This is a genomic window from Cellulophaga sp. RHA19, assembly GCF_002813425.1.
Taxonomy (GTDB): Bacteria; Bacteroidota; Bacteroidia; order Flavobacteriales; family Flavobacteriaceae; genus Cellulophaga.
Window position 1 is genome coordinate 1,095,760 of the sequence record NZ_PHUL01000001.1, and the last position, 179,241, is coordinate 1,275,000.

Sequence of the window (179,241 nt, forward strand, 5' to 3'; positions counted from 1 at the left end):
CTATGCATAAGAGCCGTAGAATAGAAAAAGTAAACAATTATATTAAAGAAAATTTGCACCAAAAAATACCATTAAAAGATGTGGCAAGTTTGGTAAATATGTCTGAGTCTGCATTTAGTCATTTTTTTAAAAAAAGTACAAATTCATCATTCTCTGACTATGTTAGTGATTTGCGCTTGGGCCATGCGGCAAGGTTGCTTATAGAAACAGAGCGCTCTATAAACGAAATTTGTTTTGATAGTGGTTTTAACAACATATCTAACTTTAATAGAACCTTTAAACGCAAAATGGGCTACACGCCAAGTTATTTTAGAGACCAGCAGAAGTTAATAACTAAGCATTAGCGGGTTCTTACTTTAGGTGAAGCAATTCAATTTTATATAAAACAACAAACCCCTTTACATTTAGTAAAGGGGTTTTGTATGTAATTATTTAAAAAACCTTAGTCTTTTTTAACGCTTAAAACCAATACAGGTACAGGGGCAAAAAACTCTGATTTAGAAATGGTATTCTTTTCCCATAACTTCTTAAAAAAGCCTCTTTTTCTTCTAAACACACACAACATATCTGGTTGTTTAGTTAAAAAATGCTCTAATACGCCGTGGTAAGTAGTTACATTTTCTGTAAGTGTCATTTTAGAACTAATATCTAATAATGCGGTATCTACTTTTAAATCATCATCTGTATAGCCAGGCGTTTTAACCAATAATAAGTTAACGGCACTATTAAACTGTTTTTTAATAGTAATTAATGGGTTAAGTATTCTTTTGCGCTTTAAAATACCAGATTTAAAAGCTGTAAGTATAGATGTTACAGGCTTAAAAACATAGCCTACAGGTACTATTAATGTAGGTATATCTGTTTTTTTAATAATTTTACCAGAAGTGTTGCCAAGGTAATTACCCTCGTTAACATCATTACTTCTAGGAGCCATAATTATTAAATCTATTCCTAAAAACTGCTTGTCAATTTTTTTAAGACCAGCAATAATATCCCCTTGGTAAGTTGCAATTTTAATTTCAGTTCCTTTTTTATCAACCTTATTAACAACATCTAACAATTGTTCTCTGTTGTTTTTTTCAATCTTATCTGTAGCATTGGCTAAACTACCAGCGCCAGCAGAAATAACATTAAAAACTTCCATTACATAAATGGTTGCATCAAAATTTTTAGCAAAATCTACGGCGTATTGTAATGTTTCATGACTTTCTGTAGATGTTCCTATAGGAACCAATATATTCTTCATTTTTTATTTTGAGTTTAATTAGGTTATTATATGTGCATTTAGTCTTGGTTAAAGACGTATTAAAAATACCAGCACATTTTATCAGTTGTATTTTATACTCTAAATTTACAATTTAATTTATACCTCCAATGATTCGTCTCGCAAAAAAATCAGAAATAGACAAAATTCTTACTGTTACAAAGGCTTGTGCTGCTTTTATGATTAAAAATGGCATTTACCAGTGGAACGAGCACTACCCAAGTAAACAAGCTTTTTTAAATGATATTGTCCAAGAAGAATTATATGTTTTAGAGGTTGATGAAAAAATTGCGGGAACCATTGTATTGTCTACCCATATGGATAGTGAATATGTTCCTATTAAGTGGCTCACTAAAAATGATGCTAATTTATACATACATAGGTTGTCTGTGCATCCAGAACTACAGGGTAAAGGGTATGCGCAAAAAATGATGAATTTTGCAGAGGAATATGCTAAAAATAATGACTTTGTATCTGTACGGTTAGATACTTTTAGTGTAAATAAACGCAATGTAAATTTTTACCAAACCAGAGGTTACAAACAATTAGGAGATATATTTTTTCCTAAACAAAGTGAACACCCTTTTCATTGTTTTGAACTTGTTTTATAAAGCTATTTTTTTTTTGAATAAAATTGTAAATCTTAAAAATATAAACAAACTAGCAATACCTGCTACAATTGCAGGTATATCTGAGCCATTGCTTTCTATTACAGACGCTGCTATAGTAGGTAATATTCCTAACTACGGACTAGAATCTCTTGCAGCAGCAGGTATTGTGGGGTCTTTTTTGTCTATGCTTATTTGGGTTTTAGGACAAACCAGAAGTGCTATATCTGCCATAATTTCTCAGTATTTAGGAGCTGGTAAATTGGCAGAGGTTAAAACATTACCAGTGCAGGCTATTTTTTTTAATATTTTATTAAGTGTTGTAATTCTACTTTCTACTGTTTTTGTAATAGAAGAAATATTTGTGTTTTTTAAGGCAAAGGGCAAAATTTTAGAGTTTTGCGTGTCTTACTACGGTATTAGGGTTTGGGGTTTTCCGTTAACACTATTTACGTTTGCTGTGATGGGTATTTTTAGAGGTTTGCAAAACACAAGCTGGCCAATGGTAATAGCTTTAATAGGTGCTTTTTTAAATATTTTTTTAGATTATATTTTTGTTTACGGTGTAGAAGGTATTTTAGACCCTATGTATTTAGATGGTGCGGCTTGGGCAAGTTTACTATCACAAGCAGTAATGGCAATAATAGCATTCTTTTTACTTATTTTAAAAACAGATATTAGTTTAAAGTTACGCTTTCCGTTGCACCCAGAATTAGGGCGTTTGGTGGTTATGAGTTTAAATTTATTTGTGCGTGCATTGTCTTTAAACATAGCGTTAATATTAGCCGTGCGCGAGGCCACAGATCTAGGAGATAGGTTTATTGGTGCCCACACAATAGCTATAAATGTATGGTTGTTTTCTGCTTTTTTTATAGACGGTTATGGCGCTGCAGGTAATATTTTAGGAGGTAAATTGTTAGGGGCGAAAGATTATAATAACCTTTGGCTGTTGGCTAAAAAAATTCTTCAGTACGGAGTAACAGTTAGTTTAGTTTTGGTGGTTTTGGGCTTTGTTTTTTATCACCCTATAGGACAAATTTTTTCTAATGAGCAAGTGGCTTTAGATACATTTTATTCAGTTTTTTATATCATAATACTAAGCTTACCTATTAATGCAATAGCTTTTGTTTTTGATGGACTTTTTAAAGGCTTAGGGGAAATGAAATACCTAAGAGATACGCTTTTAGATGCTACATTTTTAGGTTTTGTACCTATGTTATACCTAAGTAAAGAGCTAGGTTGGGGCTTTACGGGAATTTGGCTGTCTTTTGTGGTTTGGATGCTAATAAGAGGCGGAGCACTGGTGGTTAAATTTAACACAAAGTTTCGTCCACTCTTACAAAAAACGTAATTTTGAATTTTACACAACATAAAACACTTTTATGGGTACAACAAGAGCAAACGGTAGTTTATATACCAATATAGATAATAAAGTGGCAACAATAGAATTTGGTCATCCGGCTAGTAATTCTTTTGTAGCAGAATTGTTAGATAGATTAACAAAAGAGATTCAGAAATTATCTGATGATACGGCTGTATCTGTAATCATTTTAAAGTCTGAAGGTGAAAAAGCTTTTTGTGCAGGTGCTTCTTTTGACGAGTTAATGGAAGTAACTAATTTAGAAGAAGGACAACAATTTTTTAGTGGTTTTGCAAATGTTATTAATGCAATGCGCAAGTGTAAAAAACTAATTGTGGGTCGTATACAAGGCAAAACAGTTGGCGGAGGCGTTGGTTTGGCAGCTGCTTGTGACTATGCTTTTGCTACAGAAGCGGCATCTATAAAACTCTCTGAGTTATCTATAGGTATTGGTCCTTTTGTAATTGCACCAGCTGTAGAACGTAAAGTTGGTAAAAGCGGTTTAGCAGAACTTTCTTTGGCGGCTACAGATTGGCAAAGTGCTTATTGGGCAAAAGATAAAGGTTTGTTTGCTAAAGTTTTTGGATCTATTAAAGAGATGGATAAAGAGATTGAAATTTTTGCAGAAAAATTAGCATCATACAATCCAGAGGCTTTACAAGAAATGAAATCAATTTTATGGGAAGGAACAGAGAATTGGGATAGTTTGTTACAAGAACGTGCTACTGTTTCTGGTAAATTGGTTTTGTCTAATTTTACAAAAAATGCATTATCAAAATATAGAAAATAGTTTTTATGAATAAGTTTAAAACAGAGATAAAATGGGGTTTTATCTTTTCTGCTTGTGCGCTTTTGTGGGCTTATTTTGAAAAACAAATGGGGTGGCATACAGACCAAGTTAGTAAACATTTAATACTTACTAATTTATTTGGTGTAGTGGCTATTATACTATATGTTTTGGCGTTGCGAGACAAAAAGCAAACCGATTTTAACGGAGAAATTACGTGGAAAGAAGGTTTTATAAGCGGTATAGTTTTAAGTGCTGTAATAGCTATATTAAGTCCGGCTACGCAATACATTACTTACGTTTACATATCACCAGAGTATTTTGCTAACATAACAAAATACATTGTAAAAATGGGAACTATGACGCAAGATAAGGCTGTAGAATATTTTAATATAGATAATTATATACGACAAGGCATATTTACTGCGTTATCTATGGGAGTGGTAACGGCTGCAATAGTGTCTTTTATCATTAAAAATAAGAAGAATTAAAAAATAAGAAGAATTAAAAAATAAGAAGATTATGGGAGGAGATTTAGTATTTCCATTACTAGCATTATTTGTAGTAGCAGTTTATGTTTTTAATAGAGTTAAAAACAGTAAAAAATATAAAAGAAAATAAATTTATAACCAGTTTTTGCAATTATAAACTAATTAAATTATGAAAAGAGTTAACTATTTAAAAATGTTGTCATAAGCATTTTTTTTTAGGATTAGCTATTTTTATATTTTACGTTTTGGTCTATATTTGTAAACTTCTGACTTAAAAAAAGAATGTATAAAAAAATAATATCTATATTTTTTACTGTATTATTCTTGGCGTTTTTATCTGCGCCAACTATAATTACTATGGTAAATGATTCTGTAGATATTTCTGCTTTTTATTCGATGTCAGAAGAAGAAGAAGGTCACAATGCTAAAAAGTTTTTAAACTCTGATAACTTTTCAGAAATAGATATTTCTTACGTTGAAGAAAAAAGCAAACAAGCATATACTTCTAAAAAGTATCCAAGGCCTTTAATAAACCTTGTCTCTCCACCTCCCGATTTTTACATATTATAATTAGACTTTTTAGACTGCACATTTTGGCGTGTGGTCACATTAATTTATTTAATTCCTCTTGAAAAAATAAAATCAAGAGGCAAAATATTCTATTTAATATGTTTAAAAATTTAAAAAGCGATTTACCAGCTAGTGTAGTTGTGTTTTTCGTAGCGTTACCTTTATGTTTAGGTATTGCATTAGCAAGTGGTGCGCCTCTTTTCTCTGGTTTAATTGCAGGTATAATTGGTGGTGTAGTAGTAGGAGCTTTAAGTGGCTCTAAAATAGGTGTTAGTGGACCTGCTGCAGGTTTAGCAGCTATAGTTTTTACTGCAATACAAGATTTAGGTTATGAAAGTTTTTTAGTTGCCGTTGTTTTAGGTGGTGTTATTCAATTAATTTTTGGAGCCTTAAAGGCAGGAGTTATTGGTTATTACTTTCCATCTTCAGTAATTAAAGGAATGCTTACAGGTATAGGTATTATTATTATTTTAAAACAAATTCCGCACTTTTTTGGAATGGATAAAGATCCACAGGGAGATTTTGCTTTTTTACAAATTGATGGAGAAAATACATTTACAGAACTTTTAAAAGCTATAAATGCATTAATTAGTGGTAACGTAAGTGTAGGTGCAACAGTAGTAGCATTAATTTCAATGTTTATATTATTATTGTGGTCTAATGTTCTGTCTAAAAAAGGAAAGATTTTTCAAATTGTTCAAGGTCCACTAGTGGCTGTTGCAGTTGGAATTGTTTTTTATATTTTAACAAAAGGTTCAAGCTTAAATATTTCTGTAGATCATCTTGTTGCTGTTCCTGTACCAGATGGCTTTGACAGTTTTATAGGTCAGTTTAATTTTCCTGATTTTTCAGCTATAACAAATCCAGAGGTATGGATTATAGCATTTACTATTGCTTTAGTAGCTAGTTTAGAGACTTTGTTATGTGTAGAAGCAACAGATAAGTTAGATCCAGACAAAAATGTAACTCCAACAAACAGAGAGTTATTTGCGCAAGGAACAGGTAATATTGTTTCTGGTTTAATTGGTGGTTTGCCTATTACGCAAGTAATTGTGAGGAGTTCAGCAAACATTCAATCTGGAGGGAAAACAAAATTATCGGCAATTATTCACGGTTTTTTATTGTTAATTTCTGTTATTTTAATTCCTACACTTTTAAATAAAATACCTTTATCTGTCTTGGCAGCTATATTATTTATTGTAGGTTATAAATTAGCCAAACCAGCATTGTTTAAAAAAATGTATAAACTAGGCTGGAAACAGTTTATCCCTTTTACAGTTACTGTTTTAGGAATTGTATTTATAAACTTATTGTACGGAATTGGTTTAGGTTTGTTAGTAGGTATTATTGTTATTTTATTAAAAAGCTACCAAAACTCTCACTTTTTACACATTGAGGACAATAGCAATGGTAAGCACAAAATTAAAATGGAACTTGCAGAAGAAGTTACTTTCTTTAACAAAGGAGCTATTTTAAAAGAGTTAGACAGTTTACCTAAAGACACCTATTTAGAGTTTGATGTTACTAAAACTAGATATTTAGATTATGACATCATTGAAATTTTAGAAGACTTTGCTTTTAAAGCAAAAGAACGTAATATAGATATTAAGTTAATATCAGAAAGAGGTGTAGTAGAGAATCCAGATAGTTTTATAGAATTTTTTAAGTTGAGACCAAAATCTAACGTTAGTTTAAATTAGAGGTCGTATGCTAAAAAAGAAATATAAAATTTTAGTTTTATCAGATTTAAAAGAGACTACAGTTGCTACATTGCAGAGTACTGTAAACTTGGCTAAAACGATAAATGGAGATGTGTCTTTCTTTTATGCAAAAAAGGCATCAGATGTAGTTGTTAGAGACAACCAACTGTCTGCTATGCGTTCTATTAATGAACAATACAATAGCACAGACCATATTATAAGTAATATTATTAAGCCAATTTCTAAGGCATCCAATACAAAAATTAAACATAGTTTTTCTTTTGGCAATGTAAAGAATGAAATAGCAAAACAAATTGAAGAACAACAACCAGATGTGATTGTTTTAGGAAAAAGAAAATCTAAAATGATTAATATTATTGGTGATCATATTACAGATTTTGTTTTGAAAAATTACAAAGGCTTAGTTTTAATAACTACTAAAAATGGAGAGGTTACACCTGTTAATAGCTTAACTTTAGGTGTTTTAAATGAAAAAAAAGAGTTTTTTAATTTAAAGTTTATTGAAGATTTAATAAAAAATAGTCAAAAAACAATAACACCTTTAACAGTTGCAGAAAAAGGAAATAAAGAGCAAGCAATTTTAGATTCTAAAGAAGCTATAGACTTTGTTCCTGAGCAAGGAGGTAATGAAATAAGTTACATATCTAAGTACCTATTAAAAAGTAATATTAATTTACTTTGTGTAAACAGAGCAACAAAAGGTGTACGCAATGTAATAAACAAAGCAGATGTATCATTACTATTATACACCAATAAGTAGTTGGTAAGTACATTAAAATTATAATAATTTAAAAAATAAAAATATATGAAAGCACATACTAAAGAGACTCAGTCTACAATGACTCCAGAAAAATCTTTACAGTTTTTAAAAGAAGGAAACCAAAGGTTTCAAAGTAACTTAAAAGCGAACAGAAACTTATTAGAACAAGTTAATGATACTAGTGAAGGTCAGTTTCCTTTTGCAACTATTTTAAGCTGTATAGACTCTAGAGTATCTGCCGAGTTGGTTTTTGACCAAGGTTTAGGAGATATTTTTAGCGTACGTATTGCCGGTAACTTTGTAAACGAAGATATTTTAGGTAGTATGGAGTTTGGTTGCAAATTAGCAGGTACTAAACTAATTGTAGTTTTAGGACACACTAGTTGTGGTGCAATTAAAGGAGCTTGTGACAATGCAGAATTAGGAAACTTAACAGCAATGTTGGCTAAAATTAAGCCTGCTGTAAATGCTGTTGCAGAGCCAAAAGATGATAGTTTGCGTAACTCTAAAAACTTAGAGTTTGTAGATAACGTATCTGCTAAAAACGTACAACTTACTATAGATAAAATTTTAGAAGAGAGTAGTGTTCTTGCAGAAATGCAAAAGAATGGCGAAATTAAAATTGTTGGTGCTATGTATGATATTAACTCTGGTGCAGTTAATTTTTACGAATAAATTATAGCGCAATAGTTACTAAATTTTACTGGTGTAAACTGGTAAAAAGTAAAGTCATAAATCTCTATCATCAGGTAAAAGACCATAGTTTTAGTCTTATTAGCTGTTTGGTAGAGATTTTATTTGTTAATAGATAAAAACATCTGCCTTAAAATAATACCTTTGCAGCGCAAAATATGTAAGTATGAGTAATATTAGAATAACCAAGCAGTTTAGTTTTGAAACCGGTCACGCATTATATGGCTATGATGGTAAATGTAGAAATGTACATGGACATAGTTATAAATTATCTGTTACCGTAATTGGTTCTCCTATTACAGATACTAACAATGTTAAATGGGGTATGGTTATAGACTTTGGTGATCTTAAAAAAATAGTCAAAGAAGAAATTGTAGATGTGTATGACCACGCTACGGTATTTAATAAAAACACACCACATATAGAGTTGGCAGAGGAGTTAACAAAAAGAGGGCACAGTGTAATATTAGCAGACTACCAACCAACTAGTGAAAATATGGTAATAGATTTTGCTGAAAAAATTAAAGCAAGACTACCACAAAATATTAGCTTACACTCTTTAAAACTACAAGAAACAGACTCTTCTTTTGCAGAGTGGTACGCATCAGACAACTAATTAAAAATTTCTGTTTACGTATCTTTACTAGCAAATGAAAAAAATTACAGTTCCAAAAGGTAAAAAAGTATACTTTGCAAGCGATAATCACTTGGGTGCGCCAACTATGGCAGAGAGTAAACCAAGAGAAAAAAAGTTTGTTGCTTGGTTAGACGAAATTAAAGAAGATGCTGCTGCAATTTTTTTGTTAGGAGATTTATTCGATTTTTGGTTTGAGTATAAAACTGTAGTTCCTAAAGGTTTTACAAGAACCTTAGGTAAGCTAGCAGAACTAACAGATGCGGGTATACCTGTGTATTATTTTGTAGGCAATCATGATCTTTGGATGGATGGTTATTTTGAAGAAGAATTAAACATACCAGTGTACCACACACCACAACAATTTTTATTTAACAATACTTCATTTTTTATAGGTCACGGGGACGGTTTAGGACCACACGATAAAGGTTATAAAAGAATGAAAAAGGTGTTTACAAACCCTGTTTCTAAATGGTTTTACAGATGGTTACACCCAGACATAGGTGTATCTTTAGCTCAATACTTTTCAGTAAAAAACAAAGCAATTTCAGGTGATGATGATGTTAAGTTTTTAGGCGAAGACAAAGAGTGGTTGGTACAATATGCAAAACGTAAATTAGAAACCAAGCATTATGATTATTTTGTTTTTGGACACCGTCATTTACCAATGACAATAGACCTAAACGGAAAATCTACCTACATTAACCTTGGCGACTGGATTGGTTACTATACTTACGCAGTTTTTAATGATGAAAAATTAAGTTTAGAAAAACTAGAAAATTAATTTTCTAACATTTTAAACTCTACCCTTCTGTTTTGTGTACGCCCCTCTTCTGTAGTGTTATCTGCTATAGGTTTGCTACTGCCGTATCCTATCCATTTTACACGGTTTTCATCAATTCCGCTATCAATTAAATAGCTAGCCACAGCTTTAGCACGTTGGTTACTAAGTTCTAAGTTTCGTTCTTTAGAGCCAACGGCATCAGTATGCCCATAAATTTCTATAGTAAGCTTGTTGTTGTTGCGTAAAATTGTAGCTAATACATTTATTTCTTCTTCAGAAACAGTTAGTAAATCGGCTTTGTTAAATTCAAATAAAACGTTTTTAAATGTATATACTTTATTGCGTTCTATTTTTGGTGTGGCATCTGCTTTTTGTGGTACAGTTTCAGCATACAAAGGAGGCAATTCTCGGTCTTTTGCTTCAACACTAACATCATCTATGTAGTAGTATGAAAAATCTTTCTCATTTACCTCAGAGACTTTCATTTTTTGGGTTCTACTATTACTAGCAAAATTTCCAATTGTAAAATTTGTTTCATATCCTTTTGCAGTAAAAGGAATATAAACCTGCATCCAAATTTGTTTGCTTTTATAAAAAATAGGATCTAGCTGCATATAATGGTCGTACACTAAACCATTAATTTTAGATAGTGTTTTATGTGTAACTAAGGTTTTTTTACTGTTTGTTATTGTAGAACCAGCAATAGGTTTGTTGGTAAATAAAATACTAAAATCTTCAATAGCTAGAGTAGCATAATCTGCTAAACTCACATAAAATGTAACAATATACTTTTTGTCTTTTTCTAGCTTTTCACTTAAAGTACCTTGTACATATTCTCTATAATCTTTGTTAGAGTATGTAAAAATGCCAGCGTAAGCAAAACCGCTGCGGGCTATTTGTTTTCCGTTATGATTTAAAAAACCTACGGTTCTGCTGCAAGAGTTTAAATAATCTGTAGTGCCTTGTAAAATAGACCAGTCATTAACATTGTTTGTAAATTTACCTATGTCACTTGGGCAATTTTTATAATCTTCAAAGCTAGAGTTTTTAACCAAATTTTGTGTAGAGCCAATTGCACTAACAAGTACTACAAAACATACCGTAAATAATATTCTCATTTTTTATATAGGTTGATAACTGCCTCTTTATGAGCTGTAGTGCAAATTTAGCCAGTTTTTTATCCTGTATTAAACGTAAAAATATAGGGATTTATTTTGTTTAAAGGCTAGAATATTTAAAGTTGATTACTCTTCTTTTTCGTGCTCTTGTACATCTTTACTTAGGTCTAATTTTCTAAAGCTAGGAGAAAAAATAGCAGTGGCACCAACTGTAATAAGCGTCATTGTGCCACCAAAAACTACAGCTGTTACAGCTCCCATTAGTTTGGCTGTAAGTCCGCTTTCAAAAGCACCAAGCTCATTAGAAGAACCTACAAACATAGAATTTACAGAGGCTACTCTACCACGCATATGGTCTGGTGTTTTTAATTGTAAAATAGTTTGTCTTATAATCATAGACACACCATCTACGGCTCCACTAAAAAATAAGGCACCAACAGACACCCAGAAATAGGTAGACAGCCCAAAAACAATAATACAAATACCAAAGGCAAATACAGCAAGCAATAGTTTTTTACCTGCAAATTTATGTAACGGAAAACGAGTAGAGGTTAACATCATTAAGGCAGCACCAACAGCAGGCGCAGCTCTTAAAATGCCAAAGCCTTGTGAGCCTACTTGTAAAATATCTTGCGCAAAAATGGGTAGTAAAGCAACGGCACCACCAAATAGTACAGCAATCATATCTAAAGTTAATGCACCTAATACTGCCTTGGTTTTAAATACAAAATTTAAACCTTCTTTTAAGCTTTTAAAAACAGGCTCGCCAATTTTAGGATTAAGAATTGGTTTTTTAGGAATTTGTAATAACGTAATTAAGGCAAATAATGAAAACCCAAAAATTACACACATAGACCAGTGAACACCAATCCAGCTTATAAAAAAGCCAGCTAAAGCAGGTCCTAAAACAGATGCCATTTGCCAAGTAGTACTACTCCAAGTAGCAGCATTTGGGTATATTTTTTTAGGAACAATTAAGGCAATTAAGGAAAAAATAGTAGGACCCAAAAACGCACGTACCAAGCCGCCTAAGAAAACTAAAAAATAGGTAATGTATAAAATAGTCTTAGTTGTAGTTTGCGCTATAACACTTGGCATACTAATAACAAACAAGCCAAAGCTAATTACAGAAAACCCTAAAATACATTTAATTAAAAGATTTCTTTTTTCTTTTTGGTCTACAATATGCCCTGCAAATAGTGCCATAGACACGGCAGGAATAACCTCCATAAGTCCAATTATACCTAAAGAAAGTGGATCTTTAGTTAAGGAGTACACTTGCCATTCTATAACAATAAACTGCATAGACCAAGCAAATACCATAGCAAACCTAACCAGTAAAAAAACATTAAATTCTTTGTAACGTAGTGCTGCGTACGGATCCATTTGAGAACAGTTTAGTTAGTGTAAATGTATTACAATTAGTAAAGAGTTACTAAACTTAATTGTTACAGATATCACTTAAAAAATCATCTATATTTAACTGAAAAATAGTGCCCTCTATTAAGTCGTTTATCGCTGTTAACTCATTAACGCTAACAGCCAAACTAACTTGTGGTACAGGTGTCTCTAACAGTAATGCTCTGCAAGACTTTTTTTTAGAGCAACAATTACATACAGCATTAGAATTCATAGTGCTTTGTATATGCTCTGCAAAACGTAGTAATTCTTTTTGTGTAAGTAAAAAACCAGTGTCTCTAAATACTACTTGTATTTTACTACGGTAATTTTTAGGTTCTTTTTTCCAATGAAAGGCAATTCCAAAATCATTATAATAAATAGCGTCTATGTCTCTCATAATTGTATAGGTTAAAGAAGTTTTTTATTGTTTAATTTCTGTATAGTTTTAAGTACATTTTTAACTGCAATTGTCATACTTTTTGCAGAAATAGTTGCACCAGAAATAGCATCTACATTTTCACCATACACAGGTTTTTTATTTATAGATAAACCAATAAATTGTTTTAACCAACGCTGTGCACCTATTTGCCTGCCGTGATCTTCTCTGTAAATTAAAACCTTTGTTTTTTTAATACTAAGGTCTTTGTTTATAAACACTACATAGTCAAATACGTTTTTCATACTATTTGCTTGCCCAACATAAGCATAGCCAGTTACTGTGTCATCAGTTTTAATTTTAAAAACATAATCTTTAGGCGGAATCACATCACTTGTGATTCCGCTTAATTTAAAAGATTCTGTACCATAAGCATAGCTTATTGCTGCGTTTACTTTTTTTTGTAATTTTTCTGGCAATTGGGGGGAATTAAAAGCCAGTAACAAAAATGTAAATGCTGTTATAAATAGTAGGGTTCTTTTATTTTTCAGGTGCATTTTCTGTTATTCTAGTTGATGCAAATTTTTGTATTAAAGCAAGTATTTCTTTTTCATTAGCATTTTTACTTTCTAACTCATAAAAATGCATAAATAATGGCTTTTTGTTTACAGCTTTAGCAAGCTCTATTTCACTGTTTTTAGAGTAAACTTTATTCCAGGCAGACCTAACTTTTGCCCAAAATTTCTTATTGTTTTTCCACCAGTCTTCGGCAGCTTTACATTGCTCATCTGGTACTCTTACGTAGGTGTTATACCCTTTTTCTTGAGCTAAAAGCACATCTTCCTTACCAGTTTCTCTAATAATTTTGTCGTTATCTTGCTCATGTAGCCAACCATAACTAGTTATTTCTTGTCGGTTGCCTCTTGCCATAACATTGTAATCACTTCTTTTAGAGTATTCTCTTCTTGGTAATGGAGAATCAGATTTGTTTTCCCAGTAATTTTTACCATCAGCATGTATCCAAGTTGCAGACCCGGAGTATCTAGGGCTGTCATCTACTTGGTAAACTAACTGTGTCCATTGTCCTTTTACTTCATCTTTAGGTAATTCTGTAAATACCCATTTGTTGTCTTTGTTGTAATGAAAAACACGATTGTTCTCATATAACCAATCTTGTCTCCAATGCTTAATTACCATAGTATCTTTTATAACCAATAGGTGCTGTATAGACAGTTTGTTGTTTTCATCTTCAATTAACTCTGCCCATTCTAAAGCTCCAGAGGTATAATCTAAATGCTTTTCATAATCAATTTCTGGTGCAAAAGTTTCTGTGTACTTAAAATTCACTTTAAAACAACCACACATATCTTTAATAGATTCCTTGTCTAATTGTTTTTTGTCTTGTGCAACTCCTTGCAAACTAAAGCCAACTATTGCTATGACTAAAAAAAGTACTTTTTTCATAATTGTGTATTTGTATGTAATGTCTGTTTTTGTTCTGACAAAAATATTAAATTTATTTAGATTGAATAAAAATAACATATATATTTGTTGAAAAATTATTAGGAATGATTCTAAATAGAAAATATTTATCTATTTATTTTATGCTTATTTTCTCTGTTTTAGTGTCCTCACAAGAGTTAAAAAAGGACTCAATAAACTTAAATAAGTTAGAGGAGGTAGTTGTTACGGGGCAGTATAATCCACAATCAATAAAAAAATCGGTTCATAATGTTATTGTTATAAACAGAGAGCAAATAGAAAACCAGGCAGCCAATAATTTGGCAGATATACTAAACTTTAATTTAAACCTAACACTAAAGCAAACTCACAAGTATATATAATAGATACAGAAGTTGAAACCGATTTAAATTATGACAACTTTACGTTAGCAAATGTTGATGCTTCTAAATTTACTGATGACCAAAGAGGCGTAGGAAGTAGTTGGAGAAATGGTGGTGGACCAGGTGCTCTACCTTCTTTAAAAGATAATGTTTTTTATGTGATGTCTGATACCGCCGGAAACCTATACAAAATTAAGTTTTTAGCACTTACAAATGCAGACGGTGAACGTGGTTATCCAGAGTTTGTGTATTCATTATTAAAATAAAAATCTAATAATTATTTACCTCTGTAGAGGTGATACTAAAGTTAAGTTTTGAGTTAGTTTTTTTTCTAAAAAGTCCAGGCATCTAATTGGTGTTTGGGCTTTTTTATCTAATATCTCTAAGTTTTAATTGCAAGCTAACAACCCCTTGCCACTCATTTTCATCTAAAGAAAAAACAGCGCTAAAAGGCTTTTTGTTTTGTACTAAAGACAATTTATCACCTAAATTAAAACCAATAGCTCCAATTTGGTTAGAACCATTTTGTACAGCAGCTAATTTTAAATGCGCTTCTTCTTGCCCTACGCCTTTTGCATAACCTGTGTCTTGTAGGTTATCTGCCATAAATATGGGCGACATATTACCAGGGCCAAAAGGTTCCATTTGTTTAATAATTCGCATTAATTTTGGACTTATCTCGTTAAAGTTAAGTTCTGCATCTATAGTAATTTCTGGAGTTAAAAGATTAGGGTCTATAGTTTCTGCAACTACTTTTTCAAACGCTGTTTTAAAACCATCATACTGTGCTTCAGATAAGGTTAAACCAGCAGCATATTTATGGCCTCCAAACTGTTCTATATGATCTGCGCAAGCTTCAAGGGCGTTGTAGACATCAAACCCTTTTACAGAGCGTGCAGATGCAGCTAATTTTTCTCCACTTTTAGTAAAAACCAAAGTAGGTCTGTAATAGGTTTCAGTAAGTCTAGATGCTACAATCCCAATAACACCTTTGTGCCACGTTTCTCTATACACAACAGATGTAAAGCGTTTTTCCTCTTTGTTATCTGTAATTTGTACTAAAGCTTCTTTGGTAATTTCTTGGTCTAGTTCTCGCCTATCTGCATTGTATTGTTCTATGGCAGCAGCAAATTCTTCTGCCTGTTCCAAATTTGTTTCGGTAAGTAAATTAACAGCGTGCAAGCCGTGTACCATACGCCCTGCAGCATTTATACGAGGTGCAATTACAAAAACAACATCTGTAATGGTAAGTACATCTTTTTTAATCTGATTAATTATAGCTTTAAAACCGGCTCTAGGAGTACTATTAATAACCTGTAACCCAAAATAGGCAAGTACCCTATTTTCACCAGTAATAGGTACAATGTCTGCTCCAATTGCAGTAGCAACCAAGTCTAAATAAGGCACTAAGTCCTCTATGGTTTGTCCTCTTTTACTACCCAAAGCTTGTATCAATTTAAAACCAACGCCACAACCACAAAGCTCGTCATACGGATAATTGCAATCTGCCCTTTTAGCATCTAAAACAGCAACAGCATTTGGTAGTGTAGCACCAGGTCTGTGATGGTCACAAATAATAAAATCTACACCTTTTTCTTTTGCATATGCTACTTTATCTACAGCTTTTACGCCACAATCTAATGCAATAATTAAGCTAATACCATTATCATCTGCATAGTCAATACCGGCATAAGAAACCCCGTAACCTTCTTTATATCTATCTGGAATATAAGTGGTAACATTTGGGTAGTAACTTTGTAAATAAGACGATACCAACGCAACAGAAGTTGTACCATCTACATCATAATCGCCAAAAACCATTATGTTTTCTTCATTAGCAATAGCTTGCTCTATACGAGCAATAGCCAAGTCCATATCTTTTAATAAATATGGGTCGTGTAAATCTGATAGTTGTGGTCTAAAGTATTTTTTAGCCTCTTCAAAAGTTGTTATACCGCGCTGTAATAAAAGTTTAGCCACAATTTCATCAACCTGTAATGCATTTTGTAGTTCGGCTACTTTAGCAGCATCAGGTTTAGGTTTTATGGTCCAGCGCATGTGGTGTTTTTTTATATTTAGGAATCAAGAAAAGTTCAAGCTCAAAGAATCAAGATAAAAAAATTAAGCAAGAACTTATTTCTAGAACCTTTAGTTCTCAACAGTTAATTTAAGCGTGATGAAAAATAGTTTTAATGTCTAATGTTGAAAAACGTCTAAACATTTCCATAACACCACAATATTTTTCAACTGATAAATCTACCGCACGTTGCAATTTTTTTTCATCTAAATTACTACCGTGAAAATGGTATTCAATAGTAACAGCATCATAATACTTAGGGTGCTCATCTGTTAAGTTTGCAATAGTTTCAATTGTAAATTCATCTACATCTAACTTCATTTTTTTCATTAAAGATGCAACATCTAAACCAGAACAACCTGCTAAGCCAGCAAGCATAAGCGCTTTAGGTCTGTATCCTTGTCCGTCACCACCATCTTCTTTGGCAATATCTATAGTTAGGTTGTTCCCAGATGGGTTGTTACTTTCAAAAGCCATGTTGCCCAACCATTTGGTTGTAATATGATTTGTTGTACTCATAATTTTTTTTCGTTTCTTGTAGATTCAAAAATACAACTAAATATAAAAATAACTATGGCTTTAGTAAAACCGTTAGACCCTAATCACGATTCTGAAACAAAAGAATTGGCAGAATTTTTTAATGAGACCTTAGGCTTTTGTCCTAATTCTGTTTTAACAATGCAGCACAGACCAGCAATATCCAAAGCTTTTATAAACTTAAATAAAGCTGTTATGGCTAATGAGGGTAATGTAACATCTGCATTAAAACGTATGATTGCTTGGGTTAGTAGTAACGCTACTGGTTGTAGATATTGCCAGGCACATGCTATTAGAGCAGCAGAACGTTACGGAGCAGAGCAAGAGCAGTTAGATAATATTTGGGAGTATAGAACGCACGCAGCTTTTTCTGATGCAGAGCGTGCAGCCCTAGATTTTTCTTTAGCAGCATCTCAAGTGCCAAATGCTGTAAATGCAGAAATTAAAGAGAATTTATACAAGTATTGGAACGAAGGTGAAATTGTAGAAATGTTAGGTGTTATTTCTTTATTTGGATATTTAAATAGATGGAATGACTCTATGGGAACTTCTATTGAAGAAGGCGCTGTAGAAAGTGGAAATCAATATTTAGGTAAACACGGTTGGGAAGAAGGTAAACATAACGGAAGTGCTTACTAAAAAGCAACCCGCATACAATTTATAAGCCCTGCCATTTTGGTGGGGTTTTATTGTTTTAGATTGATGTATTATTAGTCTGCAATAGTAAGTTCACCATCATTAGGAATGGCATATTCTTCACAAGAATTTTTAATTTCGTTGTAGCGTTTAGGGGTAACATCTAACCAGAAATCATCACCAAAAAGATTAAAAAAGTACCTGTTATCAACGTGTTTTTGATACATACTTTCCATCTTATAATTATTTTCTGTAGTAGAAGTATTTGTAACAGAATCTGTGACAGTTATAGGGTAGTTGTTTTTATTTACGTAGTGTATGTAAGTAGTGTCTTTACAAAACAAAAAGTTTTTAGGTTCTCCGCTGCCCAAACTCCAGTTAACATCTGGTTCATGTAGTAAAACATTGTATTTGTAGGTGTGCGTAGTACCGTAATTTGTGCCTGTTAATATACCTATAGATGTTTTGTCTTTATTGGTTTTAAAAACAGTTAATCTCATACCATTTGGTAAAACCGAGCTTTTTTCGGTAGTACTTTCTTCTGTATTGCTTTTACAACTCAATATAGTTATACTAAATGCAAGTAAGACAGTATAGGTTATTGTTTTAAAATTGATTTTCATCTTTATTTTTTTATTAAAGCTTCAGTATCAAAAGCTAAGCCGCTAAAACCAGTTTTTATAAAATTTCTAATGTTTAAGTGTCCGTTTCCGTCCGGGTCTTGTAGCACATCTTTTCTATAATAATCTCCAAAACAAGCAAGAGTTTCATCTTTAGATAAACTTTGTTTTGTAGCAAAAGCAAACAATTTACAAGAGCCAGAGTTTTCACCCTCTTTATTCTCTAAGTTGCCATTTTTAAAAGCAGTAGGTGTAAAGGTATAATTATCTTCAATAACCTGCATTGTATCTGTAAAAGCAATAGCAGCTGGGTTGTTTTTTAGTTTTTCTTTAAATTGATCTAAAGTCATTTGGTAAAAGTATAGTAGTTGTTCTTGTGGTGCATCCCTGTATTTAGGGAAATTAGTAATTGATAAGTAAAGTTAGAGGTTAAGATGAGGTGTTTTATTTTTTACCACCAACAATAATCACAATTTCTCCTTTTGGAGGTTTTGCTGTGTAGTGTTCTAAAACTTCTTGTGCAGTACCACGTATGGTTTCTTCAAACATTTTGGTAAGCTCCCTAGAAACAGAAACAGGTCTTTCTGCACCAAAATATTCCACAAAGTGTCCTAATGTTTTAATTAGTTTGTGTGGCGACTCATAAAAAATAATAGTTCTGGTTTCTTCAGCCAATAACTTTAACCGTGTTTGTCTTCCTTTTTTAACAGGTAAAAAACCCTCAAAAACAAACTTGTCATTTGGTAATCCGCTATTTACTAAAGCAGGTACAAAAGCTGTAGCACCTGGTAGGCAGTCTACCTCCAAATTGTTTTCTACACAAGCGCGAGTTAATAAAAAACCAGGATCTGATATGGCAGGAGTTCCTGCATCAGAAATTAAAGCAATATTTTCACCAGCTTGTATGCGTTTTACAATGCTATCTACCGTTTTATGCTCGTTGTGCATATGGTGACTGTGCATTTGTGTTTCTATCTCAAAATGATTTAATAATTTTCCGCTGGTACGTGTGTCTTCAGCTAAAATTAAATCTACCTCTTTTAAAACTCTTATTGCTCTAAAAGTAATGTCTTCTAAGTTTCCTATTGGTGTTGGTACCAAATATAGTTTTCCCATTATAAAAAATAATTAAGGTCTTTGGTTTTTGCCAAAGTAATAAGATAATGCTGCGCCTATAAAAGCAATAGCCGCAAAAAGGTAACCGCCATTATCTGTTATGTAATGTGCAGCAAAAGCCATTATTGTGTTTAAGAAAAAGCCAAAGTAAGCCCATTCTTTAAGTATTTTAGAAAAATTAGTCCAAATAACAATAAGGCCTAAGATTTTAGCAATTGCTAGCGGGTATACCAAGTATGTAGGGTAGCCTAAATGCGTAAAGTATCCAGAAATTGCATCGTAATTAAAGAAATAGTTGTAAATAGAAAAGCACATAATTGCAGTAAGCAATAATGTGCCAATCCAATAAAGTATGTTGTTTATGTTCATAAAAGAGCTTTATGCAAATTTACGTTCAATAATTGCCATAAAACGTTCTTCGTACTCTTCTTTTCCTACCCAGTTGTTATAATCTGGTTTTACCATATTTACAATAAAGGAAACAGACCTTTCCTCTGTATCAATAGTACTTAGCTGAGATAATACCCTTTGGTAATCCTCATTGCTATCGTTAAACAAGTGTTTTACAAATGCAAGTCTGTCATTTAAACCAATTTTTATATCACCAGTAACGCTGTTAGTCACAACTTTTTCTTTAGTAACAGCAGCCTTAACTTCTGTTTCGGGCATAAAAAGCTCTTGGTCGTTTTTTGCGTATTCGGGTTTTTTAGCAAACTCGTTAAGCATATCGTCAGTCGCTTTTGGTTCTTCCATTTCTGGCATCATATCCATAATGGTAGTTATACCAGGTGTTATAATATCTTCTTGGTGCGGATTACTTTCTGGCACAGATGTGTTTTCATAAATAACTGCGTTTGCTAATTTTTCAAACTTTTCTGCAATAATATTTTTAGTAACATCTACCTCTACATCGTGTAACTTCTCTTCAATAAATTTTAACACTGCTAATTTCTCGTATAAATTTTTTGCAGTTTCATACAAATCAGAAACATTATCTAATTCGTTGGAAGTTAGTATGTCCGTAGACATTTTCATTAATTCTTGTTTTAATTTTTCCTTCATCTCCCTAATATTTTAAAACCTTGTGTGGCGAAAATTTTCAATAATTTTAATCGATCTACCAAATAAGAACGAAAAACGCTTTATTTTCGTCTAAAAATACAAAATGTTTCTTGAAAATACGGTGAACCCCAAAGAACAATTTGGCTGGATAGAGGTTATTTGCGGATCTATGTTCTCTGGTAAGACAGAAGAATTAATTAGAAGACTTAAACGTGCGCAGTTTGCCAAGCAAAAAGTTGAAATTTTTAAGCCTATTGTAGATACGCGCTACCATGAAGAAATGGTAGTGTCTCATGATGCTAACGAAATAAGATCTACACCTGTGCCTGCTGCTGCAAATATACGGTTGTTGGCAGATGGTTGTGATGTTGTAGGTATAGACGAAGCACAATTTTTTGATGACGAAATTGTTACAGTTTGTAATGATTTAGCTAACAAAGGCATACGTGTTTTGGTAGCAGGTTTAGATATGGACTTTAAAGGAAACCCATTTGGTCCAATGCCAGCCTTAATGGCTACAGCCGAGTATGTAACTAAAGTGCATGCAATTTGTACACGTACGGGTAACTTAGCCAATTATAGTTTTAGAAAATCTAATAATGATAATTTAGTAATGCTAGGTGAAACCGAAGAGTATGAGCCATTAAGTAGAGCAGCATATTACAAAGCAATGCTTAAAGAAAAGGTAAAAACTATAGACGTAGACGCAGAGCAAATAAAAGACCCAAAAAAAGATAGTAATGCCTAAGGCAACAGAAACTGTTCTAGAAATTAACTTAAATTATTTAGAGCAAAACTACAAATACCTAAAATCTAAACTAGCGCCAAACACAATGTTTTTGGCGGTGGTTAAAGCATTTGCATATGGTAGTGATCAAGTGCAAATCGCCAAAAAAATAACAGAGTTAGGAGCAAATTATTTAGCTGTTGCATATACTAGCGAAGGTGTTGCAATACGCAAAGCAGGCATACAAACACCTATATTAGTACTGCATCCGCAAGAAGTAAATTTTGAAGAAATTGTGGCTTATAATTTAGAGCCAAGTATCTATTCTACCAGAATTTTAGATCAGTTTATAAAATATACTTCATCAATAAATAAAGAAGATTATCCTGTACATTTAAAATTTAATACAGGCTTAAATAGGTTGGGTTTTTTAGAGGGCGATATAGATCAAATTGTAACAAAAATAAAAGGAACAAGAACTATTAAAGTAGCTTCAGCTTTTTCTCATTTAGCAGCATCAGAAGATATAAACGAGAAGGAGTTTACAGAACAGCAAATACACTATTTTAAAAGCATAAGTACTAAGCTAGATAATTTGCTGGGGTATTCACCTATAAAACATATGTGTAATACATCTGGCATATTAAATTATCCAGACGCACACTTTAATATGGTACGTAGTGGTATTGGGTTGTATGGTTTTGGTAACGATCCTAAGTATGATACGCACTTAAAACCAATAGCAAGTTTAAAAACAGTAATTTCTCAGTTACATTATTTAAAGCCAAACCAAAGCGTAGGGTATAATATGGCATACAAAGCCACCCATAAAATGGTAACAGCAACACTACCTTTAGGTCACGCAGATGGTATTTATAGAATTTATGGCAACCAAAAAGGATTTGTATTTATTAATGGTAAAAAAGCACCAATAGTTGGCAATACCTGTATGGATATGATTATGGTAGACGTAACCAATATAAATTGTATAGAAGGTGATGAGGCTATTGTTTTTAATGAAGTGCATGCTGCAGATGCATTAGCTACTGCAGCAGGCACAATCTCTTATGAATTGGTTACAGGCATATCTCAACGTGTTAACAGAGTTTTTATTTTTTAAGAAAATTTTAAGAAACTGTATTTTTTAGTATCTTGCAGCTATTAACTAAATAAATACACTAAACATGTTAAAAGAATTTAAGAATTTTATTATGACCGGTAATGTAATTGATTTTGCAGTTGCGGTTATTATGGCTACGGCTTTAGGCGGAGTTATTAATGGTTTTGTAAACAACATCGCAATGCCATTTGTAGGTTACTTTGCAGGAGGTATGAACTTTGAAGACCTTCACGTAGCAATGGACGGTAAAGACTATGCTACTTTAGCAGCAGCTAAAGAAGCAGGTGGAGCTGTAATTGCTTACGGTGCTTGGATTAACACAATTATTAACTTATTAATAGTAGGTTTGGTAATGTTCTTAATCGTAAAAGCTTACAACAAAACAAAAACTCCTCCGGCTCCAGCTGCACCAGCAGGACCAACACAAGAAGAGTTATTAGCACAAATTAGAGATTTACTAAAAAAGTAATTCCCTAATAACTACATACTACCGCCAAGCTCACCATTAAGCTTGGCGGTTTTTTTTTATTTCTTTTTCAAATGTTACAAATAAAACAATTTGTTATATTTATTTTATTCTATTAAAACTTGCTTGGCGGTTAAACTACATTAAACTACATTTGTTATTCTAAATATTAAAAAAATGAAAGTAGCCGTAGTTGGTGCCACAGGAATGGTAGGAGAAGTAATGCTTAACGTGTTACGCGAACGTAATTTTCCATTAACAGAGTTGTTATTAGTAGCCTCAGAACGTTCTGTAGGTAAAAAAATGACCTATAACGGCAAAGAACACACCGTTATTGGTTTAGCAGATGCAGTAGCAGCTAAACCAGATTTAGCTATTTTTTCTGCAGGCGGAGATACCTCTTTAGAATGGGCTCCAAAATTTGCAGAGGTTGGTACAACCGTAGTAGATAATTCTTCTGCTTGGCGTATGGATCCTACAAAAAAATTAATAGTTCCAGAAATTAATGCAAGTGAACTAACCAAAGAAGACAAAATTATTGCAAATCCAAACTGCTCTACCATACAATTGGTAATGGTTTTGGCGCCTTTGCATAAAAAATATAAAATGAAACGTGTAGTTGTTTCTACCTACCAATCTGTTTCTGGTACTGGTGTAAAAGCAGTAAAACAATTAGAAAACGAGATTGCAGGAGTAAAAGGAGAAATGGCTTATCCTTATCCAATTAGCAGAAATGCGTTACCACATTGTGACGTTTTTATGGATAACGGCTACACAAAAGAAGAGATGAAACTATCTCGTGAGCCACAAAAAATATTTAACGATCGTACCTTCTCATTAACAGCAACAGCAGTGCGTATACCAACAGCAGGTGGCCACTCAGAGTCTGTAAACGTAGAGTTTTATAATGATGCAGACGTTAGCGAGGTAAGGCAAGTATTAAGCAAAACAGCAGGCGTAGTTGTACAAGATAATCCAGATACAAACACCTACCCAATGCCAGTTTACGCACATAATAAAGACGATGTTTTTGTAGGGCGTATACGTAGAGATGAGTCGCAAGCAAACACATTAAATATGTGGATAGTTGCAGATAACCTACGTAAAGGAGCAGCAACAAATGCAGTGCAAATTGCAGAATACCTTAACAATAATAAGTTACTGTAATACGCAGTTTTAGTTTTGGGTGTTCCTAACGGGCGGGCTTTACATTGCAATCTTTTTTAAGAAAAATAAAAAAGGATTTTCATTACAATCCCTAACACAAAATTTAAAAACCTTTAAGAAGAATGTTTCTTAAAGGTTTTTTTGTTTTATTTTTAAAAACATAAAGCGCTAAATTCAATACAGTTAAGTTTTATCAACCTAAAAATAAACAAATTCTTATGAAACATTTAAGCATATTTATTTTTACGGCTATTACTTTTGTAGCTTGTAAATCACCCTCAAAAAAAGAAGCAATTATGACCTCATATCCATCAACCAAAAAGGTAGATACAGTTACAAATTATTTTGGCACAACTGTAGCAGATCCTTACCGCTGGTTAGAAGATGACCGCAGTACAGAAACAGAGTCTTGGGTTAAAGAGCAAAATAATACAACCTTTGGGTATTTAGATCAAATTCCGTTTAGAGAAAGCCTAAAACAAAGATTAGAAAAACTTTGGAATTATGAGAAACTAGGAGCTCCTTATAAGGAAGGAGATTACACCTATTTTTCAAAAAATAATGGATTACAAAATCAATCTGTAATCTATAGAAAAAAAGATGGCGAAGAAGAGATTTTTCTAGATCCTAACAAGTTTTCAGAAGATGGTACAACATCATTAGCAGGTTTAAGTTTTTCTAAAGATGGTTCTTTGGCAGCGTACTTAATATCTGAAGGTGGTAGCGACTGGAGAAAAATAATTGTTTTAGACGCAAAAACAAAAAATATAGTAGAAGATACCTTAGTAGATGTAAAATTTAGTGGCTTATCTTGGAAAGGTAACGAGGGCTTCTTTTACTCTAGTTATGACAAGCCAAAAGGGAGCGAGTTGTCTGCAAAAACAGATCAGCACAAACTATACTACCATAAACTAAAAACATCGCAAAGCACAGATGAGCTGGTTTTTGGAGGCACAGCAGAAGAAAAACATAGGTATGTTGGCGGTAGTGTTACCGAGGATGGTAAATATTTGCAAATTACAGCAGCAGTATCTACATCTGGTAATAAATTATTTTTAAAAGACTTAGAAACTAATGAGGTAAAAACAGTAGTTGAACACACAAAATCTGATACTTATGTAATAGATAATGTTGGCACTAAGCTATATGTAGTAACCAACTTAAACGCACCTAACCAAAAAATAGTTGTTACAGATTTTAATAATCCAACACCAGAAAATTGGGTAGATTTTATACCAGAAACTGAAAATGTGCTTACTGCAGGTACAGGTGGTGGTTACTTTTTTGCCAATTATATGGTAGATGCTATTTCTAAAGTATTACAATATAATTACAATGGAGATTTGGTACGTACCATAGAGTTGCCAGGTGTTGGTACAGCTTCAGGTTTTGGAGGTAAAAAAGAAGAAAAAGAGTTTTACTTCTCATTTACAAATTATAATACTCCAGGATCATCTTACAGTTATAATGTAGAAACAGGAAAATACAAACAATATTGGAGTCCAAACATAGATTTTAACTCAGAGGGTTACGAGTCTAAACAAGTATTTTATACCTCTAAGGATGGTACTAAAATACCAATGATAATTACCTATAAAAAAGGATTAGAGTTAAACGGTAAAAACCCAACTATACTTTATGGTTATGGTGGTTTTAATGTAAGCTTAACTCCTAGTTTTAGTATTAGTAATGCCGTATGGATGGAGCAAGGCGGAGTATATGCAGTACCTAATTTAAGAGGTGGTGGTGAGTATGGTAAAAAATGGCATGATGCAGGTACAAAGCAGCAAAAGCAAAACGTTTTTGACGATTTTATTGCAGCAGCAGAATACTTAATAGAAAACAAGTACACAACACCAGAGTATTTGGCACTTAGAGGTGGTTCTAACGGAGGTTTACTGGTTGGTGCAACAATGACGCAGCGTCCAGATTTAGCTAAAGTAGCTTTGCCCGCAGTAGGCGTTTTAGATATGTTACGCTACCATACATTTACAGCAGGTGCAGGTTGGGCTTATGACTATGGTACAGCAGAAGACAACAAAGAAATGTTTAATTATTTATTAGGCTACTCACCAGTGCATAACGTTAAAAAAGGAGTAGCATACCCTGCAACTTTAATAACTACAGGAGATCATGACGACCGTGTAGTGCCTGCTCATAGTTTTAAATTTGCGGCAGAGTTGCAAGAAAAACAATCTGGTAACAACCCAACATTAATTAGAATAGATATTAATGCAGGTCACGGAGCGGGCAAATCTACCGAAGCTATAATTAATGAGCAGGTAGATGTACAAGCATTTACATTATTTAATATGGGATATACAGAGTTGCCAAATCAGGCAGTTTTAAAAGATTTTAAAGAATAAGAACTATTAATTATAAAAAAATCCGTTTCTTATGAGAGACGGATTTTTTCAATTTTATGCTACACGTAAATAACATTACATTTTCATACAACACAACGCCAGTTTTAAAAAACATAGACTTTACAGTAAATGAAGGCGAATACCTTGCCATTTTAGGAGAAAGCGGCAGCGGAAAAAGCACACTTTTAAAAATTATATATGGTCTTCTTCAGTTAAAGGAAGGGACTATTTTTTGGAAAGACAACCAAGTTTTAGGGCCAGATTACAATTTAATTCCAGGAGAAAAGTATATGAAATACTTGTCTCAGGATTTTGACTTAATGCCTTTTCTTACTGTTGAAGAAAATGTGAGTCAGTATTTATCTGTTTTTTATCCAGAAGAACTAAAAGAAAGAACAGAAGAGCTTTTAGAAATGGTAGAAATGACCAGTTTTGCTAAAACAAAAGTGAAATTGTTAAGTGGCGGTCAGCAACAACGTGTTGCTTTGGCTAGAGTATTAGCGCAAGAACCAGAGTTGTTATTATTAGACGAACCCTTTAGTCATATAGATAATTTCAGAAAAAACAGCTTGCGTAGACGACTTTTTGGATACTTAAAGCGTAAAAAAATTACGTGTATAGTTGCTACCCATGACGAGAAAGAAGTGTTGCCATTTGCAGATCGTATTTTAGTAATAAAAGATGAAGAAATAATTGCAAATGAAAAGACAGAGATACTATACAACAACCCAAAGTCATTATACATAGCAAGTTTATTTGCAGAGGCAAACTTAGTTCCTGTTTCTACTATAAAAGAGTATACAAAAACTAAAAAAGATATTGTGGTATATGCACACGAATTTAAAGTATCTGAAACTTCTGGAATAGAAGTACGTGTAATTAATAGTTATGCAATGGGATCTTATTATTTAATGGAAGGGATAACAGAAGATCAGAGTTTGTTTTTTACGGATAGTAAAAGTATTGAGGTTGGTAAAAATGTATTCTTAAATGTTTCTTTAGAAGTACTAAATAAAAGACTAGCTTAATTTTGAATACAACACAAATAATACAAGAATTACAATTTAAAGCAGTGCGTAGTAGTGGCGCTGGTGGTCAGCACGTAAATAAAGTTTCTACTAAAATAGAGCTTACGTATGATTTGCAAAACTCTACAGCAGTTACAGATAAAGAAAAAGAACGACTGTTACTAAAACTAAGTAACAGACTTACAAAAGAAAATGTATTGTTGTTACAGTGCGATGATTCTAGGAGTCAGCATAAAAACAAAGAGTTGGCTATAAAACGTTTTTTAGAGCTAGTAAAGTCGGCCTTAATTGTCCCTAAAAAGCGTAAAAAAACAAAGCCATCTAGATCTGCAATAGAAAAACGATTGAACACTAAAAAGAAATCGGCCTTAAAAAAAGCAAATCGTAAAAAGCCAAGTTTAGAATAATAAATTCATTTGCTAGTTTAAAAATTGAAACAATAGTTATTACCGCAAACTTAATTTTCATGAAGTATTTATCTGTAATTTTTTTGTTTTTATTACTCTCTTGTTCTTCAAAAACTAATAATGAAAAAAACAAAGAAGTTAGAAGGGTAATTAATGTTGATTATGGCGTTATGGCATTTTCAGATATTCAAAAGGAAAATAATATAATTATTAAGAAATTAGAAGATTGTATAAACTCAAAGGAGTTTATCGATTATTCTAAATTTTGGGATAAAAATGACACATTAATATTTGATTATCCATACCATGATCTTTATACTACTGTAAATAATAATTATCCAGCATATAAACCTACGGTAGTTGGTTTACAAAAAATAGCATTAGATAAATATCAAATAAAAATAGCGGTTATAGGCAAACCAGAAGGTTTTTTTTCTTTAGATTATGTATATAATGTTTATGCGATTAAAAATGATAAGGGTGATTTTGTTTTTAAAAATGTAATATCAGATAATTTAAGTAAGTGGAAAAACACACAAATTGATAACATAACTTATTATTATTCAGGAGAACGAATTCTTAATTATGAAAACATAGATAAACAGAAAAAATTTGAAACTGATTTATCTATGTTTTTAGAGCAAGAAAAAATTAATTATAAATACATAATTTGTAAAAACACTAATGAGATATATGGTCTTTTAGGCTATGATTATCTTGATATGATGTTTTATACAAAACAAATTGGAGGTCTTGCTTATTCCTATCAAAATATTTTTTTCTCAGGTAACGACACTGAATTTTATGCACATGAGGTAACACATATTTATTTAAACAAGAAATTCCCAAAAATTCATTCAGTTATTGATGAGGGTTTTGCTACATATAAAGGTGGCTCTAAGGGGTTAAATTATGAAAAGCATATAGAGTTATTACAAGAGTATATATCTACAAAAGAAATAAGTATAGGAGAATATTTATTTGATGAAGATAAAAGGCATACAATTATTGGTTCAAAGTCATCAATAATGTATTCAGCAGGTGCTTTTTTATGTCATTTAGCTTATAGTAAACATGGTAAAGAAGGACTATTTAAACTATTAAATAGTGGTAAATCGGATGAAAATTTAAAGTCTACAATAGAAAATGTGTTTCAAATACATTTTAAAGAATTTGATAATTTCTTTAATAATGAACTAGAAAAAAATAATTATGATTGATAATCTTATAAGAGGTTAAAACAGAAATTATTTATACCATCTAATTACTTATTTAAAAGAGGGTAATATCCTACTTAAAACAACAATGTAAAAACTGTTTCTTGGTTTGGAGTACTTCTTAATTTTAAGCTTCCGCCGTGTAATCTTAAGATCTGTTTAGACAAACTAAGTCCAATTCCAGTTCCGGTATTTTTGGTTGTAAAAAACGGAATAAAAATCTCATCTATTAAATCTGGAGGTATTCCAGGGCCATTATCTGTAACAGTAATAAATTTTTCTTTTTCATTTGTGATGCCAGCGGTAACAGTAATATTTCCGTTCTCTTGTTCGCCTATAGATTGTACTGCATTTTTACATAAGTTTAAAAGTACTTGAGTAATTTGTTTTTCATCTATAAAAAACTCTAAGTTTTCTGTTGTTAAATTAGATGAAAAATTAATATTGATATTCTGGTTTTCCTGATCTATTAGCACAAACACTTTGTGTATTAATTGTTCTGCTTTTACAAGACTTTTGTCTGGTGCCGGAATACTTAAAAAACTACGATAACTTTGTACAAAGTCCATTAAGTTATTTCCTTGTTCTTTTACAACAGCTAAGCCTTTAGAGGTGTTTTGTATGTGTTTTTCAGTTAATTCCTCAAGTGGTATTAATCCGTCTTCTTTTTTGTAATAATTTAAAATAGATTCAGATATTGATGTTATTGGCGCTATAGTATTCATAATTTCGTGGGTTAAAACTCGTATAAGTTTTTCCCATGAATCGGCCTCTTTTTCTTCTAACTCTCTTTGTATATCTTGTACAACTACCAATAATAAATTTTGGTTGTCTAGTGTAACAGTAGTAGATTTTAAGGTAAGTTGTATTTTCTCTCTTTCGTTAGTTAACTCAATTAACTTACGTTGAAAAGGCTCTAGCTTGGCAAACAAATCGTATAATTTTTTATCTACTTGCTCTAGCTGTTTAATATGGTTTAGCGGTTTGTAATTTAGTAAATGTTCTACTCTAGGGTTAGCAAATAAAATGTGTCCTTTGCTATTAATGGTTAAAATACCAATATCTGCGTGTTTAAGTATTTCCTGATAGTATTTTTCTTGTACTTGGTTTTTAACATGTACTTTATGTATCATAGCATTAAGCATGTTAAGACTGCGATTAAGTTCTTTTAAAGATTTTACATTTTCATACTCAGGAAAACGCAACGTAAAATCTTCATTTTTTATAGACTCAAAAAAGTATGCAATTTTACGATTGGTATGGTTTACATATTTTATTAAATATGCGGTTAGTAAAACCAAAACAATTAAAAATACAGCAGCAATAATGTACTCTTTTTGCACACTAAAATAGGCTAGTCCAATGGCAGAAAGTGTAATAAAGATAACCCTAAGAACTAACTGAAAATAGAAACTTTTACTCGCCATTTTCAGATTTTTTAATTTTGTTATACAATGTTTGTCTAGAAATTCCTAGTTGGTTTGCTGCAGCACTATAATTACCGTCGTGCTTTTTTAGAGCATCATTAATAAGTAGTAATTCCATTTCTGATAAGGTAACATTTGCAGTATCTAATGTAGGTGTTCCTTTTTCATTTAAAATAAAGTCGGTTGGTTTTAGCACGCTTCCATCGCATAAAATAACAGCTCTTTCCATAGTATGTTGTAATTCTCTAACATTACCAGGCCAACTATATGCTAGTAATTTTTCTTGTGCAAGGTTATTAATACGCAAACCAAGTTTGCCATATTTAGTCATAAATTTAGTGAGGTAAAAATCGGCCAAAATTAAAATGTCGCCATCTCTTTCTCTAAGTGCAGGTACTTCTACGTGTATGGTATTTATACGGTATACTAAATCTTCTCGAAAAAGACCATCAGCAACCATTTTTTCTAGATTGCAATTGGTGGCACAAATTAAGCGTATATCTACAGGTATAGGTTTGTTAGAGCCTACACGCACCACAACTCTGTTTTGTATAGCAGATAGTAGTTTAGCCTGAGTTTGTAAGCTTAGGTTTCCTATTTCATCTAAAAATAAGGTTCCGCCATTTGCAGCTTCAAACTTACCAGCTCTATCTTCTTTGGCATCTGTAAAAGCCCCTTTGGTGTGCCCAAAAAGTTCACTTTCAAACAAGGTTTCAGATATAGAACCCATATCAACCCCTATAAAAACCTCATTTTTACGGTTAGATAAGTTATGTAGTTCTCTTGCTATTAATTCTTTACCTGTTCCGTTTTCTCCGGTTACCAATACATTTACGTCTGTTTTAGCTACTTTTTGTACTAGGTTTAGAACAGAGGTTAATGCTTTAGAATTACCAATGATGTAGTTTTTATTCTGGTTAATAACCTGCTTTAAAGAACTCTCTTTTTCTTTTAGTTTAGAAACTTCTTTTTGAGATTTACGTAATTGGTAAGCAGATTTTAATGTGGCTAGTAGCTTGTCATTATTCCACGGTTTTAAAATAAAATCTGTAGCGCCTTCTTTTAATGCTTGTACCGCAAGGTCTATTGCGCCATACGCTGTCATCATAATAACAGAAATATGCGGAGCACGTTTTTTAATTTCTCTATTCCAATACAAACCTTCATTACCAGTGTTAACACCGGCAGAAAAGTTCATATCTAAAAGAACAATGTCGTAATCAGCTAAATTTTCAAATGAAGATAATAAGTTAGGATTTCCTAAGGTATCTACTTTTTCATATTCAAACTGTAATAAAATTTCTAAAGCACTTAGTACACTTTTGTTATCATCTACAATTAATACTTTACCTTTTTGCATTATAAAGTTGTTTGGGTTGAGGAAGGTTTATGCATTAAAACTACAAATGTTATACATTACAATTTTATAAGTGTAAAAAAATTAGACATTATTTGTATATATATTTTACACTTGTATTTTAGTTTCATCACTTAAAAACTTTTAAACAACTGTAAATCAATCTATTGTGTTTTTGGCACAACAATGGCTTTAGTTTTGGCACACAATAAAAATTATGAACGTAAAAATTAAACATATTCTATTTTTAGTACTGTTGGTAAGCTTGCCAAGTAGTGCACAACAAAGTTGGTCTTTAGATGAGTGTATAAGTTATGCTGTTACGCATAATTTAGAATTAAAAAATCAGGAATATACAGTTGCATCAAGCAAAGAAACCCACAAGCAAGCTGTGCGTAATTTGCTGCCAAGTATAAACGGTTCTGCAAGTTATGATATTAGATATGGTAGATCTGTAGATCCAAATAACAATAATATAATAGACACAGATTTTTTCTCTAACAATTACAATTTAAATTCTTCTTTAGATATTTTTAGAGGTTTTCAGAGAATAAATAGTATAAAAGCAACAAAGTACATTTATAAAGCAGTACAAGAAGATGCAGAACAGCAAAAGTATTTGTTGGCATTTAGAGTAATGTCTGCCTTTTATGATATTCGTTTTTTTCAAGGCGCTTTAAAAATTGCTAAAGAGCAAGTAAGTATATCAGATACAAATTATGCATTTGTAAAAAAGCAATTAGAGTTAGGTTTAATTGCACAGGCAGATATGTACGAGGCAGAATCTGTTTTGTTAACAGATAAGTTAGCAGTGACCCAAGCAGAAAACCAATTGGCAGCAGCTAAACTAAATTTAATACAAGAAATGAATTTAGAAAATGTGTCTACCATAACCTTAAAAGCAGATGCTTTAAACCTAAAAAAAGTAGCAGATACTACGTTGCAAACCAACACAGTTTATAGTAAGGCGCAAACATTTTTGCCAAGTATAAAAGCAGGGCAATTAAAAGTAAAGGCAGCTCAAAAACAGGTAGCTATTGCAAAAGGAGGTTTGTACCCGTCATTATCTTTATTTGCAGGCTATGGCACAGGTTATTATGAAACCAATGTAGACGATATTACTAACGAAATAATATCATTTAAAAACCAAATAAGAGACAACGCATCTAGGTCTATAGGTTTGTCTATGAACATTCCTATTAGCAATAAATGGTCTGGCAGATCAGAAATTAAACAACAAAAAATAGCGTTGCAACAAGCAGAAAATAATTTAAAAATTCAGGAACAAGAGTTGTACAAATTAATACAACAATTGGTACAAGAAAAAAATGCTTTAGAAGTAGAAAATTTACAGAGCTTAAAAAAGTTAAAAGCACAAGAGCTTAGTTTTTCTATAGCACAAAAAAAGTACGAAAAAGAAATGATTTCTGCTGTAGAGCTATACCAAGCAAAAGTACTGTATACCACAGCACAAAACGAGAATTTACAAGTGCAAATAAGATTAAAAGTAAACCAAAGTACACTAGATTTTTACAACGGATTACCAGTATTTAACATCAACTAATAAGAACAATATAGATGGATATTCAACTAGAAAAGAAAAAAGGATTACGCCCAAAACACTACGCATATATTGCAATTGGGCTAGTAGTAGCTTTTGCAGCATATAAAATAATATGGAGCAGTTCTGTGTCTACCTTTAGAACAGAAAAAGACAAACTATCTGTAAGTGCAGTTACACAAGGTAAGTTTGACGATTACATAACCATTAACGGTAGCGCAGCACCAATAGCAACTATTTATATGGATGCTTATGAAGGTGGTAGAGTAACCGAAAAACTGATAGAAGAAGGCGCTATGGTTAAAAAAGGTGACATTATTCTAAAGCTAGAAAACAGTAACCTTTACGAGCAAATTTTAGCTAGTGAAAGTAACTTAGCGCTAAAACAAAACGATTTAAGATCTACCAAATTAACCTTTGACTCTAGGCAAGTAGAAGGGCGTAAGTCTTTAGCAACAGCATCATACGAGTTAACACGTTTAAAACGTAATTACGAGCAAAACCAAGAGCTATATAAAGACGGATTAATATCTAAAGAAGCATTTTTAACTGCAAAAGAAAATTACGAGTTATCTTTAAAACAGCACAACATTGTAAAAATACAAACAGAGCAAGATGATAAAATGCGTAACACATCACTTGCTGGGTTAGATACAGATTTAAGCAGAATGCAAAAAACTTTATCTATGGTTTATGAGCGTTTAGACCATTTAAATGTACGTGCGCCAGCAGATGGTCAATTAGGTTTTTTAGATGCAGAAATTGGTCAAAGCATAAACCAAGGTCAGCGTATAGGACAAATAAACGTACTAACAGACTATAAAATAGAAGCAGAAATAGACGAGCATTATATAGACCGTGTAAAAAGAGATTTAAACGCCTCTTTTGAGCGTAACGGTAAAACATACAACCTGCGTTTGCGTAAAGTGTACCCAGAGGTTCGTGGCGGTAAGTTTAAGGTAGACTTAGTATTTACAGCAGAAAAACCAGAAAATATACGTGCAGGACAAAGCTTTAATGTAAAACTACAATTAGGAGCCTCATCAGATGCACTTTTAGTATCTAAAGGTAGTTTTTTTCAGAGCACAGGAGGCCAGTGGATTTTTGTAGTAAACCCAGATGGTACAGAGGCATTAAAACGTAACATTAGAATAGGCAAACAAAACTCTAAATATTACGAGGTGTTAGAAGGGCTGCAAGCTGGTGAAAAAGTAATAACCTCTAATTACGACACTTTTGGTGAAGCAGAAAAAATAGTTTTAAAATAGGGTGTTCCCTACGGGCGGGCTTTACGTTGCAATCTTTTTTAAGAAAAATAAAAAAGGATTTACACTACAATCCCTAACACAAAATATAATCACATTAAAAAATCAATCAACAAAATGATACAAATTAAAGACCTTAAAAAAAGTTTTAGAACAGAAGAAGTAGAAACCCTAGCACTAAACAGTGTAAACCTAAATGTGGGTCAAGGAGAATTTGTTGCCATAATGGGGCCATCAGGTTGTGGCAAATCTACCTTACTAAATATAATAGGTATGTTAGACAATCCGTCAGAAGGTAGTTACCAATTTGCAGGCCATGAAGTAGGAGGCTTAAAAGAAAACCAACGTACAGGTTTGCGCAAAGGCAACTTAGGTTTTGTTTTTCAGAGCTTTAATTTAATAGATGAACTAACCGTTTTTGAAAACGTAGAGCTGCCACTTATCTATTTAAAAATGAACAAAGCAGAACGCAAACAAAAAGTAACAGAAGTTTTAGAGCGTATGAAAATTGCACACAGAGAAAAACACTTTCCACAGCAATTATCTGGCGGTCAGCAACAACGTGTAGCCATTGCCAGAGCAGTAGTTACAAACCCAAAACTAATACTTGCAGATGAGCCAACAGGTAACCTAGACTCTAAAAACGGAATAGAGGTAATGAACCTGTTAACCGAGTTAAACCAAGAAGGCACAACAATAGTAATGGTAACACACTCAGACAGAGACTCGCACTACGCACACAGAGTAGTAAACCTTTTTGACGGCCAAATAGTAACAGAAAGTCACAACAAACCTTTTGAGGCAGTGGCATCAAAATAAGTAGAGTTCATCATCAATCAAAATCATCAATCAATCAATCAATCAAAATAGCCAATCACCATGTTCAAAAATTATTTTAAAATTGCGTTTAGGAGTCTATTAAAAAATAAAGGCTATAGTTTTCTCAATATTTTTGGATTAGCAATGGGTATTACCTGCGCCAGTCTTATTTTTTTATGGGTAGAAGATGAGGTAAACTACGACGCAGTTTTTCCTAATAAAGAACAGGTGTATTACTTGCCAACAAACCAACAATATAATGGTGAGTGGCGCACATTTACTTCTACTCCCGGACCTTTAGCAGAAGCTTTAAAAAAGGAAGTTCCTGGAATTATAAATGCTACTAGGTATAGAGATGAAGAACGCCTTTTTAAACAAGGAGATAAATCTTTATATAAAAAAGGGAGTTATGTAGATTCAGATTTTTTAGACATTTTTAGTCTAGAATTTATACAAGGAGATGCAAACACAGCATTGGAAGATACAGACGCCATAATACTTACCAATGAAACAGCATCACAATTATTTGGAGCTGGCAACAATGCGGTTGGTAGAACCATAGAACTAGACAATAAATACAGTTACACCGTTACAGGTGTTGTTGTAGATTTTCCTAAAAATGTTACTGTAAATTTTGATTGGCTAGCGTCTTTTGATGCATACGCTAAAGACAAAGATTATTTAAATGCTTGGGGAAATAACTCTGTAGACACGTATATACAATTAGACCAAAAAGTAGATGCAGCAGTTGTAAATACAGCTGTAAAAAAGTTTTTACAAACAAAAGTAGAAGATAGTGATACTTATGCCTTTATGCATAGTATGCTAGACTGGCGTTTACGTGATAATTTTGAAGGCGGAGTGCAAGTTGGTGGTAGAATAGTGTATGTGAATTTATTCTCTGTAATTGCTTGGATTATCTTAATAATTGCCTGTATTAATTTTATGAATCTTTCTACGGCACGTAGTGCTAAAAGAGCTAATGAGGTTGGTGTGCGTAAAGTTTTAGGAGCTGGTCGCAAACGTTTAATTTTTCAGTTTGTAACAGAATCTTTAGTTATTTCTGCAATAGCTACATTGGTAAGCGTATTACTAATATTTTTAGTGTTGCCACAATTTAATATCATTATAGAAAAACAATTGGTAATGGGGTTAGCCAACCCTATACATTGGTTAGTTTTACTTGGTATAACTGTTTTTTGTGGTGTTTTTGCAGGCTGCTACCCAGCATTTTATTTGTCTTCATTTTTACCTGTAACAGTTTTAAAAGGTATTAGTAGCAACCAAAAAGGATCTGTTTTTATTAGAAAAGGCCTTGTGGTAACCCAATTTGCAGCATCAATAATATTAATAATATGCACTATAGTGGTGTATAAGCAAGTACAACATGTAAAAAACAGACAGTTAGGGTATAATAAAGCAAACCTTGTTACAATGAGTGTAAGGGGTGATATGGTTAAAAATTATACTGCTATAAAGCAACAGATGCTTGCCTCAGGCTTAATAAGTAATGTAGGTTTAAACAGTTACAACACTTTATCTATAGGCAATAATGGGTCTGGAGCAACTTGGTCTGGTATGGCAGATGAAAATAATGAAATGCTTATATCATTTAGGTATATAAATTCAGATTTTCTTTCTACTGCAGGTATGGAGGTTGTTGATGGAAGAAACTTTAAACAAAAACCAGAACTAGACAGTGTAAATTTTATAATAACAGAGTCGTTTGCCAAACTAATAGACCCAGTATCTGCTGTAGGTAAAAGCATCTATTTTGGAGAAGACAAATACAATGTTGTTGGTGTAGTTAAAGACTTTTTATATGGTGATATGTACGGGAAGAGCGATCCTGTAATTTTTCTTAACGCACCTACAGAGGCACAATATATGTATGTGCGTATTGCTAAATCTGCAGATACTAAAAAAGCTATAGCAGCAATGGCAGGTGTTATGCAAAAAAACAACACAGCTTTTCCGTTTGAGTATGAGTTTGTAGACGATGCATTTAACCAAAAGTTTAAAAGCGAAATGTTGGTAGGCACATTATCTAAACTATTTGCAATATTGGCCATACTTATCTCTTGTTTAGGTTTGTTTGGCTTAGCCGCATACACATCAGAACAAAGAAGTAAAGAAATTGGTGTACGTAAAGTTCTAGGAGCTAGCGTAGCTAATATAGTAAACCTACTTTCTAAAGATTTTATTAGGCTAGTACTCTTGTCTATTGCTATAGCCATACCGTTGGCTTGGTGGGCAATGTCTAGCTGGTTACAAAGTTATGCTTACCGCATAAACATACAATGGTGGATGTTTGCTTTGGCAGGCTTAGGAGCCATTACAATTGCTATGTTAACTGTAAGTTTTCAGGCAATAAAAGCGGCTATAAATAATCCTGTAAAAAGCTTGCGTACAGAGTAACACATCATCAATCAAAAAAATAAAAAGTTATGTTTAAAAATCAATTAAAAATAGCGTGGCGTAGTCTTAAAAAAAATCCGTTACAAACAGGTATAAATATTCTTAGTCTTACTGTAGGTACAATATGTTGTTTAATAATAATATCATATGTTAATGCACAATTTGGATATGATACGCAACATAAAGATGCAGCTTCTATATACAGAATACGTACTAAAATAAAAACAAAAGGCAATAACAGTATAAATGCAGACGTAGCTACAAGTAGTCCGCCAATAGCTTTTGCTTTAAAAGAAGATTTTCCTGAGGTGGTAGATGCTTGTAGAGTTGTTTATTTTGGGTCTGGAGAAGAAGCACTTATTCGTAACCCTAAAAATAACCAAAGTTATTATGAGAGTAAGGGGTATGTAGCCGATTCTACTTTTTTTAAATTTTTTAATTATACAGCTGCAGAAGGTAATTTAGCCACAGCCTTAGAAAAGCCAAATAGTATTGTTTTATCTAAAAAATTAGCTTCAAAATTATTTCAAGATGAAAATCAAATTATAAATAAAACATTGGTTATTGGTGCAGGAGAAGATCAATTTAACGCAACCATTACTGGAGTTTTTAATGAACCAGCAAACCCAACTCACTTAAATCCTAATTACATACTGTGCATGAACTCGCCTGGTATTGGCGAATATGCTAATAACATAACTAATTTTGCAACACAAAACTTTGCATATACTTATATTAAACTTGGTGCCAATGTTAGTAAGGCTAGTTTAGAAAAAAAGTTGCCGAAGTTTATGTTAGATCGTGGAGGAAACGATTTAGCAGATATGGGGTTTGATAAAAAATTGTTACTACAATCTGTTACAGATATTCATTTACACTCTAAAGGAATAGACAAGCAAATTGAAGAAGTTTCTAACATTGAGTATTTGTATGCGTTGCTATTTTTAGCCTTTATAGTACAACTAGTTGCTTGCGTAAATTTTATTAATTTAAGTACTGCAAGGGCAAGTAAAAGAGCAAAAGAAATAGGGGTAAGAAAAGCCATTGGAGCACAAAAAAGTTCTTTGGTAAAGCAATTTTTAAGTGAGTCTATTTTAATTGCGTTTTTAGCAGTATTTATTAGCATACCTATAGTTTTATTATTGCTTCCGGTAGCTAATGTATTAACAGGTGGCAACATAGAGCCAGAACACATACTAAACCTTAAAATTTTATTATTGTTGGGATCTATGGGCTTGTTAACAGGTTTAATAGCAGGCATTTACCCTGCATTAGTATTGTCTTCTTTTAAGCCGTCTAAAGTGCTAAAAGGGGCAACAGAATTACAGTCTAATAATGGTTTGTTAAGGCGTGGTTTGGTTGTTTTTCAGTTTGTAGTATCAATAGTTTTAACAGTAAGTGTTATAATAGTATCACAACAACTAAAGTTTGCCAAGCAAAAAGATTTAGGCTTTAACAAAGACAATTTGTTAGCAATACGTTTAGGAACCCAAGAATTACAACAAAACTATAGTGCCATACAATCACAGTTACAAGGAGTACCTGGTGTTAGTTCTGTTACAGGGAGTAACAATTATCCATCTAGATCTATTATGGGCGATTTGGCAATGCGTTTACCTAGTCAGGATGATGATAACCTAACTTCTGTATATTACAATGGTATTACTCCTAATTATTTAGAAACAATTGGCACTAAAATTATTAAAGGTCGTAAGCTTAGAGCAACAGACTCCACAGGTATATTAGTAAATATGGCAACGCTAGAGGCTTTTAATATTGATATAGAAAATGCCTTAGCAGCAAAAATTATAAGTAGTTATGGTAGTGAAACAGAAGAATATGAAGTAGTAGGTGTAACAGAGAATTTTCATTTTGAAGATTTTAAACAGGCAATTTCTCCTATGCTTATATATAGTGAAACAGAGCCAGACTGGATAGTTGCAAGGTTAGAAACCAGCAACATAAAAAGTGTTTTGAGCGGTTTAGAGGCCAACTGGAAAAAAGTGAATCCGTATGCACCGTTTGAGTATGTTTTTGTAGATAAAGAAACAGAAAGGTTATACGCAGAAGAGCAAAAATTATCTAAAATATCTATAGCCTTTAGTATTTTGGCCATCTTAATTAGTTGTTTAGGATTGTTTGGTTTAGTGTCTTACGTTGCAGAGCAAAAGAAGAAAGAAATTGGGATACGTAAAGTTTTAGGTGCTAGTGTAAAATCTGTTGTACAATTATTAACCAAAGATTTTTTAAAGCTAGTATTGGTTGCATTTGTAATTGCATCTCCAATAGCATATTACTTTATGCAAAATTGGCTACAAGATTTTACTTATAAAATTGAAATTAAATGGTGGGTATTTTTATTGGCAGGTGGTTTTGCAATGCTAATAACAATTGTAACTGTTGGTTTTCAGTCTATAAAGTCTGCAATAGCAAACCCAGTTAAAAGTTTACGAACAGAATAACTCTTTTTTTAACGTACAAATTATGGACACTTAGTGTAAAAAATTTAGACACTTTCAAATTTTTTGAATCCTAAATTAAGTGTAAGATATTAAAAATCAGTGGCTTGTATTTTTGGCACAGAATTAGAATATTAGTAAGCATCAATCAAAAAACGAACAGTAAAGAATAAAAATTATGTTTAAAAATCAATTAAAAATAGCATGGCGTAATTTAAAAAATAACCTGTTTTTTACATTTTTAAATGTATTTGGCTTAGCTATAGGTGTTGCGGGAGCGCTACTAATTTCATTATATATTTATGATGAGCTTAGTTATGATAAAATGTTTGCAGATGAAGCACTAATTCATAGAATAAATGCAGATATAAAATTTGGGACATCTTCTAATAATTTAGCTGTTGTAACGCCACCAATGGCATCAGTTTTAGAAAAAGAATACTCAGAAGTACAGCTAGCAACAAGGTTAAGAGGTTGGGGCGGAATGTTGGTGCGCCAAGCAAACTCTACTAAAAATATAAAAGTTAATGGTAATGCTTTTGCAGATCCTTCTTTTTTTAAAATGTTTGGACTAGGCTTATTACAAGGTAATACAGAAGCAGCATTACAAGAGCCAAATACTATTGTAATTAGTAAATCTACAGCAAAAACACTTTTTACAGAAGAGCAAGTAATAGGTAAACAAATAGTTTTAGATAATGATGAGGTATATACGGTAACAGGAGTTATAGAAGATTTTCCTAAAAATTCGTTTTTAAGAGATTATAGTATGCTTATGTCTATGGCTAGTAACCCAAATGCAAAAGAAGTTACTTGGGGAAGCAACAACTTTAGCACTTTTGTAAAGTTAAATGCTAATACTAACATAGCTAGTTTTAATAAAAGGTTGCAAAATGTATTTACAAGTTATGTTGTACCCTATGCTCAAAAAACATTTGCGCCTACAATGACGGTAGAACGCTTTAAAAGCGAGGGTAATTCTTATGTTTTTAGCACTATACCGCTACGTAAAATACACTTACACTCAGACCGTGTAGCAGAATTAAACCCCAACAATAGCATACAAAATATTTATATTTTATCATTTATAGGCTTGTTTTTAGTGGTTTTAGCAAGTGTAAATTTTATGAATCTTTCTACAGCTCAATCCCTTAAAAGAGCCAAAGAAGTTGGTGTTCGTAAAACATTAGGTTCTTCTAAATACCATTTAATAAAGCAATTTTTAATAGAGTCTGGTTTGGTGGCTTTTATAGCATTAATTTTTGCTGTCTTGCTTACTTTTTTAGCATTACCATATTTTAATGACTTAGCAAATAAAAGCATAGAAATTCCGTTTTTAAATCCGTTTTTTTGGATTTCACTTTTGGTTTTCACACTGTTTTTAGGATTACTTTCTGGCAGTTATCCGGCATTTTTTATGTCAAAATTTAAACCAGTAACGGTATTAAAAGGAGGAGGTAAAACAACAGGTACTGGCGGAAAAATAAGAAACGGATTGGTTGTTTTTCAATTTGCAATCTCTGTGTTTTTAATGGGCAGCACATTGGTAGTTTTTCAGCAATTACAATATATAAAAGGTAAAGATATTGGTTACACCAAAGAACAGGTTCTGGTTTTAGATGATGTATATGCTGCTGGTGACCAAGTAACATCTTTTAAACAAGAAATAGAGAAATTAGCAAGTGTAAAAAGTGTGTCGTTAACAAGTTTTTTACCAACGCCATCTAACAGAACAGACCAATCTTTTACGGCAAAAGGAATAGCTGTTGAAGATGCAGTAGTACAAATGCAAAAATGGGATGTAGATGAAGATTATATTCCTACCTTAAGTATAAATCTTGTTGCAGGAAGAAATTTTGACCCTAAATATAAAACAGATTCTACAGCTATTATAGTAAATGAAACAACATTAAACAGATTGGGAATTAACCCAACGGATGCTATTGGAATGGCATTTGTAGATGATTCTGATACTACAGAATATAAAGTTATTGGCGTGGTTAAAGATTTTCATATCTCTACATTACGTAATACAATAGATCCTGTAAGCTTTAGGCTAAGCCGCAGAGTAAGTAGCAAATTAGTAGTAAAACTAAGTCAAGGAGATTTTGCTAAATCTATAGCAAGTATAGAGGGTTTATGGGCAAATGTAGCTTCAGAACAACCATTTAATTATTATTTTTTAGACGATTCTTTTAACGATGTTTATAAAGCAGAAGAGCGTTTAGGTAAAATATTTATTGCTTTTACCATTTTATCTATACTAATAGCTTGTTTGGGGTTATTTGGTTTAGCAACATTTAATGCAGAAAAGCGAATTAAAGAAATAGGAGTACGCAAAGTGCTAGGAGCAAGTATAAGTAACATTGTGTACAAATTAACATTAGACTTTTTAAAACTAGTAGCAATATCTATAGTAATTGCTATACCGTTGGCTTGGTTTGTAATGACAAAGTGGTTAGAAGATTTTTCATACCGAATAGAAATTAACGGATGGTCTTTTATTTTAATTGCGATGTTGGTGCTTACAATTTCAATTGTAACAGTAAGTTATCAAAGTATAAAAGCAGCAATATCTAACCCAGTAAAAAGCTTACGAACAGAATAAAATCATCAATCAAAAAATAAATAGAACCTATGAAAATCAATCAAATTAAAATAATAACAGCACTTTTTTTAGTAGTAATGACTATGAGTGTTAGGGCACAAGTAAGTGAAAAAAAAGTAGCAGCATTTAATAAAGTAATTATTAGTCCGCACATACAAGTAACTTTTGTAGAAGGAGAAACAGAAAGTGTAACAATTGAAAGTAGCACTGTAGCAGAACATAAGATAAATGTTGAGGTTTCTGGAAAAACTTTACGTGTATATTTAGAAGGGGCAAAAGAGTTTACTAAAAGCGAAAAAACAAATAAAAATGGCTACAAACAGCGTACATCTATCTACAAAGGTACCGTTGTAAAAGCTGTTGTTACCTATAAAAATATAGAAGAATTATCTTTAAGAGGAGAAGAAACTATAGTGTGTAAAAGTCAGTTTGCCCAAAACAAATTACGATTAAAAATATATGGAGAATCACAAGTGTTTTTAAATGATACAGACCTTAAAGAATTGCATGCTACTATATACGGAGAAAGCTTTTTAGAACTAAAAAAAGGTAGTGTAGAAAACCTGAAAATTACAGCTTACGGAGAAACTAAAATTAACACTTTAGGCATAAAAAATGACAATACAAAAATTACAGCTTACGGTGAGGGTAGTTACCGCGTACAGGTTTCTAAAAAATTAAAAGTTACAGCTTATGGTGAGGCAACTGTTGCTTACCAAGGAAATCCGGAGTTAAATAAAGGTCTAATTATTGGCGAAGCAACTATTCAAAAAATACAGTAAAGACTAAAAATTATGTTTAAAAACCATATTAAAATAGCATGGAGAGGTCTTAAAATGGACAAGATGTTTTCTGCATTAAATATTTTAGGACTATCAATAGGCTTAACAATAGCAATACTACTTTTCTCTTTTATTTCTTTTGAAAAAAGCTTTGACAAACAATATAAGAGCTACTCAGATATATACAGAGTGTTGGTTAATACTACAGGAGATGCTTTTGATAAAGAAATTATGGCAACAGCTCCGGCAGCAGTTGCACCAGCTTTAAAAGAAGAATTGCCTACAGTAAAATATGCAGCCAGAATGTTGCAACACAGCTTTGGCGAAACAGCCTTTATAAAAGCAAATAATAATAATTTTTTAGAAAAAAGATTGTTTTGGTGTGACCAGGAACTTTTTTCAATTTTTGATACTAAATTTATAAAAGGAGATCCTGCTTCCGCAATTACAAGACCTAATACCGTTGTGTTGTCTAAAAGTGCAGCAGAAAAATACTTTGGAACTATAGACCCTATGGGGAAAACTATAAAAGTAAATGATAAAACAGAATTAGAAGTAACGGGTGTTTTTGAAGACTTTGCTAAAAACAGTACGGTAGATTGTAATTTAATAGCATCATTTAGTACCACATACTTTTTTAAAGAACCAAGCTGGAGCAACTCTAGTTTTGAGACTTATGTGCAATTAAAAGACAATGCATCTAAAATGACTTCAGAAAATCAAATGCAGCAAATTTTAGATAAAAACGTGGACAAGCAAGGACAATGGTATACACTTTCTTTACAGCCATTATCAGAGGTGCACTTATATTCTAACGGTTACACAAGTACATACACATCTAGAATTGGTAGTATTTCTGAAATTAAAAACTTATCGTTTTTAGCATTGCTTATTTTACTTATTGCTTGCGTTAATTATATGAATTTAATGACAGCACGCTCTCAAAAAAGAGCAAAAGATGTGGGTATAAATAAAACGCTTGGAGCATCATCTAAAAGTTTAGTTGCTAGGTTTTATGCAGAAACAGGTTTGCTAACTCTAATTGCATTATGTATTGGTATTGCACTATCTATTGCAATTATTCCTGTTTTTAATAGTATAACAGGTGCTAGTTTAGATTATAAATTTTTAATAACTCCAACTTTTATTATTGGTGTATGTGTTGTTTGGTTGGTAACTACATTGGTGGCGGGTTCTTACCCTGCTTTTTATCTATCAGGATTTTCACCTAGTTCTATATTAAAACCAGCAAACAGAACCGTAAGTAATGCATTTATTAGAAAAGCATTGGTTGTATTTCAGTTTACAGCTTCTGTGGTTTTAATTGTGGGTGTATTAGTTGTGTACCAACAGTTAGAGTTTATGAAAAATAAAGACTTGGGTTATAAGCCACAAAACGTTGTAGCTATTTCTACAGCTGCAATTAAAACTTACAATAACAAACAGGCTTTAGCAAGTGAGGTTAAAAAACTAAGCTCGGTTATAGAAGTTGGTTCTGCCCAGGGTTTTCCTGGTATGGATGTAAGTGGAAGATCTTTACATAAAAACGACCAAGATGAAAACGGAAAAAATATACAAACCAATGTAGCAGATGCTAGCGTTTTAGATGTATTGCAATTAAAGCTTTTAGCAGGTAAAACATTACCAAACGTGAAGCAAAAGGGCGATACGCTTGTAGATGTGGTTTTAAATAAAAAAGCAATTGCATACTTAGGTTTAACACCAGAAGAAGCTATTGGCAAAAAAGTAGATATGCAGTTGGGAGATGATGCTACAATAATTGGTGTTGTAGACGATTTTAATTTTGAGTCTTTACACAAACCAATTGGTGCTTATGCTTTTCATAACAGTAGGTTTGAGGGCAAGCCTTACTTGCTTGTTCGTTTTAATAGCACATCTATAACAAGTACAATGAAACAATTAGAAGCTGTATATGCTAAGGTTGCTCCAGACTCTAGTTTTGATTATACGTTCTTGGATAAAAATATGGAACAGCTATATGCGCAAGATCGTAAAATGGCACAAGTTGGATTGTTATTTTGTTTGCTAGCCATTTTTGTAGCGTGTTTAGGCTTGTTTGGTTTAGCAGCATTTACAGCAGAGCAACGTAAAAAAGAAATAGGTGTGCGCAAGGTGTTGGGCGCAAGTGTAGTAGGCATAACGCAAATGTTATCTAAAGATTTTTTAAAGTTAATAGCTGTGTCTTTAATAGTGGCTTTTCCTGTTGCGTATTTTGTAATGCAACAATGGTTAGAGGAGTTTGCTTTTAGAGTAAATATTAGTTGGTTTGTGTTTTTTATAGCAGGTATGTGTGCTATTTTAATAGCGCTATTAACGGTAAGTTTTCAGGCAATAAAAGCAGCAACAGCAAATCCAATAAAAAGTTTAAGAACGGAGTAAATTTTACTCTATAAAATAATAATTATGATTAAGAATTATTTTAAAATAGCGTTTAGAAACTTATTTAATAATAAACTCTTTTCTTTAATTAAGATTAGTAGTTTGGCTATTGGCCTAAGCGTGTCTTTTGTTATTGGTTTAATGGTGTATTATGATTTTACTTTTGATAAATTTCATCCAGACAAAGATCATATATACAGAGTAACAACAGAGTTTGTAACTCCAGAGGGTAGTTTTTATAATCCGGGAGTTTCAGTTCCTTTAGCTGATGCCTTAAAACAAAATTCGGCTAGTTTGGCTGCTGTTGCCCCTTTTTTAACTACGTATCCGTTACATATAAAAAACACAGCAACAGATAAAACATTTAAAAGACCAGATTATGTAATTTATGCAGATAAAGGTTTTTTTAATGTATTTAAATATAAATGGTTGGCTGGCTCTAAAGAAAGTGCGCTAGAGAGTCCAAATCAGTTAGTATTATCAGAAAAAAGAGCTAAAAAATATTTCCCCAATACCGCTTATACAGATATAATAGGCGCAAATATGGTGTATAATGATACCATAAATATGCAAGTAACTGGTGTGGTAGCTAATTTTACAGAGCGTACAGATATTGTTTTTGAAGAGTTTATATCATTAAAAACAGCTCATCAGTCAGATATGACAAGTGCTGTATTAAGTAGCAATTGGAACGGAACCAACTCGGCTTCACAATTGTTTATAAAAATAGCTAAAAATTCTAGTGCTAAAAATGTACAGCTTACACTAAATAAGTTAGCAAAAGAACATAAAGACCCTAATGAAGAAGAGTTTGGTAATGAGCGTAAGTTTTATATGCAGCCACTACAAGAAATGCATTTTGATACTAACTATTACACTTTTGATTTTGACTCGGAGCCAGCAAGTAAATCGGTACTAATAAGTTTAGGCTGTATTGCTCTTTTTTTACTGCTGTTAGGTAGTATTAATTTTATAAATTTAAATACAGCACAAGCAACGCAAAGAGCAAAAGAAATTGGTGTTAGAAAAACACTAGGAGGCTCTAAAAAACAACTAATTTATCAGTTTTTAGGAGAAACTTTTTTACTAACCATTTGTGCAGCAATTGTGTCCATAGCACTTTCTTTTTGGCTGTTAAATATATTTGCAAACTATATACCAGCAGGTCTAAGTTCAGAGCTGTTTGCAGAGCCAACAGTTATTGTATTTATTATTGTATTACTATTAGTTGTTACATTATTATCTGGTTTTTATCCGGCAGTAGTACTCTCTCATTTTAAACCAATAGCAGTACTAAAAAATCAAATTGTAGCTTCTAATGATAAAACATCATTACGTAAATACTTAACTGTTTTTCAGTTTATAATAGCGCAGGTTTTTATAATAGCAACGCTTTTAGTGGGTAAGCAAATAGCATTTTTATTGCAAAAAGATATGGGTTTTAGAACCGAAGCCATAGCATCTGTTAGAGCTCCTTGGTATACTATGACGCCAGAAAAACAACAACGATTATTAACTAAAATTGAAGCCATACCAGAGGTAAACAAAGTTAGTTTAGCAGAATATCCGCCAGCATCTTTTAGTACTAGCGCAACAAATACTAGTTATTTTGATGAAACTAATGCACCAGTACATACAGAACTACAATTATTATATGGCGATAAAAACTATTTAGATATCTACGGAATTGAATTACTTGCCGGAAGAAAGCAAAGCAATGATAGTATTAAAGAATTTGTAATTAACCAAACGTACTTGCGTTTATTAGGTTTTAAAAAGCCCAACGATGCTATAGGAAAAATGATTAAAAGTGAAGGTGAAGAACACCAAATAGTAGGTGTTATGAAAGATTTTAATCAGCGTTCTTTAAAAACAGGAATTAAACCATTGGCTTTTGTAGGTACAGGCGGAGCAAACAGAAAATTTAAAACATTTCATATTTCTTTTGCTAATGTTAACGGAGAAAACTTATCTAATGCAACTAAAAAGTTAGAAAATGCTTGGAACAGTGTTTACACAGATGAGCCTTTTGAACTTATTTTTATGGATGAGACTATAAAACACTTTTATAGCCAGGAACGTAAAACTGCTGTATTGTTAAATTGGGCAACAGGTTTAGCTATTGCAATTAGCTGTTTAGGTTTACTAGGTCTTGTGGTTTATACTACAGAACGCAGAACCAAAGAAATAGGTATACGTAAAGTATTAGGAGCATCTTTATTAGAACTAAATCTGTTGCTAAGTAAAGAGTTTTTAAGCTTGGTTGCTATTGCATTTATAATTGCTGCGCCAATAGCCTATTTTGGTATAGATTATTGGTTGCAAGACTTTGCAAATAAAACTAATTTAAGTTGGTGGGTTTTTGCAATTAGCGGTGTTATTATGCTAATAGTTGCAATGTTAATTATGGGTGTGCGCACTTACATGTCATCTACTAAAAATCCAATAAAAAGTTTACGAACAGAATAAAATACAAATTATGTTATTAGAATTAAACAATATATACAAGTGGGTACAGTCTGGCGGACAAAAAATATTTTTGCTAAAAGACATTAATTTAAAAGTAGAAGAAGGCGAGTTTATTTCTATTATGGGGCCGTCTGGTTCAGGAAAATCTACCTTACTTAATATTATAGGTATGCTAGATGTATTTAATGAGGGTGAATATAATTTTTTAGAAGACTCTGTGCACAATTTAAAAGAAAAACACCGCTCTAACTTGTATAAACAGTACATTGGTTTTGTTTTTCAGGCCTATCATTTATTAGATGAGCTTACCGTTTATGAAAACTTAGAAATGCCATTGTTGTACAAAAAGTATGGCTCGTCTGAGCGTAAAGCATTGGTGGCAGATATGCTAGATAAATTTAATATTGTAGGCAAACAGAACCTGTTTCCTAGTCAGCTTAGTGGTGGTCAACAGCAGTTGGTAGGTATTGCAAGAGCCTTAATTTCTAGTCCAAAACTTATTTTAGCAGATGAGCCAACAGGTAATTTAAACTCTAAGCAGGGAGAAGAAATTATGGAGATTTTTAAAGAGTTAAATAAAGAAGGCGTAACAATTATACAGGTTACACACTCAGAAAAAAATGCGGCTTATGGGTCTAGAACCTTAAATTTATTAGACGGAAGACAAGTATAAAAGTATATAAAAAAGAACACAACAGCCCCCACCGTTGTGTTCTATCTAGGCCTAAATGCAAAAACCTAGTTTTAATAAGAAGGATTAACTTACAAAAACCCTCTTATCTCGTTTATGCGGTTTTAAGTAAAATCAGAGAAAAAGTTTTGGTTTTAGTTTTTCTGTATTTGTGTACATAAGCCAAATATTCATTTCTTTTTCTTTCGTGATTTTCAAGATAAAAAGCATCACATTCTACAGTGTCACATTCTAAATTACCAAGTGCAGTATTGTTATACCTACGCATTTCTACTACCATCTCTGCATTTTCTTTTTGTAAATTTTGCAGCTCTTGATTTATAGTTTTTTGATTGGCAATGCGCTTTTCTATCTCTATTAAATACCCTAATTCTTCAGCAATAAACTCTAAGTTACTTATCCAATTGCGCAGCTCTTCCTTGTCTTTTTTCATCATTATGCTGCCGTCTTCCTCGTGGTTATAAAACAATTTTGAACTCATACTACAGTATTTATATCTATATAATTATTTTTTTGTTCTACGTTGGTTACCGTAAGGGTTTTTTCTCCTGCTGGGAACTCCCATAAAAGTGTATCGCCTTTTGCGTAACCAATTACGGCAGTGCCCATAGGAGTTAAAATAGATAATTTTTTGTTTTTTAAATCACTATCAGATGGCTTAACTAATTGAAAACTATTTTGCCATCCTTCTTCTGCGGTAATAGTTACAATAGAGTTAAACCTAATAACATCTGTAGGCATATCTTTTTCGTCTTTTACAGTAGCAGTTTTTAGCTCGTTATTAAGCTTAGCAATAGATTTTTTATATGTTACGTCTTTATGATAACCAGATAGGTTCATCAATTTTTTTAACAACACATATTCTTTTTTTTCAATAATTAAGCCTCCGTATTTCATCTTCTTATCTGTTATTTATGGAAAAATTCCTCTTTGTACATAAGCCTGTTCTAAACGTTCTATGGCAATATTAAAAGCAGCAGTACGCATATCTATATCTTTTTCTAAAGCAGTTTTCATTACTTTATTAAAAGACTCTTTTAGCTTTTTGTGCATTTTTTCTAATACTTCATCTAGCTGCCAAATTTCTCCGTTTCTATTCTGCAACCATTCATAATAACTACCAATTACACCACCAGAGTTGCATAAAATATCTGGAATAATAGCAACACCTTTTTCTAGTAATATTTTTTCAGCTTCTACGTCTGTTGGTCCGTTGGCACCTTCAGCAATTAAAAAAGCTTTAATACTATCTGCGTTATTTGCCGTAATTTGGTTACCCAAAGCGGCTGGTACACAGATATCGCAATTAATGCCAAAGAAGTTTTCGTTTAATATTGGTGTAGCATCATTAAAGCCTGCAACAGCACCATTGTGTTCCATAGTATGCTTGTATAAATCTTCAACAGATATTCCGTTTTCATTTATAATAGATCCAGATGCATCTTGTACGCCAACTAAAATGGCACCTTCATTTTCTAAAAAATGAGAAGTCCAGTAACCAACATTACCAAAACCTTGTACAATGTATTTTTTATCTTTTAGGCTTACTTTTTTATTTTCTGCCCAAAATTTTATACTTAAAAATACGCCATAACCTGTAGCCCTGTCTCTACCTTCAGAGCCTCCGGCACCTACAGGTTTTCCTGTTACAACGTGCATATTTTTAGAGCGTTCTGATGGTGCTTTTGTAGACATGTATGTATCTAAAATCCACGCCATTGTTTGCGGATTTGTGTTAACATCTGGTGCAGGAATATCTAATTCTGGACCAATATTATCTCCTAAAGCATAAGTAAATCTTCTAGTAATGCGCTCTAGTTCTGCTTGTGAATATTTACTAGGATCTAGTTGTATACCACCTTTGGCACCACCGTAAGGCAAACCTGCTAAAGAGGTTTTCCAGGTCATCCACATAGCTAAAGCTCTGGCAGCATCTATATCTACAGTTGGGTGATAACGTAAACCACCTTTATATGGGCCAAGCGCATTGTTATGTTGTACTCTATAACCTGTAAATACCTCTACATCTCCATTATCCATTTTTACAGGAAAATGCACAACAAGCTCGTTGTTAGTGATGCTTAATATTTTTCTAATATTAGGATTTAAGTTTATGTTATCTGCACTATAATTAAATTGTCGCATAACATTATCTAGCATCCCTTGCTTCAACTTTTTTTGTTGTTTTGCTATCATTATATTTAATTTAAAACTAATTCTTTTCTGGTTTCTTTTTTAGGATTAAAGTCTTGGCCTATTGTCTGTTGATACTCACTGCAGTTGTATACAGAACTTTTATTTTTTGTTAGTACACAAGGTATCTGGTGCTTACAAGTGCAACAGAGGCTCTTCTCTATTATTTTTACCATTGTTTTATTATTAACCATTAAAATGCTACTTGACTTTCACAAAAAAACCACACCACTTGAGTTAAACATTTAGAAAGCCAAGTAGACAAATCAATCAATCAACTATAAAAATCTAAAATCATTTTTATAATAACTTACTCGTGTGTGTATTGGCAAGCTGTGTGCCTAAAAAGATTAAATAATAAATATTCATAGCAACTACCTGTAATTCAGTAGTTTGTTTGATTGTAATTAATTTTGAAGAAAAGATGGGGTGAGGAGAATTGCCCCAGCTGGGGAAAAATACCCCAGTGTTTATTTTAATTTTTGACGTAAAGTTTTACGGTCTATTTGAAGAATTTCTGCTGCCTTTGTTTTATTATTGTTTGTGGCAGCCAATACTTTTAAAATGTACTCTTTTTCCATTTGCTGTAAGCTTGAAAAAGAAGCATCTGGAAATTCTATTTTGTATTTTAAATAATCTGGAAAATCTTTTATGTCAATTTTTCCATCGCTCATAATAACAGCGCGTTGTATTACATTTTCTAGCTCTCTAATATTGCCTTGCCAATGATACCTTTGTAACATTTTTAAAGCATCGTCTGTAATTTGTAATAAACGATCTTTGTATTCTACACCATATTTTCTTAAAAACTGTTCTACCAGTAGCGGAATATCAGATTTTCTTTCTCGTAATGGTGGCACGTCTATTTGCACTACAGTTAGCCTGTAATACAAATCTTCTCTAAAGCTTTTATTAGCAATATCTTCTTGTAAATTGTTGTTAGTTGCAGCAATAATACGCAAGTCTACTTTTTCTACTTTTTGCGAGCCTACTTTTGTAATTTCTTTTTCTTGTAATGCTCTTAGTAATTTGGCTTGTACAGCAGTAGAAGCGTTGCCAATTTCATCTAAAAACAACGTACCATTATTTGCTGCCTGAAAAAAACCATTTTTATTTTCGTTAGCTCCTGTAAAAGCACCTTTTGTATACCCAAAAAGTTCTGACTCTAATAGGTTTTCTGGTATGGCACCACAGTTAACAGCAATAAAAGGCTGTTTGGCAAACTTACCAGAAAAATGAATAGCTCTTGCCACAAGTTCTTTACCTGTGCCACTTTCACCCTCTATTAAAACAGTTGCCTTGTTATTTTTTACGCGCTCTATAATTTGAGTTACTTTTTCAAAAGCAGTAGACTGCCCAATCATTTGTCCGTAACCAGAAACAGCTGTTTGTTTTTTTTCCTTTGGTTTTTTAGTTTTTTTAGAACTTTCTAAAGACCTATTTACTGCCTGTTTTAATTCTTCTTTTGTAAAAGGTTTGGTAAGGTAATCTGTAGCGCCAGATTTTATAACACTCATAGCATCATCTACAGATGGGTAGCCAGTAATAACTAATTTAGGAATTTCTGGATAATGTTCTGCTGTGTATTTTAGTAACTGCAGACCATCAATCTCTGGCATTTGTATGTCTGTAATTAACAAATCTATAGTAGAGTCATGCAATACGTATAAAGCCTGTTTAACAGACACAGCCTTGTATACGTGGTAATTTAAAGCTTGTAAATGACGCTGTAAAAGCTCTAGTATATGAATATCGTCATCTACAATTAAAATATTTTCTTTTTCTAACCCCATTTTTTACAGTTTAGGAATTGTAACAGTAAATATAGTTCCCTTAGATGTATTAGCACTATAGCTTAAGTTTCCTTTATGACTTTTAACAATGCCGTGCACTACGCTTAATCCTAAGCCAGACCCATCACCAACTGGTTTGGTAGTAAAAAAGGGTTCAAAAATTTTGTTACCTAATTTAGGATCTATGCCACTACCTTGGTCTTTAATATGTATTTCTACAGTAGTAGATTTGTCTTTTATTTCTAGGTTGATGATTCCCTTTTCCTCAGAAAAATAAATAGCATTTATAACCAAGTTAAATAGTACTTGGGTAAGTTGTATACGGTCTATTTTTAAGGCAACTTCAGGATTGCTAGAGGTAATATTTAGAGCAATACTTTTTGTCTTTAGTATTGGTTTTAAAAGCTCAATAGCTTCTTTGCAAATAGGAATAATATTAACCAAGCTTTTTTGTTGTGGCATTTCACAAGCAAAAAACATTAGTTTTTTTACAACTTCTCTAGAGTAAATTGCACTATTTATTATTTTATCTACATCTTTAGTTGCTTGCGTATCTTCTTTGTTGCGGTCTTTTAAAAGCTCTGCAAAACCTAAAATATTGGCAAGTGGTGTATTTAGCTCATGAGCAATACCTGCTGTAATTTCACCAAGTATACGCAACCTGTCTGATTGTTCTACTTGTCTTTTAATTAAAATTTCGTTTTCCTTAATTTCTTTGCGTTCTAGTAAGTTACCAACCTCTAAACAAACATTATTTAGCAGTTGTTGTTCTTCTTCAAGAAAATCTAAAACACTGTATTTTTTAGATGGATAACCAACTTTTATAGTCCCAATTTCTTTATTAAATAACGTAATAGCGGAGCTTAGAAAAATATAGTTGTTATGTTCTTTTTTAGTTTGAATATGGTAGGTATTAGTAGTAAGTACAACATAGGTGTCATCTATATATTGCCATGCGTTTTTTAAGCAAGATACAATGGCTTGTAAACCAACTTCAATCTCATTATAATCGCAATTAACAATTATAGAAGTAACGTCATACAAACAAGTGAGTTCTTTAATACGCTCTCTAAGTTTTTCTTCTGCTGTTACCATAAGTATAAAATTAAGGGAAGATAAATGTACTACAAAAAAATAGCTCTAGTAAACAAAACGTCTACTAGAGCCAGGTTTTATACAAACAACTTTGTTAGGCAGTAGGGTCTGGTGTCATCCTTAAATAAGGTTTAATTTCTTCTACACCTTTAGAGAATATTTTTTCTGCATCACTAGTAGCAATAGCAGGACTAACAACTACTTTTTCTCCATTTTTCCAATTGGCAGGTGTAGCTACTTTATGATTTGCTGTAAGTTGTAAAGAGTCTATTACACGCAACAACTCATAAAAATTACGACCTGTAGAAGCAGGGTACGTAAGTGTTAATTTTACTTTTTTATCTGGCCCAATTATAAAAACAGAACGTACTGTTAAGTGGTTGTCTGCGTTTGGGTGTATCATATCATATAATGTAGATACTTTTTTGTCTTCATCTGCAATTATAGGAAAAGTAACTGTAGTATTTTGTACTTCGTTAATATCTTTAATCCACTCGTTATGAGAAGCTGCACCATCTACGCTTAATGCAATCATTTTTACATTGCGCTTATCAAACTCATCTTTAAATTGTGCAGCAGTACCTAATTCTGTAGTACAAACTGGAGTAAAATCTGCCGGATGAGAAAAAAGAATTCCCCAGCTATCACCTAAATAATCGTATAAATTTATTGTTCCTACAGAACTGTCTGCAGTAAAATCTGGTGCTTCATCACCCAATCTTAAACTAGCCATATTATTGTATTTTTAATTAAAAATCTGTTTACCCTACAAAATTAGTAGATTATTTGTTTGTAAAGCGTTAAAATAGGTTAAACTTTGTGTAAATTAGAGAGTTAAAACAGAAACTTTAACTGTACGCTAATACTTTCTTGTTCTGGTTTTTTCTTGTCTGAAGTATTTAAGTTTGCCAATGAAATGCCTAATAAGCGAACTGAATTTTCAAGCTTTTCTTGGTATAATAATTCTTTTGCTATTTCTAAAATCAAATCTTTATCTGCAATAAAATAAGGTATAGTTTTACTTCTTGTCTGCAAAGTAAAATCGCTATACTTAATTTTTAAAGTAATTGTTTTACCCGCAATTTTGGTTTTCTTAAGTCGGCGTTCTAATTCGCTAGCAATATTTTCTAATCGTTCTAGCATAAAAATTTCACTACTTAAATTTTCATTAAAAGTACGTTCTGCACCAACAGATTTTGGTATTCGGTTTGGTTTTACAGGGCTATTGTGTATGCCTCTAACAACGTGGTAGTAGTAGGCTCCACTTTTACCAAAATTATTTTCTAAAAACTCTAAGGTTTTATTTTTAAGATCTAAACCCGTAAATATGCCTACTTTGTACATTTTTTCTGCGGTAACCTTACCTACACCATAAAATTTACGAATTTCTAACTCTTCTAAAAAAGATAAAACTTCTTCTGGGTTAACCGTTTTTTGTCCGTTTGGTTTGTTGTAATCACTTGCAACTTTGGCAATAAATTTATTTATAGATATGCCTGCAGAAGCGGTAAGTCCTAGTTCATTAAAAATACGTTCTCTTATTTCTTTTGCAAGTAATGACGCAGACGGATTCCCTTTTTTGTTTACCGTAACATCTAAATAAGCCTCGTCTAAAGAAAGCGGTTCTACCAGATCTGTATAGTCGTAAAAAATGGCTCTAATTTTTTGTGATATTTCTTTATACCTAGCAAACCTGGGTGGTACAAAAATTAAATCTGGACAATTACGTTTTGCCATATAGCCACTCATAGCAGAGCGTACGCCAAATTTACGAGCCTCATAACTAGCCGCAGAAACAACACCTCTTTTTTCGCCGCCGCCAACAGCCAATGGCTTACCAATAAGCTCAGGATTATCTAACTGTTCTACTGATGCGTAAAAGGCATCCATATCTACATGAATAATTTTTCGTAAAGGTAAATCCTTGGTCATACACAAATTTACGGTATATTTAGGTTGATGAAAACAAAAGAAAAAACAGCTATTGTCTTAGGTGCAACCGGTGTAACTGGTAGTGCTTTGGTATCTTTATTAACTCACCATAATGCGTATGCAAAAATAAAGCTATTTTCTAGATCTATAAGTGGTTTTACTCACCCAAAAATTGACGAATACATAGTAGACCTTCAAGATTTAGAAAAACATAAAAGTAGTTTTACTGCAGATGAGGTGCATTGTTGTATTGGAACTACTAAGGCCAAGACACCCAATAAAGAAACTTATAAAAATATAGATTACGGCATACCATTACAAGCCGCAAAATTATGCAAAGAAAATGGTATTGGTACATATATGGTTATATCTGCCTTAGGAGCAAATGCATCTAGTTCGGTTTTTTATAATAAGATAAAAGGCCAAATGGAAAATGATGTAATTGCGTTACAAATACCAAAAACACATATACTGCAACCGTCTTTAATTGCAGGTAAAAGAGATGAAAAAAGAATGGGCGAGTGGTTGGCAAAACAGTTTTTTAAGGTGTTTCAGTTTTTACTAATTGGTTCTTTAAAAAAATACAGACCCATACCCCCAGAAACAATTGCAAAAGCTATGGTTTGGTTAGGAAATAATGAAGAAAGTACTATAAAAATACAGTCTGATAAGATTAAAGAATTAGGAGAGGAATAATGGTAGAAATAGAACGTAAGTTTTTAGTAAAGAGTGATGCTTTTAAAGCTGAAACAATTTCTAAAAAAAGAATAGTACAAGGTTTTTTAAATACAGATCCAGAGCGTACTGTTAGGGTTAGAATAAAGGGCGATGATGGTTTTTTAACCATAAAAGGAAAATCTAACAGCACGGGAACATCTAGGTTTGAGTGGGAAAAGCAAATACCAGTTAAAGAAGCAGAAGCATTGCTTAAGTTGTGTGAAGAAGGTGTAATTGATAAAATACGTTACAATATTACTGTAGCAAACCATTTATATGAAGTTGATGAGTTTTTTAGTGACAACCAAGGTTTAATTGTTGCCGAAGTTGAGCTAAACGATGAGGATGAGGAGTTTGTAAAACCAAACTGGTTAGGAGAAGAGGTTACTGGTGATATTAAATATTATAATTCTCAGTTAAGTAAAAATCCTTTTAAAAATTGGAGCTTATAAAACATAAAAGTCTAGTAAAATGTACTAGACTTTTTTATTTGTTTTTCTTTAGTTAGACGTGTAGTTCAGTTTTTTCTCAATAGCTCTAATCATAACATTAGCAATATCTAAACCAGTTGCATACTCTATACCTTCTAAACCTGGAGAAGAGTTTACCTCTAACAATAAAGGACCCTTATTAGAACGTATAATATCTACACCAGCAACAGCTAGGTTTAATATTTTTGCAGCTTTAACTGCTAGTTTACGTTCCTCAGACGTTATTTTAATTAATGATGCCACGCCACCTTGGTGAATGTTAGCTCTAAATTCTCCTTTTTGAGCTTGGCGCTGCATAGATGCTACAACTTTTCCGTTTACCACAAAGCAACGAATATCTTGCCCGTTTGCTTCTTTAATAAACTCTTGCACCAATATGTTTGTTTGTACACTTTTAAAAGCGTTAATAACACTTTCTGCAGCTTTATTGGTTTCTGCTAAAACAACACCTTTACCTTGTGTGCTTTCTAATAATTTTATAATTAACGGCGCACCATTAACCATACGTATAAGGTCTTTGGTATCCATAGGAGATTTTGCAAAACCAGTAATGGGAATGTCAATATCGTTTTTAGAAAATAACTGAGAAGCAAATAATTTATCTCTAGACTGTGTAATTGCTTCTGCGGTGTTTAAGCAATACACCCCAAGGTTGTCAAACTGTCTAATTAAAGCACAGCCATAAAATGTAACCGATGGTTTAATTCTAGGTATTACGGCATCAAACTTATTTAAAACATTACCGCCTCTGTAGCGTATTTGTGGCGATTTTGTATCTAGTTTCATATAAGCGTTTTCTACATTTAAAAAAACAACTTCATGGCCTCTAGCTTCACCAGCTTCTATAATTCTCTTATTACTATATAAATTAGGATTACTGGCTAATAATGCAATTGTTAACCCCGATTTTTCGGCCATATGAGATGCGTACTTTTTCTGAATTTCTTCTTCAGAAAAATTTTGCATACAATAGCTTTCTGCAGGGTTTACAATGTAGCGTTGGTTTATTGCCTCACGACCTAATAACATACGGTATTCCATAGTGTCTCTGTTGGCAAGTGTTAGCTCTACACTATGTATGTTGTTCCCTAGTTTGATAGTGGTTTTTACCACTAAACGCTCTTCAGAAATGCCCACAGAACTTTTTACAGTTCTACGGTCTACTAAAGGAGCCTCACAAGTAATAGTTACGCTTCTGTTTTCTTGTATAGGGTTTACCTCAAACCTTACCCATTCTTCAGAACCTTTGTTGTAGACCTTTACATTATTAGCTTGTATAGAAGATGTTTTTGCGCCAGAGTCTACACGTGCTTTTATAGCAGGTATGCCTAGTTCTTCAAAAACACACCACTCTTCTCCTCCAATAACTTGTAATCCTTCAAATTTAGTAGTATTGCCCATAGGTATTATCTTATATTATAATAACTACGAATGTAACTTAAAAATGAATATTACTATGTTTTCTTAAGGCTATTATTTTGCTAATATTCCGTCTTTTTCAATTAGTGGAATTGTGGTTAAATTTGCTTCTGTAACTGTGTTTTTCTCAAAGGTAAAACGTTTTTCAAAAAGCTTGTTATCAGCAAAAAAAGTTACAAAAAACTCGTTGTTTAATTGTAAAACATCTTCTTGTACCATTTCTACTTTTGCGTATGACTTACCATCTAGTTTAGCAATAGAATGCCTCATTGTAGAGGTTATTTTGTCATTGTCATAACCTTTAGAGACAACCAGTACCATTTCTATGGTTTCTGCTCTATTGTTAATTACATAAACATTCCATTCTTTATCTAAAAACTCTTTGTTAAACTCGTGTATAATAGCAACGTGTACATCTTTAACCACTGGTATTACGATGTCTTTTTTCATCTATTTATAACTTTTAAGTTGTTTTACAAAGCACTTTTAAATTGCTCTAAAAAGCGAACATCGTTTTCACTTAACAAACGAATATCTGTAATTTGGTGTAATAACATAGCAATACGGTCTATACCAACGCCAAAGGCAAAGCCAGAGTATTCTTCTGGGTCTATGCCACAGTTTTTAAGTACGTTAGGGTCTACCATACCACAACCACCAATTTCTAACCAACCTGTTCCTTTGGTAATTTTATAGTCAGACTCTGTTTCTAAGCCCCAATACACATCTACTTCTGCACTAGGCTCTGTAAATGGAAAGTATGATGGACGTAAACGAATTTTAGATTTTCCGAAAAGCTCAGTTGTAAAAAACTGTAATGTTTGCTTTAAATCTGCAAACGAAACATCTTTGTCTATATATAAACCTTCTATTTGATGAAAAAAGCAGTGAGAACGAGCAGAAATTGCTTCGTTTCTGTATACTCTACCCGGAGAAATTGTACGTATAGGTGGCTTGTTGTCCTCCATATACCTTACCTGTACAGATGAGGTGTGCGTACGCAACAAAACATCTGGGTTGGTTTGTATAAAAAAGGTGTCTTGCATATCTCTTGCTGGATGATACTCTGGCAAATTAAGTGCAGTAAAGTTATGCCAGTCGTCTTCAATCTCAGGACCTTCAGAAACATTAAAACCTATTCTAGAAAAAATCTCTATAATTTGGTTTTTTACAATAGATATTGGGTGTCTTGCGCCAATAGATATTGGCTGTCCTGGGCGTGTTAAGTCACCGTAAACACTGTCACTAACTGTAGAGCTAGCTAAGGCATCTTTTAAAGAGTTTACCTTTTCTGTAGCAGCATTTTTAAGCTGGTTTATAGTTTGTCCAAACTCCTTTTTTTGTTCGTTTGGCACATTTTTAAACTCGGCAAAAAAGTCATTTAATAATCCTTTTTTACCTAAATATTTTATTCTAAAACTTTCTATTGCTTCTAAGTCTGTTGATGTAAACTCGTTAACTATGGCAATATGTTTTTTTATTTCATCTATCATAACACAAAAAATCCAATACAGGGCAAATTTAGCAATTATTCCCGTATTGGATTGTATTAATTAATGTTTTGTAGTCACATTTAATAGGTGTCTTTTACATTTTCTTTAACCCACGCAACAGCATCATCAAAATTAGAGAACAAATGCTCAGTAGGAATTAGGTCAGGAATAATGTCTATACGTTCCATCATATACCTAGGTTGTTGTAGTAAATCTACAAAAAGCACGTTTACATTATTTTTTTTAAGATCTACCAAAACATCTTCCATTGCATACAAACCAGACTGGTCCATATACTGCATTCTTCCGGTTCTAATAATTACAGTACTTGCAGTACTAGGTATTTGTGAAGCCAATTGTTGAAATTCACTAGTAGAGCCAAAAAACAAAGGGCCTTTAATGTGTTTAATAAATACTTCTTCTTTTAAATATACAGGAAAGTTGGCTTCATCTTTCCAGGCTTTTTCTTGTAAGAGCGATTTAACATCGGAACGTTCTGCGGTTAAGTCTCCAATTTTTTTCATAAACATTAAGGATGCAATAACAAGTCCAATACCTACCGCATACACTAAGTTCCAAGTTGAAGAAAGCACCAATACAACAAGCATTATTATAACTTCTGAACTTACTTTAAATGGTCCAATTTTTAAGTCGCGCGGCAAACTAGGAATAGCTTTTAAGCCTTTATAATCCATAACACCAATACCTACTGTAATCAAAATACCAGCTAATACACCAGCAGGAATTTGAGAAGCAATAGGTCCTAAGGCTAGTAAAACAACCAAAAGTAGCACACCTGCAACCATACCAGATAATTTTGTTTTACCGCCAGAATTAATGTTTACCACAGTACGTATAGTAGCACCAGCACCAGGAATACCATTAAAAATAGCAGCTATTGTATTACCAATACCTTGACCAATTAACTCTTTGTTTGGCTTGTGCTTTGTTTTTGTCATATTATCTGCAACAACAGATGTTAATAAAGAATCTATAGCACCCAAAAGTGCCAATGTTAAAGCAGTAAATATATACGGAGTTAATGAGGTTATGCTAAACTGGGTAAAAATGGCCATATTTGGAGTTGGAATACCAGAAGGAATTTCCTCGATTCGTCTATATGGTAATTTAAATAAAAATGCTACGCCAGAGACAGCTATAAGCGCCACCAATGTACTTGGTATAGCTGTAGTAATACGCTTAAAACCGTATATAATAAATATTGTTGCTAATGCTAGTGCTAGCTCTAACCAATTAATTTGTTGCAAAGCCCTTGGTAATATTTTTAAAGAACCCATTACGCCAGATGCTTCTTTAGCAGCCAAGGTTTTTGCTTCTTTAAGTGTATCTGCATCTGTAACAGTATTGGCTCTTTTTATGGTTTCTTCAAAGTGATCTAAAACCAAAATACCTTCGCCAGCTTGTTCTTTAAGTATGTTTTCTAAAATAACTTCTTCTGCCTGTGGTTTAAATTGATTTACAAAATCTTGATCTTCCTTTGGATAATAGCCAATTGCTGGCAGTATTTGAGTTATTAAAATGATAATTCCAATAGCGGTCATAAAACCAGATACAACCGGGTAGGGTATGTATTTTATATATTTACCCATACCTAATAAACCAAGACTAATTTGCATTAATCCGGCTAAAATAAATACGGTTAATATATAGGGTAAAGCTGTTTCTACATCGCCATCATGAATGGCAATTATACTTGCTATAACAACCATACTTACAGCTGTCATAGGTGCAGTTGGACCAGAAATTTGTGTGCTTGTGCCTCCAAATAGTGCCGCAAAAAAACTAATAAAAATAGCTCCGTATAAACCAGCGGCAGGGCCAAGACCAGAACTAACACCAAATGCCAATGCTAATGGTAGGGCAACAATGCCTGCTGTTATACCACCAAAAATATCTCCTTTTATATTAGAGAAAAGATTTTTCATATTATTAAAATGATTTTTAGAACGATTTAATTTTTGTAATTTAAAAAGAACTAACGATTTATAAAATATACAATAAAAATGCTATAACTACGTAAACGTAGTCATTATCATCTTGTAATTTTTGTGCTAATCTAAAAATTTTACTTCTCCAGAATTAATATCGTACATAGCGCCAACAATTTTTACTTCGCCATTCTTTTGCATTTCAGCAAGAACATCACTTTCGGCAACAATTCTATCTATAGTTAATAAAACATTTTTTTCTGCAACATGGTCTACAAAATCTAGATTTTTAGAGTTGCGCAAGCTTTTATCTTTTGGCTCAGTAACAGCATTTACAGCGGGCTTAATTTTAGCTAGCATTGCTGTTAGGTTTCCTAACTCTGCATTGTCACAAGCACCTTTTATTGCACCGCAACTGGTGTGTCCTAAAACTACAATTAGTTTTGTGCCTGCTAGTTTGCAACCAAATTCCATACTGCCTAAAATATCTTGATTTACAAAGTTACCTGCAATACGTACACTAAAAATATCTCCTAATCCTTGATCAAAAATTAACTCTGCAGATACTCTAGAGTCTATACAGCTTAAAATAGTAGCAAATGGAAACTGCCCCTCACTAGTGTCATTTACCTGTTCTAACAGGTTACGGTGGGCTTTTAAATTGTTTTGAAACCTTTGGTTTCCTTCTTTTAAAAATTGCAATGACTTTTCTGGTGTCATTGTAGCTTGTGTTTCTTTTGTATGCGCCTTCATAAAAATAATTAGGTTTTATATAAGTTTAATTTTTGATAATAAATAGCCTATAAATGAGCTTAAAAAGCAAACTTATAGCTAGTGAAATTTAAAGCTCTGAAACTAGATTTAGAACTAAAAATATATATAATAATTTTAATTAAAAGTAATGTTTTACTTTTTGGGTGTAGTATGTTTTAGTATTTAATACTAAAAATATAACTAAGGATTAACTTAGCTCTGGAGGTGGTAATAGTAGGTTAAAATGTGGTTTAGAGTAGTTTTTACTACAATAAACAGGTATAATAGTAGATTTAAATGGATGTAAAAATGTCCAATTAGTGGTAGAAGATATAATCTCTAAAGAATTGCATTCTTCATCTTCACCAGAATTAATTGTTACAGATATTTCTATATTATCATCTAAATGCAAAAGTACAGTTGGGGTAATAATAATACCAACTATTAAAATTGCTAAAAATATGGATGAAAACTTTTTGAACATTATAATTTATAGGAGCGGCAAATGTATAAAATTTAAAATTAGGCGGTATTAAACTTAAAATTATTTAATTTCTTTTATTTCTTCAGATGAAATCCAGCCGGTTTTACCATCAACTAATTTTATTTTGTAATACTGTTTTAATTCGTCAAGTACAAAAACTTTAGTGCCTTCATGCAGCCTAAATATTTCTTTGCTTCTGGTGTTTGGCTCTTCTAATACCAGAGACTCTTCATTAAAGACAATTGCAGGTCTATTTTGTTTAAAATCAGAAAAATTTAAGTAAGCGGCTGCAATTGCTATTAACGATAAAACTAAACAAGTAATACTAAGTATAAATGAAATTCTTTTTTTAGTAGAATAATTAAAAAATTTGAAAGCAATATAAAATATAACAAACAAAATTATTAGTACAACGCTTAGGTAGGCCCATTGGTCAAAATTAAAATAACCAACCACTTTATTGTACATAGTTTTTAGGGTAGTAACCGGTAAAGGGTTAATTACGTCTAAAGTCATATTTTTTGCGTAACCCAAATTATTTTTTATTTCATTATCGTTTGGCTTAAGTAGTAATGCTTTTTCGTAATAATATATGCTAGGAGCAACCTTGTTTAGCTTGTAATATGAATTGCCTAGATTATAGTATAATTCTGGAGAGTGCTTGCCATTTTCTATTATTTGCAAATAGTCTTTAATGGCAGCATCATACTTGCCATTATTATAAGCTTCAGTAGCTTTTTTAAACAGGTCGTTATTTTGAGAATATCCCAAAAACGAAACGCATAAAACAAGTATAAATAGTATTTTTTTCATAGTTATAACTGTTTATCCATTTGCGAAATTACTTCACTTGCCTTGTTATAATCTTGCTGCATTTGAACATTAGAAAACGGACTATAACGAGCCATTTCACAGTTTTTTAAGAGCGATAAAAACCCGTCTATTGTGTTTTGTTCAATATTTTTTTCGTTTAACAAGTCTGTTATTTTATCCTTACTAAAATCAGATGTTTCAATTTTAAGTTTTGCTTTTAAGTAGTTGTGTAGTGCTTTTTCTAGTGCTACATAAAAAGCATCTTTTTTCCCTAAAGTCTTTTTAGCTGCAGATAAATATTTGCGAGCCAATTTGTTAGCTTTTCTAACTTTATTGCCAACTACGTCAGAAGCCATAGCTTCTCTTTTGCGGCCTAATAATATTGCTATAGGAATTAGCAATATTGGTAGTAGCAGCCACAAGTAATATGCAGTAGACTTAAAAAAGTAATTGTTGCCAATTGTTGTTAGGTTTGTTTGTGTTTTTATAAAGTTAAATTGTTTTCCTTTTGTTTCTACAACTTGTTTGTTAGGTACATTGTCACTTTTAGCTGTTGTGTCCTCTGTATTTGTAGGTCCTTCTACTACATTTATAACAAGCTCATCTGAGTTAAGAGTGTGGTATTTTTTAGTTTTTGGATTAAAATAGCTAAAAGCAATACTTGGTACTGGGTACTTTCCTCTGTACTCTGGAACAATAGTATAGCTGTCACTAATTTTGCCTTCCATACCAGAGTAAGTTGTGGTTACTTTCTCATCATGTTCTGGATCGTAAACTTCTAGTGAACCAGGTAAATTTAACGTAGGAATGTCAAATAACTTTAAATTTCCTTTACCACTAATTTCAACCTTAGCTTGTAAAGATTCTGCTGCGTTTAAATGAGTTTTGCTTGTTGTTACAAAGAAATTAAAATCTCCCACAGCACCTGTAAAACTTGCTGGTTTGCCTTCTTCTGGTAATGGCTTTACGTTAATAGATCTATTACCAGCAGACACTCTTAGGTTTGCTTGCGCATATATTGGGCTTCCAAAAAAGTCTCTTCTTTGGGTTGGTACTTGTACACCAACATCTAATGAAAGTGGCTCTAATGTTAGCTTACCTGTTTTCTGTGGATATAAAACAACGCGTTTTAATATCACAGACCTGTATTCTTCTCCTTTAAATTTATCGTCTTTGGTAGTGTATCTCTTTACAGGAATATCTTGACTCCAAAAATTATTGTATTTAGGGTTGTCTACTGCCTGAAAACCAGAAACTTCTATAGAAGGGCTAACATACATTTTATATACAACAGTTATAGCCTCGTTTAAATAAGGGTTGGGTTTGCTAATTTCAGCAACCAGGTGTAGGTTTTCTTGAGCAATATCACTAGCAGATGGCGGTGCGTTAGGGTTTACAACAGCATCTGTAACAGTTATGGTTTTAGCATCTGACTTGTACTCTTGATCATCAATAGTAATTTTTGCAGGATCTATAGTAATTTTACCTCTTGTACTTGGCTGTAAAATATAAGAATATGATAATGAAAATTTACGCTTGCCGTTGTTCCAAGATCTGCTAATAGAAGTTGCAGGGCCCATTAGTACAGTAAACCCTTTAAAATTAGGAGCAACAAAGTTATCCCCTTGTTTATTAGTTGTAAATTCTACTTTTAAACGTTCGTTAAGACCTAGTTTTTCTTTACTAAGCTTTACAGAAAATGTAACCTCTTCTTGAGCACTAAGTCCTAGTGTAGTAAAAAGGGTTAATAAATATAATATGTACAGCTTTGCTTTCATGATATGTATTACCAATCTTTTTCGTTCTTTACTTTAGCGCCTTTTACTTTTTTGGCGTCCATCTTTTCTTGAACTTTTTTCTCCTCGTTCTCCATAGCCTTCAACAGATTTTTTACCTGTTGTTTAGACAATTGGTTAGGCCTAGGTTGCTGCTGCTGTTCTTGTGGTTTTTTATCTCCTTTATCGTTAGGTTTTTTCTGGTCTTTTTTCTCATCATCACCTTTGCCATCCTTGTCGTCTTTGTTCTTTTTATCTCCTTCGTCGCCTTTGTCTTCCTTGTCTTCGCCGTCCTTTTTATCCTTATCTTTTCCTTGGTCGTCCTTTTTATCGTCTCCGTCCCCTTCGTTCTTTTCTTTATCCTCGTTTTTATCTTTTTGGTCTTCCTTATCGTCTTTTTTGTCGTCTTTATTTTGGTCGTTTTTCTTTTGCTCGTCCTGTTGCTTTTTCAACAATTCTTTTGCTAAAGCAAAATTATATCTTGTTTCTTCATCAGAAGGGTTATTCCTTAGTGCTTGTTTGTAAGCTTCAACCGCTTTTTCATATTCTTTATTTTTCATAAAAACGTTACCCATATTATGGTACGCCTTATGTTTGTCTGCCTTACTTGTTGCTAACTCACCAGCTTGTTTAAACCTCCCAAAAGCTTCACTATAGGTTTCTTTGTTGTAGTAAGCGCTGCCTAAATTATATGGTGCAGCAGCATTTTCATTGCTTTTAGATATTGCTTTACGGTAGTTAGCTTCTGCTTGTGTAAATTTATTCTCAGATAGCTCTTTATTGGCTTCCCAAGTTAAGTTTTTAGATGTGTTTAGTGCTTTTTCTTTTTCTTTAACGTCTGCATCTTCTTGCGCATAAGTAAAGCATCCTATTAAAAAAACAATGTATACTAGCTTTTTCATTTATTCTACTTCTTTTTCGTTAAACAAATTAAGTTTTTGAAGCCATTTTGTTTTTCTATCTAAAAGAAAAATGTCTAAAAACAAGAAGAACAATCCTGCTCCAATAAACCACTGAAATTGGTCTTTATACTCAGAGAATTGTTTGGCTTCAAACTCAGTTTTATCCATTTTATTTAATTCATCTTTTATAATACTTACTGCATCACTGGTATTTGCACCGTCTATATATTGTCCGTTGCCATCATCGGCTATATCTTCTAAAACGTCTTTATTAAGTTTAGTAATTACCACTTCACCTTGTAAATCTTTTTTAAGACTTTCTAAAACACCGTTTCTTTTTATAGGAATTGGAGCTCCTTTTTCTGTACCTACTCCAATAGTATATATTTTTATTCCTTGGTCTATTGCTTTTTCTACCGCACTAGATGTAGCCCCCTCAGAGTGGTCTTCTCCGTCAGAAATTATAAATAATACTCTGTTTGTTTGCTCGTCATCATCATAATAAGTAGATGCCAAGTCTAAAGCCTGATTAATAGCTGTTCCTTGTGAAGACAACATATTGGTGTTTAGACCTTGTAAAAACATTTTTGCAGCACCATAATCTGTTGTTATTGGCAATTGCGGGTAAGCTTGTCCTGCATATGCAATAATACCAATACGGTCGCTACCTAGTTGAGATATAATTTCTGATACAATACGTTTAGCTTTATCTAATCTGCTAGGCGCAATATCTTCTGCTAACATACTTTTAGATACATCTACGGCAAATACAATATCTACACCTTCTCTTTTTACAGTTTCAAGTTTTGTGCCAATTTTAGGGTTTGCTAATCCTACAATTAAAAGCGCTAAACCTAAAATAAAAACAATAAATTTTAAAATTGATTTAAAAGATGATTTTGTTGGTGTTAAGCGTTTAAATAAGTGTAAATCTGCAAATTTTTTCTGTGCTCTTTTTTTCCAGATTAAAAGCAACACAAAGATGACCACCATTACAGGAATGATGAACAGTAAATAGAAATATATTTTTTCGTCTATTTGTATCATTTGTCTTTCTTAATCTTAGATAAAACTTCTAAATAAAGTGTTACGCATTACCCATTCTAATAAAAGTAAAATACCAGCTAACAGAATTAATGGTCTAAACTTTTCTTCAAAATTGGTGTATTTAATTTCTTCTATGTCTGTTTTTTCTAGCTTATTTATTTCGTCATAAATAGCAGCTAGTTTTTCATTGTCTGTAGCTCTAAAATATTGTCCGCCGGTAACGGTAGCAATTTCTTCAAGTAATTTTTCATCAATTTCTACCTGTCTCATACCATACCTATATGTACGGTCTGGATTAAAAGCAATTGGTGTTAATGCGTTACCATTTGTACCTAAACCAATAGTATATGTCTTAATTTTATATTCTACCGCTAAATCTGCTGCAGTTTTTGGTTCTATAAAACCAGAGTTGTTAACACCATCTGTAAGCAAAATAATTACTTTACTTTTAGATTTACTGTCTTTTAAACGGTTAACAGCCGTTGCTAAACCCATACCAATGGCAGTACCATCTTCTAGCTGGCCATGTGTAATTTGGCGCAAAGATGATAGTACAATAGACTTGTCACTAGTAATAGGTGTTTTTGTATAACTTTCACCAGCATATGCAACCAAACCAATACGGTCATTAGGTCTTTTTTTAATAAAATCTGCAGCCACTTTTTTTAGTGCTGTTAGTCTGTCTGGTTTTAAATCCTTAGCCAACATACTAGAAGATACATCTATAGCCATAACAATGTCTATACCTTTTGTGGTTTTTGTTTTGGTAGATACATCTTTAGTTTGTGGCCTTGCTAAAGCAGTAATTATAGCAGCTAAAGCCAATAAGCGTAAAATAAAAAGCATTGGTTTTAACTTGGCTAAAATGCTGGTATCTGTAAAACCTTGTGTACTAGATATTTTTAGTGCTGCAGTTTCTTCTTTATGTTTAAAAAAATACCATAGCACAGCCAATGGTAGCAACAATAGCAACCAAAAAAGCTGAGGGTTTGCAAAAGTGATATTCTCTAACATTTATTCTTTTTTATCTTCTTTAACTTCAATTGAATTAAAAATACGATCTACAATTTTTTGTGCATACTCATCATCTGCTAAGTAAGACACTAGTATTTGTTGCTGAAAGCCTTTGCCTCCAAAACAAATTAATGCATACTCGCCATTAACTAGCTCTTTAGAGTTTGGCATTTTAAATTTACCAGAGCCATATATTTTTAAGCCTTTGGTATCTTTAGAAAACGTATTAAACTCTTCTTGTTTTGTTGTAATGTTTTTTGTTCCTGCTGCTTCAAATTGTTCTAAAGCTTTTTCTGCAACCTGATTAAAATTTGGTTCAGTTTCTGGATTTGCAAAGGTTGATGATGAAACACTAACCGAAAACAATGTGTTATTGCTACTATATGTAAATAACTGTAGGTCTTTAATACTTGCTTGTGCTTCTGGTGGTAATGTAATCTCTTGTCGTACTAAAACCTCTGGTGTTTCTATTTGTACAGGAGGATAACCATAAGAGCTCTGCACCCAGTCACTCTCTAGTAACTCTTTAACAGGATGCCCAAAAGTTGTGTCTTTAACAGTTTTAAAGCCGTATAGTTTTACTAAAACGCCTAAAGCAATTAATAAAGCGCCAACAAATGTAGCAATGGCAATAATCCATTTTTTCTTTTCTTTTTTGCGTGCTAATTCTTCTAAATACTCTTCATTTTTAAGTAGTTCTTCCTCTGTAGGCTCTGGTAAAGCTTCATGTGTTTTTTCTACAATTTGTGAAATAGCTACACGGTCTTGTTCTGCAACAGAAGTTTCTGGCTTCTTTTTAGCAAACTTTACTAAATCTGCAGTTTGTAAAACACGCTTAAATTGTGATATTGTGTCATTATCTAATTTTAATTGCCCAGCATCTTTTAAAAGTTCTAGTTTGGTAATAAGTTGGTCTGTTGTACTTTCTAAAGCAGATATTTTTACATCTTCCTCTAAATATGAGCGTACAATTGTTGTTAGCTCAGAGTAGTATTCTTTATACTCATCCTGAATGATATATTTTGAGTTTTCTAATTTTTTAAGTTCTATAATAGCACGGTCATAAGGAGGTAAAAGAGCAATTTTTTCTTCTTCGGATAATGGTTTCTTACGTAAAATAAACCAATATATTAAACCAATAACTAATAATAATGATGCTATAATTATGCTAACAAGTAACCACGGAAACGTAGAAGATTTTTCTACAACCATAAGCGGTTTAATGTCGTACATTTTCTGTGCCAACGTATCTACTTTTACGGTGCCAACATTTACACTTAAAGAATCTGTAAAAAATGCTTTTCCGTTTACTTCTATACGCTGTGTTGGTATGGTGTAAGCACCAGAATCAAACTGAGTAAGTGCGTAAGCACGTTGTAGCGTAATGCGGTCTTTATATTTTGTAGTGTCTATTTCTAAAGCCTCAACCATTTCTAAAGGAGAAAAGGTTTGGTCTTCAGGAAAAATAACCTGTGCAGTAGAATCTGCATCTACTAAAATGGTATATTTTATTTGTTCACCAATTCTAATAGAAGTGGTGTCTATGTCTGCGGTTACTTTAGGTTGGTTTTGTGCGTAGCTTGTAAACGAACCTAAAAAAAGACACACTAAAGCGCACATTATTTTTAGTAATGTGTTACTAGTATTTGTTATTTTTTCTTTAATAATTGTCATTATCCTCTTCGCTTAAAATAGCCTAATAATTTTTTTACATAGCTCTCGTCTACTCTACAGCTTAATGTGCCGCAGCCTGCTTTTGTAAATGTTTCTTTAAAGTAAGTTACCTTATCTTGGTAATGTTTGCCATAAGCTAGTCTTACTTTTTTAGATTGTGTATTTATAAGTTTTACAGCGCCTGTTTCTGCATCTTGCATTTGTACCATTCCTATATTTGGTATGGTTTCTTCGCGTTCATCAAAAACACGTATGCCTGTAACATCATGTCTTTTTCCGGCAATGCGCAGAGTTTGTAAATAATCTTCAGTAATAAAATCTGATAGCACAAAAACAATGGCTCTCTTTTTTATTACGCTACTTAAATATTTTAAAGCTTCAGATAAATTTGTCTTGGTACTTTTTGGTTTAAACTCTAATAACTCTCTAATGATACGTAATGCGTGACTTTTTCCTTTTTTAGGTGGAATAAAAAGCTCTACTTCATCAGAAAACAAAAGTAAACCAACCTTATCGTTATTTTGCAATGCAGAAAAGGCAAGTGTAGCAGATATTTCTGTTACAATATCTTTTTTAAATTGATTAGTTGTACCAAAATTTTCTGAGCCACTTATATCTACCATAAGCATCATTGTAAGTTCTCTTTCTTCTTCAAAAACTTTAATGTATGGCTCGTTGTAACGTGCAGTAACGTTCCAGTCTATGGCACGTACGTCATCTCCAAATTGGTATTGGCGCACCTCACTAAACGTCATACCACGCCCTTTAAACGTAGAGTGGTATTCCCCACCAAAAATATGGTTGGAAAGACGTCTAGTCTTTATCTCAATTTTACGAACTTTTTTAAGTAATTCTTTAGTATCCATTCTTCAGTTTGCAGTGTACATTAACTAGTAAGTGGCTTGTGTTTAAAACGGCTAACCACGACATATAACTGACGACTGATTTAAGGCACTTCTACTTCGTTAACAATCTTATTAATGATTTCTTCAGAAGTAACGTTTTCTGCTTCAGCCTCATAAGTAATTCCAATTCTATGCCTAAGAACATCGTGTACAACGGCTCTAACATCTTCTGGTATTACATAGCCTCTACGTTTAATAAAAGCATAACATTTTGCAGCAGTAGCTAAATTAATACTACCACGCGGAGATGCTCCAAAACTAATAAGTGGCTTTAAGCTTTCTAAGTTGTATTTTTCTGGGTAACGTGTTGCAAATATGATGTCTAAGATATATTTTTCAATCTTTTCATCCATATAAACCTCTCTAACTGCTTTTTGTGCATTTAGTATTTGCTGTACGGTTACAACAGGTTTAACCTCGTCATAAGAACCTTTTAAATTTTGACGCATAATTAACTGCTCCTCGTTTAATTTAGGATAGTTAATTACTGTTTTTAGCATAAAACGGTCTACTTGTGCCTCTGGCAATGGGTAAGTACCTTCTTGCTCAACAGGGTTTTGTGTAGCCATTACTAAAAAAGGCTTTTCTAAAACAAAAGTTTCATCACCAATAGTAACTTGTTTCTCTTGCATAGCTTCTAATAAAGCAGATTGCACTTTTGCAGGAGCCCTATTAATTTCATCTGCTAATACAAAGTTGGCAAATATTGGTCCTTTTTTGATAGAGAAATCATTCTCTTTCATATTAAAAATCATAGTACCTACAACATCTGCAGGTAATAAATCTGGTGTAAACTGTATTCTGCTAAAGTTACCGCGAACCGCTTTAGATAAGGTGTTAATTGCTAATGTTTTAGCTAATCCAGGGACACCTTCTAATAAAATATGTCCTTGTCCTAGTAATCCAATTAGTAGGCGCTCTACCATATGTTTTTGACCAACAATTACTTTGTTCATCTCTAGCATTAGTAGATCAATAAAAGCACTTTCTTGAGCAATTTTCTCGTTAACCGCACTAATATCTACTGTAGTATTTTCTTCCATAAGCCATTAAAATTGTTCTGCAAAATATAAAAGTATTTAATAAGATGCAAAATCTTAATTTATTTGCTGTTCTGCTGTTAATAATAGGTTAAAAGTTGTATTGTGCTTATATAATTATGAACTATTTAAGGAAAATATTTTTAATTTTCACATACTGTTATGAAAACCAGACAAGAAGGCTTAAAAAAGGTATTGGTGATTTTACTTTAGCAAGTTACAAAGTAGACCATAAAATGATGATTTAAAGGTTTGGTTTTATTTTTTTAATAAAAGAGGAAAAACTTTTTTTTTGTAATTAGGTGAAATGAAGCGATAAAATAAAATTGAAACATCTTAAGAGTGAACATAATTTTTTAATTTCACGTACTATTATGAAGACAACGCAAAACTACTCCAGAATTATAGCTGGTACAATGACCTGGGGAAACTGGGGAAAAAACTTATCTGAGTCAGAAATTATAAAACTAATGCAGCATTCTTTGGATGCAGGCATTACAACTTTTGATCATGCAGATATTTATGGCGGTTATACTAATGAGGCTATGTTTGGTAATGCCTTTGTAAATAGTAGTATTACTAGAGATAGTATACAGCTTATAAGTAAATGTGGTATACAACATGTTTGTGATGCAAGAGAAAATACTATAGGCCATTACCAATACAACAAAGATTACATTATAGAATCTGTGCATCAGTCTCTAAAGAATTTAAAAACAGATTATTTAGATTTTTTATTGCTACATAGGCCAAGCCCATTAATGCATCCTCTAGAGATTTCTGAAGCTATTTATCAATTAAAAAAAGAAGGTAAAATAATAGATTTTGGAGTGTCTAACTTTTCACCTTCTCAAATACAGATGATAGAGACTGCGGTTCCTGTTGTTGGTAATCAAGTAGAGTTTTCATTAACACAACATAGTGTTATGTATGATGGTACTTTAGATGATTGTATTACTAATAAAAGAATGGTAATGGCTTGGAGTTCTTTGGGGTCTTACTTTAAAGAAAAAAATGATAAAACATCTCGCATAAAAGAAGCTTTAGGTTTATTAACTAAAAAATATAATGCAACTGAAGATCAGCTACTTTTGGCTTGGGTTTTAAAACACCCTGCTAAAGTATATCCTGTAATTGGCACTGCAACACCAGAACGTGTAATTGCAGCGGTTAATGCTTTAGATATTAATTTAGAATTAGAAGATTGGTTTGTATTATTAAAAGCCAGTCAAGGACATCCTGTACCTTAAAAAAGATAAAAATGAGTAAAAATAAAATTGCATTAATAACTGGTGCTACAAGTGGTATTGGTATGGCAACAGCTAAAATATTTGCTAAAAATAATATAGACGTTGTGCTTTGTGGTCGTAGGGAAGAGCGTTTAGATGCTCTTAAAATGGAGTTAGAGAAAGAGGTCGCTGTGCATACATTAAATTTTGATGTACGTAATAAAACTACTGTTTTAGAACAAATAGAGAGCTTGCCAAACAATTTTAAAGATATTGATATTCTTATTAATAATGCTGGTAATGCGCATGGCTTAGAGCCATTGCAAGATGGTAATTTAGAAGATTGGGATGCAATGTTAGATATTAACGTAAAAGGCTTATTGTATGTTTCTAAGGCTGTAATTCCTAAAATGACGGCAAAAAAAGCCGGACATATTATAAATATTGGCTCTACGGCGGGTAAAGAGGTGTATCCAAATGGTAACGTGTATTGTGCAAGCAAACACGCAGTAGATGCTATAAACCAAGGTATGCGTATAGATTTAAATCCGTTTAATATAAGAGTTGGTGCTGTAAACCCAGGAATGGTAGAGACCGAGTTTAGTGAGGTTAGATTTAAAGGAAATACAGAAAAGGCAGATAAGGTTTATAAAGGTTTTACTCCTTTGCAACCAGAAGATATTGCAGATATTATACACTTTGTGGTTACAAGGCCATACCATGTAAATATTGCAGATTTAGTAGTTATGAGTACAGCACAGGCAAGTAGTACAATTGTAAATAAAAACTGATTTTCTATTTTGTAACCAACATTTTTTAAAATGATTAATAAGCGACTTTTAGTTAAAAACCTTTTGGCTCATAATGACGAGAATAGTTTTTATGACAAAAAGCGCTTTATAGATATTGGACAAAAAGAAGGCAAAGCAAAATTTTTAAAGCACGTATGCGCTTTAGCAAATAGTAATCCTCACAACAATTCATTTATTGTAATTGGCGTAGAAGATGAAGATAACACAATAGTTGGTGTAGATTTTTTTGATGATAGTAAAATACAAAATTTAGTAAATGCGTACCTAGATAATCCTCCTTTAATATCTTATGAAAACATACCGTTTCCGCAACTTCCAGAAGGTAAAGTTGTTGGTCTAGTTACTATAAAGTCTAACGGAAAGGTATGTGCATTGCGAAAAAATATTTGGAAATACTACGGCGGCTCTGTCTTTTTTAGAGAAGGCAGTATTAGCTTGCCCAAAGCCTATGGTGTAGAGTTAAAAGACCTTAATTCTGATGCTGTTGCAACCATAGAAAAGCATGCTAAAAACAATATAGAATTAACCTTAGCTGGTGTTATAGATTTTATAAATAATAGGCACAAAAACTTAACAAGCAACTATAAAGTTTTAAAGAGCAATTTGTAGTTTGTTGGGCGGGAAATCAAAAAAAAATAAAAGATAAAACATACTATTCTAGGGTAGATATAGAGTTAATTAACGAGCAGGTAAAGCTATTTTATTCTAACTTAGATGAAATAACAATAGCCTACAATGACGATTCTTTTACTACTACAGAATATGTGCAATTAGGTTTAGGTAAGGAACAAAAATATTATCCGTTTGAAAAAGTAATTCTAAATTTTAATGACAACGGTAAATACTTTATTCAAAGTAATTTAATTTTTGAACCACCACAGTACAATAAAAAAGCACTACATCATATATTTAACGCAACCAATGCTATTGTAGATAAGTTACATAAAAAGCAAAAACTAACTAGTTCAGAAGAGAAAGATTTAAAACATTTGCCAGATGTTTATTTAATCTGTTTTTTAAATAATTTTCCTGAGGCTTTTACTCAAATGGAAAAAGTAAAACCACTACTTAAAAAGTATAATAAAGAAGTGTATCAATCCTTAAAAGAGGCATTTAGAATATTAAGAAAAGTAAAGTATAATTAAATAATAGATAGTTGTAGCTAAAATTTAATAGCTTTTAAAGTTTTTTAGTTTGATGATAGTCTTAAAAACACTATCTTTTTTCAGTAAAAATAAAACACTACCATAATGGGAATATTTGATGAAATTAAAAAGAAATTAAGTCACGAATTTATAGATATAATAGAATGGTTAGATAATACTGACGATACTATTGTGCATCGTTTTGAGCGTTACCAAAACGAGATAAAAAACAACGCAAAATTAATTGTTAGAGAAGGGCAAGTTGCTGTTTTTGTAAACGAAGGTCAATTGGCAGACGTTTTTAAACCAGGAACATATACTTTAAACACACAAAATTTACCAATATTAACCACATTAAAAGGTTGGAAGTACGGTTTTAATAGTCCGTTTAAAGCAGAAGTTTATTTTGTAAACACTAGCTTATTTACAGATGAAAAATGGGGAACTAAAAACCCAATTATGCTTAGCGATGCTCGTTTTGGATTAACAGAAATTAGAGCTTTTGGTACATATAGTTTTAGAATACAAGATGCTGGTAAATTTGTAGTAGATGTTGTTGGTACAGATGGCAACTTTACAAACTATGAAGTTAACGAGCATTTAAAAAGTTTAATAGTTACACGTTTTACAGATACTGTTGGTGAAGCTAATTTGCCTATAGAATTGTATGCAGCAAATACATCAGAACTTTCTGAAACGTGCCAAGAGGTAATGCAACCAGAGTTTGGGCGCATTGGTATATTGTTAGAAAAATTCTACATAGAAAATGTGTCTATGCCAGAAGAACTTAAAAAGGAAATTTTTGAGTACAGTAGGCTAGATAAATTAGATTTAAACAAATTAACACAGTTTAAAACTGCAAAAGCAATAGAAGCTGCTGCCAAAAATGATGGTGGTACAGCTGGTGCAGGTATGGGAATGGGAATGGGCTTTGTTATGGCGCAGCAAATGGGCGGAATGATGAATCCGCAAATGATGCAACAACAACCAGCAGTACAACCGCAAGGAGCTGCAGTACCTCCTCCAATGCCAACACAGGTGCAGTATTTTTATGCTGCTAACGGTCAGCAAATGGGCCCTGTTACTTTTGATAAATTAAAAGAGCTTTTTGCCAACAGAACCATTAATAAAGATTCTCTATTATGGAAACAAGGAATGGCAAATTGGACAGCTTTGCAAGAGATAGAGGAGCTAAAGGTTTTCTTAGGCGGTAATACACCTCCACCATTACCAACAGTGTAATGCTCTAACTTTCATCAACCTAAAAAAAGTTTTACCCTTTACTTAAGGGGTAATTTTTATGGAAGAATTAAAACAATCTGAACAAAAAAAATCTTGTGCCAATTGTGGTGCAGAGTTAAAATACAAACCTGGCTCACAGCAATTAAGCTGTGGGTACTGCGGGTATGAGGAGTTTATTGAACAAGCAAAAAGTAGTTTTGAAGAGTTAGAACTAGACCATTATTTAAAGGCTGTTGGCGATAATGCTTATACAGAAACTATAGAGTTGTTACACTGTAAAAATTGTGGTGCCAACCAGCATATAGAAGAAAACTACAAATCTTTGCATTGTGTGTATTGTAGTGAGCCTTTAATTATAGAAGATATTGAAAAAGAAGGATGGATTTTGCCAAGTGCAGTTGTACCTTTTCAGATAGATACAAATAAGGCTAGAGGTATTTTTAAAAACTGGGTTAATGGTATTTGGTTTGCACCAGATAAACTAAAAAAAGCAGCTTTAGATCCAGAGGGTATTCGTGGTTTATATATACCCCATTGGACTTTTGATGCAGATATGACAGCAGATTATGTGGGTAGGCGTGGCGAGTATTATTATGTTACAAAAACCTATAAAACAAAAAACGGAACAAGTACAAGACAAGAGCGTAGAACAAGATGGTACCCAGCATCTGGTAGAGTAAATGGTTTTGTAGATGATATTTTAATTAATGCATCAGAAAAAAAACAAAGAGAAATACCCGCTAAAGTTGCTTTTTGGAATCTAAAAGAGTTAAAACCATATAATTCTGGATTTTTAGCTGGTTTTGTTACAGAAAAATATACCATTTCATTAAAAGATGGTCACCATCAGTCCTTTACAAAAGCAAAAGAAATTGCTCATAATTGGATACGAAAAGATATTGGAGGAGATACACAACAAATTTCATCTGCAGATATTAAGTTAAAAGACGAAACGTTTAAACATATTTTATTACCTATTTACATTAGCGCATACAATTACGATGGTAAAGAGTATCGATTTTATGTAAACGGGCAAACAGGAAAAATTAGCGGAACAAGACCGTATTCTTTCTGGAAAATTTTCTTTTTAGTACTTTTAATAGTATTAATTATTGGACTATTTATTTTATTTACTCAATGAGAACATTAGTTATAGGAGATATACATTCAGGATTAAAAGCATTACAACAGCTGTTGCAAAAAGCAGCTGTAACCAAAGAGGATCATCTTATTTTTTTAGGAGATTACGTAGATGGTTGGAGTGAGGCTGTAGAAACAATTAATTTTTTAATTGAACTTAAAAATACACATAACTGTACGTTTATTAGAGGTAACCATGACGAGCTTTGTTTAAATTGGTTAAAAACAGATGAGCATAATGATACTTGGGTATTACACGGTGGTGAGGCTACTCAGAATTCTTATGCAGGTTTAAATAATGAAACTAAAAACAAGCATATTACGTTTTTAGAAGATCTAGAAAATTACTATTTAGATAGTGAAAATAGGCTTTTTTTACATGCGGGTTTTACCAACTTAAAAGGAGTAGATTTCGAGTATTTTTCAAAAACTTTTTATTGGGATAGAACTTTGTGGGAACTTGCTTTAGCAGTTGACCGTAGTTTAGAAAAAGATGACACCAAATACCCACCACGTTTATTAAAGTATAATGAAATTTACATAGGACATACACCGGTTACTCGTATTGGAAAAACAGTGCCTCAAAATGCGGCTAACGTATACAATATAGACACTGGAGCAGCTTTTAAGGGACCTTTGTCTATGCTAAATGTAGATACAAAAGAGGTTTGGCAGAGTGATGCTGTAGCAACTTTTTATCCTACAGAAAAAGGAAGGAATTAAAAATTATTGTCGACCTTTGTTGAAAACAACTTGTATTATATGTCTGCACACAACATAAGATTAGAAGTAATGAAAGCCATAGAGAGCAAAGTAGAGGGGTTTATAGACTCCTACTTAGTTCCTATTGAAAAAATATGGCAGCCAACAGATTTTTTACCAGATTCTCAGAGTGATAACTTTTTTAACGAAGTAGAGCAAATTAGAGAAGAGGCCAAAGAATTGGGATACGATTTTTGGGTTACTCTAGTTGCAGATACTATTACAGAAGAGGCATTACCAACTTATGAGTCTTGGTTAATGGATGTTGAAGGAGTAGACCAACATGATGGTCCTGAAAACGGATGGTCTAAGTGGGTTAGAAACTGGACAGCCGAAGAAAATAGACACGGGGATGTACTTAATAAATATTTGTATTTATCTGGAAGGGTAAATATGAGAGAAGTAGAAATTACTACACAGCATTTAATTGCAGATGGTTTTGATATTGGTACAGATAGAGATCCGTATAAGAACTTTGTATATACTTCTTTTCAAGAATTAGCAACAAACATATCTCACAAAAGAGTGGGGCAAATGGCTAAGAAAAAAGGAAATGTTTTACTTGGTAAAATGTGTAATATTATTGCTGGTGATGAAATGCGCCACCACTTGGCATACAGAGAGTTTGTAAAAGTTATAATGGATCAGGATCCTAACGGAATGATTTTAGCCTTTGCAGATATGATGAAACGTAAAATTGTTATGCCAGCACATTTTTTACGTGAGTCTGGTGGTAGCATAGGAACCGCTTTTGAAACTTTTAGTAACTGTGCACAAAGATTAGGAGTGTACACTGCTCAGGATTATATAGAAATTCTTAGCAAGCTTAACGGTTATTGGGATATTGAAAATTTAAGAGGTTTAAATGATTCTGCTGAAAAAGCTAGAGATTACTTAACTAAACTACCTTCTAGATTACAGCGTATATCAGACCGTATGAAAATTGATGATGATCAGTACCATTTTAAATGGGTACAGGCAAATGGTATGCTTTAATACTGTTATTTAATAAAACAAAACCCCGATTCTTTATAAAGAATCGGGGTTTTTTGCTTGGTTGTAATTGTTGTTATAGTTTACCGTGCTTGTGCTCACTTTGCCATTTTTGCAAATCGGCCCATTTGCCTTCATAACACATTTTAGCTTGCATTGGCCATGAAGATGGGTCGTGTATTCTATAACGTTCTCCACCGGAGTTTAAAACTTCTTGGCATTTTGCTACTGATGCCTCAGACAATGCTTTCCAAGTTTTAATATCAAACGTATGAAAAAGACCTTCTATTTTTGGTCCAATTCCTTCTACTAATTTTAAATCGTCTTGTTTTACTTTTTTACCATAAATTGCCTTGGCTGCAGCAGCATCAAAAGCAATACCTGTATTTTCTGCTGGTGTTGGTGCCATTGCAGTTACTGGTGGCACAACAACTGGTTTTGCAGCTGTTTTGGCCTTAGCTCTACAAGCATCTAAATCTGCTTGTAATTGTGAGTTGTTTGCGGCTAATTTATCTTTATCTGTTGTTAATTTACTGTTTTTGTCTTTCCAAATCTGTATGTCTTCAGAGTTGTCTATTACCTCTTTGTTACCCCTTCCTAATAAGTAACCAAGAATTGCACAAATTAGGCCTACTAAAGCAGGTATAATCCAGCACCAGATGTTTGTGTTTTCCATATTTAATTTAGTTTATGTGTTTATTTTAAAGTTACTACTGTTCTTCTATTTTGAGCTTTACCTTCTTCTGTATCGTTGGTTGCAATAGGTTCATCTGGACCTTTTGAAGAAGTGTTTATTTTGGCTGAAGAAATACCATTACCAATTAAATATTGTTTTGCAAACTCAGCTCTGTTTAATCCTAAGTTAATATTATTTGCTCTAACACCCGTATTGTCTGTATGGCCAACAACAGTACACATAGCGTCCTCTACTTTGTCTAAGTATGTAGATATATCTGCTATTTTTTGTCTTTGTTCTGTTGTTAAATTAATAGCAGCTTCTCCTGTTTTAAAATGAAGAACTAGAGGGTTTGCCTTAATTTTTAAATAAAGGGCATCCATTTCTGCAGTGTTATCTTCTGCAACAATTGGCTCATAAGCAACCGGGCCGTAATAAATACTGTCTTTAGGTACCATAGAATCCATTAATTGTCCGGCAATATTTAATTTAGATGAAGATACGCCGCTTGCAACTACATAATTTTTAACAGCATTTGCTCTTGCAATACCTAAGTTAGGATATGCAGAGTTATTTTCTTCTTCATCTGTATAAAAACCTGTAATGGTTACAGCATTAGTAGCGTCTTTATCTAAATACTGTTGTAGCGCTGCAACACCTTTATTTACATTTTCTGATAAAGGTTCTTGGTACTTAAATTCTGAAGTTTTAAAATTAAAATTATCATTGTTAGAGAATTCAAAGCCATTACCTTTTAAAGAGAAGGGATATGAGGTGGCTTCTGGTTCAACTGGAGTTTTTGTTTCTTCATTTGTGTTGCTTACAGAATTTGTGTCTGAGGTTGGTAATCCGCAACATGAACAACATTTCATAAAAAAGTATGTTCCTACCAGAATAGTGATAATAATTCCGAGGAGATACATTAGTTTTTTTGTCATAATGGTCTGGTTTTTTTGTGTTTACGCTACAATTTAGAAAAAAAATATGTAAAATGTTAAAAATGTTAAAGAAATACACATTCTTAAGTTTTTTTTAATGATTTTTTTACTTTTTGTAATGCTCATATACCGTTTATGTACTAAAACCTACCAGATATACATTCTTTACTGGTAAATATATAATTGTATGAAAATCACAACCAGAATAGTTTTACTTTTATGGTATCATAGTAGGAAAAAAACCCTGTTCTCCCGCAAAAGGCGGCATTGAATTTGGGTTTTTTTTATTACGATTATTAGTTAGTTAGCTAAAGTTATTTAGTAGGTACAATAAAGCCGCTGTATACATAATGTATGCAGCGGCTTTTTACAAGGGGTAGTACACTTCCTTATAAGTTAAATTTTATTCCTTGTGCTAACGGTAATTCTGTTGTGTAATTAATAGTGTTAGTTTGTCTTCTCATATATACCTTCCAAGCATCAGAGCCAGACTCACGACCACCACCTGTTTCTTTTTCACCACCAAAGGCGCCTCCAATTTCTGCACCAGAAGTTCCTATGTTCACATTTGCAATTCCGCAGTCAGATCCTTGTACAGATAAAAAGTGTTCCGCTTCACGTAAGTTGTTGGTCATAATAGCAGAAGATAAACCTTGGGCAACGCCATTTTGTATATCTAATGCATTTTCTACATCACCAGAATATTTAAGTAAATATAAAATTGGAGCAAAGGTTTCATGTTGTACAATTTCAAAAGAATTTTTGGCTTCTGCAATTGCAGGTTTTACATAGCAACCGCTTTCGTAACCTTCGCCTTCTAAAACACCACCTTTAACAACAATGTTACCTCCTTCTTTAACTACTTTTTCTAAAGCATCTTGATACATTTTTACTGCATCTTTATCTATAATTGGTCCTACGTGGTTATTTTCATCAAGTGGGTTACCAATACGTAATTGTTTGTATGCATTAACAACTGCATCTTTAACCTTATCATACATAGATTCGTGTATAATTAATCTACGAGTAGAAGTACAACGTTGACCAGCAGTACCAACAGCACCAAATACAGCGCCAATAACCGTCATTTTTACATCTGCATCTGGAGTAACAATAATTGCGTTGTTACCCCCTAATTCTAGTAAAGATTTACCTAAACGGCCAGCAACTTCTTTAGCAACAATTTTTCCCATTCTTGTAGATCCTGTAGCAGAAACTAAAGGTACACGGGTATCTTTTGTCATCATTTCACCAACATTATAATCGCCATTTATTAGGTTGCAAATTCCTTCAGGTAAATTATTAGCAGCAAAAACCTCTGCAGCTATATTTTGACAAGCAACACCGCACATAGGTGTTTTTTCGCTAGGTTTCCAAACACATACGTCTCCGCAAATCCAAGCCAAAGCAGTATTCCAAGCCCAAACAGCAACAGGAAAATTAAAAGCAGATATAATGCCAACTACGCCAAGTGGGTGGTATTGCTCATACATTCTGTGTCCAGGACGTTCAGAGTGCATAGTTAAACCGTGTAATTGCCTAGATAGTCCAACTGCAAAATCACAGATATCTATCATTTCTTGTACTTCTCCTAAACCTTCTTGGTAACTTTTACCCATTTCATAAGAAACAAGTTTTCCAAGAGCTTCTTTTTTTTCTCTTAATTTTTCTCCAAACTGGCGTACAATTTCTCCACGTTGTGGAGCTGGCATTGTTCTCCATGTTTTAAATGCAGATGTTGCAGCTTGCATAACTTTGCTGTAATCTTCTTTTGTTGTAGCTTTTACTTTACCAATAAGTTTACCGTCTACAGGGGAGTAACTTTCTATAATATCTCCACTAGAGAAATTGGTAGAACCAGTAGAAGTTCCTTCATTAATATCCTTAAGGCCTAATTCTTTCAAGGCGCTTTCTATTCCAAAAGATGCTGCTATTTTTGACATTTTTATAACTTTTATATTAAAAATTGTTATGTTTCTCACAAAGTTACAAATAAATGCTCTTTGTTTAACAAAATTAAAGTAATGGTTTGTGCTGTCTATTTATTAATGAAAATGACTAATCTTCATCTGCTGTAAACCTACTGTCTACAGGCATCACTGTACCACAATTATTGCAAGTACGGTGGTCTTTAGATCCATAAAATGTTTTAAAATGACCTAAAAAGTCTTTTTCTATATCATTTAATGTAAAATAGGCTTCATATAACTTATGGTTGCAATTGTCACAAAACCATAGAAGTCCATCATCTACACCAAGGTTGTTTCTTTTTCGTTCTATTACCAAGCCAATAGAGTCTTTGTGGCGTACTGGTGAATGAGGAACTTTTGCAGGGTGCAAATACATGTCTCCAGGTCCAAGTTGCATTGTTCTCTTTTTTCCGTCTTCTTGTATGTGTACTTCTATTGTGCCTTCTAATTGGTAAAAAAGCTCTTCGGTTTCGTTATAATGGTAATCTTTTCTGGCATTTGGGCCAGCAACAATCATAACTATATAATCGCCTGCATCTTTATATAAATTTTTATTACCAACAGGTGGTTTAAGTGAGTCTCTATTTTCAGAGATCCATTTGTTTAAATTAAAGGGTGCTTTTATAGACATAATTCTTTTCTTTTTTACGCAAAATGCTTATCAAATTTAAGAAAAGAAAACAGTTTAACCGCGTCTTATTTGTATAACATTTGAGTTACATAGTACTCACCTTGTGTATTACTTAATATAGATATGCCAGTATATTTAAAGTCGGTTTCTATATTATTCTTATGATTTTCACTTTTTAACCATGCATCTAAAATTTGTGATGCTGTATGGTACTTATTTGCTACATTTTCTGCAACAAGAGTTGCACTAGTTTCAGAAGATAAACCCTCTGCCCTTTTTATAAAATTATCATAGTTTATATCATTAACTTGTATCATATACACATTATGCTCTTTGGCATACCTATAGGCATTGTTACTTGTTTGTAATTTTTTTAAACCAATTGTAGTTCTGTGGTTGTTAATTAATGTAACTAATTCGGCTTCCATTTCTGTTACCGCAACTTCTTTATATAATTCGTCTACACTGTCTGTGGTACAGCTTAAAAATAAAATTATAACAAGGTAAATTAAGGAGAATTTTATCTTTTTCATACTAATCAATCGTCATTTAAAAATTTGGGTTATAACAAATGTAAGTGTATAAACGTCTGTATTAGTGTTAAATACTACGTAAGACAAAATAAAATCGGTAATATGTTTCTTTCTAGATAAACTACATAGTTATGCAGATTTAGCAAAAAGAAATAAGAAATAACTTGTTTTAAAGCTTAAAAACGGACTATTAATTAAAGTAATATTTATTTGTAAAAAAGTTGTGTGTAGTAGTAATCGCCATCTTGTTCATACATAACACTTATGCCAGTATGTGTATAATCACCTTCTAGGTTTGCTTTATGGCCATCACTTTGTAACCAGCTAGTTATGGTTTCTTGAGCAGATTTATAACTATTTGCTATGTTTTCTGAAATGTAGTTTGCGCCAGTTTTTTCAGAAATTGCTTTAGCTCTTTCTTCAAAATTAGCGTGACTCAAATCTTTAGTAGTTGCCATATATATACAATGCTTTTCTGCATACTGTTTAGCTATGGTACTTTTTAATAATGGTTGCTTACCAATAGATTCTCTGTGTTTGTTTACTTGTGCAAACAATTCGTTTTCTAGTTCTGCACTACTTTTAGTGCTAAGCTCATCATCTAAGTTGTCTTTAGAACAACTTGTTAAAGCAAAAGAAAAAATTAAAACTAAGTAAGGTATTTTTTTTAACATGGTTAGTGTAAAAGTGGTTATTTATTGGTTGGTTTAATTTATGGTTAAGATATGCAAAATGTTGCAACAAAAGGATAAATAATTACGTTCTATTACAATAAAATGCTTTTAACAGGATATTACCCAGTTTTCAGGGAGTATTCTACGTATTATAATCTGTACTTTTACCAAAACTAATTTTTTATGAAAACCAAGTCAATCTTTTTTGTTTTAATACTAGCCCTGTTTTTTGGGTGTAAAAAAAAGGCAACCGTTGTAGATGCTGAGTCTGCAGCTAAGTATGTAGAATATGTAGCCGGATATACAGATGGTATTATATCTACAAAAGCACCTGTGCAAATTATTTTAGCTCAACCTGTAGAGGCTTGGGAAAACGGTAAGGATTTAGATTCGGGTATACTAAAAGTGTCTCCTAATGTTGCAGGTACCTTAAAAGCTGTAAATAGCAAAACTATTGTTTTTACTCCTAAAGATACTTTTAAACAAGATACTCAGTATACGTTTGAATTAAATATAAAAGAAATTTTTAAAGATGTTCCAGAGGATCTTGAAGAATTTGCGTTTTCTGTAAATACAATTAAACAAGAGTTTAGTGTAACGCTAAGTCCAATGCAGGCATACTCTAAAGAGTATCAATATATAGATATACAACTTAGGTCTGCAGATGATTTATCTTTAGAAACGGTAAAAAAATTAACTAAAGCCACTTATAAAGGTAAAGAGTTAGCTTTTAAATATAACAACCAACCAAAAAGCGGAACTCAGTTTCAGTTTAAGTTAGATAGTATTAGAAGGTATGCAGAGGATGAAAATTTAGTATTAACATACAACGGAAAATCTTTTGATATAGATACAGAAGGTAAAATTGATATTGTAATACCAGGTAAAAATAATTTTTCAGTATTAAACGTAGACGTAAGACAAACGGGAAGTCCTGTTGTAAGAATCAATTTTTCGGATCCATTAAAAAAAGGTCAAAATTTAAAAGGTTTAGTGGTTATAGAGAATGATGCTAATCCTAAGTTTTCTATTAAGGGTAATACTTTATATGTATACCCGTCTACATCACATTCTGGTTCTGTTTTATTAGAGATTTTTGATGGAATACAAAGAAATGATGGTCAGAAATTAAAAAAGAAGTTTACAGAGCGTATTGCTTTTGAAGAGATTAAGCCACAAGTTAGAGTATTGTCTAACGGTTCTATTTTGCCAACATCTACTAACTTAAAAGTAAATTTTGAAGCTGTAAACTTAAGCGCTGTAGATGTAAAAGTTTTTCGTATTTATGAGAACAATGTGCTACAGTTTTTACAAGTATCAGAATTAAATGGAAACAACCAGTTAAGAAGAGTTGCAAGACCAATTGCAGGTAAAAAATTAGAGTTAATAAATGAGCTTACCGTGAATAATGGTAAGTGGCAAGCGCACGCGTTAGATTTAACAAGCTTAATTACGCCAGAGAAAGGCGCTATTTATAGGGTAGAGTTTTCATTTAAACCACAATATAGTTTATACTCTTGTGATGATACTAATTTTTCTGATGAAGAAGAAAAAGAGGAGTCTTTTGATGAGGAAACAGAAAGTAGTTATTGGGATAATGCAGAAAGCTATTACGACAATAGTTATAGTTGGAGCGAGAGAGAAAATCCTTGTCATACATCATACTACGTAAATAAAAAAGTAGGTGTAAATATATTAGCAACAGATATTGGTGTTACCGTTAAAAAAGGATTAAACAAAAATTATTTTGTAGCTGTAGCAGATTTAATTACAACCAAACCAATTTCTGGAGCAAAAGTTACATTTTACAATTACCAACAACAAGAGTTAGGCTCTGTAACTACTAATGCAGAAGGAGTTTCTTTTTATGATGCAGATCATCTTGCATTTTTTGCAGTAGCAGATTTTAAAGGTCAAAAAACATACGTAAAACTTAATGATGGTAATGCACTATCTGTAAGTAAATTTAAAGTAAACGGAGTAAAATTACAAAAAGGAATAAAAGGATATATTTTTGGAGAACGTGGTGTTTGGCGTCCAGGAGATATGTTGCATTTGTCATTTGTTTTAAATGATAATGCTAATAAGTTACCTGCTAATCATCCTGTAAAATTAGAATTGTTAGATCCTTACGGTAAAATAGTACACAGAGAAATTAAAACATCTGGTGTAAATAACTTTTATAATTTTCCAATACAAACAGATGAAGAAGCACCAACAGGAGACTGGTTGGCAAGAGTGTCTGTAGGTGGAGCTCAGTTTACAAAAACTATAAAAATTGAAACTATAAAACCAAATCGTTTAAAAATTAAGAACGATTTTGGAGCTGGTATTCTTAAAGGAGGGAATCCTATAAGCGGAACAATGGAAGTTAAATGGCTGCACGGTGCAGTTGCAAAAAATTTAAATACAGATATTGCAGCTAAGTTTAATACCAAAGCAACTACTTTTAAAAATTACCCAGGGTTTATTTTTGATGACCCAAGTAGAGCATTTTCTGCAGAAGAACAAGTTGTTTATAATGGTAAAATAAATGAAGAAGGTAAAGCAAAATTCTCTATAAATCCGCAGTTAGAAAGTAACCCTCCAGGAATGTTACAGGCAGCTTTTGTAACTAAGGTATATGAAAACGGGGGAGATTTTAGTACCGATGTTTTCACAAAAGAATATTCTCCTTACCAAACATATATTGGTCTTAATGTACCAAAAGGTGATAAGTCTAAGGGGATGTTACTAACAGATGTAAAACATAATTTTGAGGTTGTTTCTGTAGACCAAGATGGTAAACCAAAAGCAGCTAAAAACTTAAAAGTAGCCATATACAAAATACAATGGCGTTGGTGGTGGGAGACTTCAGAGGACAACCTTACACACTACGGAAATAGTGGTTATAGAAACAAAGTTTATGAAACTACAATTAGTACAAACTCTAAAGGAAAAGGTAATTTTGAGTTTGAATTAAAATACCCAGACTGGGGTAGATATTTAGTAAGAGTTGAAGATGAAAATGGCGGGCACGCAACAGGTAAAGCTGTTTATATAGATTGGCCAGGTTGGGCAGGTAAGTCTAAAAAGAACGATCCGTCTGCAGCTACAATGTTATTATTTTCATCAGATAAAGAAAAATACAACGTTGGCGAAACAGCAACCTTTACTTTTCCTAGTTCAGAAAATGGTAGAGCGTTAGTAACAGTAGAAAATGGTAGCGAGGTGTTAGAATCTCTTTGGGTAGAAACTCAAAAAGGAGAAACTAAATTTACTATACCTATGACCAAAGAGTACACGCCAAACGTGTTTATTCATATTTCATTATTGCAACCACACGCATCTACACAAAATGATTTACCTATACGTATGTATGGTGTAATTCCAATTTCTGTAGAAAATAAAGAAACAAAGTTAGAGCCAGAAATTGATATGCCAGATGTGCTTAGACCAGAGGAAACAATTAATGTTGAGGTAAGCGAAAAAGAAGGCAAGGCAATGACGTATACTATTGCTATTGTAGATGAAGGTTTATTAGATTTAACTAGGTTTAAAACACCAAACCCTTGGGGAACTTTTTATGCCAATGAAGCATTGGGAGTAAAAACTTGGGATATTTATGATGATGTTATTGGTGCTTTTGGTGGTAGAATAAATCAGGTATTTGCAATTGGTGGTGATGATGAATTAGCAGGTGCTAAAAATAAAAAAGCAAATAGGTTTGAGCCTATGGTTGTGCATTTAGGTCCGTTTAAATTAGAAAAAGGAGAAACTAAAGCGCATAAAATTAAAATACCTAAATATGTAGGCTCCGTAAGGACTATGGTTGTTGCAGCAGATGCAGAGAAAGAAGCATACGGTAGCCAAGAGAAAACAACGCCTGTACGTAAACCATTAATGATTTTAGCATCATTACCACGTAAAATGACACCTGGTGAATCTGTAATATTACCAGTTACTGTTTTTGCTATGGAGAAAAAGGTTAAAAACGTAAAAATAAAAATTAAAGAAAATAAGGCATTTACTATTGAGGCCGGTAATAGCAAATCGTTAAGGTTTGATACTCCGGATGAGAAAATGGCATACTTTGTCCTAAAAGTATCAGACTTTAAGGGCATTGGTAAGGTGGTTGTAGAGGCTTCGGGTAATGGAGAAAAAGCATCTTTTGAGATTCCAATAGATGTTGTAAATCCTAATCCTGTTACGGCAGACGCATCAAACTATATAATAGACCCTAACAGTAGAAAAACTATTAATTTAGAGACATTTGGTGTTGCTGGTACAAATACAGCGTCAATAGAACTATCTACATTGCCACCAATGAATTTTAATGGTAGAATGCAATACTTAATTCGTTACCCACACGGTTGCGTAGAGCAAACTACATCTGGTGCTTTCCCTCAGTTATTTTTAGCAGATATTTTTGATATGCCTAAAGCTAAAAAACAACAAGTACAGAAAAATGTAGAAATGGCTATAAACCGTTTAGCAGGTTTTCAAACGTCTAACGGAGGCTTGTCATATTGGCCGGGTCAGTCTAGAGCTAATGATTGGGGAACAACTTACGCTGGTCACTTTATGTTAGAGGCAGAAAAAAGAGGTTTTGTATTACCAATAGGTTTTAAATCTAAATGGATTACATATCAGAAAAACGTAGCTAAACAGTACAGAAGTAGTGGTAGATATACATTGTTGCCACAAGCATACCGTTTGTATACACTAGCTTTAGCTGGTAGTGCAGATGTTGCGTCTATGAACAGGTTACAAGAAACAAAAGACTTGTCTAACCAATCTAAATTAAGACTAGCAGCAGCGTACGCACTTATTGGTCAGAAAGCAGTAGCTGTAAAATTAATGAACAGTGCAACATTAGATTTTAGTAATGGCAAGCATAATTATGATACGTATGGTTCTACCGAGCGTAACAAAGCTATGGCTTTAGAAACTATGGTTGTTATGCAAAACAAGCAAACATCTCAGCAGTTGGCTAAAGAGGTTGCAGAAGCTTTAAATAGTGATAAGTATATGAGTACGCAGAGTACAGCGTATAGCTTACTTGCAATAGCTAAATTTGCAGATTTAGTTGGCGGTAAAGGAATAAAGGCTACTATAAAAGTAAATGGTAAAGACGATAAAGTTAGCACAAGCAAAACGTTAGCAAATAGAGTGCTTTCTATTAAAAATGGAAGCAATACAATAGATATTAAAAATAACGAAGGCAATACGCTTTATGTAACTTTAGTTAATAGTGGTAAGTTACCTGTGGGCCAAGAAAAAACGGTGCAGAACAACCTAGATGTAACTGTAGTTTATAAGTCTAGAAATGGAAGTGTTATTGATGCGTCACAAATACAACAAGGAACAGATTTTGTTGCTGAGGTTGTACTTAAAAACACAACAAATACTAAAATTGAAGACGTAGCACTAACAGAAATTTTCCCTAGTGGTTGGGAAATTGTAAATACACGTTTTACAGATTTTGGAAACTTTGCAGAAAACAATGTAACCTATACAGATTTGCGTGATGATAGAGCTAATTTTTATTTTGATTTAAGAGATAATCAAACTAAAAGCTTTAGAATTTTATTAAATGCGTCTTACTTAGGAACTTATTATTTGCCTGGTATACAAGCAGAGGCAATGTATGATAGTGATTACTTAGTACGCACAAAAGGACGTTGGGTAGAGGTTGTAAAATAAGTACAACTTCTACGCAACCTTTTTAAAATTTTAGATTCTAATTAGTATATAATAATTTAAAAATTAGAACTATGAAATTAAAATTAGCTTGTGTTAGTTTGCTTGGTGTTTTATTCTTGAATTGCTCGTCTGATGATAATGGTGCAACTTGTGCTAGCGATTATACAGGAGAGTTAAAAGAAGAGGAAACGTTATTGCAAGGTGCTTGGGCGTTAACAGCAGTAGAATCTAGCGTAGCAATAGACTTAACAGATGATGAAGAAGATAATCCTTTAGAAGATATTTTTGCACAAAGTTCTGACTGTTTAAATGATGCTGCATATAATTTTAATGCAGATAGAAGTTTTACCTTTAAGCAAGGGCTAACAGCAACAGATTGTGATCAAAAAAGTGATATAGCAGGTACGTGGCAGTTAGTAGGTAATGTGTTAAGTTTTTCTAGTGTGTGCACTATTTTTAGTTCGCAAATAGAGTTGAATGATGATGATACAAATTTTACAATAACAAGTAGGACAAACCTTAGAGATGTAAACAATAAAATTGTAGAGGCAGAGGTAACCTACACGTACACTAAAAATTAATAAAACAACTATAACTTAGAGCGTCTAAGTATAACTTAGGCGCTTTTTTTATGTTTAAAAAAGTAAATTGTTTAAAGTGTTTCTGTAGTAGAATCTTCGGTTTGGGTTTCTTCTAAAACAAAAGCAAATACCAGTTCACCAATAGTTTTTATAGGTGTATACAGCGTAGAGCTCTCTATAGTTTCTTCTTTTACAATTTGTAAATTTTGGTTGGCCTTATCTAAAAAAAGAAGTAGACCACCAATAATAACAGCAACTTTTAAAGCACCAAATAGTCCACCTGCAATACTGTTTAAAGATCCAAGCATAACGGCATTTGCTACTTTGGTAAGTAATTTGCCCACTAAATTAATAATAAGTACAACAACAATAAACGTTAAAATAGAAGAAGAAATATGAATAGTACTTTGGTTCCATTCCCATTTTTCAGTAAGGTAGTTGCCAATAATATAAGAGAAATGAATAGCAGCATAAATACCAGCAATTAAAGCAACAAGGGAGGCTAACTCTACTAAAAGTCCGTTTTTAACGCCTTTGTAAAGTCCCCAAATTAGTAGTATTCCTAGTATAATGTCTAAAAAATTCATTCTCAAGTGTTTTTACAAATATAGGATATTGATTTGTACCTTTACATCTTTATAAAAAACAGAAAAAAATAGAATCAATTTGTAACTATAACAATGTCAAGAGATACAGAACTAAAAGAGAGATGGACAGTTTTAGTAGAAAAACTATCTGCGCAATTTGCAGACGGTGATGTTCTAGAGCTAGATGCAATTATATACTTGGTTGGCATACAAGAATTAGGAAAACCACACGCTAAATATAAAAAGGACGAGAAAATAAATTTAATGCATATTGCCATCTGTAGGTTGTTAGAGCCTTATGGGTATTATGAATTTGAAATGTTTGATGAAGACGGATGGCCACACTATACAATAAAAGAAGAACTACCAACATTAAAAGCAGGTGAGCAAAGTGTTTTAATGAAAGAAGCACTAGTAAACTACTTTATAGAAAAACAATATATAGAATAAGTTTTTAGGTTGATGTTGCTAAAGTAATTTTAATAATAATGATGAATACTACACCCTATTACGCAGTAATTTTTACATCAACCAAAATAGAAGAAGATAGCGGCTATAACCAAATGGCGACTCAAATGGAAGAACTGGCTAAAGAGCAAGCTGGTTTTATAGGTATAGAAAGCGCTAGAGAATCTGTAGGTATTACCGTAAGTTATTGGAGCAGTTTAGAAGCTATTGCCAACTGGAAAAAACAAACAGACCATAAATTAGCACAAGAAAAAGGTCGTAAAGAATGGTATACTTGGTTTAAAGTACGAATTTGTAAAGTAGAGCGCGAGTATGAGTTTTTTAAATAAACTAAAACATACGCGTGTTGGTAGGTTTTTGGCTAAGCATCCTAAAAAAAGTATAGTTGTAACAGTACTCCTTATTGCCTATTATTTTTGCTTGCCCAAGCAACTTTTTAAAGCGCCAACAGCAACCGTTGTAGAAAGTGCAGAAGGAGTGCTTTTAGGGGCGCAAATAGCTAGTGATGGTCAATGGCGTTTTCCGGAGGTAGATAGTATTCCAAAAAAGTTTGAGCATTGCTTGCTACAGTTTGAAGATGCACATTTTTACAACCACATTGGGTTTAATCCGGTTTCTATAGTAAAAGCTGTTGGGCAAAATATAAAAGCTGGTAAAACAGTACGTGGCGGTAGTACCATTACACAGCAAGTTATACGTTTAGCACGTAAAGGAAAGAGCAGGTCTTATGCAGAAAAACTGGTAGAACTTATTTGGGCTACTCGGTTGGAGTTTAGAGAAAGCAAAGAAGAAATATTAAAAATGTATGCCAGCAACGCACCTTACGGAGGTAATGTGGTTGGGTTAGAAGTAGCTTCTTGGCGTTATTTTGGATTAAAATCTCATCAATTATCATGGGCAGAAACGGCAACTTTAGCTGTTTTGCCAAATGCACCTAGTTTAATATACCCTGGTAAAAATCAGCAACGTTTATTAGTAAAAAGAAACAAATTGTTACGTAAACTTTTAGATAAGGATATAATTGATGAAACAACATACAATTTGGCCTTATTAGAAGAGTTGCCTCAAAAGCCATATGCTTTGCCACAAACTGCTCAGCATTTGGTAACACACATATCAAAAAAGCATAAAGGAGAACGTATAGTAAGTAGTATTAATGCGCCTTTGCAAACAAGTGTAAATGCTGTGGTTCAAAAACATTATTCGCATTTAAAACAGAATCAAGTTTTTAATGCAGCGGTTTTAGTTTTAGACGTGCATACGCGTAAAGTTATGGCATATGTAGGCAATACAAAAACAGATAAAAATCACCAAAAAGATGTAGATATGGTACAAGCTACACGTAGTACAGGTAGTACCATAAAACCATTATTATATACTGCAATGTTAGATGCTGGTGAGTTGTTACCAGATATGTTAGTTGCAGATGTACCTACACAAATAGCTGGGTATTCGCCGCAAAATTTTAATGAAGATTTTAGTGGTGCTGTAGAGGCTAAAAAAGCATTGGCAAGGTCTTTAAATATACCTGCGGTTAGGTTGTTACAATCTTACGGATTACAGAAATTTAGAGATCAGTTAGATCTGTTTAATTTAAAAGGAATAAACAAATCTGCAGATCATTACGGGTTAACATTAATTTTAGGAGGCGCAGAAAGTAGCTTGTGGGATTTATGTAAAACCTATGCATCTATGGCATCTACGGTAAATCATTTTAATGCAACCTCTAGTGAGTATTTTACAAAAGAATTTGCAGAACCTATTTTAAAGGCTAATGCAAAAGTAGATTTTGGAGAAAAATCTAACCAAAAAACAATTTTTGATGCAGCAAGTATGTACCTCACTTTTGAGGCAATGAAAGAGGTAAACAGACCAGAAGGACAAGAATCTTGGGAGTTTTATGACTCATCTAAGCAAATAGCTTGGAAAACCGGTACTAGTTTTGGAAACAAAGATGCTTGGGCAATTGGCGTTACAAAAGACCAAGTAGTTGGTGTTTGGGTTGGTAATGCAGATGGTGAGGGAAGACCAAATATAACAGGAGTTTCTAGTGCAGCACCTATTTTGTTTGATGTTTTTAACGTGTTACCAAAAACAAATTGGTTTTTGCAGCCTTTAGATGAGTTTACAGAGGTAGATGTTTGTGCCAATAGTGGTTATTTAGCAACACCCAATTGTCCTGCTAAAAAAATAAACATACCTGCTAAGCAAAACTATGTAAAAGCTTGTCCGTACCATAAGCTAGTACATTTAGATGCTAAGCAACAGTTTCAGGTAAATACGTCTTGTGAGTTGGTAGAAAATATGGTTACAAAGCCTTGGTTTGTTTTGCCTCCGTTACAAGAGTTTTATTATAAAAAAACCAATGTAACCTATAAAACGTTACCAGATTTTAGAGTAGATTGTAAAACGGAAAACGCCAAGGTAATGGAGTTTATTTATCCTAAAAGTGGCGCAAAAATAACCTTGCCTAAAAATTTTGAAGGAGAAACTAATGAGCTTGTTTTAAAATTAGCACATGCAAAATCTAAGACTAAAGTTTTTTGGTATTTAGATGATAGGTTTGTAAAGCAAACGACAACATTTCATGAAATAGCTATTTTACCAAAACCAGGAGTACACAAAATTACTGTTGTAGATGAGGTTGGTAATGATGCTGTTATTTGGGTAACAATACTAGAGTAGTTGTAATTACTCTAGTATTGTAGTGAGTTTTATGGTAACAAAACACTTGCAATTTTAAATTTTAGTTCTTTTAAAGCTTGTTCGCTTTCTACTAAAATTTCTATAGTCCAATTAGGCTGCGCTTCTTCTTTTAAGCTAATACTAAGCTTATGTGAGCCATACTTACTACTGCCGTAATTCATTTTTTCACCATCAGCATTGTAAATTAAAATTTCAACAATTTTCTCGTCAGGATCTTCTACATAGAAAGACAATGCGTTTTCATTTCCAAAGCTTCCAAAACCATCAAAAAACTGTTTAAAAGCATCAACAGTTTCTGCCATACCTTCTGCTATTACTCCAGACTCTTTTAACTCTTTAAGCTTTTTTTGGTATTCTTTTTCATCTTTTTCTTTAAGTTTTTCTAAAGCAGCTTTGTCTACTAGGGTTAGCTTAACGTCTTTGTATTTTTTACTAAGTAAATTTTTATTGTAGTAGTTAAGCGGATTTTTAACTACTACTTTCCCTTCATTAGCTTCTGTAGGACTAAAATATTTTAAAACACCTTCTATATTAACCAAATTAGTGGCTTTACGCGTTGGTGCTTCAAGCTTAAAATCTAGTTCGTTATTATTGCTATAGTCATCTCCAAAAAAACTTTCTTTTTTTTGTAATGTGCTACCATCATCTGCAGATGCGCTAGTGATAGATTTTATTTTTACTTGGTTAAATTCATCAACCTTAATACCTTTAATTAAAGCGGTAAGTTCTACAAAACTTTTATCAGACTCTAAATGTCTTTCCTCTTTAATATCATTTACAAACAAATTTACATCTTGTGCTAATGTTAGCTTAGAGCATAATCCTAGGACAATACAGATAAGAACTTTTTTTGTCATTTGTTGTTGTTTTTAAAATTGAATGGTAGAAAAATAAATGGTCTTTTTGTAACCCGCTGTATACAGTTTATTTCGTATTTTTTTATACTGCTGTACGTGTGTTGGTGTGTAAATAAAGTATGTAGGAATCTCTTGGCTATCTACTGTTAAAAACAAAGGTATTAATGCTTCAGTTTTGTTTTCTAATGGTAATTTATGCATTACCTTATATTCGCATTTTATGCCTTTGGTTTCGTACTCCTTTGTTATTTCACTAATGGCAATAATAGCATCAACTCTAAGTTTACCAGACACATTAACTGCTGGCATATTTATATTTAGTTCATGGTTAATGTTGGTTTTAAAGGTAAGGTTTTCTTGTACTTGGTAAGCTTCTTGATACTGAAAAAATAAACCTTCGTCTAATAAATTATTTACTTTTTTGGTTCCTATTGCGCTTCTAATTAAAATAATTGGAGTAATAATTATAAAAATGATGATTGCTAAAATAAGACCTATTAAAGACGATATAATTGCTCGTCCGCTAAAGCAGCTTTTAAAAATTAGATCCCAGTAATTGGCAATGGAGTTTGTTTGAAAACAGTATTTAACTATTTTAATAATGTTTCCAGAATTGATAAAAAAATTAATAAGTAAAATAATGACACCTGCTACTAATAAGAGTACTCTTAGTCCGTCCATAAGGTTATAAATTTGGTTAAGGTTATTTGTTTTAAGCCTATACTTAAAACTGGTTAAAATTTATAACGGAGCTATTTTTGTAAAAGTACTTTTGTGTAGTTTTTTTAGCTATTATGCATAAAATTAGGAGTATTAGTACATTGTATTTGGGTTTTTAGATGCTTTGGGTATTTGCTGTATAGCATCCCAGTGCTCTACAATTTTGCCGTTCTGGTCAAATCTAAAAAAATCCATAGTAACGTATTGGTCGTTACCGGGCCACGTTTGGTGCGTGTGTAAAGCTACAAGATTACCCTCTGTAATGGCTCTAACAAACTCAATGCTTTTGTCTGGGTATTCTGTCTGCATGCGCTCAAAATACGCTATAAAACCAGCGGTACCATTTTCTACGTCTGGGTTGTGTTGTATATACTGGTCACCAACATATAATTCTACCGCTTTTTTAGGGTTGCCCAAATATGCAGTTTTGTAAAATGCAATTGCTTTTTCTTTTAAGTTAAGGCTCATAGTTGCTTTTTATTTTAAAGGTACTAATTTTTAGTAGTAGTGCCTTTAACAATTATATGAGTGTTGCTTAAGAGTGATGTTTTACCGTACGCTTTACTAAAATATTTTAGTTATTTACTTCTTGTGGCTTGCTAGAGTTTAGTATTAATTTTAGCGCATTTTTATATTTACTTTCTATACCAACTAAACCGTATGTTGTTTCTCCTTTTTTAAGTACAGTTCCGTTTATGCTGTAAGTTAAAAGATCTTGTTTAAATTTTTTGTTGGCAGAACTTGCGGCAATCATATTGCCACCTGTAAGACCAGGCCCTATAGCTAAACCAATAGGAATAGAATTAGTGTTTTCTCGGGTATAGCCGTTGCTAGTTGTTTCTGTACTAGTTGTGTACAAGTTTAATGGGGTTAAAAATAAATACCACAAATAAGAAGCTGGACTCTGTTTTAGAGATTTGTAAACATACTCGTTATCCATAACATAAATCTCATTGCCATTTGCCTGGGTTAATTTAACGTCTTCTCCAAAGACTAAATCTTTACTTGAATTGTTGGTAATTTTTACTGCTATAACTTTAATCCCTTTTTTTATTTCTTTTTTAGCATATTTCTTACTTAGTAAATTATATCTATAATCAAATTTTATACTATCAGTTACATTTGTACCTAAGTATCTCATAGAATTTAGCTCCAATGTTTTATAGCCAGAAGCACAACTTTCTAATAAAATAATTGATAATATTATTAGGAGTGTTTTAAAGAAATTCATTTTTTTTGGTTGTAATTTTGGTTAGTTTTTTTTGAGGGTAAGGTTTTATTTTACTCTGGTATATTTTATAATGTAATTTTCTATTTGGTAATTACCGTTAGAATCTTGGTATGTTTCAGAAAATGAAGCAGTGTGTATGTTGTTTTCCATAGAAAAAACAATGGTTCTTACTTCGTTAATATCTCCGTCATCAGATATAACTCTATATTCAGAATCTTTAATTTTTTCCCAACTTCCAGAGTTGTCTTCAAACTGTTTACAGCCACTAGTGCTTTGTTGGTCTGGCTCCGAGTATAATTTTATTAGGTTTCCGTCTTGTAAGTACTCATCTGTATCTAAAGACTCACAAGAAGATAGTATTACTTTAGTACCGTTTACAGACTTCTCTGTAATTTGCCATTTTCCTATTAAAAGCTCTATGTCTTTTTCGCTGTTAGTATCGTCGTCATTAGAACAGCCTATTACTGCAACTAAAGCAAATAGGTAAACAAAATTTTTTATCATAAGTCTTTACTACAAATACCTGTTTTAAGGTTTGTTATTTTGCAGGCGAATATAAGAAAAGACTTACTATTAATAAAAATATAATTGCAAGTATAATTAAGGTAGTTTTTATTACTTACTACGCATTGCCATATTTCTAAGATCTATAAGAGTTTGCTCTGCATCTTTACTCTCAAAAGAAAGTAGCGACCTATTATTCATTATTAGGTATTTCTCTTGACTTTTGTCTTCGTTTTGCATTTCTACCGTAGTGTATTTAGATCTTTTTAAATGAAATGACTTTGGGTATCCTATTTTATCAAACGAATAATGTTTAGCAGCTCTAAATTTCTTTTTTAACACTAGTTTATCTCCAATAACACGCGCATCACAGATATACATAAATTGGTATATAATAAAACCAATAAGCGCTATAAAAACAGCAGCAGCTATAATCATCCCCATATGAAACTCTTGCTCTTGGGTAACATTTGCTAATACCGGAATCATTATTAGTACTACAATTGTGCCTAAGTACAAGCCAAGGTTGGTCCAGTTAGATGATAATTTAATTTCTGTGTTACTCGCCATTTTTTCTTTGAAATATATGAAATTTTGGGGTTGTGGTGGTTTTAATTATTTTGTGATATTCTTGTTTTTAATTCTTTTTAAAACTTCTTCAATTGAAAAATTAGGAGGTAATGGTTTAAAGTTTTTATTTGAAATAGAGAATTTTTTCCGTTGAAACTCTCTCAATTTCGGAATATTTAATTTTGAAACAAGAATAGCATCATTTGTACCGCCTTTCAAGCGTAATAAGTCCTTTCTAGCTGTTTCTGTTGGTTGAGTTAGTCTCGTATCTCCATACTGACTTGTATTTACTTGAGCAACATAGCAATGCAAATCTCTTGAGCTTGCTTCAATTATATTAGAGAAATATGGAGTGTCTTTGTTCCATTCTAGTGCTACTAATAAATCAATTTTACTTCTCAATAAACTTCGATGTTCCAAATCTGCTAATTCAAAACAATAGAATACGGAAAAATAGATGTTTTTCCAATTGAAAATATCATACCTACTTATATCAGGCTTTGGTACACTTAAATGATTTTGAGAAATTAAATGTTCTTCAACTGGAGCATAGTGATTTTTGAGTCTGAAAACTATTGTAGCGTCTTTAATACCATTCACTTCAATAGGAAGTATTGTAGCTACAAAATTAAAAGCTGTTTTATTAGAAATAATATGTTCTAGTCCAGAGATTACAAGTGTTTGATTTTTTTGTGAATAACGGGCCAAACTAGGCAGGAGATTTATTGGAATAAAAAACTCAGGAAATAAGACTATATCTGAGTTTTCTTTCCTGGCTTGATTCAGAATTAAAGCTAAACGTTGGTATCTTTCAATAGATAAATTTGGTTCATTTCTAACGCCTTTAATAATATTGCTTTCTTTTACTTCTGTATTAGCAAATGAAATACTAGGTTCCTCAATTTTATATTTGGAATTAATTCGAAATTCTTTTATTTGATTTTGGTTACCCAAATTATCGCCTCTATTTACCAAATCATAGAAACTTGATTTTAATTTTTCATCATTTAAAATGTAATGAGGCAAGTGATTTGAGTTCCCTTTTAGATAAATATCAAAAGCACAATCTAAATAATATTCTTCCTTTTTAATTTCTGTCTCTGTGACTAATTCTTTTTCAGTTTTTATTTTAGGTCCTAATATATCCGTTAAAGGATATCCGTTTTTTTCTCTACATTTAGACTTGTCGAATTTAGATAACTCTGTAAAAGTAGAAGCGAAACAACATTCCCAAAATTTTATTGGTCTTGGAGAATTTTCTATAAGTTTTTCATCTAACTCATAAGACTCAATATCGAATTGAAGCTTCAGTAAATTACTATAGCCCTTTTTAGAATCTTTAGTATAGTTTAATAATGGAGTAGAAACGTATTGATGTCTAATCATATTTGTTTTTCTAAATCTATTTCTCCAAAACGATTCTGATTTTGTTACAGCATTATCATTCAGAAAATAAACTAATAAAGAATTTGACAATTCATTAGTTTTAAAATCAAAATGACGCTCTACATCTCTACTTTGATTTAAGAACATTGGATTTAAAGAAATTGTTAATTCGTGAGCACAATCTAAATACTCAGCCATAGATTTTTGAACAAGGCTATATTCAACCTTAGTCTTTTCTATAAAATTAATATCTTTTTTACCAATTTTATCAATTTGTTCAGCGCAATGAACATAAAAATTAATATATGATTTTGGTTCTTTATTGACTAAAAAATAAGTAAAAACTCTTTCCCACAAACGATAAAATTCGAGACAGGTAGAGCCTTTAAAAAATTTAAGAACTTGATTTTTTTCTTTCTCAGAAATACTTCGTTCGTGATTTAATGAGCTAAATATTTGGTTAGAAAGAAATAAAGTCAAACCATATCTGTTTTCTTTATAATCTTGTAGGGTTTTAATTTTTCCTTCTGTTCCATTGTAATCTAAATGATATGCACTTGATTCAAATTCTCCTAATGAATTGTCGTGACTGGGTAAATCCCGAAATTCACTAGTTCTTTCTTCTAACTCTCTCTTCAATTTATTTATTACCATATCTGATTCTTCCGAATCAAAGTAGTAAAGAAGTGTTTTTTCACTTTGACAGAATAATGACTTTTTCCCATTTATTTTAAAAACTCTTCCTTTTGAATTACTTGAATCTTTAGAAAAAGGAGAATCAACAAGGTTTATTAATGGGCTAAGATTTGATATGATATATTTTTCAATTTCATTAAGAGTATCTTCTTCGAAGGTAATTTTATAATGAATATTATTTTTGCTGTTATGTTTCTTCTTAATCCGCTTCTTATAATCATTAAATGAAAATTTAAATTCTTCATTTAATTCTTCATTGTTTGAATTTGGATTTGGGTCGGCAAGTACTAGTAAAATATCATCAACATATCTTCCATAATATGCAGGTTTGTATTTTTCTACTATTCTTTTATCAAAGTCTTTTAAGTAATCATTTGCAAGTACAAAAGATGACAAAAGACCTATAGGTAATATAAATTCTTGAAGTTCATTTTCTTCATTACGTTCTAATTCATTTGAGAAATTATAAGGTTGTTCATATTCTACTGAAATTTTCTCTGTATAAATATGATGAATTTTTAAAAACAACCTGTTTAAATTATTATGAGCTGCCTTGTAATGAGTTTTATTATCACTGTAAATTAAATCATTTGGTATTCTTACAGAATGGAAATAATCTTTAACATCTAAATTGAGAAAAAGAACATCCCTTTCGTTTTTTATTAATTCCTGAGCAACATTTACAGAGTCGTCTCTCCATTTTTGATATTGTTTAAAATATGGTTTAAATAAACCAGAGCCGTGAACAATAGTTTTTTTATCCTTACTAAGTAATAATCGATTTCCAATACAATCATCTCCAAGTTTAGAATCAATTTGAACACCATAATTTATAGTCCAAAGAACAGATAATAGGTGTATTTCGATTGGAGCATCTATAAAAGCTGTGAGTCTATTTATTGGATATTCTTTCTCAACTCTTTGATTTGTAATGAAATTATCTGCTATTTCAGTTTTTTCATATTTTTTCGGATAGATATTTGCATCTATTTTATTAAGAAAAAAATCAAAAAATTCTGATGAGCTGTGAAAGTTATTTAGTTCATCCGTAAAGATTTGGAGTTTACTGTCAATTGATTGAGGAACACCAAAATCGTTTTTAAAAATATTCAGTCCATCATCTGTTTGGTATGGTTTTTCGTTTCCTCTGAATAATGAATTAAAATCTTTAGTCAAATTAGTCTCAAACTCAACTAGTTTTCTCCTTAAAATGATATCTGTATTGTCGTAGTAGATATAAGTTTTTAATCTCTTGTAAGCATCTTTAATTTCTTTTAAGTCAAATTTCATACTCTTCTTTTAAGGCTTAACCTTAGTTTAATTAGTTGATTTATCTTTTAAAACTCTTCAATTTACTCCCTTCTTTTTTACCAAAAAAACGGATTTCCGTAATTGGTGTTGAATATTGTATAGTTTGTAGTTTTTTAAGGGTAATTGGTAAGTGTGTAGTTGTGTGTGGCAATGTAACTAGCTCTATTGCAAACAAAAACCTTTACTTTTTAGAGGTTTGTCTAAATAGTAAAGGCTTAATTTTTATGGTAAATTGGTAAAAGTTATTCTGTTTCTTCTACTTCTTTTAAAGAATAAATAATTTTAGACATATTATCCTTGTGTCTATCTTTTCTGTCTGCTAGTGTCCAAGAGAATATTTGGTAATAATCTTCTTTGCCTTGGTACAAACCTATGGCGTATACAATATCTAAACCGTCTATTTGCCCATTTATAAAAGCTGTTTTAGCAGGCATATTGTTTACTATAGTATCTGTTACTTTAGAGACTTTAGGGTTTACTATGGCCTCCTTAAAATTATCTGAAATTAGTTTGTAGTACCCGTTAATATCATTTTTGTACTCGCCTGTTACGTCTTCGTCAATTACCGGTTGTACGTCTATTATTGGCTCATGAATAGCTATAACATAAAACTCTCTTATTGCGTTTTGGTATTGTAAAGATGCATCATCATTTAAGTCTCTAGTTTTAGATAAAAATGAAGGCAGTGTAAGCTCAAACTTATTTTCTACGGTTACTGTTTCATAACTGTCTTTTGCGCCACAAGAATATAGTAATAACGCTGTTACTGCTAGTACTAACGTGTGTTTAAGGCTGTTTTTTGTGTAAATCATAATATATGGTTTTGTTATTTAATGGTGTTATAAAACATAGGTGGCAAATAGTTTTTCTAAGGTTTCTTCTGGGTTATTGCATAAACCAGGGTGTGTTTTAGAGCTTTGTATAACGGTGCTCCTAGAGGCGGCTAACCACCTAAACCTGTCAGATAGCTCTAACTTACCAATTGGTCCGCCAGCGGGTTCACCTTTACAAACCAGTTCCCAGGCTTTAAGGTAATCTTGTAGCAAATTATAGTCGAGATCCTTACAAAAAGCCTCTAGTTTGTTGCGGTCTATATGGTATTTTACACCTAAAAACTTTTTTCGTTTGCTAAATAAAATAACACCAATATTAAAAAACTCTTCGCGTTCTACTTTGGGTACAATGCGTATAACGGCATATTCAAACGTAACTTTATCTTGCATCTTTAGCTTCTTTTATAAGCGCGTCTACCATACCAAGTTTTGCATTTAAATACGTGGTGTAAGCAGCTCTCATTTGCGCAGGAGTTAAAGAATCGGTTTGGTTTATAAGCCAGTCTTCTGGTATATTATTGGTAATATCTTCTATAATTTGTGGTGTAATTTTGCTTGTAATTTCTTGTTTTGCGTAGTCTAGCTCTGTAGCCTGTGGCAATAATACGTGGTCTTTTATTAACGGAAAAGTCCTAGTTAGGTGGTTCTCCCACAAAGGCCAGTTGTGATGAAAATAAAAACTTGCACCATTGTCTATTACCCAAAGCTCTTGGTTCCAAATAAGTAAATTGGTGTTTTTTGCCGTACGGTCTATATTGCTAATAATACTGTCTAGTAGCACCACTTTAGAAGCGGTTTTTGCATCTACGGTAGTTACTAAAGGATCAAAAGTTATAGCGCTAGATAAATAGTGTAATCCTAGATTTAAACCAACGCTAAATTTTAGTAAATCCTGAATTTCTTCGTCTGGTTCTGTTTTGCTAAAAGAGTCGTCTAGGTTAGCAAATACCAATTCTGGTACCTTTAATCCAATAGCACGTGCAAGCTCGCCGCCAATAAACTCGGCAATAAGTGCTTTTGTGCCTTGGCCTGCGCCTCTAAATTTTAAAACATAAAGGAAATCGTCATCTGCCTTAACAATAGCAGGTAAAGAGCCACCTTCTCGTAAAGGTTGTACATATTGCACAACGTTTACGGTTCTAATGTCTAATTTGTTCATACATCTAAGGTACTAAAATTTACAAGTTGTACGGTTGTTATTTGCTTAGCAAACGTACTAATTGCGGTCTGTATAGATTGTCTTTTTCGTTTAAACCAATGGTGTTTAGTAAAAAATTAAAGTTTACAAAAAGCTCTGCATTTTCTTCATTATCCTCTAAAAATATTTTAAATCTGCTACTACCACTTTTGTAATCTACATCATCTTGATTAAGGTTGGCGCAAGTAAAAATTTGTTCTTGTTTTAAAGCATATTCTTTAGCAGGTAAATTGTATTTTTTACGCATAAAGTTTAATAATCTGTTGCTTTGCTCTCCAATAGAAGTAAATTTAATGCCATTATCTATAAACATATTTTTTGGCTCGCCATTTACAAAACCTGCTTTAATCTCTTTTTTTAAAGACACAAGCATACCAATAGTATCATTATCTACGGTAGCCTTAATGGTGTATTGGTAATAGTCTTTATCTTCTTTAGTGTTTGTAATAGTAAACGGAAAATCTATAAAACCATCTACCGCGTATAGGTTAGATAAATTGCTTACTTTTTGCTTTTCGTCTGTTTTACAACTTGCAATGGTTAGTAAAATAAGGGTTGTAATGGCTAGTATTTTTTTCATATTTTTTATTTATTCAAATTGCATTCCACTTTGTATGTCAAACTCTTTTTGTTCTTCAGTAGACATTTGGTCACGTAGCACCCTAATAGTGTATGCGCCTTTGGTAATATTTTGGTCAAAGTACATCCAGTCACTAATGTTAGACTCGTCTACATTAATAGTATCTCCTAATTTTACATTAATTTCATATAATGGTGTGTTACCAACGATACCTTTAAATTTTGAGCCGTCATAAGTTACATCTTGTATCCAAATATGTTCTGCACTACCATCTGAATCACTAAATTTTTGCTTTAGTGTAAAGCCATAGTAGTTTTTATTATTGCTTTGAATAGCTGTTTTAAAGATAGATAGAGTTTTGTTTGCTTTGGCAATAGCTTGGTTCATTGCAATGTTTTCATCTGCTATGTTAATTACGTCTGGCTCACCTTCACGTTCTATTTTAGAGGTTGAAGTTTCTTTGCAAGAACTAATTAAAAGTGTAAGAACAGCTGTAATAGTTAATATTTTTTTCATATTTAGTTTAAATTATTTTATACGTACGCTTTCAAAATCGTTTTTTATTTTGTCTAAAGTAGGACTTAAAAATACCATATACAGGATAATTAAAAGTCCAAAAAGCATAAAGTCTGGTTTAAGAAATAGGATGATAAAAGCAGCCCCCTCTAAAATTGCCCATCTTATAATTGATGCAGTTTGGTACACACCAAATTTGTCTTTAAGCTCTTTAATGTCCTTTGCTTGTTTTAGTGTGTTTTTAAATACAAAATTACTAGCAAAAACGGCAATTAGCGGTAATGCTAAAAATACGACTGAATAGGCATCTAAAGCAGGAACTTTAAAACTTTTTAAAGCGGTAATATCTCCTAAAGTAAAATAAATAAGAACTACCCCAAAGGTAATAGCTAAGTGAATAATTTTTAATGTTTTTATTTTCTGATCCATAATTTTATGTTACTTATTATAAGTCTTAGTTCTTAGTCTTTTTTCTCTTTTTCACACTCATTTTTCACCTCTAAAAAAAATCGTTTTGGCTTTAGCTCTTTATTTATTTAGGTAAAAACCTATTTGGATTTTCTTTTGCTTTGCGCTCCAGTTCTATTTGTTCTGCAGAACGTGTATCTGTATTAGTGGCAATTGGTTTTTTAGCTTCTTTAGGTTCTGCAGCTTTTTTACCTCCAAAAAACGAGAGTAAAATAAGTAGAGCTAAAACACCCCAAACAATACCAACGATGAGATCTGTGACAGATTTTCCTTTTTTATTCTCAGAGTTAATATCTGCCTGTGGGTCTTTAGAAACAATATTAGGATCTCCCTTTAAATAGTATAGTTTAAGTTGAGGGAAGTTTGGCAGCTTAGTTAACGAAATTTCATCGGTATAAGTACGCCCATCTACAGTAAATGTATAATTAAACGTGTATGTTTTTATAACCTTAGCCAAAGTGGTTTCTGTATACTCGTTAGATAGGTCTGCCATAACAAAAGTGTTATCGTCTAACATTTGTTGACGTTCTGCAATTTTATCTTTGTCTCCTTCGTAAATGTAATCGCTAACACAAGATTTTGCTAGTAAAGAAAATACAATAATAAATACAATTCTGTATAAAACAGATTTTACTTTTTTCATAGGTTTATTGGTCTTTGGTTATTTGTTTTGGTCTATTTTATAAGTCTCAAGTCTTGGCTCTCTTTTCTATGTTCTATTTTTCCCTTTAAAGGGTTTTGCCTCCTGGCTATTGCTCTTTATTCCCTGCTCATATTTACTTTTTATTTTAAAAAAACTTTGTTGTTTTAAGTAAACGCCTATAAAAAAACCAACTAAGGAAAGTCTTATTGTGAGATATACAAATGGACTAATTAAATTAATAATTTTTGTTAAAGCGCCTCTTCTGTTTTCTAAAATATTGTTATTTATAGCGTAAATATAAGGTGATGGTAATTTAAAAATGATGAGTTCTAACAAGGTAAATACAAGATATGCAATTACAATATACAATGTAGTTTTTAAAAGTAATTTTCTGTTTGATGAAGCAATTAAAATAATAAGACCACTAATAAATGTTAGTAAGCCAAAGATATAATTGTTGTTTATTTTTAATAACGCACTTCCAAGAGTTATAATTCCAAGTATTAATAGCAAGTAAGCGCCATTTTTAAAAAAGTTTAATGCCTGTATGTAGTCATTAAATTTAAGAATAATATCTAGTCTACCTTTTTTTATGTCTTGTTCTTCTTTAGATAGATTATCAAATTTTTCTCCTGACGGATTAAATATTTGTTTTTCGACATCCTTTCTTAGTCTAGACTCATTTATAGACTCTAAAACAAGATTAGGAAAAATCCCTTTTTCTAATTGATCTTGTCCCTGTTTTATAAGTCGATTTTTATCTTCTAAAGACATTTAATGCGTATTGTTATTTTATGAATGATTACTGTTTCTAATTTTGGTCTTTTTTCTCTCCTCTATATTCTTTTCTCTTTAAAAAAAATCGAAATAATTTCTTACAATTTATATAGTTTTTAGAAACGGACAAATAAAAAAGCTTGTTTTTATAGTAATTACAAAGTATTACTATAAGAACAAGCTTTGTAGAATTTAGCTAATGTTAACTAGTCTAGCTTATCTGTTAAGCTACTAAAAACCTTTTTAGGGTTTCTGCCATCGTATAAAATAGCATAAACCGCATCTATAATAGGAGTCTTAGATTTTTTGCTGTGTTTTTCATTAATCAGGTGTGCACTTTTAGTAGCGTAGTAACCTTCGGCAACCATACTCATTTCCATCATAGCACTTTTAACCGTGTACCCTTTGCCAATCATATTACCAAACATTCTGTTTCTACTAAAAACAGAATAGCCAGTAACTAGCAAATCACCAAGGTAGGCAGAGTTGTTAATGTTGCGTTTCATATGGTGTACACGTTTAATAAAACGTTTCATTTCTCTAATAGCATTACTCATAAGTACACTCTGAAAATTGTCTCCGTAACCCAAACCGTGAGCCATACCGGCAGCAATAGCATAAATATTTTTAAGAACGGCTGCGTACTCGGTGCCAATAATATCGTCAGATGTTTTTGTTTTTATGTAATAGCTACTTAGGTTTTTAGCAACCAATTTAGCTTTTTTCTCATCTGCACATGCAATTGTTAGGTAAGACAAACGCTCTAAGGCAACTTCCTCTGCATGGCAAGGACCAGCAATAACACCAATATTTTCTAGTGGTACATTATACGTTTGGTTAAAATGCTCACCAACAATTAAACCTGTTTCTGGCACAATACCTTTTATTGCAGAAAATACAATTTTCTCATCTAAAGAAACCGTTAGTTTTTCTAATTCTGTTACTAAAAAAGCAGAAGGTATTGCAAAAATTACAACATCTGCATTAGTAATAGCGGTATTAATATCTGCGGTTAGTGCTAATTGTTGTGGGTTAAATTCAACGGCACTTATATAATTAGGGTTGTGATTGTGTTCTTTTATATGCGCTATAGCATCTGTATTGCGCATATACCAATTTACTGTGCTAACATTTTCAGTAAGCATTTTTACAATTGCAGTAGCCCAGCTACCACCACCCAAAACAGCAAACTTTGTAGTATTCTTCATAAAATAAATTTAGTAGACCAAAAGTAGATAAAATTTAATTGAAAGCAGAAATTTTAAAGCCAGTATAGCATCAATTTAATAAAAAAATATAGCCCTGTTATTGTTATAATTAAGGTAGGTGTACTACTTTTTTTTGCCATATTATTTATTTCATTAAACTAAAAGTACAAAAAATTAATTTTATTAAATGCTGTATATCAGTTATTTATAAATTTTGGCACGCACTTTGTTTTAAGCTAAACAGAACCAATACATTTTTATTATGAAAACGAAATTATTATTAGGACTACTGCTATTGGGAACCTTAGTTTCTTCATGTTATTCAGAAATTATAATTGAAGATGAGTTTTTAGAACCAGGATTTTCTGTAGAACACGCAATTCATAAATACGATTTATGGTATGTAGATATTAATGCTACACAAGGAAACGGAGAAGTGCCTTTTTTGCAACGTGCATTTACTATTACATTTAATAATGGCCGTTTGTATGCAAATAATAACATTGTTGGTATTGGTAAAATTGGTGGTGGTTACGGTATAGATGTTGGTAATTACGATGTTTTTAACGATGGTATACGTGTAAACCATAGTGTAGATGGTAGGTGGCCTTTAGAGGTGTATGTAGTAAATAACAATACTTTAGAGTTGTTAGATGTTAGTACAAACACATCATACTACTTAAGGGGATATAGACAAAGTACGTTTGATTATGATTATGTTTTTTATGATAATTTAAAATACTTTTTACAAGAGTACAACGCTTGGGAAAAAACATATACAAGTAAAGAAGGAGCTATAAATGATTTTGATGCAGAGAATTTTTTACAATTTTTTGCTGATGGTAATGCCGATGTTTTTAGGTCTTCTATAGACAATAATGGTACTAGACCAAGAAACTTACAGTGGGATTATGAAGGAGTGTATACAGTGTTTGATGTTGATGGTGATGAAACCTTAAAGTTACTAGAGTTAGACTATGATTTTATGGGTGATGATTATTTTGAGTTTTATGTGATTAACGATAGTACAATAGAGTTATATCATCCAGATTCTGGCACGGTTTATGAGTTTACAGGAGTAGGTTATACAGAGTATTTAAAAGGAGATACATCTGCAACAGATAAAAAAAGAACGAAGTCTACAAACAGTGTAAAAACAGTGAAGAGACAACGCAAAAGATAGAAGAATTTTAGGTTGGTTATTAGTTGTAAAACCGTCTTAAACAGTGGTATGTTTAAGGCGGTTTTTTTGTGTTTTTAATTGTCTTCTAATTTTAAAATTGAAGTAGTATAATTTCTTGTGCTAATACACAGTTTTTCATCTGTAATTAAGGAGTGCCCTAAAGACGGAATCATTTCTGTTAATTTTTGTTGCCAAGCTTTAGATTTTACCTGCATGGGAAAACATTGGTTTAATACAGATAACATAATAGACACAGAGGTAGATGCACCAGGTGAGGCTCCAAGCAAAGCAGCTAATGTGTTGTTTTTGTTGGTTACAATCTCGGTTCCAAATTTAAGTACGCCACCTTCTTTGGCATCCTTTTTTATAATTTGTACACGTTGCCCAGCTGTAATAAGTTCCCAGTCTTCAATTTTAGCATTTGGGTAGTATTTTTCTAATGCTTTAAAACGTTCTTCTGGCGACTGTACAACTTGTTCTATTAAGTATTTAGTAAGCGATATATTGTGTAAGCCTGCCCTAAGCATAGGAAAAATATTGTGTGCGTCTATAGACAGTGGCAAATCAAAATAAGAACCATTTTTTAAAAATTTAGTAGAAAAACCAGCATACGGACCAAAAAGTAACGAGCGCTCCCCGTTTAACATTCTAGTATCTAAATGTGGAACAGACATTGGTGGCGCACCAACTTCTGCCATACCATAAACTTTGGCTTCGTGTTGTAAAATAACTTTAGGGTTGTTGCACTTTAAAAACTGTCCGCTTACAGGAAAACCACCGTAACCATCTGCTTCGGGAATATCAGATTTCTCTAGTAATTTTAAAGCGCCACCACCAGCACCTATAAATACAAAATTACTCTCTATAGTTTTTTCTTTATCTGTATGTAAATCTTTAACCTCTATTTCCCAAGTGCCATCTTTTTTATCATCTATATCTTCTACTTGGTGACCTAAAAACACTTCTACACCATCGCAAGACTGTAAATAGGCAATCATACCTCTAGTAATAGTTCCAAAATTTACATCTGTACCAATAGGCATTCTTGTGGCACCAATAGTTTGGTCTTTATTGCGCCCTGTCATCATTAACGGAACCCATTCTTTAATTTGGTCGTAATTTTCAGAATGTAACATATCTTTAAAAATAGGATATGCTGTAAGTGCTTTGTGTCTTTTTCTTAAGAAGTTTAAATTTTCATCACCCCAAACAAAACTCATATGGTCAATGTCATTAATAAAAGGATCATCTGCAGGTAGTAAATTGTTTTTTACTAAATATGCCCAAAGTTGTTTAGATACTTCAAAGGATTCACTAATTTTTAATGCTTTAGAAATATCTATATCGCCTTGCTCATTTTCTGGTGTGTAGTTTAACTCGCAAAAAGCAGAGTGTCCTGTGCCTGCATTGTTCCAAGCATCAGAGCTTTCTGCACCTACTTTATCTAAACGTTCATAAATAGCTATTTTTGCATCTGGTATTAGTTGTTTTAATAAAACGCCAAGCGTAGCGCTCATTATACCAGCTCCTATAAGTGTAAAGTCTTGTTTTGCCATTATATAGATGTGTTTACTACAAAGCTAAGAAACGTTTTGTTAGCGTGTAGTGTTAGATTTTTATAATTTTAAGATGTGTTTTTTAGTTTTATATAGTTTATTTCTCTAAAAGCTCAATAAAGACTATTTTTGCGCCCTTAATTTATAAGCTAAAATGAAAAAGTATTTAAATTTATTCGATTTCCAGCAGAAGGTAGATTATAAAAATGAAATTTTAGCAGGATTAACGGTGGCAATGACAATGATTCCAGAATCATTAATGTTTGCTATTCTTGCAGGATTTTCACCTTTAGTAGGTTTGTATGGTGCTTTTATTATGGGACTGGTTACAGCAATATTTGGCGGTAGACCAGGATTAATTTCTGGAGGAGCTGGTGCAACAGTAGTAGTTCTTATGGCATTAATGAACTCGCACGGTTTAGAATATGTTTTTGCGGCAGTTGCTATGGCAGGTGTTTTTCAGCTAATAGTTGGTCTTTTAAAACTTGGTAAATTTATACGTTTGGTGCCTCAACCCGTAATGTTTGGGTTTGTAAACGGTTTGGCTATTATTATTTTTATGGCACAAATGGACCAATTTAAAATTGGTGTTGGTGATGCTGCAGTTTGGTTAACAGGCGAAACATTGTATACTATGGTAGGCTTGGTACTGTTTACAATTGCAATAATTGTTTTTGTTCCTAAACTTACTAAAGCAGTTCCGGCTTCTTTAATAGGAATTATTGTTGTTTTTTTAGTTGTGTATTTTTTAAATATAGAAACAAAGCAAGTAGTAGATATTATTAATCAAGATACTTTACCGGGAGAACCATTAAAGTCGCTTAGTGGTACATTACCTTCTTTTCATATACCAACTATTCCGTTTACATTAGAAGCCTTTAAAATTATTTTACCATACGGATTAATAATGGCTGCTGTAGGTTTAACAGAAGGCTTACTTACGTTAAACTTAGTAGATGAAATTACAGGTACAAAAGGAAATAGTAATAGAGAGTGCGTAGCACAAGGAGGCGCAAATATTTTAAATGGCTTTTTTGGTGGTATGGGTGGTTGTCCAATGATTGCTCAAACCTTGGTTAACCTATCTGCAGGTTCAAGAGCAAGATTATCTGGTATAATTGCCGCGTTAACTATATTGGTAATTATATTGTTTGGAGCACCAGTAATAGAACTTGTACCTATAGCTGCATTGGTAGGTGTTATGGTAATGGTTGCAGTTGGTACTTTTGAGTGGGCAAGTTTTAGAGCCTTAAAAAGAATGCCTAAACCAGATATTTTTGTAATGATACTGGTTACTTTAATTACTGTGGTTTTACACAACTTAGCATTAGCCGTATTAATAGGTGTTATTATTTCTGCATTGGTATTTGCTTGGGAAAGTGCTAAAAGAATTAGGGCTAGAAAATATGTAGATGAAGCAGGGGTAAAACACTATGAGATTTACGGACCTTTATTTTTTGGCTCTGTAACTGCTTTTAATGAAAAGTTTGATGTAGCAAATGATCCTGAAGAAGTAATTATTGACTTTAAAGAAAGTAAAGTTTCAGATATGTCTGCAATTGAAGCTTTAAACAAAATTACCGAACGCTATGCCAAAGTAGGTAAAAAGGTACACTTAAAACACCTTAGTAAAGATTGTAGAGTATTGTTAAATAATGCAGATAAATTAATAGAAGTTAACGTATTAGAAGATCCTACATACAAAGTTGTAGCAAACAAATAAGATGTTATTCTGTACTAAATTTATATAAAGTTACACTGTGGTATTCCTCTTTTGGATGTAGTATCACAGTTGGAAACTGTGGTTTATTAGGGCTGTCAGGATAATGCTGTGTCTCTAAACAAAAAGCAGCTCGTGGATGGTATTTTTTCCCGGATTTGCCTACTAAATCATCACCAATAAAGTTGCCTGTATACAATTGCACTCCTGGTTCTGTAGTGTACACATCCATAGTAATACCAGTTGTAGCTTCTTTTGCCGTTGCAGCCAAATTTAAAGTTGTGTTTTGGTCTATAACATAATTATGATCATAACCATTGCCAATAATTAGTTGCTCATGATCTTCATTAATATCTTTGCCAATAGCTTTTTCTTTTCTAAAATCTAAAGGAGTATCATAAACAGATGTTAGCTCGCCAGTAGGTATACAAGTCTTGTCTATACTTGTAAAAGAAGATGCATTAATTTGTAGTGTATGGTCTAAAATATCACCATTACCTTCACCTTTTAAGTTAAAATAAGAGTGGTTTGTTAAGTTAACTACAGTGGTTTTATCTGTAATAGCCCAATATTTGATTTTTAAAGCATTTTTATCTGTTAAGTGATATTGCACTTTTACAGCTAAAGTACCAGGGAAACCTTCTTCCATGTCTGCAGAAACATAGGTTAGTTCTAGTGTATCTTCAGTAGGTTGTTTTGCATCCCAAACAACAGCGTCAAAACCAGTTGTGCCACCGTGTAAATGATTTTCGCCGTTATTAACAGCTAAATTGTATATTTTGTTATCTAAAGTAAAGCTCCCTTTAGCAATTCTGTTTGCATACCTGCCAACAATACTACCAAAGTAGGCATTTGGATTGGTTTGGTACTCGTGCAAAGATTTATATCCTAAAACAACATCTTTAAAATTACTGTTTTTGTCTTTTACCCATAATGAGACTAAAGTGCCACCATAATTTGTTATTTGAGCAATAGAACCTTGTGTGTTTTTTAGCGTAAAAAGCGATACTCTTTTTCCGTTAATTAAAGATTCAAAATCTTTTGGGTTTAGGAGTTGTGGTGTCATTAGTAAATTGGTTTTTAGTGTTTATTTTTTTAGCTCTACTAAAATTGGACAATGGTCACTGTGTTTAGCTTCCTTTAAAATAACAGCTCTTTTTAAGCGATTTTCAAGGGTTTTACTCACCATAGCATAATCTAGTCGCCAACCTTTGTTATTGTTTCTTGCGTTAGCTCTATAGCTCCACCAAGAGTAGTTGTGTGGCTCTTTATTAAAATGCCTAAAACTATCTATAAATCCGCTCTCCATAAAATTCCCAATCCACTCGCGTTCTACAGGTAAAAATCCAGATACGTTTTTGTTGCGCACAGGATCGTGTATGTCTATTGCCTCATGGCATATATTATAATCTCCTAATACAATAATATTAGGTTTGTCTTTTTTTAAGTCATTAATATAGGTCTGAAAATCGTCCATATATTTTAACTTAAAATCTAAGCGAGCTAAGTTAGTACCAGATGGTAAATACATACTCATTATAGAAACGTCTCCAAAATCTGCTCTAATATTACGCCCTTCAAAATCCATATACTCTATTCCGGTACCATATTCTATATGATCTGGTTCTGTTTTAGATAAAATTGCAACACCGCTATAGCCTTTTTTTTGAGCACTATACCAGTAATTATAGCTATAACCAGCTTCTTCAAATAAAGACAAATCTAACTGTTCTTTTAAGGCTTTTATTTCCTGAAGGCATATAACGTCTGGGTCTGTAGTGGTAAGCCAATCTATAAAACCTTTATTAATTGCCGCGCGAATACCATTAACGTTATAGGATACTATTTTCATTATATAGAATTAAAAAGTTAAAAATAGAAAAAACAAAGGGTTCTATGAAAAATGAATGAGAGAGATTCTTACAAAAAGTTCTATTTTTGCAAATTGAAAAATGAGAATTAGAAAACACTAACATTATGAAAAAAGGATTATTAGTAGTATTATTTTTATTGGGAGCCAAAATGGTATCTGCCCAAGCTTACTCTAATTTTGATAAAAACCAAGAAGTTAAATTTAATATAGGAATGTTTTTAGCAACAACTTCTGCAGAGTTTGGATACGAGTATTTTTTAGGAGATGATACAAGTGTTGGTGCAATTCTTCATTTTGATGGTGACGGTGAAGATTACAATGGTAGCTTTGGATTTGGACCTAATTTTAGGGCTTACTTTGGAGATATGCCAAGAAGTGGTGCATTTGCAGAAGCTTTTGGATTATATATAAAGGGAGAAAAAAAGTATAATGAAATGGGATCTAAAATTGTTGGCGATTATGGTAATGTTGCGTTAGGTCTTGGTGGCGGTTACAAGTGGGTTACACGTAGTGAGCGTTTTGCACTAGAACTTAACGGTGGTTTTGGTAGAAATATTAACCCTAAGGATTTTCAGGACGATTTTATTTTTAGAGTAGGATTATCTGTAGGTTTCAGATTTTAGCAATAATAATTTATTATAAAAAAAGAGCTCACTATTGGCAAATGCTATAGTGAGCTCTTTTTTTTGTCAACTTAAAAAATTATATTTTTTTAAGCCATTCTTTCATAGATACCTCTGCATCTATGATAGATTTTAAATCTGTAATAGCAACACGTTTTTGCTCCATAGTATCTCTATGGCGTATAGTTACAGTCTTGTCTTCTAAAGTTTGGTGATCTACAGTAATACAAAAAGGGGTACCATTAGCATCTTGTCTTCTGTAACGGCGACCAACAGCATCTTTTTCGTCATAAATTACTTTAAAGTCCCACTTTAAGTCTTCTATAATTTCTTTAGCTACATCTGGTAAGCCATCTTTTTTAACAAGTGGTAAAATAGCAGCTTTAGTAGGCGCTAATACAGCAGGTAATTTAAGAACAGTTCTAGTAGATCCGTTTTCTAGTTCTTCCTCTACTAAAGAGTTAGAGAAAACAGCTAAAAACATACGGTCAAGACCTATAGATGTTTCTACAACATACGGCACGTAACTTTCGTTAATTTCGTGATCAAAATATTGTAATTTTTTACCAGAATGCTTTTCGTGACTACTTAAGTCAAAATCTGTTCTAGAGTGTATGCCTTCTAGCTCTTTAAACCCAAAAGGAAATTTAAACTCTATATCTGCTGCTGCATCTGCATAATGTGCTAGTTTGTCGTGGTCATGAAAACGGTAGTTTTCTTCACCTAAACCTAAAGATAAATGCCATTTAATACGGTTTTGTTTCCAGGCCTCGTACCATTCTTTTTGTGTGCCAGGACGTACAAAAAATTGCATTTCCATTTGTTCAAACTCGCGCTGACGAAAAATAAATTGTCTTGCAACAATTTCATTTCTAAATGCTTTTCCTATTTGGGCAATACCAAAAGGAATCTTCATACGTCCAGTTTTTTGTACGTTTAAGAAGTTTACAAATATACCTTGTGCTGTTTCTGGTCTTAAGTAAAGATCCATTGCACTGTCTGCAGAAGCACCTAACTTTGTGCCAAACATTAAGTTAAACTGCTTAACATCTGTCCAGTTTTTAGATCCAGATACAGGGCAAACAATATCTAACTCTTCTATTAAACTTTTTACGTCTGCTAAATCTTCGTTTTCTAAAGATTTACCCATTCTAGATAAAATAGTATCTATTTTTTCTTGGTAACCAACAACACGTGGGTTAGTAGTAATAAATTCTTGCTTATTAAAAGCATCACCAAAACGTTTAGCAGCTTTGGTAACTTCTTTATTTATTTTGTTTTCTATTTTAGCGCAGTAGTCTTCAATTAAAACATCTGCTCTATATCTTTTTTTAGAATCTTTGTTGTCTATTAACGGGTCATTAAATGCATCTACGTGTCCAGATGCTTTCCAAACCGTTGGGTGCATAAAAATAGCAGAGTCTATACCAACAATGTTATCGTGCAATTGCACCATTGCTTTCCACCAGTATTGTTTAATGTTATTTTTTAATTCTGCTCCGTTTTGTGCGTAGTCATATACAGCACTTAAACCATCATATATTTCACTAGATTGAAACACGTAACCGTACTCCTTTGCGTGAGATATAACCTTTTTAAATTTGTCTTCTTGATTTGCCATATGGCAAAAATAGAACTTTAGTGTTAATAGATTGAATTATTTTAATTCAAATTCTATAGAAGAAAGTAATTTTTGTTCTTCAAAAACATTTAGAGTATATATACCTGGCTTTAAAGAACCAGACGGTAATTTAATATGCTCACAAATTTCTTCGTTTATACCAGTGTAAATAATATCTACAGCTTTACTATACTCGTTTCCGTCTACGTTTATAATATTTGCGTTATTAGAAATTACTTTTTTGTTAGGATCTAAAAACTGTAGGTATAGTCTTTTTTCTATATTAATGTCATTAGGGTTGCCGCTAATAGTTGTACAGGCTCTAAGTTTAGATATTAGGTTTGCTTTGTTTGTATTAATATCTCTTCCATTACGCACTCTAAAAGCTAAAGACTCTGTGCTTCTTATTTTTAAATAGGTCTTATTTTTAAGCTCTTTATTTAATTTGTTGTTAGCATCTTTTAGGTCTTCTTCGTTTTGTGATGCAGCAAGAGCTTGTGCTTTGTATTGGTCTGCTCTTTTTTTAGCATTCTGCACACTTTCGCTTAAAACAACGTTATTGTATTTTAAAGAATTATACTTAATATTTAAACTGTCATATTTAAGTTGCCATCTACGCAATTCTCTTTTGTTTTGATCGTACTTATTACTGTCAAAATTTAGCTGTCCAATAGAGTCTAATAATCTAGATACATCACTATTTGCAACATCTAAATCTATCTTGTTAACTTCTACTTCAGAAGATAAACTTTCTATATTAGCTTGCATATTGGCAAGCTTATCTGTAAGCATTTTTTTCTCTCGCTCTAAATAGCTTATGTTGCTGTTGGACTGTGCATTGCTATAGTAAAAAGCAATTAAGATACCCAGTATCACGGCCGCAAGCGCAGCTATAATCACTTTGTATTTTAAATTGTTATCTTGTGAGTCCATTGGAAGTTGGAGGTAATTTTAAGTAGGGTTAAATTTGGGGCATTACAAGTTGTCAAATATACTAAATCATATCAATAAAATACTAATGCCCTTAGGGTGTTTTGGATGTAATACACCTTTGCGTAAAGGTGAACGATTAATTTGTACCGTTTGTCGAAATCAGTTACCTCTTACCGAGTACAATTTCACCGATGAAAACCCAATTGACCGTATTTTCTATGGTAGAATTAATGTTAAAAAGGTTAATTCTTTCTTATTTTTCACAAAAAATGGGGTTGTAAAAAACATTATTCATCATTTAAAATATAAAAATCAGCAACAGATTGGAACTTTTTTTGGACGTTGGTACGCGCAATTAATAAAAGAACGCTTAGATATAGATATTGTTGTGCCAGTGCCTTTACATAAGAAAAAATTAACAAAAAGAGGCTACAACCAAGTAACCTTATTTGGGCAAGAATTAGCAGAGCATTTAAATGCAGACTACCAAGAAGATGTGCTTTTTAAAACAGCAAATACCAGAACGTTAACTAAAAGAAATAGATTTGCAAGATGGAAAGTAAATCAGGATTTATACAAGCTAACTAATGAAGAAAATATAGCCGGAAAAACCATTTTGTTGGTAGATGATGTAATTACTACAGGAGCTACAATAGAAGCTTGCGCTACAGCATTAAATAAAGCAAAAAATGTTACAATTTATGTGGCAACAATTGCAGTAGTGCCATAGTTTTATGTTTGTGTAATTTGTTGTTTCTTTGTGCTAATATTTAGGCTATGGCAAGACGTATTTTAAGCTTTCTTTTTTTAGGATTAGTTGTATTTGCATTTATGCAATGTGCAAGAAGAGGAACGCCGTCTGGTGGACCTAAAGATATTACACCTGCAGAGTTAATTAGTGCTACACCTGCAAATAGGAGCATCAATTTTAAATCTAAAACCATTAAGTTAGAGTTTAATGAGTATATAAAGCTAAAAGATATACAAAAGCAGCTTATAGTTTCTCCGCCTTTAAAATATCAGCCAGATATTACACCACAAGGGTCTGCAAGCAAATACATAGAGATTAAAATAAAAGATACTTTAAAAGAGAATACAACGTATACTTTTAATTTTGGACAAAGTATAGAAGATAATAATGAGGGAAACCCAAGTAGTTTTCTAAGTTATGTTTTTTCTACAGGAGATTACATAGATTCTTTAAGTATATCTGGAGTAGTAAATGATGCATTTAAGCAAAAGGTAGATGAGTTTATAAGTGTAATGTTGTACAAGGTAGACAGTACTTATACAGACTCTATTGTGTACAAAGAACCTCCATATTACATTACTAATACCCTAGACAGTACCAATATTTTTTCTTTAAAAAATTTAAAAGAAGGTACATATGCATTATTTGCTTTAAAAGATGAAGGCAATAATAATATGTTTGATCAAGGTATTGATAAAATAGCTTTTTTAGACCATTTTATTAACGTGCCAACAGATTCTATTTATGTGTTAGATTTGTTTAAAGAGGTGTCAGATTTTTCAGTTTCTGTGCCAAGTTATGCAGCAAAAAACAAAATATTATTTGGGTATAAGGGAGATGGTAGTGACATTAGGATAGAAAGACAAAGTTACTTGCCAGATAGTGTAAAAACTAAAGTAACCAAAGAGGTAGATAAAGACACATTAAATTATTGGATAAGTCCTTTTAAAGCAGATTCTCTAATTTTTAATGTAATTAGCGATCGCCAAAAAACTAGAGATACGTTTATTGTAAAATCTAGAAAACTGGCTGTAGATTCTTTAAAGTTTAATGCAGTTGCTAATAAAAAAATAAGTTTAGAAAATCAGTTTTGGGTGTCAGCAAATATTCCAATTAAGGCCATAGATACATCAAAAATTAAGATAGTAGATAAAGATACTATTCCGGTTTCTGTGCCAATTAGTTTAGATACTGTAAAAAACAGGTTAAATTTTGATATGGTTGTACCATTAGAAAACCAATACAGTATTACATTATTACCAGAAGCAGTTACAGATTTTTTTAATGCAGTAAACGACACTATACAATACAGAGTATCTTTTGTAGACCCGACTGAAAATAGTTTGCTAACAGTTACATTATCTGGTAAGGTAACATACCCAGTAATTGTACAATTGGTAGATGAGTCTGGTAAATTAATAAGAGAGCAATTTGCCACAGAGCCAAAGTCATTGGTGTACAAAAACGTTAAACCAGGAAAATGCCAAATTAGAGTTATAGAAGATACTAATGGGAACCAAAAATGGGATACAGGTAGTTATCTAAACAAGCGTTTTGCAGAAAGAGTTAGTTATTCCCCGTCTATAGAGCTAAGAGCCAATTGGGAAGAAACGTTTAATTTTCAAATTGTAAGGTAAACGCATCTCTATCTTCTAAAAATTTTAATTTAGTACGTGTTTCTGCAATGTGTTGCTTGTGTAAAACGGTATGTATTATTTCTTCTGTTGTAGAAAAACAAAGCTCTTTGCCTAATGTATCATAAACAGCAGAATGTCCTGTGTATTCATAATTAAAATTGTCTGTGCCAACTCTATTTACGCCAATACAATAGCTCATATTTTCTATAGCTCTTGCCTTTAGTAATGTATCCCAGGCAGCAATACGTTGTTTAGGCCAATTGGCTACATATAGCAATATGTCATAATCTTTGGTGTTACGAGCCCATACAGGAAACCTGAGATCATAACAAACTAACGGGCAAATTTTAAATCCTTTGTAATCTACTATTAGTTTTTTACTTCCAGCTTTGTATACTTTGTCTTCACCAGCTAATGTAAATGTGTGTTTTTTATTATAGGTTTGGAAAGTGCCATTTGGAAAAACAAAAAATAAGCGGTTGTAAAAGTTATCATCTTCAAAAAAGGGAATACTACCTGTAATGGCAGTTTGTTTTTCTTTAGCAATGTCTTGCATCCAATTTAAGGTTTTTAGTCCCTCATTTTTTTTAATGTTACTAGGAGTCATAGTAAAACCTGTAGTAAACATCTCAGGCAAAATAATAAGGTCCGTAGCATTTGTTATTGCTTTAATTTTGTTTGATAACAAACTTCTGTTTTCTTCGGGATTTTCCCATACAATAGGTGTTTGTACTAGCGTAATGTGCAAAGAGTTATAAGAATTCATTTATATTATTTTTTTTAACTGATGATGTACTAGTATAAAAGTACTACTTTTAATATGAAAAAGTGTGTTGGTTTTTATGCCTACAACGGTAATTTAATCAGATTAAGAACGACAAACAACACGCAACTAAAAACAATCAAAAAAATGAAGAAAGCAGTTTACGGAGTGTTAGCATTGCTATTATTAAGTTTTATGCCAGCAAAGCAAGGATTAAACAATGCAGACAAGGAATTAGTGGTTACAGAAATGACCAGAACTAGTAAAAAATTATTAAAAAAAATTAAGGGTTTAAGCGAGGCTCAGTTAAATTTTAAAGCAAGCCCGGAGTCTTGGTCTGTAGCGGAGTGTGTAGAGCATATTGCAATATCAGAAACTAATATTTTTGGAGCAGTAGAAAAAGCATTAAAAACACCTGTAGATACATCTAAAAAGTCTAAATCTACAATTACAGATGATGAGGTTATGAATGTAATGCTAAACAGAACTAATAAAATTAAAGCACCAGAAACTTTTAAACCAAGCGGTAAGTTTGGGAGTCATAAAGAAACCGTTAAAGCTTTTCTTTCTAAAAGAAAGGAGAACATTAAATATGCAAAAAAGACAAAAAATAATTTAAGAGGTCACTACGCACAAATGGCTTTTGGAACTTTAGACGGAGTGCAGTTAATGGTATTTATTGCAGCACACTCAGAAAGACACACATTGCAAATTGAAGAAATAATGAGCAATAAAAACTTTCCTAATAAATAGTTAAATAGTACAAAAAGTTGACTATAATTAAGGCTGTGTTTTTCTTAAAAACACAGCCTTATTTTGTTTAAAAGCTTGATTTTTATGTTATCTGTGTTATTTTTCATCATTTTTGCATCAATTAGTAGATTTTAAAGAAAGTTATTTCTTACTTGTCTGGAAATAAGCTATATTTAAATTAAAGAGAGATAAATTTTGCAGAAAACACAGATAAACTTATTCATAGATGATGCACCCATAGAAATGGGTGTACTAGATGTTAATATGCATTTTGTTAAATGCTCTAAACTTTGGTTAAATAAAATAGCTAAAAGTGAGAAGGAGATTATTGGCAAATCTTATTATGATGTTTTTCCAGACACAACTGAAGAAATAAAAAAAATACACGAGTATTGTTTAAAAGGTAGTTATATAAGTTTTGAGGGAGAAAAGATTTTAAGTAGTACGGGAAAGGTACAATGGTTTAATTATAAAATTAACTCTTGGAAGAATGAAAAAGGAAAAGTAGGAGGCCTAATAATTGTTAGAGAAGATATTTCTAATAGACGTAATGAAGAAGAGTATCGCCTAAAGGCTCAGGAAATAGCAAATATTGGTGGATGGGAAGTAAATTTAGTGAATAATGAGGTGTACTGGACTAGTATTACCAAAGAAATACATGGCCTGGATGATAGTTACGTTCCTACCTTAGAAAGTGGAATTAACTTTTATAAAGAAGGGTACCATAGAGAAAAAATTGTACTACTAATTAGTGATGCCATTGGTAAAGGAATTCCTTGGGATGTAGAGCTTATAATAGTAACCTCTACAGGAATAGAAAAGTGGGTGCGGGCAATTGGTAAAGTAGAATATATAAATGGTAAAGCTGTTAAGTTAACAGGAACTTTTCAGGATGTTGACACTAAAAAAAGAGCAGAGTTAGCTCATTTTGAAACTCAAAAAAGATTAAATATAGCAACCAAAACAGCAAATATTGGTGTTTGGGACTATGACCTATTTAAGCAAGAATTAAGTTGTGACAACGCAACTCTTTTGTTGTATGAGAGTAAAAAAGAAAATACAAATAACTTGTATAAATCTTGGAAAAATAGATTGTTAGAAGAAGATAGGGAAAGGGTTGTTAATGAAATGTATTATGCAATACAGAATAAAGATGAATTTAATACAGAGTTTAGAATTAAGCTTAAAAGCGGAAAAATAAAATATATAAAATCTATAGCACAACTTCATAAAGACCCAAATACTGGAGCAATTAAAATGATAGGCGCCAATTGGGATATTACAGAGTATAAAAATACCGTATTAAAGCTAGATAAAAGAAAAGAGTCTTTTGCAGGGGTTTTTAATAACTCATCTGTAGGTATGGCTTTAATTGGTTTAGATGGTAAGTGGTTAAAAATAAACAAAAGTTTATGCAGTAGTTTAGGGTATAAACAAGAGGAGTTGTTGGAGTTAACTTTTCAAGATGTAACACATCCAGATGATTACTTAACAGACTTAAATTTGTTAGATGAACTTATAGCTGGGAAAATTGATAACTATCAAATTGAAAAAAGATATTTTCATAAAAAAGGCCATACGGTCTATGTAATTTTATCTGTTACAAAAGTTACTAAAATAGATGGTAGTATATCTCATTTTATATCTCAAGTAGTAGATATTACGTCTCGTATAGAGGCAGAAAATAAAGTAAAAGCAGTTTTAAAAATTACTGCAGATCAAAATGAAAGTCTAACCAATTTTGCACATATTGTCTCTCATAATTTAAGATCGCATTCTACAAATTTATCAATGCTTACAGGGTTTTTAATAAATGAAACAGATCCAGAAGAAAGAGCTAATTTAATAAATATGTTAAATGAATCTTCTGACAGTTTAGACGAAACTATTACGCATTTAAATGAAGTAGTTAGTGTTAAGCTTAATGTGCTTGGTAAGTTAGAAGGTGTAAGGTTGTTAGAAACTTTTGATTCTGTTAGAAAAAGTATTATTGCATTGTTAAATGAAAATGATGTAATACTAAACATACGCATTCCTAAAGAGTATTTGGTTAATGCAGTGCCTGCATATTTAGAGAGTATTTTGTTAAACTTACTTACAAATAGTATTAAATACAGTTCTCCAAAAAGAAGATTGGTTGTAGATATAAAAGCAAAAAGGGAAAGAGACAAAATAAAATTGACTTTTTCTGATAACGGCTTAGGTATAGATATGAAAAGGCATAAAGACAAAATTTTTGGAATGTATAAAACTTTTCACAAACACAAAAAATCTAAAGGTATTGGTCTTTTTATAACTAAAAGCCAAATAGAGGCAATGAACGGAAAAATAGAAGTAGAAAGTTCTGTAGATATTGGCACCACCTTTACACTATATTTTAATTGTTTTAAATAAATTATATGAATAAAATTTTTAGCGCTTGCATCATAGATGATGATCCAATATTTGTGTATGGAACAAAGCGTATAATGAAAGAAGTAGGCTTTACTGAAAAAATTGAAGTTTTTGAAAACGGATTAGATGCTATTGAAGAATTAACAAGGCAATCTACCATAGAAAAAACTCTTCCAAGATTAATATTTTTAGATCTTAATATGCCAATTATGAATGGCTGGGAGTTTTTAGATGATTTTGTAAAAATACCTGAAGCTATTAGGCAAAATGTGGTTATATACATTGTTAGTTCATCTATAGACCCTAGAGACATAGAAAGAGTAAAAACTTATGATATTGTTACAGATTATATTTTAAAGCCGGTTACTCCAAAGGATTTAAAAAACATGTTAGACGATATGGCAAACTAGCGTTCTCCAGGTGAAAAATCATCAGGAGCGTTTTGAGGCGTATTTATAGTGCCGTTATCACCGGTATCATTATATATAAGCCACTCGCTAAAGTTGTAGCTACTAGAGCTTACGTTTATGTTTTGTTTGCGTTGTGCTTTACCATCTTCAAATTCATGATTTGTAGTAGAGCCATCTTCCCCCACAACGCCAAAAATATCTATAGTTGTTCCAAATGGATCTACTAATACTAGATTGTCATCTCCGTTAGAGTCGGCAACACTATTTTTACCAATACCTATATCTGGTAAAAAACCGTAAATATTAGTAAATTCATCTGCATTTGGTGAAATCACCAGTGTGCTCTTGGCGTCTATACTGTAACCAGTTAGGTCTAGGCTAGAGCTTATATCGGTGCTAGCATTGGTGTACCTGTTTATTTTCCAATTATTTAAATCTAATCTTTTGTCACTGGCGTTATATAGTTCTATAAACCTTGCTCCAATATTATTATCTGGGTCTGCAAGCTCTGAGAAGAAAATGGAGGTTGAAGTAAATTCTGTTACTATTGGAGGACAACGATCTTTGTCAAAATTTAAATCGGCTTTAGATCTAATTTTTAATTTTAGCTCATTATCATCTTCAATTAAAATAGCTGTGACATTACCATTTTTATGGGGCAGTATGTTAGTTGCAAAGTCTGCGTAGCCACTAGTAACAAGTTTTATTTGGTTTCCTTGGCAATCTTTAAGAGTGCGCTCTGTCTCCTCTTTGGATATTGCATAAGTTGTATTTAATTCCTCATCAATAAACTCTAAATTGTCTAATTTTATTAGTGTATTTGTAACACTAGAAGATAAGTTTTCTAAAGTAGTTTTTGTAGATGTAATTTTTGTAGCACTGCAACTAGTGTATATATGTTCTTGCACTTGTAAGCTAGGTAGTCTGCCTACAGATTGGTTTCCAAATGATGTAAAAACACCACCAACCACAAATACATTACCTTTTTTTGCTAGGTATAAATTTTTTAGTTTGATGATTACTTTACTGCCAAGTTTATATTGTAGATAATAATCTCGTAAGTCTACTAAAAACTGAATGCCAGCTGTAGGGTTTTCTTCTTTGTTTTGAATATATATTGTTCCAAAAAAGTTATTCTCTATGTCTGATGATATAATGTAGCCTTCAATAATTAAATCGTCTTGTATTTTAACAATAGCACCAGTGGTAATTGTTTCCAAATCTTTAAATGAAATATTAGATACTAAATCTGTGCATTCTGGTTTAGGAGTATCAAAATCTTTGTCTTTTACACATCCTAAAATTAGGAGCGTGCAAATTATAATTATAATGTGTTTTTTCGACTTCATATTAAAAGCTAATTGCTAGGTTTAAAAAATATGTTCTTCCGTAACCATACCAATATTTTGTACCAAATGAAGGAGTAGTACTTAAATTGTCCTGGGCCATCTGCCCGTAGTTGCCATTTCTGCTTTGTTCATATCCGCCTGTTTTAAAAACGGTGTTAAAAACATTGTTTACACTGGCAAAAACACTAACGTAATTGCCTTTTATTATCCAAGATTTACCACCAACTAGGTTAAGTAGGTAAAAATCATCCATCTTTTTTTGGGCGAGTAATTTGGTTACATTTTCTTTGGTTGCATCCGGAAAAGGTTGTCCGGTATCTGGATCTAAGTAGAAGCTTTGTGTTCTAGTTATTGTAGATATATTGGCGTAATTATTTCCCATAAAATTTGCAGAGCCAGATATCCACCAATATTTTGGATCTCTATATTCTATTCCAAAAGCAAATGCTTTTTGTGGTCCTTGAGCTAATTTATAACCTTTAATGTTGCTTTCTCCTAAGTTGCTATATCCTTCTAAATTTATAGCGTCTTCAAAACTGTTAGTAGTGTCAAAATTAATACTAACATTTGGGTTGTTATTATAGGTGTAATTAGCTATTGCTGCAACACCAGTTACTTTAACAGCAGAGGATAGTTGGTACTCTAGTCCTATTTCTAAGCCAGTATGTTTTTTGTTAATGTTTGTGACAACTTCTTGCACAAAATCAGATCCTATGCCAGATTCTACAAAGAAAAAATTTACATCTGTTTCATTATTAAATAATGTGTAAAAGGTAGAAATACGACCTGTTAGTTTTGGTAAGCGTATAAAATAATTTACATCAGCAGTTTTAATTTGTTGGTTGTCTATATCTGCTACAATATTATTATTTTCTCTAGGATTAATAAAAGTATTTTGTATTGTTGGAGGCCTACTAATAAAAGCAAACTGACCATTAACCCAATGTCTGCCTGTTATTTTATAGGTAAAAGCACCTTTTGTGTTTATGGCACTAAAATTAATTTTTTTACTTTTTCCAATAGATGTTTCAGGATAACGTTCGTTTTTAAATAAACCTTCTCTTTGGTAGTTTATAGTGTTAATGTTTGTGCTTAGTGAGGCATACCATTTTTTGTAGGTAGCTTTTATTTGTGTAAATGCGTTTAAATTATTTGCAGGGATACTGTAGTTGTAATTAAAAATATCGTTTTCTTTTTTATTTGTATTTCCATTTGCATCGTTATTAGTGTTAGAGAAAGTGTCAATATCTAAGTGGTATTCAGCTCCTAATAAATCTTCAATTTTGGCATAATTATGAGAGTTGAGGTTTTTAAGCATAATACCTGCGTCTAAACTAAAATGGTTATTAAGTTTAATATTTGCGGTAGTGTTAAATGTTACAGTTTTTTCTTCTGCAAAATCATTATAAAAAACATAAGCAGCTTTTTTGTCTTCATAAGCTGTGTTTGCGCTATAAATGTTTTTCCAATTAATTTGAGAATTTTGAATAAAAGATTCTCTAGCAGTTTGCGCACTTTCAAAATTAGCACCAATAGAACTATTTATATAAAAACTTGGTAAGTAACGGTAGTATGTAGCATCAGGATTAGGAGCGTTATAGTATCCTAGTCTACTTTTTTCATGAGGTCCAAATGTGTAGCTTATACCAGTATTTAATTTTATATTTCCTTTTTTGTATAAATGGTTAAACATAAAAATTGGTTGTGCTATTTTACGTTCTCTTGAGTTTCTAATGTTTCCGTTTTGAGTTCCCCAATACGGATTGTATTTTCTTCCTTTTAATAAAAAAACTTCTTCTGTAACGGCAGAAGACCTGCCTCTTCTGTTAGATGCTAGCATTGCGGTTGCTAGTAATGTATTATTTTTATTTAGTTTGTATTCTAAAGCACCAAATAAAGAAAATGCATCGTATAAAGTTCCTTCTAAATATCCTTGTTTTGCCCATCGTCTAGAAGCGGATATGCTATAGGTTATTCCTTTTTTGTTAGTTGGTATGGTGTAGGAGGTCATTAATCGCCCAGCGTATGTTCTATTAGACGCAGAAAAAGAAACTCGTTTCCCGGGTCTCATTTTAGATGGTTGTGTATTTATATTGGTTGTGCCTAAAATACCTCCAAAGTTGTACTTTGCAGGTTGTAATCCGTAAGTAAACTCTTGGTTTCTTGTGGCGTCATTTAATCCACCCCAGTTATTCCATTGTGGTCTGCCATCGGTAAGGTTATTCATGACCATACCATTTATTAGTACATTGCTAAATTTGGAGTCGTACCCTCTTACTCTAAAAAATGCTTGACCAAAATCAAAAGCAGCTCTATTTAAAAACACATCTTTTGTGGCTTGTAATAGTCCAGAGGTAACAGTGCTATTCTCTTCTTCAGCCAGTGTAACTTCAGTTAAGGTAATTAAATTGTCTGTTTTTTCTAGTGTGATATCTTTTTGAAGGTAAATTGTTCCTAGATCAATATTTCTGTCAACAACAGAAATAGGCATTCTAATTTGAACATATTCTTCTGCTGTAATTTTTATTGTATAATTTCCTTTCTCTATTAATAAGTTTAAGGTGTTTGAAGCTATGTTTACAAAGAGGTTTGTTTCTTCTATTTCTGCCTTACCATTTATATTTATTGTTTTATTTTGTTGGTCTAGAAGAGTTGCTTTTATAGTGTACTTTTCCTGGCCAATACAGACTTTTGATAAAAATAAAATAGATAAAATACTGAATAACAATCGCATAACTTTTGTGAAAATATGCTTTTTTAAGGAATTTTCCTTACTTTCATATTAAAATATGTTAATGTGTAAGTATATTATTTGTAAATTAAAATATTATTTATTGATATTATTAATGTTTACAATTGTTAATTGTTTTTCTCAGCAAGAAAGTAAATATAAAGTAAGGACTATTGCTTTTTATAATTTAGAGAACTTATTTGATACCATTAACGATCCTCATACCTTTGATGACGACCGTACACCGCTAGGAAAAGATAAATGGACAAGCGAAAGATATAGGGATAAGTTAATAAATATGTCTGGTGTGTTATCTGAAATAGGTAGTGAGCTCACAAAATCTTCCCCAGATGTAATTGGAGTTTGCGAAATAGAGAACGATTCCGTTTTAGTTGATTTAATTAATCAACCAGCTTTAAAAAATAAGGGATATGCAATTTTGCATTATAACTCACCAGATGAAAGAGGTATAGATGTAGCATTACTTTATAAAGAGCAAGTTTTTATGCCAACAACTTTTAAAAGTCATAGGTTGCTACTATTTAAAGAAAGCGGATATAGAGATTATACTAGAGATCAACTAATAGTTGGTGGTCTGTTAGATGATGAAGAGATTTATTTTATTGTAAACCATTGGCCATCCAGGAGTGGAGGGGAGGCACGTAGTAGACCAAACCGAATTGCAGCAGCAAAGCTTAATAAAAGAATTATAGACTCTGTACAGCGTTTAAATAAAGATGCAAAAATTATAAGTATGGGAGATTTTAATGATGACCCAATAAATAAAAGCTTTAAAAGAGTATTACGAGCAGAAGGTAAAATTAAGAAAGTTACAGATAGTGTTTTGTACAATCCTATGGAGGCTTTGTTTAAAAAAGGTGAGGGTTCTTTAGCGTACCGAGATAAGTGGAATGTTTTTGATCAAATTTACTTTACAGGTAATTTGGTAAATGAAAAAAGGGATACCTATTCTTTTTTTAAAGCTGCTATTTACTCGCCTTCTTATTTAACTACAACCTCGGGTAGGTATAAAGGATATCCTAAAAGAACATACTCTGGCGGTAGTTACACAGGTGGGTATAGTGATCATTTTCCTGTATATATTTATTTAATCAAAAAATACAGTAAAGAGACTAATTAGTTTGTTTTTCTTTTTTTTATTAAGTCGTTGATTTAGTTTTATGTTGTTTGTTTAAAGCTTTACATCTTGTAAAAACATTTTTACAACAGTATTAACTACTATTTAAAAACAAAAAAACCAAGTGGTTTGTATCACTTGGTTTTTAATATAATGTTATGCTTCTATTTTAGAACCATTGTCCCCAAGGAATTCTACTTAGTAGGCATAATAAACCTAGTCCATAAAAAATGGCTATTAGTTTAAATTTTTTAGCGCTCTCCATTACTTTTTTGTGCTTAGACCAACCAATTGTAATAAGTACTATTGCAATTATGTTTATAAATGGATGCTCTACAGCTAATAAGCGTGCAGCAGAACTCAATCCGCCCATTCCGTTAGTTTTAATAGCTCCAAAACCGTTAGGAGAAACAAAGAAAAGTATAACGCCAATTAGCAGTTGTATATGCGATAATATTAGCGCAAATAGGGAAACTCTTAAGTCTTTACTTAAGTTAAAATCTCTTTTAGCAAGTAAGCCAGAAACAGCATTTACAACAGCTAAAATTAAGATAGCTAATACTAAAAAGGCAAAGTAGGAGTGTAGGTTTAAAATTGTATCGTACATAGTAAATTGTTTAATTATAAAAGTAATAAAAATTAAGAATTTATAAGTGAGTTTTTAGTTTATTCCCACTTATTTTCCGCATTATCTCCTCCCCAAATTATTGTTGCCAAATACGGGTTGTCTATAAAAGGATTTCTATTTCCTTGTGCTTCTTCAATTACGTTGTTACGTTGAATTTCAAAGTTAGATACCGGATCTGCTATGTTCCAAGCTAAAAATAAATCTAAAGTTCCTACTTGTGTATAGTCTTCGTTGTATCTAATATTTAAATATAAAACCATACGTGCAACATCACCTCTCCAATCATCACCAGGATACCATTTGTTACCATCTACTAATTTGTAGTTGCCAGATCCATCTGTATAAGCAAAATTACTTCTATCTTCATTTACAATAGCGTCACAAGAGCGTAAATGGTGCAAATCAGAAACTGCAATATTAGACCCCAATTTAGATTGAGGGAAAATATGTTCTGTATTAAAAGTTTGTGGCGAATGACTGTTAGAGCCAGACTGATATTCTCTGTGGTCTCTACTTTCACCAGAATACATTAAAATTACGTTGTCAGTTATAGTTTCATCTTCGTCTGCGTTATACAAATAATTGTGTCTTTGCCCATAAGATAAAATAGTTGTGTGTTTATTGGTGGTGTGCTCTTTTAAGGCGTTTAGTGTAACATCTGAATTGTTAGAAAAAGCAACGTTAGAGTAATATTCTTGTAATTCTGAAGGAATATTAAAACCTAGTTTTTCGGCAATTGTAATAGTAATTGTTGCTGTTGAGCACGTAGCATCAGGTTTGTCGTTATCACAAATGGTATATGTAAAAGAGTCACTACCAGTAAAGTTACTTTGTGGTGTGTAAACAATTTCTCCGTCACTATTAATTTCTACACTTCCACTAGCACTACTGCCGTCTACAGATGTTAATGTGGCATCATCAATAATACTGTCATTATCTAAAGCAGTTGTAATTGTGGTAGCTGTATTCTCTACAGTTGCGTAGGCATCATCTATGGCTACAGGGTCTCCTTCGTCTGTAATGGAAACTGTAACTGTTGCAGTAGAACAGTTTTGAGTTTCAGTTATATCGCAAATAGTATATGTGAATGTATCTACGCCTATAAAATCTGTTTTAGGAGTATATGTATATGTACCATTTTGGTTTTCTGTAATAGTGGCACCTCCGGTACTTGTAGCGTCAAAAGTAGTTATTTTGGCACCTACTCTAGAATCGTTTTCTAAAAGAGAACTTATAATTAACGCTTCATTTTCTATACCTATTACTTCATCATCTACAGCAATTGGTTTGTTTACAGGAGTTGGCTCTGGCTCTGGTTGTTCTGTACCTCCGTCTGAGCTACTGCATCCTAACATAATAACTGATAATAGTATAGTGTATGCGTAGTTTTTAATATTTAAAATAGATTTCATCATCATCTCGTCTTAATAGTAAATTGATACTTTAAAATAATATTCTGCTAATTTAAGCTTTTTGTTTTTTTGATATTAAACTGTATTAATAAAAAAACCTCTGTCTAGTTGTAGACAGAGGTTAATTTTTTAAAATGTTAACTTATTATTGTAGAACGTATACTCCACCTTCTAAAACAACATTCATAATCCAAACCTCATTAGATCCAGAATATACATTATATGATACAGAGAATTTTTGACCTTCTTCTGCGTTAGGGAAATTAGCTAATAAAATTGTATTTATTTTAGCTAATCTTGCTTCTTCAGAAGCTTCGTCTTTTCCGTCTCTTACGTCAAAGTTACCATAAGCATCATTACCAACTAACGCATAATCTGCAGCAGTTAAAGTATACTTTATAGTATTGTCAGGAACCCAAGTAATTCCGTTATGAGCAAACTGAATTGTTTCTGTAGCTACATTATTGTACTTAGCCCAAGTAGAACCATCATATATAAAGTTTGCTGTATAAGTAACAGTACCTCTAATGTCGTTACCGTCTGCATCTTCTCCTACTTTTGTGTATAACTCGTAAGTTGCAACAGCAATATCACCAGCTTCTTTAGTGTCAAATTTAAAACGTTCTGGTAAAGTTACAGGTATTTTTAAAGCCGCTTCATCATGGCTAGAAAAGTTAGGGTAGCTTTCGCCCATTGCGTTATATTCTGCAGGGGTAAAACCAGCAAATCTAGTCCACTCACCATTTTCAAATAAGAAACCATCTGTAAGTTCTGTAGAAGTACCTGCGTAGTACTCATAACGTAAAGAAACAAAATCACCTTCTTCAGCAGCAGGATATTCAGCCGCTAAGAAATCAAATATGTGGTCTTCATCAGAAAAGTTACCATAAGTATCACCTGTTATATCATTGTGTTCTTCAGCTGTAAGCTCTCTAACTTCGGCGTCATAAGTTGGTATTTTGTTATACCAATCAAAAGTCATTAAAGCAGAAGATACTTGTTCAACTTCTTTGTCGTTGTCATAGGTAACTCCTAAAAATGGGTAAGTTTCTGTAAGGTATTTAGGTATTAACGCTTTTGCATCATCTACAGAGCTAAAATTTGGAAAATCAAACTCGAAAAAGTCAGTATAATCATCAGCTGTAAAAGTGTACTCTAAATTTCCTATCTCAGAGTCAATAGCATTTAAAACATCTAACTCTTTGTTAATGTCTTCCATTGGATCACAAGAGGTTAGTAATAACCCAATTGCGATTAGTGAATATATAATTTTTTTCATCTTAAATATGCTTTTTTAATTAAAATCTAATTTTTGTACTAACACTAAAAGTTCTACCAAAACCATAGAAAACGCTAGCTGTTAATGCATCATGATTTCCGCCATCTTGTGCATCTGCAATGTATCTTGTATCAAATACATTGTTCATTCTTAATGTTACAGTAGTATCATATTCACCTAATTTAAAACCGTGTCTTAAACCAGCGTCAAATAAACCATAATCTGGTACTTTCCAAGCTTCTGGTGTAGAAGAGTCTCCACGGTCACTAGGATTGTAACTAGCATATAAGTTATCATAGTAGTTGTAATCTATGATTAAGTTAGTTTTAGGCATAACTTCATAGTTAAGTCCTAAAGCCATAGTAGTTTGTGCAGCATCACCAACACGTAAGTCTTTAATGTAGATATCTACTGTGTTAACTAAATTTTGATCTTCATCAAAAATTTCTACACCAGTAACATTGTTTTGCCATGTCCAGTCACCTAAAGAAGCCATACCTGTTATTGTTAATTCATCTGTGGCTCTGTATGTAAAGTCTAATTCTATACCTTGGTGTAATGCATTAACTCCTAATATGTTTGCAGTACCTAATGTTCCGTCAGGGTTGTTAAATGTAGCTGTTTCAGTTCTATCATTCCAAGTGGTTCTGTAAATGTTTAAGTTTGCAGCTAATTTTTCACTACGGTAACCGTATCCTATTTCAGCACTAAATATTTTTTGGTTTTCTGCATCTGGGTTTTGGTTTTCGTTGTCAAACCCAACAAATACACCACCAAAGTTTGCAGCTTTTTCAAAATAACCAATGTTAGCAAAAACATTGTGGTTGTCATCTATATTGTAGTTAGCACCACCTTTTACACTATATCCTAAAAAGTTATATCTGTCTGTTTTTTGATCAGGATCAGAGTCTAAATAGTTAAAGTAATCTATTCTTTGGTAAGATGTATTAGATATTGCAGTAGATAAAAATGCAGAAAGCTTGTCTTGAGAGTATTCAGCTTGTGCAAAGAAACCTTGCCAACCTACATTACCAACGTTGTGGTACTGACGCTTGTCACCAACTTGTAATCTAGCATTTGGGTTATTCTCGTTGTCATTATCTAAAGCGTAGCTACCACCTAACAAATCTGTAACTTCAGAATAGTGATCACCAGTGTAATCTCTTAAATCAATACCTACTAATAAATCTAAGTTTTCAGTTAAAGAGTTTTTGTAAGTAGATAAGAAACCAAACCACTCGTGGTTATTTACAGAAGCTCTTAAGTAAGACTCAGATCCAAAACCTTGGCGACCATTTTCACGGTTAATCTCTACAATGTTGTCTAAGTCTACTGGTTGATCAAAACCACCTAATCTTGTGTTAAATAGATCTGTGTTACCAGCAGTACCACCACCACCACCTTTACCCCAAGAGGCGTAAACAGCAGAAGATAAGATTGATTTATCATCAATATTCCAATAGTGGTTTAATGAAGTTTGAGATTTGTGGTAGAAGTTGTCTTCTATATGAGTAACTTGACCGTTTTTGTAACCCCAATCTGGGTTAAATCTTATACCACTTTCAGCATTTCTGTAAGTGTCAATAGAACTTCTATTTTGACGTTGACCGTGAGTTTGTGGTGCACCAAAAGAAGTTAAAGATAATTTGTGGTTATCATTAATCTGCTTAGAGATGTTTACAAAATAGTTAAAACCATTAAATTGTGTACCGTCAACATAACCTTCACCAGTTGTTTTAGAAGCAGATACTGTAGCAGCAAATCCGTTATCCATTAAACCAGTAGATAAAGTAGCGCCATACTTTTGGTATCCGTCGTTACCAACACCACCAATAATGCTTCCACCTTTTTCTACGTCTGTAGTTTTAGATAAAATGTTTATAGTACCACCAATAGAAGGTACAGCTACTTTAGAAGCACCTAAACCTCTTTGTACCTGCATAGAAGAAGTAACGTCTGATAATCCAGCCCAGTTACTCCAGTATACTTTACCGTTTTCCATATCATTAACAGGAACCCCGTTAATCATTACAGCAACATTCTCAGAGTCAAAACCTCTAAGGTTAATTCTACCGTCACCAAAGCCACCACCAGATTTAGTAGCGTATACACCAGGTGTAGATTTTAATACTTCAGGAAATTCTTGCGTTCCTAATTTTAGCTCAATGTCAGCAGCTTTAATTGTAGAAACAGCAACCGGAGTTTTTCTGTCTACAGCTACAGAAGCTACAATAACAACTTCTTCTAAAGCTTCTGCATCTGGCATCAACGTAATGTTACCTACATTTCCAACAGCGCTAAAGCTTACTTCTTTGGTAATGTATCCAATATAAGATACAACCAATACACCAGAGTTACTTGGGGCAGTAATAGTAAAGTTACCGTCAAAATCGGCAGCCATACCATTTGTAGTTCCTTTTACAACTACACTTGCTCCTGGTAGAGGTCCTCCTAAATCACCATCCAATATTTTACCAGTGATGGTTCCTTGAGAAAATGCGAATGCCGTACATAATAACATAACGACAAAAACGAAGTAATTTTTTTTCATTTTTCTTTTGTTCTTTAGTTTTTTTATTAACGGCACAAAAGTGTATAATTTATACTACTTGTACGTTAACAGAATGTTAAATCAGTTAACGCAAAAATAACATAAATTTATGTTAAAATGGCGTTGATAAACAATAAGTTATCAACGCCATTTTAATAATTTTAGTAAGATATTTCTATTGTTTAATCCCTTTTAGGATTTGCAATGTAGATGCATCGTGATTTTCGTTTTTGTCAGAATTTATGTCTTTTAGTATGGTGCTGGCTAATTGTTTTCCTAGTTCAACACCCCATTGATCATAGCTAAAAATATTCCAAATTATACCTTGAACAAATATTTTATGTTCGTAAAGAGCTATCAATTTTCCTAAACTTTTTGGCGTCAATTTGTCAATTAACAATGTAGTAGTTGGTTTATTTCCTTCAAAAACTTTAAAAGGGAGTAATTTTTCTATTTCTTCATTATTTAATCCTTTCTCTTTTAGTTCGGAAAGTACTTCTTCTTCAGTTTTTCCATTTAAAAGAGCTTCTGTTTGTGCTATAAAATTAGCCATTAACTTGTTCTGGTGGTCTTTATCGCCAAATAATGATTCTTTAAATCCTATGAACTCCGCAGGGATTATTTTAGTTCCTTGGTGAATTAGTTGAAAAAATGCGTGTTGAGAGTTTGTTCCTGGCTCTCCCCATATAATTGTTCCTGTTTGGTAAGTAACTTTGTCCCCGTTACGATCTACACTTTTTCCATTACTTTCCATTATACCTTGTTGCAAATAAGCAGAAAATCTACTTAGGTATTGAGAATAAGGAATTATAGCTTCGGTCTCTGCATTATAAAAATTGTTGTACCATATAGTTAGTAGGGCAGAAATAACTGGAATGTTCTCTGAAAACTCTGTGTTTTTAAAATGTTCGTCAATTTCATTAGCGCCCATTAGAAGACTATCAAAATTAGAGAACCCTACAGAAAGAGCTATACTTAAGCCAACTGCGCTCCATAAAGAAAAACGTCCTCCAACCCAATCCCACATAGGAAATACATTGTTGGCGTCTATGCCAAATTCTGCAATTTTTGCAGCGTTAGTAGATACTGCTGCAAAATGAAGTGCAATATCACTTTCTTTGGTTTTAAATTCTGGATTTAAAAACCATTTTTTTATAGTTGTAGCGTTGCTAAGTGTTTCTTGTGTGGTAAATGTTTTAGATACAACAACAAATAAAGTTGTTTCAGGATCTAGTTCTTTTAGTATTTGGTGTACGTGGTCACCATCTACATTGCTTACAAAGTGCATTTTTAAATGGTTTTTGTAAAACTTTAAAGATTCTACAACCATTGCAGGTCCAAGATCTGAGCCACCAATACCAATATTTACAACATCTGTAAATGCTTTACCTGTGTACCCTTTGCTATTACCAGATATAATACTCTCTGTATAGTTTTTAATTTTTTCTTTAACCTCGTAAATTTCTGGTATTACATTTTTACCGTCTACTAAAACAGAGTCAGATTCTTTTGCGCGTAATGCAGTGTGTAAAACGGCTCTTCCTTCTGTTTGGTTTATTGGCTCTCCTTTAAAGTAGCTTTTAATAGCGTCTTTTAAGTTCACTTGGTCTGCTAATTCTAATAAGTGTTTAACAGTCTCATCTGTAACTCTGTTTTTAGAATAATCAAACAAGAAATCCTTGTCTTTAATGGTTAATTTGTTAGCACGATTTTCATCGTCCTTAAACAAATCTTTAACCTTAAGATTTTTAGTGTTATTGTAGTTTTCTTGTAGTTTTTGCCAAGCGGCAGTTGTAGTAGGGTTGGTGTTCTGTAATGCCATTATTATGGATTAATTATGTTTTCTTCTTTATCTTCTTCTTGGGTAATTATTTTTTTAGGAAAAACAATTTTGTCTAACTGAGTCATTTTTGGCTTTATATGCGCCAAGTATCCTGTTTTTAAACTATCTGCAATAGCTTCTGCTGTTGGTAGTTTTTCTTTTAAAGGATCTACTTGTCTCCCGTTTTTCCAAAACCTATAACAAACGTGTGGGCCGCCACTGTTACCTGTCATACCTACCCATCCAATTACATCACCTTGTAATACATAATCACCTTTTTTAACATTTTGGTTTTTCATATGTAGGTATTGAGTACTATAGGTTCCGTTATGCTTAATTTTTACAAATTTTCCATTACCACCTCGTCTTGTAGATTCTACAACAGTACCGTTGGCTGTGGCAATAATAGGAGTTCCAATTGCAGCTGCATAATCTGTTCCTTTGTGTGGTCTAACTTTGTAGCCATAGTATTTAATTCTTCTAGTTAAGTTGTATCTAGAAGAAATTCTGTAGTTAAACTTAATAGGGGCTTTTAAAAATGCTCTTCTTAAGTTGTTTGCTTCATGGTCATAATAATCTGCAATTTGCTTTAGAGAATCTGTTACATATTCAAAAGCGTAAAACGGTTTTCCGTTGTGCTCAAAATATGCAGCTTCTATAGGTTCTGCACCAGCATAGATAGTGTCGTTTATGTATCGTTCTTTATAAATAACTTTAAATTTATCTCCCTTTTGTAGTCTAAAGAAATCTATAGACCAAGCATATATTTCTGATAAATTATTGGTTACATTATAATCTATACCTTGGGCTAAAATAGCCTCAGACAAAGAAGTACTAATTATGCCAGAGGCTTCACGCTCTACATAAGTAACTTTTTTCTTTTTCTTGTATACATTCACAGAATCTCGTAAATCTACTACGGTATAGTTTATACGATCGTTTTCATAAATAAAATATTGAGCAGTTTCTGTGGTGTCTTTAGATTTTAATATAACGTAAGGTTTACCAACTCTAATACGGCGTACATCAAAACTATCTTTGTATTCTTCAGATATTTTAAAAATTTTAGGATAGTCTACCTTGTTATTGGTCATTAATTCACCAAAACTGTCTCCACTTCTAATTGTATCTTGTAAAACTGTAAAGTCATCTAAATTAAAACCATACTCCATAGCAACTACTGGTTTTTCTATGGTGATTACTTCCGGAAGATTATCATGGTCTTTAACCTTGCTGTCCTTGCAAGAAATAAATATAGATATTGTTAAAAGTGAAAGAAAGAATTTTTGCATTATTTAGATTTTTCGGGGTTAAAGATATGGTCTATCCACTCTTTTCCCCAATTATTTAACTCTTCTTTTGTATATAAATATGGAAAAAACACAACATTTTGAAAACTTGGTGGTAAATATTGTTTCCAATTAGTGCCTCCTGTAGCATCAATTGCTTCTTTATCTTTGGCTAAATACCTGTAAGCAGAACCCATATGCATTAACGGCCAATTAACGTTTGCATTTATATCTAATGCTTTTAAAGCTTTAATTAATTCTGGGTTTTCTTGACTTTCTTTAGGAAGTGCAAGGTATTTATGATAAATAGTATTGTCTTTAACTTGATTTGCAATACGTATTAAGCGTGGTGTGTACCTGTACTCAAACTGTTTAAGAGTTAATGTTTTTTCGCCTGTATCTTTATCTGTAGCTCCGTTTTTCCAGTAAATTTCTTCGTATAATTCTTCAATACTGTTTTCTGATGAAAAATTTGCTCTTTTAGTTTTATGAACTAGATTTTCTAAAGGGGCAGAGTACAGCTCTATCATTCTGTATTGTGCAGATTGAAAACCACTTGCTGGCAGTAAGGCCATCCTGTATTTTAAAAACTGTTCTCTATCCATACCATTTATCATAATGCTAAATGAAGATATAAGAACCTTGTAGTAACTGTTTATTCTGTTGGCTTTTTCTATGAAGAAATCTACATTCTGAGATTTATCGTCTACAATTTGTTTTTGTTCATGTAAAATAAGCTTAAAGTACAACTCTGTAATTTGGTGGTACATTATAAAAATTTCCTCATCAGGAAAATGTGTTCTTGGTATTTGTAAGCTTAATAGCGTGTCTAGATGAATGTAATCCCAATATGTTAAATACTTCTCATAAAGTAAACCATCTAGGTAAGAACTTAGATCTTGTCCTGATCCTTTGTATTTTTCTTCTAATTTTAATATTTGAGACGCTATCTTTTCTTTATTGTCCATTAAGTGTTAATCCATTATTATTTTAAACTGATGCTTTAGTCCTGCATACCCATCTAGGTCTGCTTTAAGAGAGCCAACAGCTAAGTCTGCTTTTATTCTAATAGGAATTTTATTTTCGTCATTAGAAACCCAAAGCGATAAACTTTCTTGTTCTTTAAAAACACGTCCGGACTCTACATAGGGTCTAAATTTATGACATTCTACTTTACCGTATTTAGTTTTTAAAGTTTCTTTTCCTAAATATTTAAGCTTAAACTTAAAAATGCCATCATCGTCGTATAATAAATTAAGTGTAATGGTTTCATTTTTCACTAATTCATCTGCGTTATAATTGTTTCTTACATAATAAAATGCAGATATTAAATCTTGTATGTTATCTTCTATTTTAAAGTCTAGCTTTCTGTTTTTTTTATGATCATTTAAAACAGCTTTTTTCTTTTTGTGATCAAAATCTATATCTAAATTTAATGTATAGCTTCCTTCGCTAACTTTTCTAACAAATTTATAGGGTTTGCCGTGATTTTTGTCAAAATAACTTTCGTAGGTGTCGTCTACTTTAAAAAAAACACGAGCCAAGCCAGTTGTTCTTCCTTTGCCTATTACGTGGTAAACTGGTATGCCGTTTACTTTATCGTTTTTTATTTGAAGTGTAGCGTAGCTAGCGTTAAAAATTCCATAATGAATTCTAAAGCGTAACCATTCCCCTGCTTTAAACGAACTGTGCTTGTTTTGAGAATTAGCAGCAAATGTAGCTAGTAATAAGAATAATAAGTATACCTTTTTCATATCGTTGTTGTAAAATTACTAAAATTGAAAACACAATTAGATGTCTTTACAATTATTTAAACAACTTTTGTTCCAAAGTATTGTATAAAAAAAAGCCTAGTCTTAAAACTAGGCTTTTCCTAAATAACCAACCAAACTTTAAATTATGAAAAACCAATACTTAAAGTTAATAAGGGAACCACCCCTTATGCCGTCAAAAGTACTACATTAATTCAGAGTTATAATTGGTTTTAACTTACTTTAACTAAAGTGTTAACACTACTTTAGCTTTTAAATGCAAATATTACTGCATTCATAATAATATAGTGGTTTTGTTAAAGGGTTCCTCTAGATTCTTGCTCTCTTTCTATAGCTTCAAACAAGGCTTTAAAGTTTCCTTTGCCAAAAGATTTTGCTCCTTTTCTTTGTATAATTTCTATAAACATTGTTGGTCTGTCTAAAATAGGCTTTGTAAATATTTGTAATAGGTAGCCTTCTTCATCTTTATCTATTAAAATACCTAATTCCTTTAAAGGAGCTAAGTCTTCATCAATTTCACCAACTCTATCTAAAACATCTTCGTAATAAGAGCTAGGAACAGTTAAAAATTCTACTCCACGATCTCTTAACGCAGTTACAGTTTCTATAATGTTATCTGTTGCTAAAGCCATATGTTGTACACCGGCTCCATTATAAAAATCTATATATTCTTCAATCTGAGATTTTTTTCTTCCTTCAGCAGGTTCGTTAATAGGAAATTTTATGCGCCCATTACCGTTACTCATTACTTTACTCATTAAAGCAGTGTATTCTGTAGAGATATCTTTATCATCAAAAGAAACTAATTGTGCAAAGCCCATTACCTTGGCATAAAACTCACACCACTTGTTCATCTCGTTCCAGCCAACATTACCTACCATATGGTCTATAAATTTTAAGCCTACATCTGTTGGTTTGTAATAAGGGTTCCAAGCTTTGTAACCTGGTAGAAAAACACCGTTGTAATTACTTCTTTCTACAAATACATGAACTGTTTCTCCGTATGTATGAATTCCAGAAAAAACAACCTCTCCGTCTTTATCTTCTTCTTTCTTAGGTTCAAAATAACTTTCTGCACCTCGGCTAGTAGTTTCTTTGTAACTTTTAGTTGCATCATCAACCCAAAGAGCAACAGTTTTTACACCGTCTCCGTGTGCATCTATATGCTTGTTTATGTCTCCTCCAGAATTTAAAGGTGAAGTTAATACCAGCCTAATTTTACCTTGTTCTATTACGTAAGAAACACGATCTTTTAATCCGGTTTCTAAACCAGCGTATGCAAGTGGCTGAAAACCCCAGGCAGACATATAGTAATGAGCAGCTTGTTTAGCATTACCTACATAAAGTTCTACGTAGTCTGTGCCTAATAATGGTAAAAAATCTTCAGCGTCTAAATTTTCTTTTGGTAATTTAAGTGATGTATTGTCTAGTGTTGACATATTATTTTGTTTTAAAATTTATATAATTTTGATATGATAAAATTCTTATTTCTGTTGTAGAGATAAGTTATTAAGTGAAAAACACTTGTTTCACCACATAGCCCGGAGGTGGGCGGTAATATCAATTCTAAATAATAACATAAAACAGTTTTGTTTTTACAAATATCGTAAAAATAGGTAAAGTTTGTGCCTTGTGATTGTTAATTGATGATTTAAAACCAATATCCAATGCTAAAAAACAACCTTCCTTTGTTTTTCTCTGGAGACCAGGAGTAAACAGCTTGTATTGGGCCTAAAAAAGATTCAAGACCGTAGCCAATTCCGTATCCCGTGTGCTCTGGTAGTTGAAACCATTCTGCTTTTCTGTAAATGTCATCATTTATGTTGGCAAAGTTTGCTGATAAAAGTAAATGATTTTTTGGGCTAAATTCATAATCTAGCTTTGTAAGCCCCTTTATATAACTGTTTCCGGTTAGGCTAATAAAATCATAGCCTAAAAAAGAAATATAGCCATCTCCTAAGTCGTTACCGTAACCGCCCATTATAAAATCTAATGACCTTACGTTGGAGTTACCTAGTTTAAAGCCTGCGCCGGCTTCTAGGTTTAAAGACAAATTGTGAGTTAACTCAAAAGCAGCGCCCATAGTTCCTTGTGCTATAGAAAACTCTTTAAAGTTGTTGTTGTAGTCTGATGAAAACATATAAAAATGCAAATCACCATTAAAATAAAGACCTTTGCTAGGGAAGTATTTGTCGTTATATGTGTCTAGTTTTAATTTAGCAAACGTGCTAAAGTAATTGCTCTTTTCAAATATGGTTCTAGAGTCTTCATTATTATTTGCGTTGTCTTCTTGTAGTGTGCGAGTAGTGTATTTTAAAAACCGATGTTCAGCTCCTAAGCTAAATGCAAATTCTTCGTTCCAAACAGTTTGTATATATGCTTGGTTAGTAAGGTTTGTAGCGCTTATATTTATATTATTTATTCCTGTGTCTGGCCCTGGAAAATTAGATTTAATAATGTCGTAATCTATTTCGTAATTATAGTCGTTATAGGTAGAGTTTAGTCCAAAACTCCAATAAAACCCTTTGTCAAGGTAATATTGCATTTTGTACCTAATATTGTCGCCCAGTATAAAATCAAAAGAGCCAACATCATCTTGTAAAAAAATATTCTTTTTTGTTAAGTTTATTATGGCTGCACTTTTATAAATATCGTCATAATGCGCGCCCATTTTAATAAACATCTTGTCTTTGTTTTCTTTTATTTTTAAAGTCAAGACAAGTTCATCTTCCTCTGAGTCTATAGAGGGTCTGGAGTCTAGTGTATAGCGTATTGTTTTAAAATTATTAGTAGCTGCAAGGTTGTTTATGCCTTGTTGTAGTTTTGCAAAGGGTACTGTTTTGTCTAAATCTAACCTTAGCTTACCTTTAATATACGCTCTGGTGTAGTCTTGGTGGCCAGAGATTATTAGCCTGTTAATAGTTATAGAGTCGTGTGGTTTTATGTTATTGTGTTTTTTTATGTCTTTGCCACGTTGTAAAGCAATATTTTTTAATTGGCTGATTTTTGTTCTTGCGGCAGCCTCACCAGATTCTATAATTTCTTTACCAAGAGCAAAATCTATAACCGAGTATTTGCCTATTTCTGGTTTTATAAGCACATCTGTTAGCTTGGCTTTAGCCTTCATGTCGTTAACAGTTCTGTAGTTGTTAATTTGTAGTAAAACCTCTGTGCCAGAGCCAAGGTTGTCTCTGCTAGACAAACTGTCTTGTACATCTATACCAATAATTATATCTGCACCTAATTTTTTTAGTTTGTTAATAGGGTAATTGTTTACTACACCGCCATCTATTAAAATTTTATCATTTATTTCTGCAGGTTCAAATAAAGACGGGAATGTGCCACTTGCCATAATGGCTTCGGGTAAATAACCTTTATTTAGTAAAATTTCTTGTCCGGTTTCTACATCTGTTGCAATGCAAAAAAAAGGAATTGGTAATTTACTAAAGTCATCTGTGTCTTTAACGTGGTACAGTAATTTAACTAGTAGGTTGTATATGTTTTGCCCGCTAGATATAGCAGACGGAAAGGAAACTTTAAATTTATTAAATGGCAAGCTTAATGCGTACCGTTCTGCATCTTCCTTGTCATAAAAAGTTTTTGCTCCTCTTGGTAAGTTGTCCTGTATTAAAAGGTTTACGTCTATACTATTAAAAATAGAGTCCAGTTCGTTAGCAGAATATCCAGAAGCGTATAGGGCGCCAATAATTGCTCCCATACTTGTGCCTCCAATATAGTCAATTTTAACACCAGCTTCTTCAATAACTTTTAATGCTCCAATATGTGCCAATCCTTTTGCGCCACCACCACTTAGCACTAGACCAACTTTTACGCTGTCTTTTGCTACTTTATTTTGCGTAAAACCAATACCGCAAATTAAAAGTGTGATTATAGTAAGTACTAGTTTCTTCATTTTTTAATGAAAGGTGTTATATATTTTTTGAGCTTTAGACATACCTACAATTTCGGCAAGTTTTTCTATACTAGCTTCTTTTATTCTTTTTACAGATTTAAATGACTTTAAAAGATCTGTTGCCGTTTTTTCTCCAACTCCATCTATACTTTCTAGTTCAGAGTTTATGGCTGCATTACTTCGTTTTGTTCTGTGAAAAGTAATTCCAAATCTATGCGCCTCATTACGTAGTTGTTGTACTATTTTAAGGCTTTCAGATTTTTTATCTAAATATAAAGGAATTGAATCTCCAGGGAAATAAATTTCTTCTAATCTTTTTGCAATACCAATAATAGCTATTTTTCCTCTTAACCCTAAAACATCTAAACTTTTAAGGGCTGAAGATAGTTGTCCTTTACCACCATCTATTACAATTAACTGTGGTAAGGATTGTTCTTCTTCTAGTAGTCTTTTGTAGCGCCTAAACACTACTTCTTCCATAGACGCAAAATCATCTGGGCCAACAACAGTTTTTATGTTGTAGTGTCTATATTCTTTTTTTGCTGGTTTTCCGTTTTTAAATACAACGCAAGCAGCAACTGGGTTGGTTCCTTGTATGTTAGAGTTATCAAAACACTCTATGTGTCTTGGTTCTTCAGATAAGCGTAAATCTTTTTTCATTTGCGCCATAATACGATTTGTATGGCGGTCTGGATCTGTAACTTTTATTTGTTTAAAACGATCCATTCTATAGTACTTAGCATTTCTTTCAGATAATTCTAAAATTCTTTTTTTGTCGCCAAGTTTAGGTATTGTTACCTTTAAGTTGCTATCTACTGTTACAGGAAAAGGCAGGTATATTTCTCTTGATAAAGATTTAAATCTTTGCCTAATTTCTATAATAGCTAATTGAAGGAGCTCTTCATCAGTCTCATTTAGTTTTTTCTTTAATTCTAGAGTGTGAGATCTAATAATTGCACCGTGTGATAGTTGTAAAAAATTTATGTATGCAAAAGTTTCATCAGAAATAATTGAAAAAACATCTACATTATTAATCTTAGGATTTACTATAGTTGTTTTAACTTGGTAATTCTCTAAAACTTCTATTTTTTCTTTAAAATCCTGTGCCTCTTCAAACCTCATTTCAGAGGCTAGTACTTTCATCTGATTTTTAAAATAGTGTAAAGACGATTTAAAATTGCCTTTTAAAATGTCTTTTATTTCTATAATTTGCCTTTGGTATTCCTCTGCAGATTGGTGACCTTCACAAGGGCCTTTGCAATTGCCTAAATGGTATTCTAGGCAGACTTTATATTTGTATGCATTAATTTTTTCTGCAGATAAATCATAATTACAAGTGCGCAAGGGGTATACACTTTTAATTAAATCTAGCAACACCCTTACGGTTTTCATATTGGTGTAAGGGCCAAAATATTCAGAGCCGTCTTTAATTAAGTTTCTTGTATAAAATACACGCGGAAAGCGCTCATTTTTTATGCAAATCCAAGGATACGTTTTATCGTCTTTTAATAAAACATTGTATCTGGGTTTGTATTTTTTTATTAAGTTATTTTCTAATAATAAAGCATCAGACTCTGTATCTACTACAATATGTTTTATGTAGACTATTTTTTTTACAAGAACTTTTGTTTTACCATTGTCATGTGTTTTATTAAAATAAGAACTGACCCTTTTTTTTAGGTTTTTGGCCTTACCAACGTATAATATTTTTTCGTCTTTATCATAAAATTGATACACACCTGGGTTGTTAGGCAATGTACTTAATTGTAATTTTATTGAAACTTCTTGCGGCATAGAGTAAAAATAATCTCTTTTTTTTGATTGGTGTAGTTAAAGGCAATACTTTTTTGTGAAATGGTCTTTGCTATTTTAAGACTGTTAAAAAAAATTATATATTGGTATAATACTTCAGTCTAAAGTAGTTATTGCACCACTAAAATAACTCTTAATCGGTAAAAAGATACTTTTTATCGATATTTATAAATTATTTTGTTTACATTGTAGTCCTAAACTTTTGAAAAGCATGGAGTTATACGTTGTGGCAATGGGTGCTTATTTATTAATGATGATTTTTTTGGTAATTTACGAAGCCATTTCATCTAATGAATAATACACTATTTTTAACGAATGATAAAAAAGGAATTACGCGCTAAATACGTTTTGCTCAGAGACAAGTTGTCTAAGGAAGATGCGGAGGACAAAAGCATAGAAATAGCAAACCAGTTATTAAAACTGCCAATTTGGGATTATAGTTATTATCATATTTTTTTATCAATAGAAGAAAAAAAAGAAATAGATACTGGCTCTATACTGGCAATACTGCAAGGTAAAGACAAGAACGTTATTTTACCTAAAATGAATGCAGATAATACGCTTACCAATTACTTGCTTACAGATAGTACTATTATAAAAAAGAATAGTTACAATGTACCAGAACCAGTAGATGGTATAGATATTTTACCAAATAAGATTGATGTTGTTTTTGTGCCGCTTTTAGCTTTTGATAAAAAAGGCAATAGAATAGGTTATGGTAAAGGTTTTTATGATGCTTTTTTAAGCGAGTGTAAACCAAACGTTTTAAAAATTGGGTTGTCTTTTTTTGAAGCCGAAGATGTAATTACAGATGTTTATAAAGATGATGTGCCTTTAGATTATTGTGTTACGCCTCTACAGATTTATCAGTTTTAGATCCAAAAGCTTTTTTGTTAAAAACTAATAGTATACCAACACCTGTACTAATTGCAGTATCTGCTACATTAAATACGGGTTCAAAAAAACTAAATGTGTTTCCGCCAATTACAGGGATCCAAGATGGCCAAACTGCATCTTGTACAATAGGAAAGTATAACATATCTACAACTTTACCATGAAAAAGACCGCTGTATGGATCGTCTGAAAACAGTGTAGCAACCTTGCCAAAGCTCTCGTCAAAAATAACGCCGTAAAAAACTGAATCTATAATATTACCAAGTGCGCCTGCAAATATTAAGGATACTGCTAATATTAATACTTTTGGAGCGTGCTTTTTAATAGTGTCAAACAACCAATAACCAATACCAGCAACTGCAAATAGTCTAAATACAGTTAATACTAATTTTCCTGTGCTGTCTGCAATAGGAAAAATATCACTTAGTTTTGCGCCCCAAGCAGCCCCTTCGTTTTCTATAAACAAAATTTTAAACCAGCTAAAGATTTCAACAGACTGTTGGTACGTAAAATTTGTTTTTACGTATATTTTAGATATTTGGTCTACTAATAAAATTAGTAATACTATTAAGGCAGATTTTTTTAAACTCATTCTTTAAAAGATAGATTTTGCAAAAATAGACAATTATTTGGTTTTAGTAATATGTATGTCTCCGGTAATAGAAGATAAGTTAAAATTTGTATTGCCTTTAGTAAGATTGTCTGTGTATATTTTACCGTATTTTGAGTTGGCTTTTACAGTAGCATAATTGCTATTTACTAAAATATTACCGCTTTGTGTGGTTGCACTTATTGTTTCTGTTATTTTTTCTAAAGAACAAAAACCATCAGACAATGTAATGTTTAAATTTTTATAATCTCCAGTAGCAATAACATTAGAGCTTTTACCATATAGCTTCACATTTTTATAGGCAGGTAAAATAATTTGTAAAGAAATAGATATTACTTTGTGTGCGCTGAGTTTATCGTTAGGGCTAATAAAAGTTGGGCTAAAGCCTGTTGTAATAAATATACTGGCGGCATCTTCTTTAATTTCAAGGAGTAAATCTTTTTTATACTCACCATCTATGTTAGCAGAAACGGTAACTTCTTCTGTATTGGCTGTTTCTAAGGTAACCTGGTAGCAGTTTTCGGTGTTTATATTTATTAACGAAATATGGTCATTAACCACTGTTTTTTCTACAATTTTCTGAGCACTCAATAAATTGATGGAAGCAAATAAAAAAGTAAGTAATGTTAGCTTCATATAGTGTATTAAAAAACGCCCTAAAAAGGGCGTTTTGTTATTTCTGCATATTTTTAGCTTCTATACTAAGTGTAGCGTGTGGTACTAATTTTAATCGTTCTTTATTAATTAGCTTACCAGTAACTCTACATATACCGTATGTCTTGTTTTCTATACGTAATATTGCATTTTTTAAATCGCGAATAAACTTTTCTTGGCGTATTGCCAATTGAGTATTTGCTTCTTTGCTCATTGTTTGTGAGCCTTCTTCAAAAGCTTTAAATGTTGGTGAGGTATCATCTGTACCATTATTACCATCATTCATATAAGAACTTTTTAAAAGTTCTAAATGCTCTTTAGCTTTGTTTATTTTTTCAGTAATAAGAACTTTAAATTCTTCTAAGTCTTTGTCACCGTATCTCACGTTTAAATCTTGCGCCATAGTTTTTAATGTTTTTGGATAAACAATTTTGTATTTACTTCATCAAAAGCAATAGTTGTGCCATTGTCCAGTTTTTCCTCAAAATTAAGTTCCGCTGTTAATGTTTCAGTTTTAATATAAGTTATGTTATCTGCAACAGCATTCTCTACATAACCGTCTTTTAATATTTTAATATCAATTTTGTCTGTTACCTCAAAACCAGATTCTTTTCTTAAATTCTGAATTCTGTTTACTAGCTCCCTAGCAATACCTTCTTTTCTAAGATCTTCACTAATTGTAACATCTAAAGCAACAGTTAAATTACCAGAACTAGCAACTAACCAACCCTCTATGTCTTGAGACAAAATTTCTACATCTTGTAGCTGTAAATTAATACTTTTATTCTCAATTGCAATAATTATTTCGCCATTTTGCTCAATTTTTTGGATGTCATCTTGGTCTAACTCTCTTACTGCATTGGCAATCAGCTTCATATCTTTTCCGTACTTAGGGCCTAAAACTTTAAAATTTGGCTTTATTTGTTTTACCAAGATGCCAGAGGCATCATCTAAAAGTTCAATTTCCTTTACGTTTACTTCAGATTTTATTAAATCTGCAACAGCTTCTATCTCGTGTTTTTGTTTTTCGTCTAGTACAGGAACCATTATTCTTTGTAATGGTTGGCGTACTTTTATTTTTTCTTTTTGACGAATAGACAATACTAAAGATGATATAGTCTGTGCTTTTTCCATTTTACTCTCTAGCTCTTTATTTACAAGTGCTTCATTGTATTTTGGAAAGTCAGCCAAATGTACACTTTCAGCTTTTTCTTTAGTTGTTGCTTGGGTTAAATCTTTGTAAAGTCTGTCCATAAAGAACGGAGCAATAGGAGCAGATAGTTTAGCAACAGTTTCTAAACACGTATAAAGTGTTTGGTATGCAGATATTTTATCTTGTTGGTAATCTCCTTTCCAGAAACGTCTTCTACACAAACGAACATACCAGTTACTTAAGTTTTCTTGTACAAAGTTAGATATTAACCTTGCGGCTCTTGTAGGCTCATAATCGCCGTAAGCTTGGTCTACTTTGTTTATTAGTGTATGTAACTCGGATAATATCCATTGGTCTATTTCTGGGCGTTCGTTTAAGGCAACATCATTTTCTGTGTAGCTAAAATTATCTATGTTAGCATATAAAGAAAAGAAAGAGTATGTGTTGTATAATGTACCAAAGAACTTTCTTTTTACTTCTGCAATACCTTCTAAGTCAAATTTTAAGTTGTCCCACGGGTTTGCATTAGAAATCATATACCAACGTGTAGCATCTGGTCCAAACTCGTTCATAGTTTCAAAAGGATCTACAGCATTGCCTAAACGTTTAGACATTTTTTTGCCGTCTTTATCTAAAACTAAACCGTTAGATACAACGTTTTTATAGGCAACAGAATCAAAAACCATTGTAGATATTGCATGTAATGTATAAAACCAACCACGTGTTTGGTCTACACCTTCAGCAATAAAATCTGCAGGATATGCTTTGTTGTCGTCTATTAAGTCTTTATTTTCAAACGGGTAGTGCCATTGTGCGTAAGGCATAGAGCCGCTATCAAACCAAACATCTATAAGATCACTTTCTCTTTTCATTGGTTTTCCGTTAGCAGAAACCAATGTAATTTGATCTACAATATTTTTATGAAGGTCTATTTTGTCGTAGTTGTCTTCAGACATATCACCAACAACAAAGTCCTCAAAAATGTCTTTTTCTAAAACGCCAGCAGCAACAGCTTTAGACATTTCTTCTTTTAATTCTTGTACAGAGCCAATTATTATTTCCTCTTTACCATCTTCGGTTCTCCAAATTGGTAACGGAATTCCCCAATAACGAGATCTAGATAAGTTCCAGTCATTTGCATTAGCTAACCAGTTACCAAAACGTCCTTCACCAGTAGATTTAGGTTTCCAGTTTATGGTTTCGTTTAGGCTAAACATTTTTTCTTTAACGTCTGTTACCTTAATAAACCAAGAGTCTAGTGGGTAATACAATATAGGTTTGTCTGTACGCCAGCAGTTAGGGTAACTGTGTACGTATTTTTCAACTTTAAAAGCTCTGTTTTCTTCTTTTAGTTTTATGGCTATTTCTACGTCTATAGAACGTTCTGGTGCTTCACCATCGTTGTAATATTCGTTTTTAACGTATTTGCCACCAAGTTCTTTTAGTTCTGGTCTAAACTTACCTTGCAGGTCAACTAAAGGAACAGGGTTATCATTCTCATCTAATACCAACATAGGTGGTATTTCTGGTGTTGCTTGCTTTGAAACCATTGCATCATCTGCACCAAAAGTAGGAGCGGTGTGTACAATACCAGTACCATCTTCAGTGGTAACAAAGTCACCAGATATTACTCTAAATGCATTTTCTGGATTTTGGTAAGGAAGCACATAGTCCATTAGTTGCTCATAAGTAGCATCAACTAAATCTGTACCTTTTACTTCTGCAATAACTTGGTATGGTATTTTTTTGTCTGATGAGCTATAGTTTGTAAAGTCATCATTGCTTTCTGCTTCAATAAATTTGCCGCTAAATTGTTTGCTTAACAAGTTTTTGGCTAAAATTACTTTAACAGGTTCAAATGTATATTGATTAAAAGTTTGTACTAAAACATAATCTATTTTAGGTCCAACTGTTAATGCTGTATTAGATGGTAATGTCCAAGGAGTTGTTGTCCAAGCTATAAAAAAGACATCGCCTTCTACATTTTTAAATGCTTTAGGTAGCGTTTCTTTATTGGCCTTAAATTGAGCAGTTACAGTAGTATCTGTTACATCTTGGTAAGTACCTGGTTGGTTTAGCTCATGAGAACTAAGACCAGTACCAGCTTTAGGTGAATATGGCTGTATAGTATAACCTTTGTAAATTAGATCTTTGCTATATATTTGTTTTAGTAGCCACCAAACAGACTCCATATACTTAGACTTGTAAGTAATGTACGGATCTTCCATATCTACCCAATACCCAACTTGCTCGGTCATTTTATTCCAAACATCCGTATAGCGCATTACAGCTTTTTTACAAGCAGCATTGTACTCCTCTACAGATATTTTTTTGCCAATATCTTCTTTAGTAATACCTAACTCTTTTTCTACACCAAGTTCTATAGGTAAACCGTGGGTGTCCCAACCAGCTTTACGCTTTACTTGGTACCCTTTCATTGTTTTATAACGAGGAAAAATATCTTTAATGGTACGTGCCATAACGTGGTGTATGCCAGGCATACCATTTGCAGAAGGTGGACCTTCAAAAAATACATATCCTTCTCCGCCTTCTCTATTGGTAACACTTTTTTCAAAAATGTTATTCTCTTTCCAATATTCTAGTATGTTCTCTGCTACCTTAGGTAAATCTAATCCTTTATATTCCTTAAACTTCATATTAAGTGCTTCTGGTACTACATTTTAATGTTTGCAAAACTAATCATTTTTGTGTAAATATTGCTTTTAATACATTAAAACGAAATCCGTTTTTAATCGTTTTCTTTTTTTAACTGATTTTTAATTGATTTACAATGTAACTGTGAGGAAATTAGTTGCCATTTGTAGGGATAGTAAATCTTTTTTTAACGTTTATAAAACATTAAATTTAAGTTGTTTGCTAATATTTTTGTGTTTTTATTAACAAATTAACCAAAGTTTTTTTAGGTTTGTACATCTAAATTATGTTTTAGAACGTAAATTAGATGTAACATATATTATAACAAACAATAAAAACTAAAAAGAATGAAAAAATTAATCTTAGGTTCTGCTTTAATGTTAGCTTTAAGCGTATCATTTGTATCTTGTAAAGAAGCTACTGACAAAGCAAAAGAAGCAACAGAAGCAGCAGAAAATACAGCTAATGAGGCTGTAGATGGTGCTAAAGAAGTTGTTGAGGAAACTAAAGAAGCTGTAACTGAAGCTGTAGACGGTATTCCTAGTTTTGACGATGCTGCAGTAGCAGAATACGTTAAAACATACGACGAATACGTTAGTGAATATAAAGAAGCTGCTGAAAGCAAAGATATGACTGCTTTTGCTGCTCTTGGAACAAAAGGACAAGAATTGGCTACTAAATCTCAGGATGTTATGAAAAACCTTTCTGCTGATGATGCTAAAAAGTTAACTGAATATATGACAGCTAAGTCTAAAGAATTGCAAGAGTATGCAACTAAAATGACTAACTAAGATATATTTTTAAATATACTTTAAGAGCCCGATTATTTATTTAATCGGGCTTTTTTGTGTCTAATTTTTTTAAAATTGATAACTAATAGATGAAATTAGGTTTGCTCCTGGTGCAACAATACCAGATGAATATGTTCTGTAGCGTTGGGTAGTAATGTTTTCCCAGCCAACAGTAGCTTTTAAATTATTTGTTATTTTATAACTGGCATTAAAGTTTAGTGTTTGCCAATTTGGGCTATAAGGATTTCCATTTTTATCTGAAGCATAAATATACCCTTTACTTTTTTCAGAGTTAGATAAGTTATTATAAGATACTTTGCTATTAAAGTTGAAAAATAAATCAGTCTTTAATTTGTCATTTTTCCATATCAAATGTATATCACCAAAAGTTGGCGCTACGTGTCTTCCTGGAGATTCTGTGCCATCTTCCTCTTCTTCAATACCTTTTGTAAAAGTTACATTAGACGTTAAAGAAAGGTGCTCTGTAAAATAAGCATCTACTCCAAGTTCTACACCGTGAACATAAGCTTTTGCCGCATTTTGCATAGCTTGCACATTGCTTAATTCTCCGTGGTATTCTATTTCGGTTTCACCATTAAAAGTAAAATCTCTACGAACTAATGCATCTACTAAGTATGTGTAAAATGCAGCAGCATTAACTATTATTTTGTCATTAAAATTCTTTTGTATACCTAAATCTACGTTATAGGCATATTCAGCTTCTAAATTAGGGTTTGGGACAACTACAGATCCTGGTTCCGAGTCAAATATTTTGCCAACATCATCAATATTAGGAGCTCTAAAACCTGTAGAACCATTAAATGTTACCTGTAGACTTTCTTTAGGAAACCAACTTAAACCAATACTACCTGTTAATGCTCCTGTATTTAAATTTGCATTATCAAACGGAAAAGGATAAAAAGTTTTGTCAAATTCTGCGTTAATCCAAACGTGACTATAGCGTAAGCCAGATAGTAAAGTTAGGTTTGGTTGTGCCTTGTATTCTGCATTAACATAGCCAGCTGTAGTTTGCCAAGTAGCGCCATCTGGGTATCTAGATGCTGCATTAGTAATTTGGTTGTTTTCAATATTAGTTTCAAAACCGTTAGAGTTTACTTTGTTAAAAATATATTCTAACCCATAATATAAACGTAAATCTCCAATGCGTTTATTCTCTAGATCAATATTTGTAGACAGTGCGTGTACGTTTTCTTCAGTGCTACTAAGTATAGTAGATTCAAAATTTCTATCGTTTCTACTTTCTCCAAAGCGTTGGTAAGCAGTATTTACTTTTAGTCTGTCATAAAATTTACCTTTACCTTGGTGTTGTACTCCAATTTTTGTCATAAACCACTCTTGAGGTCCATAATACCATTCTGCAGAGCGTAAACCCTCACCATCACTGGTTGGTCTAATTAAACGGTCATACCTGCCGTAGTCCGATGTTTCTGAAAAATAAAACCCTAAATCATAATTCCAATTATTATTAGGCTTAAAGGCAATTTTTTGCATTGCATTTATTTGGTTGTAACCAGTACCAATCTGTTTTTTAGGGTTGCTATTATTTACTAATAAATCCTTCCCGTTTACAGTTTTTATATAATTAGATCTTAAATAAGAATCTGGGCCATTGTTACCCATTTTTAAATCATCAAAATTAGTATAGCTAACACTAGTTAAAAACGCCCATTTTTGTTTTCCGTAGTTAATATTTGCATGGATTGTATTTTCTGTGTTTGCAGTAGAATATCTATAAGTAGTATTACCTGTAATAAAAGGATCTTTAGACTTTGAAAAGATTGGTTTTTTGGTATAAAAATTTAAAACTCCACCAATAGCGTCACTACCATAAATAACAGATCCTGGGCCAAAAATAACTTCTGTGTTTTGTATAGAAAATGGATCTATAGAGATTACATTTTGTAAATTTCCACCTCTAAAAATTGCGTTATTCATACGTACGCCATCAACAGAGATTAATAACCTGTTGGTTGCAAAACCTCTAATCATTGGGCTTCCGCCACCAAGTTGACTTTTTTGCACAAATATTTTACCGCTCTTTTGTAATAGATCTGCTGCCGTCTGTGGATTTGTAAAAGTTATAGTTTTTTCTGTAATAGAGGCTACCTTTTGTGGAACATCTTTTTTTTGTTGTTCCCATTTAGAGACCGACATAACAACACCGTCTAGCTCCTCTGCAGTTAGTACCATATAAATGGTATTTCCTCTTTTTAAAAGTAAGTTTTTAGTTGTTTTTTTAGTTTGATATCCAATGTGTTTTAAAGTAATTTTTTCATCTTTATTAAAGATTGAAACATCTGCACTACCATTATTAGCTGTTAATGCAGTTTTGGTTTTATCAATATTAAAAATAGCAACATCTGGTATTGGCTCTTTTGTATCTTGGTCTATAATGATAATTTCTTGCGCAAAAGCACTAGAAAAAATCACAAAAAAAAGTATAAAAAAAGTACTACGCATACTAACGAAAAATTTCATTTAATATAACAAGAGACTTTGGTTTTCTAAATCCTTGTAAGTGTAATTCAAAATATAAGATAAGCGATTTTAATAACTCTTGCCTATCAGTTTTATTCATTTTAACTGTTTCTATTGCATCAAAATTTATGCCTAAGAAGGTTTTAAAGTAATTTAAATTTTTTCCTTCTAATATGGGGTTTAGAGTGGGTTTATTGGTAAAACTTCCTTCTAATAAATCAAAATAGAAAAAATCATCATTTTTATTGTCAGGATAAAATCCTAAATACTTGGTTATGCTTAATAAAAAATGAAGATGAAAATTAGCTATTTGTGTTTCTGTGTCTAGCCATTGTAGTGCAGCTTCTATATAGTTAAAAAGGTTTTCATTAGGCTCTTCTTCTAACAAACTATTACTTAGCATTTCTGCTAAAAATTGCGTCATTGCATTTTTTGCAATATTAGTGTGTAATGTTTGGTAGTGATAACTAGTTTTAGCTTCTCTAATGCTTTCTAGAGTACCTTTATTTTTATGTGTAGCAACAAGTTCTAATTGAGTTAAAGGTTGGAAATAAGCCGCTTTAATTTTTCCTTTTTTTGAAGATAAAATTCCTTTTAGTAAGTAAGATTTTAACCCGTCTGATAACGTATATGTTTTTACAATTAAACTATTGTCGCCATATTTAAGTGCAGAAAGTACAATAGCTTTTGTGGTTACTTGCATTAGTTGTTTTTAGGTACTGTAAATATAGTGATTTGAAGAATTATTATTTTTAGATTGAAAATAAAAAAGCTCCATTAAGAAAACTTAATGGAGCTTTTAAAATATATGTTATGTTTTAAATAACGCCTTGAGCTAACATAGCGTCTGCAACCTTAACAAAACCAGCAATATTTGCTCCTTTTACATAGTTACAGTAGCCATCTTTATCCTTACCGTACTCAATACATGAATTATGAATATCCTCCATAATTGTTTTTAATCTTTGGTCTACTTCTTCTCTTGTCCAGCTAATACGTAAAGAGTTCTGAGACATTTCTAAACCAGAAGTTGCAACACCACCAGCATTAGAAGCCTTACCTGGAGCAAATAATATTTTTGCTTCATGATACTCATGAATAGCTTCTGGAGTAGAAGGCATATTTGCACCTTCAGCAACACAAATACATCCGTTTTTAATTAATGCTTTGGCATCATCACCACCTAACTCATTCTGCGTAGCACATGGTAAAGCAATATCACAAGCAACATTCCAAGGAGTTTCTCCTTTATGAAAAGTTGCAGAAGCATATTTATCTGCATATTCAGATATACGACCTCTTCTATTGTTTTTAAGATCCATTACAAAAGCAAGTTTCTCAGCATCTATACCATCTTTATCTAAGATGTAACCCTGAGAATCTGATAATGTTAAAACTTTAGCTCCTAATTGTAATGCTTTTTCTGCAGCAAATTGTGCAACATTACCAGAACCAGAAATAACTACATTTTTACCAGAAAAATCTTGTCCTTGAGTCTTAAGCATGCTTTCTGCAAAGTAAACTGTACCGTAACCGGTAGCTTCTGGCCTAATTAAAGAACCACCCCAAGAACGTCCTTTACCTGTTAAAACACCAGTAAACTCATTTCTTATTTTTTTGTACATTCCAAAAAGGAATCCTATTTCTCTACCTCCAACACCAATGTCACCAGCAGGTACATCTGTATTTGGTCCAATATGGCGACAAAGTTCTGCCATAAATGCATGGCAAAAACGCATTACTTCATCATCAGATTTTCCTTTAGGGTCAAAATCAGATCCACCTTTACCACCACCCATTGGTAGTGTAGTTAAACTATTTTTAAATACCTGCTCAAAAGCTAAGAATTTAAGAATACTTGCGTTTACACTTGGGTGAAAACGTAAACCACCCTTATAAGGTCCTATAGCAGAGTTCATTTGTACTCTGTAGCCTCTATTTACATGGATGTTTCCATTATCATCTACCCATGATACTCTAAAAGAAATTAATCTTTCAGGCTCTACCATACGTAAAAGTATGTTTTTGCCATTGTAAATATCATGATCAGCAATATAGGGGATTACTGTCTCGGCAACTTCTTGTACCGCTTGGATAAATTCAGGTTCATGACCGTTACGGGTCTTCACCTCATCCATAAATGCATTTATTTTTGCTTCCATATAGAAACCTTTATAATTGTTAAATTATTGAATTAAAATTATAACGGCAAAATTATACTATTTATATATTTTATACCGTGTTTTTTTAAAAATTTGATAAAATTATTATCCTATCGCTTGTTCTAGGTCATTAATTAGGTCGTTTTCATCTTCTATACCTACACTAAGTCGTATTAAAGAATCTACAATTCCGCTTTTTTCTCTGTCTTCTTTAGGTATACTTGCATGCGTCATACTTGCTGGGTGACCAGCCAAACTCTCCACGCCACCTAAAGACTCAGCTAATGTAAAAATCTCTAATTTTTCGACTATTTTAATGGCATCTTTATAATTAGCTCCTTTTGGTACAAAAGATAGCATACCTCCAAAATCTTTCATTTGACTTTTTGCTATTTCATAATTAGGGTGAGTATCAAAACCAGGCCAAAATACGTTCTCTACCTTAGGGTGCTTAGCTAAATATGTTGCTATTGCTTTCCCATTTTCACAATGGCGTTGCATTCTAACATGTAATGTTTTTATACCTCTTAATACCAAAAAACTATCCATAGGCCCGCAAATTGCACCACTAGCTTTTTGTATAAAATATAGTTTGTCTGCTAATTCTTTATCGTTAACAATTAAAGCCCCCATAACAACATCACTATGTCCGCCTAAATATTTTGTGGCAGAGTGCATAACTATATCTGCACCTAAATCTAAAGGTGTTTGCAAATAAGGAGTGGCAAAAGTGTTATCTACTGCTAAAGGTATATTGTGTTTTTTTGCTATTTTACTTGCTGCAACAATGTCAATAATATTCATCATTGGGTTTGTTGGTGTTTCTACCCAAATAAGTTTTGTATTATTGTTAACGTAGTTTTCTATGTTTTTAGCATTGGCCATATCAATAAAATGAAATGTAATGCCAAATTTTTCATAAACCTGTTTAAATAAACGATAGCTGCCGCCATATAAATCGCTTGTAGAAATAACCTCGTCGCCAGGACTTAAAAGTTTAATAACGGCATCTATAGCAGCAATACCGCTCCCAAATGCTAGTCCATAATTTCCGTTTTCAATACTGGCTAAAGATTTTTCTAAGGCTGTTCTAGTAGGGTTGGCACTTCTAGAATATTCATATCCTTTATGTTGGCCAGGTGTAATTTGTGCGTATGTAGAAGTTTGATAAATGGGTGGCATAACAGCTCCGTAAGCCTTATCTGGTTCTTGACCTCCGTGAATAGTTTTGCTGTTAAATTTTAAGTTACTTTTGCCCACACTTCTTTATATATAACACAAATGTATCGTTATCTTTGCAGAATACAATGCGCTTGCACAATCTTATTTAGCTATGAATCATAAATTTTTCTTATTCCTTTTTTTAGTCGTATTAATTGGTTGTAATAACAAAAAAGAAATTTCTTTTGAGACCTTAACTATTTCAACAGAAAAAGAAATAAATAAACCTTTGGTTGTAGTAAATGTACCAAAAGCCATAAAAGAAACAAAAGTAGCGGCAGCAATTAATAAAGTTATAAAAGATAAAATAATTTCGCTTTTAATTTTTGATGACGAGGTGGTTGTTGATAATATTGATGATGCCATTTCTTCTTTAAACGAAGAGTTTTTAAGTGTAAAAGAAAAATTACCAGGAGATGCAACACGCTGGGAGGTAACCATAGATGGCGAAGTAGCTTATGAAACTGATAAAATAATTACAATAGATTTAGAAACTTACGAATTTACAGGAGGTGCGCACGGTTATGAATCTAGTATTTTATTAAATTTTGATGCTGTAAAAGGAGAATTAATACCAAATGAAGAATTGTTTGCAAGTAAAGAAGCATTTTATAATTTGGCAGAAGCTACATTTAGAGCTCAAGAAAAAATACCAACAGACGTTCCTATTAATGATACTGGTTTTATGTTTGAAGAAGAGGTTTTTACTCTGCCAGATAACATAGGTTATACTAAAACAGGGTTAAGATTGCTTTACAACACATATGAAGTTGGCTCTTATGCAGACGGGCAAATAGAAGTTTTATTACCATATGCAGAAGTAAACAAAATGTTAGCAATAAAAGGTAAAGAAAAAGAGTAACTTTTAAATAAAAATTACTCTCTGGTAGTTGTTCTTGTTGTTATTTGCCAACGTTTCTTTTTAGGGCTAAAATAGCACCTATATGTATTCCTTCATGTAAGGCATTAAATTTCATAGCTTCTACAGCGTTACTTAACGTTACATTAAGGCTTGTTGTGTATGCGTTGTAATTTTTAAAGTTGCCCGCTTTGTAATCTGCTTCTGTTTGTTTTAAAGTAGAAAACAAAAGATCTTTAATTTGTGTTATTTCTTCATCAGTAACTTTTCCATCAGGGTAAGTGCCTTTTTTAAATTTTTCTACCATTTCATCAGAAACAAGCATAGGCATACCACTAAACTTGTATACTAATAGTTGTTGTGTAACTACAACGTGTGCAATGTTCCACCAAATATTATTATTAAAGTTTTTAGGTATTTCTAAAAGTAATTCTCTAGGAGTTTCTTCTAAAATTTTAAGTAATATTTTTCTAATTTGCTTAGAAGTGTCAAGTAAATATTCCACAATTATGTTTTTTGATAAAAATAGTACAATTCAATCAAATTGGGTTTCTTTGTAGTCAGTTTTTTGTTTCTTAAGTTAGATTCTAAATAGTTAAAATAAAATGAAGAAAATATATCATTTAAGTACTTGTGACACTTGTAAAAGAATTATAAAGGAACTACAGCCTTTAGATGGTTTTGAATTACAAGATATAAAAACCGAAAACATAACAGATACTCAACTAGAGGAAATGTATGGTTTAACGGGGAGTTATGAAGCATTGTTTAGCAAAAGAGCACGTTTGTATAAAGAAAAAGGCCTTGCAGATAAACAATTAACAGAGGAAGATTATAAAAGCTTAATATTAGAACACTATACCTTTTTAAAACGACCAGTTATTTTGGTTGGTGATGCTGTATTTGTTGGCAATAGTAAAAAAGTTGTTGCTGCAGCTAAAGAAAAAATTCAGGGTGAGTAAAAGAACACTGGCCATATTAGCCTGTTTAGGGGCAACTACAATTTATGGTTTAAACCATACTATTGCAAAAGGTGTTATGCCAACCTATATAAAACCTTTTGGTTTTATTATGGTACGTTTATTAGGAGCTTCTTTTTTGTTTTGGTTGTGTTCCTTATTTATACCTAATCAAAAAATAGAACGTAGAGACTGGGGCAGATTGTTTTTGTGTGCCTTAACAGGTATGGGTATTAATATGCTTAGTTTTTTTAAGGGGTTAGAATTATCTACGCCAATTAATAGTGCGGTATTAATTACAATTGTACCCATTTTAGTAGTTGTAATGTCTGCTATTTTTATAAAAGAAAAAGTAACACTACAAAAAGGCTTGGGTATTGGATTAGGATTGATAGGAGCATTGTTTTTGATTTTGTACGGAGCAGAATTAAGACAGGATGCACCCAATATTCCGTTGGGTAATATTTTATTTGTTGTAAACGCTATTAGTTTTGGTACATATTTAATATTGATAAAAAAGCTATTAGAAAAATACCATATGTTTACATTGTTAAAATGGCTGTTTACAATTGGTCTTGTACTTTGTTTTCCGGTTACAATTTCAGAATTTAGAGAAATTGAATGGAGCACAATACCAACTAGTGGTATTGGCTCTATTGTGTTTGTTATAGTAGGAACTACGTTTTTAACCTATTTATTTAACGTATACGGGTTGTCAAAATTAAAAGCATCTACAGTAAGCGCTTTTTCTTATGCACAACCACTAATAGGTATTTTATTTGCGGTAGTAACGGGTAAAGATACTTTAACTACGGTAAAAGTGGCGGGCACAGTTTTGGTTATTTTAGGGCTGTACTTGGCAACTAAAAAACCCAAATTACCAGTAAATGTCTAAAGTGGTAAATCTTTAGGAACCTTTGCAAATTTACGTGTGTCTTCTTTTGTAAGTATTTTAAAATCATCAGCTTTTTCAACTTTAGAAAAAGCATTCATAAACTCTTCAGGTAAGCCTGTTAAGCTTCTTGTTTGTAAGTTTATCCAAGCGCCTAGTATTTCGCAATGAGCAAAATTCCTTCCTTTAGAATCAAAAAAATTATGATGAAATTTAAAAAATTTTCCATCTTCACTTAACCCCATTAATTCTAAAGATACTTTTACTGGTTTACCAAAAAAAGCTTCTTTAAAATAATAGATGTGTTCATAAAAAACAACAGGTCCTATTTTGTTATCGGCCATAGATTTCTGGTTAAAACCCAATTCCATTAAAAAGCCCATTCTAGTTTGGCTCATATAATTTACATAAGCAGAATTGGCTAAGTGCCAGTTAGCATCAATATCACTCCATCTAATTTCAAACTCTTTTAAGTACATATTTTTTAGAATTAATTGTTATGCGTGCATAATAAATGATAAAAATACTATAGTTTTGAGAAACTTAAACATATTACCCTATTAAAAGTAGTTAAATTTCTACTTTTTATTTTTTTAATTTAAAAAAACATATTCATGAGAACAATTGCCCCATTTGTAAAAGATCTTTCCCTGCCGGTAATAGCCGCACCAATGTTTTTAATTTCTGGACCAAAATTGGTTATAGAATGCTGTAAAAATGGAATAGTAGGTACTTTTCCTGCACTTAATCAAAGAACAAGTGAAGGTTTTGAAGAGTGGTTAATTCAGATTAAAGAAGAGCTAAAAGCTTTTGAGGAAGAAACAGGTAAAAAAGCTGCTCCGTTTGGTGTTAATTTAATTGTACACCAAACAAACCCTAGATTAGAGGCAGATCTTATGTTATGCATAAAACATAAGGTACCGCTAATAATAACATCTTTAGGTGCGGTGTCACAAGTAGTAGACGCGGTACATAGTTATGGAGGATTAGTTTTTCATGATGTTATAAAAAAACGTCATGCGGAAAAAGCTTCAGAAGCTGGTGTAGACGGTTTAATAGTTGTTGCTGCTGGTGCAGGTGGTCATGCAGGCACATTAAATCCTATGCCTTTGGTTGCAGAAATTAAAAAGTTCTTTACTAAAACAGTTATATTATCTGGTTGTATTAGTACAGGAAGAGATATTGCTTCTGCAAGACAGATGGGGGCAGATGTTGCTTATATGGGTACGCGTTTTATAAATACTGTAGAAAGTAAGGCAACAGAAGATTATAAAAAAATGATTATTGATGCAGGTGCTAGTGATGTTGTTTATACAGCATCTATATCTGGTGTGCATGCTAACTTTTTAGGAGCAAGTTTAAAAGCAGCTGGTATTACAGAAGAAGATTTAAAAAAGGATACTAAAATAGATTTTGGTAAAGAGATGGATACCGAGGCTAAAGCATGGAAAACAATTTGGTCTGCTGGGCAAGGTGTAACTAATATTAGTAACGCTGTCCCTGTAACTGAGTTAGTAGCCACCTTAAAAACTGAATTTGTAGAGGCTATTGAAGAGCAAAAGAAATTATTAGAAGTGTACCCTAAATAATATAATGCCAATATTACAACCATTTTACAATCCGCCTTTACTTTTTAAAAGTGGACATTTTTCTACACTCTACACGGGTTTATTTAGATCTGTAGAAGTGCCAACACAAAAAAGAGAGCGCATACAATTATCAGATGGTGATTTTTTAGATTTAGATTGGAGTTTTACATCTAACAAGACAGATAAAGTTGCTGTAGTTGTACATGGTTTAGAGGGTAATGCACAGCGTCCTTACATTTTAGGAGCAACAAGAGAGCTTTTGTTATGTAATTATAATGTGTGTGCAGTAAATTTAAGAGGTTGTAGCGGAGAAACAAATGTACTGTTTAGGTCTTACCACTCTGGTGCAACAGAAGATCTAGATGCTGTTGTGCAGCATATTTTGGGCTTAAAAATGTATTCTAAAATTGTATTGCAAGGTTTTAGTTTGGGAGGTAATTTAATTTTGAAGTATTTAGGAGAAAATAGGCAAAGGCCACCAGAAATTAAAGCGGGTGTAGGTGTTTCTGTTCCTTGTAGTTTGGCTAGTTCTTTAGAAGAATTGTTAAAGCCCAAAAATATACTGTATGCAACCAACTTTAAAAAACGTTTGCTTGAGAAGTTGCGAATAAAACAGGAGCAATTTCCAGATAAAATAGATGTATCAGAAATAAAAAAAATTAAAACTTTAAAAGATTTTGATGATGTGTACACCAGTAGGGCAAATGGATTTGTAGATGCTTTGGATTATTATACTAAGGCAAGTTGCTTACAGTTTTTATCAGAAATAAAAGTGCCTACTATAATTTTGAATGCAAAAAATGATTCTTTTTTAGGTGAAGCTTGTTATCCTGTTAATGAAGCAGAGAAAAATAGGAATTTGTTTTTAGAAATGCCGTTGTACGGAGGACACGTTGGGTTCTATGGCGACAATAACATTACGTATGCAGAAAAAAGGGCAGTTAAATTTTTAGAAGAGCAGGTTTAAATAAGAGTATTGCTTATATTAGTGCTTTAAAACTTAAACACATGAAAAAATTACTTTTAATCTTAGTTGCAGGCGTATTTATGGCGAGTTGTGGCGACAAAAAAGAGGATAAAAAATCCGATGGTTTTGAAATGAACAGAACCAAAAAAGAAGATAAAACAGCAGAAAAACAAGAAGGTGTTCCTGTAGATATGGACAACAAAGGTGTTGGTCCTATTAAATCTGTAGATTTAAGCGCAGAAGTAGATGCAGAAATGGCGGCAAATGGCGAGTCTATTTTTAACTCTAAATGTGTGGCTTGCCACGCAACAGATATGCGTTTAATTGGTCCTGCTGTAAAAGGTGTTTTAGATCGTAGAAGCCCAGAGTGGGTTATGAATATGATTTTAAACCCTGAGGGGATGTTAAAAGAAGATCCTATAGCAAAAGCATTATATAAGGAATACAATAATGCTTTAATGACTAATCAAGGTTTAACAGAAGAAGAAGCAAGAGCTATAACTGAGTATTTCAGGACGTTATAAAACTCACTTAGTAAAATATTAAAAACAGCGTTTGTCTTAGCTAAGGCAAACGCTGTTTTTTTATAGTAAAATCTGTAACAAATGCCTGTTTATATGTTTGATTAGACTATTTAATTTCCTAGATTTGGTTAAGAACATGAAGAATTTTTACCATATAAATGACTATGAAATACACTAAACTACCACATTCTAATTTAGAGGTGAGTGAAATCTGCTTAGGTACAATGACTTGGGGCAGACAAAATAATATTGAAGAAGCATTTGAACAAATGAATTATGCTTTAGAACAAGGAGTCAATTTTTTTGACACAGCAGAATTATACCCTGTACCGGCAAAGGCAGAGTTATATGCAGAGACTGAAAAAATTATAGGGAAGTGGTTTAAAGAAACAGGTAACAGAGATAAAGTTATAATAGCTTCTAAAATTGCAGGTAAAGCAGATTTTACTAAACACATTAGAACAACTGGCTTTCAAAAAGAAGGGTTAATTACTGCGGTAGAGAACAGTTTAAAACGCCTACAAACAGATGTTATTGATTTGTATCAATTACATTGGCCAGAGCGCCAGACAAACTATTTTGGACAAAGAGGGTATGAGCATAAAATAAATGACTTTTGGGAAGATAATATTCATCAAGTATTAGATACTTTAGGAGATTTAGTAAATGACGGAAAAATAAAGCACATTGGCTTGTCTAATGAAACGCCTTGGGGAACAATGCGCTTTTTAGAAGAAAGTAAAGTACACAGAAAATTACCGCGTATGTCTACCATACAAAACCCTTATAGTTTGCTTAATAGAACTTTTGAAGTTGGCTTAGCAGAAATATCTATGAGAGAGGATATTGCTTTAATACCATATTCTCCACTAGGTTTTGGAGTATTAAGTGGTAAATATCTTGGTGGTTTGCAACCGGCAAATGCAAGGGTAACTATGTTTCCTAATTACAATAGATATAGTGGAGAAAATGCGCAGAAAGCAACACAAATGTATTGTGATTTAGCCCGTGAGCACGGTTTGTCTTTACCGCAAATGGCATTGGCATATGTAAACTCTAGGCCGTTTGTAAAAAGTACAATTATAGGAGCTACCAATTTAAAGCAACTAGAAGAAAATATTGGAAGCGTAAATGTAAAGTTAACCGATGAGGTTTTGGAAAGTATAGAGGCTATACATAAGCAAATACCAAACCCAGCTCCTTAATAATATTCAAAAACAAGTAAAAATATAAAAGAGGCTGTACATATTGTGCAGCCTCTTTTTTGTTTAAAGAAGGATTAAAACCCCTAGATTAATATTACTTGTTGATAAATCAAAATTAAATGTGTTGCTTTCTCTTTTAGTGATAAATGAGTCAATACGATATTTATAAGAACTATAATTGTACCCAAGACTACCAATAGTAGCTTCTAATGCTATTTTATTACTTAAAAAATAGTTGAGTCCTGGTCTTAAGCCAATGAATATTTTTTTTTGGGGATCTTCATAACTATCAGAATTTGAATCTTTTCTCTCGTATAAAGAGTATCTACCTTCGGCCTGAAGAAATAAACTTAAGTTTTTGCCAGCTCCAAAGTTTTTTCTAATAAATGGGTTAATTATATATCCTAGACTTTTATTTGTGGACTCTTCATCGTTATAATTCTCTTCAGATTTAGCATAGTCCATTCCTATTCCTAATCCAACAGTTAAGTCATTAGCTATAGTGTATCCAATTTTTGGTGTAAAACCGAATGAAAAACCCTTACTGTACGTGTTGTCGTCTTGATTGACTTGAAAGTTTTCAGTTCTGCTTGAGCCAATATTTAGACCGCCACCAATACTCCAGGTGTCTTTAGGAATTACTCTTTTGATTTCATTTTCTTGAGCAACACTTGTTCCGTAGATTGCTAAAAAGGTAATAAGTAATAATTTTTTCATCTTATTTTTTTAAGGATTAAGACTACTTATTATCAAGATTTATACCGCAACATAGTGTAAGAATATTAATTAAAAGTTAAATAACTTGAATTTTTTAATTAAACAAAACTCTTACTACATCTTCAATTTTTGAGACCAAGTGTACTTTTATAACTGTATTTTTTAAGGTGATTTTATTGTTTTTAGACACAAATATGGCTGTAAATCCAAGTTTTTCTGCTTCGGATATACGTTGGTCCACGCGTTGTATAGGTCTAATTTCTCCTGCTAAACCAACTTCAGCGGCAAAACATACACCTTTAGGAATTGCAATGTCTGAGTTGCTAGACAATATAGCTGCAATTACAGCTAAGTCAATAGCAGGGTCATCTACAGAAATACCACCTGTTATATTTAAAAATACATCTTTAGCGCCTAACATAAAACCGGCACGTTTTTCTAAAACGGCTAATAACATATTAAGTCTTTTTGCATTAAAGCCTGTTGTAGATCTTTGTGGTGTTCCATACACAGCAGTGCTAACTAGGGCTTGTATTTCTATCATTAAGGGGCGCATACCTTCTATAGAGGCAGAAATGGCTGTTCCGCTTAGTCCTTCATCGTTTTTAGAAATTAAAATCTCTGATGGGTTATTTACTTCTCGTAAACCACTACCAAGCATCTCATAAATTCCTAATTCTGCAGTAGAGCCAAATCTATTTTTTAATGCACGTAAAATTCTGTATACATAATTTCGGTCGCCCTCAAATTGTAAAACAGTATCTACCATATGTTCTAAAATTTTTGGTCCGGCAATAGTGCCATCCTTTGTAATATGGCCAATTAAAATAACCGGAGTATTGGTTTCTTTTGCAAACTTTATGAGTTCTGCAGTACATTCTCTAATCTGTGATATGCTACCTGCGGCAGACTCTATGTAGTCTGAGTGTAGTGTTTGTATAGAATCTATAACCAAAATATCAGGCTGAATAGTTTCTACTTGCTTAAAAATATTTTGTGTTTTAGTTTCTGTAAGTATAAAACAAGTTTCACTATCCGTTGTTATACGGTCTGCTCTCATTTTTATTTGTTTCTGACTTTCTTCACCAGAGACATATAAAGTTTTATAAGGTAGTTTAAGCGAGACTTGTAGTAATAGTGTACTTTTTCCTATTCCTGGTTCGCCACCCAATAGTGTTAAGGAGCCAGGAACTAAGCCACCACCTAAAACCCTGTTAAACTCAAGATCATAGGTGTTAAGGCGTAATTCTTTTTCTGTGCTAATTTCTTTAACACGTAAAGGTTTAGTTGCAACTTTAGGTGTGTTGCTTGGAGGTTTCCAGCTATTTTTTTCTTCTTTTTGTATAACCTCTTCTACAATAGTATTCCATTCTTTACAAGCGCCACATTGTCCTGCCCATTTTGCGTATTGAGTACCGCAATTTTGACAAAAAAAAGCTGTTTTAGTCTTAGCCATAACCTACTTATTGGTTTTAGCCAAAGGTACTATAAAGTTTAGAATTTTATCTTTCTGCTATAGAGCTAGTCTATAGTATTTTATTAAATTAATATCCGAAGTCAGCTTTTAAAGCATCAATTTTTTCTAAGGCCATGTCTTTAGTTAAAAAGTCTATCTCGTTCATTCCAAAAGCTTTTTCAAACGTACGTAGTGCTTTTTTTGGTTCTCCTATTTCTTCAAAATATTCACCTTCAAAATAAAAGCCAAGCATTGTATCCGGAAATTCTTTTTTACAAAGGTCAGATAATTCTTTTAGAGATTCTGGTTCTTCTTTCTTTTTGCTAGCAGAATATATTGCCATAACATCATTAAGATCTACTCTTTTTGTAAAACCAAAAGTTTCCTTAATTGTAGCGTATTTTTTTTCTAGATATGCGTAAGCAGGCTCTTCAGAAGTAATAATTTTAGTTTTATACTCTTTTGGACTAATAGGTTTAAAAATTTCAAAAATATCATCAAAAGCTTTTCCTAGTCCAAAAGTAGCTATAGATGTATGGTTGGTGTCATAAGCATCAAAGTAGTACTTAAAAGTTTCTTTTTCTATTGCAGCTAATGAGGTATTAAACTCGGCAAGTTGTTTTGTGTTTTTATTTTCTTCAACAATTAAGTGGTAAAATATTTGTTTATCTATAGCTCCAATTCTATTAGCAACTCTAGATTCCATTTCTGGCGCTAAAGTTGGGGATATACTTATGTATGAGCTAAAAAGTGGGTTTTCTTTAAAAAGGTAAAAATTTTCAAAATTGGCAGTAATATCATAACCAACAATCATTTTAAAAGGAGATATATTGTAAGTGCTTTCTAAGTTGGGAACAACTTCCATACCCAGAAATTCAAAAAAAGCTTTGCCTTCTTCTGTTGGCAAACCATTTTCTTCATTAAAAGAACAGTCTTTTAACCTAGCTTGGTTGGCTTGTTGGTGAATGCCAACTACAATTGCTGGAGGCATTCCGTGAAATCTACTAAAAAATTTGGCTTTAGCTACAACATCGTCAAACATATACTCTGCATCTAAAACAACAATTAGCGTATGTTGGTCTTCTTCATTATATTCCTCAGGAATGTAATAACTAATATCTCTTTTTTGTTGAAGTTTAAAAGATTCAAAGACTTCGGTTTTAACTTGTGCAAATGCATTTAACCCTATAAATAGGGCAAAGGTTAAGATTGTTTTTTTCATTTTGGGTTTATTCTTTGTTCTAAAAAGACTATTTGGTTCTTTTTAATAACGGTAATAGTAGAAAAGATATTGCCCCAAAAACAACAACTAACAAAGTTTGTGATATCCACATAATCCAACCAAAAGCATCGCCAGAAACACTGCTTATGCCAAAAATAGCCAGAGCGCTGCTCACAACAATAGGGTAAAGTCCTATGCCGCCATTAGTTGCGGTCATTGCAAATGCTCCAAAAATAAAAGCAACTAAAAGCTGACTAATAGATAAATCTATAGTCTCTGGTACTGTAAATTTTATAACCCAGAACATTCCTACGTAAACACTCCATATAAATAGTGTATGAAAAATAAATGGCCATTTATTCTTCATTTTAAAAATACTAGTAACGCCTTGTAAAAGTCCGGTTACAAAGTCTTTAATTTTTACTAAAAAAGGGTGAGTAGATTTTTTAATAAAATAAAAGAAAGCTAAAGCGGCAACGCCTGCGCCGCCTAAGAGTATAAGTATTTTAGTAAGATTAAATCCTTTGTTTTTAAAGAATTCTATAATAATATCAGTCTGTAAAAAAAAGGTAACTACAATAATAAGTAATAGCATTATTAAATCTATTACTCTTTCTGTTACAATAGTCCCAAAACCTTTTTCAAAAGGAACATCTTCATAAGTTGTTAGTGCTGTGGCGCGCAAAATTTCGCCAGACCTAGGAATTCCCAAGTTGGCAAAGTATGAAGTTAATATAATAAGTATGTTATTAATTATTTTGGGTTTGTAGCCAAGTGGTTCTAAAAGGTAGTTCCATCTAATTGCTCTAGATACGTGACTTAAAACACCCATCATTAATGAGATTCCAACCCAAAATAAGTCAGCCTCTTTTATATAAAAGATAATCTGTTTTCTATCCTCGGCAGAAGTAGAATTGTAAGAGTACCAAACTAAAAACAGTCCAAACGCAATTGGAAGTACTGTTTTTAAGGTTTTTTTTAAAGAGGCGGTCAAAAAATTAGTTTAATAGATTATTTTCTTCATTAGGAAAAACCAGAGATGGATTAAATTTCTTAGCTTCCTCAATATCCATACGTGCATATGTAATTAAAATAAGAATGTCACCAGCAGCAACTTTACGGGCAGCAGCACCATTAAGGGTAATTTCTCCACTTTTTCTTGGTCCTGGTATTGCGTAAGTTTCTAGTCTTTCGCCATTGTTATTATTAACAATTTGTACTTTTTCTCCTCTAATAATGTTAGCGGCGTCCATTAAGTCTTCATCAATGGTAATACTGCCAATATAATTTAGGTCTGCACCTGTAACTTTTACACGGTGAATTTTAGATTTTACTACTTCTATCTGCATAATACAAAGGTAATTAATTTAAAGCTATATTGTCTATCAGTCTTATATCTTTAGCATAAACGGCAATAAAGGCTCTATATTTTTTAGTTTTAATTTTTCTTTTAATTGTTTGTAGGTTGTCTGCATTTGTAATAGTAAAATATTCTAGCTCCAATAATTTATTCTTAGCAAACTGTTCAGTAACCCATTTGGTTACTTCTAAAGCACTTTTTGTGCCAAATTTTTGTTTGGCATCATTTAATGTTTTGTATATGAAAGACGCTTCGGTTCGTAATTCTGGTGTTAAACGCTCATTTCTAGAGCTCATTGCTAGTCCGCTTTCTTCCCTAACTATAGGGCAACCAATAATATTTACGGGTATTTTTTTTAAAGAAACTAGTTTCTTTATAATTTGTAGTTGTTGATAATCTTTCTCTCCAAAATAAGCATTGTCAGGTTTTCCAATGTCAAATAGTTTTTCAACAATTGTTCCAACGCCGTCAAAATGACCGTCTCTAAACTCGCCTTCCATTACTTTTTCTAAACCTCCAAAATTGTATGTGTCAGATTTTATTCCGCTTTTGTAAATTTCTTGTGCAGACGGAGCAAAAACTATAATTTTTTTAGAAGCTTCTGTTAGCAGGGCAACATCTTCCTTTAAAGTTTGGGGGTATTTTTCTAAATCTTCGGCGTTATTAAACTGCGTTGGGTTTACAAAAATGCTCACAATTACGTGATTATTATCGTTTAAAGCCTTTTTAACTAAAGAAATATGACCTTTGTGTAAAGCTCCCATAGTTGGCACCATACCTACGGATTCTTCTTTAGATACGGTAGAAAAATGATTTCCTAACTCTTCAATTTTATGAAAAATATGCATAAATTTAATTTAAAACGAGAGCAAACTTACTATAATTACCGTTAATCTCTATAATTTTTGTAATTTTGCATCCTACGCTTTTTTGATAAATAAAAATCAGCTTCTTATGAATGGTAAAAAGATATTGTTTGTATCTTCAGAATTAATGCCCTATCTCCCAGAGAATCAAGTTTCCCAAATGTCTTATGAAACACCACGTATGGTGAATAGTAAAGGCGGGCAAATTAGAATATTTATGCCACGTTATGGTAATATAAATGAAAGAAGGCATCAGTTGCACGAAGTTATTCGTCTGTCTGGTATGAATTTAGTAATTAACGATATGGATATGCCGTTAATTATAAAAGTTGCTTCAATCCCTAAAGAACGTATTCAGGTTTATTTTATAGACAATGAAGAGTATTTTAAAAGAAAAGCAACCTTTACTGATGAAAACGGCACATTATTTCCTGATAATGATGAGCGTGCAATATTTTTTGCAAAAGGTGTTGTGGAGACAGTTAAAAAATTAAACTGGTCTCCAGACATTATTCACGTACATGGTTGGATGGCTTCTTTAGTGCCATTGTATTTAAAACAGTTTTATGCAGATGAGCCTTTATTTGCAGAAAGTAAAGTTGTTACATCTGTTTATAATCAAGGTTTTGAAGGTGAATTAGATAAAAATATTGTTAAAAAAATTGCTTTTGATGAGATAAGTGAGGGTAAAGTAGATTCTTTGTCTACTCCTAACTATAATAATTTGTTAAAAGTAGCTGTAGATTATTCAGATGCTGTTATTTTAGCCTCAGATGAAGTTCCAGAAGAACTTACAGAGTATGTTACTGGTCTTGAAAAACCTGTGTTGTCTTACGTTCCTCTTCAAGAATTTGAAGAAGCGTATACCAACTTTTATAACAATGAAGTTTTAAAATAAGTTACATGAATTTTTACAATAAGTTTGTTTTTTCTGCTTTAGCAGGGTTGTTTTTGGTGTCTACATTTGTTTCGTGTGAAGATGAGTTAGATACTATTGGTGGAGATGTTATCTCTGGCGAACCTTTTACAGCTAAAAAAGCTGTCTACGATGTTTTTGCTTACAATAAAAAGGTTAAAGCTGTTCAAACAAATGGTTTGCCAATTTATCAGTTAGGTACTTACGCAGATCCTTTGTATGGGAAAACTACGGCTTACGTAAATTCACAATTAAGACTTGCAGGGGGTGTTGCTAATCCAACTTTTGGATTGTATTCTCAGGCGATAGAAGATGAATCTACTACAGATGAGAGTATTACAACTATACCGGAAAATGAAACAGTAACCAAGGTTACATTGTATATTCCTTTTTTAACTAAGTCGGATGCTTTGCGAGATATAGATAGCGATGGTGTAGATGATAGTTTAGATGATGAGCCAGAAGATCCAAGTAATGACTCGGACGGAGACGGACTTACTAATGCGCAAGAAAAGACTTTGGGGACAAATCCCTTAAATGCGGATACTGATGGCGACGGAACTAATGACGCTGATGAAGAGGATATAATAGAAGGGGCTTATGCTAAACAGTATGAGGTAGATAGTATTTACGGTAATGTAAGTGTTCCTTTTAATTTTAAGGTAGAGCGCTCTACGTACTTTCTTAGAGATGTAGATCCGACACAAAATTTTGAGGAAAGACAAATATATTATTCAGATTTTGAGTTTTCACCTAGTTTTATTGGTGAAACACTTTTTGATGGAGTAGCTAATTTTACGGATACAGAAACTGTAACTTATTATGAAGTTGACGATCCCGATACGGATGATGATGATGAAAAGGGAACTGTAAAAAGAAGATTGAATCCTGGGATAATTGTAGATTTGGAAGAGGTTATTCCATTTTTTCAAGAAAATATATTAGATAACGAAGGTCAAACAGAGCTTTTAAGTCAAACTAACTTTCAGGAGTTTATTAGGGGGCTGTACTTTACTGCGTCTGGTGGTGATGGTCATCTTATGATGTTGTTGAATTTTGATACAGCTAAAATTTACGTAGATTATACTTTTGATAAAGTAGATACTAATGATACAGCAGATGATACTTCAGATGATTCTATTGTTGAAGAAGAATCTGTTTATATATTAGATATTAATGCCGCTTCAGGTAATACTGTTAACTCTTTTGTTAATGATGATTACCCTGTTGATATTGCTAATAAAATGGATACAGGAGAAAATGCAGATCGTATTTATTTGAAGGGTGGAGCTGGTTCTTTTGCTGAAATTAAATTGTTTGACGAGGTAAATGGTAGAGATGCTATTACTGAGATTAAAAATAACAATTGGATTATTAATGAGGCTAATCTAGTTTTTTATATAGATAGAGAAACGTTAGATGCTGCAGGTGCTTCAGGTGATGCTGTAGCTGAGCCGCCAAGGTTGTATTTGTATAATGCAGAAGATAATACATCAATATATAGTTTTCCATTAAGCGGTAATGATGTTCCTAATGGTCCGCTTAGTCTTGGTGCTCTTACGGGTTACGATGGTATTATAGAGACTTCAAGTGATGGTAAAGGTGTAAAATATACTATTAGAATTACCGAATACATTAACAACTTGGTTGTTCGTGATGCAGAAAATATTACATTAGGACTTTCTCTTACTTCAGATATAAGGTATAGCGTAAATGCTCAGGCAATGTTAGAAGACGGTGAAGGTGAAATTCCACTTTTGTCTGTTGTTAATCCTTTTGGAACTGTTCTTTATGGTAGCAATATTGCTGATGAGGATAAAAAACTTCAACTAGAGGTTTATTACACAGAGACAAATTAAAAAGATTTTACGACTTATACGTTTTGTAGTATTTTTAGGTTATTATAACAGTTAAGTGCTTTTTTATTTTGTATTTATATTTAGATTTGCATTAATCATTAACTATAATAATTAATAACGAATACATTATGTGTGGAATTGTAGGGTATATAGGTCATAGAGAGGCTTATCCCATTATTATAAAAGGACTAGAGCGTTTAGAGTACAGAGGTTATGATAGTGCAGGTGTTGCATTGTTTGATGGAGAGAAAATCAACCTTGCTAAAACTAAAGGCAAGGTATCAGAATTAAAAAAGAAATCAGAAGAAACTATATCAACTAAAGGGTCTATTGGTATTGGTCATACAAGATGGGCAACCCATGGTGTTCCTAATGATGTTAATTCTCATCCTCATTATTCAAATTCAGGTGAACTAGTAATTATTCACAATGGGATTATAGAAAACTACGAGTCTATAAAAACTGAATTAATAAAAAGAGGGTATACTTTTGAATCTGACACAGATACAGAAGTTCTAATCAATCTTATTGAAGAGGTTCAAAAAAAGGAAAAAGTAAAACTTGGTAAGGCGGTTCAGTTGGCCTTAAATGAGGTTGTGGGTGCTTACGCTATTGCTGTTTTTGATATTAAAAAACCAGATGAAATAGTAGTTGCTAAATTGGGTAGTCCATTAGCAATTGGTATGGGAGATAATGAGTTTTTTATAGCTTCAGACGCTTCTCCGTTTATAGAGTTTACTAATAATGCTATTTATTTAGAAGATGAAGAAATGGCTATTATTAGACTTGGTAAAGAAATCAAGCTTAGAAAAATAAAGAATGATGCAGTTGCTTATCCAAACATTTTGGAATTGCAAATGAATCTTGAGGAGATAGAGAAAGGTGGTTATGATCACTTTATGTTAAAAGAGATATACGAGCAGCCTAGAGCTATTTTAGATACTTATAGGGGGAGATTATTAGCGGATCAGAAGCTAATAAAAATGGCTGGTATAGATGAGCATCTAGATAAATTTGTAAATGCAAACCGTATAATCATTGTTGCTTGTGGTACGTCGTGGCATGCAGGTTTGGTAGCGGAGTATATTTTTGAAGATTTAGCGCGCATACCTGTAGAGGTAGAATACGCTTCTGAGTTTAGATATAGAAATCCAGTTATTACAGATAAAGACGTTCTAATAGCAATTTCTCAATCAGGTGAAACTGCAGATACTCTTGCGGCTATTAAATTAGCTAAAGATAATGGTGCGTTTGTATTTGGGGTTTGTAACGTTGTGGGTTCTTCTATTGCTAGAGAAACCAATGCTGGTGCTTACACGCATGCTGGTCCAGAAATCGGAGTGGCTTCAACAAAAGCATTTACAACTCAAATTACTGTTCTTAGTTTAATAGCATTAAAATTAGCTCAGGAAAAAGGTAGTTTGTCAGACGAACAGTTTACAAACTTTCTAACAGAGTTAGAGTATATTCCAACTAAAGTAGAGGTTGCGTTGCAGTCTAATGATGCTATAGAAAAAATAGCAGAAGTGTATAAAGATTCTCCTAATTGTTTGTATTTGGGTAGAGGTTATAACTTTCCTGTTGCTTTAGAAGGAGCATTAAAATTAAAGGAAATTAGTTACATACATGCAGAAGGTTATCCTGCTGCAGAAATGAAACACGGACCTATAGCTTTAATTGATGAATCAATGCCTGTAATCGTAATTGCAACCAATAAGGGGCATTATGAAAAAGTGGTAAGTAACATTCAGGAAATCAAATCTAGAAAAGGTAAAATTATAGCAGTAGTTACAGAGGGTGATGTTCAAGTAAAAGCCTTAGCGGATCATGTAATAGAGGTTCCAGAGACTTTAGAGGCTCTTACGCCGTTATTAACTACTATTCCTTTGCAGTTGTTGTCATATCATATTGCATTAATGAGAGGTTGTAACGTAGATCAGCCACGTAATTTAGCAAAGTCTGTTACTGTAGAGTAGTAGATATATACAGTATATAAGCCCAAGGAAAATTTTACTTTGGGCTTTTTTTATGCTTAAAATTTAAAGTTGTGTTTGTTTAATATTGGAATAACTCCCACTTATTACCTATTATTCAAATAATTCTATAGGTTGATAATCGCCATTCTATAGTTAAAGTAATAGGGATTAAGAGCGGTTAAAACTCGCGGACTGATATTTTTTTAAAAAGCATCAAAAAAGAATGGGTTTTAAACGTCTGAAAAATAGCGTAGTAAAGCTTGTTTTAAAAATACTTTTAAAAAAGATGTAAAAAAGACTTGTGGTGTTAGAAAAGCTGCCTATATTTGCACCCGCTAACGGAAAAACATACGTCATTAAAGTTAGCAAAGTTCATTGAGAAAAGCGTAAAATTAGTTTAAAAATAAGGTTAAGAAATAAGTTAAAAAAAGCTTGTTTGGTAACAATTAAAAGAACTACTTTTGCAGTCCGAATTTGACAAGGTTGTTAAGCGGAAATAAACAGTAAAATAATTTAATTTTTTATTTTGTCAGTTTAAAAAAACGTTTTACATTTGCAACCGCTTTCAGAGAGGGCAAAACGATAAGAAATTTTGGAATGATTTGTTTTGAGAATCAGCTAGTTCGAGTCTAGTATTTCTACAAGAATTAAAAGTTCATTTGACATATTGAAGAGACAGCAAAATAATACTACTTGTAGTGTTATTGAATTAAAAAAGAGAATGAGTTTGGTTGAAGACGATTTTAGGTTGTTAAGAATATTTACAAAACAACGATGAAGAGTTTGATCCTGGCTCAGGATGAACGCTAGCGGCAGGCTTAACACATGCAAGTCGAGGGGTAACAGGGGAGCTTGCTTCTGCTGACGACCGGCGCACGGGTGCGTAACGCGTATACAATCTGCCTTACACTAAGGGATAGCCCAGAGAAATTTGGATTAATACCTTATAGTTTATTAAGATGGCATCATTTTAATAATAAAGATTACGGTGTAAGATGAGTATGCGTACCATTAGTTTGTTGGTAAGGTAACGGCTTACCAAGACTACGATGGTTAGGGGCCCTGAGAGGGGGATCCCCCACACTGGTACTGAGACACGGACCAGACTCCTACGGGAGGCAGCAGTGAGGAATATTGGACAATGGAGGAGACTCTGATCCAGCCATGCCGCGTGCAGGAAGACGGTCCTATGGATTGTAAACTGCTTTTATACAGGAAGAATAAGGACTACGTGTAGTCTGGTGACGGTACTGTAAGAATAAGGACCGGCTAACTCCGTGCCAGCAGCCGCGGTAATACGGAGGGTCCGAGCGTTATCCGGAATTATTGGGTTTAAAGGGTCCGTAGGCGGGCCATTAAGTCAGGGGTGAAAGTTTGCAGCTCAACTGTAGAATTGCCTTTGATACTGATGGTCTTGAATTATTGTGAAGTGGTTAGAATATGTAGTGTAGCGGTGAAATGCATAGATATTACATAGAATACCGATTGCGAAGGCAGATCACTAACAATATATTGACGCTGATGGACGAAAGCGTGGGTAGCGAACAGGATTAGATACCCTGGTAGTCCACGCCGTAAACGATGGATACTAGCTGTGTGGTTTTCGGACTGCGCGGCCAAGCGAAAGTGATAAGTATCCCACCTGGGGAGTACGTTCGCAAGAATGAAACTCAAAGGAATTGACGGGGGCCCGCACAAGCGGTGGAGCATGTGGTTTAATTCGATGATACGCGAGGAACCTTACCAGGGCTTAAATGTAGATTGACAGGTTTAGAGATAGACTTTCCTTCGGGCAATTTACAAGGTGCTGCATGGTTGTCGTCAGCTCGTGCCGTGAGGTGTCAGGTTAAGTCCTATAACGAGCGCAACCCCTGTTGTTAGTTACCAGCACATTATGGTGGGGACTCTAGCAAGACTGCCGGTGCAAACCGTGAGGAAGGTGGGGATGACGTCAAATCATCACGGCCCTTACGTCCTGGGCCACACACGTGCTACAATGGTAGGTACAGAGAGCAGCCACTTAGCGATAAGGAGCGAATCTATAAAACCTATCACAGTTCGGATCGGAGTCTGCAACTCGACTCCGTGAAGCTGGAATCGCTAGTAATCGGATATCAGCCATGATCCGGTGAATACGTTCCCGGGCCTTGTACACACCGCCCGTCAAGCCATGGAAGCTGGGGGTACCTGAAGTTCGTCACCGCAAGGAGCGACCTAGGGTAAAACTGGTAACTAGGGCTAAGTCGTAACAAGGTAGCCGTACCGGAAGGTGCGGCTGGAACACCTCCTTTCTAGAGAAAGACGACCGTTACATATTAGATTATGTAGTAAAAATTTAGTTATAATTAGA

The 179,241-nt window shown here is 32.6% G+C and carries 160 protein-coding genes, 1 rRNA gene and 1 pseudogene (1 of these 162 only partly in view); 68 read left to right on the forward strand and 94 right to left on the reverse strand.

Annotation, left to right across the window (positions count from 1 at the left end; translation table 11 throughout):
* Positions 1-344, forward strand: the 3' portion of a protein-coding gene (locus AX016_RS04715) for an AraC family transcriptional regulator (protein WP_100894516.1). It extends 529 nt beyond the left edge of the window; only the last 344 of its 873 coding nucleotides appear in the window; its start codon lies off the left edge, out of view; it ends in the stop codon at positions 342-344.
* A gap of 98 nt (positions 345-442) precedes the next feature.
* Here the strand turns inward: AX016_RS04715 and AX016_RS04720 are convergent, their stop codons facing one another.
* On the reverse strand, positions 443-1,246 hold the full coding sequence (locus AX016_RS04720) for a universal stress protein (protein WP_100894517.1): 804 nt from the start codon (positions 1,244-1,246) through the stop codon (positions 443-445).
* A gap of 128 nt (positions 1,247-1,374) precedes the next feature.
* On the opposite strand from AX016_RS04720, the gene AX016_RS04725 reads away from it, so the two are divergent.
* The 10 genes from AX016_RS04725 (at position 1,375) to AX016_RS04770 (ending at position 9,672) form a co-directional block, all read left to right on the forward strand.
* Complete coding sequence (locus tag AX016_RS04725; protein WP_100894518.1) at positions 1,375-1,875, forward strand: GNAT family N-acetyltransferase; 501 nt, start codon at positions 1,375-1,377, stop codon at positions 1,873-1,875.
* Between the two features lie 13 nt (positions 1,876-1,888).
* On the forward strand, positions 1,889-3,223 hold the full coding sequence (locus tag AX016_RS04730; protein WP_100896803.1) for an MATE family efflux transporter: 1,335 nt from the start codon (positions 1,889-1,891) through the stop codon (positions 3,221-3,223).
* Positions 3,224-3,254: 31 nt separating this feature from the next.
* The gene (locus tag AX016_RS04735) at positions 3,255-4,022 is read left to right on the forward strand and encodes an enoyl-CoA hydratase/isomerase family protein (RefSeq protein WP_100894519.1); all 768 of its coding nucleotides are present in this window, start codon (positions 3,255-3,257) and stop codon (positions 4,020-4,022) included.
* Positions 4,023-4,027: 5 nt separating this feature from the next.
* Positions 4,028-4,510, forward strand: coding sequence for a DUF4199 domain-containing protein (locus tag AX016_RS04740; protein WP_100894520.1), 483 nt, complete (start codon positions 4,028-4,030; stop codon positions 4,508-4,510).
* Positions 4,511-4,792: 282 nt separating this feature from the next.
* Positions 4,793-5,080: a hypothetical protein gene (locus AX016_RS04745; RefSeq protein ID WP_100894521.1), complete on the forward strand. Its 288-nt coding sequence runs from the start codon at positions 4,793-4,795 to the stop codon at positions 5,078-5,080.
* Positions 5,081-5,178: 98 nt separating this feature from the next.
* On the forward strand, positions 5,179-6,780 hold the full coding sequence (locus tag AX016_RS04750) for a SulP family inorganic anion transporter (RefSeq protein ID WP_100894522.1): 1,602 nt from the start codon (positions 5,179-5,181) through the stop codon (positions 6,778-6,780).
* A gap of 7 nt (positions 6,781-6,787) precedes the next feature.
* A complete protein-coding gene (locus AX016_RS04755) occupies positions 6,788-7,561 on the forward strand; it encodes a universal stress protein (RefSeq protein WP_100894523.1) in 774 nt (257 codons plus the stop codon).
* A 45-nt stretch (positions 7,562-7,606) separates the two neighbouring features.
* Entirely contained in the window at positions 7,607-8,236 is a 630-nt protein-coding gene (locus AX016_RS04760) for a carbonic anhydrase family protein (RefSeq protein ID WP_100894524.1), read from the forward strand.
* Positions 8,237-8,420: 184 nt separating this feature from the next.
* On the forward strand, positions 8,421-8,870 hold the full coding sequence (locus AX016_RS04765; RefSeq protein WP_100894525.1) for a 6-pyruvoyl trahydropterin synthase family protein: 450 nt from the start codon (positions 8,421-8,423) through the stop codon (positions 8,868-8,870).
* Positions 8,871-8,904: 34 nt separating this feature from the next.
* Positions 8,905-9,672 (forward strand): UDP-2,3-diacylglucosamine diphosphatase, encoded by a 768-nt coding sequence (locus AX016_RS04770; RefSeq protein ID WP_100894526.1) that lies wholly within the window; start codon positions 8,905-8,907, stop codon positions 9,670-9,672.
* On the opposite strand, the gene AX016_RS04775 is transcribed toward AX016_RS04770, so the two are convergent.
* From AX016_RS04775 to AX016_RS04795, 5 genes are all read right to left on the reverse strand, one after another.
* Complete coding sequence (locus AX016_RS04775) at positions 9,669-10,790, reverse strand: OmpA family protein (protein ID WP_100894527.1); 1,122 nt, start codon at positions 10,788-10,790, stop codon at positions 9,669-9,671. The two genes, AX016_RS04770 and AX016_RS04775, sit on opposite strands and share 4 nt — an antisense overlap.
* Positions 10,791-10,916: 126 nt before the next feature.
* A complete protein-coding gene (locus tag AX016_RS04780; protein ID WP_100894528.1) occupies positions 10,917-12,176 on the reverse strand; it encodes an MFS transporter in 1,260 nt (419 codons plus the stop codon).
* A 55-nt stretch (positions 12,177-12,231) separates the two neighbouring features.
* On the reverse strand, positions 12,232-12,588 hold the full coding sequence (locus AX016_RS04785) for a hypothetical protein (protein WP_100894529.1): 357 nt from the start codon (positions 12,586-12,588) through the stop codon (positions 12,232-12,234).
* 11 nt (positions 12,589-12,599) lie between these two features.
* Positions 12,600-13,124, reverse strand: a complete 525-nt coding sequence (locus AX016_RS04790) for an FMN-binding protein (protein WP_100894530.1) — start codon at positions 13,122-13,124, stop codon at positions 12,600-12,602.
* On the reverse strand, positions 13,108-14,031 hold the full coding sequence (locus AX016_RS04795; RefSeq protein WP_100896804.1) for a DUF6607 family protein: 924 nt from the start codon (positions 14,029-14,031) through the stop codon (positions 13,108-13,110). The genes AX016_RS04790 and AX016_RS04795 overlap by 17 nt, the downstream gene beginning before the upstream one ends.
* A gap of 104 nt (positions 14,032-14,135) precedes the next feature.
* Between AX016_RS04795 and AX016_RS04800 the strand changes: the two genes are divergently transcribed.
* Both AX016_RS04800 and AX016_RS04805 read left to right on the forward strand, forming a co-directional pair.
* Positions 14,136-14,411, forward strand: coding sequence for a hypothetical protein (locus tag AX016_RS04800; RefSeq protein WP_198519406.1), 276 nt, complete (start codon positions 14,136-14,138; stop codon positions 14,409-14,411).
* Complete coding sequence (locus AX016_RS04805; protein ID WP_232732655.1) at positions 14,411-14,677, forward strand: HmuY family protein; 267 nt, start codon at positions 14,411-14,413, stop codon at positions 14,675-14,677. The genes AX016_RS04800 and AX016_RS04805 overlap by 1 nt, the downstream gene beginning before the upstream one ends.
* Positions 14,678-14,780: 103 nt before the next feature.
* Here the strand turns inward: AX016_RS04805 and recJ are convergent, their stop codons facing one another.
* Both recJ and AX016_RS04815 read right to left on the reverse strand, forming a co-directional pair.
* On the reverse strand, positions 14,781-16,469 hold the full coding sequence (gene recJ / locus AX016_RS04810) for a single-stranded-DNA-specific exonuclease RecJ (protein ID WP_100894532.1): 1,689 nt from the start codon (positions 16,467-16,469) through the stop codon (positions 14,781-14,783).
* A gap of 109 nt (positions 16,470-16,578) precedes the next feature.
* Positions 16,579-17,007, reverse strand: coding sequence for an OsmC family protein (locus tag AX016_RS04815; RefSeq protein WP_100894533.1), 429 nt, complete (start codon positions 17,005-17,007; stop codon positions 16,579-16,581).
* Positions 17,008-17,061: 54 nt separating this feature from the next.
* Between AX016_RS04815 and AX016_RS04820 the strand changes: the two genes are divergently transcribed.
* Positions 17,062-17,664 carry a carboxymuconolactone decarboxylase family protein gene (locus AX016_RS04820; protein ID WP_100896805.1) on the forward strand — a complete coding sequence of 201 codons (603 nt, stop codon included), beginning with the start codon at positions 17,062-17,064 and terminating at the stop codon, positions 17,662-17,664.
* A gap of 71 nt (positions 17,665-17,735) precedes the next feature.
* Here AX016_RS04820 and AX016_RS04825 read toward each other — a convergent pair whose 3' ends face one another.
* The 5 genes from AX016_RS04825 to AX016_RS04845 form a co-directional block, all read right to left on the reverse strand.
* The gene (locus AX016_RS04825) at positions 17,736-18,284 is read right to left on the reverse strand and encodes a hypothetical protein (RefSeq protein WP_100894534.1); all 549 of its coding nucleotides are present in this window, start codon (positions 18,282-18,284) and stop codon (positions 17,736-17,738) included.
* Between the two features lie 2 nt (positions 18,285-18,286).
* Positions 18,287-18,631, reverse strand: coding sequence for a HopJ type III effector protein (locus AX016_RS04830; RefSeq protein WP_100894535.1), 345 nt, complete (start codon positions 18,629-18,631; stop codon positions 18,287-18,289).
* A 94-nt stretch (positions 18,632-18,725) separates the two neighbouring features.
* A complete protein-coding gene (gene rsmI, locus AX016_RS04835) occupies positions 18,726-19,397 on the reverse strand; it encodes a 16S rRNA (cytidine(1402)-2'-O)-methyltransferase (protein WP_100894536.1) in 672 nt (223 codons plus the stop codon).
* A gap of 12 nt (positions 19,398-19,409) precedes the next feature.
* Positions 19,410-19,766 carry a DoxX family protein gene (locus tag AX016_RS04840; RefSeq protein ID WP_100894537.1) on the reverse strand — a complete coding sequence of 119 codons (357 nt, stop codon included), beginning with the start codon at positions 19,764-19,766 and terminating at the stop codon, positions 19,410-19,412.
* Positions 19,767-19,775: 9 nt separating this feature from the next.
* A complete protein-coding gene (locus tag AX016_RS04845) occupies positions 19,776-20,459 on the reverse strand; it encodes a hypothetical protein (RefSeq protein WP_100894538.1) in 684 nt (227 codons plus the stop codon).
* Positions 20,460-20,562: 103 nt separating this feature from the next.
* Here AX016_RS04845 and AX016_RS04850 point away from each other — a divergent pair, with 103 nt between their 5' ends.
* The 8 genes from AX016_RS04850 to AX016_RS04885 all read left to right on the forward strand — a co-directional run bounded on the left by AX016_RS04850 (position 20,563) and on the right by AX016_RS04885 (position 28,960).
* Positions 20,563-21,207 (forward strand): thymidine kinase, encoded by a 645-nt coding sequence (locus tag AX016_RS04850; RefSeq protein ID WP_013620760.1) that lies wholly within the window; start codon positions 20,563-20,565, stop codon positions 21,205-21,207.
* A complete protein-coding gene (gene alr, locus AX016_RS04855) occupies positions 21,200-22,306 on the forward strand; it encodes an alanine racemase (RefSeq protein ID WP_100894539.1) in 1,107 nt (368 codons plus the stop codon). The genes AX016_RS04850 and alr overlap by 8 nt, the downstream gene beginning before the upstream one ends.
* Before the next feature lie 64 nt (positions 22,307-22,370).
* Positions 22,371-22,775: a large conductance mechanosensitive channel protein MscL gene (mscL, locus tag AX016_RS04860; RefSeq protein ID WP_100894540.1), complete on the forward strand. Its 405-nt coding sequence runs from the start codon at positions 22,371-22,373 to the stop codon at positions 22,773-22,775.
* Between the two features lie 174 nt (positions 22,776-22,949).
* Entirely contained in the window at positions 22,950-23,939 is a 990-nt protein-coding gene (locus AX016_RS04865; RefSeq protein WP_100894541.1) for an aspartate-semialdehyde dehydrogenase, read from the forward strand.
* A gap of 218 nt (positions 23,940-24,157) precedes the next feature.
* Positions 24,158-26,305 (forward strand): prolyl oligopeptidase family serine peptidase, encoded by a 2,148-nt coding sequence (locus AX016_RS04870; RefSeq protein WP_100894542.1) that lies wholly within the window; start codon positions 24,158-24,160, stop codon positions 26,303-26,305.
* Between the two features lie 56 nt (positions 26,306-26,361).
* Positions 26,362-27,333 carry an ABC transporter ATP-binding protein gene (locus AX016_RS04875; protein WP_100894543.1) on the forward strand — a complete coding sequence of 324 codons (972 nt, stop codon included), beginning with the start codon at positions 26,362-26,364 and terminating at the stop codon, positions 27,331-27,333.
* Between the two features lie 2 nt (positions 27,334-27,335).
* Complete coding sequence (gene arfB, locus AX016_RS04880) at positions 27,336-27,740, forward strand: alternative ribosome rescue aminoacyl-tRNA hydrolase ArfB (RefSeq protein WP_100894544.1); 405 nt, start codon at positions 27,336-27,338, stop codon at positions 27,738-27,740.
* Positions 27,741-27,799: 59 nt separating this feature from the next.
* Positions 27,800-28,960, forward strand: a complete 1,161-nt coding sequence (locus AX016_RS04885) for a hypothetical protein (protein ID WP_100894545.1) — start codon at positions 27,800-27,802, stop codon at positions 28,958-28,960.
* 74 nt (positions 28,961-29,034) lie between these two features.
* Here the strand turns inward: AX016_RS04885 and AX016_RS04890 are convergent, their stop codons facing one another.
* Positions 29,035-30,384, reverse strand: a complete 1,350-nt coding sequence (locus tag AX016_RS04890) for a sensor histidine kinase (protein ID WP_100894546.1) — start codon at positions 30,382-30,384, stop codon at positions 29,035-29,037.
* Positions 30,374-31,744, reverse strand: coding sequence for a sigma-54-dependent transcriptional regulator (locus tag AX016_RS04895; RefSeq protein WP_100894547.1), 1,371 nt, complete (start codon positions 31,742-31,744; stop codon positions 30,374-30,376). The genes AX016_RS04890 and AX016_RS04895 overlap by 11 nt, the downstream gene beginning before the upstream one ends.
* Positions 31,745-31,958: 214 nt before the next feature.
* On the opposite strand from AX016_RS04895, the gene AX016_RS04900 reads away from it, so the two are divergent.
* The 10 genes from AX016_RS04900 (at position 31,959) to AX016_RS04945 (ending at position 49,195) form a co-directional block, all read left to right on the forward strand.
* A complete protein-coding gene (locus tag AX016_RS04900; RefSeq protein WP_100894548.1) occupies positions 31,959-33,305 on the forward strand; it encodes a TolC family protein in 1,347 nt (448 codons plus the stop codon).
* A 14-nt stretch (positions 33,306-33,319) separates the two neighbouring features.
* Entirely contained in the window at positions 33,320-34,570 is a 1,251-nt protein-coding gene (locus AX016_RS04905; RefSeq protein WP_100894549.1) for an efflux RND transporter periplasmic adaptor subunit, read from the forward strand.
* 114 nt (positions 34,571-34,684) lie between these two features.
* Positions 34,685-35,386, forward strand: a complete 702-nt coding sequence (locus AX016_RS04910) for an ABC transporter ATP-binding protein (protein WP_013620748.1) — start codon at positions 34,685-34,687, stop codon at positions 35,384-35,386.
* A 60-nt stretch (positions 35,387-35,446) separates the two neighbouring features.
* Positions 35,447-37,804: an ABC transporter permease gene (locus AX016_RS04915; protein WP_100894550.1), complete on the forward strand. Its 2,358-nt coding sequence runs from the start codon at positions 35,447-35,449 to the stop codon at positions 37,802-37,804.
* 29 nt (positions 37,805-37,833) lie between these two features.
* Entirely contained in the window at positions 37,834-40,266 is a 2,433-nt protein-coding gene (locus AX016_RS04920; protein ID WP_100894551.1) for an ABC transporter permease, read from the forward strand.
* Between the two features lie 175 nt (positions 40,267-40,441).
* Positions 40,442-42,871 carry an ABC transporter permease gene (locus AX016_RS04925; protein WP_100894552.1) on the forward strand — a complete coding sequence of 810 codons (2,430 nt, stop codon included), beginning with the start codon at positions 40,442-40,444 and terminating at the stop codon, positions 42,869-42,871.
* Positions 42,872-42,900: 29 nt separating this feature from the next.
* Positions 42,901-43,653 (forward strand): head GIN domain-containing protein, encoded by a 753-nt coding sequence (locus AX016_RS04930; RefSeq protein ID WP_100894553.1) that lies wholly within the window; start codon positions 42,901-42,903, stop codon positions 43,651-43,653.
* 12 nt (positions 43,654-43,665) lie between these two features.
* Positions 43,666-46,053 (forward strand): ABC transporter permease, encoded by a 2,388-nt coding sequence (locus tag AX016_RS04935; RefSeq protein ID WP_100894554.1) that lies wholly within the window; start codon positions 43,666-43,668, stop codon positions 46,051-46,053.
* A 24-nt stretch (positions 46,054-46,077) separates the two neighbouring features.
* Complete coding sequence (locus AX016_RS04940; protein ID WP_100894555.1) at positions 46,078-48,522, forward strand: FtsX-like permease family protein; 2,445 nt, start codon at positions 46,078-46,080, stop codon at positions 48,520-48,522.
* Positions 48,523-48,532: 10 nt separating this feature from the next.
* Positions 48,533-49,195 carry an ABC transporter ATP-binding protein gene (locus AX016_RS04945; protein WP_100894556.1) on the forward strand — a complete coding sequence of 221 codons (663 nt, stop codon included), beginning with the start codon at positions 48,533-48,535 and terminating at the stop codon, positions 49,193-49,195.
* A gap of 112 nt (positions 49,196-49,307) precedes the next feature.
* On the opposite strand, the gene AX016_RS04950 is transcribed toward AX016_RS04945, so the two are convergent.
* The 7 genes from AX016_RS04950 to dinB form a co-directional block, all read right to left on the reverse strand.
* Positions 49,308-49,694: a hypothetical protein gene (locus AX016_RS04950; RefSeq protein ID WP_157811087.1), complete on the reverse strand. Its 387-nt coding sequence runs from the start codon at positions 49,692-49,694 to the stop codon at positions 49,308-49,310.
* Complete coding sequence (locus AX016_RS04955; protein WP_100894558.1) at positions 49,691-50,110, reverse strand: GreA/GreB family elongation factor; 420 nt, start codon at positions 50,108-50,110, stop codon at positions 49,691-49,693. The genes AX016_RS04950 and AX016_RS04955 overlap by 4 nt, the downstream gene beginning before the upstream one ends.
* Positions 50,111-50,125: 15 nt before the next feature.
* Positions 50,126-51,409 (reverse strand): Glu/Leu/Phe/Val family dehydrogenase, encoded by a 1,284-nt coding sequence (locus AX016_RS04960; RefSeq protein WP_100894559.1) that lies wholly within the window; start codon positions 51,407-51,409, stop codon positions 50,126-50,128.
* Positions 51,410-51,876: 467 nt separating this feature from the next.
* Positions 51,877-53,199, reverse strand: coding sequence for a sigma-54-dependent transcriptional regulator (locus AX016_RS04970; protein WP_100894561.1), 1,323 nt, complete (start codon positions 53,197-53,199; stop codon positions 51,877-51,879).
* 3 nt (positions 53,200-53,202) lie between these two features.
* Entirely contained in the window at positions 53,203-54,294 is a 1,092-nt protein-coding gene (locus AX016_RS04975) for a sensor histidine kinase (RefSeq protein ID WP_100894562.1), read from the reverse strand.
* A gap of 94 nt (positions 54,295-54,388) precedes the next feature.
* Positions 54,389-55,027, reverse strand: a complete 639-nt coding sequence (locus AX016_RS04980) for a peroxiredoxin (protein WP_013620733.1) — start codon at positions 55,025-55,027, stop codon at positions 54,389-54,391.
* Between the two features lie 101 nt (positions 55,028-55,128).
* The gene (dinB, locus tag AX016_RS04985; protein WP_100894563.1) at positions 55,129-56,226 is read right to left on the reverse strand and encodes a DNA polymerase IV; all 1,098 of its coding nucleotides are present in this window, start codon (positions 56,224-56,226) and stop codon (positions 55,129-55,131) included.
* A 27-nt stretch (positions 56,227-56,253) separates the two neighbouring features.
* Here dinB and AX016_RS04990 point away from each other — a divergent pair, with 27 nt between their 5' ends.
* The gene (locus AX016_RS04990; protein WP_100894564.1) at positions 56,254-56,922 is read left to right on the forward strand and encodes a nucleoside-diphosphate sugar epimerase; all 669 of its coding nucleotides are present in this window, start codon (positions 56,254-56,256) and stop codon (positions 56,920-56,922) included.
* Positions 56,922-57,395: a CYTH domain-containing protein gene (locus AX016_RS04995; RefSeq protein ID WP_100894565.1), complete on the forward strand. Its 474-nt coding sequence runs from the start codon at positions 56,922-56,924 to the stop codon at positions 57,393-57,395. Before AX016_RS04990 ends, AX016_RS04995 begins: the two co-directional genes overlap by 1 nt.
* Before the next feature lie 48 nt (positions 57,396-57,443).
* On the opposite strand, the gene rimK is transcribed toward AX016_RS04995, so the two are convergent.
* From rimK to AX016_RS05065, 14 genes are all read right to left on the reverse strand, one after another.
* The gene (rimK, locus tag AX016_RS05000; RefSeq protein WP_100894566.1) at positions 57,444-58,835 is read right to left on the reverse strand and encodes a 30S ribosomal protein S6--L-glutamate ligase; all 1,392 of its coding nucleotides are present in this window, start codon (positions 58,833-58,835) and stop codon (positions 57,444-57,446) included.
* Between the two features lie 72 nt (positions 58,836-58,907).
* Complete coding sequence (locus AX016_RS05005; protein ID WP_100894567.1) at positions 58,908-59,303, reverse strand: hypothetical protein; 396 nt, start codon at positions 59,301-59,303, stop codon at positions 58,908-58,910.
* A gap of 23 nt (positions 59,304-59,326) precedes the next feature.
* The gene (pheS, locus tag AX016_RS05010; RefSeq protein WP_100894568.1) at positions 59,327-60,346 is read right to left on the reverse strand and encodes a phenylalanine--tRNA ligase subunit alpha; all 1,020 of its coding nucleotides are present in this window, start codon (positions 60,344-60,346) and stop codon (positions 59,327-59,329) included.
* 80 nt (positions 60,347-60,426) lie between these two features.
* Entirely contained in the window at positions 60,427-62,292 is a 1,866-nt protein-coding gene (locus AX016_RS05015; protein WP_100894569.1) for a SulP family inorganic anion transporter, read from the reverse strand.
* Positions 62,293-62,418: 126 nt separating this feature from the next.
* Positions 62,419-63,048 carry a carbonic anhydrase family protein gene (locus AX016_RS05020; RefSeq protein ID WP_100894570.1) on the reverse strand — a complete coding sequence of 210 codons (630 nt, stop codon included), beginning with the start codon at positions 63,046-63,048 and terminating at the stop codon, positions 62,419-62,421.
* A 208-nt stretch (positions 63,049-63,256) separates the two neighbouring features.
* Entirely contained in the window at positions 63,257-63,532 is a 276-nt protein-coding gene (locus AX016_RS05025; protein ID WP_100894571.1) for a hypothetical protein, read from the reverse strand.
* Positions 63,533-63,592: 60 nt separating this feature from the next.
* The gene (locus AX016_RS05030; protein WP_100894572.1) at positions 63,593-64,345 is read right to left on the reverse strand and encodes a tetratricopeptide repeat protein; all 753 of its coding nucleotides are present in this window, start codon (positions 64,343-64,345) and stop codon (positions 63,593-63,595) included.
* A gap of 2 nt (positions 64,346-64,347) precedes the next feature.
* On the reverse strand, positions 64,348-66,123 hold the full coding sequence (locus AX016_RS05035; protein WP_100894573.1) for a BatD family protein: 1,776 nt from the start codon (positions 66,121-66,123) through the stop codon (positions 64,348-64,350).
* Positions 66,124-66,131: 8 nt separating this feature from the next.
* Complete coding sequence (locus AX016_RS05040; RefSeq protein ID WP_100894574.1) at positions 66,132-67,022, reverse strand: tetratricopeptide repeat protein; 891 nt, start codon at positions 67,020-67,022, stop codon at positions 66,132-66,134.
* Positions 67,023-68,069: a vWA domain-containing protein gene (locus AX016_RS05045; RefSeq protein ID WP_100894575.1), complete on the reverse strand. Its 1,047-nt coding sequence runs from the start codon at positions 68,067-68,069 to the stop codon at positions 67,023-67,025.
* Between the two features lie 15 nt (positions 68,070-68,084).
* The gene (locus AX016_RS05050; protein WP_100894576.1) at positions 68,085-69,083 is read right to left on the reverse strand and encodes a vWA domain-containing protein; all 999 of its coding nucleotides are present in this window, start codon (positions 69,081-69,083) and stop codon (positions 68,085-68,087) included.
* Positions 69,084-70,757 (reverse strand): hypothetical protein, encoded by a 1,674-nt coding sequence (locus AX016_RS05055; protein WP_100894577.1) that lies wholly within the window; start codon positions 70,755-70,757, stop codon positions 69,084-69,086.
* Positions 70,757-71,623 carry a DUF58 domain-containing protein gene (locus AX016_RS05060; RefSeq protein WP_100894578.1) on the reverse strand — a complete coding sequence of 289 codons (867 nt, stop codon included), beginning with the start codon at positions 71,621-71,623 and terminating at the stop codon, positions 70,757-70,759. Before AX016_RS05060 ends, AX016_RS05055 begins: the two co-directional genes overlap by 1 nt.
* 80 nt (positions 71,624-71,703) lie before the next feature.
* On the reverse strand, positions 71,704-72,705 hold the full coding sequence (locus AX016_RS05065; RefSeq protein WP_100894579.1) for an AAA family ATPase: 1,002 nt from the start codon (positions 72,703-72,705) through the stop codon (positions 71,704-71,706).
* Between the two features lie 371 nt (positions 72,706-73,076).
* Here AX016_RS05065 and AX016_RS05070 point away from each other — a divergent pair, with 371 nt between their 5' ends.
* From AX016_RS05070 to AX016_RS05100, 7 genes and pseudogenes are all read left to right on the forward strand, one after another.
* Positions 73,077-73,952, forward strand: a complete 876-nt coding sequence (locus AX016_RS05070; protein WP_100894580.1) for an aldo/keto reductase — start codon at positions 73,077-73,079, stop codon at positions 73,950-73,952.
* An 11-nt stretch (positions 73,953-73,963) separates the two neighbouring features.
* Complete coding sequence (locus tag AX016_RS05075; RefSeq protein WP_100894581.1) at positions 73,964-74,722, forward strand: SDR family NAD(P)-dependent oxidoreductase; 759 nt, start codon at positions 73,964-73,966, stop codon at positions 74,720-74,722.
* A 30-nt stretch (positions 74,723-74,752) separates the two neighbouring features.
* Positions 74,753-75,888 (forward strand): annotated as a pseudogene (locus AX016_RS05080) (ATP-binding protein).
* A gap of 105 nt (positions 75,889-75,993) precedes the next feature.
* On the forward strand, positions 75,994-77,130 hold the full coding sequence (locus AX016_RS05085) for an SPFH domain-containing protein (RefSeq protein WP_100894582.1): 1,137 nt from the start codon (positions 75,994-75,996) through the stop codon (positions 77,128-77,130).
* Between the two features lie 58 nt (positions 77,131-77,188).
* A complete protein-coding gene (locus tag AX016_RS05090; RefSeq protein ID WP_100894583.1) occupies positions 77,189-78,271 on the forward strand; it encodes a DNA helicase PriA in 1,083 nt (360 codons plus the stop codon).
* Positions 78,268-78,993 (forward strand): metallophosphoesterase family protein, encoded by a 726-nt coding sequence (locus AX016_RS05095; protein ID WP_100894584.1) that lies wholly within the window; start codon positions 78,268-78,270, stop codon positions 78,991-78,993. The genes AX016_RS05090 and AX016_RS05095 overlap by 4 nt, the downstream gene beginning before the upstream one ends.
* 39 nt (positions 78,994-79,032) lie before the next feature.
* On the forward strand, positions 79,033-80,028 hold the full coding sequence (locus tag AX016_RS05100; protein ID WP_100894585.1) for an acyl-ACP desaturase: 996 nt from the start codon (positions 79,033-79,035) through the stop codon (positions 80,026-80,028).
* Positions 80,029-80,101: 73 nt separating this feature from the next.
* Here AX016_RS05100 and AX016_RS05105 read toward each other — a convergent pair whose 3' ends face one another.
* The 6 genes from AX016_RS05105 to AX016_RS05130 form a co-directional block, all read right to left on the reverse strand.
* Positions 80,102-80,701, reverse strand: coding sequence for a hypothetical protein (locus AX016_RS05105; protein ID WP_100894586.1), 600 nt, complete (start codon positions 80,699-80,701; stop codon positions 80,102-80,104).
* Positions 80,702-80,721: 20 nt separating this feature from the next.
* Complete coding sequence (locus tag AX016_RS05110; RefSeq protein WP_100894587.1) at positions 80,722-81,639, reverse strand: OmpA family protein; 918 nt, start codon at positions 81,637-81,639, stop codon at positions 80,722-80,724.
* 389 nt (positions 81,640-82,028) lie between these two features.
* Positions 82,029-83,582 (reverse strand): L-piperidine-6-carboxylate dehydrogenase, encoded by a 1,554-nt coding sequence (amaB, locus tag AX016_RS05115; protein WP_100896806.1) that lies wholly within the window; start codon positions 83,580-83,582, stop codon positions 82,029-82,031.
* Between the two features lie 115 nt (positions 83,583-83,697).
* Positions 83,698-84,240, reverse strand: a complete 543-nt coding sequence (locus tag AX016_RS05120; protein ID WP_100894588.1) for a 3-hydroxyanthranilate 3,4-dioxygenase — start codon at positions 84,238-84,240, stop codon at positions 83,698-83,700.
* Between the two features lie 65 nt (positions 84,241-84,305).
* On the reverse strand, positions 84,306-84,773 hold the full coding sequence (locus AX016_RS05125) for a CAP domain-containing protein (RefSeq protein ID WP_100894589.1): 468 nt from the start codon (positions 84,771-84,773) through the stop codon (positions 84,306-84,308).
* Positions 84,774-84,979: 206 nt separating this feature from the next.
* Positions 84,980-85,447 carry a CAP domain-containing protein gene (locus AX016_RS05130; RefSeq protein WP_100894590.1) on the reverse strand — a complete coding sequence of 156 codons (468 nt, stop codon included), beginning with the start codon at positions 85,445-85,447 and terminating at the stop codon, positions 84,980-84,982.
* Positions 85,448-85,630: 183 nt separating this feature from the next.
* On the opposite strand from AX016_RS05130, the gene AX016_RS05135 reads away from it, so the two are divergent.
* Together AX016_RS05135 and AX016_RS05140 are read left to right on the forward strand one after the other, a co-directional pair.
* Entirely contained in the window at positions 85,631-91,132 is a 5,502-nt protein-coding gene (locus tag AX016_RS05135; protein ID WP_100894591.1) for an alpha-2-macroglobulin family protein, read from the forward strand.
* Positions 91,133-91,203: 71 nt separating this feature from the next.
* Complete coding sequence (locus AX016_RS05140) at positions 91,204-91,713, forward strand: DUF5004 domain-containing protein (protein WP_100894592.1); 510 nt, start codon at positions 91,204-91,206, stop codon at positions 91,711-91,713.
* Positions 91,714-91,784: 71 nt separating this feature from the next.
* Here the strand turns inward: AX016_RS05140 and AX016_RS05145 are convergent, their stop codons facing one another.
* Positions 91,785-92,300, reverse strand: coding sequence for a CvpA family protein (locus tag AX016_RS05145; RefSeq protein ID WP_100894593.1), 516 nt, complete (start codon positions 92,298-92,300; stop codon positions 91,785-91,787).
* Positions 92,301-92,393: 93 nt separating this feature from the next.
* On the opposite strand from AX016_RS05145, the gene AX016_RS05150 reads away from it, so the two are divergent.
* Genes AX016_RS05150 through pbpC form a run of 3 tightly spaced genes read left to right on the forward strand, consistent with a single transcriptional unit; the run spans position 92,394 to position 95,453 of the window.
* Positions 92,394-92,750: a hypothetical protein gene (locus tag AX016_RS05150; RefSeq protein WP_100894594.1), complete on the forward strand. Its 357-nt coding sequence runs from the start codon at positions 92,394-92,396 to the stop codon at positions 92,748-92,750.
* A gap of 38 nt (positions 92,751-92,788) precedes the next feature.
* Positions 92,789-93,097 carry an antibiotic biosynthesis monooxygenase family protein gene (locus AX016_RS05155; protein ID WP_100894595.1) on the forward strand — a complete coding sequence of 103 codons (309 nt, stop codon included), beginning with the start codon at positions 92,789-92,791 and terminating at the stop codon, positions 93,095-93,097.
* Positions 93,081-95,453: a penicillin-binding protein 1C gene (pbpC, locus tag AX016_RS05160; protein WP_100894596.1), complete on the forward strand. Its 2,373-nt coding sequence runs from the start codon at positions 93,081-93,083 to the stop codon at positions 95,451-95,453. The genes AX016_RS05155 and pbpC overlap by 17 nt, the downstream gene beginning before the upstream one ends.
* A 29-nt stretch (positions 95,454-95,482) precedes the next feature.
* Here pbpC and AX016_RS05165 read toward each other — a convergent pair whose 3' ends face one another.
* The 16 genes from AX016_RS05165 to AX016_RS05240 all read right to left on the reverse strand — a co-directional run bounded on the left by AX016_RS05165 (position 95,483) and on the right by AX016_RS05240 (position 108,972).
* Positions 95,483-96,331 carry a hypothetical protein gene (locus AX016_RS05165; protein ID WP_100894597.1) on the reverse strand — a complete coding sequence of 283 codons (849 nt, stop codon included), beginning with the start codon at positions 96,329-96,331 and terminating at the stop codon, positions 95,483-95,485.
* A 12-nt stretch (positions 96,332-96,343) separates the two neighbouring features.
* Entirely contained in the window at positions 96,344-97,012 is a 669-nt protein-coding gene (locus AX016_RS05170) for a hypothetical protein (protein ID WP_100894598.1), read from the reverse strand.
* Positions 97,013-97,144: 132 nt separating this feature from the next.
* The gene (locus tag AX016_RS05175; RefSeq protein WP_100894599.1) at positions 97,145-97,519 is read right to left on the reverse strand and encodes a nuclear transport factor 2 family protein; all 375 of its coding nucleotides are present in this window, start codon (positions 97,517-97,519) and stop codon (positions 97,145-97,147) included.
* Positions 97,520-97,625: 106 nt separating this feature from the next.
* Positions 97,626-98,282: a hypothetical protein gene (locus tag AX016_RS05180; RefSeq protein WP_100894600.1), complete on the reverse strand. Its 657-nt coding sequence runs from the start codon at positions 98,280-98,282 to the stop codon at positions 97,626-97,628.
* Between the two features lie 45 nt (positions 98,283-98,327).
* Positions 98,328-98,786, reverse strand: a complete 459-nt coding sequence (locus AX016_RS05185; protein ID WP_100894601.1) for a hypothetical protein — start codon at positions 98,784-98,786, stop codon at positions 98,328-98,330.
* A gap of 111 nt (positions 98,787-98,897) precedes the next feature.
* Positions 98,898-99,356 carry a hypothetical protein gene (locus tag AX016_RS05190; RefSeq protein ID WP_100894602.1) on the reverse strand — a complete coding sequence of 153 codons (459 nt, stop codon included), beginning with the start codon at positions 99,354-99,356 and terminating at the stop codon, positions 98,898-98,900.
* 45 nt (positions 99,357-99,401) lie between these two features.
* A complete protein-coding gene (locus tag AX016_RS05195; RefSeq protein ID WP_100894603.1) occupies positions 99,402-102,728 on the reverse strand; it encodes a reverse transcriptase domain-containing protein in 3,327 nt (1,108 codons plus the stop codon).
* Positions 102,729-102,991: 263 nt separating this feature from the next.
* Positions 102,992-103,561 carry a hypothetical protein gene (locus AX016_RS05200; RefSeq protein ID WP_100894604.1) on the reverse strand — a complete coding sequence of 190 codons (570 nt, stop codon included), beginning with the start codon at positions 103,559-103,561 and terminating at the stop codon, positions 102,992-102,994.
* 27 nt (positions 103,562-103,588) lie between these two features.
* Positions 103,589-103,972, reverse strand: coding sequence for a DUF3037 domain-containing protein (locus tag AX016_RS05205; protein ID WP_100894605.1), 384 nt, complete (start codon positions 103,970-103,972; stop codon positions 103,589-103,591).
* Complete coding sequence (locus tag AX016_RS05210; RefSeq protein WP_100894606.1) at positions 103,962-104,741, reverse strand: HipA family kinase; 780 nt, start codon at positions 104,739-104,741, stop codon at positions 103,962-103,964. Before AX016_RS05210 ends, AX016_RS05205 begins: the two co-directional genes overlap by 11 nt.
* Positions 104,742-104,778: 37 nt before the next feature.
* Positions 104,779-105,360, reverse strand: coding sequence for a hypothetical protein (locus AX016_RS05215; RefSeq protein WP_100894607.1), 582 nt, complete (start codon positions 105,358-105,360; stop codon positions 104,779-104,781).
* A 9-nt stretch (positions 105,361-105,369) separates the two neighbouring features.
* Positions 105,370-105,876, reverse strand: coding sequence for a DUF2314 domain-containing protein (locus AX016_RS05220; RefSeq protein WP_100894608.1), 507 nt, complete (start codon positions 105,874-105,876; stop codon positions 105,370-105,372).
* Positions 105,877-105,888: 12 nt separating this feature from the next.
* Positions 105,889-106,305 (reverse strand): MFS transporter, encoded by a 417-nt coding sequence (locus AX016_RS05225; RefSeq protein WP_100894609.1) that lies wholly within the window; start codon positions 106,303-106,305, stop codon positions 105,889-105,891.
* Between the two features lie 103 nt (positions 106,306-106,408).
* The gene (locus AX016_RS05230; RefSeq protein WP_100894610.1) at positions 106,409-106,987 is read right to left on the reverse strand and encodes a hypothetical protein; all 579 of its coding nucleotides are present in this window, start codon (positions 106,985-106,987) and stop codon (positions 106,409-106,411) included.
* A gap of 66 nt (positions 106,988-107,053) precedes the next feature.
* Positions 107,054-107,761, reverse strand: coding sequence for a hypothetical protein (locus AX016_RS05235; protein ID WP_100894611.1), 708 nt, complete (start codon positions 107,759-107,761; stop codon positions 107,054-107,056).
* A 209-nt stretch (positions 107,762-107,970) separates the two neighbouring features.
* Positions 107,971-108,972, reverse strand: a complete 1,002-nt coding sequence (locus AX016_RS05240; RefSeq protein WP_100894612.1) for an NAD(P)H-dependent glycerol-3-phosphate dehydrogenase — start codon at positions 108,970-108,972, stop codon at positions 107,971-107,973.
* A 262-nt stretch (positions 108,973-109,234) separates the two neighbouring features.
* Here AX016_RS05240 and AX016_RS05245 point away from each other — a divergent pair, with 262 nt between their 5' ends.
* Positions 109,235-110,155, forward strand: coding sequence for a nicotinic acid mononucleotide adenyltransferase (locus AX016_RS05245; RefSeq protein WP_100894613.1), 921 nt, complete (start codon positions 109,235-109,237; stop codon positions 110,153-110,155).
* Positions 110,156-110,229: 74 nt separating this feature from the next.
* On the opposite strand, the gene mqo is transcribed toward AX016_RS05245, so the two are convergent.
* Positions 110,230-111,711 (reverse strand): malate dehydrogenase (quinone), encoded by a 1,482-nt coding sequence (gene mqo, locus AX016_RS05250; protein WP_100894614.1) that lies wholly within the window; start codon positions 111,709-111,711, stop codon positions 110,230-110,232.
* A gap of 154 nt (positions 111,712-111,865) precedes the next feature.
* Between mqo and AX016_RS05255 the strand changes: the two genes are divergently transcribed.
* Positions 111,866-113,434, forward strand: coding sequence for a SulP family inorganic anion transporter (locus AX016_RS05255; protein WP_100894615.1), 1,569 nt, complete (start codon positions 111,866-111,868; stop codon positions 113,432-113,434).
* A 4-nt stretch (positions 113,435-113,438) separates the two neighbouring features.
* Here AX016_RS05255 and AX016_RS05260 read toward each other — a convergent pair whose 3' ends face one another.
* Positions 113,439-114,497 carry an aldose epimerase family protein gene (locus tag AX016_RS05260; RefSeq protein WP_100894616.1) on the reverse strand — a complete coding sequence of 353 codons (1,059 nt, stop codon included), beginning with the start codon at positions 114,495-114,497 and terminating at the stop codon, positions 113,439-113,441.
* 21 nt (positions 114,498-114,518) lie between these two features.
* Complete coding sequence (locus AX016_RS05265; protein WP_100894617.1) at positions 114,519-115,283, reverse strand: exodeoxyribonuclease III; 765 nt, start codon at positions 115,281-115,283, stop codon at positions 114,519-114,521.
* A 125-nt stretch (positions 115,284-115,408) separates the two neighbouring features.
* Between AX016_RS05265 and AX016_RS05270 the strand changes: the two genes are divergently transcribed.
* Positions 115,409-115,927 (forward strand): hypothetical protein, encoded by a 519-nt coding sequence (locus AX016_RS05270; protein WP_100894618.1) that lies wholly within the window; start codon positions 115,409-115,411, stop codon positions 115,925-115,927.
* A gap of 79 nt (positions 115,928-116,006) precedes the next feature.
* On the opposite strand, the gene AX016_RS05275 is transcribed toward AX016_RS05270, so the two are convergent.
* Both AX016_RS05275 and AX016_RS05280 read right to left on the reverse strand, forming a co-directional pair.
* Positions 116,007-117,548, reverse strand: coding sequence for a glycine--tRNA ligase (locus AX016_RS05275; RefSeq protein ID WP_100894619.1), 1,542 nt, complete (start codon positions 117,546-117,548; stop codon positions 116,007-116,009).
* 36 nt (positions 117,549-117,584) lie between these two features.
* Positions 117,585-118,481: a hypothetical protein gene (locus AX016_RS05280; RefSeq protein WP_100894620.1), complete on the reverse strand. Its 897-nt coding sequence runs from the start codon at positions 118,479-118,481 to the stop codon at positions 117,585-117,587.
* An 85-nt stretch (positions 118,482-118,566) separates the two neighbouring features.
* Here AX016_RS05280 and AX016_RS05285 point away from each other — a divergent pair, with 85 nt between their 5' ends.
* The gene (locus AX016_RS05285) at positions 118,567-119,211 is read left to right on the forward strand and encodes a ComF family protein (protein WP_100894621.1); all 645 of its coding nucleotides are present in this window, start codon (positions 118,567-118,569) and stop codon (positions 119,209-119,211) included.
* Between the two features lie 47 nt (positions 119,212-119,258).
* On the forward strand, positions 119,259-120,869 hold the full coding sequence (locus AX016_RS05290; protein ID WP_100894622.1) for an Ig-like domain-containing protein: 1,611 nt from the start codon (positions 119,259-119,261) through the stop codon (positions 120,867-120,869).
* On the opposite strand, the gene AX016_RS05295 is transcribed toward AX016_RS05290, so the two are convergent.
* Positions 120,847-121,635: a nitrilase family protein gene (locus AX016_RS05295; RefSeq protein WP_100894623.1), complete on the reverse strand. Its 789-nt coding sequence runs from the start codon at positions 121,633-121,635 to the stop codon at positions 120,847-120,849. The two genes, AX016_RS05290 and AX016_RS05295, sit on opposite strands and share 23 nt — an antisense overlap.
* A 144-nt stretch (positions 121,636-121,779) precedes the next feature.
* On the opposite strand from AX016_RS05295, the gene AX016_RS05300 reads away from it, so the two are divergent.
* The 3 genes from AX016_RS05300 (at position 121,780) to AX016_RS05310 (ending at position 125,189) form a co-directional block, all read left to right on the forward strand.
* A complete protein-coding gene (locus tag AX016_RS05300; protein WP_100896807.1) occupies positions 121,780-122,385 on the forward strand; it encodes a DinB family protein in 606 nt (201 codons plus the stop codon).
* Positions 122,386-122,580: 195 nt separating this feature from the next.
* Positions 122,581-124,779, forward strand: coding sequence for a PAS domain-containing sensor histidine kinase (locus AX016_RS05305; protein ID WP_157811088.1), 2,199 nt, complete (start codon positions 122,581-122,583; stop codon positions 124,777-124,779).
* A gap of 5 nt (positions 124,780-124,784) precedes the next feature.
* Positions 124,785-125,189: a response regulator gene (locus AX016_RS05310; RefSeq protein WP_100894625.1), complete on the forward strand. Its 405-nt coding sequence runs from the start codon at positions 124,785-124,787 to the stop codon at positions 125,187-125,189.
* Here the strand turns inward: AX016_RS05310 and AX016_RS05315 are convergent.
* Entirely contained in the window at positions 125,186-126,538 is a 1,353-nt protein-coding gene (locus AX016_RS05315) for a DUF5689 domain-containing protein (RefSeq protein ID WP_100894626.1), read from the reverse strand. The two genes, AX016_RS05310 and AX016_RS05315, sit on opposite strands and share 4 nt — an antisense overlap.
* Before the next feature lies 1 nt (position 126,539).
* Positions 126,540-129,272 (reverse strand): TonB-dependent receptor, encoded by a 2,733-nt coding sequence (locus AX016_RS05320; RefSeq protein ID WP_100894627.1) that lies wholly within the window; start codon positions 129,270-129,272, stop codon positions 126,540-126,542.
* Between the two features lie 112 nt (positions 129,273-129,384).
* On the opposite strand from AX016_RS05320, the gene AX016_RS05325 reads away from it, so the two are divergent.
* Complete coding sequence (locus AX016_RS05325) at positions 129,385-130,410, forward strand: endonuclease/exonuclease/phosphatase family protein (protein WP_100894628.1); 1,026 nt, start codon at positions 129,385-129,387, stop codon at positions 130,408-130,410.
* Between the two features lie 166 nt (positions 130,411-130,576).
* Here the strand turns inward: AX016_RS05325 and AX016_RS05330 are convergent, their stop codons facing one another.
* The 11 genes from AX016_RS05330 to uvrC all read right to left on the reverse strand — a co-directional run bounded on the left by AX016_RS05330 (position 130,577) and on the right by uvrC (position 146,867).
* On the reverse strand, positions 130,577-131,014 hold the full coding sequence (locus AX016_RS05330) for a hypothetical protein (protein ID WP_100894629.1): 438 nt from the start codon (positions 131,012-131,014) through the stop codon (positions 130,577-130,579).
* 59 nt (positions 131,015-131,073) lie between these two features.
* Positions 131,074-132,450, reverse strand: a complete 1,377-nt coding sequence (locus AX016_RS05335) for an endonuclease (protein ID WP_232732599.1) — start codon at positions 132,448-132,450, stop codon at positions 131,074-131,076.
* 142 nt (positions 132,451-132,592) lie between these two features.
* The gene (locus tag AX016_RS05340) at positions 132,593-133,726 is read right to left on the reverse strand and encodes a hypothetical protein (RefSeq protein ID WP_157811089.1); all 1,134 of its coding nucleotides are present in this window, start codon (positions 133,724-133,726) and stop codon (positions 132,593-132,595) included.
* A gap of 19 nt (positions 133,727-133,745) precedes the next feature.
* The gene (locus tag AX016_RS05345; RefSeq protein ID WP_100894632.1) at positions 133,746-136,277 is read right to left on the reverse strand and encodes a TonB-dependent receptor; all 2,532 of its coding nucleotides are present in this window, start codon (positions 136,275-136,277) and stop codon (positions 133,746-133,748) included.
* A gap of 175 nt (positions 136,278-136,452) precedes the next feature.
* Positions 136,453-138,099 (reverse strand): glucose-6-phosphate isomerase, encoded by a 1,647-nt coding sequence (gene pgi / locus AX016_RS05350; RefSeq protein WP_100894633.1) that lies wholly within the window; start codon positions 138,097-138,099, stop codon positions 136,453-136,455.
* 2 nt (positions 138,100-138,101) lie between these two features.
* Positions 138,102-139,391: a peptidoglycan DD-metalloendopeptidase family protein gene (locus AX016_RS05355; protein WP_100894634.1), complete on the reverse strand. Its 1,290-nt coding sequence runs from the start codon at positions 139,389-139,391 to the stop codon at positions 138,102-138,104.
* On the reverse strand, positions 139,391-140,356 hold the full coding sequence (locus AX016_RS05360) for a tryptophan 2,3-dioxygenase family protein (RefSeq protein WP_100894635.1): 966 nt from the start codon (positions 140,354-140,356) through the stop codon (positions 139,391-139,393). The genes AX016_RS05355 and AX016_RS05360 overlap by 1 nt, the downstream gene beginning before the upstream one ends.
* A 6-nt stretch (positions 140,357-140,362) precedes the next feature.
* Positions 140,363-141,142, reverse strand: coding sequence for a DUF3108 domain-containing protein (locus tag AX016_RS05365; protein WP_100894636.1), 780 nt, complete (start codon positions 141,140-141,142; stop codon positions 140,363-140,365).
* Positions 141,143-141,456: 314 nt separating this feature from the next.
* Positions 141,457-142,599: a 4-hydroxyphenylpyruvate dioxygenase gene (gene hppD, locus AX016_RS05370; RefSeq protein WP_100894637.1), complete on the reverse strand. Its 1,143-nt coding sequence runs from the start codon at positions 142,597-142,599 to the stop codon at positions 141,457-141,459.
* Between the two features lie 212 nt (positions 142,600-142,811).
* Positions 142,812-145,073 carry a patatin-like phospholipase family protein gene (locus AX016_RS05375; protein ID WP_100894638.1) on the reverse strand — a complete coding sequence of 754 codons (2,262 nt, stop codon included), beginning with the start codon at positions 145,071-145,073 and terminating at the stop codon, positions 142,812-142,814.
* A gap of 3 nt (positions 145,074-145,076) precedes the next feature.
* On the reverse strand, positions 145,077-146,867 hold the full coding sequence (gene uvrC, locus AX016_RS05380; protein WP_100894639.1) for an excinuclease ABC subunit UvrC: 1,791 nt from the start codon (positions 146,865-146,867) through the stop codon (positions 145,077-145,079).
* Positions 146,868-147,200: 333 nt separating this feature from the next.
* Here uvrC and AX016_RS05385 point away from each other — a divergent pair, with 333 nt between their 5' ends.
* Positions 147,201-147,761: a 5-formyltetrahydrofolate cyclo-ligase gene (locus AX016_RS05385; RefSeq protein ID WP_100894640.1), complete on the forward strand. Its 561-nt coding sequence runs from the start codon at positions 147,201-147,203 to the stop codon at positions 147,759-147,761.
* Here the strand turns inward: AX016_RS05385 and AX016_RS05390 are convergent.
* From AX016_RS05390 to ileS, 4 genes are read right to left on the reverse strand one after another with little or no spacing between them, the layout of a single operon-like run.
* A complete protein-coding gene (locus tag AX016_RS05390) occupies positions 147,733-148,371 on the reverse strand; it encodes a lipoprotein signal peptidase (RefSeq protein ID WP_100894641.1) in 639 nt (212 codons plus the stop codon). The genes AX016_RS05385 and AX016_RS05390 overlap by 29 nt on opposite strands.
* Before the next feature lie 33 nt (positions 148,372-148,404).
* Positions 148,405-149,025 carry a DUF4097 family beta strand repeat-containing protein gene (locus AX016_RS05395; protein WP_100894642.1) on the reverse strand — a complete coding sequence of 207 codons (621 nt, stop codon included), beginning with the start codon at positions 149,023-149,025 and terminating at the stop codon, positions 148,405-148,407.
* Positions 149,026-149,062: 37 nt separating this feature from the next.
* Positions 149,063-149,446 carry a TraR/DksA family transcriptional regulator gene (locus AX016_RS05400; protein ID WP_100894643.1) on the reverse strand — a complete coding sequence of 128 codons (384 nt, stop codon included), beginning with the start codon at positions 149,444-149,446 and terminating at the stop codon, positions 149,063-149,065.
* A gap of 5 nt (positions 149,447-149,451) precedes the next feature.
* Positions 149,452-152,853: an isoleucine--tRNA ligase gene (ileS, locus tag AX016_RS05405; protein ID WP_100894644.1), complete on the reverse strand. Its 3,402-nt coding sequence runs from the start codon at positions 152,851-152,853 to the stop codon at positions 149,452-149,454.
* Positions 152,854-153,198: 345 nt separating this feature from the next.
* Here ileS and AX016_RS05410 point away from each other — a divergent pair, with 345 nt between their 5' ends.
* Positions 153,199-153,642, forward strand: a complete 444-nt coding sequence (locus AX016_RS05410) for a hypothetical protein (protein WP_100894645.1) — start codon at positions 153,199-153,201, stop codon at positions 153,640-153,642.
* 69 nt (positions 153,643-153,711) lie between these two features.
* Here AX016_RS05410 and AX016_RS05415 read toward each other — a convergent pair whose 3' ends face one another.
* From AX016_RS05415 to AX016_RS05430, 4 genes are all read right to left on the reverse strand, one after another.
* Entirely contained in the window at positions 153,712-156,123 is a 2,412-nt protein-coding gene (locus tag AX016_RS05415; protein WP_100896808.1) for a TonB-dependent receptor plug domain-containing protein, read from the reverse strand.
* Position 156,124: 1 nt separating this feature from the next.
* Complete coding sequence (gene recO, locus AX016_RS05420) at positions 156,125-156,844, reverse strand: DNA repair protein RecO (RefSeq protein WP_100894646.1); 720 nt, start codon at positions 156,842-156,844, stop codon at positions 156,125-156,127.
* Positions 156,845-156,959: 115 nt separating this feature from the next.
* On the reverse strand, positions 156,960-158,303 hold the full coding sequence (gene gdhA, locus AX016_RS05425) for an NADP-specific glutamate dehydrogenase (protein WP_100894647.1): 1,344 nt from the start codon (positions 158,301-158,303) through the stop codon (positions 156,960-156,962).
* Positions 158,304-158,408: 105 nt separating this feature from the next.
* Positions 158,409-159,563: a cystathionine gamma-synthase gene (locus AX016_RS05430; RefSeq protein WP_100894648.1), complete on the reverse strand. Its 1,155-nt coding sequence runs from the start codon at positions 159,561-159,563 to the stop codon at positions 158,409-158,411.
* A 73-nt stretch (positions 159,564-159,636) separates the two neighbouring features.
* Between AX016_RS05430 and AX016_RS05435 the strand changes: the two genes are divergently transcribed.
* Positions 159,637-160,386, forward strand: coding sequence for a DUF3298 and DUF4163 domain-containing protein (locus tag AX016_RS05435; protein WP_100894649.1), 750 nt, complete (start codon positions 159,637-159,639; stop codon positions 160,384-160,386).
* Positions 160,387-160,426: 40 nt separating this feature from the next.
* Here AX016_RS05435 and AX016_RS05440 read toward each other — a convergent pair whose 3' ends face one another.
* Positions 160,427-160,888, reverse strand: coding sequence for a DinB family protein (locus AX016_RS05440; protein WP_100894650.1), 462 nt, complete (start codon positions 160,886-160,888; stop codon positions 160,427-160,429).
* A 100-nt stretch (positions 160,889-160,988) separates the two neighbouring features.
* Between AX016_RS05440 and AX016_RS05445 the strand changes: the two genes are divergently transcribed.
* A complete protein-coding gene (locus AX016_RS05445; protein WP_100894651.1) occupies positions 160,989-161,345 on the forward strand; it encodes an arsenate reductase family protein in 357 nt (118 codons plus the stop codon).
* Complete coding sequence (locus tag AX016_RS05450) at positions 161,338-162,237, forward strand: DMT family transporter (protein ID WP_100894652.1); 900 nt, start codon at positions 161,338-161,340, stop codon at positions 162,235-162,237. The genes AX016_RS05445 and AX016_RS05450 overlap by 8 nt, the downstream gene beginning before the upstream one ends.
* On the opposite strand, the gene AX016_RS05455 is transcribed toward AX016_RS05450, so the two are convergent.
* Positions 162,234-162,713 (reverse strand): acyl-CoA thioesterase, encoded by a 480-nt coding sequence (locus AX016_RS05455; protein ID WP_100894653.1) that lies wholly within the window; start codon positions 162,711-162,713, stop codon positions 162,234-162,236. The two genes, AX016_RS05450 and AX016_RS05455, sit on opposite strands and share 4 nt — an antisense overlap.
* 135 nt (positions 162,714-162,848) lie before the next feature.
* Here AX016_RS05455 and AX016_RS05460 point away from each other — a divergent pair, with 135 nt between their 5' ends.
* The 4 genes from AX016_RS05460 (at position 162,849) to AX016_RS05475 (ending at position 166,519) form a co-directional block, all read left to right on the forward strand.
* Positions 162,849-163,823: an NAD(P)H-dependent flavin oxidoreductase gene (locus AX016_RS05460; protein WP_100894654.1), complete on the forward strand. Its 975-nt coding sequence runs from the start codon at positions 162,849-162,851 to the stop codon at positions 163,821-163,823.
* 4 nt (positions 163,824-163,827) lie between these two features.
* Positions 163,828-164,790, forward strand: a complete 963-nt coding sequence (locus AX016_RS05465) for a YheT family hydrolase (protein ID WP_100894655.1) — start codon at positions 163,828-163,830, stop codon at positions 164,788-164,790.
* 41 nt (positions 164,791-164,831) lie between these two features.
* The gene (locus tag AX016_RS05470) at positions 164,832-165,314 is read left to right on the forward strand and encodes a c-type cytochrome (RefSeq protein ID WP_100894656.1); all 483 of its coding nucleotides are present in this window, start codon (positions 164,832-164,834) and stop codon (positions 165,312-165,314) included.
* 164 nt (positions 165,315-165,478) lie between these two features.
* Positions 165,479-166,519: an aldo/keto reductase gene (locus AX016_RS05475; RefSeq protein WP_100894657.1), complete on the forward strand. Its 1,041-nt coding sequence runs from the start codon at positions 165,479-165,481 to the stop codon at positions 166,517-166,519.
* A 63-nt stretch (positions 166,520-166,582) separates the two neighbouring features.
* On the opposite strand, the gene AX016_RS05480 is transcribed toward AX016_RS05475, so the two are convergent.
* From AX016_RS05480 to panC, 6 genes are all read right to left on the reverse strand, one after another.
* Complete coding sequence (locus AX016_RS05480) at positions 166,583-167,236, reverse strand: outer membrane beta-barrel protein (protein WP_100894658.1); 654 nt, start codon at positions 167,234-167,236, stop codon at positions 166,583-166,585.
* 94 nt (positions 167,237-167,330) lie between these two features.
* Positions 167,331-168,692, reverse strand: a complete 1,362-nt coding sequence (radA, locus tag AX016_RS05485; protein WP_100894659.1) for a DNA repair protein RadA — start codon at positions 168,690-168,692, stop codon at positions 167,331-167,333.
* An 88-nt stretch (positions 168,693-168,780) separates the two neighbouring features.
* Entirely contained in the window at positions 168,781-169,914 is a 1,134-nt protein-coding gene (locus AX016_RS05490) for an alpha/beta hydrolase (protein WP_100894660.1), read from the reverse strand.
* A 28-nt stretch (positions 169,915-169,942) separates the two neighbouring features.
* Complete coding sequence (locus AX016_RS05495) at positions 169,943-170,908, reverse strand: lysylphosphatidylglycerol synthase transmembrane domain-containing protein (protein WP_100894661.1); 966 nt, start codon at positions 170,906-170,908, stop codon at positions 169,943-169,945.
* A 4-nt stretch (positions 170,909-170,912) separates the two neighbouring features.
* A complete protein-coding gene (panD, locus tag AX016_RS05500; protein WP_013620629.1) occupies positions 170,913-171,263 on the reverse strand; it encodes an aspartate 1-decarboxylase in 351 nt (116 codons plus the stop codon).
* Positions 171,264-171,276: 13 nt separating this feature from the next.
* The gene (gene panC, locus AX016_RS05505) at positions 171,277-172,122 is read right to left on the reverse strand and encodes a pantoate--beta-alanine ligase (protein ID WP_100894662.1); all 846 of its coding nucleotides are present in this window, start codon (positions 172,120-172,122) and stop codon (positions 171,277-171,279) included.
* Positions 172,123-172,228: 106 nt separating this feature from the next.
* Here panC and AX016_RS05510 point away from each other — a divergent pair, with 106 nt between their 5' ends.
* The 4 genes from AX016_RS05510 to AX016_RS05525 all read left to right on the forward strand — a co-directional run bounded on the left by AX016_RS05510 (position 172,229) and on the right by AX016_RS05525 (position 179,182).
* A complete protein-coding gene (locus AX016_RS05510) occupies positions 172,229-173,038 on the forward strand; it encodes a glycogen/starch synthase (protein WP_100894663.1) in 810 nt (269 codons plus the stop codon).
* Between the two features lie 5 nt (positions 173,039-173,043).
* On the forward strand, positions 173,044-174,915 hold the full coding sequence (locus tag AX016_RS05515; protein WP_100894664.1) for a DUF4270 domain-containing protein: 1,872 nt from the start codon (positions 173,044-173,046) through the stop codon (positions 174,913-174,915).
* 128 nt (positions 174,916-175,043) lie between these two features.
* Entirely contained in the window at positions 175,044-176,891 is a 1,848-nt protein-coding gene (gene glmS / locus AX016_RS05520) for a glutamine--fructose-6-phosphate transaminase (isomerizing) (RefSeq protein ID WP_100894665.1), read from the forward strand.
* 771 nt (positions 176,892-177,662) lie between these two features.
* Positions 177,663-179,182: ribosomal RNA gene (locus AX016_RS05525) — 16S ribosomal RNA — on the forward strand.
* Positions 179,183-179,241: the final 59 nt, after the last annotated feature.

Excerpts from the sequence above, each read along its gene's own strand:
- AX016_RS05065 (WP_100894579.1), bottom strand. The coding sequence starts at position 72,705 with ATGGAAGAAAATACTACAGTAGATATTAGTGCGGTTAACGAGAAAATT.
- AX016_RS04770 (WP_100894526.1), top strand. The coding sequence starts at position 8,905 with ATGAAAAAAATTACAGTTCCAAAAGGTAAAAAAGTATACTTTGCAAGC.
- radA (WP_100894659.1), bottom strand. The coding sequence starts at position 168,692 with ATGGCTAAGACTAAAACAGCTTTTTTTTGTCAAAATTGCGGTACTCAA.
- AX016_RS05210 (WP_100894606.1), bottom strand. The coding sequence starts at position 104,741 with ATGAACAAATTAGACATTAGAACCGTAAACGTTGTGCAATATGTACAA.
- AX016_RS05200 (WP_100894604.1), bottom strand. The coding sequence starts at position 103,561 with ATGATTTACACAAAAAACAGCCTTAAACACACGTTAGTACTAGCAGTA.
- AX016_RS04935 (WP_100894554.1), top strand. The coding sequence starts at position 43,666 with ATGTTTAAAAACCATATTAAAATAGCATGGAGAGGTCTTAAAATGGAC.
- AX016_RS04895 (WP_100894547.1), bottom strand. The coding sequence starts at position 31,744 with ATGCAAAAAGGTAAAGTATTAATTGTAGATGATAACAAAAGTGTACTA.
- AX016_RS05050 (WP_100894576.1), bottom strand. The coding sequence starts at position 69,083 with ATGTTAGAGAATATCACTTTTGCAAACCCTCAGCTTTTTTGGTTGCTA.
- AX016_RS05245 (WP_100894613.1), top strand. The coding sequence starts at position 109,235 with ATGAAAACGAAATTATTATTAGGACTACTGCTATTGGGAACCTTAGTT.
- AX016_RS04845 (WP_100894538.1), bottom strand. The coding sequence starts at position 20,459 with ATGAAGGAAAAATTAAAACAAGAATTAATGAAAATGTCTACGGACATA.
- AX016_RS04900 (WP_100894548.1), top strand. The coding sequence starts at position 31,959 with ATGAACGTAAAAATTAAACATATTCTATTTTTAGTACTGTTGGTAAGC.
- amaB (WP_100896806.1), bottom strand. The coding sequence starts at position 83,582 with ATGTCAAAAATAGCAGCATCTTTTGGAATAGAAAGCGCCTTGAAAGAA.
- AX016_RS05310 (WP_100894625.1), top strand. The coding sequence starts at position 124,785 with ATGAATAAAATTTTTAGCGCTTGCATCATAGATGATGATCCAATATTT.
- panC (WP_100894662.1), bottom strand. The coding sequence starts at position 172,122 with ATGCATATTTTTCATAAAATTGAAGAGTTAGGAAATCATTTTTCTACC.
- AX016_RS05465 (WP_100894655.1), top strand. The coding sequence starts at position 163,828 with ATGCCAATATTACAACCATTTTACAATCCGCCTTTACTTTTTAAAAGT.
- AX016_RS05460 (WP_100894654.1), top strand. The coding sequence starts at position 162,849 with ATGAGAACAATTGCCCCATTTGTAAAAGATCTTTCCCTGCCGGTAATA.
- AX016_RS05195 (WP_100894603.1), bottom strand. The coding sequence starts at position 102,728 with ATGAAATTTGACTTAAAAGAAATTAAAGATGCTTACAAGAGATTAAAA.
- AX016_RS04920 (WP_100894551.1), top strand. The coding sequence starts at position 37,834 with ATGTTTAAAAATCAATTAAAAATAGCGTGGCGTAGTCTTAAAAAAAAT.
- AX016_RS05015 (WP_100894569.1), bottom strand. The coding sequence starts at position 62,292 with ATGAAAAATCTTTTCTCTAATATAAAAGGAGATATTTTTGGTGGTATA.
- AX016_RS04940 (WP_100894555.1), top strand. The coding sequence starts at position 46,078 with ATGATTAAGAATTATTTTAAAATAGCGTTTAGAAACTTATTTAATAAT.
- AX016_RS05235 (WP_100894611.1), bottom strand. The coding sequence starts at position 107,761 with ATGTCTTTAGAAGATAAAAATCGACTTATAAAACAGGGACAAGATCAA.
- AX016_RS05125 (WP_100894589.1), bottom strand. The coding sequence starts at position 84,773 with ATGAAAAAGATAAAATTCTCCTTAATTTACCTTGTTATAATTTTATTT.
- AX016_RS05360 (WP_100894635.1), bottom strand. The coding sequence starts at position 140,356 with ATGGACAATAAAGAAAAGATAGCGTCTCAAATATTAAAATTAGAAGAA.
- AX016_RS05205 (WP_100894605.1), bottom strand. The coding sequence starts at position 103,972 with ATGCAAGATAAAGTTACGTTTGAATATGCCGTTATACGCATTGTACCC.
- AX016_RS05215 (WP_100894607.1), bottom strand. The coding sequence starts at position 105,360 with ATGAAAAAAATACTAGCCATTACAACCCTTATTTTACTAACCATTGCA.
- AX016_RS04720 (WP_100894517.1), bottom strand. The coding sequence starts at position 1,246 with ATGAAGAATATATTGGTTCCTATAGGAACATCTACAGAAAGTCATGAA.
- AX016_RS04955 (WP_100894558.1), bottom strand. The coding sequence starts at position 50,110 with ATGAAATACGGAGGCTTAATTATTGAAAAAAAAGAATATGTGTTGTTA.
- AX016_RS05455 (WP_100894653.1), bottom strand. The coding sequence starts at position 162,713 with ATGTACTTAAAAGAGTTTGAAATTAGATGGAGTGATATTGATGCTAAC.
- AX016_RS04745 (WP_100894521.1), top strand. The coding sequence starts at position 4,793 with ATGTATAAAAAAATAATATCTATATTTTTTACTGTATTATTCTTGGCG.
- recJ (WP_100894532.1), bottom strand. The coding sequence starts at position 16,469 with ATGCGCTGGACCATAAAACCTAAACCTGATGCTGCTAAAGTAGCCGAA.
- AX016_RS05270 (WP_100894618.1), top strand. The coding sequence starts at position 115,409 with ATGAAAAAAGGATTATTAGTAGTATTATTTTTATTGGGAGCCAAAATG.
- AX016_RS04830 (WP_100894535.1), bottom strand. The coding sequence starts at position 18,631 with ATGACTTTAGATCAATTTAAAGAAAAACTAAAAAACAACCCAGCTGCT.
- AX016_RS04740 (WP_100894520.1), top strand. The coding sequence starts at position 4,028 with ATGAATAAGTTTAAAACAGAGATAAAATGGGGTTTTATCTTTTCTGCT.
- AX016_RS04735 (WP_100894519.1), top strand. The coding sequence starts at position 3,255 with ATGGGTACAACAAGAGCAAACGGTAGTTTATATACCAATATAGATAAT.
- AX016_RS05135 (WP_100894591.1), top strand. The coding sequence starts at position 85,631 with ATGAAAACCAAGTCAATCTTTTTTGTTTTAATACTAGCCCTGTTTTTT.
- AX016_RS04990 (WP_100894564.1), top strand. The coding sequence starts at position 56,254 with ATGAAAACAAAAGAAAAAACAGCTATTGTCTTAGGTGCAACCGGTGTA.
- AX016_RS05225 (WP_100894609.1), bottom strand. The coding sequence starts at position 106,305 with ATGGATCAGAAAATAAAAACATTAAAAATTATTCACTTAGCTATTACC.
- AX016_RS05145 (WP_100894593.1), bottom strand. The coding sequence starts at position 92,300 with ATGAATTTTTTAGACATTATACTAGGAATACTACTAATTTGGGGACTT.
- AX016_RS05435 (WP_100894649.1), top strand. The coding sequence starts at position 159,637 with ATGAATCATAAATTTTTCTTATTCCTTTTTTTAGTCGTATTAATTGGT.
- AX016_RS04800 (WP_198519406.1), top strand. The coding sequence starts at position 14,136 with ATGATTCTAAATAGAAAATATTTATCTATTTATTTTATGCTTATTTTC.
- AX016_RS05330 (WP_100894629.1), bottom strand. The coding sequence starts at position 131,014 with ATGTACGATACAATTTTAAACCTACACTCCTACTTTGCCTTTTTAGTA.
- AX016_RS05390 (WP_100894641.1), bottom strand. The coding sequence starts at position 148,371 with ATGAGTTTAAAAAAATCTGCCTTAATAGTATTACTAATTTTATTAGTA.
- AX016_RS05120 (WP_100894588.1), bottom strand. The coding sequence starts at position 84,240 with ATGTCTATAAAAGCACCCTTTAATTTAAACAAATGGATCTCTGAAAAT.
- AX016_RS04765 (WP_100894525.1), top strand. The coding sequence starts at position 8,421 with ATGAGTAATATTAGAATAACCAAGCAGTTTAGTTTTGAAACCGGTCAC.
- AX016_RS05100 (WP_100894585.1), top strand. The coding sequence starts at position 79,033 with ATGTCTGCACACAACATAAGATTAGAAGTAATGAAAGCCATAGAGAGC.
- AX016_RS05110 (WP_100894587.1), bottom strand. The coding sequence starts at position 81,639 with ATGACAAAAAAACTAATGTATCTCCTCGGAATTATTATCACTATTCTG.
- AX016_RS05280 (WP_100894620.1), bottom strand. The coding sequence starts at position 118,481 with ATGGACTCACAAGATAACAATTTAAAATACAAAGTGATTATAGCTGCG.
- AX016_RS05480 (WP_100894658.1), bottom strand. The coding sequence starts at position 167,236 with ATGAAAAAATTATTACTTATTACCTTTTTAGCAATCTACGGAACAAGT.
- AX016_RS05265 (WP_100894617.1), bottom strand. The coding sequence starts at position 115,283 with ATGAAAATAGTATCCTATAACGTTAATGGTATTCGCGCGGCAATTAAT.
- AX016_RS05005 (WP_100894567.1), bottom strand. The coding sequence starts at position 59,303 with ATGAAAAAAGACATCGTAATACCAGTGGTTAAAGATGTACACGTTGCT.
- AX016_RS04850 (WP_013620760.1), top strand. The coding sequence starts at position 20,563 with ATGTTTCTTGAAAATACGGTGAACCCCAAAGAACAATTTGGCTGGATA.
- AX016_RS05025 (WP_100894571.1), bottom strand. The coding sequence starts at position 63,532 with ATGTTCAAAAAGTTTTCATCCATATTTTTAGCAATTTTAATAGTTGGT.
- AX016_RS05020 (WP_100894570.1), bottom strand. The coding sequence starts at position 63,048 with ATGAAGGCGCATACAAAAGAAACACAAGCTACAATGACACCAGAAAAG.
- AX016_RS04960 (WP_100894559.1), bottom strand. The coding sequence starts at position 51,409 with ATGATAGCAAAACAACAAAAAAAGTTGAAGCAAGGGATGCTAGATAAT.
- AX016_RS04970 (WP_100894561.1), bottom strand. The coding sequence starts at position 53,199 with ATGGGGTTAGAAAAAGAAAATATTTTAATTGTAGATGACGATATTCAT.
- panD (WP_013620629.1), bottom strand. The coding sequence starts at position 171,263 with ATGCAGATAGAAGTAGTAAAATCTAAAATTCACCGTGTAAAAGTTACA.
- AX016_RS05185 (WP_100894601.1), bottom strand. The coding sequence starts at position 98,786 with ATGATAAAAAATTTTGTTTACCTATTTGCTTTAGTTGCAGTAATAGGC.
- AX016_RS05340 (WP_157811089.1), bottom strand. The coding sequence starts at position 133,726 with ATGAAAAAAATTATATATTCACTAATCGCAATTGGGTTATTACTAACC.
- ileS (WP_100894644.1), bottom strand. The coding sequence starts at position 152,853 with ATGAAGTTTAAGGAATATAAAGGATTAGATTTACCTAAGGTAGCAGAG.
- AX016_RS04875 (WP_100894543.1), top strand. The coding sequence starts at position 26,362 with ATGCTACACGTAAATAACATTACATTTTCATACAACACAACGCCAGTT.
- AX016_RS04865 (WP_100894541.1), top strand. The coding sequence starts at position 22,950 with ATGAAAGTAGCCGTAGTTGGTGCCACAGGAATGGTAGGAGAAGTAATG.
- AX016_RS04775 (WP_100894527.1), bottom strand. The coding sequence starts at position 10,790 with ATGAGAATATTATTTACGGTATGTTTTGTAGTACTTGTTAGTGCAATT.
- AX016_RS05410 (WP_100894645.1), top strand. The coding sequence starts at position 153,199 with ATGAAAAAATTAATCTTAGGTTCTGCTTTAATGTTAGCTTTAAGCGTA.
- AX016_RS05400 (WP_100894643.1), bottom strand. The coding sequence starts at position 149,446 with ATGGCGCAAGATTTAAACGTGAGATACGGTGACAAAGACTTAGAAGAA.
- pheS (WP_100894568.1), bottom strand. The coding sequence starts at position 60,346 with ATGATAGATGAAATAAAAAAACATATTGCCATAGTTAACGAGTTTACA.
- AX016_RS04870 (WP_100894542.1), top strand. The coding sequence starts at position 24,158 with ATGAAACATTTAAGCATATTTATTTTTACGGCTATTACTTTTGTAGCT.
- AX016_RS04925 (WP_100894552.1), top strand. The coding sequence starts at position 40,442 with ATGTTTAAAAATCAATTAAAAATAGCATGGCGTAATTTAAAAAATAAC.
- AX016_RS04890 (WP_100894546.1), bottom strand. The coding sequence starts at position 30,384 with ATGGCGAGTAAAAGTTTCTATTTTCAGTTAGTTCTTAGGGTTATCTTT.
- pgi (WP_100894633.1), bottom strand. The coding sequence starts at position 138,099 with ATGGCATTACAGAACACCAACCCTACTACAACTGCCGCTTGGCAAAAA.
- AX016_RS04790 (WP_100894530.1), bottom strand. The coding sequence starts at position 13,124 with ATGCACCTGAAAAATAAAAGAACCCTACTATTTATAACAGCATTTACA.
- AX016_RS05365 (WP_100894636.1), bottom strand. The coding sequence starts at position 141,142 with ATGAAAAAGGTATACTTATTATTCTTATTACTAGCTACATTTGCTGCT.
- AX016_RS04995 (WP_100894565.1), top strand. The coding sequence starts at position 56,922 with ATGGTAGAAATAGAACGTAAGTTTTTAGTAAAGAGTGATGCTTTTAAA.
- AX016_RS05030 (WP_100894572.1), bottom strand. The coding sequence starts at position 64,345 with ATGAAAAAAATACTATTTATACTTGTTTTATGCGTTTCGTTTTTGGGA.
- AX016_RS04910 (WP_013620748.1), top strand. The coding sequence starts at position 34,685 with ATGATACAAATTAAAGACCTTAAAAAAAGTTTTAGAACAGAAGAAGTA.
- AX016_RS05155 (WP_100894595.1), top strand. The coding sequence starts at position 92,789 with ATGATGAATACTACACCCTATTACGCAGTAATTTTTACATCAACCAAA.
- AX016_RS05190 (WP_100894602.1), bottom strand. The coding sequence starts at position 99,356 with ATGGCGAGTAACACAGAAATTAAATTATCATCTAACTGGACCAACCTT.
- AX016_RS05290 (WP_100894622.1), top strand. The coding sequence starts at position 119,259 with ATGGCAAGACGTATTTTAAGCTTTCTTTTTTTAGGATTAGTTGTATTT.
- AX016_RS04785 (WP_100894529.1), bottom strand. The coding sequence starts at position 12,588 with ATGAGAGACATAGACGCTATTTATTATAATGATTTTGGAATTGCCTTT.
- hppD (WP_100894637.1), bottom strand. The coding sequence starts at position 142,599 with ATGTCAACACTAGACAATACATCACTTAAATTACCAAAAGAAAATTTA.
- AX016_RS05130 (WP_100894590.1), bottom strand. The coding sequence starts at position 85,447 with ATGTTAAAAAAAATACCTTACTTAGTTTTAATTTTTTCTTTTGCTTTA.
- AX016_RS05090 (WP_100894583.1), top strand. The coding sequence starts at position 77,189 with ATGGAAGAATTAAAACAATCTGAACAAAAAAAATCTTGTGCCAATTGT.
- AX016_RS05345 (WP_100894632.1), bottom strand. The coding sequence starts at position 136,277 with ATGAAAAAAAATTACTTCGTTTTTGTCGTTATGTTATTATGTACGGCA.
- AX016_RS05060 (WP_100894578.1), bottom strand. The coding sequence starts at position 71,623 with ATGGATACTAAAGAATTACTTAAAAAAGTTCGTAAAATTGAGATAAAG.
- AX016_RS04795 (WP_100896804.1), bottom strand. The coding sequence starts at position 14,031 with ATGAAAAAAGTACTTTTTTTAGTCATAGCAATAGTTGGCTTTAGTTTG.
- AX016_RS05260 (WP_100894616.1), bottom strand. The coding sequence starts at position 114,497 with ATGACACCACAACTCCTAAACCCAAAAGATTTTGAATCTTTAATTAAC.
- AX016_RS04725 (WP_100894518.1), top strand. The coding sequence starts at position 1,375 with ATGATTCGTCTCGCAAAAAAATCAGAAATAGACAAAATTCTTACTGTT.
- AX016_RS05285 (WP_100894621.1), top strand. The coding sequence starts at position 118,567 with ATGCCCTTAGGGTGTTTTGGATGTAATACACCTTTGCGTAAAGGTGAA.
- AX016_RS05515 (WP_100894664.1), top strand. The coding sequence starts at position 173,044 with ATGAATTTTTACAATAAGTTTGTTTTTTCTGCTTTAGCAGGGTTGTTT.
- AX016_RS05220 (WP_100894608.1), bottom strand. The coding sequence starts at position 105,876 with ATGAAAAAAATATTAACTATTACAGCTGTTCTTACACTTTTAATTAGT.
- AX016_RS05470 (WP_100894656.1), top strand. The coding sequence starts at position 164,832 with ATGAAAAAATTACTTTTAATCTTAGTTGCAGGCGTATTTATGGCGAGT.
- AX016_RS04825 (WP_100894534.1), bottom strand. The coding sequence starts at position 18,284 with ATGAAAATCAATTTTAAAACAATAACCTATACTGTCTTACTTGCATTT.
- AX016_RS05395 (WP_100894642.1), bottom strand. The coding sequence starts at position 149,025 with ATGAAGCTAACATTACTTACTTTTTTATTTGCTTCCATCAATTTATTG.
- AX016_RS05045 (WP_100894575.1), bottom strand. The coding sequence starts at position 68,069 with ATGATACAAATAGACGAAAAAATATATTTCTATTTACTGTTCATCATT.
- pbpC (WP_100894596.1), top strand. The coding sequence starts at position 93,081 with ATGAGTTTTTTAAATAAACTAAAACATACGCGTGTTGGTAGGTTTTTG.
- AX016_RS05315 (WP_100894626.1), bottom strand. The coding sequence starts at position 126,538 with ATGAAGTCGAAAAAACACATTATAATTATAATTTGCACGCTCCTAATT.
- AX016_RS04815 (WP_100894533.1), bottom strand. The coding sequence starts at position 17,007 with ATGAGTACAACAAATCATATTACAACCAAATGGTTGGGCAACATGGCT.
- AX016_RS05255 (WP_100894615.1), top strand. The coding sequence starts at position 111,866 with ATGAAAAAGTATTTAAATTTATTCGATTTCCAGCAGAAGGTAGATTAT.
- AX016_RS04755 (WP_100894523.1), top strand. The coding sequence starts at position 6,788 with ATGCTAAAAAAGAAATATAAAATTTTAGTTTTATCAGATTTAAAAGAG.
- AX016_RS04885 (WP_100894545.1), top strand. The coding sequence starts at position 27,800 with ATGAAGTATTTATCTGTAATTTTTTTGTTTTTATTACTCTCTTGTTCT.
- AX016_RS05055 (WP_100894577.1), bottom strand. The coding sequence starts at position 70,757 with ATGACAATTATTAAAGAAAAAATAACAAATACTAGTAACACATTACTA.
- AX016_RS05275 (WP_100894619.1), bottom strand. The coding sequence starts at position 117,548 with ATGGCAAATCAAGAAGACAAATTTAAAAAGGTTATATCTCACGCAAAG.
- recO (WP_100894646.1), bottom strand. The coding sequence starts at position 156,844 with ATGCAAGTAACCACAAAAGCTATTGTACTTTCTGCACTTAAATATGGC.
- AX016_RS04780 (WP_100894528.1), bottom strand. The coding sequence starts at position 12,176 with ATGGATCCGTACGCAGCACTACGTTACAAAGAATTTAATGTTTTTTTA.
- AX016_RS05415 (WP_100896808.1), bottom strand. The coding sequence starts at position 156,123 with ATGCGTAGTACTTTTTTTATACTTTTTTTTGTGATTTTTTCTAGTGCT.
- AX016_RS05070 (WP_100894580.1), top strand. The coding sequence starts at position 73,077 with ATGAAGACAACGCAAAACTACTCCAGAATTATAGCTGGTACAATGACC.
- AX016_RS05180 (WP_100894600.1), bottom strand. The coding sequence starts at position 98,282 with ATGAATTTCTTTAAAACACTCCTAATAATATTATCAATTATTTTATTA.
- AX016_RS05320 (WP_100894627.1), bottom strand. The coding sequence starts at position 129,272 with ATGCGATTGTTATTCAGTATTTTATCTATTTTATTTTTATCAAAAGTC.
- AX016_RS05085 (WP_100894582.1), top strand. The coding sequence starts at position 75,994 with ATGGGAATATTTGATGAAATTAAAAAGAAATTAAGTCACGAATTTATA.
- AX016_RS04760 (WP_100894524.1), top strand. The coding sequence starts at position 7,607 with ATGAAAGCACATACTAAAGAGACTCAGTCTACAATGACTCCAGAAAAA.
- AX016_RS04750 (WP_100894522.1), top strand. The coding sequence starts at position 5,179 with ATGTTTAAAAATTTAAAAAGCGATTTACCAGCTAGTGTAGTTGTGTTT.
- AX016_RS05170 (WP_100894598.1), bottom strand. The coding sequence starts at position 97,012 with ATGGACGGACTAAGAGTACTCTTATTAGTAGCAGGTGTCATTATTTTA.
- AX016_RS05385 (WP_100894640.1), top strand. The coding sequence starts at position 147,201 with ATGATAAAAAAGGAATTACGCGCTAAATACGTTTTGCTCAGAGACAAG.
- AX016_RS04980 (WP_013620733.1), bottom strand. The coding sequence starts at position 55,027 with ATGGCTAGTTTAAGATTGGGTGATGAAGCACCAGATTTTACTGCAGAC.
- mqo (WP_100894614.1), bottom strand. The coding sequence starts at position 111,711 with ATGGCAAAACAAGACTTTACACTTATAGGAGCTGGTATAATGAGCGCT.
- AX016_RS05175 (WP_100894599.1), bottom strand. The coding sequence starts at position 97,519 with ATGAGCCTTAACTTAAAAGAAAAAGCAATTGCATTTTACAAAACTGCA.
- AX016_RS05165 (WP_100894597.1), bottom strand. The coding sequence starts at position 96,331 with ATGACAAAAAAAGTTCTTATCTGTATTGTCCTAGGATTATGCTCTAAG.
- AX016_RS05075 (WP_100894581.1), top strand. The coding sequence starts at position 73,964 with ATGAGTAAAAATAAAATTGCATTAATAACTGGTGCTACAAGTGGTATT.
- uvrC (WP_100894639.1), bottom strand. The coding sequence starts at position 146,867 with ATGCCGCAAGAAGTTTCAATAAAATTACAATTAAGTACATTGCCTAAC.
- AX016_RS04945 (WP_100894556.1), top strand. The coding sequence starts at position 48,533 with ATGTTATTAGAATTAAACAATATATACAAGTGGGTACAGTCTGGCGGA.
- AX016_RS04840 (WP_100894537.1), bottom strand. The coding sequence starts at position 19,766 with ATGAACATAAACAACATACTTTATTGGATTGGCACATTATTGCTTACT.
- rimK (WP_100894566.1), bottom strand. The coding sequence starts at position 58,835 with ATGGGCAATACTACTAAATTTGAAGGATTACAAGTTATTGGAGGAGAA.
- AX016_RS05355 (WP_100894634.1), bottom strand. The coding sequence starts at position 139,391 with ATGCAAAAATTCTTTCTTTCACTTTTAACAATATCTATATTTATTTCT.
- AX016_RS05105 (WP_100894586.1), bottom strand. The coding sequence starts at position 80,701 with ATGGAAAACACAAACATCTGGTGCTGGATTATACCTGCTTTAGTAGGC.
- AX016_RS05040 (WP_100894574.1), bottom strand. The coding sequence starts at position 67,022 with ATGAAAAAGCTAGTATACATTGTTTTTTTAATAGGATGCTTTACTTAT.
- AX016_RS05335 (WP_232732599.1), bottom strand. The coding sequence starts at position 132,450 with ATGATGAAATCTATTTTAAATATTAAAAACTACGCATACACTATACTA.
- AX016_RS05445 (WP_100894651.1), top strand. The coding sequence starts at position 160,989 with ATGAAGAAAATATATCATTTAAGTACTTGTGACACTTGTAAAAGAATT.
- AX016_RS05095 (WP_100894584.1), top strand. The coding sequence starts at position 78,268 with ATGAGAACATTAGTTATAGGAGATATACATTCAGGATTAAAAGCATTA.
- AX016_RS04975 (WP_100894562.1), bottom strand. The coding sequence starts at position 54,294 with ATGGTAACAGCAGAAGAAAAACTTAGAGAGCGTATTAAAGAACTCACT.
- AX016_RS04820 (WP_100896805.1), top strand. The coding sequence starts at position 17,062 with ATGGCTTTAGTAAAACCGTTAGACCCTAATCACGATTCTGAAACAAAA.
- AX016_RS05375 (WP_100894638.1), bottom strand. The coding sequence starts at position 145,073 with ATGAAGAAACTAGTACTTACTATAATCACACTTTTAATTTGCGGTATT.
- AX016_RS04930 (WP_100894553.1), top strand. The coding sequence starts at position 42,901 with ATGAAAATCAATCAAATTAAAATAATAACAGCACTTTTTTTAGTAGTA.
- AX016_RS05325 (WP_100894628.1), top strand. The coding sequence starts at position 129,385 with ATGTTTACAATTGTTAATTGTTTTTCTCAGCAAGAAAGTAAATATAAA.
- AX016_RS05475 (WP_100894657.1), top strand. The coding sequence starts at position 165,479 with ATGAAATACACTAAACTACCACATTCTAATTTAGAGGTGAGTGAAATC.
- AX016_RS05230 (WP_100894610.1), bottom strand. The coding sequence starts at position 106,987 with ATGAAAAAAGTAAAATCTGTTTTATACAGAATTGTATTTATTATTGTA.
- dinB (WP_100894563.1), bottom strand. The coding sequence starts at position 56,226 with ATGACCAAGGATTTACCTTTACGAAAAATTATTCATGTAGATATGGAT.
- AX016_RS04950 (WP_157811087.1), bottom strand. The coding sequence starts at position 49,694 with ATGAGTTCAAAATTGTTTTATAACCACGAGGAAGACGGCAGCATAATG.
- AX016_RS05035 (WP_100894573.1), bottom strand. The coding sequence starts at position 66,123 with ATGAAAGCAAAGCTGTACATATTATATTTATTAACCCTTTTTACTACA.
- alr (WP_100894539.1), top strand. The coding sequence starts at position 21,200 with ATGCCTAAGGCAACAGAAACTGTTCTAGAAATTAACTTAAATTATTTA.
- AX016_RS05240 (WP_100894612.1), bottom strand. The coding sequence starts at position 108,972 with ATGAAGAATACTACAAAGTTTGCTGTTTTGGGTGGTGGTAGCTGGGCT.
- AX016_RS05140 (WP_100894592.1), top strand. The coding sequence starts at position 91,204 with ATGAAATTAAAATTAGCTTGTGTTAGTTTGCTTGGTGTTTTATTCTTG.
- AX016_RS04905 (WP_100894549.1), top strand. The coding sequence starts at position 33,320 with ATGGATATTCAACTAGAAAAGAAAAAAGGATTACGCCCAAAACACTAC.
- rsmI (WP_100894536.1), bottom strand. The coding sequence starts at position 19,397 with ATGGGAAAACTATATTTGGTACCAACACCAATAGGAAACTTAGAAGAC.
- AX016_RS05295 (WP_100894623.1), bottom strand. The coding sequence starts at position 121,635 with ATGAATTCTTATAACTCTTTGCACATTACGCTAGTACAAACACCTATT.
- mscL (WP_100894540.1), top strand. The coding sequence starts at position 22,371 with ATGTTAAAAGAATTTAAGAATTTTATTATGACCGGTAATGTAATTGAT.
- AX016_RS05150 (WP_100894594.1), top strand. The coding sequence starts at position 92,394 with ATGTCAAGAGATACAGAACTAAAAGAGAGATGGACAGTTTTAGTAGAA.
- glmS (WP_100894665.1), top strand. The coding sequence starts at position 175,044 with ATGTGTGGAATTGTAGGGTATATAGGTCATAGAGAGGCTTATCCCATT.
- gdhA (WP_100894647.1), bottom strand. The coding sequence starts at position 158,303 with ATGGAAGCAAAAATAAATGCATTTATGGATGAGGTGAAGACCCGTAAC.
- AX016_RS05300 (WP_100896807.1), top strand. The coding sequence starts at position 121,780 with ATGAAGAAAGCAGTTTACGGAGTGTTAGCATTGCTATTATTAAGTTTT.
- AX016_RS05490 (WP_100894660.1), bottom strand. The coding sequence starts at position 169,914 with ATGAAAAAAACAATCTTAACCTTTGCCCTATTTATAGGGTTAAATGCA.
- AX016_RS05510 (WP_100894663.1), top strand. The coding sequence starts at position 172,229 with ATGAATGGTAAAAAGATATTGTTTGTATCTTCAGAATTAATGCCCTAT.
- AX016_RS04915 (WP_100894550.1), top strand. The coding sequence starts at position 35,447 with ATGTTCAAAAATTATTTTAAAATTGCGTTTAGGAGTCTATTAAAAAAT.